248 protein-coding genes, 1 riboswitch and 1 other annotated feature (2 of these 250 only partly in view) are annotated in these 230,686 nt (G+C 42.7%); of the genes, 24 read left to right on the top strand and 224 right to left on the bottom strand.

Annotated features, from left to right (window positions below; all coding sequences use genetic code 11):
- The 18 genes from ACFQV5_RS24420 to ACFQV5_RS24335 form a co-directional block, all read right to left on the bottom strand.
- Positions 1 to 490 carry the 5' end (the start) of an AAA family ATPase gene (locus tag ACFQV5_RS24420; protein WP_379250907.1) on the bottom strand. Its footprint begins 1,013 nt before the window's first position, so the window shows 490 of its 1,503 coding nt (coding positions 1-490); the start codon lies at positions 488 to 490; its stop codon lies off the left edge, out of view.
- On the bottom strand, positions 483 to 1,016 hold the full coding sequence (locus ACFQV5_RS24415; RefSeq protein ID WP_379250905.1) for a hypothetical protein: 534 nt from the start codon (positions 1,014 to 1,016) through the stop codon (positions 483 to 485). Before ACFQV5_RS24415 ends, ACFQV5_RS24420 begins: the two co-directional genes overlap by 8 nt.
- A 232-nt stretch (positions 1,017 to 1,248) precedes the next feature.
- Positions 1,249 to 1,767, bottom strand: coding sequence for a cell wall elongation regulator TseB-like domain-containing protein (locus ACFQV5_RS24410; RefSeq protein WP_379250903.1), 519 nt, complete (start codon positions 1,765 to 1,767; stop codon positions 1,249 to 1,251).
- Positions 1,768 to 1,795: 28 nt separating this feature from the next.
- The gene (locus ACFQV5_RS24405; RefSeq protein ID WP_379250901.1) at positions 1,796 to 3,097 is read right to left on the bottom strand and encodes an amidohydrolase; all 1,302 of its coding nucleotides are present in this window, start codon (positions 3,095 to 3,097) and stop codon (positions 1,796 to 1,798) included.
- Positions 3,084 to 3,737 carry a redox-sensing transcriptional repressor Rex gene (locus ACFQV5_RS24400; RefSeq protein ID WP_379250899.1) on the bottom strand — a complete coding sequence of 218 codons (654 nt, stop codon included), beginning with the start codon at positions 3,735 to 3,737 and terminating at the stop codon, positions 3,084 to 3,086. Before ACFQV5_RS24400 ends, ACFQV5_RS24405 begins: the two co-directional genes overlap by 14 nt.
- Positions 3,738 to 3,783: 46 nt before the next feature.
- A complete protein-coding gene (gene dinG / locus ACFQV5_RS24395; protein ID WP_379250897.1) occupies positions 3,784 to 6,642 on the bottom strand; it encodes an ATP-dependent DNA helicase DinG in 2,859 nt (952 codons plus the stop codon).
- Positions 6,643 to 6,776: 134 nt separating this feature from the next.
- Positions 6,777 to 7,409 (bottom strand): tetratricopeptide repeat protein, encoded by a 633-nt coding sequence (locus ACFQV5_RS24390; protein ID WP_379250895.1) that lies wholly within the window; start codon positions 7,407 to 7,409, stop codon positions 6,777 to 6,779.
- Between the two features lie 117 nt (positions 7,410 to 7,526).
- Positions 7,527 to 7,910 (bottom strand): aspartate 1-decarboxylase, encoded by a 384-nt coding sequence (gene panD / locus ACFQV5_RS24385; RefSeq protein ID WP_379250893.1) that lies wholly within the window; start codon positions 7,908 to 7,910, stop codon positions 7,527 to 7,529.
- Complete coding sequence (panC, locus tag ACFQV5_RS24380) at positions 7,903 to 8,793, bottom strand: pantoate--beta-alanine ligase (RefSeq protein WP_379250891.1); 891 nt, start codon at positions 8,791 to 8,793, stop codon at positions 7,903 to 7,905. Before panC ends, panD begins: the two co-directional genes overlap by 8 nt.
- A complete protein-coding gene (panB, locus tag ACFQV5_RS24375; protein WP_379250889.1) occupies positions 8,790 to 9,668 on the bottom strand; it encodes a 3-methyl-2-oxobutanoate hydroxymethyltransferase in 879 nt (292 codons plus the stop codon). Before panB ends, panC begins: the two co-directional genes overlap by 4 nt.
- A gap of 265 nt (positions 9,669 to 9,933) precedes the next feature.
- Complete coding sequence (locus ACFQV5_RS24370; RefSeq protein ID WP_379250887.1) at positions 9,934 to 10,932, bottom strand: biotin--[acetyl-CoA-carboxylase] ligase; 999 nt, start codon at positions 10,930 to 10,932, stop codon at positions 9,934 to 9,936.
- Positions 10,919 to 12,214 (bottom strand): CCA tRNA nucleotidyltransferase, encoded by a 1,296-nt coding sequence (locus ACFQV5_RS24365; RefSeq protein ID WP_379250885.1) that lies wholly within the window; start codon positions 12,212 to 12,214, stop codon positions 10,919 to 10,921. Before ACFQV5_RS24365 ends, ACFQV5_RS24370 begins: the two co-directional genes overlap by 14 nt.
- Before the next feature lie 44 nt (positions 12,215 to 12,258).
- Positions 12,259 to 13,425, bottom strand: a complete 1,167-nt coding sequence (gene bshA / locus ACFQV5_RS24360; protein ID WP_379250883.1) for an N-acetyl-alpha-D-glucosaminyl L-malate synthase BshA — start codon at positions 13,423 to 13,425, stop codon at positions 12,259 to 12,261.
- A 42-nt stretch (positions 13,426 to 13,467) separates the two neighbouring features.
- A complete protein-coding gene (gene bshB1, locus ACFQV5_RS24355; RefSeq protein WP_379250881.1) occupies positions 13,468 to 14,169 on the bottom strand; it encodes a bacillithiol biosynthesis deacetylase BshB1 in 702 nt (233 codons plus the stop codon).
- Entirely contained in the window at positions 14,166 to 14,585 is a 420-nt protein-coding gene (mgsA, locus tag ACFQV5_RS24350) for a methylglyoxal synthase (RefSeq protein ID WP_379250879.1), read from the bottom strand. Before mgsA ends, bshB1 begins: the two co-directional genes overlap by 4 nt.
- A gap of 14 nt (positions 14,586 to 14,599) precedes the next feature.
- Positions 14,600 to 15,403, bottom strand: coding sequence for a 4-hydroxy-tetrahydrodipicolinate reductase (gene dapB, locus ACFQV5_RS24345; RefSeq protein WP_379250877.1), 804 nt, complete (start codon positions 15,401 to 15,403; stop codon positions 14,600 to 14,602).
- A 19-nt stretch (positions 15,404 to 15,422) separates the two neighbouring features.
- Positions 15,423 to 15,962 carry a tetratricopeptide repeat protein gene (locus ACFQV5_RS24340; protein ID WP_379250875.1) on the bottom strand — a complete coding sequence of 180 codons (540 nt, stop codon included), beginning with the start codon at positions 15,960 to 15,962 and terminating at the stop codon, positions 15,423 to 15,425.
- Positions 15,963 to 16,014: 52 nt separating this feature from the next.
- Complete coding sequence (locus tag ACFQV5_RS24335; protein WP_379250873.1) at positions 16,015 to 16,344, bottom strand: nucleotide pyrophosphohydrolase; 330 nt, start codon at positions 16,342 to 16,344, stop codon at positions 16,015 to 16,017.
- Positions 16,345 to 16,531: 187 nt separating this feature from the next.
- Here ACFQV5_RS24335 and ACFQV5_RS24330 point away from each other — a divergent pair, with 187 nt between their 5' ends.
- Positions 16,532 to 17,401: a YitT family protein gene (locus ACFQV5_RS24330; protein WP_379250871.1), complete on the top strand. Its 870-nt coding sequence runs from the start codon at positions 16,532 to 16,534 to the stop codon at positions 17,399 to 17,401.
- Positions 17,402 to 17,424: 23 nt separating this feature from the next.
- Here the strand turns inward: ACFQV5_RS24330 and ACFQV5_RS24325 are convergent, their stop codons facing one another.
- From ACFQV5_RS24325 to ACFQV5_RS24160, 34 genes are all read right to left on the bottom strand, one after another.
- Positions 17,425 to 18,279 carry a sporulation protein YpjB gene (locus tag ACFQV5_RS24325; RefSeq protein WP_379250869.1) on the bottom strand — a complete coding sequence of 285 codons (855 nt, stop codon included), beginning with the start codon at positions 18,277 to 18,279 and terminating at the stop codon, positions 17,425 to 17,427.
- Between the two features lie 57 nt (positions 18,280 to 18,336).
- Positions 18,337 to 18,969, bottom strand: coding sequence for a DUF1405 domain-containing protein (locus ACFQV5_RS24320; protein WP_379250867.1), 633 nt, complete (start codon positions 18,967 to 18,969; stop codon positions 18,337 to 18,339).
- Positions 18,970 to 19,066: 97 nt separating this feature from the next.
- Positions 19,067 to 19,951: a menaquinol-cytochrome c reductase cytochrome b/c subunit gene (locus ACFQV5_RS24315; protein ID WP_379250865.1), complete on the bottom strand. Its 885-nt coding sequence runs from the start codon at positions 19,949 to 19,951 to the stop codon at positions 19,067 to 19,069.
- Between the two features lie 19 nt (positions 19,952 to 19,970).
- Positions 19,971 to 20,642: a menaquinol-cytochrome c reductase cytochrome b subunit gene (qcrB, locus tag ACFQV5_RS24310; RefSeq protein WP_379250863.1), complete on the bottom strand. Its 672-nt coding sequence runs from the start codon at positions 20,640 to 20,642 to the stop codon at positions 19,971 to 19,973.
- A 15-nt stretch (positions 20,643 to 20,657) separates the two neighbouring features.
- Positions 20,658 to 21,203 carry a QcrA and Rieske domain-containing protein gene (locus tag ACFQV5_RS24305; protein WP_379250861.1) on the bottom strand — a complete coding sequence of 182 codons (546 nt, stop codon included), beginning with the start codon at positions 21,201 to 21,203 and terminating at the stop codon, positions 20,658 to 20,660.
- 174 nt (positions 21,204 to 21,377) lie between these two features.
- Positions 21,378 to 21,848: a DUF2487 family protein gene (locus ACFQV5_RS24300; RefSeq protein ID WP_379250859.1), complete on the bottom strand. Its 471-nt coding sequence runs from the start codon at positions 21,846 to 21,848 to the stop codon at positions 21,378 to 21,380.
- 56 nt (positions 21,849 to 21,904) lie between these two features.
- Positions 21,905 to 22,084, bottom strand: coding sequence for an IDEAL domain-containing protein (locus ACFQV5_RS24295; RefSeq protein WP_379250858.1), 180 nt, complete (start codon positions 22,082 to 22,084; stop codon positions 21,905 to 21,907).
- A 23-nt stretch (positions 22,085 to 22,107) separates the two neighbouring features.
- A complete protein-coding gene (locus ACFQV5_RS24290; protein ID WP_379250857.1) occupies positions 22,108 to 22,614 on the bottom strand; it encodes a gamma carbonic anhydrase family protein in 507 nt (168 codons plus the stop codon).
- A gap of 62 nt (positions 22,615 to 22,676) precedes the next feature.
- On the bottom strand, positions 22,677 to 23,801 hold the full coding sequence (locus ACFQV5_RS24285; RefSeq protein WP_379250855.1) for a hypothetical protein: 1,125 nt from the start codon (positions 23,799 to 23,801) through the stop codon (positions 22,677 to 22,679).
- 270 nt (positions 23,802 to 24,071) lie between these two features.
- The gene (locus ACFQV5_RS24280) at positions 24,072 to 24,929 is read right to left on the bottom strand and encodes an MBL fold metallo-hydrolase (protein ID WP_379250853.1); all 858 of its coding nucleotides are present in this window, start codon (positions 24,927 to 24,929) and stop codon (positions 24,072 to 24,074) included.
- A 66-nt stretch (positions 24,930 to 24,995) separates the two neighbouring features.
- A complete protein-coding gene (locus tag ACFQV5_RS24275) occupies positions 24,996 to 25,583 on the bottom strand; it encodes a histidine phosphatase family protein (RefSeq protein ID WP_379250851.1) in 588 nt (195 codons plus the stop codon).
- A gap of 42 nt (positions 25,584 to 25,625) precedes the next feature.
- Positions 25,626 to 26,231, bottom strand: coding sequence for an anti-sigma factor family protein (locus tag ACFQV5_RS24270; protein WP_379250849.1), 606 nt, complete (start codon positions 26,229 to 26,231; stop codon positions 25,626 to 25,628).
- Entirely contained in the window at positions 26,228 to 26,821 is a 594-nt protein-coding gene (locus ACFQV5_RS24265) for an RNA polymerase sigma factor (RefSeq protein ID WP_379250848.1), read from the bottom strand. Before ACFQV5_RS24265 ends, ACFQV5_RS24270 begins: the two co-directional genes overlap by 4 nt.
- A gap of 418 nt (positions 26,822 to 27,239) precedes the next feature.
- Positions 27,240 to 28,346 (bottom strand): prephenate dehydrogenase, encoded by a 1,107-nt coding sequence (locus ACFQV5_RS24260; protein ID WP_379250846.1) that lies wholly within the window; start codon positions 28,344 to 28,346, stop codon positions 27,240 to 27,242.
- A 38-nt stretch (positions 28,347 to 28,384) separates the two neighbouring features.
- A complete protein-coding gene (hisC, locus tag ACFQV5_RS24255) occupies positions 28,385 to 29,482 on the bottom strand; it encodes a histidinol-phosphate transaminase (RefSeq protein ID WP_379250844.1) in 1,098 nt (365 codons plus the stop codon).
- Between the two features lie 9 nt (positions 29,483 to 29,491).
- Complete coding sequence (gene trpA, locus ACFQV5_RS24250; RefSeq protein ID WP_379250842.1) at positions 29,492 to 30,316, bottom strand: tryptophan synthase subunit alpha; 825 nt, start codon at positions 30,314 to 30,316, stop codon at positions 29,492 to 29,494.
- Entirely contained in the window at positions 30,313 to 31,509 is a 1,197-nt protein-coding gene (gene trpB, locus ACFQV5_RS24245) for a tryptophan synthase subunit beta (protein ID WP_379250840.1), read from the bottom strand. The genes trpA and trpB overlap by 4 nt, the downstream gene beginning before the upstream one ends.
- Complete coding sequence (locus tag ACFQV5_RS24240) at positions 31,506 to 32,180, bottom strand: phosphoribosylanthranilate isomerase (RefSeq protein ID WP_379250838.1); 675 nt, start codon at positions 32,178 to 32,180, stop codon at positions 31,506 to 31,508. The genes trpB and ACFQV5_RS24240 overlap by 4 nt, the downstream gene beginning before the upstream one ends.
- Positions 32,181 to 33,002, bottom strand: a complete 822-nt coding sequence (gene trpC / locus ACFQV5_RS24235) for an indole-3-glycerol phosphate synthase TrpC (protein ID WP_379250836.1) — start codon at positions 33,000 to 33,002, stop codon at positions 32,181 to 32,183. It lies immediately after the preceding gene.
- Positions 32,992 to 34,032 carry an anthranilate phosphoribosyltransferase gene (gene trpD, locus ACFQV5_RS24230; RefSeq protein WP_379250834.1) on the bottom strand — a complete coding sequence of 347 codons (1,041 nt, stop codon included), beginning with the start codon at positions 34,030 to 34,032 and terminating at the stop codon, positions 32,992 to 32,994. Before trpD ends, trpC begins: the two co-directional genes overlap by 11 nt.
- A gap of 24 nt (positions 34,033 to 34,056) precedes the next feature.
- The gene (gene trpE / locus ACFQV5_RS24225; protein WP_379250832.1) at positions 34,057 to 35,610 is read right to left on the bottom strand and encodes an anthranilate synthase component I; all 1,554 of its coding nucleotides are present in this window, start codon (positions 35,608 to 35,610) and stop codon (positions 34,057 to 34,059) included.
- Positions 35,611 to 35,957: 347 nt separating this feature from the next.
- The gene (gene aroH, locus ACFQV5_RS24220) at positions 35,958 to 36,332 is read right to left on the bottom strand and encodes a chorismate mutase (protein WP_379250830.1); all 375 of its coding nucleotides are present in this window, start codon (positions 36,330 to 36,332) and stop codon (positions 35,958 to 35,960) included.
- Complete coding sequence (aroB, locus tag ACFQV5_RS24215; protein WP_379250829.1) at positions 36,329 to 37,429, bottom strand: 3-dehydroquinate synthase; 1,101 nt, start codon at positions 37,427 to 37,429, stop codon at positions 36,329 to 36,331. The genes aroH and aroB overlap by 4 nt, the downstream gene beginning before the upstream one ends.
- Before the next feature lie 2 nt (positions 37,430 to 37,431).
- A complete protein-coding gene (gene aroC, locus ACFQV5_RS24210) occupies positions 37,432 to 38,601 on the bottom strand; it encodes a chorismate synthase (protein WP_379250827.1) in 1,170 nt (389 codons plus the stop codon).
- Between the two features lie 153 nt (positions 38,602 to 38,754).
- A complete protein-coding gene (locus tag ACFQV5_RS24205) occupies positions 38,755 to 38,919 on the bottom strand; it encodes a hypothetical protein (protein ID WP_379250825.1) in 165 nt (54 codons plus the stop codon).
- 75 nt (positions 38,920 to 38,994) lie between these two features.
- Positions 38,995 to 39,801, bottom strand: a complete 807-nt coding sequence (locus ACFQV5_RS24200; RefSeq protein ID WP_379250823.1) for a CheR family methyltransferase — start codon at positions 39,799 to 39,801, stop codon at positions 38,995 to 38,997.
- A gap of 25 nt (positions 39,802 to 39,826) precedes the next feature.
- Positions 39,827 to 40,270, bottom strand: coding sequence for a nucleoside-diphosphate kinase (gene ndk, locus ACFQV5_RS24195; protein WP_379251161.1), 444 nt, complete (start codon positions 40,268 to 40,270; stop codon positions 39,827 to 39,829).
- Between the two features lie 83 nt (positions 40,271 to 40,353).
- A complete protein-coding gene (locus tag ACFQV5_RS24190; RefSeq protein ID WP_379251160.1) occupies positions 40,354 to 41,328 on the bottom strand; it encodes a polyprenyl synthetase family protein in 975 nt (324 codons plus the stop codon).
- Positions 41,325 to 42,191: a menaquinone biosynthesis protein gene (locus ACFQV5_RS24185; RefSeq protein WP_379250821.1), complete on the bottom strand. Its 867-nt coding sequence runs from the start codon at positions 42,189 to 42,191 to the stop codon at positions 41,325 to 41,327. Before ACFQV5_RS24185 ends, ACFQV5_RS24190 begins: the two co-directional genes overlap by 4 nt.
- A 1-nt stretch (position 42,192) precedes the next feature.
- Positions 42,193 to 42,798, bottom strand: coding sequence for a UbiX family flavin prenyltransferase (locus ACFQV5_RS24180; protein WP_379250819.1), 606 nt, complete (start codon positions 42,796 to 42,798; stop codon positions 42,193 to 42,195).
- On the bottom strand, positions 42,798 to 43,670 hold the full coding sequence (locus tag ACFQV5_RS24175) for a UbiA-like polyprenyltransferase (RefSeq protein WP_379250817.1): 873 nt from the start codon (positions 43,668 to 43,670) through the stop codon (positions 42,798 to 42,800). The genes ACFQV5_RS24180 and ACFQV5_RS24175 overlap by 1 nt, the downstream gene beginning before the upstream one ends.
- Entirely contained in the window at positions 43,663 to 44,421 is a 759-nt protein-coding gene (locus ACFQV5_RS24170; RefSeq protein WP_379250815.1) for a demethylmenaquinone methyltransferase, read from the bottom strand. The genes ACFQV5_RS24175 and ACFQV5_RS24170 overlap by 8 nt, the downstream gene beginning before the upstream one ends.
- Positions 44,422 to 44,430: 9 nt before the next feature.
- The gene (locus tag ACFQV5_RS24165) at positions 44,431 to 45,300 is read right to left on the bottom strand and encodes a heptaprenyl diphosphate synthase component 1 (RefSeq protein WP_379250813.1); all 870 of its coding nucleotides are present in this window, start codon (positions 45,298 to 45,300) and stop codon (positions 44,431 to 44,433) included.
- Positions 45,301 to 45,411: 111 nt separating this feature from the next.
- Positions 45,412 to 45,957 carry a hypothetical protein gene (locus ACFQV5_RS24160; RefSeq protein ID WP_379250811.1) on the bottom strand — a complete coding sequence of 182 codons (546 nt, stop codon included), beginning with the start codon at positions 45,955 to 45,957 and terminating at the stop codon, positions 45,412 to 45,414.
- A gap of 177 nt (positions 45,958 to 46,134) precedes the next feature.
- Here ACFQV5_RS24160 and ACFQV5_RS24155 point away from each other — a divergent pair, with 177 nt between their 5' ends.
- Positions 46,135 to 47,496, top strand: coding sequence for a dipeptidase (locus ACFQV5_RS24155; protein ID WP_379250809.1), 1,362 nt, complete (start codon positions 46,135 to 46,137; stop codon positions 47,494 to 47,496).
- Positions 47,497 to 47,548: 52 nt separating this feature from the next.
- On the opposite strand, the gene mtrB is transcribed toward ACFQV5_RS24155, so the two are convergent.
- From mtrB to ACFQV5_RS24050, 21 genes are all read right to left on the bottom strand, one after another.
- On the bottom strand, positions 47,549 to 47,773 hold the full coding sequence (mtrB, locus tag ACFQV5_RS24150; protein ID WP_379250807.1) for a trp RNA-binding attenuation protein MtrB: 225 nt from the start codon (positions 47,771 to 47,773) through the stop codon (positions 47,549 to 47,551).
- 88 nt (positions 47,774 to 47,861) lie between these two features.
- Complete coding sequence (locus ACFQV5_RS24145) at positions 47,862 to 48,134, bottom strand: HU family DNA-binding protein (protein ID WP_379250805.1); 273 nt, start codon at positions 48,132 to 48,134, stop codon at positions 47,862 to 47,864.
- Positions 48,135 to 48,387: 253 nt separating this feature from the next.
- A complete protein-coding gene (gene spoIVA / locus ACFQV5_RS24140; RefSeq protein ID WP_379250803.1) occupies positions 48,388 to 49,866 on the bottom strand; it encodes a stage IV sporulation protein A in 1,479 nt (492 codons plus the stop codon).
- A gap of 14 nt (positions 49,867 to 49,880) precedes the next feature.
- Positions 49,881 to 50,066 (bottom strand): hypothetical protein, encoded by a 186-nt coding sequence (locus ACFQV5_RS24135; RefSeq protein WP_379250801.1) that lies wholly within the window; start codon positions 50,064 to 50,066, stop codon positions 49,881 to 49,883.
- A gap of 308 nt (positions 50,067 to 50,374) precedes the next feature.
- Positions 50,375 to 51,040: a hypothetical protein gene (locus tag ACFQV5_RS24130; protein WP_379250799.1), complete on the bottom strand. Its 666-nt coding sequence runs from the start codon at positions 51,038 to 51,040 to the stop codon at positions 50,375 to 50,377.
- Positions 51,041 to 51,154: 114 nt separating this feature from the next.
- Positions 51,155 to 51,511 carry a 2Fe-2S iron-sulfur cluster-binding protein gene (locus ACFQV5_RS24125; protein WP_379250797.1) on the bottom strand — a complete coding sequence of 119 codons (357 nt, stop codon included), beginning with the start codon at positions 51,509 to 51,511 and terminating at the stop codon, positions 51,155 to 51,157.
- Between the two features lie 31 nt (positions 51,512 to 51,542).
- Positions 51,543 to 52,133: a hypothetical protein gene (locus ACFQV5_RS24120; RefSeq protein WP_379250795.1), complete on the bottom strand. Its 591-nt coding sequence runs from the start codon at positions 52,131 to 52,133 to the stop codon at positions 51,543 to 51,545.
- A gap of 51 nt (positions 52,134 to 52,184) precedes the next feature.
- Positions 52,185 to 52,364 carry a DUF2768 family protein gene (locus ACFQV5_RS24115; RefSeq protein WP_379250793.1) on the bottom strand — a complete coding sequence of 60 codons (180 nt, stop codon included), beginning with the start codon at positions 52,362 to 52,364 and terminating at the stop codon, positions 52,185 to 52,187.
- Positions 52,365 to 52,620: 256 nt separating this feature from the next.
- A complete protein-coding gene (locus tag ACFQV5_RS24110; protein ID WP_379250791.1) occupies positions 52,621 to 52,896 on the bottom strand; it encodes a stage VI sporulation protein F in 276 nt (91 codons plus the stop codon).
- A 64-nt stretch (positions 52,897 to 52,960) separates the two neighbouring features.
- A complete protein-coding gene (locus ACFQV5_RS24105) occupies positions 52,961 to 54,001 on the bottom strand; it encodes an NAD(P)H-dependent glycerol-3-phosphate dehydrogenase (RefSeq protein ID WP_379250789.1) in 1,041 nt (346 codons plus the stop codon).
- The gene (gene plsY, locus ACFQV5_RS24100; RefSeq protein WP_379250787.1) at positions 53,994 to 54,617 is read right to left on the bottom strand and encodes a glycerol-3-phosphate 1-O-acyltransferase PlsY; all 624 of its coding nucleotides are present in this window, start codon (positions 54,615 to 54,617) and stop codon (positions 53,994 to 53,996) included. Before plsY ends, ACFQV5_RS24105 begins: the two co-directional genes overlap by 8 nt.
- A gap of 11 nt (positions 54,618 to 54,628) precedes the next feature.
- Positions 54,629 to 55,951: a ribosome biogenesis GTPase Der gene (der, locus tag ACFQV5_RS24095; protein ID WP_379250786.1), complete on the bottom strand. Its 1,323-nt coding sequence runs from the start codon at positions 55,949 to 55,951 to the stop codon at positions 54,629 to 54,631.
- A gap of 207 nt (positions 55,952 to 56,158) precedes the next feature.
- Positions 56,159 to 57,385 carry a 30S ribosomal protein S1 gene (gene rpsA / locus ACFQV5_RS24090; RefSeq protein ID WP_379250784.1) on the bottom strand — a complete coding sequence of 409 codons (1,227 nt, stop codon included), beginning with the start codon at positions 57,383 to 57,385 and terminating at the stop codon, positions 56,159 to 56,161.
- A 120-nt stretch (positions 57,386 to 57,505) separates the two neighbouring features.
- The gene (locus ACFQV5_RS24085; RefSeq protein ID WP_379250782.1) at positions 57,506 to 58,096 is read right to left on the bottom strand and encodes a lysophospholipid acyltransferase family protein; all 591 of its coding nucleotides are present in this window, start codon (positions 58,094 to 58,096) and stop codon (positions 57,506 to 57,508) included.
- 3 nt (positions 58,097 to 58,099) lie between these two features.
- Complete coding sequence (gene cmk / locus ACFQV5_RS24080; RefSeq protein WP_379251158.1) at positions 58,100 to 58,795, bottom strand: (d)CMP kinase; 696 nt, start codon at positions 58,793 to 58,795, stop codon at positions 58,100 to 58,102.
- 78 nt (positions 58,796 to 58,873) lie between these two features.
- Positions 58,874 to 59,155, bottom strand: a complete 282-nt coding sequence (locus tag ACFQV5_RS24075) for a hypothetical protein (RefSeq protein ID WP_379250780.1) — start codon at positions 59,153 to 59,155, stop codon at positions 58,874 to 58,876.
- A gap of 57 nt (positions 59,156 to 59,212) precedes the next feature.
- Positions 59,213 to 59,866 carry a flagellar brake protein gene (locus ACFQV5_RS24070; RefSeq protein WP_379250778.1) on the bottom strand — a complete coding sequence of 218 codons (654 nt, stop codon included), beginning with the start codon at positions 59,864 to 59,866 and terminating at the stop codon, positions 59,213 to 59,215.
- A 142-nt stretch (positions 59,867 to 60,008) separates the two neighbouring features.
- Positions 60,009 to 61,364 carry a germination protein YpeB gene (gene ypeB, locus ACFQV5_RS24065; RefSeq protein WP_379250776.1) on the bottom strand — a complete coding sequence of 452 codons (1,356 nt, stop codon included), beginning with the start codon at positions 61,362 to 61,364 and terminating at the stop codon, positions 60,009 to 60,011.
- A 321-nt stretch (positions 61,365 to 61,685) separates the two neighbouring features.
- Complete coding sequence (gene prsW, locus ACFQV5_RS24060) at positions 61,686 to 62,381, bottom strand: glutamic-type intramembrane protease PrsW (RefSeq protein WP_379250774.1); 696 nt, start codon at positions 62,379 to 62,381, stop codon at positions 61,686 to 61,688.
- 63 nt (positions 62,382 to 62,444) lie between these two features.
- Positions 62,445 to 63,056, bottom strand: coding sequence for a genetic competence negative regulator (locus ACFQV5_RS24055; RefSeq protein WP_379250772.1), 612 nt, complete (start codon positions 63,054 to 63,056; stop codon positions 62,445 to 62,447).
- Between the two features lie 196 nt (positions 63,057 to 63,252).
- Positions 63,253 to 63,660: a hypothetical protein gene (locus ACFQV5_RS24050; RefSeq protein ID WP_379250770.1), complete on the bottom strand. Its 408-nt coding sequence runs from the start codon at positions 63,658 to 63,660 to the stop codon at positions 63,253 to 63,255.
- 93 nt (positions 63,661 to 63,753) lie between these two features.
- On the opposite strand from ACFQV5_RS24050, the gene ACFQV5_RS24045 reads away from it, so the two are divergent.
- Complete coding sequence (locus tag ACFQV5_RS24045; protein WP_379251157.1) at positions 63,754 to 64,644, top strand: polysaccharide deacetylase family protein; 891 nt, start codon at positions 63,754 to 63,756, stop codon at positions 64,642 to 64,644.
- A gap of 68 nt (positions 64,645 to 64,712) precedes the next feature.
- On the opposite strand, the gene ACFQV5_RS24040 is transcribed toward ACFQV5_RS24045, so the two are convergent.
- The 3 genes from ACFQV5_RS24040 to ACFQV5_RS24030 are packed head-to-tail and all read right to left on the bottom strand — an operon-like array spanning position 64,713 to position 66,494.
- Positions 64,713 to 65,516: a metallophosphoesterase gene (locus ACFQV5_RS24040; protein WP_379250769.1), complete on the bottom strand. Its 804-nt coding sequence runs from the start codon at positions 65,514 to 65,516 to the stop codon at positions 64,713 to 64,715.
- Entirely contained in the window at positions 65,513 to 65,908 is a 396-nt protein-coding gene (locus ACFQV5_RS24035; RefSeq protein WP_379250768.1) for a hypothetical protein, read from the bottom strand. Before ACFQV5_RS24035 ends, ACFQV5_RS24040 begins: the two co-directional genes overlap by 4 nt.
- A complete protein-coding gene (locus tag ACFQV5_RS24030) occupies positions 65,895 to 66,494 on the bottom strand; it encodes a CPBP family intramembrane glutamic endopeptidase (RefSeq protein WP_379250766.1) in 600 nt (199 codons plus the stop codon). Before ACFQV5_RS24030 ends, ACFQV5_RS24035 begins: the two co-directional genes overlap by 14 nt.
- Before the next feature lie 233 nt (positions 66,495 to 66,727).
- Positions 66,728 to 66,952, top strand: a binding site (T-box leader).
- Between the two features lie 160 nt (positions 66,953 to 67,112).
- Between ACFQV5_RS24030 and serA the strand changes: the two genes are divergently transcribed.
- Entirely contained in the window at positions 67,113 to 68,705 is a 1,593-nt protein-coding gene (gene serA / locus ACFQV5_RS24025; RefSeq protein ID WP_379250764.1) for a phosphoglycerate dehydrogenase, read from the top strand.
- 175 nt (positions 68,706 to 68,880) lie between these two features.
- Here the strand turns inward: serA and ACFQV5_RS24020 are convergent, their stop codons facing one another.
- The 37 genes from ACFQV5_RS24020 to ACFQV5_RS23840 form a co-directional block, all read right to left on the bottom strand.
- Positions 68,881 to 70,302 carry an ATP-binding protein gene (locus ACFQV5_RS24020; protein ID WP_379250762.1) on the bottom strand — a complete coding sequence of 474 codons (1,422 nt, stop codon included), beginning with the start codon at positions 70,300 to 70,302 and terminating at the stop codon, positions 68,881 to 68,883.
- Positions 70,303 to 71,019 carry a response regulator transcription factor gene (locus tag ACFQV5_RS24015; RefSeq protein ID WP_379250760.1) on the bottom strand — a complete coding sequence of 239 codons (717 nt, stop codon included), beginning with the start codon at positions 71,017 to 71,019 and terminating at the stop codon, positions 70,303 to 70,305.
- Positions 71,020 to 71,131: 112 nt separating this feature from the next.
- Positions 71,132 to 72,385 carry a cytochrome c biogenesis protein CcsA gene (gene ccsA / locus ACFQV5_RS24010; RefSeq protein ID WP_379250758.1) on the bottom strand — a complete coding sequence of 418 codons (1,254 nt, stop codon included), beginning with the start codon at positions 72,383 to 72,385 and terminating at the stop codon, positions 71,132 to 71,134.
- Positions 72,382 to 74,076, bottom strand: a complete 1,695-nt coding sequence (locus tag ACFQV5_RS24005) for a cytochrome c biogenesis protein ResB (protein WP_379250757.1) — start codon at positions 74,074 to 74,076, stop codon at positions 72,382 to 72,384. The genes ccsA and ACFQV5_RS24005 overlap by 4 nt, the downstream gene beginning before the upstream one ends.
- Positions 74,073 to 74,600 (bottom strand): redoxin domain-containing protein, encoded by a 528-nt coding sequence (locus ACFQV5_RS24000; protein ID WP_379250755.1) that lies wholly within the window; start codon positions 74,598 to 74,600, stop codon positions 74,073 to 74,075. The genes ACFQV5_RS24005 and ACFQV5_RS24000 overlap by 4 nt, the downstream gene beginning before the upstream one ends.
- Before the next feature lie 127 nt (positions 74,601 to 74,727).
- The gene (locus ACFQV5_RS23995; RefSeq protein ID WP_379250753.1) at positions 74,728 to 75,483 is read right to left on the bottom strand and encodes a pseudouridine synthase; all 756 of its coding nucleotides are present in this window, start codon (positions 75,481 to 75,483) and stop codon (positions 74,728 to 74,730) included.
- Positions 75,484 to 75,504: 21 nt separating this feature from the next.
- On the bottom strand, positions 75,505 to 75,849 hold the full coding sequence (locus tag ACFQV5_RS23990) for a peptidoglycan recognition protein family protein (protein ID WP_379250751.1): 345 nt from the start codon (positions 75,847 to 75,849) through the stop codon (positions 75,505 to 75,507).
- A gap of 97 nt (positions 75,850 to 75,946) precedes the next feature.
- Positions 75,947 to 76,480: a spore maturation protein gene (locus tag ACFQV5_RS23985; protein ID WP_379250750.1), complete on the bottom strand. Its 534-nt coding sequence runs from the start codon at positions 76,478 to 76,480 to the stop codon at positions 75,947 to 75,949.
- A 6-nt stretch (positions 76,481 to 76,486) separates the two neighbouring features.
- Positions 76,487 to 77,125 (bottom strand): nucleoside recognition domain-containing protein, encoded by a 639-nt coding sequence (locus ACFQV5_RS23980; RefSeq protein WP_379251155.1) that lies wholly within the window; start codon positions 77,123 to 77,125, stop codon positions 76,487 to 76,489.
- Positions 77,126 to 77,185: 60 nt separating this feature from the next.
- A complete protein-coding gene (locus tag ACFQV5_RS23975) occupies positions 77,186 to 78,367 on the bottom strand; it encodes a D-alanyl-D-alanine carboxypeptidase family protein (protein WP_379250748.1) in 1,182 nt (393 codons plus the stop codon).
- A 163-nt stretch (positions 78,368 to 78,530) separates the two neighbouring features.
- Positions 78,531 to 79,001 (bottom strand): GerW family sporulation protein, encoded by a 471-nt coding sequence (gene ytfJ, locus ACFQV5_RS23970; protein WP_379250746.1) that lies wholly within the window; start codon positions 78,999 to 79,001, stop codon positions 78,531 to 78,533.
- 104 nt (positions 79,002 to 79,105) lie between these two features.
- Entirely contained in the window at positions 79,106 to 79,786 is a 681-nt protein-coding gene (locus ACFQV5_RS23965; RefSeq protein WP_379250744.1) for a DUF2953 domain-containing protein, read from the bottom strand.
- A 129-nt stretch (positions 79,787 to 79,915) separates the two neighbouring features.
- A complete protein-coding gene (gene scpB, locus ACFQV5_RS23960) occupies positions 79,916 to 80,518 on the bottom strand; it encodes an SMC-Scp complex subunit ScpB (RefSeq protein WP_379251154.1) in 603 nt (200 codons plus the stop codon).
- Positions 80,487 to 81,278 carry a segregation and condensation protein A gene (locus ACFQV5_RS23955; RefSeq protein WP_379250742.1) on the bottom strand — a complete coding sequence of 264 codons (792 nt, stop codon included), beginning with the start codon at positions 81,276 to 81,278 and terminating at the stop codon, positions 80,487 to 80,489. Before ACFQV5_RS23955 ends, scpB begins: the two co-directional genes overlap by 32 nt.
- 75 nt (positions 81,279 to 81,353) lie before the next feature.
- Positions 81,354 to 81,821 (bottom strand): 6,7-dimethyl-8-ribityllumazine synthase, encoded by a 468-nt coding sequence (gene ribH / locus ACFQV5_RS23950; protein WP_379250740.1) that lies wholly within the window; start codon positions 81,819 to 81,821, stop codon positions 81,354 to 81,356.
- 80 nt (positions 81,822 to 81,901) lie between these two features.
- On the bottom strand, positions 81,902 to 83,119 hold the full coding sequence (locus tag ACFQV5_RS23945) for a bifunctional 3,4-dihydroxy-2-butanone-4-phosphate synthase/GTP cyclohydrolase II (protein ID WP_379250738.1): 1,218 nt from the start codon (positions 83,117 to 83,119) through the stop codon (positions 81,902 to 81,904).
- Between the two features lie 44 nt (positions 83,120 to 83,163).
- The gene (gene ribE / locus ACFQV5_RS23940; protein WP_379250736.1) at positions 83,164 to 83,829 is read right to left on the bottom strand and encodes a riboflavin synthase; all 666 of its coding nucleotides are present in this window, start codon (positions 83,827 to 83,829) and stop codon (positions 83,164 to 83,166) included.
- Between the two features lie 59 nt (positions 83,830 to 83,888).
- Positions 83,889 to 84,983: a bifunctional diaminohydroxyphosphoribosylaminopyrimidine deaminase/5-amino-6-(5-phosphoribosylamino)uracil reductase RibD gene (gene ribD, locus ACFQV5_RS23935; RefSeq protein ID WP_379251152.1), complete on the bottom strand. Its 1,095-nt coding sequence runs from the start codon at positions 84,981 to 84,983 to the stop codon at positions 83,889 to 83,891.
- A 315-nt stretch (positions 84,984 to 85,298) separates the two neighbouring features.
- Positions 85,299 to 85,484: riboswitch (FMN riboswitch) on the bottom strand.
- Between the two features lie 165 nt (positions 85,485 to 85,649).
- Positions 85,650 to 86,084 carry a peptidylprolyl isomerase gene (locus ACFQV5_RS23930; RefSeq protein ID WP_379250734.1) on the bottom strand — a complete coding sequence of 145 codons (435 nt, stop codon included), beginning with the start codon at positions 86,082 to 86,084 and terminating at the stop codon, positions 85,650 to 85,652.
- Between the two features lie 153 nt (positions 86,085 to 86,237).
- Positions 86,238 to 87,572 (bottom strand): diaminopimelate decarboxylase, encoded by a 1,335-nt coding sequence (lysA, locus tag ACFQV5_RS23925; RefSeq protein WP_379250732.1) that lies wholly within the window; start codon positions 87,570 to 87,572, stop codon positions 86,238 to 86,240.
- A 116-nt stretch (positions 87,573 to 87,688) separates the two neighbouring features.
- Positions 87,689 to 89,326 carry a spore germination protein gene (locus tag ACFQV5_RS23920; protein ID WP_379250730.1) on the bottom strand — a complete coding sequence of 546 codons (1,638 nt, stop codon included), beginning with the start codon at positions 89,324 to 89,326 and terminating at the stop codon, positions 87,689 to 87,691.
- 27 nt (positions 89,327 to 89,353) lie between these two features.
- Positions 89,354 to 89,767 (bottom strand): stage V sporulation protein AB, encoded by a 414-nt coding sequence (locus ACFQV5_RS23915; RefSeq protein ID WP_379250728.1) that lies wholly within the window; start codon positions 89,765 to 89,767, stop codon positions 89,354 to 89,356.
- An 8-nt stretch (positions 89,768 to 89,775) separates the two neighbouring features.
- The gene (locus tag ACFQV5_RS23910) at positions 89,776 to 90,441 is read right to left on the bottom strand and encodes a stage V sporulation protein AA (protein WP_379250726.1); all 666 of its coding nucleotides are present in this window, start codon (positions 90,439 to 90,441) and stop codon (positions 89,776 to 89,778) included.
- Between the two features lie 158 nt (positions 90,442 to 90,599).
- Positions 90,600 to 91,355, bottom strand: coding sequence for an RNA polymerase sporulation sigma factor SigF (gene sigF / locus ACFQV5_RS23905; protein WP_379250724.1), 756 nt, complete (start codon positions 91,353 to 91,355; stop codon positions 90,600 to 90,602).
- Between the two features lie 11 nt (positions 91,356 to 91,366).
- Positions 91,367 to 91,825 carry an anti-sigma F factor gene (spoIIAB, locus tag ACFQV5_RS23900; RefSeq protein ID WP_379250722.1) on the bottom strand — a complete coding sequence of 153 codons (459 nt, stop codon included), beginning with the start codon at positions 91,823 to 91,825 and terminating at the stop codon, positions 91,367 to 91,369.
- Positions 91,822 to 92,175 (bottom strand): anti-sigma F factor antagonist, encoded by a 354-nt coding sequence (gene spoIIAA / locus ACFQV5_RS23895; protein ID WP_379250721.1) that lies wholly within the window; start codon positions 92,173 to 92,175, stop codon positions 91,822 to 91,824. Before spoIIAA ends, spoIIAB begins: the two co-directional genes overlap by 4 nt.
- Before the next feature lie 90 nt (positions 92,176 to 92,265).
- Positions 92,266 to 93,447 (bottom strand): D-alanyl-D-alanine carboxypeptidase family protein, encoded by a 1,182-nt coding sequence (locus ACFQV5_RS23890; RefSeq protein WP_379250719.1) that lies wholly within the window; start codon positions 93,445 to 93,447, stop codon positions 92,266 to 92,268.
- A 252-nt stretch (positions 93,448 to 93,699) separates the two neighbouring features.
- Complete coding sequence (locus ACFQV5_RS23885; RefSeq protein ID WP_379250717.1) at positions 93,700 to 95,484, bottom strand: hypothetical protein; 1,785 nt, start codon at positions 95,482 to 95,484, stop codon at positions 93,700 to 93,702.
- A gap of 340 nt (positions 95,485 to 95,824) precedes the next feature.
- Entirely contained in the window at positions 95,825 to 96,109 is a 285-nt protein-coding gene (locus tag ACFQV5_RS23880) for an alpha/beta-type small acid-soluble spore protein (protein WP_379250715.1), read from the bottom strand.
- Positions 96,110 to 96,235: 126 nt separating this feature from the next.
- A complete protein-coding gene (locus ACFQV5_RS23875; protein WP_379250713.1) occupies positions 96,236 to 97,060 on the bottom strand; it encodes a purine-nucleoside phosphorylase in 825 nt (274 codons plus the stop codon).
- A 24-nt stretch (positions 97,061 to 97,084) separates the two neighbouring features.
- Entirely contained in the window at positions 97,085 to 98,278 is a 1,194-nt protein-coding gene (deoB, locus tag ACFQV5_RS23870; protein WP_379250711.1) for a phosphopentomutase, read from the bottom strand.
- A gap of 83 nt (positions 98,279 to 98,361) precedes the next feature.
- Entirely contained in the window at positions 98,362 to 99,255 is an 894-nt protein-coding gene (gene xerD / locus ACFQV5_RS23865; RefSeq protein WP_379250709.1) for a site-specific tyrosine recombinase XerD, read from the bottom strand.
- A gap of 46 nt (positions 99,256 to 99,301) precedes the next feature.
- Complete coding sequence (locus tag ACFQV5_RS23860; protein WP_379250706.1) at positions 99,302 to 99,535, bottom strand: YqzK family protein; 234 nt, start codon at positions 99,533 to 99,535, stop codon at positions 99,302 to 99,304.
- 272 nt (positions 99,536 to 99,807) lie between these two features.
- A complete protein-coding gene (fur, locus tag ACFQV5_RS23855) occupies positions 99,808 to 100,272 on the bottom strand; it encodes a ferric iron uptake transcriptional regulator (protein WP_379250704.1) in 465 nt (154 codons plus the stop codon).
- 94 nt (positions 100,273 to 100,366) lie between these two features.
- Positions 100,367 to 101,002, bottom strand: a complete 636-nt coding sequence (spoIIM, locus tag ACFQV5_RS23850) for a stage II sporulation protein M (protein WP_379250702.1) — start codon at positions 101,000 to 101,002, stop codon at positions 100,367 to 100,369.
- Positions 101,003 to 101,081: 79 nt separating this feature from the next.
- A complete protein-coding gene (locus ACFQV5_RS23845; RefSeq protein WP_379250700.1) occupies positions 101,082 to 102,299 on the bottom strand; it encodes an endonuclease Q family protein in 1,218 nt (405 codons plus the stop codon).
- Position 102,300: 1 nt separating this feature from the next.
- Complete coding sequence (locus tag ACFQV5_RS23840; protein ID WP_379250698.1) at positions 102,301 to 102,879, bottom strand: NUDIX domain-containing protein; 579 nt, start codon at positions 102,877 to 102,879, stop codon at positions 102,301 to 102,303.
- 93 nt (positions 102,880 to 102,972) lie between these two features.
- Here ACFQV5_RS23840 and mciZ point away from each other — a divergent pair, with 93 nt between their 5' ends.
- Together mciZ and ACFQV5_RS23830 are read left to right on the top strand one after the other, a co-directional pair.
- Positions 102,973 to 103,122: a Z-ring formation inhibitor MciZ gene (mciZ, locus tag ACFQV5_RS23835; protein WP_379250696.1), complete on the top strand. Its 150-nt coding sequence runs from the start codon at positions 102,973 to 102,975 to the stop codon at positions 103,120 to 103,122.
- Between the two features lie 109 nt (positions 103,123 to 103,231).
- On the top strand, positions 103,232 to 104,446 hold the full coding sequence (locus tag ACFQV5_RS23830; RefSeq protein ID WP_379250694.1) for a tetratricopeptide repeat protein: 1,215 nt from the start codon (positions 103,232 to 103,234) through the stop codon (positions 104,444 to 104,446).
- A 171-nt stretch (positions 104,447 to 104,617) separates the two neighbouring features.
- Here the strand turns inward: ACFQV5_RS23830 and ACFQV5_RS23825 are convergent, their stop codons facing one another.
- Positions 104,618 to 105,745 (bottom strand): tripeptidase T, encoded by a 1,128-nt coding sequence (locus ACFQV5_RS23825; RefSeq protein WP_379250692.1) that lies wholly within the window; start codon positions 105,743 to 105,745, stop codon positions 104,618 to 104,620.
- 107 nt (positions 105,746 to 105,852) lie between these two features.
- Here ACFQV5_RS23825 and prli42 point away from each other — a divergent pair, with 107 nt between their 5' ends.
- The gene (gene prli42 / locus ACFQV5_RS23820; RefSeq protein ID WP_379250690.1) at positions 105,853 to 105,954 is read left to right on the top strand and encodes a stressosome-associated protein Prli42; all 102 of its coding nucleotides are present in this window, start codon (positions 105,853 to 105,855) and stop codon (positions 105,952 to 105,954) included.
- Between the two features lie 20 nt (positions 105,955 to 105,974).
- On the opposite strand, the gene lipB is transcribed toward prli42, so the two are convergent.
- The 5 genes from lipB to lpdA all read right to left on the bottom strand — a co-directional run bounded on the left by lipB (position 105,975) and on the right by lpdA (position 111,790).
- Positions 105,975 to 106,667, bottom strand: coding sequence for a lipoyl(octanoyl) transferase LipB (gene lipB, locus ACFQV5_RS23815; RefSeq protein WP_379250688.1), 693 nt, complete (start codon positions 106,665 to 106,667; stop codon positions 105,975 to 105,977).
- A 109-nt stretch (positions 106,668 to 106,776) separates the two neighbouring features.
- Positions 106,777 to 108,147: a dihydrolipoamide acetyltransferase family protein gene (locus tag ACFQV5_RS23810; RefSeq protein WP_379250686.1), complete on the bottom strand. Its 1,371-nt coding sequence runs from the start codon at positions 108,145 to 108,147 to the stop codon at positions 106,777 to 106,779.
- Positions 108,148 to 108,166: 19 nt separating this feature from the next.
- On the bottom strand, positions 108,167 to 109,153 hold the full coding sequence (locus tag ACFQV5_RS23805) for an alpha-ketoacid dehydrogenase subunit beta (RefSeq protein ID WP_379250684.1): 987 nt from the start codon (positions 109,151 to 109,153) through the stop codon (positions 108,167 to 108,169).
- A gap of 1 nt (position 109,154) precedes the next feature.
- Positions 109,155 to 110,180 (bottom strand): thiamine pyrophosphate-dependent dehydrogenase E1 component subunit alpha, encoded by a 1,026-nt coding sequence (locus tag ACFQV5_RS23800; RefSeq protein ID WP_379250682.1) that lies wholly within the window; start codon positions 110,178 to 110,180, stop codon positions 109,155 to 109,157.
- Positions 110,181 to 110,368: 188 nt separating this feature from the next.
- Entirely contained in the window at positions 110,369 to 111,790 is a 1,422-nt protein-coding gene (gene lpdA / locus ACFQV5_RS23795; protein WP_379250680.1) for a dihydrolipoyl dehydrogenase, read from the bottom strand.
- 159 nt (positions 111,791 to 111,949) lie between these two features.
- Between lpdA and ACFQV5_RS23790 the strand changes: the two genes are divergently transcribed.
- A complete protein-coding gene (locus ACFQV5_RS23790) occupies positions 111,950 to 112,246 on the top strand; it encodes a DUF2627 domain-containing protein (RefSeq protein WP_379250678.1) in 297 nt (98 codons plus the stop codon).
- A gap of 94 nt (positions 112,247 to 112,340) precedes the next feature.
- On the opposite strand, the gene ACFQV5_RS23785 is transcribed toward ACFQV5_RS23790, so the two are convergent.
- From ACFQV5_RS23785 to ACFQV5_RS23625, 33 genes are all read right to left on the bottom strand, one after another.
- Positions 112,341 to 112,553 carry a hypothetical protein gene (locus ACFQV5_RS23785; RefSeq protein ID WP_379250676.1) on the bottom strand — a complete coding sequence of 71 codons (213 nt, stop codon included), beginning with the start codon at positions 112,551 to 112,553 and terminating at the stop codon, positions 112,341 to 112,343.
- A gap of 51 nt (positions 112,554 to 112,604) precedes the next feature.
- Positions 112,605 to 113,489: an NAD-dependent epimerase/dehydratase family protein gene (locus ACFQV5_RS23780; RefSeq protein WP_379250674.1), complete on the bottom strand. Its 885-nt coding sequence runs from the start codon at positions 113,487 to 113,489 to the stop codon at positions 112,605 to 112,607.
- A gap of 201 nt (positions 113,490 to 113,690) precedes the next feature.
- Positions 113,691 to 114,494, bottom strand: coding sequence for a sporulation transcription factor Spo0A (gene spo0A, locus ACFQV5_RS23775; protein ID WP_379250672.1), 804 nt, complete (start codon positions 114,492 to 114,494; stop codon positions 113,691 to 113,693).
- A gap of 192 nt (positions 114,495 to 114,686) precedes the next feature.
- Entirely contained in the window at positions 114,687 to 116,018 is a 1,332-nt protein-coding gene (gene spoIVB / locus ACFQV5_RS23770; protein ID WP_379250670.1) for a SpoIVB peptidase, read from the bottom strand.
- Between the two features lie 102 nt (positions 116,019 to 116,120).
- A complete protein-coding gene (gene recN / locus ACFQV5_RS23765; protein WP_379250668.1) occupies positions 116,121 to 117,860 on the bottom strand; it encodes a DNA repair protein RecN in 1,740 nt (579 codons plus the stop codon).
- A 39-nt stretch (positions 117,861 to 117,899) separates the two neighbouring features.
- Positions 117,900 to 118,349 (bottom strand): transcriptional regulator AhrC/ArgR, encoded by a 450-nt coding sequence (ahrC, locus tag ACFQV5_RS23760; protein ID WP_379250666.1) that lies wholly within the window; start codon positions 118,347 to 118,349, stop codon positions 117,900 to 117,902.
- 30 nt (positions 118,350 to 118,379) lie between these two features.
- Positions 118,380 to 118,862, bottom strand: a complete 483-nt coding sequence (locus tag ACFQV5_RS23755) for a hypothetical protein (protein WP_379250664.1) — start codon at positions 118,860 to 118,862, stop codon at positions 118,380 to 118,382.
- Between the two features lie 70 nt (positions 118,863 to 118,932).
- Positions 118,933 to 119,805: a TlyA family RNA methyltransferase gene (locus ACFQV5_RS23750; protein ID WP_379250662.1), complete on the bottom strand. Its 873-nt coding sequence runs from the start codon at positions 119,803 to 119,805 to the stop codon at positions 118,933 to 118,935.
- 20 nt (positions 119,806 to 119,825) lie between these two features.
- Positions 119,826 to 121,733: a 1-deoxy-D-xylulose-5-phosphate synthase gene (gene dxs / locus ACFQV5_RS23745; protein ID WP_379250659.1), complete on the bottom strand. Its 1,908-nt coding sequence runs from the start codon at positions 121,731 to 121,733 to the stop codon at positions 119,826 to 119,828.
- A 120-nt stretch (positions 121,734 to 121,853) separates the two neighbouring features.
- A complete protein-coding gene (locus tag ACFQV5_RS23740; protein ID WP_379250657.1) occupies positions 121,854 to 122,729 on the bottom strand; it encodes a polyprenyl synthetase family protein in 876 nt (291 codons plus the stop codon).
- Between the two features lie 22 nt (positions 122,730 to 122,751).
- On the bottom strand, positions 122,752 to 123,009 hold the full coding sequence (gene xseB / locus ACFQV5_RS23735; protein ID WP_379250655.1) for an exodeoxyribonuclease VII small subunit: 258 nt from the start codon (positions 123,007 to 123,009) through the stop codon (positions 122,752 to 122,754).
- Positions 122,999 to 124,369: an exodeoxyribonuclease VII large subunit gene (xseA, locus tag ACFQV5_RS23730; RefSeq protein ID WP_379250653.1), complete on the bottom strand. Its 1,371-nt coding sequence runs from the start codon at positions 124,367 to 124,369 to the stop codon at positions 122,999 to 123,001. Before xseA ends, xseB begins: the two co-directional genes overlap by 11 nt.
- A 1-nt stretch (position 124,370) precedes the next feature.
- The gene (gene folD, locus ACFQV5_RS23725) at positions 124,371 to 125,228 is read right to left on the bottom strand and encodes a bifunctional methylenetetrahydrofolate dehydrogenase/methenyltetrahydrofolate cyclohydrolase FolD (RefSeq protein WP_379250651.1); all 858 of its coding nucleotides are present in this window, start codon (positions 125,226 to 125,228) and stop codon (positions 124,371 to 124,373) included.
- A 65-nt stretch (positions 125,229 to 125,293) separates the two neighbouring features.
- Positions 125,294 to 125,752, bottom strand: coding sequence for a transcription antitermination factor NusB (gene nusB, locus ACFQV5_RS23720; protein ID WP_379250649.1), 459 nt, complete (start codon positions 125,750 to 125,752; stop codon positions 125,294 to 125,296).
- A 164-nt stretch (positions 125,753 to 125,916) separates the two neighbouring features.
- Complete coding sequence (locus ACFQV5_RS23715) at positions 125,917 to 126,150, bottom strand: DUF2273 domain-containing protein (protein ID WP_379250647.1); 234 nt, start codon at positions 126,148 to 126,150, stop codon at positions 125,917 to 125,919.
- A gap of 16 nt (positions 126,151 to 126,166) precedes the next feature.
- Positions 126,167 to 126,706, bottom strand: a complete 540-nt coding sequence (gene amaP, locus ACFQV5_RS23710) for an alkaline shock response membrane anchor protein AmaP (RefSeq protein WP_379250645.1) — start codon at positions 126,704 to 126,706, stop codon at positions 126,167 to 126,169.
- A gap of 67 nt (positions 126,707 to 126,773) precedes the next feature.
- Positions 126,774 to 127,187 (bottom strand): Asp23/Gls24 family envelope stress response protein, encoded by a 414-nt coding sequence (locus ACFQV5_RS23705; RefSeq protein WP_379250643.1) that lies wholly within the window; start codon positions 127,185 to 127,187, stop codon positions 126,774 to 126,776.
- 117 nt (positions 127,188 to 127,304) lie between these two features.
- A complete protein-coding gene (gene accC, locus ACFQV5_RS23700) occupies positions 127,305 to 128,648 on the bottom strand; it encodes an acetyl-CoA carboxylase biotin carboxylase subunit (protein ID WP_379250641.1) in 1,344 nt (447 codons plus the stop codon).
- Positions 128,649 to 128,701: 53 nt separating this feature from the next.
- Complete coding sequence (gene accB, locus ACFQV5_RS23695; RefSeq protein ID WP_379250639.1) at positions 128,702 to 129,196, bottom strand: acetyl-CoA carboxylase biotin carboxyl carrier protein; 495 nt, start codon at positions 129,194 to 129,196, stop codon at positions 128,702 to 128,704.
- Between the two features lie 172 nt (positions 129,197 to 129,368).
- Positions 129,369 to 130,136, bottom strand: coding sequence for a SpoIIIAH-like family protein (locus tag ACFQV5_RS23690; protein WP_379250637.1), 768 nt, complete (start codon positions 130,134 to 130,136; stop codon positions 129,369 to 129,371).
- A 58-nt stretch (positions 130,137 to 130,194) separates the two neighbouring features.
- Entirely contained in the window at positions 130,195 to 130,833 is a 639-nt protein-coding gene (gene spoIIIAG, locus ACFQV5_RS23685; RefSeq protein WP_379250635.1) for a stage III sporulation protein AG, read from the bottom strand.
- Positions 130,834 to 130,846: 13 nt separating this feature from the next.
- Positions 130,847 to 131,560, bottom strand: coding sequence for a stage III sporulation protein AF (gene spoIIIAF / locus ACFQV5_RS23680; protein ID WP_379250633.1), 714 nt, complete (start codon positions 131,558 to 131,560; stop codon positions 130,847 to 130,849).
- A 27-nt stretch (positions 131,561 to 131,587) separates the two neighbouring features.
- Positions 131,588 to 132,784 (bottom strand): stage III sporulation protein AE, encoded by a 1,197-nt coding sequence (gene spoIIIAE / locus ACFQV5_RS23675; protein ID WP_379250631.1) that lies wholly within the window; start codon positions 132,782 to 132,784, stop codon positions 131,588 to 131,590.
- A 16-nt stretch (positions 132,785 to 132,800) separates the two neighbouring features.
- Positions 132,801 to 133,190 carry a stage III sporulation protein AD gene (spoIIIAD, locus tag ACFQV5_RS23670; protein WP_379250629.1) on the bottom strand — a complete coding sequence of 130 codons (390 nt, stop codon included), beginning with the start codon at positions 133,188 to 133,190 and terminating at the stop codon, positions 132,801 to 132,803.
- Positions 133,191 to 133,198: 8 nt separating this feature from the next.
- Complete coding sequence (gene spoIIIAC, locus ACFQV5_RS23665) at positions 133,199 to 133,402, bottom strand: stage III sporulation protein AC (RefSeq protein ID WP_046680216.1); 204 nt, start codon at positions 133,400 to 133,402, stop codon at positions 133,199 to 133,201.
- A gap of 14 nt (positions 133,403 to 133,416) precedes the next feature.
- The gene (gene spoIIIAB, locus ACFQV5_RS23660; RefSeq protein WP_379250626.1) at positions 133,417 to 133,935 is read right to left on the bottom strand and encodes a stage III sporulation protein SpoIIIAB; all 519 of its coding nucleotides are present in this window, start codon (positions 133,933 to 133,935) and stop codon (positions 133,417 to 133,419) included.
- Positions 133,928 to 134,926 carry a stage III sporulation protein AA gene (spoIIIAA, locus tag ACFQV5_RS23655; protein ID WP_379250624.1) on the bottom strand — a complete coding sequence of 333 codons (999 nt, stop codon included), beginning with the start codon at positions 134,924 to 134,926 and terminating at the stop codon, positions 133,928 to 133,930. Before spoIIIAA ends, spoIIIAB begins: the two co-directional genes overlap by 8 nt.
- Positions 134,927 to 135,012: 86 nt before the next feature.
- A complete protein-coding gene (locus tag ACFQV5_RS23650) occupies positions 135,013 to 135,279 on the bottom strand; it encodes a YqhV family protein (protein ID WP_379250622.1) in 267 nt (88 codons plus the stop codon).
- 230 nt (positions 135,280 to 135,509) lie between these two features.
- A complete protein-coding gene (locus ACFQV5_RS23645; RefSeq protein WP_379250620.1) occupies positions 135,510 to 136,763 on the bottom strand; it encodes an aspartate kinase in 1,254 nt (417 codons plus the stop codon).
- Between the two features lie 289 nt (positions 136,764 to 137,052).
- Positions 137,053 to 137,610 (bottom strand): elongation factor P, encoded by a 558-nt coding sequence (gene efp, locus ACFQV5_RS23640; protein WP_379250618.1) that lies wholly within the window; start codon positions 137,608 to 137,610, stop codon positions 137,053 to 137,055.
- 46 nt (positions 137,611 to 137,656) lie between these two features.
- Positions 137,657 to 138,727: a M24 family metallopeptidase gene (locus ACFQV5_RS23635; protein WP_379250616.1), complete on the bottom strand. Its 1,071-nt coding sequence runs from the start codon at positions 138,725 to 138,727 to the stop codon at positions 137,657 to 137,659.
- A 38-nt stretch (positions 138,728 to 138,765) separates the two neighbouring features.
- Entirely contained in the window at positions 138,766 to 139,212 is a 447-nt protein-coding gene (gene aroQ / locus ACFQV5_RS23630; RefSeq protein WP_379250614.1) for a type II 3-dehydroquinate dehydratase, read from the bottom strand.
- Positions 139,213 to 139,289: 77 nt separating this feature from the next.
- Positions 139,290 to 139,787 carry a YqhR family membrane protein gene (locus ACFQV5_RS23625; RefSeq protein ID WP_379250612.1) on the bottom strand — a complete coding sequence of 166 codons (498 nt, stop codon included), beginning with the start codon at positions 139,785 to 139,787 and terminating at the stop codon, positions 139,290 to 139,292.
- Between the two features lie 164 nt (positions 139,788 to 139,951).
- Between ACFQV5_RS23625 and ACFQV5_RS23620 the strand changes: the two genes are divergently transcribed.
- Positions 139,952 to 140,944 (top strand): DUF1385 domain-containing protein, encoded by a 993-nt coding sequence (locus ACFQV5_RS23620; RefSeq protein WP_379250610.1) that lies wholly within the window; start codon positions 139,952 to 139,954, stop codon positions 140,942 to 140,944.
- Positions 140,945 to 140,951: 7 nt separating this feature from the next.
- Positions 140,952 to 141,290: a hypothetical protein gene (locus tag ACFQV5_RS23615; RefSeq protein WP_379250608.1), complete on the top strand. Its 339-nt coding sequence runs from the start codon at positions 140,952 to 140,954 to the stop codon at positions 141,288 to 141,290.
- A 34-nt stretch (positions 141,291 to 141,324) separates the two neighbouring features.
- Here the strand turns inward: ACFQV5_RS23615 and ACFQV5_RS23610 are convergent, their stop codons facing one another.
- The 3 genes from ACFQV5_RS23610 to mntR all read right to left on the bottom strand — a co-directional run bounded on the left by ACFQV5_RS23610 (position 141,325) and on the right by mntR (position 144,418).
- Positions 141,325 to 142,254, bottom strand: a complete 930-nt coding sequence (locus ACFQV5_RS23610; RefSeq protein ID WP_379250606.1) for a patatin-like phospholipase family protein — start codon at positions 142,252 to 142,254, stop codon at positions 141,325 to 141,327.
- A gap of 79 nt (positions 142,255 to 142,333) precedes the next feature.
- Complete coding sequence (locus tag ACFQV5_RS23605) at positions 142,334 to 143,911, bottom strand: family 10 glycosylhydrolase (RefSeq protein WP_379250604.1); 1,578 nt, start codon at positions 143,909 to 143,911, stop codon at positions 142,334 to 142,336.
- An 81-nt stretch (positions 143,912 to 143,992) separates the two neighbouring features.
- On the bottom strand, positions 143,993 to 144,418 hold the full coding sequence (gene mntR, locus ACFQV5_RS23600; RefSeq protein WP_379250602.1) for a transcriptional regulator MntR: 426 nt from the start codon (positions 144,416 to 144,418) through the stop codon (positions 143,993 to 143,995).
- Positions 144,419 to 144,602: 184 nt separating this feature from the next.
- Here mntR and splB point away from each other — a divergent pair, with 184 nt between their 5' ends.
- Entirely contained in the window at positions 144,603 to 145,673 is a 1,071-nt protein-coding gene (gene splB / locus ACFQV5_RS23595) for a spore photoproduct lyase (protein WP_379250600.1), read from the top strand.
- Here splB and ACFQV5_RS23590 read toward each other — a convergent pair.
- The 17 genes from ACFQV5_RS23590 to adhE all read right to left on the bottom strand — a co-directional run bounded on the left by ACFQV5_RS23590 (position 145,670) and on the right by adhE (position 169,104).
- Positions 145,670 to 146,383, bottom strand: coding sequence for a cytochrome c biogenesis CcdA family protein (locus tag ACFQV5_RS23590; RefSeq protein ID WP_379250598.1), 714 nt, complete (start codon positions 146,381 to 146,383; stop codon positions 145,670 to 145,672). The two genes, splB and ACFQV5_RS23590, sit on opposite strands and share 4 nt — an antisense overlap.
- 25 nt (positions 146,384 to 146,408) lie before the next feature.
- On the bottom strand, positions 146,409 to 147,215 hold the full coding sequence (locus ACFQV5_RS23585) for a metal ABC transporter permease (protein WP_379250596.1): 807 nt from the start codon (positions 147,213 to 147,215) through the stop codon (positions 146,409 to 146,411).
- Between the two features lie 39 nt (positions 147,216 to 147,254).
- On the bottom strand, positions 147,255 to 148,004 hold the full coding sequence (locus ACFQV5_RS23580) for a metal ABC transporter ATP-binding protein (RefSeq protein ID WP_379250594.1): 750 nt from the start codon (positions 148,002 to 148,004) through the stop codon (positions 147,255 to 147,257).
- Between the two features lie 59 nt (positions 148,005 to 148,063).
- The gene (locus ACFQV5_RS23575; RefSeq protein ID WP_379250592.1) at positions 148,064 to 149,026 is read right to left on the bottom strand and encodes a metal ABC transporter substrate-binding protein; all 963 of its coding nucleotides are present in this window, start codon (positions 149,024 to 149,026) and stop codon (positions 148,064 to 148,066) included.
- Positions 149,027 to 149,222: 196 nt separating this feature from the next.
- The gene (metG, locus tag ACFQV5_RS23570) at positions 149,223 to 151,196 is read right to left on the bottom strand and encodes a methionine--tRNA ligase (protein ID WP_379250590.1); all 1,974 of its coding nucleotides are present in this window, start codon (positions 151,194 to 151,196) and stop codon (positions 149,223 to 149,225) included.
- Positions 151,197 to 151,588: 392 nt separating this feature from the next.
- Positions 151,589 to 151,852: a membrane protein insertion efficiency factor YidD gene (gene yidD, locus ACFQV5_RS23565; RefSeq protein WP_379250588.1), complete on the bottom strand. Its 264-nt coding sequence runs from the start codon at positions 151,850 to 151,852 to the stop codon at positions 151,589 to 151,591.
- 2 nt (positions 151,853 to 151,854) lie between these two features.
- Complete coding sequence (locus ACFQV5_RS23560) at positions 151,855 to 152,340, bottom strand: Fur family transcriptional regulator (protein ID WP_379250586.1); 486 nt, start codon at positions 152,338 to 152,340, stop codon at positions 151,855 to 151,857.
- Positions 152,341 to 152,504: 164 nt separating this feature from the next.
- Positions 152,505 to 155,297, bottom strand: coding sequence for a stalk domain-containing protein (locus tag ACFQV5_RS23555; RefSeq protein ID WP_379250584.1), 2,793 nt, complete (start codon positions 155,295 to 155,297; stop codon positions 152,505 to 152,507).
- A gap of 173 nt (positions 155,298 to 155,470) precedes the next feature.
- Entirely contained in the window at positions 155,471 to 157,090 is a 1,620-nt protein-coding gene (gene nagZ / locus ACFQV5_RS23550) for a beta-N-acetylhexosaminidase (RefSeq protein ID WP_379250582.1), read from the bottom strand.
- Between the two features lie 50 nt (positions 157,091 to 157,140).
- Entirely contained in the window at positions 157,141 to 157,929 is a 789-nt protein-coding gene (locus tag ACFQV5_RS23545; protein ID WP_379250580.1) for a response regulator transcription factor, read from the bottom strand.
- The gene (locus ACFQV5_RS23540) at positions 157,907 to 159,757 is read right to left on the bottom strand and encodes a cache domain-containing sensor histidine kinase (RefSeq protein ID WP_379250578.1); all 1,851 of its coding nucleotides are present in this window, start codon (positions 159,755 to 159,757) and stop codon (positions 157,907 to 157,909) included. Before ACFQV5_RS23540 ends, ACFQV5_RS23545 begins: the two co-directional genes overlap by 23 nt.
- Positions 159,758 to 159,786: 29 nt before the next feature.
- The gene (locus ACFQV5_RS23535) at positions 159,787 to 160,614 is read right to left on the bottom strand and encodes a carbohydrate ABC transporter permease (RefSeq protein ID WP_379250576.1); all 828 of its coding nucleotides are present in this window, start codon (positions 160,612 to 160,614) and stop codon (positions 159,787 to 159,789) included.
- Entirely contained in the window at positions 160,614 to 161,498 is an 885-nt protein-coding gene (locus ACFQV5_RS23530) for a carbohydrate ABC transporter permease (protein ID WP_379250574.1), read from the bottom strand. The genes ACFQV5_RS23535 and ACFQV5_RS23530 overlap by 1 nt, the downstream gene beginning before the upstream one ends.
- A 95-nt stretch (positions 161,499 to 161,593) precedes the next feature.
- Entirely contained in the window at positions 161,594 to 162,955 is a 1,362-nt protein-coding gene (locus ACFQV5_RS23525) for an ABC transporter substrate-binding protein (protein WP_379250572.1), read from the bottom strand.
- A 188-nt stretch (positions 162,956 to 163,143) separates the two neighbouring features.
- On the bottom strand, positions 163,144 to 163,881 hold the full coding sequence (gene pflA / locus ACFQV5_RS23520; protein WP_379250570.1) for a pyruvate formate-lyase-activating protein: 738 nt from the start codon (positions 163,879 to 163,881) through the stop codon (positions 163,144 to 163,146).
- 66 nt (positions 163,882 to 163,947) lie between these two features.
- Entirely contained in the window at positions 163,948 to 166,209 is a 2,262-nt protein-coding gene (gene pflB, locus ACFQV5_RS23515; protein WP_379250568.1) for a formate C-acetyltransferase, read from the bottom strand.
- A gap of 279 nt (positions 166,210 to 166,488) precedes the next feature.
- Entirely contained in the window at positions 166,489 to 169,104 is a 2,616-nt protein-coding gene (adhE, locus tag ACFQV5_RS23510; RefSeq protein WP_379250566.1) for a bifunctional acetaldehyde-CoA/alcohol dehydrogenase, read from the bottom strand.
- 316 nt (positions 169,105 to 169,420) lie between these two features.
- On the opposite strand from adhE, the gene ACFQV5_RS23505 reads away from it, so the two are divergent.
- Together ACFQV5_RS23505 and ACFQV5_RS23500 are read left to right on the top strand one after the other, a co-directional pair.
- Entirely contained in the window at positions 169,421 to 170,140 is a 720-nt protein-coding gene (locus ACFQV5_RS23505; RefSeq protein WP_379250564.1) for a Crp/Fnr family transcriptional regulator, read from the top strand.
- A 158-nt stretch (positions 170,141 to 170,298) separates the two neighbouring features.
- Entirely contained in the window at positions 170,299 to 170,457 is a 159-nt protein-coding gene (locus ACFQV5_RS23500; RefSeq protein WP_379250562.1) for an asparagine synthase, read from the top strand.
- 91 nt (positions 170,458 to 170,548) lie between these two features.
- On the opposite strand, the gene ACFQV5_RS23495 is transcribed toward ACFQV5_RS23500, so the two are convergent.
- From ACFQV5_RS23495 to ACFQV5_RS23465, 7 genes are all read right to left on the bottom strand, one after another.
- A complete protein-coding gene (locus ACFQV5_RS23495) occupies positions 170,549 to 171,343 on the bottom strand; it encodes a formate/nitrite transporter family protein (RefSeq protein ID WP_379250560.1) in 795 nt (264 codons plus the stop codon).
- 57 nt (positions 171,344 to 171,400) lie between these two features.
- A complete protein-coding gene (gene nirD, locus ACFQV5_RS23490) occupies positions 171,401 to 171,721 on the bottom strand; it encodes a nitrite reductase small subunit NirD (protein ID WP_379250558.1) in 321 nt (106 codons plus the stop codon).
- 23 nt (positions 171,722 to 171,744) lie between these two features.
- Positions 171,745 to 174,183 carry a nitrite reductase large subunit NirB gene (nirB, locus tag ACFQV5_RS23485; RefSeq protein WP_379250556.1) on the bottom strand — a complete coding sequence of 813 codons (2,439 nt, stop codon included), beginning with the start codon at positions 174,181 to 174,183 and terminating at the stop codon, positions 171,745 to 171,747.
- Between the two features lie 252 nt (positions 174,184 to 174,435).
- A complete protein-coding gene (locus ACFQV5_RS23480) occupies positions 174,436 to 175,164 on the bottom strand; it encodes a hypothetical protein (RefSeq protein ID WP_379250554.1) in 729 nt (242 codons plus the stop codon).
- A gap of 152 nt (positions 175,165 to 175,316) precedes the next feature.
- Positions 175,317 to 175,634, bottom strand: a complete 318-nt coding sequence (locus tag ACFQV5_RS23475) for a winged helix-turn-helix transcriptional regulator (RefSeq protein WP_379250553.1) — start codon at positions 175,632 to 175,634, stop codon at positions 175,317 to 175,319.
- A gap of 292 nt (positions 175,635 to 175,926) precedes the next feature.
- The gene (locus ACFQV5_RS23470) at positions 175,927 to 176,655 is read right to left on the bottom strand and encodes a ThuA domain-containing protein (RefSeq protein WP_379250551.1); all 729 of its coding nucleotides are present in this window, start codon (positions 176,653 to 176,655) and stop codon (positions 175,927 to 175,929) included.
- A gap of 46 nt (positions 176,656 to 176,701) precedes the next feature.
- Positions 176,702 to 177,670 carry a sugar phosphate isomerase/epimerase family protein gene (locus tag ACFQV5_RS23465; RefSeq protein ID WP_379250549.1) on the bottom strand — a complete coding sequence of 323 codons (969 nt, stop codon included), beginning with the start codon at positions 177,668 to 177,670 and terminating at the stop codon, positions 176,702 to 176,704.
- Positions 177,671 to 178,012: 342 nt separating this feature from the next.
- Between ACFQV5_RS23465 and ACFQV5_RS23460 the strand changes: the two genes are divergently transcribed.
- Positions 178,013 to 178,831 (top strand): AraC family transcriptional regulator, encoded by an 819-nt coding sequence (locus tag ACFQV5_RS23460; RefSeq protein ID WP_379250547.1) that lies wholly within the window; start codon positions 178,013 to 178,015, stop codon positions 178,829 to 178,831.
- Positions 178,832 to 178,929: 98 nt separating this feature from the next.
- Here the strand turns inward: ACFQV5_RS23460 and ACFQV5_RS23455 are convergent, their stop codons facing one another.
- Both ACFQV5_RS23455 and ACFQV5_RS23450 read right to left on the bottom strand, forming a co-directional pair.
- The gene (locus ACFQV5_RS23455; RefSeq protein ID WP_379250546.1) at positions 178,930 to 179,256 is read right to left on the bottom strand and encodes a hypothetical protein; all 327 of its coding nucleotides are present in this window, start codon (positions 179,254 to 179,256) and stop codon (positions 178,930 to 178,932) included.
- Positions 179,257 to 179,356: 100 nt separating this feature from the next.
- On the bottom strand, positions 179,357 to 180,058 hold the full coding sequence (locus ACFQV5_RS23450; protein ID WP_379250544.1) for a TerC family protein: 702 nt from the start codon (positions 180,056 to 180,058) through the stop codon (positions 179,357 to 179,359).
- 378 nt (positions 180,059 to 180,436) lie between these two features.
- Here ACFQV5_RS23450 and ACFQV5_RS23445 point away from each other — a divergent pair, with 378 nt between their 5' ends.
- The 3 genes from ACFQV5_RS23445 to ACFQV5_RS23435 all read left to right on the top strand — a co-directional run bounded on the left by ACFQV5_RS23445 (position 180,437) and on the right by ACFQV5_RS23435 (position 182,391).
- Entirely contained in the window at positions 180,437 to 181,054 is a 618-nt protein-coding gene (locus tag ACFQV5_RS23445) for a TVP38/TMEM64 family protein (protein WP_379250542.1), read from the top strand.
- A gap of 75 nt (positions 181,055 to 181,129) precedes the next feature.
- Entirely contained in the window at positions 181,130 to 182,098 is a 969-nt protein-coding gene (msrA, locus tag ACFQV5_RS23440) for a peptide-methionine (S)-S-oxide reductase MsrA (protein WP_379250540.1), read from the top strand.
- Positions 182,099 to 182,199: 101 nt separating this feature from the next.
- Complete coding sequence (locus ACFQV5_RS23435) at positions 182,200 to 182,391, top strand: DUF2188 domain-containing protein (RefSeq protein ID WP_379250538.1); 192 nt, start codon at positions 182,200 to 182,202, stop codon at positions 182,389 to 182,391.
- Between the two features lie 65 nt (positions 182,392 to 182,456).
- Here the strand turns inward: ACFQV5_RS23435 and ACFQV5_RS23430 are convergent, their stop codons facing one another.
- Complete coding sequence (locus ACFQV5_RS23430) at positions 182,457 to 183,131, bottom strand: YitT family protein (protein ID WP_379250536.1); 675 nt, start codon at positions 183,129 to 183,131, stop codon at positions 182,457 to 182,459.
- Between the two features lie 542 nt (positions 183,132 to 183,673).
- On the opposite strand from ACFQV5_RS23430, the gene hmpA reads away from it, so the two are divergent.
- Complete coding sequence (gene hmpA / locus ACFQV5_RS23425; RefSeq protein WP_379250534.1) at positions 183,674 to 184,879, top strand: NO-inducible flavohemoprotein; 1,206 nt, start codon at positions 183,674 to 183,676, stop codon at positions 184,877 to 184,879.
- A 119-nt stretch (positions 184,880 to 184,998) separates the two neighbouring features.
- On the opposite strand, the gene ACFQV5_RS23420 is transcribed toward hmpA, so the two are convergent.
- From ACFQV5_RS23420 to ACFQV5_RS23385, 8 genes are all read right to left on the bottom strand, one after another.
- Complete coding sequence (locus ACFQV5_RS23420; protein WP_379250532.1) at positions 184,999 to 185,496, bottom strand: Crp/Fnr family transcriptional regulator; 498 nt, start codon at positions 185,494 to 185,496, stop codon at positions 184,999 to 185,001.
- A 177-nt stretch (positions 185,497 to 185,673) separates the two neighbouring features.
- A complete protein-coding gene (locus tag ACFQV5_RS23415; protein ID WP_379250531.1) occupies positions 185,674 to 186,579 on the bottom strand; it encodes a hypothetical protein in 906 nt (301 codons plus the stop codon).
- A 19-nt stretch (positions 186,580 to 186,598) separates the two neighbouring features.
- Entirely contained in the window at positions 186,599 to 187,960 is a 1,362-nt protein-coding gene (locus ACFQV5_RS23410) for a nucleotide sugar dehydrogenase (RefSeq protein ID WP_379250529.1), read from the bottom strand.
- Between the two features lie 61 nt (positions 187,961 to 188,021).
- The gene (locus ACFQV5_RS23405) at positions 188,022 to 188,822 is read right to left on the bottom strand and encodes a response regulator transcription factor (RefSeq protein ID WP_379250527.1); all 801 of its coding nucleotides are present in this window, start codon (positions 188,820 to 188,822) and stop codon (positions 188,022 to 188,024) included.
- A gap of 60 nt (positions 188,823 to 188,882) precedes the next feature.
- Complete coding sequence (locus ACFQV5_RS23400; RefSeq protein WP_379250525.1) at positions 188,883 to 190,250, bottom strand: glycosyltransferase family 2 protein; 1,368 nt, start codon at positions 190,248 to 190,250, stop codon at positions 188,883 to 188,885.
- A 43-nt stretch (positions 190,251 to 190,293) separates the two neighbouring features.
- On the bottom strand, positions 190,294 to 191,487 hold the full coding sequence (locus ACFQV5_RS23395) for a HEAT repeat domain-containing protein (protein ID WP_379250523.1): 1,194 nt from the start codon (positions 191,485 to 191,487) through the stop codon (positions 190,294 to 190,296).
- Between the two features lie 24 nt (positions 191,488 to 191,511).
- A complete protein-coding gene (locus tag ACFQV5_RS23390) occupies positions 191,512 to 193,749 on the bottom strand; it encodes a hypothetical protein (protein WP_379251150.1) in 2,238 nt (745 codons plus the stop codon).
- Between the two features lie 749 nt (positions 193,750 to 194,498).
- Positions 194,499 to 195,347 carry a helix-turn-helix domain-containing protein gene (locus ACFQV5_RS23385; protein ID WP_379250521.1) on the bottom strand — a complete coding sequence of 283 codons (849 nt, stop codon included), beginning with the start codon at positions 195,345 to 195,347 and terminating at the stop codon, positions 194,499 to 194,501.
- 123 nt (positions 195,348 to 195,470) lie between these two features.
- On the opposite strand from ACFQV5_RS23385, the gene ACFQV5_RS23380 reads away from it, so the two are divergent.
- A complete protein-coding gene (locus tag ACFQV5_RS23380; protein WP_379250519.1) occupies positions 195,471 to 197,006 on the top strand; it encodes a sulfatase family protein in 1,536 nt (511 codons plus the stop codon).
- Between the two features lie 113 nt (positions 197,007 to 197,119).
- Here ACFQV5_RS23380 and ACFQV5_RS23375 read toward each other — a convergent pair whose 3' ends face one another.
- Entirely contained in the window at positions 197,120 to 198,883 is a 1,764-nt protein-coding gene (locus ACFQV5_RS23375; protein WP_379250517.1) for a glycoside hydrolase family 35 protein, read from the bottom strand.
- A gap of 223 nt (positions 198,884 to 199,106) precedes the next feature.
- Between ACFQV5_RS23375 and ACFQV5_RS23370 the strand changes: the two genes are divergently transcribed.
- Positions 199,107 to 199,991, top strand: coding sequence for a helix-turn-helix domain-containing protein (locus tag ACFQV5_RS23370; RefSeq protein WP_379250516.1), 885 nt, complete (start codon positions 199,107 to 199,109; stop codon positions 199,989 to 199,991).
- A gap of 85 nt (positions 199,992 to 200,076) precedes the next feature.
- Here ACFQV5_RS23370 and ACFQV5_RS23365 read toward each other — a convergent pair whose 3' ends face one another.
- Positions 200,077 to 200,595, bottom strand: coding sequence for an HPP family protein (locus ACFQV5_RS23365; RefSeq protein ID WP_379250514.1), 519 nt, complete (start codon positions 200,593 to 200,595; stop codon positions 200,077 to 200,079).
- A 159-nt stretch (positions 200,596 to 200,754) separates the two neighbouring features.
- On the opposite strand from ACFQV5_RS23365, the gene ACFQV5_RS23360 reads away from it, so the two are divergent.
- Positions 200,755 to 201,723, top strand: coding sequence for a GntR family transcriptional regulator (locus tag ACFQV5_RS23360; RefSeq protein ID WP_379250512.1), 969 nt, complete (start codon positions 200,755 to 200,757; stop codon positions 201,721 to 201,723).
- 118 nt (positions 201,724 to 201,841) lie between these two features.
- Here the strand turns inward: ACFQV5_RS23360 and ACFQV5_RS23355 are convergent, their stop codons facing one another.
- Positions 201,842 to 202,678, bottom strand: coding sequence for an AraC family transcriptional regulator (locus ACFQV5_RS23355; protein WP_379250510.1), 837 nt, complete (start codon positions 202,676 to 202,678; stop codon positions 201,842 to 201,844).
- Between the two features lie 125 nt (positions 202,679 to 202,803).
- Between ACFQV5_RS23355 and ACFQV5_RS23350 the strand changes: the two genes are divergently transcribed.
- Together ACFQV5_RS23350 and ACFQV5_RS23345 are read left to right on the top strand one after the other, a co-directional pair.
- On the top strand, positions 202,804 to 203,799 hold the full coding sequence (locus ACFQV5_RS23350; protein ID WP_379250508.1) for a Gfo/Idh/MocA family protein: 996 nt from the start codon (positions 202,804 to 202,806) through the stop codon (positions 203,797 to 203,799).
- A 26-nt stretch (positions 203,800 to 203,825) separates the two neighbouring features.
- Positions 203,826 to 204,764 (top strand): aldo/keto reductase, encoded by a 939-nt coding sequence (locus ACFQV5_RS23345; RefSeq protein WP_379250506.1) that lies wholly within the window; start codon positions 203,826 to 203,828, stop codon positions 204,762 to 204,764.
- A gap of 98 nt (positions 204,765 to 204,862) precedes the next feature.
- Here the strand turns inward: ACFQV5_RS23345 and ACFQV5_RS23340 are convergent, their stop codons facing one another.
- From ACFQV5_RS23340 to lacZ, 6 genes are all read right to left on the bottom strand, one after another.
- The gene (locus tag ACFQV5_RS23340) at positions 204,863 to 205,933 is read right to left on the bottom strand and encodes a Gfo/Idh/MocA family protein (protein WP_379250504.1); all 1,071 of its coding nucleotides are present in this window, start codon (positions 205,931 to 205,933) and stop codon (positions 204,863 to 204,865) included.
- Positions 205,934 to 206,018: 85 nt separating this feature from the next.
- Complete coding sequence (locus ACFQV5_RS23335) at positions 206,019 to 207,107, bottom strand: Gfo/Idh/MocA family protein (RefSeq protein WP_379250502.1); 1,089 nt, start codon at positions 207,105 to 207,107, stop codon at positions 206,019 to 206,021.
- An 11-nt stretch (positions 207,108 to 207,118) separates the two neighbouring features.
- Complete coding sequence (locus ACFQV5_RS23330; protein ID WP_379250500.1) at positions 207,119 to 208,069, bottom strand: helix-turn-helix domain-containing protein; 951 nt, start codon at positions 208,067 to 208,069, stop codon at positions 207,119 to 207,121.
- Between the two features lie 4 nt (positions 208,070 to 208,073).
- Positions 208,074 to 209,078 (bottom strand): Gfo/Idh/MocA family protein, encoded by a 1,005-nt coding sequence (locus ACFQV5_RS23325; protein ID WP_379250498.1) that lies wholly within the window; start codon positions 209,076 to 209,078, stop codon positions 208,074 to 208,076.
- A gap of 236 nt (positions 209,079 to 209,314) precedes the next feature.
- Positions 209,315 to 209,944, bottom strand: coding sequence for a hypothetical protein (locus ACFQV5_RS23320; RefSeq protein ID WP_379250496.1), 630 nt, complete (start codon positions 209,942 to 209,944; stop codon positions 209,315 to 209,317).
- A 147-nt stretch (positions 209,945 to 210,091) separates the two neighbouring features.
- Entirely contained in the window at positions 210,092 to 213,223 is a 3,132-nt protein-coding gene (gene lacZ / locus ACFQV5_RS23315; RefSeq protein ID WP_379250494.1) for a beta-galactosidase, LacZ type, read from the bottom strand.
- 158 nt (positions 213,224 to 213,381) lie between these two features.
- On the opposite strand from lacZ, the gene ACFQV5_RS23310 reads away from it, so the two are divergent.
- Positions 213,382 to 214,206 (top strand): helix-turn-helix transcriptional regulator, encoded by an 825-nt coding sequence (locus ACFQV5_RS23310; RefSeq protein WP_379250492.1) that lies wholly within the window; start codon positions 213,382 to 213,384, stop codon positions 214,204 to 214,206.
- Between the two features lie 119 nt (positions 214,207 to 214,325).
- On the opposite strand, the gene ACFQV5_RS23305 is transcribed toward ACFQV5_RS23310, so the two are convergent.
- From ACFQV5_RS23305 to ACFQV5_RS23185, 25 genes are all read right to left on the bottom strand, one after another.
- Positions 214,326 to 215,342: a S66 family peptidase gene (locus tag ACFQV5_RS23305; RefSeq protein ID WP_379250491.1), complete on the bottom strand. Its 1,017-nt coding sequence runs from the start codon at positions 215,340 to 215,342 to the stop codon at positions 214,326 to 214,328.
- 49 nt (positions 215,343 to 215,391) lie between these two features.
- The gene (locus ACFQV5_RS23300) at positions 215,392 to 215,799 is read right to left on the bottom strand and encodes a GNAT family N-acetyltransferase (RefSeq protein WP_379250489.1); all 408 of its coding nucleotides are present in this window, start codon (positions 215,797 to 215,799) and stop codon (positions 215,392 to 215,394) included.
- A gap of 38 nt (positions 215,800 to 215,837) precedes the next feature.
- On the bottom strand, positions 215,838 to 216,575 hold the full coding sequence (locus tag ACFQV5_RS23295; protein ID WP_379250487.1) for a metallophosphoesterase family protein: 738 nt from the start codon (positions 216,573 to 216,575) through the stop codon (positions 215,838 to 215,840).
- 19 nt (positions 216,576 to 216,594) lie between these two features.
- Positions 216,595 to 217,188: an HAD family hydrolase gene (locus ACFQV5_RS23290; protein WP_379250485.1), complete on the bottom strand. Its 594-nt coding sequence runs from the start codon at positions 217,186 to 217,188 to the stop codon at positions 216,595 to 216,597.
- Between the two features lie 27 nt (positions 217,189 to 217,215).
- Positions 217,216 to 217,491 carry a hypothetical protein gene (locus tag ACFQV5_RS23285; protein ID WP_379250484.1) on the bottom strand — a complete coding sequence of 92 codons (276 nt, stop codon included), beginning with the start codon at positions 217,489 to 217,491 and terminating at the stop codon, positions 217,216 to 217,218.
- A 200-nt stretch (positions 217,492 to 217,691) separates the two neighbouring features.
- Positions 217,692 to 219,257 carry a tetratricopeptide repeat protein gene (locus ACFQV5_RS23280; protein WP_379250482.1) on the bottom strand — a complete coding sequence of 522 codons (1,566 nt, stop codon included), beginning with the start codon at positions 219,255 to 219,257 and terminating at the stop codon, positions 217,692 to 217,694.
- A gap of 96 nt (positions 219,258 to 219,353) precedes the next feature.
- The gene (locus ACFQV5_RS23275) at positions 219,354 to 220,094 is read right to left on the bottom strand and encodes an SDR family NAD(P)-dependent oxidoreductase (protein WP_379250480.1); all 741 of its coding nucleotides are present in this window, start codon (positions 220,092 to 220,094) and stop codon (positions 219,354 to 219,356) included.
- Between the two features lie 25 nt (positions 220,095 to 220,119).
- Positions 220,120 to 220,641: a hypothetical protein gene (locus tag ACFQV5_RS23270; protein ID WP_379250478.1), complete on the bottom strand. Its 522-nt coding sequence runs from the start codon at positions 220,639 to 220,641 to the stop codon at positions 220,120 to 220,122.
- Between the two features lie 124 nt (positions 220,642 to 220,765).
- Positions 220,766 to 221,149 (bottom strand): hypothetical protein, encoded by a 384-nt coding sequence (locus ACFQV5_RS23265; protein WP_379250476.1) that lies wholly within the window; start codon positions 221,147 to 221,149, stop codon positions 220,766 to 220,768.
- A gap of 31 nt (positions 221,150 to 221,180) precedes the next feature.
- Positions 221,181 to 221,720: a GNAT family N-acetyltransferase gene (locus ACFQV5_RS23260; RefSeq protein WP_379250474.1), complete on the bottom strand. Its 540-nt coding sequence runs from the start codon at positions 221,718 to 221,720 to the stop codon at positions 221,181 to 221,183.
- Positions 221,721 to 221,808: 88 nt separating this feature from the next.
- Complete coding sequence (locus ACFQV5_RS23255) at positions 221,809 to 222,585, bottom strand: alpha/beta hydrolase (RefSeq protein ID WP_379250472.1); 777 nt, start codon at positions 222,583 to 222,585, stop codon at positions 221,809 to 221,811.
- Positions 222,586 to 222,616: 31 nt separating this feature from the next.
- Positions 222,617 to 222,904 carry a hypothetical protein gene (locus tag ACFQV5_RS23250; protein WP_379250470.1) on the bottom strand — a complete coding sequence of 96 codons (288 nt, stop codon included), beginning with the start codon at positions 222,902 to 222,904 and terminating at the stop codon, positions 222,617 to 222,619.
- Positions 222,905 to 222,946: 42 nt separating this feature from the next.
- Entirely contained in the window at positions 222,947 to 223,702 is a 756-nt protein-coding gene (locus ACFQV5_RS23245; protein ID WP_379250468.1) for a GNAT family N-acetyltransferase, read from the bottom strand.
- A gap of 54 nt (positions 223,703 to 223,756) precedes the next feature.
- The gene (locus tag ACFQV5_RS23240) at positions 223,757 to 224,482 is read right to left on the bottom strand and encodes an undecaprenyl pyrophosphate synthase (protein WP_379250466.1); all 726 of its coding nucleotides are present in this window, start codon (positions 224,480 to 224,482) and stop codon (positions 223,757 to 223,759) included.
- 51 nt (positions 224,483 to 224,533) lie between these two features.
- A complete protein-coding gene (locus ACFQV5_RS23235; protein ID WP_379250464.1) occupies positions 224,534 to 225,031 on the bottom strand; it encodes a DUF4362 domain-containing protein in 498 nt (165 codons plus the stop codon).
- A 25-nt stretch (positions 225,032 to 225,056) separates the two neighbouring features.
- Entirely contained in the window at positions 225,057 to 225,611 is a 555-nt protein-coding gene (locus ACFQV5_RS23230) for an NUDIX hydrolase (protein ID WP_379250462.1), read from the bottom strand.
- 42 nt (positions 225,612 to 225,653) lie between these two features.
- Positions 225,654 to 226,226: an NUDIX hydrolase gene (locus ACFQV5_RS23225; protein WP_379250460.1), complete on the bottom strand. Its 573-nt coding sequence runs from the start codon at positions 226,224 to 226,226 to the stop codon at positions 225,654 to 225,656.
- Between the two features lie 195 nt (positions 226,227 to 226,421).
- Positions 226,422 to 226,829 (bottom strand): RDD family protein, encoded by a 408-nt coding sequence (locus tag ACFQV5_RS23220; protein ID WP_379250458.1) that lies wholly within the window; start codon positions 226,827 to 226,829, stop codon positions 226,422 to 226,424.
- A 93-nt stretch (positions 226,830 to 226,922) separates the two neighbouring features.
- The gene (locus ACFQV5_RS23215) at positions 226,923 to 227,363 is read right to left on the bottom strand and encodes a GNAT family N-acetyltransferase (protein ID WP_379250456.1); all 441 of its coding nucleotides are present in this window, start codon (positions 227,361 to 227,363) and stop codon (positions 226,923 to 226,925) included.
- 79 nt (positions 227,364 to 227,442) lie between these two features.
- The gene (locus ACFQV5_RS23210) at positions 227,443 to 227,985 is read right to left on the bottom strand and encodes a GNAT family N-acetyltransferase (RefSeq protein ID WP_379250454.1); all 543 of its coding nucleotides are present in this window, start codon (positions 227,983 to 227,985) and stop codon (positions 227,443 to 227,445) included.
- A gap of 12 nt (positions 227,986 to 227,997) precedes the next feature.
- Positions 227,998 to 228,609 (bottom strand): CPBP family intramembrane glutamic endopeptidase, encoded by a 612-nt coding sequence (locus ACFQV5_RS23205; RefSeq protein ID WP_379250452.1) that lies wholly within the window; start codon positions 228,607 to 228,609, stop codon positions 227,998 to 228,000.
- A 45-nt stretch (positions 228,610 to 228,654) separates the two neighbouring features.
- The gene (locus ACFQV5_RS23200; protein ID WP_379250450.1) at positions 228,655 to 229,200 is read right to left on the bottom strand and encodes a DNA topology modulation protein; all 546 of its coding nucleotides are present in this window, start codon (positions 229,198 to 229,200) and stop codon (positions 228,655 to 228,657) included.
- Complete coding sequence (locus ACFQV5_RS23195; RefSeq protein WP_379250448.1) at positions 229,197 to 229,859, bottom strand: hypothetical protein; 663 nt, start codon at positions 229,857 to 229,859, stop codon at positions 229,197 to 229,199. Before ACFQV5_RS23195 ends, ACFQV5_RS23200 begins: the two co-directional genes overlap by 4 nt.
- A 90-nt stretch (positions 229,860 to 229,949) precedes the next feature.
- A complete protein-coding gene (yqeK, locus tag ACFQV5_RS23190) occupies positions 229,950 to 230,564 on the bottom strand; it encodes a bis(5'-nucleosyl)-tetraphosphatase (symmetrical) YqeK (protein ID WP_379250446.1) in 615 nt (204 codons plus the stop codon).
- A gap of 34 nt (positions 230,565 to 230,598) precedes the next feature.
- Positions 230,599 to 230,686 carry the end of an NUDIX hydrolase gene (locus tag ACFQV5_RS23185; RefSeq protein ID WP_379250444.1) on the bottom strand. The gene runs 425 nt beyond the window's last position, so 88 of the gene's 513 nt are visible here — the last part of the coding sequence; its start codon lies beyond the right edge, outside the window — the gene reads right to left on this strand; it ends in the stop codon at positions 230,599 to 230,601.

Here is a 230,686-nt window from a genome sequence, read left to right as displayed (position 1 = left end):
CCGCACGGGCACGTGCATCTTTAAACAAGTCACGAATACGTCCAGCGCCGACACCCACGTACATTTCAACAAATTCACTACCGGATGCAGCTACGAACACCGAGTTCGTATAATGTGCCGCTGCTTTGGCCATCAGTGTCTTACCTGTCCCCGGAGGCCCAGTCAGCAGTATACCTTTTAGTGGCCGAATTCCGAACTTCTTGATCTCTTCGTGCCGGATTAGAAAATCAAGCGCCTCTCGAAGTTCTTGCTTGGCATTGTCCTGTCCTCCAATTTCTTCAAAGGTCAGCTTTGCAGGACCGCTTTTCTTCCGTTTGCGTTCACCGCCTGCCCCTACAGCAATTCCCCCTCTCATCTTCGCAAGAAAGACGAGACCGCCTACGAGCATTGCAACAATAAGAATGGGAAGTACATTTACCCCAATAAAGGCGAGGAACACGAACAAAACAGGGATAAAGCCAATTAAAACTTCTTTGGACCAATTAGGCATGGTTCCACACCTCCAATTTGCCGGGTTGGCGCGGCAAAATTATGAATTTACCTGACTTGCCGTCGGATAAACTAACATATACATTCTCGTCATCAATCTGTGCTGTTGCTTTTAGCTGAGGCGAATTCTCCGCCAGCTGTTCTAAAGATGACTGTATATTTGTGTATTGTTTGGTATCCATTGCTTCGGCTACGGAGAGCATCGCAGCATCCCACCACTTATTAAGCTCTTCTGAAGAATGATCTTCCACTTCTAGCTTCAATGTTTTTTTACCGACGATCGACTTGCCCTCTTTGTTTATATGTTCAACCAGACCACGTAAATCTGTTTCTGGCTTTAAATCAAGTTTCAAAGTGACTGTATCCTGTTTAATATCTATTTGAGAGCCTTTCACGCCATCATATTCAGATACAACATTAGCTAATGGATTCTTAAGAGCCATTTGCCGATACAGATACCATCCACCAAAAAGCATGGATGCAGAAATAACAACGGTCAGAACGATAGGAACAATACGTAGTTTCAATGAAGTTCCTCCTTGTACAAAATATATATCTATGCGAATACCTAGTTGCAAGACTTCCTATAAATCAACACTATATACCCTTTGATACATCTATGAGTATATCATATCTTATATACGAAATTCATATCAACCTGTGAATATATTAAAAATTATTTTTTAAAATTTTATGTAATCGCTTTTATTTATAACAAGCACAAACACTCCACTGTAAGTACAATGGAGTGTTTGTAATTTATTGGTTCGGTAAAACAATGTCCTCACCAATTGGTTTTCCATCCTGAAAACGGTAAAACCGATATTTTGATTCATTATTCAGAGTATATAATAACTGCCAGACATACTCGCCTTCATACATACCAGGAACAAGTCTTTCGATGACGGCTCCAGGTAAATCAGCATGAATCTGATTACGAATCTGAGCTTCCGTCATACCATCACTTAAAGCCTCGGAATGCACCGTTTCAGGGCCTCCTACTGGCTTATTATCCTCCGTAAACTTCACCCATACCATAATTCCCTTGTTGTCAGCATCCTGCCCCGATACAACCCAGTATATACTATCCTTATCCCAGACTGATCTATAGGTTTTATCCGTTTTTATTAATCCCCCGTACTCCTGAGCTGCTGTTATCGCCAGCTTCTCTTGGTTCCAAGGGTCAGACATAACATTTGAATAGTATATTTGGAAAGCCAACAATATGAGCAAAAATCCGGAAACGCCGAGGAGTATCCGCTTTGTCTTTTTCTTCACCTGCGTTCCCTCGCTCCCTTGTTATTTTCTAGAGGGTCAACAACCGTTCGAATGCACTTTGAGCTTCACGGCGAATCTTCTCTTCATCTAAAGTTAAGCAATTTCCATTCTTGACGATCTGTTTACCATCTACCCAAACATGCTCAACATCTTTTGCACTTGCGGAATAAACAGCGTGTGAGATGAAATCTGTATGTGGCAAGAAATGCGCTTGATCTGTATTCAACGCGATAAAATCCGCCTTCATTCCAGGAGCCAGAGTTCCAAGTCCTTCTAAGAAGAGTGACTTCGCACCATACTCAGTACCCATACGCAACGCTTCCGAAGCCGGAATTGCCGTGGGATCACCAGTAACACCTTTATGAATGAGCGCAGCTAATCGCATTTCTTCAAACATATCTAAGTTGTTGTTGCTTGCAGGACCATCAGTACCTAAAGAAACGGTTACTCCAGCCTTAAGCAATTCTGGTACTCTTGCTACACCACTTGCCAGCTTCAAGTTACTTCCCGGATTATGAGATACCGCAACCTGATGAGCCGCCAAAATCTCAATCTCCTCATCCGTTAAATGAACCCCGTGAGCTACAAGTGCCGGTCTGGAGAAAAATCCTAGCTTCTGCAAGTGAGCTACAGGTCTTAATCCATATTCCTGAACATTCTGCTCTACTTCTGTAGTCGTTTCCGACATGTGAGTGTGCAAGGGTAAGTCCAGATCATGAGCAGCCTGGACGAACTTTTCAATGTAATCAGGAGGACATGTGTAAGGTGCATGCGGCGATATCATGGTCGTAATACGACCATTTGCTGCGCCATGCCAATCCTTTGCGAAGGCAATAGCCTCATCGAGCTTGTGCTTCTGGACATCAGGAGCACACAAACCGATTACGCCGCGTGTAAGTACCCCGCGCATACCCGATTGTTCCGTTACAGCAGCGACCTGATCCATATGATCATACATATCAAGGAAGGTCGTTGTTCCTCCCTTAAGCATTTCAATTACGGAAAGCGACGTTCCCCAGTATACATCATTCGCTGTGAACTTTGCTTCCATTGGCCACATCTTCTCCTGAAGCCATACTTGAAGAGCAAGGTCATCTCCATGTCCGCGAAGAAGCGACATAGCTGTATGACCATGCGTATTAATTAACCCTGGCATGAAGAAGAGATGTGTACCGTCAATAACTTCTATATCTTCCTCGACTACAGGCTTTTCTTCACCGATATAGGTAATTAGGTCGTCCTCAACTACCATATAACCACGGAGAACAGACTTTCCTTCCCGTAGCACGGCAAAGGTACCGTTTGTAATCATCCATTTATGCTTCTTCATGTTCGGTATCTTCCTTTCCATTAACCAAGTAATAGGCCAGACTTTGCAGATCAGTTGTGAAGTCAGCCGTATGGATTCGGATATGAGGCGGTGCTTTCAAAATGATTGGAGCGAAATTAAGAATCGCTTCAATACCTGCCGAAATAAGATTATCGGCAACAGCCTGCGCTTCCACATCTGGAACGGTGATGATACCGATTCGTATGTTATATTCTTTAATTGTTGCCGTCAGTTCTTCCATTGGCTGTACAACAATATTATTAATCTTGGTGCCCACTTTTGGACTGTATGCATCAAAAATAGCTACAATTTTCATATTATCTTTCAGAAAAGCATTGTAGTTAGACAAGGCTTGTCCAAGATTACCTGCACCCACAAGCACTACGTTAATTTGTTGATCCAGCTTTAAAATATGACGGATTTTTTCGATTAGGTAACTGACATCGTATCCAATACCCTTTCTACCGAAATCTCCAAAATAGGCCAGATCCTTACGAATTTGTGCTGGGTTTAGATCAAGTTTTTGCCCTAACTCTTGTGAGGACACAGTTGCTACCTCACGAATATGAAGCTCATTCAAATAGCGCAAGTAAACGGGCAGTCTGCGAACAACGGCCTCTGATATTTTATCCGATTTCATGCATGCTCCCCCTAATGATAATGTCAAATTATAATTCGACTTGTTATTATACTGTTCCTTCTCCATGAAGCCATTCCGTAATACGAGGTACCATTTGCTCCGTTGGCATATGTTCCATTTTAGGCCCTGGAAGTGAGTACAAAAAATGTTTTCCATAATAGGATTCAATTACACGGGTATCATATACGATGACAATCCCTTTGTCTTGTGCAGTCCGTACAAGTCGCCCAAATCCTTGTTTAAAACGAATAACAGCCTGTGGCACTGAAAGCTTCATGAATGGATTTTTCTTCTGTTGCTGGAGCAGCTCACTCTTCGCTTCCACTAATGGATGATTAGGCGGTTGAAACGGCAAACGAACGATTGCAAGACACGTCAAAGCTTCACCTGGGATATCTACCCCTTCCCAGAATGAGCTGGTACCCAGAAGAACCGACGCGCTGCTGTCCTGAAATCTGCGAATCAGTTTGGTTCTGCTCGTTCCGTCCATCCCTTGTCCAAGAACCGCAATGTCACTTGATGATAATGCTTCTTTCAATGGTTCATAGACCTGTCGAAGCATCCGATATGAAGTAAATAACACCAGCATTCTTCCCTTAGTTGCCATTGCGGCATCTTTAAGGGACTGAACAAGTGTATTTACGAAAAGCGGATCTCCCACTGTGCCCTTGACACTCGGGAAATCTCTTGGAATTAACAACAGTGCCTGCTCTCTGTAGTTAAAAGGCGAAGGCAGTTGGACCGTGTTAAGACGTCCCAGGTCTGAAGCTTCCTGTAGCCCTAAATTATCGATCATGTACTGGAATGATTTATCAACAGAAAGTGTTGCAGATGTCAGAATCACACTTTGTTTTTTATCGAAAAACAATTCCTTCAGTTGTCCACTTACATCGACAGGCACCGCATACATCTGAAGAGACTTACTTCGAAAATTCCCGTTAGCCTCCATCCAGTAAACAATACCCTCATCGTTTAAAGTCATAAAAAACTTCAAATTCTCTCGATGTGAGGCAAGATCCTTGAAAAGTCCATTGATATCGGTTATTAAGCTATCAGCACTATAGTCATCCAATTCTTCTCGTATCTCTGATGTGAGCGTATCTCCCTTACGAACGACATCACCTAAGATTAGATGAATTTGATTCTCAAGCTCGGTTAAGCTATCCCAGTCCTTAGGCTTCTTCGAAGGAGTAAGCCGAAGCGTAAACTGCCCCGTCTCCCCTGATGCATCTCCGCGTTCAGGAAGAATATTAAACAGATTGTCATTTAGACGATCCCAAGTCTCCTTAACCGTTATAAGATCAGGAAAGATCCGATCTATAACTGACGTCCATTCCCCCGCCTTTTCATGGGCCGAAGTTTGTAATAATTGACGCAAAGCCGGTAGCTGTCCGTTACGACTATCCTTATAAAGCCGTGTAAGGGTATGTACTACCGAAAAATATTTCAAGTTAAGACCTAGATGCTTACCCGCTACGTCTTCCAGATGATGAGCTTCATCAATCACCAGGCGTTCATATGCAGGTAATAGCTGATGATTTGCCTTCACATCCGTGAAGAGTTTTGAATGATTCGTAATGACTACATCCGCAATACCTGCCTCATGCTTTGCACGATGGTAAAAACATTTTTTAAACCATGGACAAGCTCGGCCCAAACAAGAGTCTGATTCGCTGGCTACGGTTTCCCAAAAATCTCCCCCTCGGCCCCCAAGATTTAATTCTTCATCATCACCTGTTTCTGTCTGCGTTAACCAGACAATCATTTGAGCAGATGTGATGATATCTTCTTTAGGTGTGCTGAAGTCTCTCCTATTTATTTTATGTTCAAATTTTCTCAAACACAAATAATGCTGTCTCCCTTTGAAGACGGCGGCTTTGAACGGAAACGGAATTACCTTAGTCATCAACGGAATATCCCGCTCTCGCAGCTGTTCCTGAAGGTTAATCGTATGCGTGCTGACCATGACCTTCTGATCCTGTTTCACACTCTGGTATATTGATGGAAGCAAATAACCTAACGATTTCCCCGTTCCTGTTCCAGCTTCAATCAAGAGATGCTTATCCTCATCAAGGGCCTTCATAACTTCCTCGAACATAATATCTTGAGCGTCCCGGCTTTCATATTGAGGAAGGGCTTCACGAAGATTATCGCGAACTTTCTTCATATATTCTTCAAAGGATACGTCAGCAAGTGGATTGTTTTCTTCATCACTCCGGGGTGGAGCTATTTCAGTCCAATCCTCTATATTCAGGGCAAACTGTCGATAATACGTATACTGATCTGGTTCCTGAAGAGCTTGATTCTCCAAATTAGCCCGTAAGCCATCAAAAAACCAGCCTAGATCGCTGTCCTCATCAGCAAATAGTTCACTAAGTCGCTGAATTGTAATTAATGGAAGCTGATCTAACTCCTCTAGACATTTCAACATTACGTATGCGGTAGCCAGCGCATCGCTGTCCGCTTGGTGTGGGCGGTCATGGACCAGCCCGAAATGGGATGATACCATCCCAAGTTGATACGATGTGAGCGATGGAAAGCATATTTTCAAAAAATGAATCGTATCGAGAATTCGTCCGCTAAATGGTAAATATCCACAGCGATCGAGTGCATTTTGTAAAAAATTAAAATCAAAGGCCACATTATGACCTACAAGTACAACATCATCGAGCAACGGTACCAGTTCCATCATCATTTCCTCAAGTGAGGGTGCATCCGCAACATCACTATCCGAAATACCTGTCAAACCTGTAATAAACGGTGGAATCGGAATCCCGGGATTGACATAAGAGCCGTACACTCGGGATATGCTGCGATCTTCATCGATGATGGCCAGCCCCACTTGAATGATTTCATCGGCTGACTGGTTGCCCGTAGTTTCAAAATCCAATACGGCAAATTTCATGTTCGTATAAATCCCTTTCCTTCCAGTCTAAATACCAGCATAACAGATGTCACGCCGTTTGAACATTATAGACATAAAAAACGATGCCACAAACTCGGGACTTCGAGCGGGCATCGTTTCTCACAGATTGATATTCATAGCAGCGAAATCAATTGGCTCCCGTACTGCAGTTGACCACGATTTTTGTGACAAACCTCCAGATTATTAAGCGGATCAGGAAGAGTTGGGTCACTCTGTATGGCAAGTGTAAAATAGTCCCGGGCATGCTCTGTTCGTCCATTAATTACCTGGATACAACCAAGCGCATTATAGATCATAGCCTGCAAAAACCTTTTGTCATCCACGAGCGGCAGAATCGAAGTCAAATAACCTGAAGCTTCCTCAGTTTCCCCTAAATGAAGATGTGCCATAGCTTTATATAGCCTGATCAATAAGCTGTCAGGATATACAGATGCCGCCGTCGCAAACTGATTAATCGCAGGTCTGAACATAAGCAACTTGTAGTAGCCTTGACCTCGAATGAAGCTGTCGAGCTGCAATTCTGGTGATTCGGTCAACGGAAAGATCGGAGCGGCTACAGCACTTTCACGGAACAGTGCCATCTTCTCTTCAAAGTGAAGCCATTCGTCAATAATACCTTCGCTCATACTCTTCAGCATATTCCAGTTATGAACCAGTGCCTGTTTCTTGGGACCGTGTGCGGAAGGGTAATGCTTCACAATTTCATCTAACATGTTGTTCATTTCGTCGAATACATGTTGAAACATGGATTGCATCCCACCCTTAACGAAAAAATGAGATCAGTGCGTCGACCTGAGTTCATTTTTTGTTAAAGCGGTCTTTTTCATTCCCGAAACAAAAGCTACATTTTGGAGGGATACCGTTTAACGAATCGTAGCATGAATTTCCCGATGCTCGGTAATAATCGGCTTGTTAGCACCGTCCACAATAACAACTGTCGGCTTGTAATTCTCATACTCCTCTTTAGACATCATCGCATAAGAAATAATAATAACATTATCACCAGGCTGAACCAAACGCGCTGCCGCACCGTTCAGGCATATCACACCACTGCCACGCTCACCTGTAATTACATATGTTTCGAGACGTGCTCCATTATTATTGTTAACGATTTGAACCTTTTCATTCTCAAGAAGATCTGCGGCTTCCATCAAATCTTCATCAATCGTAATACTGCCAACATAATTCAGATTAGCTTCAGTTACTGTAGCACGATGAATTTTGGATTTCATCATTGTTCTAAACATGAGAAATTCCCTCTTTCAATTGGAATAGTACATTATCAATTAAACGTGTTCTACCGAAACGAACAGCCAGTGCAAGAATGACTGCACTTCCTGTATCAGATACTTTTGTTTCATTATCAATTGGTTTCAGTTCTGGAAAAGTTAGCACCTCTGCATAATCAATATCCGCAATCGGTGCCTCTGATATGATGTTATTTAATAAAGTCCGAACCTCGCCAGCCGTTGTCACACTTCCGTTCTCCAGTTGCTCCAGGGCTGTCTGTAACGACTTAGAAAGAACTAGTGCCTGCTCTCTTTCCTCTGGCTTCAAGTACACGTTGCGGGAACTCAGAGCGAGTCCATCCGCTTCACGAACGATTGGACATGGGACAATTTCAACATCAATGTTTAAATCCCGAACCATCTGTTCGATCACGGCAACTTGCTGCGCATCTTTCATGCCGAAAAAGGCAAAATCCGGTTTCACGATATTAAAGAGCTTATTAACAACCGTTGTCACACCATCGAAATGCCCTGGACGTGATGCACCACATAAAAGTGAAGTTAACTCCGATACAGCTACTTTCGTTTTCGTCGGTTGCGGGTACATTTCAGATACATCTGGTATAAAGACGATATCGACCCCATTCGATTCAGCGACAGCTAGATCTCTTTCTTCATCCCTCGGGTAGGTTTCAAAGTCTTCACCAGGTCCAAATTGGATTGGATTCACAAAAATACTCAGTACAACCGTACCCGTCATCTCACGAGCGCGCTGCATCAGACTAGCATGGCCTTCATGTAAATATCCCATGGTGGGAACGAGCCCCACGGGGCTCGCTTCCTTACTACGACGGTTTCTAATTTCCGCTCGCAGCTCCTCAATCGTCCGGATTACTTTCATTTTACCGTCACCTTTTCTTTTTCGTTTCCATAAAGGGAAGTCGAAGGTTTATGCGTAGTCTGCGTCGAAAACACATGCTCTTCGGCTGGGAAAGAGCGATCCTTCACTTCTTTTACATATTGGTTAATGCCTTCACGCATGATCGTGCCGACATCAGCATACGTTTTGACAAATCTTTTTTCTCTATACGAAGAAGTATATTTAAGGACATCATGATACACAAGTACCTGTCCATCACAATAACGTCCTGCACCGATTCCGATGGTAGGAATAGTTAATGCTTTACTAATTTCAGCAGTCGTTTCTTCCGTTACTAGTTCAAGCACGATCGCAAAAGCACCAGCGGCTTCTAGCGCTTTGGCATCATTCATTAAGCGTTCGGCGTCAGCAGCATCTTTACCCTGTACCCGATAGCCTCCGATTTGGTTAACTGATTGTGGAGTAAGTCCAATGTGCCCCAGCACCGGAACACCTGACTGCACAATCCGTTTCACAGTATCTGCGATCTCCGCTCCACCTTCCATTTTAACGGCGTGAGCGTGTCCTTCTTGCATCAATCGACGTACATTACGAAGAGATTCGTCAAGACTGCCGTGATACGTCATGAAAGGCATATCTGCCACGATAAACGTGTGTTCAGCTCCACGAGCAACCGCACGGGTGTGATACACCATATCATCAATTGTTACGGGAATGGTTGAATTGTATCCTAAGACAACATTTCCTAAGGAATCCCCAACCAAGATCATATCGATTCCCGCTTCCTCAGCTAGCTGAGCGGATGGATAGTCGTACGCAGTTATCATGCTGATCGGTACGCCATCATTTTTCATTTTTTTCATTTTGACAATGTTTAGTGGTTGTTTGCTTGCCATGTGACAAAGCCCCTTTCAGTTAATTTAAGGCAACAAAAAAAACCTTTTAGCACGAATACGCTAAAAAGTCCGAAAGGCAAAAAAGAGTCACTCGCGATCGTCCCTTCTGTCTCGGTCCTTTCGGCTCAGAGCAGAATCCAACGTAACCGGCAAAGCAGTTATGAAGGTGTCCATTGCAAAAACATAGTTCCTGTCCTCAGAGTGCAGTTCTACATAAGAGAAGATACCGCCTCTGAACACAGTATAACAAAAAGTCGCTATTTTTTCACCTTGTTTCATTTGCCGATTCTATACGTATATCTCCTGAAAATACAGGGACAAGCTCTCCATCCGCATTTCTCACAAGCAATGCTCCTGAGGAGTGTAGACCTGCAGCTGTTCCGGTTAGTATCCCTCTAGGAGAATGTACACTGACTTCGCGGTTCATCGTTACCGAGGCCGATTCCCACAGCGCAGCAATTGACTCAAATCCCTGCTCATTATAGAGTTCGTACAACGTTTCCATTTCATTCAGTATCGAACAGATCAATTCATTCCTGTCAACATTCTGTCCGTTAACAATCCGAAGGGAAGTTGCAATGGACCTTAGTTCTTCCGGATAATCTTCTTCTTTTAGATTCACACTAATTCCGATTCCGGCAATACAGTACCTTACCATATCATCCTCGGTAGCCGATTCAAGCAGAATTCCACAGATTTTCTTCCCATCGATCAGTAGGTCATTGGGCCACTTGATCCCTGCTTCTACACCAGTAGTCTTCAGAATCGCTCGACGTACTGCTACCCCCGTCAAAAGTGTCAATTGTTGTGTCAAATGCAGGGGCTGTTTCGGGCGTAACAGGATACTCATCCATATTCCTTTACCAAAAGGTGAAAAAAACTTTTTGCCCATTCGCCCCCGTCCACCGGTCTGTTCTTCAGCGAGTACAACCGTTCCTTCTGGAGCGCCCGCTTCAGCTAAACGCCGAGCATCCTCTTGGGTGGAAGTCGTCGTATTGAGCAACTCTATTGTCTTGCCAAAAGATCGTCCTTCCGCGTGTGCTGATATCCATGCAGAATCCAGTGGTAAAGGCTTCTCTAGCAAACGATAACCTAGGCGGGATACAGCTTCAAATTCATATCCAGCTTCCCGGAGCTTATTGATCTGTTTCCACACCGCAGTGCGGCTTATGGATAAACGCTTGCTAATCTCTTCCCCGGATAGATACTGCCCTGGTTGCTCTTGAAAGATATCAAGCAGCGTTAATGTCTCACTGTTCTTCATGCTTTATCACCCGCTTTGCTTCTTCGATCAATGCATCTCTATCATTCGGAATAAAACCAGCAGCCGATTTCACTAACAGCTCTTGAAGCACCTTCCCCATCCAGGGGCCTCCACGTCGATTTAATGCTTGCAACAGCTCATTTCCTGTTAGGTTCAGATCTTTGAGACTTCTAACCTGTATGTCTTCAAGCCAGAGTCGCATCTGCTCTATTGAAACTCCGCAAACACATAGCTTTCCAGTCGACTGTATCGCCTCCTGCATGTTAAGCCACGTCTCTGCGATTTCTGCTCCATGCTTAAGCACTGCGTTTATCCATTGCAACCGATGTGATTCTAGGTCATCGCCCCGACTTTCAGTAACCCAAGCTTCCTGTAACGATAACAATCCCAGGATCATCTCTCTGCGTCGATTAGAGAAAGTCCACTCCCTCAACAGCTTGTCTGCTTCCATGCTTGTAATACCACATCCATGAATGAGCAGGGTCCAGCGAACATCCAGTTGTGCAGACTCAATCACAGAAATCGCGTGTATCATGTTGGGATCATTATTTTCATAAGGAAATGGGACTTTCATTCTAGAATGTAGACCGCTCTGTTTTAACAATTCCAATCCTCTTAATGGATCGGGCCCTGCCATCATTTTATCCAGTTCACTGCGTATACGTTCCATGGCAATCCATGATAGCGTATCTCTTACAGCCAAGATCCCTTTCCAAGTATCCTTAGCAATCGAGAATCCAAATATGGATGCAAAACGGATACAACGGATCATTCTGAGCGCATCCTCACGAAAGCGTACTTTGGCATCACCGACACAACGAATGATGTGCGAATCAATATCTCTTCTGCCTTCGAAAGGATCTACCCAGACGCCGTCAATGCCGAGTGCCATCGCATTCATGGTGAAATCCCGTCTTCTTAAATCTTCTTCCACCTGACTAACAAATACAACTTGTGTTGGGTGCCTGTGATCTTCATAGCCACTTTCAACTCGGTATGTTGTCACCTCAAAGGGCTGTCCTTTTTCGATCACGGTAACCGTCCCATGCTTTATCCCCGTCGGAATGACCTTAGGAAATAATGTACTTGTAATTTCAGGTAGAGCGGAGGTTGTAATATCCATATCACTTACCTTGCGTCCCATATACTCGTCTCTGACGCAACCTCCAACCCAATACGCCTCATAACCATGGTCATTAAGCGTACGGATTATTTCAGCACTTCCAGACGCCATCTCGGAGTCTGCACACTGCCATACAATATTATGGTACTGTTCAGTCATCAGTCTCCCGTTCCTTCTATCCGAAAAACGGACGAGAGACGAGCCTATCCACAAACCGGATTCAGCTCGTTAACCTCCCGCCCCAATACTCGGTAATATATTTGTTCATACTTGCTGCGAATCAGTTCATTACAAAAGAATGTTCTCGATCTTTGAAGGCACGCTTCCCTAAGGCTCTCATGCAGTTGATCATCTTTAAAAATATCAATGACGTATTCCGCCATCTGACCACTATCTCCGACCGGAGCTAAAAAGCCTGTTTCACCATGCGTGATAAGCTCTGGAATACCTCCAGCAATAGAACCGACAGTTGGAACTCCGCAAGCCATCGCTTCCAAAGCGACAAGACCAAAACTTTCTTTCTCCGAAGGAAGCAGAAGAACATCAGCCATGGATATAACATGTGCAATTTCATCCTGTTTCCCAAGAAAATGTACTCTGTCGCTGAGTCCCAGTTCATTGATTCGACACTGGATCTTAGGCAGATCTGGTCCTTCACCTACAAGCAGCAGTTTCGATGGAACTTGTTCACTAACCCGTGCAAAGATGTCAACTACATCGCCTACACGCTTAACTGGACGAAAATTAGATATATGCATTAAGACCCTTTCACCAGGGGCTGCGAAGTCACGTCTAAGTGAAGCAGAGTCTCTCGGATAATAAACTCGATGGTCCACAAAATTATATGTCAAATCGATTTCACGATTAATATCCAATACTTCCCGTGTTTCCCGGATTAAGTCCTGGGATACAGCAGTGACGGCGTCACTCTCGTTAATAGCAAGTCGAATTAAATCTTTCAGTGACTCATCCTGTGCTAATACAGTAATGTCCGTACCATGCAGAGTTGTAACCACTTTCAGCTGATCTCCTACCATTTGCTTTGCCAAGAATGCGCATACGGCATGAGGGACAGCATAATGGACATGTAGTATATCCAGCTGCTGCATCTTGGCTACCTGTGCCATCTTACTCGCAAGTGACAGATCGTAAGGTCGATTTTTGAACACATAATAATCATTCACTTCGACTTCATGATAAAAAATATTTTTATGAAAACTTCCTAATCGAAAAGGAATGCTGTGAGCTATAAAATGCACCTGATGCCCTTGTTCTGCGAGCAGCTTTCCGAGTTCGGTAGCTACAACGCCCGAGCCGCCCAAAGAGGGATAGCAAGTTATGCCTATTTTTAACGGCTGATGATTGGTCATATAGAGAATCCTTTCGTAACACCTAAGTCTAAATGTTATACCTTATTTGGAGTTGAATACATCAACCGTGTACGGTTTTTTTGTTGCGAAACCTTCCGCAAATGGGATCAACTTACGCTGCCCAAGCAAAGAATCTCTGGCACGTACACGTTCGATGTAGCCTTCAGTTAATGGAGTAGAGACGGCATTCTGGTGCGTTTTTGCGAATTGGGATTGATAACAGGAAAGTGCCTCTTCCTTCTTACCATAGTAAGCAGAAACATCTACCATCAAATCCACTCTACCCAGATCATTAATAAAATAATAATAAAGCTCGTCCACCTGTACTGGAGGCTGATCCGGCAAATACCGGCGAAGTTTCGCATTGAACACCGCCTCCTCAACAAGCTTGCTGCAAGCAATGTGATCAGGATGGCGATCTTCCCAATACGGTGCAAACACAATCGACGGAGAATATTTCCGTATCTCTGCCGTTATTTTCTCAATATTCTCAGGAGTTACAAATAACCCTCGATCCGGCAACTCCAAGTTGCTACGCATCTTTAGCCCGAGAACTTTCGAGGCATGGTTAGCTTCATCTTTCCTCAGCTCCACGGTCCCATTGGATGACATTTCCGCAGCCGTTAAATCACAAATACCTACAGAAAATCCTGCTGAAGTATGCTTAACAATCGTACCTGCCATGCCGATCTCAGCATCATCCGCATGCGCTCCGAAGATCAAGATATCCAGCTTCTGGGTCATGCATCTGTACCTGGTTTATATTTATCCACAAGCTCTCTCCAACTTAAATCCCCTCGATCGAGTGCTTTGACAAGAATTTCAGCGGTAGCGATGTTGGTGGCAAGCGGAATTCCTTGAACATCACAGAGGCGAAGAAGCGCGCTAATATCTGGCTCGTGCGGCTGAGCCATCAGTGGGTCGCGCAAAAATATAATGAGATCCATTTCATTCGTGGCTATCATCGCACCGATCTGCTGATCTCCACCTAGTGGACCCGACATAAAGCGATGGATATGTAAATTTGTTTGTTCCATAATTCGAGTGCCTGTTGTGCCTGTTGAGTATAAATCATGCCCCTCAAAAACCGGTTCATAAGCAATAACAAAGTTAACCATTTCTTCTTTTTTTCGATCATGCGCTATAAATGCAATTTTCATTATGTCTTCTCCTCCTAGTCGATGAAGTGATCAAACCCGTAGATCATACCCGTGTATTCCATTACTTTCTCAACTGCCATCTTCACACCAGGCATGTACCCGGCCCGCTCATAAGAGTCATGTCGAATCTTCAAGCTTTGACCGTATCCTCCGAAAATAACTTCTTGCTGTGCAAAGACACCCGGTAGACGAACACTGTGAATACGGAAACCATTATAATAACCGCCTCTTGCTCCTTCAATCGTCTCCTCTTCTTTCGGATTTCCCTGACGAAGCTCTTCCCGATTCGCTGCAATCATCTCGGCTGTTTTAATGGAAGTTCCGGATGGAGCATCGAGTTTTTGATCACCATGTGTTTCGATAATCTCAACATGTGGTAAATATTTAGCCGCTTGAGCTGCAAATTTCATCATTAAGATGGCTCCTATAGAAAAGTTCGGAGCGATAAGTCCACCGATTCCACGAGCTAAACACTGCTCGTCCAACTCTTCGATTTGTTCTGGAGTAAAGCCAGTAGTACCGATAACAGGACGAACTCCATGCTTAATAGCTAAAGCTGTATTTGTATACGCAAATTGCGGTGTCGTAAAATCAACCATAACATCTGGTTTTTGTTCTACGAGTGCCATCTCCAAATCAGATGTCACCTTCACACCACAAGCCGGAAGATTGACGAGTATGCCAGCATCGGTACCCGCATCACTTCGATTAACCGCAGCAACAAGCTCCAGATTAGGATCCTCGATAACTAGTTTCACGACTTCTTTGCCCATGCGACCACCTGCACCAACGACCGCAACTCGGATTACTTTTGACATTCTCAACATTCCTCCACTCTCATTCTGTTGATGAATCCAGCACATACGATTTCAAGCGTTTTTTCAATTCCTCCATTATATGTTGAAGTCCACTCTCCTGTGGATATAAGCTGATAACTTCCTTTAAAGTGGCTATCGCTAGAGGATGATCATTCAATTCACTGTATACAAGCGCCAGCCATACATAAGCTTCTCTGTGCAAAGGATCCTTCGTAATTGCTGATTTCAGCAGACCTACGGCCTGATAAAGTTCTGAAGGTTGTGTATCTGTCTTTCCTTCCACCATCTTGCGAGCCTCTTGAACAAGTTGTAGTGCTTCCACGTGCTGGAGATGCAGATGGTACTCTGGTTTATCCACTTGAAGACGCACCGCCTCTTTCGCATGATGGATCGCCTGACCCAATCTGCCGCTACGTCCATAAGTGATTGAACAACGATAATGCACCTCAGCATCACCCGGATTCGCAAGGATTGCCGCTTCAAACCAACGGAGCGCCTCTTCAAAATCATTTTGCAGGATGAAATGGTACGCTTTTTGAATATAATTGTCTGGTTTCACTGGCTGTCCCTCCCCCGTTTTTGGGTTTTGGTACAGCATATGTACATTTAATCTAATCCGTGTTCACTTTCGTCCAGCGATTCGCGTCTCTGGTGTTAAATTTATGCATAACCTTATCATGCGCTTCCGCCAGATCAATACCTAGCGAATTAGCGAAGCATATGGCAATAAATAAAATATCACCGAGTTCCATTTCAATGGAATTTTCAGCTTCTTCCGGTTTTTTCGGTTTTTCTCCAAATTGGTGATTTACCTCTCTGGCAAGTTCACCTACTTCCTCCGACATGCGCGCCATCATGGATAAGGGACTGAAGTAACCTTCTTTAAATTGCGATATGTAACGATCAACTTCACGCTGCATTTCTGCCATTGACTTCTCCATCTTCGGCACCCCTCCATATGCTGTGTAATTTATTCAACGCAATAATCAGCAACGTTTTACAACTATGTTATCGTAAAGCGGATTTGAAAACAAATATTTTTTATTACATTTTAAAAGGTATATACTATGGAAAAGATACGGATCTTATATAGGAATGCAATATTTGAACACAAATGTGAGGTATCCTATGAAAAAGTCTAAACTAATAAGTCAGCTTCAAATGATTATACCGATTATCGTAGGTACAGGGATTTATGCCTTCGGACTGCTATACTTTATTATCCCAAACCAATTGATGGAGGGTGGCGTTACCGGTATAACCGTGCTTTTGAATTATGCATTTAATATACCCACATCATTATCGACACTACTGATTAACATACCGCTATTCTATATCGGGGTTAAAATATTAGGCGGACGCCAATCGATTTACACGGGAATTGGGATCGCCTCATTGACCTTTTTCCTATGGCTAATTGAGAAGTTGATTGATCAGGGCTGGATTATACCATTCCAAACAGAACATGATTATATCCTTGCCTCTCTATATGCTGGTGTAACCCTAGGGGCTGGCCTTGGAATCGTATTTCGTTTCGGGGGAACGACCGGCGGATCAGACATCATTGCACGAATCTTCAACCGTAAATTTGGCTATAGCATGGGTCAGGTTATTTTAGGTTTGGATATTATCATCATCGGAACATCACTACTATACATTCCACTTGAAAAAATACTGTATACCCTTGTAGCTGTATTCATCGCTTCTAAGGTAATTGATTTCATTCAAGAAGGAGCATATTCAGCCAAAGCGTGTACAATTATTAGTGATAAAGCGCCTGAAATTGCCGATCGTATCACCACTGAGCTCGAACGTGGAGTAACGCTTATTCCTGCTATCGGCGCCTACACCAAAGAAACAAAGCACATAGCCTACTGTGTCGTTCCAAGACAGGAAACTAGACGTTTGAATGGAATAGTTAAAGCCGTCGATCCCCGCGCCTTCATCATTATTAATGAAGTAAACGATGTTCATGGTGAAGGATTTAAAGAAGAATAGCCCGGTTACCCAGGCTATTCTTCTCACGTTTTAGGGAATAACGGATAAAACCCGTTCTTCTGCCCTTTATATTTACGATATGCTACAAAGGTCAGTACAGAAAGGATAAAGGCTGCAAAGAATAGACGCCCAAACCATGGTCCTTCAACTTCACCTAGAGCTGCAAGTGCAGGTTCATCTTTTTTCTTACCAAACAATATATTCACAATAGCTTCGCCTTGAGGAATCATCTCCCTCACTTGTGATGGGTTTGAAGTTGAGACTACGCCGCCTGCATAAGATAACCACGATTCAATCATAGATACTTCTTCCGGCTTACGTTGTATAACGAGTGCGGGACGAATTAATTCATAATGGTCCTCGAGGGTGGTATAAGCTTTTTTAATCCCATCCCGATCCTGTTTGGCTGCACTTTGTTCCATCATCTGCAAGTCTTCTCTTATTACTTTATAATATTGAAGCCAGATTCCGTCTTTAGGATGGGTAAGACTATCTACCGCAAGTCGAAGCTTGCCAGCGGACATCATCCACTGCTTCGGTTCAAGCTTGGCACTTGCTGTTGTCTCCTTCATCTCGACAATGCTTTCAGCAAGTACTTGGATTCCCTCAACACTAGTCAATCCCTTGAAAGACGATGCCTCAAACAAGCTTTGTACTCGCCTTAAAGACTCGTTAGTTGCGATCAAATTACCTTCCTCTACAAGCTGATACAATTTCTCCACCTCAAGGTTTAGCGCATTTGCTTGGAGGGTAGCAGCTGGTGAAGGTTTCTCCTCTTTTTGATCTTGGCTCCCCCAAGCAATTTTTAAAGAACAAAATCCGAACAACAAGAATAAAGCGGATACACCCGCTGACCATTGAATTAATTTCCGAAACATAGGACATCCCTCCTACCATAATGTATGGTAGGAGGGATGTCCCTAGAACAACTGATACTACTTTGATTGTGTTGTCGAAAGTCTGATAGTAATCCACGCCAAGAAACCACTGAACAGGGTTAATCCATAGGTAAAGGCCTCAACTACTCCTAAATGATTATAAAGCGGGCCAGGGAGATATGGAAATACGCCAAAGGTATAATCTACAGTATCATTAAGAAGTGTCCACGCAATGGCTGCAAATAAAGCCGTCCATCTAATATGGAATAGCTTCACAAAGAGCAGTGCTTCTATAGCCATAGCTGTGTGAGAGGCGATCAGCATCCAGTCCTGCCATATGAGTTCGCTACCTTGTGCTGCTCCTGCAAAGATCATAGCGACTGCCCAAATACCATATTTGACCGATGTAACTACCGCTAGTGCTTCAATCAACTGCTGAAATAATAAACCAGCCAGGTTTTTAGGTGGGTATAACAACATAATCAGAGCCAAACTGAAGAATAAACTCGCAGTTGGACTATCAGGTACGAATGGAAGTAACCATGTAGAATAATTCGACGCTGTATCCTGGAGTTGACCTCCGTACCAGATATAACCATATACCGTTCCTAGTGCATTACTTATTAATAAAACCCATAAGATAAGCCGTTTGGATAGAAATTCCCGGCTCCACAAATATGTAACAGACAACCTTGCACCCTCCCGTTCGACATCTCTTCTGCATATAAAACATCTTTTTCTTCATTAAAAAACCTGACCGTAAGATACGATCAGGTTCATTATTATATTACTCTGCAGTTTTCTGACTGGCAAGCCATTCAGCCAATTGGTCAAGTTCTTCTTCAGTGACACCTGCATTTATAGCTTGGTCATGCATTGATGGCATTTGACCTCTACCATCCTTGATAATGCCGGCAATGGTTTCTTTATCCAGACTGTCACCTACACCACGTAGTGAAGGCGCGTTACCTTGCCCATTCATATCAGCAGCATGGCAAGTAATACAACCTGCCTTCTTAAGCGTTTCCATTGCAGGATTATCCTTGTCTACAATAGCAACCTCATCAGAGGCAGCCTGCTTGGCATTCGACTCTGGTGGAAGACCCTGTTCACGTCTCTCTAGCGCTTTCTCTTCACGCTCAATGTGTTCAGGTACTTGCCCAGTAGCTTCCAATTGCTCCTCATAATGTGTCCAGGCTGAGTTAGTCAAAAAAATTACGGCAATAATAGACAGGAACATAAGAGCGGAGGTTATTGGACGTTTATAAAAACGACGTTCTTTCCCTGTATCCAAGAAAGGAACGAGTAACAGTGCACCGAAGGCTACTCCACTAACACCCAATGTTCCAAGTACTACATAATCACCTGATGCATACGGTAGCTTCAAATATTCATATAAGAACAAGAAGTACCAGTCCGGCATCGGGATTACAGATGCACCCGGATCTGCCGGATAGCCAAGAGGCGCAGGCTCCGATATTGTTAATACCAAGAATCCTACCAATACAACGACCCCTACCATCCATTCCTTCAATAGGAAGTTCGGTATAAACGCTTCCGACTTTCCAGGATACGCCGTATAGTCGGGAGGTACGATAAAGCCATTTCCTTTTCGTACACGGGAATCGCCTACGAATACTACTTTTTCATCCGATTTGTTACCGTGTGCCATGAATATGCCTCCCTTCTTCTTATAGTGGTCCGGAAATACCCTGTCTGCGGATCATGATAAAGTGCCCTACCAATAGGGCCAGCAATACAGCCGGAAGGAAGAACACGTGAATGGCGAAGAAACGAGTTAACGTTTCGGCACCGACGATAGTACCACCTTGCAGCAGTTCCTTAATGACCGGTCCAGCCCAAGGTACAGAGTTTGCAATCTCCAATGTAACCTTTGTCGCAAAGTAAGCTTTGTTATCCCAAGGTAACAGGTAGCCCGTCAAACCAAGACCCAGCATGACGAAGAAGATTAGCATACCAACAACCCAGTTCATTTCACGAGGCGCTTTATAAGAACCTGTGAAGAAGACACGCATCGTATGTAGGAACATCATTACGATGACCAAACTTGCCCCCCAGTGATGCATACCGCGGACGATTTGACCGAAGGCCACCTTCGTCTGCAAAAACTCTACACTGGCGTAAGCGTTTATAATATCCGGTACATAATACATCGTCAGGAACATTCCCGACAAAATCTGGATTACTGTAATAAAAAACGTCAAGCCGCCGAAACAATAAACAAACGCGGAGAAGTGGTGCGCGGGGTTAACGTGCTCCGGAACCTCATGGTCCGCAACGTCTCTCCAAATCGGCGTGATATCGAGACGCTCGTCAATCCAGTTGTAGACATTCTTCAACATCCGAATCTACGCCTCCTATTTCGCTACGGTATTTGGTACAATCTCGCCGAGGTATATCCAGTCCTTATCCACTTTAACTGTGTACATATCCAGTGGTTTAGGCGCAACGGCAAGGTTCTTTCCATCTGGTGTGTAGCGCGCACCGTGACATGGACAATAATACTCGTCCTTATAACTCTTGTTGTTGTTCCAACCGACCAAGCAACCTAGGTGCTTACAGATCGGTGAAAGGGCAAGTATATCTCCCTGGTCATTCTTGCGGATCCAAGCCGTCAAGGATGCCTTGCTGGTATACCAGCCGTCTTGCTGCTTCAGCTCAAAATGAAACTCTTGCGGATCATTGGTAATCTTGCTCAATTCAGCTACCTTAACGAAAGCCCCTTCTTCACTCTCTTGAAGAATAGGATCCACGGCAAACCGGAGCATTGGTAGTACTACTCCACCCGCCATATAAGCTGTGGCGCCGCCCAACGTATAGGTAAGAAACTGTCTGCGGGACATTTCTTTCAGCCGGGGTGGTTTGTGCGACTCTTCATGCTCGTCATTGTGGTTGTGACTCATACTGTGTTCAACCCCCTTTGTCAACCATTTTAAGTGTTTTCAATGATTAATATCACACGACGTACTAGGACATAATAATAATATCTTAGGCACCCCAGACCGTCAAGAATTGGAAACTTAAATTTGGCTCCACTTCCATTGTTCTCTACATAAATTGTCGGTTTTTCGTCACAATTAGGCTTGGTCTGAATTTTGCCACAATTCACTGATCAGGTTAGTTATCGTTACCGAAATCGGTCCTTCCCCACGGGCAGAAATTCTAGGCTGTGACAGGACTAATGCGCTTTCAGGTATATCTTGCTGATCCAGCTCAATATCGGCTGTCATTACGATTACATAAGTAAACCCTGCAGATTTGACATTATGACAAATGTCGTTTAATGACTTTAGCATTCCCTCTCCCCCATACTGCATGGCAGGATATGTAACAACTCTTCCCTTAAAGGGGATCTCTACTAAATCCATAAAATCTCGAAGCCTCTCTAGTGATGACGTGGCCTCCCAAGGAGTTTCTTTTCCTGTTAGTCCTGTATATGGAATTACACAAGTATCATAATACAATTGAAGATCCGGCCATGTTTGTTCATCCACTTCACTAAATTTCATGCTGTACATCCTTCCTTTTCCATATGTTAACTTCTCCATTATACTTTTCACCCTATATTTAGGCAAAAAAAAGAAGAAATGCATACGCATTTCTTCTAATTTAAAGTTTTCAGTTCATCCGTCAGGTTTCGGAAAGCTAACTCATCGCCCGAAGCAAGCGCCTCGTCAATTCCTTTATAAAGCTCCTCACTCCGATGCTTTCGCAAAGCCTCGTCCCATACCATCTCCGCAGCCAGACTTAACATTACTTCGTAAGTAACCTTCATTTTATCCATTAGGATGCACCTCCAACCGTTATTTAGAATTGCCTGTATTCTTTCCCTTTTAGCACATAACTTTGCATGGTTTGCTTCATACGAAGCAAATCTTCTTCTGTTAATTCACGAATCACCTTAGCTGGTGTGCCAAGCGAAAGCGTATAGGGCGGGATCACTTTATTTTCAGTTACAATGGATCCCGCACCGATTAAAGCGTATTCACCAATGTCAGCTCCATTTAACACAATGGCACCCATTCCAATCAAAGAACCTTCCCCAATCCTACAACCGTGAATGATCGCTGAATGTCCAACGGAAACCTCATCGGCTAACATGAGCGGCTGATCATTGTTGACGTGTCCCACAACCCCATCTTGAATGTTGCATCTCTCCCCGATGATTATTGGAGCCAAGTCGCCTCTCAGTACTGCATTAAACCAAATCGTTGATTCGGCTCCAATTCTCACATTCCCTATATTCTTCGCGCCTTCAGCAACAAACACAGAGGAATGGATTGATGGCCAACATCCTTTGTACTCATAATTCATTTCCGGATCACCCCTTCGATTAGTGGGAGTGATTGTAGCAATGACGAGCTTGTTTTGTCAATTCAGTAATAATCTGAATCGCCGATATGTAGACACGCCCCAGCCGCTTTATGGCCAAGAGCCGTCATTCGAATAACGGTACCCGATTGCTCACTTTCCCCGATCCGTATCAGTCCTAAATGCATCAGCATCCGAATGACGCGCTGTTCTAAAATCGTATGGGAAGTGTCATAGTAGAATGGACGGATTAACCACCCCAGTGATTCGTAAAGAGATGCCGCGCTCACCCATTCTTTTGAGCACTGACTGATCCAGTACACCAAAGAGGATAGGTTAGGAACGGCTCCTTTATAAAGTCTTAACCAAAAGCTGAATATCTGTATCACACTTATTTCATTTCCTTCTTCAAGACATTCCTTTCCACGCTCTGTTAGAACCAGTCTGTTGCCTGTTTCTCGAATCCAGTGGCGCGCATAGGCGTAATCATAAAGAAGTGCCAATCTGTCAGGATATTCGGTAAAAGATCGCCCATATCCAAAACGCCATTCCCCTTTAGAAATCAGAGGTTCATTAATGTGGAGTGAAGTCATTAGTTGCTGCTGGTACCTGCGATACATAAATCCCTCTGTATTCAGTTCGATTTCTTGAGACTCAATATATTTCAGAAGAATTTTCATATCGGCTGATAACAGCCCTTGCTCGTCTCGATAGACATTAGGTTCTGCAGAGAGAAGTAACCTTTCTTGAAGCCTTTGCCCTAACACATCCCGAAATTTTTGCTTTAAGTCTGATGGAACCTGGAAGGTATATTTTGTTGAGTGAGTAAATCCATTGAACAGCCACCCGCTTCGTCGATATCTGGCTACAGCTTCACGAGGGCTCTCACCTTTTTCTTGCTTACCCTTTTTCTCAGAAACTGTCTCCGCCGATGCTTGACGAACCGTTGCCACTAATTCTTCCAAGCTGTAGCCACTTCGTGTATCGAATACAAGACTGTTTAAAAATCGAAGATCCGCTTCAGACAAATGTCCCATCAGTTCCTCGAAATACTCTCTCCTGCCTAGTTTAATCAGGATGCTTTGTATCAGATCATGCTTGGAATTACGCTTGCAATCGCAATCGTAATAGCTGGCTATGTTGCTTAACTGTCCAATGTCGGCATAAGTGAGCATATCCGCTAGATTCATCTTCCATCGCCCTCACTGTTTTACTTCCATTATGGGAATATTCAGGCCATTTGATACATGTCTCAACATAATGTTGTCCACATTTTTAACGGAAATCGATCTTTATAAACATAAATAACTAAAGTTTCTCAACTTTTTCTATTTGGGGTAAGTAATAAATTTTCCAATTATTTCATTCAAAGAATGTGAAGGAGGACAATGCTTACGACTATACATCGGATTATAAAAAAAGCCCCTTTAAGGGGCTTTCAATTCTTAGAGATAATGAGCTTATTGTCTATAACCATTTATCGAAAATTGTATCGTTTCGGTTTCCAGTTCATTCAGCGGTCTCTTTAGCATAGAAGACATTTCATCGGTAACCTGCTTGATGTCCCCCTTAAAGCGATTCGCTAAATCGGTGGCATTGATAAGAAGTTCAAGGAAAGCCTTGTATTCCTGCTTATTCAAAGGCTCCATACCATGAGACAATATCGCGATTTCAACATCATATTGCTCAAGTTTCGAGATCATTTCCACTACTTTCTCACGCGTGTAGCACCACTCTTTGGCATACATATTGGCATAAAGACAGTCGCCAAGGAACAGTATTTTTTCTTCCGGCACATATAGGACAGTTGAATCAGGCGAATGATCTCCACCAACATGCTCAATAATGCAGGTGATTCCTCCCAAATTAAATGTCATTTTACTCGAGAAGGTGATATCTGGCGCTTTAATTCGGATGTTTCGATCTGATCCAAGCTCTTTTTTCATCGCATCAGCGCAAAAGAGAATTTCGGTTCCTTCCTTCACACGCTCATCGATCGCTTGGTCTTCCCATGAAAGCTTCTGCATTTCTATGATACGTTCAAATGTTTCTGTATTACACAAGCTAGGTATAGGCATTTCGCTCAGACCAAATACATGATCCCAATGCCAATGCGTTAATACCAGCCAGTCCCCTTTAATATTATGTTCAGCCAATTGAGACAACCAAAGTTTCGCATGGCTTGAAGAATTCCCCGCATCCATAAGTAGTGTATATCTCTCTCCCGAAATTGCCGCCAAAACAGGACGATCCGTTTCCTGATAAGGTGGCAGGTACACCACATGTTCTGATAATCGTACTAACTTCTGCATAATCATGATGTCATACTCCTTTATCCACTCGGTATAGTTTGAAAATAAAACACTGATCCGAATTTATTCGAATCAGTGCTTTTTTTCCAGTAAATGTCTGGTGCAGTTAAACAGATGCGGAACCCAATCCATATCCTTTTTCTCCAATATGGTCAAAGATAAATTACCGATTCTTTCTTGACAACGATCTTTATACAACACATTGTACAGCTGAGCAAGAAAACCGCCATGACTAACCACGAGCATATTACGATCAGGATACTTCGTCCACATTTCCTCCAAAAAAGCCATCCCTCTCGCCTGTAATTCCAGGTCCTTCTCCTGTCCTAAGTCCTGCAGATGCCACTCCAACCCATACAATGTCTCACGTTCAGCAGCCGTCAACCCCTCAATTTTACCATAAGCACGTTCACGCAATCGGAGATCCGGTTCAAGCATAGGGATATCCAAGATGGAGGATATAATTGAGGCGGTCTCTTCAGCACGAGATAAACCGCTGCTAATAATAAAGTCCCATGTAAAGGGTTCATGCAATAGACGCTCACCGAGCATTTTAGCTTGTAATCGGCCTTCTTCATTCAGGGGAATATCTGTCTGTCCTTGTATCTTCCCAAGCGCGTTCCATTCCGTAAGACCATGACGAATAAAACCAATCAGCATTCTTTAGCCTCCTTATTGTGAAATTTCTAAAGTCTTATCATATTATCGTCTTACAATTCTGTTTAATCTCATTAAAAAGAACAATGCAAGTCCTACACCCAAAATGGACAAAAGCATCCAATACTGCGGTTGACTTGGGTCCATATTCACAACCATCGGGTCGATAATACCACTGTTTATTCCAGGGATATTATACTGCTGTGACTGACTCGTAATCGAGCCATCACCTACTACTCCTGTTGGCAGTATACCTGTTACCGGCATCTCGGGTTTCGGTTCCTTAGTATTGCCTTTCATCGCAAAATATAAAAAACTGCTCCCAAACAATGCCGCAAAGCCAGAGATCATAAGGGTTAGCCGTTTGCGGAATATACGGCCTACTAAATTGCCTTTTTCGTTCTCTTCAACAAACCTTGGAAAATCACGATAAATCCGATCCATCACATTTCGATTGAGCGTTTCAGCGCGTGCTTCTGATACCTCATACTCCAATACATGTACAAGCCTGAGACTATCTTCCCACATTTCATATTCCATAGCACACGAGCCACACGTCTGTACGTGCTGTCTCAGCCTGATTCGCCTAAGATCATCGTCTGGGAGATCCCAGACATATTCCATCAGCTCTTGGGCTTCCTCGCATTTCATCTCCTGCTCATCCCTTCAATTTCCTTGTAAACCGGCTCAGAGAAATAAGGTTCAAGCTGAATTTTCACACTACAACGCGCTCTAAACAGTAAAGATTTGACTGAACTGACCGATTGTCCCAGTATGCTTGCAATCTCTTGGTAATCCAACTGGTCATACTCGCGTAAAATCAAGGCCGAACGCTGTTTTTCAGGTAAGTTATTGATCGCATCCCTAACTAAAGAGACACGCTCACGTCTAAGAATCGCTTGTTCCGGAGCAATTTCCATAGGAGCAACTGGTACAACACCGCTTTCCTCCAATGGAAGTGTACCGCTTCGCTGTTTACGTAGTTCACTTAGGACCGTATTTCGCGCAATTGTATAAAGCCATGTTGAAAACGATGCATCTACCTCCCGGAAGGAGTGCAAACTCCGGAAAGCTTTGTAGAACGTTTCAGAACATAAGTCCTCCGCTAATAGCTCCAAATTAGAACTTTTTAACATATGATATACAAAAGCTAATATTTTTCGTTGGTATCTTCGCATTAATTCAGAATATAAATCCACATTTCCTTGCTTGATTTCAAAAATCAATTCGGAATCCGTCATATGATTTTTTAATTCCTCCCTCGCCATCTGTGTGTCTTATCCCGGCCCAATCTTTCTTCATGTAAGAACAAGGATTCACAAAGCTGTCGCGGAAACCATATATTTCACTCCGCATGATGTCTCATTAACTCTATGTATCTGGCAATTTCCCCAAATCTTCTACAAATCATATCTATCACTATAGCATATTTTGGTGAAAAGGTCAGGTTTGATAGAGTTCAGGGTTATGAACATCCAATCATGTAAGGGGATACAACAAAAAAAGAACCGCCTCCCTAAAGGAAGGCGGCCGCACAAATGTGCAATTATTGGATAGGAGTGGAGAGAAACCATACTGTATTTTTATTATATGTATCCGTTTTCATTTTGTCAACAATAATAAGATAATTATTTCCTGAAAATTAAAAACAGACTGATTCTAGTGGAAAACCATGTATCCTTGAGACAACAACAGATCTTTCGCTCGTTCTTGTTCAGTCTCATTTCGGAAAGAAAGACGCATGAGTCCCGGTACATCTTCCCTGCTCTCAATAATCTGTATATTGCTTAAGTTGATGCTCTGCTTCCCAAGCTCTGTAGTAATCCGCCCAATAATGCCGGGATGGTCTGGGACATCGAGATAAAGTTCATATTGTGACACGATGACCCCTTTCCGTCTTTCAGGCAATTCATTTCGGAACTCACCCGCCTTACGGAAGGCATCTTCTATTGCAGATCCATCTTCACTTTCCAGCATGTCCATAAACTGCTTGATACCATCATTCCAGTCTTTAAGTAACGGCATCATGACCTTCCGGTTATTAAGAAGAATATCACGCCACACTACAGGATCGCTGGATGCAATTCGGGTAATATCTCGGAAGCCACCGGCTGCTAATGTCTGGTACAACGAATTATCCTCATTGTAACCACATATCTGATTTACTAGCGCTACAGCAATAATATGCGGAAGATGACTTATCGCCCCTACAATCTGATCGTGTAAATGTGCTTCGACTGTCACGATATGTGCTCGTGTATGGGATAATAAAGCAGCAAGCGACTCAACTTTAGTCTCAGATACGTTATCTGCAGGTGTTAAAACATAATAAGCATTCTCGAATAATAATGATGAAGCCGCAGCAACACCCGATCTCTCAGAGCCAGCCATAGGGTGTCCCCCAATGAAACAGGCATCTTTCAGAATAAGCCGCTCTGCGCATTCAGCAATGCTTGCCTTAGTGCTCCCAACATCCGTAATAATACAACCCGGTTTCAGCTGTAACGTGCTCAGGAGACTTATATAGGACTCCAGACTGCCAACCGGAACACATAGGAAAATAAAATCAGCGTCCCGTGCAGCCTCTTCAGGAGACAGCGTCACATAATCAACGACGCCACGGGCGATGATTTGATCTGCATAATCTTGACGATGGGCATAACCTGTAACGGTTATGCCCGGCTTGCCTTTAAAACATAGAGCGAGAGACCCACCGATGAGTCCCACGCCAAAGATTGCGACATTTATTTTCGTATTATTAGTCATGTTCTCTCTCTCACTCGCTTCAGATTGCGTAAACAGGGTTAGACAGGCGACTTCACATCACGCAGTACTTGTTCCAACACACCGATGAACGCTTGATTTTGCTCTGGTGTACCTACACTTACACGAATATAACTTGGATAACACGAGAAGCCTGGACGAACAATAATTCCCTTACTGAGCAGCGCCTGAAACACATCTTTGCCGGATGTGCGGACATCGACCATCACAAAGTTCCCATGAGAAGGGAAGTATTCAAGGCCCATACGATCGAACTCCTGCTGCAAATAACGAATTCCTTCAGCATTGTTTTGACGACAGCTCTCGACAAATTTTTGATCCTGAAGCGCAGCTTTGGCCGCAGCTTGTGCAGGGCGTCCCGTATTAAACGGCTCCCGTACTTGGTTAATGAACTTAATAACTTCAGCCTGACCGATGCCGTATCCAATTCTAAGAGAAGCCAAGCCGTAAATTTTAGAGAATGTACGAAGGACGACAAGATTGTTATAACGCTCCAGCAACTTCATAATATCTGGATAAGAAGAATCCATAACAAACTCATAATAAGCTTCATCCAAAACTACCATAACGTCTGAAGGCACTGCTTCTATAAAACGCACGAAATCATCTTCAGAAACAATGGTTCCTGTCGGGTTGTTCGGATTACAGATCCATATAATCTTTGTTTTATCCGTTACAGCTGCAAGCATAGCATCTAGATCATGTGTACCATTAAGCAGTGGAACTTCAATACTTACAGCACCTTCAATATCGGCATTGCTCTTATATACGGAGAAAGTCTGATCTGCCATAATCGTCTCATCACCACGCTCTAGAAATGCACGTGTAATGAGTGCAATGATCTCATCTGAACCGCAACCAAAAATGATCTGATCTTTATTAACGCCTAAAAATGCGGCAAGATCACTGGTTAACTCAGCTGCACTACCATCCGGGTATACACTCAGATTGCTAAACTCAGCTACAATAGCTTCTTTAGCAAGAGGTGAGCAGCCATATGGGTTCTCATTCGAAGCCAGTTTAATGACTTCATTCAATCCTAGCTCGCGCTTTACTTCTTCTACTGGCTTTCCTGGTTGATAAACCGGGAGATTTACAATATTCGCTTTTGGCTTCATTTGATCAACTCACCTTTCGTATACTTCAATTCCTTTTAATTGTGACACAAAGTCACGGATTTGCAAAAGCCCCTCTTGCTTCGTATTTTCTTGTTCAAGCAATGGGATGCTCGATTCAATCTGGCGAACAATGGCACTACCAACGACGACACCATCACAAATTTCCGAAAACCTAGCTACCTGTTCCCCATTCGAAATTCCAAAACCGATGGCTACTGGCACTTTGCTGTATTGTTTCACAGTCTCGATAAATTCATTGATTCCACTGTAAAAATCTGACCGTTCACCAGTCACTCCAAGTGAGGATACACAATAAATAAAGCCTTCTGCATCGCTAACAATACTCACGATTCGTTCATGCGAAGTCGGTGCAACAAGTGGAATCAGATGAACACCAGCGTCCTTAGCACGTCTGCGGATCTCTGTGGACTCCTCTATAGGCAGATCAGGAATAATCAAACCACTGATATCATGTGCAATGACTTCTTCGAAGAATAGATCTAACCCCATTTGAAGCACAGGGTTATAGTAAGTAAAAAGAATAAATGGCAGCTCACTACCAGCTTTCCTAGCTTCTAAAGCAACCTCCATACATGTGCGTAACGTTACATGCCCTTTTAATGCACGCTGAGAAGCTCGTTGAATAACAGGACCGTCAGCAAGAGGATCAGAATAAGGTACACCAAGCTCAACGATGTCTGCTCCCGCTGCTTCAACTTCCCTAATAATGTCTAGTGTAAGTTCAACACTTGGATCCCCAACAGTTAGGAATGGAATTAATGCTGTTTTATTTTGCTGCTTTAATCGTTCAAAAGTTGCATCCATTCGGTTCATATCGAATTACCTCCCGTATACGCCATGATGGACTCCACGTCCTTATCTCCACGTCCAGAGAGACAAATAACGACAATATCATCCTCATTCCATAGCGGAGCCATCTTAACAACCTGAGCAACAGCATGGGCCGACTCGAGTGCTGGAATGATGCCCTCCGTTCGGCAGAGAAGCTGGAGTGCATCAAGTGCTTCCTGATCCGTGATTGGAACATACTGAACGCGTTCGATGTCTTTTAAATAGGAGTGTTCCGGTCCAACACCAGGGTAATCCAGTCCCGCTGATATGGAATGAGCTTCCTTCACTTGACCATACTCATCCTGGAGTAGATAACTCATAGAACCTTGAAATACCCCTTGTGTTCCCTTACTCATCGTTGCGGCATGAAAGTCAGTATCCACGCCTTTACCAGCAGCTTCCACACCGACAAGAGCAACTTCTTTATCTTCCAAGAATGGGTAGAACATACCTATGGCATTGCTGCCCCCACCGATCGGTGCAAAGATTGTATTTGGCAGTCGGCCTTCTGTCGCAAGAATCTGACGACGCGTTTCATCACCGATAATTCGCTGGAAATTACGCACCATCATCGGATAAGGATGCGGTCCTACCGCCGAGCCCAAGACATAAAAGGTATCTTCCACGTTGCTGACCCAATAACGGAGTGCCTCATTCCCGGCATCTTTCAGTGTACGGCTGCCGGAAGTTACAGGGATCACTTCCGCTCCAAGCATCTTCATCCGGAAAACATTCAACTGCTGACGTTTTGTGTCCTCTTCCCCCATAAACACCTTGCATTCCAGACCTAGCAATGCTGCAACTGTTGCCGTAGCCACACCATGTTGACCAGCACCTGTTTCCGCAATTACCTTCTGTTTTCCCATCCGTTTAGCAAGAACACCTTGAGCAATTGCGTTATTAATTTTATGTGCTCCAGTATGGTTAAGATCTTCTCTCTTCAAGTAAATCTTTGCTTTCCCAAGATGTTTACTTAATCGCTCGGCGTAATATAGAGGTGTCTCTCTACCAGAATATTGCTTCAACAGATATGCAATTTCTTCTTGAAAGGCAGGATCCTCCGCATAACGATTATATTCCTGCTCCAATTCTATCAATGCGTTCATTAATGTCTCAGGTACGAATCGTCCACCAAAGGAACCGAAACGTCCGTTACGATCTGGTAATACTGTCATTTTCGTTTCACCCTTTCTACGAATGCTGTCACTTTGGTAATATCTTTTTCACCTGGTGCATGCTCAACCCCGCTCGATACATCTACTCCATCAGGTTCATAATCTCTTATCAGTTCTCCAACGTTCGATGAATCAAGTCCACCGGCAACAAACAAAGGTATTCCATGACGAGAGGTCCAGTCCTTATACAAGGGGATCACATCCCAAGCAAAGGTCCTTCCCGAACCACCACCATGTACCGGATCATAAGTATCAATTAACAAACCATCTATGCAACCAGCATATTGTTTTAGCTCTGCAATTTGCTCAATAGGCGATCTATCCGAATGGACAGAAACTGCCTTAAAAACAGAAACCGGGAAGCCCTCTTTCACTTCCCGGCAAAATTGTGGCGATTCTTGTCCATGCAGCTGCACAACATCTAGTTCGACCGTGTGAAGGAGTTCTTTTAATTCTTCCATTGTTGGGTTAACAACTACGCCAACAGAGGAAGGTATTCTCCCGTTCTTCCACTGCTTCAACACGCTCGTAAGTTTAGCAGCCTGGTCAGAAGTAACCTGACGACGACTTTTCGCAAACACAAATCCGATATATTCCACAGGTAAGTTTATCATCGATTTTAGCACTTCAACGCTTTGAAGTCCACATATTTTTATGGCGGTATCATTCATTTAGAAAGCTCCTCTGATACTAGGCTGGGCATTCACTAACGGCCCCATCAAATCAGTAACCGCCTGTTCAATATTATCTTTTCGCATAAAATACTCACCGATTAATACACCCTGTGCTCGTGTTGATGCAAGATAATCCATATCTTCTTTGCCCGCAATCCCACTCTCACTTATCAAAATAACATCTTCCGGTATATTTCGGCTTAGTTCCTCAGTTGTGCTGAGTGAGGTCTCAAACGTATGCAAATTACGATTGTTAACGCCCACTAGCTTCGCTGATTTCAGTTGAAGTACAGCATCCATCTCTTTATGGTCGTGCACCTCAATTAAACAATCAAGCCCAACAGATTCAGCAACAGCTATAAATTCAGCAATACGCTCCGGTTCCAAAATACTTGCTATCAAGAGAACTGCGTCCGCACCAATAAGACGTGCCTCATAAATTTGCGCTTCATCGATAATAAAATCTTTACGCAGCAAAGGCAGATTTACTGCTTCCTTAACCGCTGTGAGGTATGCACCGCTTCCTTGAAAATACTGTACATCCGTAAGTACGGACAGGCAGTCAGCTCCTGCAGCTTCGTATGATTTTGCAATCATGACCGGATCAAAATCTGGTCTGATCAAGCCTTTGGAAGGAGAGGCCTTCTTTACCTCAGCGATCAGCCCCATACCTCGATTTCGACGAACAGATAAAGCTTCTATAAAGCCTCGTGTCTGAGGCATCGTTGAAATAGTGTCTAAAGCTGACTCTTTAGAAAAGGTTTGACGAAGTTTCGCCACTTCCTCACGTTTCGTAGCAACAATTCGATCAAGATACATAGCTAAATTCCTCCGTCATTGTGATAAGCTGCTCCAGCTTTGCCTTTGCAACTCCTGTATCGATTGCCTCAGCGGCTTTGTTGACACCTTCTACTAAACTATCCGCCAAGCCTGAGACATAAATGCAAGCTCCGGCGTTTGCGAGTACGATGTCTCGATATGGACTTCTCTCACCCTGGAGCACCGATCCTATAATCTTAGCATTTTCCATTGCATCTCCACCAAGAATGGATTGCATCGGGTGTACAGCAAGACCAAGATCATGTGGATGAATGTCATAAGTGCGTATTTCTCCGCCCCGAAGTTCAGATACGCGTGTTGGTGCGGAAATACTGATTTCGTCCAGTCCATCATGACTTGTAACAACCATAGCACGCTTTAATCCTAATTCCTTTAGTACTTTAGCGATGGTTTCCGTTTTATCGAGATCATAGATCCCAAGCAATTGACGATCTGCACCAGCTGGATTCGTCAGAGGGCCAAGCATATTAAACACCGTTCTTACACCAAGCTCCTTTCGTGGAGCTGCTGCATGTTTCATTGAGGGATGGTAGATTTGAGCAAACAGAAAACATATTCCGATTTGATCCAAACACTGTTTTGCCTGTTCTGCTGTTAGATGGATATTTACTCCCAATGCTTCAAGCACATCGGCACTTCCCGCACGACCCGAGGCAGAACGGTTACCATGTTTCGCTACCCGCACAGACACAGAGGATGATATTATTGCAGATGCTGTGGAAATATTGAACTTATGGATTCCAGAGCCCCCAGTCCCACAAGTATCAAGTAATTGGCTTCGTTCCGTAATAACCTGACCACCCGAACCTCTCATCGCTTCAGCAAAACCTGTTATTTCCTCAACAGTCTCGCCTTTAATTCGAAGAGCAGTTAGCAACGCGCCAATCTGAGAATGAGTAGCTCTGCCATCCATGATGGTTTGCATAAGTTCTCTTGCCTCACTGCGGTTCAAATCATGACCCTCAATCAATTTTGATATGCTGGACTGTACAGGTTCCATAATGTTCATATTTCTCTCCTCCTTTAGTCATGCTTAAGGCGTATATTCATACAGATAATCTTGATTTATCGTACTTGCGTGTTTAACTGCAGGTGGAAACATCGCTTCAGCAACTCTGATTGCTTTTAGCATTCCTTTCGCTTTATTAACGGTTTCTTCATATTCTTTTTCAGGTACGGAATCCCACACAATGCCCGCTCCGGCCTGAACATACGCTTTACCTTCGCGGAATATGATCGTGCGAATTGTAATACATGAATTCATATTCCCTGTGAACCCAAGATAACCAATCGCCCCGGCGTATGCCCCTCTAGCTTCACGTTCCAGCTCAGCGATAATTTCCATAGCCCGTAGTTTCGGAGCACCAGATACCGTTCCAGCAGGAAGACAAGAGAGGAAAGCATCAAAGAAATCTTTATCTTCACGAAGTCTGCCAGAAACCCCTGACACGATGTGCATGACATGAGAGTAACGCTCGATCTCCATAAAAGTATCACATTTCACGCTTCCGAACTCAGAAACGCGTCCGAGATCGTTACGCCCTAAGTCAACTAACATTAAATGTTCCGCACGCTCTTTTTCATCGTTTAAGAGATCTTCGGCAAGTGCTCTATCAGAGGACTCATCTATACCACGTGGACGAGTTCCTGCAATCGGTCTCGTCTCCACTTTTCTACCATCGACCTTGACTAGTGCTTCTGGTGATGTACCTACAATGATCTCTTCATCCATCTTCAAGTAGTACATATACGGAGAAGGATTCAATGTCCGGAGTACACGGTACACATGAAGTGGAGACACTTCCGTATCGAGGTGAAACCGCTGGGACAACACAACTTGAAAAATATCTCCCGCACGGATGTAATCTTTTGCGCGCTCCACATTATCCATATATTTTTCTTTTGTCATATTAGACTTGATATCTCCAAGATCTACATCCGCAGGAATACCGCGTGAATTTACGTTTTCTCGTGGACCCTGCTCTTTCAATTGTTCTGCAGTTTCTTCTAGCTTACGGCATACATTCTTATACGTTAGCCGAATATCTTCATCAGAATCACCATCTTTGACATGTACATTACCAATGAGCAATATTTGCTGCTTCACATGATCGAAAACGATGATCTGATCACAAAACATAAAACGGATATCATCCATTCCCAAATCATCAAGTGCATGACCCGGAAGTTTCTCATAATACTGAAGCAAATCGTATCCGAAAAATCCGATGGCACCTCCTGTAAAAGGCGGCATTTCATCCAATTGTGGACTTCGGTAGGAACGAAGCAATGCTTTCAGCTCTTCCACGGGCTTCCCTGTAAGCTGTTTTCGTGAACCGTCTACTTCTACTTCCATATGACCTTGCTTTCCTGAAATTAAGAGGAAAGGATCTGTTCCGATGAACGAATAGCGTGCCCATTGCACACCACCCTCGACACTTTCCAATAAAAATGCTCGTTCACGCTGCGCATACCTCTGAAAAATTCGGATTGGTGTTTCCATATCCGCCAGTAACCGGATCGCAACAGGAATCAAATTATACGTACCTGCCAAGGACACCACTTGTTCCATTGATGGGCTAGCCATGTTCAATCCCTCCTCCTTAAATGTTCTAACAATACAAATAAGACCTCTACCTAAGTAGAGGTCTTTAATGGACAAGTATATGAAAAAAGAGCACGGACAAGAGACATACAACCATACATAAAAGATGGAATAGAAATATCTAAATTACAGTTAGGTATAACAAACTAACCGAATCGAAAGATATTGCTCTCATCGTTAATGCTATATGGTCTCCTCTAACCGCTTCATGTTGAATCCTAAACTGCTCTGCTCTTCTCTACTCAACTATACTCATCTAAACTCTACTCATCTATTCTGATAACCACTATACATGAAATTCCATGTACTTAGCAACCCTAATTTTTTGATTAGGATGAAGATACCGACAAATCTGGGCGAAGACGCTGTGCTTCATTCAAATACACATGCTTAATCTCCCTTTGACTTTTCTCCGTATTCACCTGTACCATTAAACGAATGCAGCGTGGCAAACTCCCTTGTACAGGAATTTCCACCGAACACATCAATGGGACTAAATCCCACCCGTCCAGAGCTCGAATCGCTCTTGCAGGAAATGTAGCATCCAGATCATGTGTCATTGTAATCCAAACACTACAAATATCTTCAGGCTGTACATCATTTCTTTTTACGATTTCGTCCAAAAGAAGGACGGTTTCCTTTAAAATTTCTTGTTCATCATTTTGTGTAACAGTTGTTGCTCCGCGTATACCACGATTCATCATTGCTGTTCCTCCTCCTTCAGCTTCTCAACGACCGAACGAACAGCTTCGACCGGTACATCTTTAACAATACTAACCTTACCAATCTCATCAGGCACAATAAACACCATGCGACCTTCCGTAAATTTCTTGTCATGCTGCATCGCATCCATGATTTCATCAACCGATACATCCGATGGCAATACAACAGGTAAATTTAACGCACGAAGCATCTTCTTGGTTTCATGCAGCAATGTTTCTCCTCTGCCTAACGATTCAGCAAGCATCGCAGAACCTACCATCCCGATAGAAATAGCTTCACCATGTAAAAATCGCCCATAGCCACCTACAGCTTCGATCGCATGTCCAATCGTGTGACCTAAGTTTAAAATGGCTCTGAGTCCACCCTCACGTTCATCATGTGACACAACTTCCGCCTTGATTGCACACCCGCGTTCCAGACCATATGCCAGCTTCTCCTTATCAAGGGCGAGTAAATCCGAAGCATGTTCCAGACACCAATATGCGAATGTCTTGTCAAGAATAAGACCATGTTTCACCATTTCGGAGAATCCTGCCGATACATCCCTCGCAGGAAGCGTTGACAGTGTATCCACATCATATAAAACCATGACTGGCTGATGAAACGCTCCAATCATATTTTTAGCTAGAGGATGATTAACCGCAACTTTTCCTCCGACACTGCTGTCGTGAGCAAGAATCGTTGTTGGTATCTGGACAAAAGTAACGCCTCTCATATAAGTAGCAGCTACAAATCCTGCTAAGTCACCCACTACACCGCCACCTAATGCGAATACAGCTGAACTGCGGTCCAGCTTACCTTGAATGGCTGTGGTCATTACCTGTTCAAATACGGCTAGAGATTTTGAGCTTTCACCAGAAGGAACTACATGGGATACCGTCTTAAAACCCGCTTCAGCCATGAGATTCTCTACCTTTTTCAAGTAATGCGAAGCTACCTGTTCATCGGTAACGATCAAGTGTGTACTTTGAACGCTGATCCCGTGTTTAATGCTTAGATCACCAATCTGATTGAGCAAACCTGAGCCGATGTATATTGGATAAGAACGATCGCCTAATTCTACCTGTAGTGTTCTCATATTTAGTAACTCTCCAATTGAGCAAGGTAGTTGTTATAGTTAGCACGTATTTCTTCCATCGAATCGCCACCGAATTTTTCGAGGAACGCCTTCGCTACCTCCCACGCTACTACGTGCTCCATCACTACACTCGCAGCTGGAACAGCACAAGCATCAGAACGTTCCACCTGAGCTGTAAATGCTTCCTTGGTATCGATGTCCACACTTTGCAATGGCTTGTACAAAGTAGGAATAGGCTTCATTACACCACGGACAACAATCGGCATTCCATTCGTCATCCCGCCCTCGAAACCGCCAAGGCGGTTGCTTGCACGGTGGTATCCTTTCTCCTCACTATACAAAATCTCATCATGAACTTTGGAACCTCTAAGCTCACCAGCTTCAAAGCCGATACCCACTTCAACGCCTTTGAAAGCGTTAATGGACATCACACCTTGAGCAATTCTACCGTCAAGCTTACGGTCATATTGTACATGGCTGCCAAGTCCTACAGGTACTCCTTCTATAATACACTCAACGACCCCTCCGATGGAGTCTCCCTCTTTTTTGATTAAATCTATGTATTCTTCCATCTTCTTCTCCGTCCCTTTATCTACAACACGGACAGAAGACTCTTCTGTGAGCTCTATCAACTCATCGATTGAAAGACTGTGAGGCGGCGCTTCAATTTCTCCAATACGGATAACTTGTCCCGCTACCTTAATACCAAACTGTGCCAAGAATTGACGGGCAATCGCACCACATGCAACTCGCACAGTTGTTTCACGAGCACTTGAACGTTCTAAAACATTACGAAGATCCTTCAAATTATATTTCAAACCGCCATTCAGATCCGCATGACCTGGTCTTGGACGATGTACACGTCTCTTTTCTTCATCCGTTCCTTCGATCGGTTCTACATTCATAATATTACGCCAGTGAGTCCAGTCTTTATTCTCAACGACAAGCGCTAAAGGTGCACCTGTAGTGTACCCATGACGAACTCCTCCTACAATTTGCGCAGCATCCTTCTCGATTTGCATACGTCGGCCACGTCCGTAGCCTTTTTGCCTACGCTGTAGTTGAAAATTTATCTCTTCGAAATCAATCTTCATATTGCTTGGCAGTCCTTCAATAATAGCCGTGAGTTGCGGACCGTGTGTCTCTCCCGCGGTCAAAAACCGTAAACTCATGATGCGTTCCCCCTTAAACGTTTTAAGACTGTGAATCGCTAAAATCCGTAAATATCTTCTGCTCATTATAGTATAGGTATTCTACTTTGACAAGAAAAGTGGTACACCAAAAACGCTTCCCATCTATCGATGAGAAGCGCTGATCGGCAAATCTTATTTTAGATGACGAGTTGGCCTTTTCCAAGGTCCGCAACTTGCAGTCTGCTGAGGATCCAAAATTGCATTGAGCTGGAAGCTTTCCAGACCAAGAATTTGCCCGCATTCCTGCACACTGAACAATCCGCGCTGGTAGGCGGTAATTACCTTACGTTTATCCATCGATGCTGACCTCCACTTGAATGTTGCAATATCATTCCTATTATCGGATACATAAAGGACAATTATTCAAAAAAATCAGCTTTTCATTTTACGATAGAAGAAAGTTTCTGCAGATTCCAGATCATATTGGCCCGGATTAAAAATCTGCTCGGTACTACCTACAAACAGGATCCCACCAGGTCTTAAGCTTAAAGCGAATTTCTGGTATAACTTATGTTTTGCCTCTTCTGTAAAATAGATCATGACATTTCTGCATACAATCAGATCAAAACCAGTATCAAAACGGTCAGTCAACAAATTTTGCTTCTGAAATCGCACTTCCTTCTTTAACTCATCATTGAATCGGTAAAGGGGACCTTCTTCTGTAAAGTACTTTGATATGACCGACTTGGGCACATCCTTTAGTGACCTTTCCAAATACAGTCCCTGTTTCGCTTTAGCAAGTGCGCCATCATCGATATCTGTAGCGAGAATATTGCTTGATCTAAGCAGATTCTGTTCAGCTAGAATCATAGCGAGTGTATAAGGCTCTTCACCAGTGGAGCATGCAGCACTCCAAATCTTTAATCCTCTGTTCACAGGACTGGTTAACTCAGGCAATATTTTGTCTCGAAGAATTTCCCATCGATTTGGATTTCGCCAAAATTCTGAAACATTAATCGTCATTCGATCGAGAAACTCTTCTAAGAGTATCTTGTCCTTCATCATGCCTTCATAAAATGAAGCAAATGTTTGAAAACCATGCTTCAGTCGCAAGGTCGTCAATCTTCTCTTCATTTGCATTTCTTTATAGTCTGCAAGATTAATACCGGTGCTAGACTCGATACTTCGAATAAATCCGATGTAATCTTGGTCTTGCGGTATATGATCATGTTCTTTCATTTTACCGTCCTATAAGTTATGAAATTTAACACCAAGTAGATATACTCTTTTCGTACTTTACCAGCTCATCTGGATTGAAGAAATTTGCGATTTCACGCTCCGCACTTTCCGGGGAATCCGAACCATGTATCAAGTTATGAGGTGTATGAGCAGCAAAGTCACCGCGGATTGTTCCAGGCAGCGCTTCTTTAACATTGGTCTTTCCGATGACCATTCGGGATAAAGTAATAATCTCATCGCCTTCCCATACCATAGCAAACACAGGCCCAGATGTTATAAACCCTACCAAGTTATCGAAAAAATCTTTGCCTTCGTGCTCCGCATAATGACGTTTTGCCTGCTCATCCGAAATTTGAAGAAACTTACCAGCAACCAGCTTGAAACCTTTGTCTTCCAGTCGACTAACGATCCTTCCGATCAATCCTCGCTCCACACCATCCGGTTTAACCATCAAGAAAGTACGTTCCATTGGCTTCGTCACGCTCCATTTTCATCATTATGATGTATATCGTAAAACGTAAGTTTAACAGAAAGTTTCTTCCAGATTAAAGATTAATATGAACGCTTCGTAACAAAATGAGCAATATCTTTCAACTGTTTTTTGGTCTTATTGTCCGGCAAAGTCTCCAGTGCATCCAGAGCCTTCTGAATATAACGATCAGCTAGTTGCTCGGAACGAGCAATGCCTGCACTGGATTTAATTATTTCAACAGCTTTGCTTACATCGCATTGGCCATTCAATGAATGGATGTGCTTGATTTCTTCCAACAACGTCTCTCTTAACTGCTGTTCCTGAAGAGCATAAATGACAGGGAGCGTAATATTCCCTTGCCTCATATCGCTGCCAGGTGGTTTGCCGATTTGCTTCTCAGTACCACAAAGATCGAGAAGGTCGTCTTGAATTTGAAAGGCCATTCCTACATTATACCCAAATCGATACATGCTATTAGCAATGGTGCGATCCGCATCAGCGGCCATTGCTCCAAGTTGACAACTCACTGCGATAAGCAGAGACGTTTTTCGGCGAATACGGAGCAGATATCGTCTTACATCCTGATCTGTATTGAAAAAATCACGGATTTGTTCCATTTCTCCTATCGACATTTCTATCATTGCTTTCGATAAAATACGATGAATCTCCGGATTGCCTAAATTCGTTGTCAGCATGAGCGCTTTACCATATATGTAATCACCGGTATACATAGCTATACGGTTATCCCATTTGGATTTAACTGTAGGCTTGCCTCTTCTCGTTTCGGCGTCGTCAATGACATCATCGTGTACAAGAGAAGCACTATGAATCAATTCCAGAGGAACGGCAATGTATTTAAGCTTGTCGATATCGTAATTCCCGAATTTGCCGCCCATCAGCACAAAGACCGGACGCAGCCGCTTACCGCCTGCTTTAAGAAGGTGTAGCGAAGTTTCTGTTAACTGCGGGTCATCGCCTTCTATACTGCGATAAAGCTCTTTTTCGATGACATCCATATCTTTTTTTAGTGCTCCGATAATGTCCAGTCGTTTCATTCTTTCACCTGCATCCGAATATGATCTCTCCAAAGTTCTGGTTTTACTTCATGCTGGAGCAAGCCAAGCTCATACGCGTATTTGAAATATAAACGAAGGCCTTCCTGCTGTCGTTCGTTAAAATCATAACATAAGTTATTGAAATATCCTTGCCAATATGATTCAGTACCTCCGATTCGGCTTATCGCTTCTCTTATAATCGGACTAAGATTACGTAAACTTTGTCTTTTACTGTCCTGAAACATACAAGCAATCTCAGCCATAGCTTCTGGATTGTTCTCCGCAGCATTCCGATTAACAGCCCAGACCGCGAAGGTCATGCTATGCCCCGTCCATTCCTTCCACCAAGCACCAAGGTCTGTCACGTGATATTTCCCCTGGTTGTACCATGAAGCTCTAATTGCGTTATCGCCGATGAGTAAAGCGGCATCAGCGTTCTGCATCATCAATTCAAGGTCAGGCTCCATTGTTTTGTATTCCGGAGCTCCACCAAGCGCTTTTTGCATTAAAATTCTCAGCAAGTTGACTGATGTCGCCGATGTGTTCGTAAGCGCGATAGTCCCGTTCTTGAAATTCTCAAGAGGTTCACGGGAAAACAACAAAATCGATTTAACCGGTCCATCAGCACTCACCGATAATTCAGGGAGCAATTGCAGTTTGTCAGCAGCTTCAGCGTATGCGAAGGAGGATAAGGCACCAATGTGGATATCCCCCGTTTTCATCCCTTCATTCAAAATAGAAGGCACTTCGGCCACCATCGTAGCAGGTGTACGGAGTGATTGAGGGTCCACATAATAAAATAATGGCCAAGCATTGGTATAACTTATCTTGCCGATGACGGTCTTCGTGTCTGTTCCCGGCATGTTAGTCACCCCATCTTTTAAACAATTGATGCTCGATCCGAAGGTTATCGAGCACTTTGCCAACTAGAAAATTTACAATGTCATCCAAACTTTGTGGTTTAAAATAAAAGGCAGGCATGGCTGGTATTATTTTGACGCCGAGATTCGAAAGTTTCAGCATATTCTCCAAATGGATCGCATGCAGAGGGGTTTCTCTAGGAACAAGAACTAAGGTTCTTCCTTCCTTCAACATAACATCAGCAGCACGAGCCATTAAATTATCCGACGATCCGTGGGCTACAGAAGATAATGTTCCCATTGAACACGGCATAATAACCATACCTTCCACAAGATACGATCCACTAGCGATACTCGCACCAATGTCCGCGATTGAATGATATCGTACCTTGCCTTTAAAGCCACCAAACTTCTCCTCAAGAACAGCCTCACGGTTTCCAGCGTGCCAATCAAGCTCTTCTTTTAACACGCGCCAGCCAGCATTCGTAATAATTAAGTGTACGTCATAACCAAGTTTTAGTAAACTTTCGGTCAGACGAACACCATATATACTTCCGCTTGCACCTGTGATTCCTACAATCCAGCTTTTTCTCCGGGCTGCTCTATCCATCAGAGATATTTCACCACCAAATCAATCATACTAAAAACAAACAACACGATGCTTAGAGTAATGTTCATTGTGAAGAATGCAGTCTGTAACTTGCTCATATCTTTAGGAGACAATATGTAGTGCTGATAGAACAAAATACCGCAAGCAATAATTGTACCAGCTAAATACCACCAGCTTAGTGGTGTTACCAGCAGCAAGATAATAAAACCAAGAGCGGTAATGACATGGAAGCCGCGTGCAAACCAAAGGGCTTTATTCAGACCGAATCGTGAAGGGATTGAATACAACCCTTCCTTACTATCGAAATCCTGATCCTGACAGGCATAAATCACATCAAAGCCTGCTGTCCAGAACGCCAGTGCCACATAAAAAATAATCGCTTTATAGTCGATTTGTCCTGTAACGGCTACCCATCCACCAAGCGGTGCAAGAGCAGTCGTCAGACCAAGCACAACATGACAAAGCCAAGTGAAACGTTTGGTATAGGAATAAATGATAAGCATAAAAATAGCAATTGGAAGTAAGCGAAATGCAAATGGATCGAGTTCAGCTGTAGCCCAGAAAAATACCCCAAAGGATAAAATTATAAACAGGATAACTTCTATCGGCTTCAGTAGTCCGGCTGGGATTGCTCGTCCAGCGGTTCTAGGGTTCTTCGCATCTATATATTGATCTGCCAAGCGATTTAAACCGAAGGCTGCACTGCGCGCTCCAAACATCGCCAGAAAGATCCAGCCTATATCTCCCCAAGAGGGAAGATGATCAAACACAGCCACAGACCCTAAGAGTGCTCCCATAAATGCGAAAGGAAGAGCAAACAAGGTATGCTCTACTTTAATCATTTCCAGATAAGTTCCTATTTTTTTAAACATCCTGATTCTCCTTGATCCCAATGTGTAAAGCTGCAATACCGCCGGTCAAGGGAAAGGCTTCTACGCGTGTCAGTCCGATGTTACGGAATTCTTCAGCAAGCTCCTCTCTCCCCGGAAAAAGAGCAAGTGACTCTGGAAGCCATTTATACTGCTCGTAACGCTTAGCAACCAATTTCCCCATCAAAGGCAATATCTTCTGAAAATAAAAATAATACAGACCCTTAAATGGTTGCCATGTTGGCTTGGACAGTTCAAGACAAACAACCATACCACCCGGCTTCACAACACGCTTCATTTCATTCAAAACCTGTGTGTAATCAGGAACATTACGCAATCCAAAACCGATGGTCGCGTAATCAAAACTGTTGTCAGCATAAGGAAGACTCATTGCATTTCCTTGTACCAGTGTGATCTGTTTGGATAAACCATTCACATCCACCTTATGTCGGCCGACATTCAGCATATTTTCACTAAAATCAAGTCCGACTATGTGTCCAGATTCACTTGCATTGGCCATGCTGATTGTCCAATCGCAAGTACCGCAGCATAAATCAATGGCTGTGTTTCCATGTTTCATGTTCATCTTCTTCATCGCAAACTTACGCCATAACTTGTGCTGTCTGAAACTCGTAATGTCATTCATGATGTCGTATTTACCTGCGATACTTTCAAATACGGAATGAACATACTCCTCTTTTGGTTTGTTGCTATCATCATGTTTCAATACAGATTCCGCTGAGGTATTCCCCATTCCAATCACCTATCCTTCCCTTACAGCAGCTTGGTATCTGCTGAGCCTTTGGATAAAGGGGTTAAGAATATGTCCGATCTGAGTCGACAGATCCTCCCCATCCAAGATTGTCATTGCTGACTGAACAGTACTTACGGACTGACGCAACTTGTCCAGCAGGTCTTCCGTTGTTTTATATTTCAGCATCAGCTTTTTCCAATCTTTTGGATCCACCCTTTTCAAGGTCAGCATCTTCTTTTCTTCTTCATTGGCCCGTTCCAGCACGTACCAAAAAGCATAACCATGTTTGCCGTCTTCCGGAGAATTACAACGTCCTACTTCGCGCTCAATGGTCTCGCAACGGGTTAACTCACTCATTAATGTCTTCCATATCCCTTGAATTGAAGGCTTGATCAACGGAGTAAAAGAAAGAAACAGCTGCATGTTCAGCTGTACCATGTGACTCAAATATTCTTCTGCTGACAGAAGCAAGCCCTTCATCTTCCCATACAGCTGCATCTTTAAAACGTTGACGTCACTAACTGCCTTACTTAACAAAGCAATCGCTTCTACATCTCCGGTCAGTGCGAGCAAGTTATAAAACCGACTGCTGTAATAATCTCCAGCAAGCACTTTAAGCTGCCGAGCCCGCATCATGGTCTCTCCTTGATTACCAGCTGTCGTATCAATACTTTCATGCGTATCCAGTCCTATCTGAACCAATGAAGTAACTAGCGCATACAGCTCATCACGTTCCGATACATCCCGATCGGAATGTTGTAAAAATATGTATAACAAATGAACGCGAGCATCCGGAAAAACAGGAAGCTCCGTGTGTTTTTGAATCATGTCGTAATTTAAATACTTTTTTGCTATTTCGGGAACGCGATACGGTTTCATCCTCAGCCTCCGTGCACTTGATGTTCTTTAGTCCAGTCGTATTCATAATCTAATCTATTATAACACATCATCCCAGCGCGTACACGCTCGGTGTATACTATTTTACCCCTATCAGCCGCTTATGAATTGCTTCTTCCAAAGATTTGTAAGCGTAAGATGGAGCCCTTGAACTAACCTATCTGAAAATGGCTCATTCTTCAAGCTCTTCAGTTCCATAAGCAGGGAATGATCCCATTCATTTTTCTTCATATTCGCAGCCAGTACCAAATATCGTGATTTTGACCAAGGATCAACGGCTTCAAATCTGAGATACACCTGATTGACATTATCTTTATTTTCAAAGCTGAATTCAAGGATCGTTGCAAGATCTTGATACACAGTTTCAATCGACAGTGGCTCTTCTGTTATTTTCAAATCGAGATACAGGGATCCTCTTTCCCAATCGGCGTGACTGATTCTCAAAACCAGGGGGAGTGCGACAAGCCCATCCACGAGATTTTCGTCTGAGAGCCCCGCAGCATTGTGAGGTACAAAGACAGATATACTCCCCCTTTCCTCAGCACTACTAACCGTATGTATACCAGACAGCAGAAAAAGAGATATCACGGTGATTAATGTCGGTACCCATAATCCTCTGTATTTTATTAAATGATTCATAGCTAGACCTCCCTCTTACCTATAATCATCCACCCTTGCCAAGACCATACCTCATTGTACAAATAAAAAGATCAAGCTATGCCTGTATGTTATTTCACATTTTCGAAAGTAAGAGATAGAATAATAAAGAACTGCATAAACAATGCTATTACATAATAAAAAGGAGGATTTCAAACGATGAGCGTTGATTATAAAGCTTATTTTGCTGAACATCGCGACACACATCTAGAAGAACTTAAGGATTGGTTATCCATTCCGAGCATTTCCGCTATATCAGAACATAAAGGTGACGTTGCCAAGGCTGCAGACTGGCTGGCGGACAAGTTGGTCAAGGCAGGACTTGAGCATGTGGAGATACATCAAACCGCAGGACACCCGATCATTACTGCCGATTATTTACACGCAGAAGGCAAGCCTACCGTGTTAATATATGGTCACTATGACGTGCAACCAGTCGATCCGCTTCATCTGTGGGAGACCCCACCCTTTGAGCCGTCGATTCGAAACGGGAAACTGTATGCACGCGGCGCAACAGATGATAAAGGCCAGCTGTATCTTCATGTCAAAGCAGTGGAAGCCCTTATTAAGCATGAACAAGAACTACCAGTTAATATTAAGTTCTGTATCGAGGGTGAAGAGGAAGTATCTAGTCCAAACTTGCCGCTTTATCTGGAGGAGAATAAAGATAAACTGGCAGCAGACGCTATTCTGATCTCTGACACCTCTTTACTAGCTCCTGGGAAACCAGCTATTTCAACTGGACTTCGCGGTCTATGCTCACTGGAGTTAACTGTTCAGACAGCCAATACAGACCTGCATTCTGGTACATTTGGCGGAGGTGTGCCTAATGCGCTCCATGCTATAGTTTCCTTGTTATCGTCGCTCCATGATGAGCAGGGCCGTGTCAGTGTAAAAGACTTTTATAATGGGGTTCAAGAACTATCACCTGAAATGCGAGAGGAATTTGCAAAACAACAATTCGATGAAGAACAGCTGAAACAAGATCTCAATCTGGATTCTCTCTTCGGAGAAGAGGGATACTCCTTCGTTGAGCGAGTGGGAGCTCGTCCAACACTGGAGCTAAACGGAGTGTACGGCGGTTTCCAAGGTGAAGGAAGTAAGACCGTCATCCCTAAGGAAGCCCACGCAAAAATCACATGTCGCTTGGTTGCTGATCAAGATCCGCAAGCAGTGCTTGATGCGATCGAAGCTCATTTAAAAGCTCATACACCTATCGGTGCTAAGTTAACGGTATCCCCTAAAGAAAAAGCATTCGCATTTAACATAGATCCGTCACATCCAATGCTGCAAAAAGCTGCTGATGCTTACGAAAGTGTATATGGAACCCGTGCTCTGTTTACGAAAGATGGAGGTTCAATCCCTATCGTCGAGAAGCTTTCCAGTACACTAAATGCCCCTGCGGTCATGATGGGCTTCGGTTTACCTGATGAAAACCTGCATGCACCTAACGAGCATTTCAACTTGGAGAATTTTGATCTGGGATTACTAACCCTTGTGCATTATTTGAAAAATATCTAAATCGTTAAAACGAGCAGGCCACTCAAGGATGATTCCTCGAGCGGCCTGCTTTTTATGAACCTGCTTCTATTTTCCCATGCTTGGTCATCACTTCTGCTTTACCTCGGATTTTGACCGCAGAGGTATGATCAGTGAATTGGGCGATAATAACCTCACCTTTGTCGAGTTTCTCGGTATGGTGAAAACGAGTATCCTGCCCACGGGTCAAACCAATCACCTGAACCCCATTTTCCAGAGCCTTAACGACGAAATAATCATCGTTCTTTACATCTTCCATAACCGTGTCCTCCCCCATTCCTATTGGAAAAGAAAAGGCCGTGAACGGATTCACGGGCCTTTTCTTTTTAGGTAATATGTAGAAATCTTTATTTGATTCCGTCTTTGAGCGCTTTACCAGGTTTAAATGCAGGAATTTTGCTCGAAGGGATTTCGATTTCTTCACCTGTTTGCGGGTTACGGCCTTTACGTGCGGAACGCTCGCGAACCTCGAAGTTCCCGAAACCTACCAATTGGACTTTATCTCCGTTTTGCAGTGCTTGTGAAATAGCATCAAAAACAGCATCAACCGCTTTAGTTGCGTCCTTCTTAGAAAGCTCTGTGGATTCAGCCACCTGAGTAATCAGATCCGATTTATTCATTCTTTCACCTCCCCAGTAAGAATGTTTTTCACTTGATATTCACTGTTTCCGTTTTACCGCAAAATATACGTACACCGGGCATTTTTCACCCTTCGCTGCATTCAGATGCATGACGCGGAACAAACTTATAGTAATACAGCCCAATCAGAATTTCAAGCGTTTTACTTCCAGACACGATCAAAACGGCAAAAAACAACCGTAAACAGGCTTGAACAGCCGGTCTACAGTTGTTTTTCCATCATAACGCTATGGACTATAGGATGATTGCAATCAACCCACCCGAACCTTCGTTAATGATACGGCCTAGTGTCTCCTGAAGCTTATAACGAGCATTGTCCGGCATCATGGCAATTTTTCCTTGTATGCCCTCACGGACAATGGAGTGAAGAGAACGTCCAAAGATGTCTGACTCCCAAATTTTAATAGGATCATTCTCAAAGTCTTGCATCAAATAGCGAACCAACTCTTCACTCTGCTTCTCTGTACCGATGATCGGGGAAAACTCCGATTCCACATCGACTCTGATCATATGAATCGAAGGAGCCGTTGCTTTCAATCGAACGCCGAACCTCGTTCCTTGTCGGATCAACTCTGGATCATCCAGTGCCATTTCAGTTAAAGTCGGCGCAGCTATACCATATCCTGTTGTTTTAACCATTTCGAGTGCTTCAGCAAATCTGTCATATTCACGTTTCGCATGAGAGAACTCCTGCATCAGCTGTAACAGATGATCCTTACCTCTAATCTCAACACCAACCACTTCCATGAGGATACGATCATACAGCTCATCAGGTGCAAAGAGATCAATCTCCGCAACACCCTGACCCATATTCATACCGCTGAGACCAGCACGGTCGATAAAGTCATATTCCATAAACTGGCTAACTACACGATCCACATCACGCAGTCTGCGAATATCTTTCACCGTGTCACGAACGGAATTTTCATAGTTGCTGCGGAGCCAATGGTTTTCGTTCAGTACCATAACCCAGCTCGGGAGGTTTACATTTACTTCGTGAACAGGGAACTCATACAGTACTTCGCGTAAAACGCCAGTGACATCATCTTCTGTCATCGTAGCAGCACTTAGTGTCATTACAGGAATGTCGTATTTCTCTGCAAGCTCACTACGCAATTGCATAGCTTCCTCGCCTCTAGGACGAGTAGAGTTAATAACGACTACAAATGGCTTACCTACTTCTTTTAACTCAGCGATAACTCTTTCTTCTGCTTCAACATAAGAACTCCGAGGAATCTCCGCAATGGAACCGTCAGTTGTTACAACAACGCCTAATGTAGAATGCTCTTGAATGACTTTACGAGTACCAATTTCTGCAGCTTCCTGGAAAGGGATCGGCTCCTCGAACCATGGTGTTGAAATCATACGCGGACCATTCTCATCCTCGTATCCCTTAGCACCTTCTACTGCGTAACCGACACAGTCAACAAGACGTACATTCACTTCAAGACCTTCAGTCACATGGATCTGCACCGCATTGTTTGGTACGAATTTCGGTTCCGTTGTCATTATTGTTTTACCGGCAGCACTCTGCGGCAATTCGTCGACAGCTCTTACTCGATCAGCTTCGTTCGTTATGTTCGGAAGCACGACCGTTTCCATGAACCGCTTGATGAAGGTTGATTTTCCCGTCCGGACTGCGCCAACGACACCTAAGTATATATCCCCTCCAGTACGTTCGGCTATGTCCTTAAAAATGTCCACTTTTTCCAAAAGAGATCCCCTCCTCAAATTACTCCGAAGGAAAAATGCTTTAAGAGCATCCGCTTCGTGTTCCATCTCACAGCCAAAGCCATTGCAACAATTGAGCAGCCTTTACCTCGCCGCCAGTAGTCCGCCGCCGGTATCCAAGTGAGATCTGGGAAACGGCAAAGCGGCTTAACTCGTACATGCATTTGGACTAGTATCATCATATGTACCGGGATTCAAAATATGACGGTTGCCCGGATATGTCCGTCCTGTTTTTTTTGTAAATCTTGCCGGGCACCTGTGAAACCCGAACTGAGCTTTCCCATAATGGATATGCTTAGGAGCTTCCGATCATGTCAAAAACTCCAAAAAAATGTCCAAATAAAAAAGACCGCCTATCGTACCCTTCACAAAAGGAAGTGTCAGGTACGAAGGCGGTTCTAATAATTTGCGATATAGGCTTAACAGCTATTTCATTTTAGTAGACGGAACTCTCAATCTTAAAATTGAAATTGATGTCAACATCTTAAAGCTATAATTTGGCTGTAGGTTGTTGGTCCACCCAAAAGTATGGCGCAGATTTTACAGGTACGAAATAAGAAGCTTGTTCCAAATAAATTCTCAAATCTTCATCAGACTTTGGTTTGGCCGTCTCTTTCTCGATCGCCTGCATAATATCAAAGGCATAATCAATATAGACAGTTCCACTTTCATCCATCATAAACTGCACTTCTTGCCCGGAATACACACTTGAGAGTTTTATAGCCTTAACATCCGTCTTTGCAAAATCAACTGCAAAAAAGCCCGGATATAACTCATCTCCTGTCGGAAGTGAACCGTTATTCGCTGTCTTATAACGGTCAACAGACATCTGAACATCATTAACTTTCTGCTTGGTACTCAAATCCATCACCTTAACACTTGGATCATCTTCCTCATTAATAATAAGAAAATATCCACTGCCTCCGTTCTCGAAGGCTGTTTTGGGGATCTCATCGATATATTCCATATTCTTCAGCTTATCAAGATCAACTCTATACTTCTCATAACGTGGAACCTCTTCACCTGCCGTTATAATCGGAAGGATCGACTGCTCATTGAAGAAATCATCCACTGCAGACTGAATGCGCTTAACACTCTCACGATAGGAAACCTGACTTCCTTGCTCATTTTCTTTCTGATACATACAACCTGTCATTAATATCGAAAAAAGCATTAATACGGATATCGAGCATGTGACTTTTGTGAATCTCGCCTTTTTTTCCATACCATGGTGAATATTCCCCTTCAACTTGCATCATCCTTTGCAACGTTAAATAAAATCGTCGTTTTCTCCTCTTCTTGCAGCCTCGAGTTGTTTCCGAATAGCAGCTTTCAAAGGATCCTCGGGGACGGTAACGGACAGATTCCCCGTAATCACGGTCTGACAAGAAAGCCTAGTCCCTTGTTCGATAAGCGAACCCAGTTTTCTACGCTCAGCTTCTTTTGGAGGTAGACAATTCTTGTGATCCCCATCTTGAATCTGAACCTTACACATCAGACAGCCCATTTTACCACCACAGCGTGTGGGGATTTTTATTCCTGCTCGCCTCGCCGCATCCAGAACATAGGTGTTCGGGCGAACCTTAATTTTCTTACCTACAGGCTGAAAAGTAACTTCAAAGTCCACCTTAGCCCCTCCTTCTGGAAATATTATGTTTCTAAAGTGTAATTCCTGTTAAATCTTGAATTAAAGACAGATGTGAATGACTCCATTCATTCTGAGACACAATTTCCTTCAGAAGCTCTGAATGACGCTCAGGCTGTTGTCTTATTACTTCTGCTATAGCTACATATCGGTCTTCCCTCTCTCGAAGGACGTTAAACACAAGTTCATGAGAAAGCGGCATTAGACGGAATGACACATCTTGAATCGTATTCCTAGGTGCCCAGTTATACAAGAGATCATCAATCTTCACTTCATAAACGGACCCGTGTGAAGTAATTTTAAATCCACCAACTAATTCAACTGAATAATCATGAATCTGATAATGACTTAGCACAGATACATACATTCCCTCTTCATCTAAGCGAGGTGTATCTTTCGCCCATGTGTCCAATTCACGATGTAGTGCTGGTATAGCGTATGTATCCGCATAAACATCTAAATCACGGGGCTCCTTATTTAGGCTAACCCCTTGTAAAAGCAGGCTGCAGCTACCACCTAACAGCCAGATCGAATCTGCCCGATTTAGTGATTCAGCAGCGACAAAAAGTGACTTTTTTAACTTCTGCGAATGATCCAGTCTCATGTTTCACCTCATATTTCATCACGTTTCAAGCCACCTGAAGGAAACATTCAACTACGTAATTGATGCCAATCCTGCAACGAACCCGATAATCATCATAAAAAACGCGACGGTCGATAACCCCATTCGTATAACGCCTTTCGTCTTACTTCGAGCAACGGTAACGAGAACAACAGACAAAGCCATAATTAACAAGGCAATCATAGATAGCCACATTTTTTGCATTGGATCCATGCCACAACCCGCTCCAATCTATCGACAAAATATTTCAACCCATTATATCACGAAATCATTCAGCTCTCACATAAGAAAAACGTCTATCGACGTAATTTCACAGAAGACAGACCGCATTTAGCGGAAGTTTTTCTTGCGAGATAAGGATGACATAACTCTGAAATATATACTTTCTTATCTCTTCAAAAAAAAGAACAAAAGGTGATATTCCCCAAGGGAACTAACCTTTTGTTCTAATCTTCGGACAGAGTATGTCCTATTTACTCATCATCATTTTCATCAGTGATTCCATATTACTAGGATTCATTCCGCTTTTCTTCACAGCACCTATAATTTCCTGAATTGTCTCTTCGCTAACAGGAACGTTAGCCATAGCGGAAACTTGCTTGATCAGTTGACGGAGCTGGGCTTCATTCTGCATCGTAGACGGCTTTACCGTTCCAGCTAGCTTTTTGACAGCCCCTGATGATATTTGTTTTCCGCTCTTTTTATTTATCGCGTTCAGCACATCTTTGGGAAAGTTTTTGCTCATTTCTACCCCTCCTCCGGCAATCTTCATATCAATATATGAAGTTGGAGGTTAGATGGTGAATAAGCTAGGTATGCCACTGTTCCCAAATTTCTTGCGACATTATTTCCATTTCTGTCTTTGGATCACGTCCCATTAGCGCTTCTACAGCTATCCTAGGGTCACGATCCATAAACAGCACATGATACAACTGATCAACTATAGGCATCTGAACGCCAAGCTTCTCAGAGATTGCATACGCTGCCTTGGTCGTTCGGATTCCTTCTACAACCATGCCCATAGATTCCAGTACTTCATCTAGTCCTTTACCTTGACCTAAGAGTGATCCTGCACGCCAGTTACGGCTATGGCGACTTGTCGCTGTAACAACCAAATCACCAATGCCAGCAAGCCCTGCAAACGTAAGAGGATTGGCTCCCATCTCTACTCCAATTCGAGATATTTCAGCAAGCCCACGTGTTAACAGTGCTGCTTTGGCATTGTCACCGAAACCCAGCCCATCTGACATTCCAGCACCTAGTGCAATAATGTTTTTTAGAGCACCTGCTAGTTCCACGCCAATCATGTCCCGGTTCGTGTATACACGGAAGTAAGAATTCATAAATAGATCTTGTGCCTTTGCTGCCGCTTGCCCATCAGAAGAAGCTACCACAACGGTTGTCGGGCATTTTCTGATCACTTCTTCCGCATGACTTGGACCAGAAAGGACAACAATATTTCCTTCTTTACAACCTAGCTCTTCAGCAATAACAGTGGACATCCGCTTCAAGGATTCAGTTTCAAACCCTTTCGTCGCATGAATGAGCAACATGTCTTCATTCCAATATGACTTAAGCTGTCTAGACACTTCACGCATCGCAGATGAAGGTGCAACAATGATAATCGCACTTGCTCCATCAACCGCTTCTTTCATGTCCGTCGTTGCTCGCAAACGAGGTGACAGCTTGATATCCGGTAAGTAACGACTATTGGTATGCTCCTCATTCAGTTCCCTAGCCTGCTCAAAGTTCCGCGTCCAGAGAGCAACTTCTAACTCATTACTAGCCAGTACACTGGCAAGGGCCGTTCCCCAACTGCCAGCGACCAGTACAGCCACCTTGTCAGACAACGCGTTCCCCCCCTTTTTGCTTTTTACCAGAGCCAAGTTTATTCTCCCGCCCCTGAGCAAGTTTGATTATGTTGGTACGATGTCGCCAAATAGCAAATATACATATAATCAAGCTAGTCCAGAATAACGGCCAAGGATATTTCATCCACACCAGAAAAACAGGTGTTAGTGAGACAAAAATAAGCGATCCCAGTGAAACATAGCGAGTAAATACGATAGATAGAATCGCAATAATTCCTGCATAAAGTGCTGGTAAAAAGCTGATCGTGGCCAATACGCCAATTGCAGTTGCTATACCTTTACCTCCACGGAAACGAAAATATAAAGGCCAATTATGTCCTGCAATGGCTGCAATACCACAAATTCCAGCCATCCACTCATTATCTCCACCAAGCCACTTTCCGATCCACACTGCCGCGATGCCTTTAAGTACGTCGAGGGCTAGCACTAGAATAGCTGGTCCCTTCCCTAGGACACGAAGTGTATTCGTTGCTCCGGCATTCCCACTGCCGTGCTGGCGAATATCAATCCCTTTAAGAAACTTCGCCAGCAGTACGCTAAAGCTCACTGAGCCCAGCAGGTAACATAATATAATCGCTACGATCTTTAGAACCAAGCTACTCTCCCCTAACTCTCATCAGACTTACGCCGTGTAAATATACGTATAGGTGTCCCTTCAAAGTTAAAAGCTGCACGTATTTTATTCTCCAAATAACGTTCATAGGAGAAGTGCATCATCTCTGGATCATTGACGAATACAACCATAGTTGGTGGTTTGACGGCAACTTGAGTTACATAATTAATCCGTAATCTTCGTCCTTTATCCGTCGGTGGAGGATTAATCGCGACTGCATCTGACACGACATCATTCAGCAAGTGAGTCTGCACACGAAGTGTATGTTGCTCAGCAACATGTTTCACAACAGGCAACAGCTTCTGCAAGCGTTGTTTAGTTTTAGCAGACAAGAACACTACTGGCGCATAAGTCATGAATAGGAAATGATCTCGAATTTTATTCTCAAAATTCTGCATTGTTTTATCGTCTTTCTCAACGACATCCCATTTGTTCACGACAAATACGGAAGCTTTACCTGCTTCGTAAGCATACCCTGCAATATGTTTGTCCTGCTCAATAATTCCTTCTTCACCGTTAATAAGTACAAGAACTACATCAGCTCGTTCGATTGCACGCATCGCACGCATTACACTATATTTCTCTGTCGTTTCGTAAACCTTACCCCGTTTACGCATCCCAGCAGTATCGATGAGTACGTAGCGCTGGCCATCCTTCTCAAAAGGTGTGTCAATGGCATCGCGAGTCGTACCCGCAATATCACTAACAATAACACGCTCTTCACCGAGAATCGCATTCACAAGGGAGGATTTACCGACGTTTGGTCTGCCGATCAGCGCAACCTTAATAACATCATCATCATACTCATCATCGGTTAAATCAGGTAGGCTATCAACTACGGCATCAAGCAAATCACCTATGCCTGTACCATGGCTTCCTGATATGCCAATCGGATCGCCAAATCCGAGGCTATAAAATTCATAAATATCCTCTGCTCTCTTCATATTGTCCACTTTGTTTACAGCCAGAACAACTGGCTTACCAGAGCGGTACAATATTTGTGCAACTTCTTCATCGGAACCAGTAACGCCCGATTTCGCATCACACATAAATACAATCACATCCGCTTCTTCAATAGCCAATTCAGCTTGTACGCGAATGGATTTCAAAATCATATCATCGCCATCAATCTCGATTCCACCAGTATCGATCACACTGAATAGTTTACCGTTCCACTCAGCACCACCATAAATTCGATCACGTGTAATCCCAGGTTTATCTTCAACGATGGCTAGTCGATCGCCGATCAATCGATTAAAAATTGTCGATTTACCGACATTTGGCCTTCCGACAATAGCCACTACGGGTCTTGCCATATTCACTCCTCCTGTCAATGCTTACGATTATCATCATAGCAAAAAACGTTACAATTGGCTAACGTTTCATCTTTAGTTTCTAATAGTTTCATTCCCTACTTACTGTTTATGTATGCAGAGAAACTTAAAAAACAAACGGCGAACCCAATACTGGGTCCGCCGACTTATTTATGAAGGGTCATCTGACCGGTCATTCGTTTCGGGGGCTTACTTGAATTTGCTCAATTTATCGCCGAAACGTTCTCCGAGCGTTACACTCATACCTTGGTTATTCAAAGATACGTTCGGATTGTCTTTCAAGTCAATTTTAGGGCCTTTGGACTGTTTTTCAGCTCTTGGAGATGGAGCAGCAGGTGCTTCTTCAGTCTCTTTAATGCTCAGGCTCACACGCTTTTCATCCGAATTGATGTCAAGAATTTTAACCTGAACTTCTTGACCTTCTTTAAGAACTTCTTGCGGAGTTCCAATATGCTTATGGGAAATTTGAGAAATATGCACCAGACCTTCTACACCTGGAGCCAATTCTACAAATGCACCAAAGTTAACAAGACGTCTAACTTGGCCAGTTACAACATCACCTGTATGGAATTTTTCAGCAGCTGTTTCCCAAGGACCTGGTTGTGCAGCTTTAATACTGAGGCTGATTTTTCCTTTTTCAGGATCAACCTTCAGAACTTTAACGGAAACCTTGTCACCTTCAGAAAGAACGTCCGATGGTTTGTCAACATGGCTCCATGCAATTTCAGATACATGAACAAGACCGTCCACGCCACCAACATCAACAAATGCACCAAATTGAGTCAAACGCTGAACAGTTCCTTCCAGCACTTGACCTTCTTGAAGATTAGCCATTACTTGTTGCTTGTTAGCTTCAAACTCTTCATCCAAGACATCCTTTTGGGAAAGGATCACTTTATTGTTCTCGCGATCAAGTTCTTTAACTTTCACACGAAGTGTACGGCCTTTGTAATCGCTGAAATCTTCAACGAAATGACGTTCAACCATAGAAGCTGGAATGAAACCACGAGCACCTACGTCAACGACCAATCCACCTTTAACAACATCAGCTACAACAACCTCAATGATTTCTTGATCAGCAAATTGCTTTTCAAGTGTTTCCCATGCGCTTTCAGTATCAATTGCGCGTTTGGAAAGAACGAGGCTTTCCTTGTCGTCATTAATGCTGACAACTTTGCATTCTACTTCTTGGCCAACCTGAACTGCATCAGATGCGTTATCCAATTGAACTGCGGACAACTCGCGAACAGGAATTACTCCGTCATATTTATATCCAATGCTTACATAAGCTTGGTTATCCTCCAGTTTGACGATCGTCCCTTTCACAGTGTCCCCTTTTTTCAAGGATACGATTTGGTCCAGTTGATCTTGACTTTCTGTTTCTACAACTTCTTGATTTTTTGTTTCTTCCGACATGTCAATTACCTCCTCAATTCAAACCCCATTTATTTAAACTCGCATATTGCGAAGTTCAAAACATAATTGTTGTAATAGCTTTCCATAATGTTCATGTATTTTATACATGTAACTATTACATCACTTCTCAGTCGGCTTTCCTGTTCGCCGCATTTCATTAATCTTTTTCATGATAAGTGCAGTGACTTCATTCAGGGCCTCCGGCGATTTATTATCTTCGAAAGAAGATAAATCTATTGGAGCTCCATAAATAATTTTAGTTTTTCGGAAAAGTTTGTAGTCGCCGATAATAGCAGCTGGAACTACCGCAGCGCCGCTACGTAATGCAAAGCTTGCCGCACCACGCTTGGCCGCTTCCGCATCCGAGTTCCGTGTTCCTTCCGGAAAGATACCCATTATTTCGCCTTGACGTAAGATTTTCAATGATGTCTTAATTGAATCCTTACTCACCCCGCCGCGTTTCACAGGAAACGCACCGAGCTGATGAATCAACCAACCGAATACCGGAATCTTAAACAACTCAGCCTTGGCCATAAATTTGACCTGTCGCTTCACATGGATGCCAACCGAAATCGGATCCCTAAGGCTGGTATGATTAGCACAGATCAGTACTCCGCCTTCCGCAGGAATGTTATGTACGCCAACAGACTCAAACCGATATAACACAGCGAACAAACCGCGAACCACCGCTCTGCAGAACACATAAATCATGTCTTATTTCTCCCCATCCATTTGAGATATACAGTAAGAAAGTATCGTATCTACAACTTCTTGAATCGTCATCTGCGTCGTATCCAATACGATAGCGTCCTTGGCACAGCGTAGTGGCGACACCTCACGTTCCTCGTCTAGGCGATCGCGTGTCGCGATATCCAATTCAAGTTGTTCAAGAGATACTCCTTCGGCTTCACTCAATTCATTGAATCGACGGAGAGCACGTTCCTTAACACTGGCTGTCATGAATATTTTGACTTCAGCATCTGGCAAAACCGTAGTTCCAATATCGCGTCCATCCATTACAACACCTTTACGCAACGCCATCTGCCTTTGTAAATCAACCAGTTGAGTGCGAAGATCTTCGATTTGAGCATACCGTGACACCTCAGAGCTAACATGATTAGAACGGATGTAAGGTGTAACATCCTCTCCATTCAATAGCACCTTCTGGCCATTTTCATGTGGTATTAATTCAATCACCATATTTTGTGCGATTTGAAGCACCTTTTCGGAATTTTCTGAAGAAATCCCTTTTTTTAGCATCAACCACGTTACTGCTCGATACATGGCTCCGGTGTCAACATAGATGTACTGGAGCTTGTTCGCCACCATACGAGCAACGGTACTTTTCCCTGCCCCTGCAGGTCCGTCGATGGCAATATTTATTTTGTCATTCATACCAGTCCCCTGCATAACCACCGGGGCATTCCTCCTCAAACTGCGCCTCAAGAAAAAAGCAGGCTTTGCCTGCGACGAGAAAATTATACCACACTAACTAGAGTGATGCAAAAAGGAAGACTTCTTTTCATCTAACCAATCCTTTACATTTCGTGCATCCATGGGCACTCCTTCCATACGATAAACCGGCGAAAGGAAAGGCCGAATGCAATCAATATGTAGAAGCAGTTGGATAACTAGAAAGCAAAGACCTAGCCAAAGAAGACTCTTTAATAGCAAATTGCCCAAGTAGTCTATATTTTGATAAAAATGAGGCACAATTACTTCATCCTTATCTGTCAAAATTTCAAGTTCTTCACGCTCCGATATACTCATAAGAAAAACCACCCTAACCTTTTCAGATTAGGATGTCATTCTAGGTTCCAAATTATTCTATCGATTCCTGAAATCAAATTGTCTTTCAAAGCAATAGCGTATTAATTTTTGTCTCTCCATATCAACAATACTGTTAAACTTGAGCATAATTAATTTTCGCCCATTGAGAAGATCTTTAACTCTTACCACTTCACTCTCAAAAGGCACATGCTCAACAGAGCCGTTCTTATATGGAATAAGCAGCCAACAAGATAGAAGATCACCTTCGACAATTATCTGATCCGGCTCAGCATAAAAGGATACGCCTCCACCACCGACATCCTCTGTCTTGGATATGTATTTTTTCCCATCCTTAAAGCCCAATGCAATTTCCAATTCAGCTTGGACACGCAGAAAACTTCTTCTTTGGATTTTAGATATTTCCTCCATATCCGGTTTACGAATTCTCACTTGCCGAATGACATCATCAAAAAAACCTAAGACATGTGTATTAAAATAATTCTTGACCCCTCCTTCAGTTAAGAAGTAAGCAGAGAGTTCATCTCCCATATATAACTTCTTCAAACGACCTGTCCCTTCATGAAGAGGCACTTCCATAAAAATAGAGTCTTCCGTAATTTCCGATATTCTAGACTTGTAAACATGTTTAGCTTCTTTCTCATCACCGTTATCTACCTGGATAAATAATACTTCATTAATTTTAGGATACAAACCCTTCACCTTCTAATTGGATAATATCAACAAGAATTATTATAACATGCAGCCTAGGCGAAAAAGTCATAAATTCTTCTTATAACGGAAAAACGAGTCTCCTAAGGAGACTCGTGATCACGCAACTTCTTAAATCCTATTATCATCCAATATCGGCGTCAGTATCTCTGATTACCTCAACATTTTCTTCAAGCCCTGTATCCGCATTGATATAAATTCGATACTGAGCCCCATTAATGTTTCCACCGATTTCATAACAGAGTGTATCCTCCGCCCGATCGTTTTTGATTAAAGCTTTACGGTTATATGTTTCTTGAAAATCCTTGTTGAGCACCTTTCTAGCTTCTTGAAGACTCAGTTTCGCACTTGGAATATCTCGATTATCTTTATGCTCGTAGATAAACTCATTGGCTTGGAATCCAATAACTTCACCATTATCGAGAGCGGATCTAACCATCATTTTTTCAGGATAAACAAGCACTCCATCCTGTTCTCGAACAAACGTGAAGTTTACCAGGTTATCGTACGAATCCGCATTAACTGCTTTCATATTACGATAGCCTTTATTTGCAAGAAATTCCCCGGCTTTATTCATAGCATCATTAACAGATACTTTTTTCGCTCCAACCTGGCGATCTTTCGTAAAAGAAGTCAACAAGCCGCCTTTACGGGTAAAATCCATACTAAGCTGGTTGCCCTCTGGTGACTGAACTTTAGCCGTATAGGACTCCCAGTCTGTCCCTTTACCATTCTCAGTTACTTGGCAGCTAGCATTTTCACCTACGTCTGCGAACTTTAGAGCTTTACGCCTAACATCATTTTCCGTTACCGGTACTCCAGACAGCATCTTCACTGAACGTTGTTCATACATACTGCTAACAGAAGGTCCCCAATCGAGTTCTGGGTACGTTTCAATCTTTTTATTCACGCCATGCAAGCCATCTATAATCTCGTTGCCAGACTGATCAACATTTTTTATCGCAGTCGTTGTATCCACGTCAAGCCAGCTGAGATTTTTGGTCAATACCGTATTTTGAACCTTAGAAAGATCTTTCGTAATTTCACCACAGTTAGCGTATAAAGTCTTTAAAGTGTTGACTTCGCTTTCACTCAATGGTTCTTTAGTCATGTCACGGACACCTGCTTTATAGGCAAAGTTTGCGATCCGTGTGAGAAACTCTTCCGTTTTACTGAAAGGCATCATCGCGAGCGGAAGTTGGTTGAGTTCACTTTGAGCTTCACTAGAAAGCCTCCACACGTTCATCAACCCTTTACGATGCATTCCTTGCGATGTTGAGTTCACCGCTAATGTGTTTCCAATCTCTCCGTGAATACGGTCCATATGAAAAGACAAATCGTGGAAAGCCCGTTGGTACTGGTTCTCTGCCTTAATCTGAACGGTATTTCGCTCTTCTTTCATTTGGTTACCCCACATAAGTGATCCGATCAATAAAATAGAGACCACAGGGAACAATACGGCACTAATACGTTTATACATGTGTATTTAATTCTCCTTTCTTCTATTCACCTGCCGTTAGTTTGACTAGAAGAAAGAAGTCTTATGCATTGTTTATAAAACATGACTATTTCGGGTGTGATTTACATGTCTTCCTCAATTTCGAACCGATTCTCATTATTACAAAGACATTGTTTAAACCCTGTCTCTATACGCCCGTGCTCTTTCCTGCCCCGTAGAATATATCTTTCCCCGCATTCTTTACAACGAATTTTCACTTTTATACGCACAAAAAAAGACACCTCCATCGTTCTTCCCTGGCTCACAGCCAAGGGTCTCTACAATGAAGTGTGTCCTTATATGTTAGGTCTTAACCTCTTCATCTCGCTTAATAATGCGAAAAGGAGAGCGGTTATTTGCCCTAGAAATCTTACCCATCCCTCCATACCAAAGAAGAACCATAAGAGGAACGATAAACCACAGCCAATATTGAGATATCATATTGAGGATCAAATCGTAAAGTCCGTGCCACATCCAAGGAAGAAGAAAGGACAGAAGCAAATAGACTCGATTTGATTTGCCACCTGAGAATTTCGCATGACCAAAATAGTACCCCATGATGATGCCAAACATCGCATGTCCTGACACGGGCAGTAAGGCTCTAATTAACATGGGACCAAACGCAGCCTGACTGTACCATGCGTACATAATATTCTCTACCGTTGCAAAACCAAGTGAAATTGCTGTCGCATACAGTATGCCGTCATACGGTTCATCAAACTCTGTATGGTTAAAAATTAGATGGTACAACACAAACCACTTCAACAACTCTTCTACACCCGCTGAAATGATCAAAGATTCGACCACCGGGTTGTCGCCCAGCCATAATATCATTCCCCGCTGCAATATCATTACGGGAAAAACGATCAAAAATCCGAGTAGAAATACTTTAACCACAATATGCAGCGGTTCTTGATCATACCTATCCTTTAGGTAAAAATATGTGAGCAATGCGAGACCCGGCGCCAAAGCAGACGCTATGATCGAGAACACCAGCACCGAAATCCCCCTCTATTAGTTGCGGGCCTGTAGTCCGGCCATCAAGCATGCCCACACTTGCATTTATTTACTGCGTTCAAAATGGATACAAATGTTCTCGACCGCCTGCTCCGGCATGACGACCTTTCCATATTCCTCCAGAACAGCTTCTGTAACCATAGATGAATTACCAAATTCAGCAAGCAAGGCTTTAACTGTAGCCTGCTTCTCATTGCTAAATTCCTCGGAATCCATCCATAAAAACCATTTATCCAAATAGTGATAGAGCGTGCCAGCCCCGTCGACTAAATCGTTCAACATATGGGCGGCTTCTATTAGCATCTCAAAATCGTTAAATGCATAAACGATGCTGCCGCTTTGTTCCAAAGTTACTTCCATTTCATAAATCTCATCTGGCATTTCATCTTCAGACAAGCCGCCGAAATGGTGATCGTATTTTCCTCTCGTTACAATAACCACCATACCTTGGGCGGGTAATGCAAACACTTCAACCGCTAAAGGCCCTGTGGCATCAAATCCGAGTTCACTGTAGGCTTGATCCATCATTTCTGTAAACAGGTCATATACTTTTGGTATTTCCTGCCACATCTCATCCTTCTGGATTCCCCGCTCACTCAGATCGTCAAACGTGAGGAAAATCCGTATCTTATCTTGACTCAAGCGTTCTATTTTCATGACAGGATCCTCCTCTATAAACAAAAAAGTTATTACAAGTTATGATTCTTGGATGATGACGTGCTAAAAATGGTTGTATATTAATTATTTTATCATTTAATACCCACAAATGCACGTAAATATGTACCATAAAAAAAAGAATCATTCCAAGGGATGATGCTCTACCCTAAGAATGATTCGAAATTGTCTAAGTTGTTTACAAACCCGGTATAACCGTATGAGTTTCTTTTAAAATTTGTTCAACTTCGTGCTTTACATCCGGGTTACTGCGAATGAAATCCTTTAATTGTTTTAGGTTGGCAGTTTTCGAATGAGTCGATGTCTGTCCCCCATGTTGATTTTCCGCTGAATGACTGGATGAATCAGGCCCGCTTGAACTGGGACGCACGCTTTCTTGGCGGTTACCACCTTGGTTTGGCTTAGAATGATTGGAGCTACTTGAGCTGTTTGTGTAGCCTTTCATCATGTCTTTTGCCGTATTCGCTAATTGCCCAATATCAGTCCCCTTCACCATCGAAGAGAATGCCATACCGCCTTTACTGGAGATCATACGGTAAACAGCAATACCGACAATCGCTCCGTATATAAACGCCGAAGTTCTCACAAATATTACCTCCTTCTATGATAAACTCATACGTAGTGTTCACTGGCTTCTACAAACTCATGCGCAATAATTACAGGAAAGTGAGATGGAATGATGGTTAAAAAGACAACCGTGCTGCTTCTAGCAGTCAGCTTAGTCCTCAGTGCTTGTGGACAAAATGATATTAAAGAGTCGCCAAAGACAGCAAATGAAAACAAGGTCACACCGAACACACCAAGCGAGGATAACCTTAGTACCAACGAAGAATCTCCTAGCAGTTCTGATGAAAAAACAGATGACAAACCCAATAATCAGGACGACTCAAGTAAGGACGAACCGAAGGAACCATCCACCCAAGCTCCTGTTCAACCCCAATATCACATGAACAAAGTTTACAATATCGTGCCTAATGAAGAGTCTACTCAGAAGAAAATTGTGCTGTTAACATTCGATGATGGACCTAAAGATGAAAGCATGATTAACGGTCTTATTGATACTTTGGACAAACATAAGGCCAAAGCTATTTTTTTCGTGAATGGATACCGTGTTAAACAAAACCCAGATCTTTTAAAGCTAATCCATGATCGTGGACAGATTATCGGAAATCATAGTTGGGACCATATTGATCTTAAAAAGGAAAGTCAACAGGAAGTAAAAAAACAAATTGAAGATGTTCAGAAAATCGTCATGGATACCATCGGGGAAAAACCTAAATTTTTCAGGCCTCCATTCGGTTCGGGTGGGGAACAAGTTAAGAACATTGCGAAAGACAACAACTTATTATTTATGACATGGTCAAACGGTTCTCTAGACTGGGATAGCAAGAGTAAAAACAATCCCGAGGCAGTCATTAATAATGTCATCGAACAGCTTCACCCAGGTAGTAATATTCTTATGCATGAACTCCCCTGGACCGTTGAAGCCCTAGATACACTTTTAACCAAGCTTGAGAAGAAAGGTTATGGTTTCGTTGATCCTCTGGACATTGAACCAACAATCCGATAAATTATGGGCGCTAATTCATACATGTAAAAATGAAAAAACCTTGATCCTTCCGCTATTTGCGGTTGGGATCAAGGCTTTTTTAAAGTGATCAAATGCATTTCAGACGGGCATCCTAGACGTAATGGAATATGAGAAGTACCAAACCCGCGACTAATCAGCAGTCTTATAAATGAATTTGATTTCTGTCTAAGATTGTACCATCCGGCAAAGTATTTCTTATAAAATCCTTTCAATCGTATGGCTCCGAGTAGAGGAAGAATTACCTGTCCTCCGTGGGTATGACCGGCTAATATCAGATCAGCTGAAATATTACGCTTTCCCAAGATCCAGATCGGATCATGAACTAATAAAATATGATACTGACCTATCCTCGGGTTACCTCTAAATCGACTGTATTGATGTTTGCGTGAAGCAGGCTGCATTACCCCGCTTAAAGCGATGGAACAGCCATCTTTTTCTAACTTAACCGTTCTGTCTTTTAGTAACGTTAATCCAAGTTCAGAGAACAACTTTTCCAGTTTATTACTCCCGGCAACTAGATCGTGATTACCTAAAACCCCATAAACAGGCGCGATTCGGCGGAGTACTTCTAAGTTAGCTCTGACCCGATCCCACGGCACGCCCTTCTCTGTTATATCGCCACCAAGCAGGATACAATCCGGGCAAAGTTCAAGCTCTTGCAGCCTCTGATAAGAGATCTCACGGCGATGAATATCGGTAATAAACAGGATTCTGTATCTTTGAAATGCATTTGGGACCAAGGCTGATTCTACATCATCATACCTAACACGGTAACCAGTTGCTTCGATTCTCATCCATGTCAAAGCTGTAAGTGCTATTCCCGCTAACACAATACATACCCATACAATCAAAGTATTTCCTCCAGGGGCGGTGCACCGATAAGCCCCCATATGAGCAGACCGGCCATCAATAGGATAAATGTAATAATAAGTGAATTAACAAATAATTTACTCATTCTTACTCGATGCGAAGGATACGTATTCGCCCTCGAGGGTACTGATTGATCATGCTCTTCATCCCGATATCCTTTAGATCTAACTCTACGGAGTTCATTTACCTCACGCGTTTCAATCTGAAAAGGATCTGACTGGATATTTGCGCTTGATCTTGGACGAATACGTTGCTCTTTACTTTCTTTGGTGTTTGTTGAACGAAAAGCCTTACCGTTTGATTCAGCTTTGTTATCTTTTTTCCGGCCTTTATTTCGGCTCCGATGTCTATCCATTCTGCTAAGCTCGTTCATTATCTTCCTTCCTCCGAAAACGAATCATCATACCTGATATTAAATCAATGACAAAATGACAAATAATCGGGGCCCACAGCGTTCCAGATTCCATATAGATGTACCCCAAGCCATAACTGCTCAAAAACACCCAACCTGTTGGAATCCAATGTTTTAAATACCGTACATGAATAACTGCGAATAAAATACTAGTCCAATAAGGGCCGAATGCATGTTGAATAGCCCCACGAAATAAAATCTCTTCACAAACAGCAACAATGAAAGCGATAAGGATGATATGCCACACGGGTCTTTTACTAAACAGCATTTCATTGATCCCACCATCATCCATGCTGCTTTCTGGCACGATCCGAGACAGTAGAAAGTCAACAGCTAACATCGTCAGTGCAAGCCCCAGCCCCCACAGAACAAACTGTCCGTCTGAAGGTAATGCAAGCAGTTGAAAAGGATTCCGTTGTTGAAACAATATCCAAATAATGCCTAAAATCAATGTTAATCCTTGGGTCAAATATAAATTAATCAGTAGCAGCCGATCATTGAGTTGGTGCGGCTCAATTTTCTTGATTTTTATTTTGAATTTTTTCATGTTAGCCTGCCTGTCTCTTTATTGGTCTAAAGACCGTTCGTAGTAATATTGCCTTATAAAGTTAAATGCTTGAGCAGTTATAAAATAAGTTGGCATAAGCATCATAGCAAAAAAAACGCCCGTATTACAAGGCTTAGGCCTTGATATAGCTCTGATCATAACTTTCGATTCATCCCTAAATACCTATTGACATAATTGCAAGCGCCATGATACATTATGAAAAAATTAATCGACTAAAACCGATGATGGAAAAAAGACGCTTCTTACGTCTACAGAGAGCCGATGGTAGGTGCAAATCGGCGGCGAAAAGTGTACTTGAGCGATCCTGAGATATTCCGCTGAAATATAGTAGGCGTAATCGGATGATATCCGTTACCAATCAAGGCCTTAACGGGCCGTTTGAGGCTGCCTTATGGCAGTGAATAAGGGTGGTACCACGAATAACTCTCGTCCCTTACTACGGAAGTAGTATGCGGATTAGGGTTTTTTTTATGGACTTTTTCCTTTGACACATTACCGCGTTATCTGAGTTAAAGTATAACGGAGTGCGCTATTGCGCAAGCCTTATTCTATATTTAGCACATTATAATTAGAGAGTATTGAGGAGGAAGAGAAACCATGTTTAAAGTTTTGGTATCGGATCCGATTAGTGACTTGGGTATCCAGCAGCTTATGGATGCACCAGACGTGCAGGTGGACAAAAAGACAGGACTCACAGAAGACGAGCTTACGGCTATTATCGGCGAGTATGACGGCCTTTTAGTGAGAAGCCAGACTCGTGTTACAGAAAAAATTATGAGTGCAGGTAAGAACCTAAAAGTAGTCGGCCGCGCAGGCGTCGGTGTAGATAACATTGACCTGGAAGCAGCTACAAAACGCGGGATCGTTGTTATTAACGCACCCGATGGTAATACAATCACTACAGCAGAGCATACCTTCGCTATGATGATTGCATTAGCTCGTCATATCCCTCAAGCTTATGCTAAAACCATTTCCGGTACGTGGGACCGTAAATCATTCCTTGGTGTTGAATTGCGCAACAAAACCCTTGGAGTGATGGGTATGGGACGTATCGGAAGCGAAGTTGCTAAACGCGCTAAAGCTTTCGGCATGAATATTCTCGCTTTTGACCCATTCCTTACTGAAGAACGTGCGGATAAGCTTGAAGTAAAACTTGCTTCTGTTGATGCTATTATCCGTAATGCGGATTTCATAACAGTACACACGCCGCTTACGCCAGAAACCCGTCACATGATCGCTAGACCACAATTCGAAGTGATGAAGCCTGGTATGCGTATTGTTAACTGTGCTCGTGGTGGAATTATCGATGAGTATGCACTTGTCGAAGCTATCGATCAAGGAATCGTAGCTGGAGCAGCATTTGACGTATTTGAACAAGAGCCTCCTCAAGAGGATCATCCTTTCCTTACACATCCTAAAGTTATCGTTACTCCTCACTTGGGTGCATCCACTGTGGAAGCTCAAGAGAATGTTGCTATTGATGTCTCAGAACAGGTTCTTCATATCCTGAGAAATGAGCCGTTTAAAAATGCGGTTAACTTCCCTCTTGTAGCAGCGAATGTAATGAACAAGCTTCAACCATATTTCCCTCTAGGAGAAAAGCTGGGTAGTGTGGTGGCCCAAATTACAGCTCATGCTGTTAACGAAATTCATGTTGACTATGCGGGAGAACTTGCTGAGGTTGATACCCAAGCATTGACAAGATATATCGTTAAGGGAATTCTAGAGCGTCACCTGGGTAACGATGTAAATATTGTGAATGCTATGCATCTTGCAAAAAGCCGTGATCTGAATGTTGTCATATCTCAGACTCCTAAAACAAAAGGCTTCACTAACCTTGTAACAGTTACTCTGAAATCGCAAAACGGAAGCGAACGTCTGGTTGCTGGTACTTTGCTTCACGGTTACGGCGAACGAATCGTACGCTTAGATAAATTCCCGGTTGATATCGCGCCAGAAGGCAACCAAATCTTAATCTCTCACAATGATAAACCGGGTATTGTCGGTCGAGTAGGTACTCTGCTTGGCGAAAACAATGTCAATATTGCATCCATGCAAGTGGGTCGTAAAGTTATCGGCGGCGAAGCGATCATGTTCTTAACGGTAGATAAAGATGTTCCAAAAGAAGTACTTGTAAAACTAACGGGTCTTGCTGATCTGAATACCGCTCAAGAAATTATACTTCCTTAATAAAATCATAAATTATATAAGCCCCTGAATACCAGATGTTAGTAGTAACTAACAATGGATTCGGGGGCTTTATATGTTCCACGTAGAACAAGATTAATGTTTATCATTCAACAAAAAAACACCTTCTATAGCAAAGGTGTTTTTTGTATTTTGTAAATAATTGATGTTATTTTTCTCATTCCGCCGGTATGTAGAACGTGAAACTCGTGCCTTCACCAACAACACTACTAACGGAAATCGAACCTTTATGCGCTTCTATAATGTTTTTTACAATCGCAAGTCCAATTCCCGTACCAACAGATTCGCCACGTACGCGAGCCTTGTCTGCTTTGTAAAAACGGTCAAACACAAAAGGTAGATCTTCTGTAGGAATCCCTACTCCTTGGTCTGATATGACAATTTTAAGAGCGGCACCCGATTGATTCTGAACGCGATCAACAATTATTTCGATAGCCTTTCCTGAAGGAGTATGTCGAAAAGCATTATCCAGCAAATTCGTCATAACTTGTTCTAGCTTATCTTCATCGGCTGAATTGATCTTCAAATTATTGTTCAACTTCTTCAAATGAAGATCAATTTCTCGTTCTTTAGCCCGAACCGAAAATTTGCGATAAACACGTTCACACAATTCCTCGGCATCCATGTGACGACACATCAGTTCCGAGTGCCCCGCTTCCATCCTTGTTAAATCGAGAAGATCTTTAACAAGCCTTCCCATTCGAAGCGATTCTTCATGGATGACCTTTATAAGCTCTTCACTCTCTTCTGGAGAAGCTGCCATGCCGTCCAGAAGCGCCTCGCTGTAACCCTGCATCATGGATAATGGAGTTCGAATTTCATGTGATACATTAGCAATAAAGTCTGTGCGCATCTTTTCAAGCTTTACTTGTTCCGTAATATCACGAAGAACTACAACAGCACCACGAATGACATCATCCGAATAAAGCGGAGCCATTGACGCTTCCCAGACGCCCTGCTTCACATGTAAATCTGTACTCTGATCTTTACCTTCATGCATCGTTTTATAGAATAGGGCATTAAGAGGTTCAGGCATCACATCAGCTGCCCATCCACCACCCTCTAAATCCTCGTCCCACTGTAGCCCCTGCCAAGTCTTGATAACGTCCTGACCTGGAGGATTGGCTAGAATAACATCACCATTATTATCAAAAGTAATTACTGCATCGCTCATACTGCGAAGGACACTAGCTAAATGCTCTTTTTCATGGTTTAAACTACGAATCGTCGTTTCCAGTTCAGCCGCCATGTGATTAAACGTATTCGCTAGTTCTCCGATCTCATCACTCGTAACGAGGTCGAGGCGCGTTCCATATTTTCCTTTTCGGATCGCATTCGCTGCCTGGATAAGTTTCTGCATCGGTTGGGTAATCTTCGTAAGAAGAAACAACCCAAAGAAAGTCGTCATCGAGAATCCGATAATCGACGCATAAGTAAATAACCGTTTAATATCTCCGGAATTCGTAAATACGGTATCAATATAAGGAAGCAGAAACAGCCCCAGTGTCAGTAAGACACAAGCTACAAGGCATGTTATCGTTATCCACAGCTTGCCGACAAGCGACCTCCAGAAGTTCACTTACTTAGGAACCTCCAACTTGTAGCCTACACCCCATACCGTTGTAATCATTGCAGCAGCTTCGCCTGATACCTTATTAAGTTTTTCGCGCAGACGCTTCACATGCGTGTCTACTGTACGGAGATCACCAAAAAATTCATAATTCCAAACATCCTTTAAAAGTTCCTCTCTCGAGAAAACTTTATCAGGTGATGACGCCAAATAATGTAATAATTCATATTCCTTTGGTGTTAAGCTAATTTCTTGTCCTCCCGCTGTTACACGGTGAGCATCATGCTCAATGACAAGGTGTGGAAATACAATACTATTCGTTGGAGTAGTCTCTTTCGTTAAATAAGCAGTTGCAGAAGAACGACGCAAAATCGCTTTTACGCGGTAAATAACCTCACGAGGGCTAAATGGCTTCACAACATAATCGTCAGCACCTACTTCAAATCCTTGCACACGATTAATTTCCTCACCTTTTGCCGTAAGCATAAGAATTGGAGTGGATTTCACTTGACGCAAACGGGAACATACCTCAACACCATCAATTCCCGGTAACATAACATCCAAAAGCACGAGCCCATAATCTTCGTTAGTTGCTTTCCGAAGAGCGGTTTCTCCATCCTCTGCCTCGTCGATTTCATATCCTTCTTTTTCTAGATACATTTTAAGTAATCGCCTAATGCGCTCTTCGTCATCTACTACGAGGATACGATTTCCATGCTCTGTCATCGGTAACATCTCCTTCATCATAAGGGAAAATCAGAAGGGCCCTCATCAAATCTTACTTGAGGACCTTTCTGGTTTATATCATAATCTGATTCACTTGTACTACATTATCATATTATTCGGTTCCGGCATAGGAATGAAGGCCAGCAATAATCAAATTCACGCCAACGAGTGTAAACATGACGACTATGAAGCCGATAACTGTGAGCCAAGACGATTTCTTCCCCTGCCAACCTTTGGATAATCGCAAGTGCAGGTATACACTATAGAATAGCCAAGTTATAAGTGCCCATACTTCTTTGGGATCCCATCCCCAGAAACGTCCCCACGCAATTTGCGCCCAAATCATTGCAAAGATAAGCCCGCCTAGAGTAAAGATTGGGAAACCGATAGCGATAGCCCGGTAACTGATTTCATCCAGATCGTCAGGATCTAGCTTACTTAGTGCAGGTTGGATCACTTTAGCAAGGGGCTTGCGCAGAACTAGTCTAAGTAATCCATATAGAATAATACCACTAACAATCGACCATATAACCGTGTTTAACTTGCGGCCAGCATTAACACCGTTCATCCAAGAAGGTGCCTCAAAGAGTGGGGACTTCATGCCTAGGAAAGGCTGCATACTGACAGTCTCACTGTTATACGGTGCAACAAGTGGAGGCATATCATAATCCACTTTAACTATTGTACTGACTTCTGTCTTAGGGTCAATATTTGTCTGGTTGAACTCTGCGTGGTAGCCTCCAGAACGGAAGCCGTATACAGAAACGATAAACCCGATTAATACCACAATAGCAAACATGCAAAGTTCCAACCAAAGCTGTTCTCGACGAGCTCCCCTGTCAGTACTGTTAAAATTAACCGTTCTTAACAAGTGCATCAACCCGGCTATAAAACCTACTGCAAAAAATGCATCACCTAGAGCAGCCAAGGTTACGTGAATTCCAAGCCAAATGGATTTCAAGGATGGAATCAGCGGTTGTACTTCTTGAGGAAATACAGCAGCATAGGCCATGATTATGATTGCAAGCGGAAGTGCAAATAATCCAAGCAAGGATTTTCGGTAAATCAAATAAAGAACTAAGAATGCAATCATAATAGCCATTGACAGGAATGTCATAAACTCATACATATTGCTGACTGGAACATGTCCTGAACCTGCCCAACGAGTAAAGAAATAAATCAAGTGACCGATTAACCCGATCGTAGCCGTTACGAAGGCAATCTTTCCCCACTTCGCAACATGAGCCTCAGGGTCTCTCTTTCTAAAGCGTTTACCTAATACGGCCAATCCATAAAAACTAAATGACAAACAATAAAGTAAGAATGCAACTATAAATACATCGCTGCTAAAATCCACTAATGTCATGGCTTACTCCCCCTATTATTCTCCAATGACTTCTCTTCAACCTCGATGTTCATTTGCTTGAGTACAGCCGATATTTCCCGACGTAATCCGAACCAATTCTTGTTCGTATGTGCTCCCAATGTCAGCATCCCGTTATCGATCCGAAGCCATATCCGGCGATGCTGGAAATAGAAGCCCATGATGAGACCAAGCATGCCTATGGCAGCTCCAATCCAAATAAAAGGCATAACTTTATCAACACGTACGTTCAAGTATGTAGTGGATTTGGATAAATCGACATCCTCCATGTTTTTCACATCCAGATTGAGAGGGATCGTTCCACCAGCTAACTGTGTATTCAGTGCATCCTGCTGAAAACGTTCCTTGTCAATTTGTTTCGGGAAGTAGAAATACTGAACTCCACTTTCAGGAAGGTCAGGGCCGTGAATCAGGAATAAAAATGCTGGTGCATTAGGACTTGATGACATATTGGCGGGCTCACCTTGATCATTTAGGCCGAAGTCTGAAAATTTAGACTTAAGCTTAAGCGTGTAAGCTCCCACCTTGTATTCACGTTCCGGATCTCGAATATTTAAATTGAACTTCCCGTATTCTTCTCCCGTCTTAGCATTTACTAACACAGGTGAAACAGAGCGAATAACCGGGGTCAAGTCATAATCGAACTGATATGCCATCAAACCTTTATAATTCAAGGGATGATTCACTTCAATATTGTGCCGATCAACTTCTACTAGCTTCGGCTCCTTGGTCAAATCGTCACAATCGGCTTCACACATATATAGAATCGCTTTCGTTTCGAACTTTTTAGGCAGGACCTTCCCCTTGCCTTTAAATTCCTCCGGCATATCATCTTCAGTGTAAAACTCAACTGTAAAACCATCATTTTTAAGATAATAGCTCGTATCAGGGATTTTCTTTACATCCCCTTCTGGGAAACCTAAATGTACATCCATGTGCATCCCTGGAAGCCCTCTGGCAAGTACAGCAAGAAGAAATACGATAAGTCCGATATGAAGCACATAAGGCCCCCAGCGACTAAAGCGTTGTTTCTCTGCAAGCAAAGTACCACCATCCGTACGCACACGATATCCTTTTTTACGTATAAGCGGCTTAACCTTCTCTACCCACTCTGCTCCTTCTTCAGCAATCGGAGTCTGATAGGCTACTTTTTGACGAGTAAGGAAAGACATATGTTTAGGAATTCGTTGTCTGCTTAGCGCTTTGTACAGTGGAAGAACACGATCCAGGCTGCAAATAACGAGTGAAGCGCCAATCATCACCAATAACAGTACAAACCACCATGACGTATATGTATGAGAAAAACCAAGCAAGTAATAAATGTGACCTATTTTCCCATATTCTTGTTTGTAATATACTGACGGATCAATATTTAGAAACGTACTCTCCTGAGGAAAAATCGTCCCAAACATTGAACCAACTAATGTCAGTATAATCAAATAAATCGCAACTTTAACGGAAGAGAAAAAGTTCCACACCCGGTCGATAACACCCGGATTAGACTTTTGCGAACGACGGGCCACACCATCATAACGCATCTCTAAAATACTTTGAGACTCAGCCTCTTCAGTTAAAGGTTTACCACAAGCTTCACATAACACGGTTCCTGTTGGGTTTTGGTGGCCACATTCGCACTTAGTGTTCGCAATAAAAGGCCTTGATTCTTGACTCATTGTGAATTCACCAACTGTTCAATTTGTTTGTCCAAGGTGCTTAAATCTAGTTCGCCGATTTTTATGTGAACGATTTCGCCTTTGGACGACACAAAATAGGTTGCCGGCATTGCGCCAACTTTGTAGCTAGTCACCGCATTGCGATCCGGGTCCATTAATATAGGAAATTCCACGCCGGTCTGAGCAACAAAATTCTCAACCGTCATTTTGTCTTCACCAGCGTTAATACCTATAATTTCGACACCTTCACTTTGCCACTTCTCCTGCTGAGCTTGAAGAGCTGGCATTTCTCTCACGCAGGGTGGACAGTAAGTTCCCCAGAAGTTAATCACTTTGGCTTTGCCATCGTATTCCTTCAAGGTATGCACCTTACCGTCCAGCCCAAGCAGTTGAAAGTCAGGAGCTTGATCGCCTTCCCTGGGAATCCCGTCTTTACCCATAACAACGGTCGCCACAGCATAAGCACCTAAAAGAACAATAATCAACAGTATGATGATTTGAACAGTTTTTTTCGACTTACCCATAAACGAAGCAGCATCCTTTCTATGACATTCATCATATCGTTCGTAACAGGTGTGAACATCCTATGAACAATTATAACGAAATTTGCCATAAAAGCTGCATTCCAATTTGAATATTATGTGTCATCTTTTACCGTTTTTTTCGTTGACTTCCTTCCGGCTTGGCCGATTTCGCCAACTGTTTGAGCGTATTTATTTCATCAGCGGTCAAATGACGATACAAACCTCTTTTTAAATTTTGAAGCAGTAAGTCGCCATAAGATATACGTTTCAGACGAGACACTGGATGGTTTATAGCTTCAAACATACGACGAACCTGGCGGTTACGTCCTTCGTGAATGGTGATGGAAATAACGGATTGCTTATTATCCGGATCTACGTCCTTATACTCAACCTCAGCAGGTGAAGTCATTCCGTCTTCCAGCATAATACCTTGACGAAGCTTGTCCAGTTCTGTTCCATGTGGTACGCCTTTTACAGTTGCAAGATACGTTTTTGGCACATGATACTTTGGATGGCTAAGTAAATTAGCAAATTCACCATCGTTCGTAAGCAACAAAAGCCCTTCCGTATCATAGTCAAGCCGCCCGATCGGATACACACGTTCTTTTATACCTTTAAGATAATCCGACACGATTTTGCGGCCTTCCGGATCGGAAGCGCTCGTGATGACACCCTTGGGTTTGTTTAGCATGATGTAAACTTTTTTCTCATTCTTGATCGGTTTACCTGCTACCGTGATCATATCTTGATCGGGATCCGCTTTCGTACCGAGCTCGGTTACGGTCTCCCCGTTTACCTGCACCTTTCCTTGCAAAATCAATTCTTCGCACTTGCGGCGGGAAGCTATCCCAGCCTGTGCCATAATTTTTTGTAATCTCTCCATGTTCGTTAGGTCACCTCAAGTCTAATGATACCCACCTGCAGGATAAATCACAAGCGCGTTCCATGGAAAATATGCTCCAGGGCATGTTTCAGAATGTGGAAACAAGTAGAGCGGGGATATCGAATAGCGTTTAGACAGCTCTGCAATAATCTTACTGGCCGTAAAAAGCTGGATTTTTTGTTCCTTATCCATCGCGTCATAATCTCTGTTAAAATCACCTTCTAGGCATATGTGTATGTTCTCGGAGTCAAGCAATACAGACGAAGTAGAAACAGATCCATCCCTGCGGATGATAAAATCCCATTTTTCCAGCTTCGTCTCCTTCTCACATGCGGTATTGTGTATGACAAAACCTTCAAACCCCATATAATCACCTCATCATACCGATCTGGATGCATCAGTATATGCGGTACCGGTTGCAGCGATATAGACATCTGTCCTTGTCTTCAGTAAAAAAGCCTGTTCATCCGAAGACGAACAGGCATACAGCGATTGCAGCTATGAAACCTACAACATCAGAAAACAATCCTACCTTTAGAGCATATCGACCATTTCGTATACTTACCGCACCAAAATATACAGTAAGAACGTATAGCGTTGTATCTGTACTACCCTGTATTGTAGAAGCAATCCGGCCAATCATAGAATCGGGACCATAGGCCCGAATCAATTCCGTAGTATAAGCCAAGGACCCGTTTCCTGTCAGGGGACGAAGAATTCCTAAAGGGAGAACTTCACTTGGGACACCAAGCCACTGCAAGAAAGGGGCTGTCCACCCAACCAAAAACTCCAATGCACCCGAGGAACGAAACACGCTAATCGCCACCATCATTCCTACCAGATGAGGAATAATCGATATCGCCGTTGAAAAACCATCTTTCGCTCCATCTACAAAAGATTCATAAACAGGTACTCTTTTCGTATAGGCATATAGCGGAATGAACGCGATAATGACCGGAATTGACCATGCGGATATTGTATTAATCCACGCCAGCACCTATCCTCATCCTTTCCCGTTTACAGTTGTATTCAGGTGATTACCTAGGCCCGGAGGTTTATTCTTCCGAATTGTACGCGCTCTATAAAATCGATCGGCAATGATAGCTGCTAGTGTTGCCACAGCCGTAGCAAGGAGGGTTGTACCTACAATCTCCGTTGGATTAGCGGAATGATAGTTCATCCTAATCGCGATAAGTGTTGTAGGAATAATGGTTATACTTGCGGTATTAAGGGCAAGTAAAGTACACATCGCTGGTGTGGCTGTATCTTTATCTGGATTAAGCTTTTGCAACTCTTGCATTGCTTTGATACCCATTGGAGTGGCTGCATTCCCAAGACCAAACAAATTCGCACTCATATTGGACAAAATATAACCCATGGCTGGATGATTTTTTGGTACATCGGGAAATAAAAAGCGGACGACAGGACCCATAAGTTTAGCTACCTTAGCCAGCATTCCTGAATCTTCTGCCAGCCGCATCATCCCCAGCCAAAACACCAAAACACTGATCAGTCCGAATGAAACTGTTACTCCCGTTTGCGCTCCATCAAAAGCAGCTTTGGTCACACTATCTATATTTCCAGTGAAGGCAGCGAATATAAAACCGGCCAGGATCATCCCCATCCAAATCACATTGATCATCATGCTCTCCCCCGTTCATTTCCTCATCCAAGCTCTCTCTCCCATTCACTTAAAACGACGTTATTGTGTTCCTCCGAACATTAATCTAATTATTTTTCCAGCTGCCTGCAAAAGGGTTCCTTTATCGTAATCCTGTGCCATTGCACTCTTAATTGTCTCTCTTGGTAATTGGCTTCCTTCGGCATACACAGGTACCCGTCCAATCATTTTCCCATTCAATGATAGTTCTACATAACCTCTGAGTCCAAAGTTCAGATCCGGATTACTCTCCTTTTTCAGTACAAGCTTCTTATATACTTTCCCCTCTTCACCTTTCGTTAGAGCGTATGAAAAGCTGGAACCGGTAACAAACGAATACCCCTGTATCTTCTGTCCCTGTACGGTAATCTGGTTTAGTGAGAAATTATCGAACCCATAATCAAGCATATTGGAATGATCATTCCAGTCATCACCATCGTTTAAGGTGACTGCAGCGATCTGTTGTCCATTTCTAGTAGCCGAACTAACAAGACAACGGAAAGCTTTTTTGGTATAGCCTGTCTTAACACCATCCGCACCGTCATAAAAACGAAGCATTTTATTTTTGTTATCCCATTTGTAATCCCATTTCTCGTTCGGATTCGGAGCTTTTTTCATAGGTGTTTTCACAATTTCCTTGAATGTAGCATTTTTCAACGCATACGCTGTCAATTTGACTAAATCATTGGCCGATGAGTAATGATTGTCATGGTCTAACCCATGAGGGTTCATAAAGTGTGAATTACTCAGACCAAGCTCTAACGCTTTTTCATTCATCATGAGCACAAAACCTTCTTCAGAGCCACCCACATGTTCTGCAATTGCAGAAGCAGCATCATTACCTGATCGAAGCATTAAACCATACAGCAGGTTTTCCAGAGACATTTCTTCCCCTAGCTTCAGGAAAAGAGATGAGCCTTCTTTCGCGAACGAGTTCTTAGTTATCTTGACTGTGTCTTTCAAGTTTCCTCGCTCGATGGCTACAATTGCTGTCATGATTTTGGTCAGGCTCGCAATTCTCATGCGCTCGTCCCCTTTTTTACTGTAAAGGAGCCTTCCAGATGTAACATCAATCAGAGCTGCAGCCTCAGCATGGTTTGATGGGGGCATAGGCTTTTCATTTTCTGGTTCAGCATGAGCAGGGATCACAGTACCAAGCAGCAATATAAGAACCGATAGAAATACAAACATGGTTTTGCTGGTAAAACGATTGTATCGTCTCATAGTTTTTATCCTCCGGTGGTCAAAATCTTGTACAAGTATATGCAGATATGGCCAAGGGTATGTCCTTTTCCCGAATTCTGATTTCATACAAATAAAAGATAAAAAAACGATATAAATAAAAACCAAAGATCCCTTCCGGTATTTGGAAGGGATCTTTGGTGGATTATTGGGACTGTTGAGTAGCGTTTTGAGTTTGGCCCTGGCCCTTATTTTGGCTTTGGCTTTGAAACATCGATTGGATTTGATCAAGTAAATAAGGTGTCGCATCAATCATGCGTTCGAACAGATGAGTCTGATTATCAAGCGGAACGATATGAACGCCTTCTTTAGCCACGACAAGGAATGCGATCGGCCGTATGGATACACCACCACCGCTACCTCCACCGAAAGGAAGCGAGCGATTGTTGCTGTGCTGATTACTGCTTTGGTTATCTCCTCCACGTCCATTACTGCCGCTATCTGTATTATAGTCACTTCCACCTGCTGCAAAACCAAAAGCGACTTTACTGATCGGAAGAATAACGGTTCCATCCGGCGTGTTTACAGGATCTCCAACGATGGTATTCACATCAACCATCGCTTTAATATTTTCCATCGCGGTTTGCATTAACCCTTGAATGGGGTGATCTGACATGATGACTTCCTCCTCTGTGCGATATAAATAAGGACTTACCTACACTATTTGTATTGTGCGCACCGAGGAGATGGATTATGTATTGATCACACCACATTTACTGCTCAAGCTCTAAACAAGGCGTTCTTCCAAGTTTTAAGTCCTCCTCTTATCGTCAAGATGCGAACAATAAGCACAAGTCCTGCAAATATGGCTCTGCCACAAGTAATTCTAACGACAAAACTAAAGTCTGTTGATAGTTGAGGAGGTCCATCAAAGTCTGGTAACACTTGTAATTGAGGAGTACTTGTCAACTTAACATAAAAGGACAGCAAGCCGAGGATGGTATGCTTTACTCCCCACACAGCACCTGCTGCTACAGCTGTTTCGGCTGCATTATCCAAGGCAAGGGAAGTCGCCCAACGGACTTCAGATAATCTCACGATGGATAGCGTATTCAGCAACCAATTTTTGAGACCTTTAGTGCCCCAAATTAGTTTTTGATATTCCCTGAATCGAAACACATTCTTACTGTTCTTCTCTACTGCAACGTCGCTTGTCTCAGTCGATGAATCCGTTGAAAGTGGTACGTCGCTGTAATGCACTCCTGTATCTGTTATCCTAAAAGGCACTTCATACTGCACATCGACTAAACCGTACAGCATTCGAATACCTACATTCATCCTATACTCTTTACTTCGAAGAACGAGGTGCAATCGAATCGTAACCGTGGACGCCATGATGAGGATAAGCAGAACAACCAGTATCAACAGCACCAGTATCAATAGAAAAAGCCATATCCCCACACTGTAACCTCCAAAACGTTGTTGAACAACTCTCTGGCTTAGTATGGCAAATATTCCTCTAAATGATACGAAAAGAACATAAAGCAAAAAGAAGCCCGAGGGATGTCCCCGAGCTTCTATCCATTTATCTTAATTCACATCGTCAAATGTAAGCTGCTTGTTATCTAGCTTATCAAACAGCATCTGCGTCTCTTCTTCCAGACTCTCAGCGTCTGCCTCAAATTGTGAAGGTTCAGGTAAATCCTTAATACTCGCCAATCCGAAATAGTCCAAAAATGATTTAGTCGTTCCATAGAGAATTGGTCTTCCAATTGCTTCAGCACGGCCTACCTCTTCAATTAATCCTTTATTTGTAAGAGTATGAATCGCCCGTTCTGCTTTCACACCTCGTATTTCCTCTATTTCAACACGTGTAATTGGCTGTCGGTAAGCGACAATAGATAGTGTCTCAAGTGCAGCCTGAGACAAAGAAGAGCGTGAAGGAGAATAGGCAAGCCTTTCGAAATAAGGTGCATGTTCTGGCAGCGTTGCTAGTTTATAGCTACCTGCTATTTGGACAATTTGAATCCCCCGATGTTCTTGTTCGCAGTTCTTCTTCATCTCGTTCAAAGCATCTTTAACGACGTCGGCCGGTTGTTCTGTAATTTCTGTCATCTGCTTTACCGACAATCCTTCTTCGCCAGATAAAAATAACAGTCCCTCAATAATCGATTTCAGCTTCGGAAAATCCATCAAACCTTACTTCCCCTCTCCACTCCATTACGATGTCATCAAATAATTTCTCTTGATAACAGCATATTTGTTTCATTTTCATCAATTCAAGAATCGCCAAAAAAGTAACGACAATTTCATGCCTTACCATTTCTTCATGCAGAAGTTTTGAGAATAATACTCTGCCACCCGGACCAGCGCTTTCCAGAGTATGTACCACCTGCTTAATCCGGTCTTTAACCGATAATTCATCTCTCTGTATGCGGGCATATGAAGTACGTTTGACCGCTTTACTGAGTGCCTTTTGGAATGCAGCAATCAGATCAGAAGTATGCAACCCTAAAACCGGATTTTCATCCGCCTCGGGCATGAAAGGAGTTAAATCTTCCGGCTCCTTTGAATAGATCAGACTACGTTCAAATTCTCGTTCATGAAGGTGCTGTGCAATCCCTTTGTACTTCCGGTATTCAATCAACCTCTGAACAAGTTCCGCCCTTGGATCGATATCTTCTTCTTCGTAATAATCAAACTCGTCCATTTCAATAACCGGTGGTTTCGGCAGTAACAGTTTACTCTTAATCGAAAGCAGTGTGGCAGCCATCACCAAAAACTCACTGGTAACTTCTAGCTCCAGCTCCTGCATAGAATGTAAATAAGCCATGTACTGTTCGGTAATCTCTTTGACGGGGATATCCTGGATATCAATTTCCGCTTTATCTATGAGATGAAGCAACAGATCCAGCGGTCCTTCAAATGTCTCCAGCTTATATAGTACAGTCACGGTGAATCCTCCCGCCACAAAATAAAATGCAGCGCCCTTAGTAGATTCTAAAAAGGGCACTACATTAAATAAGCACTATTTTAGCTGTTTCGTCAAGTTTGCCATTTCAATTGCTGCCATTGCAGAATCCCAGCCCTTGTTACCTGCCTTCGTTCCTGCTCTTTCAATCGCTTGTTCGATATTCTCCGTTGTCACAACACCAAAAATCGTTGGCACTCCGGTTTTCAGGTTAATTGCAGATACACCCTTAGCAACTTCATTACATACATAATCATAATGTGTAGTTGAACCCCGAATCACAGTTCCAAGCGTAATAATAGCATCGTACTTACCGCTTTCCGCCATTTTTTGAGCAATCAGAGGAATCTCAAATGCCCCTGGTACCCACGCTACATCGACCTCATTATCTTGAACTCCATGACGTTTCAAAGCATCAAGAGCCCCACCTAGTAATTTACTAGTAATAAATTCATTAAAGCGCCCTACAACAACTCCATACTTTAAACCTTCAGATACGAGATTTCCTTCAAAATAGTGTGCCATATTTGTCATCAACCTTTCAGATTGGGATAAATTAGTATTTTTTTGATTAATAATTGTGATAAGAGTTCTATTGAATTGGACTACATATCATTAAACTGCAGCATATGACCGAGTTTCGCCTGTTTTGTATGAAGGTATCCGGTATTATCATCATTCTCAGGCATCTGGATAGGAACGCGTTCTACGATTTCAAGCCCATAACCTTCAAGTCCTTTAATCTTCCGTGGATTATTCGTTAATAAGCGAATTTGACGAACCCCAAGATCTTTCAGGATCTGTGCCCCAATACCATAGTCACGCAAGTCGGCCGGAAAGCCTAATTTCAAATTAGCGTCAACGGTATCTAGCCCCTCCTCCTGCAACTTATAAGCCTTTAACTTGTTAATAAGCCCGATGCCTCGGCCTTCTTGTCGCATATATAATAGAACGCCTTCTCCCTCTTCTTGAATTTGCCTTAAAGCTGCATCAAACTGGGGACCACAATCACAGCGATGAGAATGAAATACGTCACCGGTCAAGCATTCAGAATGGACACGCACCAGAACCGGCTTATCACCGCTAATCGAACCTTTCACAAGTGCGATATGCTCTTTATTATCAACTGCATTCGTATAAGCAATTGCCTGAAACTCTCCAAAATCTGTTGGCATACGAACCGAAACCTCTCGGGTGACTAGCTTCTCTTTATCATTACGATAATGGATCAGGTCTTTAATACTGATCAGTTTAAGGTTATTCTTCAAAGCGATCTGGGCAAGATCAGGCAAACGCGCCATCGTCCCATCTTCTTTCATAATCTCGCAAATGACACCCGCTGGAAACGATCCACATAAGCGAGCCAGATCAACCGCTGCCTCCGTATGACCTGCCCGGCGTAAAACACCTCCGTTCTTCGCAATAAGCGGAAACATATGCCCTGGTCTTCTGAAATCGGAAGGTGCAGCATCCGGATCTAATATTCCTTGAACTGTTAGCGATCTTTCAAATGCAGATATACCGGTAGTCGTATCTTTATGATCGATGGAAACTGTAAAAGCAGTCCCGTGATAATCGGTATTTTGAGTAACCATAGGCTGTAAATCCAATTCGTTAGCCCTCTCTTGTGTAATAGGCAAACATACTAATCCTCTGCCTTCCGTAATCATGAAATTAATAACTTCGGGTGTTGCCTTATCTGCAAGTGCGATAAAGTCGCCTTCATTCTCCCGGTCTTCATCATCAACAACAATTACGACTTTCCCCTGCTTCAGGTCATCAATTGCTTCTTCAATCGAGCTAAACTTAAATTGATTATCCATAGCTCATTTCTCCTCTATTTTCATGGTGTAAATAACATGTATTATTAAGCAAATCCGTGCTCAGACAAATATTCATGGCTAATACCACTACTCTTTTCTTTACTTGCTGCCCCTCGCGAACCGTAATGAAGAAGATGGTCGACATACTTACCTATAACGTCGTTCTCTATGTTAATCGTGGCGCCAACTTTCTTAGATGCGAGTATGGTTTCGGCAAGTGTATGAGGGATAATGGACACCGTAAAGGAAGACTCATTTACATTTACAACGGTCAGGCTAACCCCATCTAGAGTAATCGAGCCTTTAGGAATAATGTATTTAAAAAGTTCTGCATTCGAAGGCGTAATTTCATACACGACTGCATTTTGATCCTCTTTAATACTCCGAATGTAACCTGTTCCGTCAACATGGCCCTGAACAATATGCCCGCCGAATCTTGCTCCGGCTGCCATCGCTCGTTCCAAATTCACTTTGCTACCTGCCTGAAGCTCCTTAAGATTGGTCCTACGGTAAGTCTCAGGCATAACATCAACGGTAAATTGACTTGTATTAATTGTGGTCGCGGTTAAACATACACCGTTAACGGCTACACTATCTCCAAGCTTTAAATCATTCATTATTCGTGAAGCCGATATGCTTAGTACCATCGCTTCACCTTTCCGACCAATTCGGTGAAGTTCACCGATTTCTTCTACCAATCCTGTAAACACAGGATCCCTCCTTTCCAGCTCGATTCCATTTCTTATCGAAAAAATAATCTATGAATCCGTTACGGCCACACGGGGATACCTCGAATACACAAATTATCATTCAGCTGTTCAATCTCAAGGTCCCTTAAAGTAATGGCTTCACTCATATGTGCGGCACCGTTAAATGCAAAGCTCGATGGAGCTCCCAAGCCACCTACGATTTTGGGGGCCATAAAAAGAACAATCTGATCCACAAGCTGTTCTTCAAGCATGGAGCCATTCAAGGTGCCTCCACCCTCAAGAAGTATAGAGCCAATCTCCATCTGACCTAATAAAGTCATTGCAAGACTTAAATCTACTCGCGGACCATCCCCACAGCTCAAGACCTCGATCCCCATTTTCTGAAGCGCCTCTCTTCTCCCCGCATCCCCATTCTTTGTTGTCAAAATAATCGTCCTTGCATTCCTGTCCGTTAACATTTTACTTTTCAAAGGAATATTGAGTCTGGAGTCCACTACAATCCGGATCGGATTCAGCCCATCTACGGGTAGACGAGTCGTCAGCAGCGGATCATCCTTTATGACTGTAGATACCCCGACCATAATAGCCTGATGGCGATGCCGAAGTGTATGGACTCTCTCCCTTGCGACTTCATTGGATATCCATTTGCTATCACCCGTTTTCGTAGCAATTTTGCCATCCAATGTGCTTGCTGTCTTCAGTGTGACAAATGGCCTTCCGGTCGAAATAAACTTTATGAAAGATGCATTTAGTTTAAGTGCACGATCTTTTAGAATTCCGATGTCAACCTGAATCCCAGCAGCACGTAGCATTTCAATCCCTTTGCCAGCTACAAGCGGATTGGGATCTTCAGCAGCAATTACAACTCGTTTTACCCTCTCTGCAATTAACCTCTCACTACAAGGTGGCGTCCTGCCATAATGACTACATGGTTCGAGTGTAACGTAAACCGTACTGCCAGCCGCTTTATCTCCAGCCATTTGAAGGGCATGAATCTCAGCATGCGGTGTTCCTCTTTCAAGATGTGTACCTATTCCAGCAAGCATGCCATCCTTTACAATGACACAACCGACTACCGGATTTATGCCAGTCTGACCTTGAGCCCGTTCTGCCATTTCTAATGCAAGTGACATATAAAATTCATCATTCATCATATCTCTCAACCATACTCCCCTCCCTCTTCACGCAATTGATCATTGAAGTCGGAATTGATTCCAATCGGAACTGTTCCGTATTGCACAAAAAAAGCCCTGTATGGATCATGAAATCCAAACAGGGCTTTGAGTATACGGGAGTTATAATAGACAAGCAGAAATAAACAAGATATGACAGATGCAACCAAAGTAACACAAATAAACTGTAGCACAAAAAAAAGCTAAGCAAATCAGCTGTGAATACTTTGTGAAAACCTGCACATATCAAAAATGTCATTTCTGGCAGACCTACCTTTTAAAAAACAAGGTACGCCTCTTATCCTTCTCCCATCCAGACTATACTGTCGGTCCCGGATTTGCACCAGGTCCACCGCATATACTTCAGCATACTCACCTACGTATATCCGGGTCACGGACTAAGTCCGCAATAACATGCTCATGAGCTAAGTTATCACGTCCATCACCGCCGGTAGGGAATTTCACCCTGCCCCGAAGGATATAAATTGAAACTTTATTTAGTTAATAAAATCGTAACAAAACAAAATACAAAACACAAGGTATTAATTTATAGAAATTTATGTCTATTTGTGAATGGCTCAATACATCAAAAGAACTTACAAAAAGAAACAACCTCCCTATAAAGGAAGGTTGTCCAATATTAAAGTATTAAGCTTCGAATACTTTAACCTCTTTCATTTTATCACCAGGTCTTACATTGTTCACATGCTCCATACCGCTAATCACTTTACCAAACACGGTATGAACGCCATCCAGGTGAGGTTGTGGGCCGTAACAGATAAAGAACTGGCTACCGCCTGTGTTAGGGCCTGCATGCGCCATAGACAATACACCAACATCATGCTTAGTGGTGTTCGTTGCAGTCTCACATTTAATTGTGTAGCCAGGACCGCCTGTACCGTTACCAGTAGGGCATCCACCTTGAGCTACGAAGCCTGGAATTACACGGTGAAAGCTTAGTCCGTTATAAAAACCGCTGTTAGCCAATTTTTCAAAGTTGGCTACCGTATTCGGTGCTTCTTCAGGCAAAAATTGAATTTCTACTACTCCGCCGTTTTCTAACTCGATTGTACCTTTTTTCATTTCTCTTCACTTCCTTAAATTGATGTTCTATTAAATGACGTACTCATTGTATCTTATTTACAACATCTGTTGCAAACGAAGTTCACACAAAAGGATCACTCCTCTATACACTGTTTAGGAGTGATCCTTTATAAATAAGTTCAAACTTTAAAATTAGCTTAATACAGTCTGTTTGTTTTGGATACGTTCTGGAACAACATCATGCCTAACAATATCCTCCAAGCTCTCGCGACGAACGACCAAATCACTAACTCCGTCTTTAACAAACACTACTGCCGGTTTACGGATCCGGTTGTAGTTACTAGCCATGGAATAATTGTAAGCACCTGTACAAGCAACCGCAAGCAAATCACCGGATTGAACCTTCGGCAACTCTACATCCCATATGAGCATATCTCCACTCTCACAGCATTTACCAGCAATCGAGACCTTCTCTTCATTCTGCTCATTCGCACGATTAGCCAAAATCGCCTCATACTGTGATTCGTACAACGCCGGACGTGGATTATCTGTCATCCCGCCGTCCACTGCAACGTACTTACGTACGCCAGGGATATCTTTACTTGTACCTACCGTGTAGAGTGTTGTTCCCGCATCTCCTACAATACTGCGGCCGGGTTCTACCCAAATCTCAGGAAGTTCAGGACCGATCCCTTCGAAATGTACTTTAACCGAATCGGTAATTGCCTTAACATACTGCGATACCTGAAGCGGAGTGTCACCTTCCACATAACGAATACCAAATCCGCCGCCAAGGTTTACAACCGTGAAAGTTACATCCAGTTCTTCTTTAACGGAACGCGCAAATTCAGCTACACGCTGAACAGCCATCTGGAATCCTTCAACTTCAAAAATTTGTGACCCGATATGAGAGTGCAGTCCCAGAAGCTCAAGATTTGGTTGGGCAGATGCAAGCTTTACCGCTTCAAATGCCGATCCATTACCGATATCGAACCCAAATTTGGAGTCTGTTTGACCGGTTGAAATGTATTCATGAGTATGTGCTTCAACGCCAGGAGTTACACGAAGCAATATCTTCACGTGACGATTCTTCTCAGCTGCAACCGCCTGTAGCAAATGTAACTCTACCTCGTTATCTACGACGAAACAGCCGATATTTGCATTCAATGCCATCTCAATTTCGTCAAGTGTCTTATTGTTACCATGAAAATGAATCCGTTCTGCTGGAAATCCTGCCTGAAGTGCCGTATAGAGCTCACCATCTGATACGACATCAAGTGACATTCCCTCTTCTTCTGCAAGACGGCACATTGCCATTACGCAAAATGCTTTGCTAGCGTATGCAACCTGATATTTTAATCCGGAAGTCTTGAAAGCTTCGATGTATTCTCTGCAACGTGTTCTAACCGACTGCTCGTCTACAATATAAAGAGGGGTTCCATACTGTGCTTTTAGCTCAGCTGTATCGCACCCACCAATTTCAAGATGTCCAAGTTCGTTGATTCTGCTAGTACCGTGTAAAAACATGCTCACAATTCCTCCGATCGATATTTACAAAATGTGATAATCGAATAATTGTTCACAGTATAGCAGACAACGATACGTAATTAAATGGATTTTTCAACATAACCTTTGTGTTATAATTACTCGCGCTTCCGTTTGGGATCCATTTCTGGCCCCATCTTAGTACTATCCCGTGTCTTGTTTAAAGCTGGACGCTTTCTGGAATAGAGAATCGGCTTTCGGAAAAGCACCTCAGCCATCGCCTTTGCACTAAATGGTATAAATGGCCACATATAAGACGAGTTATAGGACCGGTGTGTTGTCAGAAGCAAGATGAGTAGCGTGGTTCCAACAACAAGCCCTTTGACGCCAAACAATGCCACGGCTATTAATAGGGCTAGTCGTACAACCCGATTGGCCAGACCTAGTTCATAACTCGGTGTCGCAAACATACCAATTGCTGCAACCGCCATATAGAGCACCACTTCGTTAACAAACAAGCCTGTCTTCACGGCGATGTCGCCGATCATGATTGCTGCAATCAAACCCATTGCGGAAGCCAAAGGCGTCGGTGTATGCACAGCGGCTAGACGCATGAGATCGACACCAAATTCTACGATCAGAAATTGGGCGATAATTGGAATTTTTGCGTTTTCCTGCGGCCCTATAATATCAAGATGCGGCGGCTTCAATTCTGGATGAATGACAAGCAGCATCCAGAGCGGCAAGAGAAACATTGAGGCGAATATTCCTCCGAAACGAATCCAGCGCAGATAGGTTCCCATAAATGGTGTCTGCCTGTTTTCTTCCGCATGCTGACATAGATCAAAGAACGTTGACGGCATAATCATAACGCTTGGTGAGGTGTCTACCATCACGACAATTCTGCCTTCCAGTAAGTGGGAGGCGACCACATCCGGACGTTCCGAATATCTTACGAGCGGGTAAGGGTGCCAACCTTTATTTACAATCGCCTCTTCAAGTTGCTTATCTGCTAAAGGTATGCCTTCCAGATCTAGCTCCTGAATTTTGTGTCTTATAGCCTCGACCTGTTCTCTGTCGGCAATATCATCTATAAACAAAATTGATACATCCGTTTGTGTACGTCGTCCTACCTGCATGATTTCACTATGTAGCCCAGGATCACGCACACGCCGACGGATTAGATTAATATTGGTAAGCAAGGTTTCAGTAAATCCGTCTCGCGAGCCTCGTACGACCTTTTCAGTGTCTGGTTCGTCTGGATTCCTTGAAGGATATATTCTCGTATCGAGCAAAATGACCGACTGCTCTCCTTCAATAAAGAAAGCACTCATTCCTGTCATTACCTTACTTATCGCTTCACTAAGTTTATTTGTTGACTCCACCTGAACATATGGAATGTACTTATTCTTAATGTTGGAATAAGCATGTGTACCGATATCTTCAGGTGTTAAGTAAGTAAGCCGCTTTAAAATTTCAGTCCCCACTGCAGAGTTAATATAACCGTTCATAAATAAAAGCCCGGTCTCTTTTCCTCCTATTGTCATCTCTCTAAAAACAATATCAAAGGAAACTCCAAGACCCATGACCTCGCCTAATATAACTTTCAGATCCTTCATCCGCTCGGGGATTTCATCTGATCCTTGCCAATACAAAACAGACTCATAGGTACTATCAGAAGTTTCGCTATTCCTCTTCTTGATCAAGGCATCCTCTTCCAACTTTTTCATTTCTGATGGGGGAATCACTGGAACATCTTCTTCTTTATTGCCTGCAAATCCCGTATTATCATCCATGCATATTACCTCCTGTTCCCCTTTTGGTTACTGCCTATAAATAAACCACTCAAACAAAGAACCTGCGACTTTTCCGGCAACCATTGCCATGAGCAAACCAAAGAGATAACGGGTCAGCTTCAATCGTTTGGATAGAATCGGAAGGACATTCAACACCTCTGTGAGTGCCGCGGCGAGCATACCGATAAATACACCACAGAACAATCCAATGATCGTACTAACTACTGGACCTAAAGATACTTTCCACTTCCAGAAATCTGCGACTGTCCCTATCAAGGATCCCGTAATTAAAGCTCCTTCATACCAATGAACTTTGTCATAGGTCCAAGTCAATTGAGAAAGTCTCGGTACAATATCGAGTACAATGATAAGCGCTATGACCCCGCCCCCTACGGCTATACCACCTGCAACTCCAAAAAGGATGGAGAGCAATTGTTGCATAATCAGGATCATAGTTTTCCTCTGCTATTCATATTCTCCGCTTCGGCAGAATTCTCGAATGTCTTCATTTTCCTGTATTCCTCGGCCACAACAAATTGATCAAGGTTTTCCTGATACAAGTACATTTCCACTTCTAGCGGTGTGGGCTCTTCATTCCATTTCTTTTTGAAAATATGGTTGAAAAACACAGTCATACCAAAACCAATCCCAAGTGAATAAGCAATCTGAAACAGATAAGGATTCTCATCTCTATGTCCCGTTACCATCTCTACAATTCGGATATGCACCTCGAGCATATTGACATCTGCATGAAAGTTCATGATGGTTAAGGCAGAACCAAAGAACAAAAGCAGCCAAACGAGCGGAAACCAGAACCAGGAGGGCTTAACCGAAGGGCCAACTAGTTCCACTAAAGTATGGTGATTTCCCATTGGCTCAATTTGGACATTTGGAATCATCTCCCGGATTTTTGGAATGATCTGAATCAAATCCATTAAAAGCCGGTTCCCATCCCGATCCTTAGGGTGAGCAAGGGCTAGACTTCGAAGCGGTTTCTCCCATTCAGGATCGCAAATAATAAAAGCAACATCTCCGAGTTTGACGGTCTGATCTATAGGCAGTCGAATACGACTCCTTAGCTGCAGATATACCGTCGGAGTGGGACTAACCTTCATCCGGAACACTCCTTTACTGCTAAATTACCGTTAGTATGGGAAATAAAAGCTCATCTTACTCTTATTTACCTTTCCATATGCAGGCAGCCGAAAGCAAAAAAGACCGTTCGAGGTTTATCCCTCGGACGGCCTTCATTGTTCTTAAAGTAAGTAACTCGTTACTGGGCAATCTGATTGCGAATACTCTGCAGTATTTTTTTCTCAAGCCGTGAAACCTGAACCTGAGATATACCGAGACGACTGGCTACTTCTGACTGGGTCTGATCACGATAATACCGTAAGTATACAATCAGCCGCTCGCGCTCTGACAAGCCCCCTATCGCTTCATTCAGGGCTAGTCTATCAAACCAACGTTCTTGTGATTCATCTGCTATCTGATCCATCAGAGTGATCGGATCTCCATCGTTCTCGAATACCGTCTCATGGATGGAAGTCGGAGGTTTATTCGCCTCTTGGGCAAATACCACTTCTTCCGGAGTCACACCTAGCTGTTCAGCAACTTCCTTAATGGTAGGCAGGCGGTCAAGCTGTTTGGATAGCTCGTCCCGTTTCTTCCTAACTTTGTTAGCCATTTCTTTTAGAGAACGACTTACCTTGAGTGTACCATCATCTCTTAAAAAACGCTGAATCTCCCCAATAATCATCGGTACGGCATACGTCGAGAACTTCACGTCATAACTGAGATCGAATTTGTCTACGGATTTCAGAAGACCGATACAGCCGATCTGAAATAAATCCTCCGGTTCGTACCCCCGGTTCATAAACCGCTGCACAACCGACCAGACAAGACGAATATTACAGTTAACGAGCGTATCCCGGGCAACTGTGTCTCCGCTTTGGCTAAGTGCTATTAGACGTTTAACCTCCGCGTCGTCCAAATAAGTCTGCGAAGTCTTCTTCACATCGGCATCCATTTGTCCAACCCCTAATTATATAAAGCTTTCTTGGATTCGATCCTTTTTTTCATTTTGATCGATGTGCCGGCTCCCGGCTCGCTAATGACATCAAATTCATCCATGAAATTCTCCATAATGGTAAATCCCATTCCAGAGCGTTCAAGCTCAGGCTTTGACGTGTAGAGTGGCTGCTTAGCCATTTCAAGATCATCGATGCCATGCCCATTGTCTTCAATAACAAGGGAAATCATATCTCCATCGATTTCAGCCTCAATCTTCACAATGCCTTCCGGATCGCTATCGTAGCCATGAATAATACAATTCGTTACGGCTTCTGAAACGACGGTCTTCAAATCACTGAGTTCATCCATTGTCGGATCAAGCTGAGATATAAACGCAGCCACAGCCACACGGGCAAAGGATTCGTTTTCCGATTTTGCGGCAAACTCCAGAGTCATGAAATTATGCTGCGTTTTCCCTTCACTCATGACACTACCTCCAAACCCGAGAGTGCAGTACCCTCGTTCTCATAAATGGGCATGATTTTAAACAACCCCGACATTTCAAGTAATCGATACACTGGCGGATTCACATCACATACGGCCATTTTCCCGCCTTTTTGCTTAATGATCTTATACCGCCCGAGAATCACTCCCAGACCCGAGCTATCCATAAACTCAAGATCCTTTAGGCTAAGCACAAGATGCTCCGTCTGACGACGCTGGATGGCTTCATCCAACTGCATTCGGACATGATCTGCGGTGTGATGATCCAGTTCCCCTGAAAGTCTGACGATCAGCACATGCCGCTGGTGCTCCATTTCAACATGCAGATTCATGTTTGCTCACTCTCCTCCCTACATGAACAAGGATTTCTACGCCTGTGAAAGACATTCCTGCCCCCCGACAAAACTAGAAGAAAACTCCTATCAATCTACATGAAACAAATTTCCTGTCGTTCGCTTAAATAACTTCCACCAGCCTGCCTTCTTTACATCATCGGGTGCTTTGAGTTCAAATTCTTTCACCAACTGATCTCCTTGGTATACCTCAAGCTTACCTACGACTTGACCTGCAGCTATAGGTGCCTTCACACTCTTCGGAATAGTTACTTCATGACGAAGTTCCGGAGCTTTTCCGCCTTTTTTCACAAGTACACTGTAATTTTGCTCTGCTTGAAGCTGCATCTGTGGAACAACGCCTTTAGAGATTTGGATACTGCCAAGCATCTCGCCCTTTTTATAGATTAAATGCTTGCTGTATTGGGCAAAGCCATAATCAAACATACGGGATATTTCATTATTACGACTTTTGGTATCCGGAGCCCCAAGAACGACCGCTACAGTACGAAGACCATCCTTCGATGCCGTAGCAGAAAGACAAAATTTCGCTTCAGAGGTATATCCAGTTTTAAGTCCATCTGCACCCGGATAAAAACGAACAAGTTTATTCGTATTTACCAGCCAAAATGGTTTTTGCGTATCCTTACGCAAATAATCTTGGTAAGCACCGGTGTATTTAGTTATCTGTTCGTGTTTTAGCAACTCTCGACTCATTAAAGCAATATCATGCGCTGTGCTGTAATGATTCTCTACAGGAAGCCCATTACAGTTTACAAAATGGGTGTTTTTCATCCCTAGTTCCGCTGCTCTTTCATTCATCATCTTTACAAACTCTTCTTCAGAACCAGCAATTTTCTCAGCTATCGCTACAGAGGCATCATTACCGGACGCCATCGCGATCCCCTTCAACATGTCATCGACCGTCATTTCTTCGCCCGGTTCTAGAAAGATTTGCGAACCACCCATGGAAGCTGCACGATCGCTAGTCCGCACCTTGTCTGTTAGTTTCAATGAGCCATCCTCAATAGCTTCCATTGTAAGCAGCATGGTCATAATCTTCGTAATACTGGCCGGCGGCAACTTATCATGGCTGTTTTTCTCGTAAATAATGGTTCCGGTATCTGCATCTAACAAAATAGCAGAACGCGCACTTGTTGCAAGTTCACTATCAGATGCTCCACTTGGTTTCTTTTCATCAGCATAGCCTATAGATGCTGATGAAAGTACGACACTGAGTGATAATAGACCAGCAATTAACGCCCTCTTCAATTCCGCACCCTCCTAACAATCGTAATGGCATATCCCGCCCTTTCACAAACGGGTCTGTTTTCATTGTTGTCAGGATGAAAGTAAATTATTCCATTTCATAACAGATAACTCTGATACTTCTACAAAAAAATAGAGGTCTGCCCTAAAAGATCCTTCGATCCTTCAGGAAACCTCTATTTTTACAATAAAAAGATTCTATGATAGATAGGGACAAGTCTACTTTATTGGTTCAACCTAGCGCATGTTCATGAGTTATGGTTTGGCATTCTTCCAATATTCATAAGCATGTACGAGGTGTCCTGAATAAGCGTAAGAAGATTGCATTAACTCTTGCAGTTTCGCAAGCTCTTGTTCCATGTAGGCAGAGCCTTCTTCGTAGAAAGTAATGTGATTGCCTTCATGACTTTCTTTGATTTCAACAGAGACCATGACGGGCTTGCCTAATTCATCACCAAAAGCCATCTCTTCCCTAACAACTCTTGCAATACCGTTGGAGCCTTCCGCACTATCTCTAAAGGCCATTAACGAAACATGATCCATAAGATTGATCATCCATTTGCTAAGGGACATATCCGAACCTGGAACCATATATTTATCCAACCATACCGCCATATCTATACTTGCTTGAAGGTTAGAATCTTTTTTCAGTTCATATACAAATGCCTCCAAATTGGATGTCCATTCCGATATAACCTTCTGTGAATCCATCCTCCAATCAGGCAACACATAAGGTTCAATATCTAAATGAATACCATGAAAACGTTCATCACCCTGAACCGCGCGATTATAGTCCTTCACATAATTGACTAACCGCAGAATTCTAGCTCGGTTCTCCTGAAGTGCCCATATTGGATGCCCTCCCATGGCGTGCACTTCGATCCCTGCGGCAGACGCTTGCCTAACAAATTCCTGATAAGAACTGAACGGTTGCTGCAAATCCAGACGAACATATAGCCAGTTTATATTTTTCTCTTTTGCAAATTCGAGAATCTCATAGCTATTATGTATAACTTCGTTTGCCTCCCAAATGTATGTCCCTCTAACCATTCGATCCCGTATCACCGGATCTGCATCAGGTACGCGGCCATCTGGCTCCGGTTCAGGGTTAGAGGGTGGAGTCGATTCATCAGTTTCCGTATCATCTTGATCTCCCTTTACCGGCATGTTCTCCCAATTACGAAAATCATGTACGGCCAGCCCTGCAAAGGAAGTATGTGATCCAAGTACTTCGGATAGATGTTGGAGCGTTTGATCCAGCTTATCTTTTCCGAGACCATGAAAGGTTGTATGATCTTCTCCGGGCATTACCGTCGTATTGACCGCAACGAGAACTTGTTTGCCAAGGCGATCTGCGAGTTCCAATTCATTCTGCGCCTGGTATATGATACCATTCTCCCCATCAGCTATATTTCGATAAGCAAGCACCGTAATATGATCAAATGCACTGAATAGCCATTCATTCAAACTCCCGCCATCCGCCATGGTTATAGGATCAAACCAGAAAGGAATATCGATTCCAAGTTCTAATCCGGATCCGTTTACAATTTCTTTAAATGAATTAATATTTCTTTGCCATGAGGAAATAATCTCATCCCGCTCGGTTTCCCAGCTGTCAAGCACATAAGGCTCTACATCGAGATGAATACCATCAAATCTGCTATCTGAAGTGACATTAGCATTGTAATCAATCACCCAATTCGCAAGACCAAGCATGTCATCAGCGTGCTTTTGAAGAGCCCATCTAGGGTCCCCGCCTAAAGCATGGACAACAACTTGCTGCTCATGTGCTAACCGTATAAACTCTTCGTACTTCTCTTTCGACAAATTACGATTGATTTGTAAATAGATCAAATTAATACCTTCATTCCGAGCGAAACTAAGGAGTCTTTCTCCACCATCCTCGATCAGATCAGTCTGCCATACCCATGTTGCTTTTTTTCCAGCTGTTTCTCCATAAGCTGGAGACTGGAATCCCACCAAAAGCAAAACAGCCATAAGGAATAACAGAGCAAGCTTTTGGTTTGTGTGTGTAAACATAATTCCCCTCCATTCCCCCTGAAGGACTTATTCGTCCTCAGGTAGTAAACGGGGTTAATTATAGCATTGATCCCTCAAAAAAAGATGAGCCCATATCCTTAAAGGACGGGCTCATACGGTTTATTAAAAGTTATGATCTATACAAAAGAACTACCCTTGATTTGTAATTTATATCCATTTTCATTCGATAAGAGAATTTCTGGAAGTTTTTAGTGCCAACTGCTCAGGATAAAAGTATGGTTAACAGCCCTGAAACGTCTGGCCTCTCCCAAAAGAATCCCTTATTCTTTTCATCGTCCCAAATTACATTATAGTTAACTTTTTGATAAATGTATTATTTCTATTGGGTCTCTCGGTCCACTAGATTCTGCTTAGCCATACGAATCATTTCACGGATCATCGAACCACCAATTTTACCGCCAATATGTCCTGCCTCTTCTGTGGTTAATCCACCATTTCCTCCAGACTTAAGCGGGATCCCTAGCTCCTTAGCCACTTCATACTTCACATCATCTGGGCGACTTGGGTTTATCTTATACCCTTCCTGCTTCATGACTTCCGCTTTGAATGCTTGTATTTCTCGCGCTGCTTCTGGTACGACATATTTATTATTCCTTCTTGCCATATGAATCACTCCCAACCTGTTTACACCTAGCATGCCCTAAAACGATACAATCTATCTCTCATGGGCTTAAGTGCAGGTTAGAGGAGAGGGAACGTACAATATGACATCCAGATTCAACTCTTGTATTTACATCCCCGGAATAATTGCCATGACAAGACCAAGGAATTTCTCGCGTACTTTCTCAGCCGTTTCCATCACTTCATCATGAGATAATGGTTGGTCGAGTATACCTGCTGCCATGTTGCTGATACAGGATATACCGAGCACTTCCAATCCAGAATGACGAGCAACAATAACCTCAGACACTGTAGACATCCCTACTGCATCCGCTCCTAATGTACGTAACATCACAATTTCAGCAGGTGTTTCATAAGTGGGTCCAAGCAGACCTGCGTAAATTCCTTGTTGTAAAGTAATCCCTTGGCTGTCTGCCGTATCTAGAGCCAGTCTACGCAAACGCCGACTGTATGCTTCTGACATGTCAGGGAAACGAACGCCGAGTGCTGGATCATTAGGACCAATCAAAGGATTGCTGCCTGTCATATTTAAATGATCTGTTATTAGCATTAAATCTCCAGGCTCAAAATCAGTATTAATTCCTCCAGCAGCATTCGTGACTAGCAAGCTCTTTACGCCAAGTTGTTTCATGACTCGTACAGGAAATGCGGTTAATTCTGGACCATATCCTTCATACATATGGAAACGGCCTTTCATCATAACAACAGGACGTCCTTGAATATTCCCGAGCAAAAGTTCTCCAACATGCCCCTCAACGGTCGAAACGGGAAAATGAGGAATATCGGCATAAGGGATGGATACTGCATCTTTGAGCAGGTCAGCCAATACGCCAAGGCCAGAGCCTAGAATAAGTCCAACTTCTGGTTGAACTCCACCTTTCTCTCGAATAAATGCTGCTGCTTCTTCGATGATTCCTTGATTTAAAGTACCCATTCAGCGCCGCTCCCTTTTCATTCATTATTTTAGTTGCGATAAAAAGCTCTTGCCATACTCCGGAGGCTTCGAGTCAAAATTATCAGCAATCGTTGCACCCACATCTGAAAATGTTGATCGTACGCCAAGACTTCCAGGTTGGCTTAAACCCGGACTAAACACAAACAGTGGTACAAATTCACGTGTATGATCTGTTCCTGTGTGAGTAGGATCATTCCCATGGTCTGCTGAAATGATCAGCAGATCGTCCTCATTCAATTTGCTCATGATATCCGGCAGAGCTTCGTCAAAAATCTTCAAAGCTTGTCCATACCCCTTAGGATCACGCCGATGTCCATATAGAGAATCAAAGTCTACCAAATTCGCAAACAACAATCCATTAAAATCGTTGCTTAGCTGCTCTATTGTAACTTTAATACCATGCTCATTGCTTTTGGTAGGATAGGATTTCGTTATACCTTCTCCTGTAAAAATATCATGGATTTTCCCGATCGCTATCACATCAAATCCGTGATGTTTAAGGGCATTCATTACGGTAGGCTCTGGAGGTTTTACCGCGAAATCACGCCGACTGGATGTGCGAATGTATTTACCAGGTTGTCCAACAAACGGACGTGCAATGACTCTTCCAACAGAGAATTCTGGTTGCAGCGTAAGCCTCCGAGCAATTTCACATGCTCTGTAAAGCTCTTCAAGTGGAATTACATCTTCATGAGCAGCAATCTGAAACACACTGTCAGCCGAGGTATACACAATGAATGCTCCCGTTCTTCTCTGCTCTTCACCATATTCATCAATAATATCTGTTCCCGAAGCTACCTTATTACCGATAACCTTACGTCCTGTTTGCTGTTCGAACTGAGCTATTAGAGCGGAAGGAAACCCTTGTGGATACGTGTTAAAAGGGGTCTTCACCCGAAGGCCCATCAGTTCCCAGTGTCCCGTCATTGTGTCTTTTCCAACCGATTGCTCTTGCATTTTACCATAATAAGCTTTTGGTGCATCCACTGGGCGTACGGACGGTAATGGAGCAATATTGCCCAGCCCCAGTTTCTCCAGATTTGATAATGTCAGATCCGGATTATTTTCTAGTATATGACCTAGGGTATGCGCCCCAATGTCTCCGAATTTTACAGCATCCGGTGCCTCGCCGATCCCCACACTGTCAAGTACAATAAAACAGATACGCTTGAAACGATGTTTGGTGTTGTCTGACATGTTGATCACTCCTTGATTATTAGTAAGGAATTCATAGTTGATCTGGTTCGATTTTGGAGACGGTCATATACAAAGGAAAACGATTAGCTTCCAGCCCTCGGATGATGAGATTCATAGACTTCCTTCATGCTTTTCTTGGGTGTCTGGTACATCTGTGTAGTGGAAATATCAGAGTGCCCGAGCATCTCCTGCACAGAACGAAGATCCGCTCCGTTATCCAGCATATGAATAGCAAAAGAATGACGAAGTGTATGAGGTGTGATATCCTCAGGTATTCCTGCTTCCTTACCGTATTTCTTAATGATTTTCCAAAAGCCTTGACGAGTCAGTCTAGTACCAAGTGCATTCAGGAATAGTCCTTCCTCTTCAGTCCCTGACTTTAGAAGTTTATCTCTCATCCCGTTTAAATACTGTTCAACACTGCGTGCTGCAAGCGGACTTATTGGCAAAATTCGTTCTTTACCCGAGCTTCCTGTGCACCTTACAAACCTCATGTCGATATTTACATCATTCACTTGCAAGTTTACCAGTTCTGAAACACGAATTCCTGCTGCATATAGCAGCTCCAGCATAGCCTTATCTCTGGCTCCTTGAGGCGTAGACGCATCCGGGGCACTAAGTAGCTTGTCCACTTGTTCAACTGAGAGCCCCTTAGGAACTTTCCGTTCCGGCTTTGGGGCTTCTAGCATAAGAGATGGGTCTTGCGGAATTAGGGACCGACGCACCAAATATTGAAAAAAAGAACGAATAGAAACGGTGCATCTCATCATGGTAGAAGGTGCCCTACCCCGCTGTTTCAAACTTCCTAAATACAAACTAAGCAACGTTCGATTCACATCCGCTGGATCATTCACGCCACGCTGCTCAGCAAACTCAATAAAGCCTGCAATATCTTTGCGATAAGATTCTGTTGTACTGCGTGACAGCCCTCTCTCTTCGGATAAAAAAGATATGTAGGCGTCCAAATTCTGCTTCATGATTTATTCTGCTCCTTACCACTGCTCTTCCATACGCAGCAGACATTTATTCACCATACCAATAGTATAAGCGAAGTCTGTCACGAGGTGTTACCCAGGTGTCGATTGAATGTTCAGGTTGAAATGCCTTAACAGCTTGCCCAGACGGCTCCCGGTATGGATCAAACGGCATCACCCATTCATTTACAAGAGACAAGGCATAATAAAAAAACAACGTAAGAACGGTAAATAGTATGGTAAATCTGATACCAGCACCGATCTTCCTAACGGAAATAATCATAACCACAACGCCTCTCTTTCATTGAAAGAACATGCATAAAGCTCTATTCATCCAATCCTATGAGCTTGTTTCATGTAATATGACGCTGCGAAAAAGGTTCTATTATCAATAGGCTCTCTCTTTAGAAAGTCTGAATCCATCTGTCTGTATATAATCAGTAAACGAATCGCATGAAAGTGAACCTACTAATTTAAAATAACCCTCCCGGAGACTTTCGTCTCCGTAAGAGGGCTATTGTGTGACTCATCTGGACTCATTAGTGCTATCGCTTTTTAAGATTCATTGTGATCATGTTTTCCCTTTTCCTTGCATCTGTAACAGATGCCGTGGAAATCCAGGCGATGATCATGAACGGTAAAATTAAATTCTCTCTCAAGCCGCTCTTCGAGTGGCCCGAGCCAATCTTCGCGTATCTCATCCATGCTTCCGCATTGAGTACAAATTAGATGATGATGATGGTGCTTAGACGTATCCGTTCGCAAATCATAACGGGCAACTCCGTCGCCGAAGTTAATCTTCTCCACCACATGCAGCTCGCTGAGAAGCTCGAGGGTACGGTATACGGTTGCCAGACCGATCTCTGGAGCTTTTTCTTTAACGAGCATAAAAACGTCTTCTGCGCTAAGGTGGTCGTCCTCATTCTCCAACAATACGCTGACCGTGGCTTCCCTTTGGGGCGTTAATTTGTAGCCTTGGGATTGTAACTGCTGTTTGATTTTGTCGATCCGTGCTTCCATCGTTTCCCTCCCCCTTGGAAATCACTGCACGTAATTGTTCACTTCTTTCATTATAGGGGGACTTCGCAAACAAAGTCAAACGGTTTTGACACATCTAAACGCCACTGGCTGAGAGAAGCATCGGAGCAACCCATCGCATCATACTGGGAGTAATCCAAGTTTCGAAAGTAGATATCCCTAACATTAGCAAAATCATTACAAAGGTTAGTCCAACATATGACGTGAATGGTTTCATCACACTTCCAGAATGCTGTGCGAGCAGGCGGTTTTTGATGATATATAGAGAAAAGGTTATTGCCGCTACACTGCTAATCATCAGCACTGGAATAACGATCATATTTTGCGGTGCAATCGAAACGAGTGCAAACAACAAGCCTTTCCAGGAATATTGACCGACAAGATAACCTACCGTAAAACCAACCAGAACCCCTTTTAAGAAATCAAGAATGAGAATTCCAGGAAGTCCGATGACTGACAGCCCTAAGATCCATATCAAACCAATCCATTTCAGATGAAGTGCTGCAACACTTCCAAAAGTAGCACCCGCTTCCCCATCTCCCTCATGAACGGTTAGAAAAAAATGATCTAAATAGCTAGACAGATCCTGCTGCTGTTCTAAGGACAGAGCATTGACCATTAAAGCCCCAAAAAGAACTCCTACTAAAAATAAAACGGCAACAAAAACATATAGAGGCATCTGTTCCTTAAAACTTTGGCGGAATGATTGCATGAGATAGAGTCTCCTTTCCTGTCTCTACCTTCACTCTATGTGAGTTTGATGCCGTCTATGACTTACATTTAATAGACTTTCATGTACGAATAACTTTGCCGTATGTGCCTCCGCCTCCAGATGAAAGCTCTAAAGTTCCATTTCTCGCCATAACAATATGTTTTGCAAGTCCCTCACCAATGACTGTTCTCAAATCTTCCTCTGATGCTCGGTGCAAGATCGCCATCTCAGTGCCAAACACAGAGAGTAGTTTGGACATCGCGGCTTTTCCTAGACCTGGAATGAACTCTAGCGGGACCTGATAGTGATAAGGAGGTCTCTTTGATGGAATATATGTCTGTTCTCTATCAGCAATAGACATAATCCGATCAAACACCCCTTGTACCGTTTTAAGACTTCCACAGTAAGGGCATCTGTCATCAGATGAAACAATAGCGACTTCATCCAAAATGCTATTGCAACTGGAACAATATGTTCGGTGATACTTGCCAAGACGTGGATTAAGCCCATAATTTGCTACTACATGTCTTCCATCCTTACACTCGAGAGCCAATCGAAATTCGTCAAATGAAGGTGAAGCCATTCGGATTTTGTTATACTCTCTGCCAATTTTCCCAAGTGAATGTGCATCGGAGTTGGTGAGAAACGCGTAGTTATCCAACTCAGAAATATATCCTGCCATCGAGGAATCGGCACTAAGTCCTAATTCAATAGCGGCAATTCCATTCATGTCAAACACATCAGACATTTGATCGGCCATACTGCCGTATAACCCTTTATGTGGTGTAAATACATGTGCCGGTATGAGCAGACCACCACGATCCAAAATTTCCTTCTGCAGCTCTCGTGGCTGGGCATAGATACGCTGGGAGCTTAATTGTACATTCTTCATGTACTGCGACATCCAGCGTGTGAAATCTTGTATTGTTCTTAGATCACGGAAAAAGGCTAACACATGTGCTGCCCCTCTGCCGTTCTCTTTAATCTCAATCTCGCTTCCGAGCAGAATGACCGTATTTTGATAAGCGATTCCTCCACCGTCAAGCTCTTTCATAATTCCGCTTTCCAGGCAGGCCTGAATATCCTCCTGTACCGATGGAGAGTGACAATCAATAATTCCGATCATTTCGATACCTTTGCGTACTGCTGCTTCCTTGGCAATATTCTCAAACGTAAGGTTTCGACTTCCGCTAATCTTTACAGCCTGACCACTCTCCGTACGCCCAATATGAATATGCATGTCACTGTAGTAATCTTGCAATCTGTCCGTTTTCTCAAAATGAGCAGCTGAATCCATATCAGATTTCACCCGTTAGTTTGTACATATTCCATGCATAAACGGCCAATATGGTCTTAGCATCACTGATACGCTCTTCCTTTATCAGTTGGTATGCTTCTTCTAATGTAATCTCCGACATTTCAAGAAATTCGTCCTCATCCGGTTTCATATTCCCGCTCTTCAGATCTTCTGCCAAGTACAGATGAATAATTTCATCAGCAAATCCCGGAGATGTATAAAAGGATTGCAGTTTGCGGATCGTTCCGCAAGTATATCCCGTCTCTTCCTGCAATTCTCGTTTAGCAGCTTCTAAAGGATCTTCCCCGCGTTCCAACTTTCCAGCTGGAATCTCTACTTCACAACGCCCAAGCGGCTGTCTGTATTGATCCACGACTAACATTTTATCTTCATGAAGTGCGAGAACAGCTACAGCACCTGGATGCCGAACAACTTCTCTTGTAGCCTGTTTGCCGTCAGGGAGGGTAACCGTATCCACCTGAAGTGAAATGATCTTACCTTCAAATATTTGTTCAGTCGATACTGTGGTTTCTACTAGTGATGTACTTGAATGGCGCTCTTTATTGCCGAGATCGCTCATATTATGGCCTCCTTTGTTTAAAAACGGCATGACTGCCAATGCTGATGCATAAGGTGTATTATATCAAACTTTTAAAGAAAGAAGGAACGGACAATGAAGAGCTACCGCGGTACGAAATCTATACATATGGTCGGACAGGCTTGGCAGATCAAAATAATGTTGAAACAATGGCAAAAGCAATGGGGAGAGGATGTAACAATTGCTGAACTCCTTAGCCAACCCACAATAAAATGCAAAAAATAAGCAACCCTTATAGGCATTAAGACTTATTTTTCGACTTTTTTCTATTTTTTTCGTTAAAAACCATGACTAACATGCCTATTCAGGTGTTCTATTATTGGGAGGTTTCGACATGCGACATTTATTAAATAGAGAACCCGAACATCAAACAGAATCACTAACTCAAGTCTATGAACTTGGTAAATGGCATGAGTCTCGTGGTCATTTAGAAGAAGCGCTAAAATGCTTTAAGCAAGGGGCAGTACCTGCCAAGCTGGTTAATACATCTGCAGGAACCCCACAGACACAGAAGGAACTAGCGTTAAACTGGATTGAATATGGGCGTCTTAGCGCCAGATTGAATAACTATGAAGAGGCAGAGAGGTCTTTTAGACAGGCTCTTTGCTTCGGCATGCCATATACTGCAACTGCATTAAAAGAATGGGCTCTGCTCCTTCACCGCCAAGGAATCAGTGATTCCAATATCTTTAGTCAACTAAGCAAAGAACTATCCTCATATTCAATTGCACCATCAGTGTTCGGGTGTATCCTGACCGAGATCGGAGCATATAAGGAAGCGGTGATTAGCTTTAATATGTCCGAATATACCGACACTCAATCTGGAATTGATCATGTTCGTTGCCTGATCATCGATGGTCAGCTTAACGAGGCAATGGATTTGTTAATATATTTAAACCATAAACGCACGCCTTTTGACTGGAAATGGGATGAGCAATACGAATTTATCAGCTTAGCTACATTCCTATGCAAATGGCGCCTTAGCGGCTCCCTCCCATACCTACCAGCATCTGAAGATGACCGGCTTAAACTAGCTCGTGCAGCTCTTTCCGTTGGGATGATCTCAGAGGCCGAATTTATTTTATCAAGTGAAGGAGAACTCGGGGAGCACGCTCTCATATACTTCCTTTATTCCGAAGGATATATTGCTCTTGCTGAGACAAGACTCCAGCAATTACCTGATCTAACACAGATACAATTGAGTCCTTATGGTACCAAGGTTCAATTTATAGCCGCTGAACGGCTGTATGATCTACATGAATATGAAAAAGCTTCAAAGATGTTCGAAAACATTAGATTATCACAATCTGAGCATACGAACGCTAGGTTTGGAGAAGCCGCTTGTTATTTACAATCAGCACTTCTATCACTCTCTTCCCGAGTGAACCGAATCAATTGTTCAAGAACGATAAAGGAACAAGCCATGGAGTATATGAACAGCATTAATGCAGCGCTGCATATTGTTGAGAATACAAACTGGCATACCACCTGGACACCTGCACAACGTCGCAGACAACATGGTATAGGTCAAACTAGTCTACTGAACTAATACTGTAAAATGAACCGCTCCTCAGGCTGCTTCCGGCACACTACCGGGGGCAGCTTATTTAGCGAAAAAAACACCCCTTAGAATTCAAAGGACAAACCTGAGGGTTATCCAATGATTATTCATAAGGGGTTATTTCATCATCGTAAAGAAGAAATGTGTATAAAGAAGATATTAGCCTTTTGCTGCTTCCTGAACGATCGCTACTACGACTTGAGCAGCTTTGACCAAATCCGAAGCTTTTATCCGTTCATTCGTTGTATGAATATCTTCATAACCTACAGCAAGGTTTACCGTTGGAATACCTAAGCCGTTAAATATGTTTGCATCGCTACCGCCACCTGAATGAAAGATCGGGCTTGGTAAGCCTAATCCGCCAATGGCACGCTGTGCCAACTGAACAACAGCATCATTCTCATTGTAACTGAATGCCGGATATATGATTTCACTACGGAACTCACATTTTGCTCCAAAATCGCGCACAGTGGTTTCCAAAGCTTCACGCATTTGATCGATTTGCTTCTCAACTTTTTCCTGAACAATACTTCTAGCTTCCGCGTCAATCTGTACGTGATCACATACAATGTTCGTTGGACCGCCACCTTGGAACTTTCCAATATTAGCAGTCGTCTCTTTATCAATACGACCTAAATTCATCTTGGCAATCGATTTAGCCGCAACCTGAATGGCACTGATCCCATCTTCCGGGTTCACACCTGCATGGGCTGACTTTCCGTTGATAATCATCGTTACCTTCGCTTGGGTTGGTGCAGCAACAGCGATGGATCCAACTTCACCATTAGAATCAAGCGCGTAGCCCAGATCTGCATCCAAATATTGAGGATCAAGCGCTCTGGCACCAACCAGACCGGACTCTTCACCTACCGTAATAACGAACTGAATCTTACCATGCGGAATATTGTTCTCTTTAATCACTCGGATTGCTTCTAGAAGCGCGGCAATTCCAGCTTTGTCATCAGAGCCAAGAATGGTTGTGCCATCACTACGAATCCATCCGTCTTCACCTAGAACCGGCTTTATTCCATTCCCAGGGGTTACTGTGTCCATATGGCAAGTAAATAATAGCTTCGGCGCTTGTTCAGCTTGATCCGCTTCCCAAGTAATAATCAAGTTACCGGCCCCATGTCCGGTCGTATCTTTAGTATCATCTTCAAAAACATTCAATCCAAGACTACCGAACTTTTCTTTAAGCACTTCAGAAATCTGAGCTTCGTGCTTCGTCTCACTATCCACTTGAACCAATTCCAGAAATTCATTAACAATACGGTCTTGTAAAATCATTGGACTTTCCTCTCCTTCTTAGATGAGTTACAATGTGCTTGTACGATGTGCATAAAGACTCGTGTCCTTATGTTCATCATTTAAACTAAAACCAAAGGAGTAACACGATGCAACGTAAAAAATGGTTTCGTCTCGTCATTTATCTCATGCTGGCTGCTATGATTGGTTCGACTTTATTTATTGTTCTGGAACCATTCCTCTTAGGCTAGAACTTAATATATGGCTGATTTTATGATTTAGCTTCTTGAAACTGAACCTCATAGGGAAACACCCGGGTGAAGCAGGAAACAATCTCCCGGGCAACTTCCTCTATCTGAAACGTCTTCCCCGCACATGCCTCTAAAGAAGTTACTCCATACTCTTCTATACCGCATGGAATAATACCCGTAAATCCTTGTTTCTCAATACCTGCTTTTACATTAAGTGCAAAACCATGGCTTGTCACGAATCCCCGATGATGTCGACATTTATTGAATTTCATGCCAATCGCACATATTTTGTGATCACCGACCCATACACCGGTGTACTCCGGCTTTCGGCCAGATTCAATGCCTAATTGGGCAAGATAATCAATAATGACCTGTTCCACATTTCTTAAAAATCCATGTAGATCCAGATTGTTACCTCCATCAAGCAGGAGCAGCGGATATCCGACCAATTGGCCAGGACCATGATATGTAATATCTCCTCCTCTGTCGATCTCGAACAACCCAATACCTTGGGCTTCAAGTTCCTCACGACTGAGAAGAAGATGTTCAGGATGCCTCTGTGATCCCATGGTATATGTAGGGGGGTGCTGAAGGAGCATAAGACATTCATTACGCTCCCCCAGATCGATACTTTTCACCCGCTCCTTCTGCATATCCCAAGCTTTTCCGTAATCCAGCAGTGGCGTATATGATACATCTAGAATTTTTGTCATCCACTACGCCTTCTTTCTTAAGAATACCCTAAAAGATCACTTTAGCTCGTTATAACCAAGATGTATATGCTCTGTTAAGAAATCTCAGACAGGTTCGTAAAGACGATAATTAATAAAGCTTCGTGTCCAGTGTGAATCCTTCCAAATTATCTTTCACTCGTTGCAAGAATCTTCCACAAATGACACCATCAAGAATTCGGTGGTCTAGAGAAAGACAAATGTTGGCCATCGACCGAACCGCGATCATGTCATTAATGACGACAGGTCTTTTTACAATAGACTCAAACGTAAGAATTGCTGCTTGTGGATAGTTAATGATTGGATACGACAAAATAGATCCAAACGATCCAGTATTATTAACGGTAAAAGTACCGCCTTGTAAATCATCAAGTGTTAGTTTGCCTTCACGAGTCTTACGAGCCAATTCATCAATCTCACGTGCCAGTCCTGCAATGTTCTTCTGATCAGCTCGTTTGATAACCGGTGTCATGACCGAATCCTCTGTACCAACGGCAAGGGATAAGTTAATGTCACGTTTAACAACGATCTTATCCACTGCCCAAAATGAGTTCATGATAGGATAATCCTTGATTGCGTTGACTACAGCTTTCAGCAAGAATGCAAGATAAGTCAGGTTAACACCCTCATTACGCTTGAATTCATCCTTCAGCTTGTTCCGGATCAGGACCAGATTTGTCACATCAACCTCAATCATTGTCCAAGCATGAGGAATTTCAGTAACACTCTGGCGCATATTTCTGGCAATTGTATTACGGATAGGTGTCACATCAACAAAATACTCTGATCTTCCAACCCCTACCCCTTCAATTTCAATCGTCGGGATCTTTGGCGATTCTGTTAGGTGTAGACCTGAATGCCGCACATTTGGAATAGCCGTTCCAAGCGGAGGACTCGGCTCTGTCTGAGGCGGAGTTACCATTCCTGTAAACGGTGAAGCTGTTGATGTTGATTGTGAAGTAGAAACCGATGCAACCGCACCTTGCTTCGCTGCTCCTCCCTGCTCGATATAAGAGAGAACATCTTTACGTGTAATTCGGCCGCCCATCCCTGTACCAACCACCTGACTAAGATCGATACCGTGCTCAGCAGCCAGGCTTTGTACTGCTGGTGAAAACCGGCTGCGCATAGAATCGCCAGTTGCAGGATTTTGCCCACCATGAGCCGGCTCAGACTGCGCTTGAACCGTTGTCTCCGGAGCGGTCCCTCCCACAGAAGAGATCCGGCAAATGATATCTCCAACCGCGACAGTACGACCTTCCTCCGCCAATATTTCTCCCATAAAACCATCCATTGTTGACGGTATCTCAGCATTTACTTTATCCGTGATTACTTCACAGATAGGTTCATACTGTTCAACTGGATCTCCAGGCTTTTTAAGCCACTTACCTATCGTAGCGGATACAAGCGATTCCGCCAGCTGTGGCATCGCCACATCGGTCATTTTCCCATTTTCAGACATGCTCACAACTCCCTGTATCTTAGTAAAGCGCCAATTGACGCATAGATTCCTTCACTTTGTCCTTGTTTAACATATAGAACTTCTCCATTGGTGGACTGATCGGCATCGCCGGCACATCAGGTGCGCATAAACGCATAATTGGAGCATCCAGTTCATATAGACAATTCTCAGCGATGATAGCTGCAACTTCAGCTCCTACACCACCTGTTTTGTTGTCCTCATGAATGATCATTACTTTTCCAGTCTTCCGGGCAGATTCAATAATAGCTTCCTGATCGAGTGGCTGCAGTGTTCTCAGATCCAGAACGTGGGCAGTAATTCCTTCTTCTCTTTCTAACTCTTCAGCAGCCTGCATAACAAAGTGCAGCGGTTGACTGTATCCAATAACCGTGATGTCTGCCCCTTCACGAAGGAGATTGGCCTTACCAATCGGAACAACATAATCATCTTCAGGCACATCGCCTTTAATGAGCTTGTAACACTTTTTATTCTCAAAGAACAGAACCGGATCAGGATCACGTACCGCAGCTTTTAAGAGCCCTTTCGCATCATACGCCGTAAATGGAGCAACAATCTTAAGTCCAGGCGTACCGAAGAAAATCGATTCCGGACACTGAGAGTGGTAAAGTCCACCTTTGATCCCGCCTCCGATAGGAGCACGAATAACAATTGGACAGCTCCAATCGTTATTGGAACGATAACGGATTTTTGCCGCTTCGCTAATAATTTGATTCGTTGCAGGCAACATAAAGTCAGAGTATTGCATCTCAGCGATCGGCTTCATTCCATACATTGCCGCACCGATTGCAACACCAGCAATAGCTGATTCCGCAAGCGGTGTATCCATTACTCGCATTTCACCAAACTGTTCCATGAGACCTTTAGTCGTTGTGAACACGCCGCCCTTTACGCCTACATCTTCTCCTAGAACAAATACAGATTCATCCCGCTCCATCTCTTCTTTCATAGCTAAACGAATCGCATCGATATATTCCATGTGAGCCATCTTATACCCCTCCTTCATTCTCGGCGTACACGTGTAGAAGTGTATCCTCCGGCTTTGGAAAAGGAGCACGGTCTGCGTATTCCGTCGCTTCTTTAATTTCAAGGTTCAACTGGGCGATCAGATCCTGCTCTTTGCTATCATCCCATAAACCTAAGTCAGTTAAATATTGTCTGAACCGGGCTACACCGTCTTTTTTCCAGTTCTCTTCCACTTCCTCTTTCGTCCGGTAAGCCATATCATTATCTGAAGTGGAGTGTGGAGACAATCGATACATCATCGCTTCAATCAGTGTCGGACCTTCACCACGCACTGCACGTTCGCGCGCTTCCTTAACAGCCGCATAAACTTCCAAAGCGTCGTTGCCATCTACTCGTATGCCTGGGAAACCATAGCCGAGGGCTCGGTCGCTGACTTTGCCGCTAAGTTGTTTATGAATTGGAACAGAAATCGCGTATTGGTTATTTTCACACATAATAATAACTGGTAATTTGTTGACTCCCGCAAAATTACAACCTTCATGGAAATCACCCTGATTACTAGAGCCCTCTCCGAACGTTACGAAAGAAACAAAGTCCTTCTTTTGCATTTTGGCCGCTAATGCGAATCCTACAGCATGAGGAACCTGTGTCGTCACTGGGCTTGAACCTGTTACGATACGAAGTCTCTTGCTGCCGAAATGCCCCGGCATCTGCCGTCCTCCACTATTCGGGTCTTCTGCCTTAGCAAAAGCGGATAGCATTAACTCTCTAAGCGTCATACCAACCGTTAGAACAAATCCGTAATCACGGTAATAGGGAAGAAAATAATCTTTTTCCCGGTCAAGGGCATACGCAGCTGCTACCTGGCATGCCTCCTGTCCGATACCTGAAACGTGGAAATTAATTTTTCCTGCCCGCTGAAGAAGCATGTTGCGCTCATCAAATTTTCGAGCTAGCACCATATATTTGTACATGTCCAGTACTTGACCGTCTGTCAATCCAAGCTGCTCATGCCTGTTTTTCTCAGTAATTGTTTCTTGCTCTTTCATGGAGATCCCTCCTTAAGTCATAACACCAATATCCGTAAAATCATACCAAAATCTAAATACTAAAGATCTGTTCATCCACTTATCTTGATCTAGTATTAAAACCTGGTACTAAGACTTGGTTTAATGTTATTATAATCCCTTTTCCTTGAAAAAGAAATGAGGGATTACGCATCAACCCATTCAGAGGCTTAAATACTTGTGGATTTCCCGTCAATAGCTAGGCTAGCTTCACCCAATATCTCCGATAAAGTCGGATGCGCATGGATCGTTGCTCCAAGCTCCCATGGGGTTGCATCAAGAACCTGGGCAAGAGCTGCTTCTGCAATCAACTCAGTGACATGTGGACCGATCATATGCACGCCCAAAATGTCATTCGTAACTTTATCTGCAATGACTTTCACAAAACCTTCGCTCACACCGTAAACCAATGCTTTACCGTTAGCTGAAAATGGAAACTTTCCAGTTTTGATCTCATATCCACGTTCCAAAGCTTGTTTTTCGGTAAGGCCCACACTCGCAGACTCTGGTCTCGTGTATACACACCGTGGAATCCACTCTTTCCGGTAGGACATTTTTTGTTCTCCGTTGATATGATGAACAGCCGTCAAACCTTCGTGACTTGCTGCATGTGCAAGCTGGAGTCCGCCAATGACATCACCAATGGCATATATATGCGGCTCTGTTGTTTGCATAAACTCATTTACAACAATCACACCTCGGTCGATCCTTACATCCGTATTTTCCAAACCGATGTTTTCAATATTACCTACTCGTCCTACAGAAACCAAAAGCTTGTCAGAGGTTAGAAGCTGCTCTTCTCCTCCGTGCTTTACCCGCAGCATAACTTGTTCGTTCTTCACCTCATAAGATTCAGTCAAAAGCTCAGCTCCAGTCAGAATCTTAATTCCTCTAGCGGAGAGAAGTTTGTTCATTTCGTTGCCAATTTCCTCATCCTCAGCTGGTAGAAGCTGTGGTGATGCTTCAACAATAGTAACATCTACGCCAAAATCGTTAAGCATCGACGCCCACTCTACACCAATCACTCCACCACCCACGATAATCATGGAAGTCGGAAGCTCCTCCATCAGAAGTGCATGATCGCTCGTCATCACATATTTACCGTCTGGTTCAATACCCGGCAAATGACGAGGCCGTGAGCCTGTCGCAATAATCAGATGAGTTGGAACGATTGTCTCCATTTCTCCATCCGCTAATTCTACGGCAACTGCACCACTGCGAGGGGAGAATATAGATGGGCCTATAACCCGTCCGAAACCATGAACAACACGAATTTTATTTTTACGCATCAAAAATTGCACGCCTTGATGAAGCTTTTCAACTATGTTTTCTTTTCGTTTCTGAACCTTCGCAAAAGATAAGCGCACACCATCCACTTCAATGCCGTAGTTCTCGCTTTCTTTCATATCAGCATAAACCTCAGCGCTGCGCAGTAAAGATTTGCTTGGAATACATCCTCGATGAAGACAGGTTCCTCCAAGTTTGTCCTGCTCTATAATGACGACGTCTTTTCCTAGCTGGGCCGCACGGATGGCAGCCACATAGCCTCCGGTACCTCCACCGAGAATCGCCACATCACATGTAATTGCCATATATGGCACCTCCGCATTATGTACTTTTAATCCTCTATTATTGTACTCTCTTTTTTTTGTAATACAAATATGATTCCACATCTTCAATAGACATCAACTATGGAAAAAGGTATGATTAGAAGTAGATTTTTCATAACATGACAGAGGAAGGAAACCTGTATGAAATTACTGATTTCCCGTTTTATTGCCATTATTATTTTGGTTATCCCCGGCTTCATGGCGATGAAAGGATTCTTAATGATGAAGGATGCTGCTTTCCTATATATTGCTGTGCATGGTGACGATCAAGTTAAAGATAAGGCATTCGAGTGGCTTCATTTTGGGGGTGGACTGCTCCTATTCGTTCTCGGCATCAGCTTTTTGGGAGGCTGGATATTGTTCCGAGATCGGAAGCGTAACTATGTAGGGCCACGGTTCAAAAAGAAACGTCCGAGTAAACCAGAAACATCAGGATAAACACAGTATCAACTATCGCTGTATTTCAAAAAACACCGGGGATACATTACATCCGCCGGTGTTTTTTAGTATCTTACTATGTGATTAGTAAACTCTATTCCATCAAAGCATCCTTCAATTTACTGGACATTCTTGCTTGTTTCGAAGATGCTTGTAAAGCAGCTTTTCGCAAATTCACATTCTGTCGAGTGACCAGTTCAAGCTCTTCCAGCAAATGTTTGACAAGACTCACAGCGTCTGGACTTAACTGTCCTTCTTCCTCCAGTTTTCGTGCCTGATTCGCCAAATTTACAATGGTGTCGTTCATGATGATCTTCCTCTCTTCATAAGTCTTCACATTCTTATTATATATATGAATCTATGTTTGAATAATCTTCGTATAATCTGAAATAAGCTCCTGCATCCACTGCTTTAAATCCCAGAACGAGAATCCCGCTGCAGACGCTCTGCTGTTATCCATCGTCCAATCACCTGGAATACCAAAGGGAGACATATGGTCAGCACCTGCAGATGGAAGTAAGGTAGCTGTCTTTCCGGTCTCTTGTGAGATCATCTCCATAATTTCGCGTACCGATATCGTTCCATTTGAGCAAGCATTTACAGGACCTTCAAACTGAACATCTCCAGCCCATTGTAAAAATTGTGCTGCTTCTTCCGCATGTATAAAAGAAATAAGTGCATCCGGTGCAGGTAAACCAATCGCTTCGCCCTTCAGTGCATGTTCGATATGAAATAATAGCCTTCTTGTATAATCATCTATTCCTAAGACAATGGGAAAACGCACTGCAGTTACATTCAAATCGTGGCGGCTAAATAAAACGGCTTCTGCCTGCCGCTTCCCTTCTTTATAGCTGTACTCCCGATGGTCGTTAGTCATGATAGGATAGCGATAAGGATCAAAATCTTGTTCCCTAAGCGGATGATCCGCAAAATCATATACCGAGAGCGTAGATGTCAAGACGTACTGACCTACCCTTCCTCTAAAGAGTTTAGAAGAATAGTCCGCCTCTTCAGGTGTATAACAAATATTATCATAGACAATATCGAAATCGCTACTACCGATCGCTTCTCTCAAGCTTTCGTGATTTTTGCGATCCGCTGTAAGCCTTTTCACATTATTCCCGAAATCATCCTTCTGATTGCCCCTTGTTAAAAGGGTAACCTCAGCTCCGCTATCAATCAGGTTCGAAACCAATCTTTTGCCGAAGAAACGGGTACCTCCGAGCATCAATACTCTCTTCATCCTTCTCCCTCCTAATCATTCTCCGCATACCCTATTCATTGTTTTCTTCATTTGATATGTAATTCCCTGCAAATTCGCATTCCAGCATAAGACAAAATAATGCGTCACTTCTTTAATGATTCGATGAGTTACTCATCATCCTCTAAAGAAGTGACGCATTCTTCAATTATGATCGATATTCGCTCAAAACTCCTAACCCTTTCAAGAAACCTTATGCTCAATTCTGAGTTTGTCTGCTACCATAGCGATAAATTCGGAATTGGTTGGTTTGGATTTACTAATATTGATCGTGTAACCAAACAGGTGACTGATGGAATCAATATTCCCACGAGTCCACGCTACCTCAATGGCATGACGAATGGCACGTTCTACACGTGATGGGGTTGTTTTGAATTTCTCAGCTATTGCTGGGTACAATGTCTTCGTTATAGCCCCTAAAATTTCGATATTGTTATATACCATAGTAATCGCTTCACGTAAGTACTGATAGCCTTTAATATGAGCTGGTACTCCAATCTCATGAATGATGGATGTGATATTCGCATCCAAGTTCTTACCTTTACCCATAGGAACAACGTTCGATTTCGAGGAACTAAACGAAGCGCTTGCGGACATACTGTTAGGTGCCCCTACCAACTGACGAATGCGGCTGGCAAGTACTTCCATGTCAAACGGTTTCAAAATATAATAAGAAGCACCTAACTGCACGGCACGCTGAGTAATATTTTCCTGGCCAAACGCTGTCAGCATGATAACCTTAGGCTGTGGAGATAAGTTCATATCACGCAGTCGTTCTAGGACACCCAAGCCATCCAAATGAGGCATAATAATATCAAGAATTAATACATCCGGCACTTTTCCGGTTTCTTCAATCATATTGAGAACCTCTTCACCATTGTAAGCAATTCCAGAAACCACCATATCATGTTGGTCCGAAATGTATTCCCCGAGCAGGTTTGTAAACTCACGGTTGTCATCTGCTAATAATACCTCAATTTTTTGCAATTCGTGTTCCTCCTTTATCAAATCAGGTGTTTTATTTAAATTCTTGTAAATAAAGTTTTCGACATAGTCATTTAAATTCCTTCTGTCGAAAATTATTTTTCTTTATTTATTTTTAAAAGTGCTTTATAATGTATATTTTTATCCAAATTCATTGTAATTTCGGCTTTTTGCGACAAAAAAAATCTTAAGGCATTACCCTGCCTTAAGATTTTGTGATTTCGTATGAGTTGATGGCAACACTCCAGAATCCTGAAGCATCCATTCGATAAAACATCCATAACCTGATTTCGGATCATTCACAAATACATGTGTAACAGCCCCAATGAGCTTCCCGTTCTGTACAATAGGACTTCCGCTCATACCTTGTACAATCCCGCCAGTCTTCTTAATTAACTCTGGGTCTGTAATACGAAGAACCATCCCTTTCGTAGCCGGAGCATCCTGACGTGAGACATGGATGATTTCAATTTTGAATCGTTCAACTTCCTGTCCCTCTACTACAGTCAAAATTTCAGCCGGACCCGTCTTAATCTCATCGGCTAATGCCACGGGAATGGGCTCAGGATAAAGACTGTGGGCAGGCTTTTCATTCATTTTTCCAAATATACCAAAGTGGGTATTTCGCTCAACATTTCCTAGAATACGACCATCTTTTAGAAAGTGGGCACGCTTCTCCCCTGGCTCACCTTGTTCACTACGGGAAATAGATGTCACATTAGACTGCAATATTTGCCCGCTTCCCACTTCAATAGGAGTCTGGGTGTTCATGTCTGTAATAACATGTCCCAATGCTCCATAAACTTTCTGATGAGGCGCATAGAACGTCAGAGTTCCTACACCAGCCGCTGAATCCCTAATGTACAATCCAAGCCGCCATGAACGATCCTCATCGTCATAAGCAGGAGTCAATTTTGTCTTGAACTCCTTCCCATTGCGTTTGTACGTGATATCCAGTGGTTTCTTGCTTATTCCAGCCTTTTCAACGATTTGAGCTACTTTAGTAACATCATTCAGTGGTGATCCATCCATTTGAGTCAACAGATCTCCCAGTTTCAAGCCAGCTGCTTCCCCTGGTGAGGTCTTTCCCTCACTAGAATGTACAAGATGATGACCAACAACCAAAATACCAGCTGACTTCACTTTAACACCAATGGTTTGACCGCCTGGATACACTTTAAGTTCTGGCATGACCTTAACATGTACCGTTTTAAGGGGTATGGTACCGAATAATTTCAGGGTTACTTCGGCTTTGCCGCTTTGTTGGGGGGATAACTTCAGTGGGCGGCTGAGCGAAATGTTAAGCGCTGACTTGGTTGATCCGTTCAACTGAAGCACATCGGGTCTGTCTACCGAAGCAAGTGCCTGAACTGGCATAGCCAGATTCAGATTTGCTTGTTGTCCTGCAAATAACCGCATCTCATTAGGCAATGAGGCTAAAGACTGGACTGGTTCAGCAGTTCCAACGAAACAAAGAAAGAAGGCAAGAATAAAACCGAGCAGTTTTTTCCTGAGGTTGGGGTTCAATGGCTGTCACGCTCCCTTTTTCTTCTTTCGCTTGACGAAAAGGTTGGTCGCCAATTGCGTACCTTTAAGTTAACCCTGCCCTCAGTCTTTTATAACTGTCAATCATTGACCCGATGCCCTTCTGGACGCTTTTTGCGCTTCCGCCAAATTGAGCATTTCTTGGGCATGATGCAGTGTTTTTTCCGTAATTTCAACACCACCGAGCATTCTTGCTAATTCCTTAACACGCCCTTCTTCACTTAACGATTCAACTTGCGTCATCGTTCTACCCTCATCCAGCTTCTTCTCAATTAAATACTGATGATCCGCCATACAAGCCACCTGCGGCAGGTGAGTAATGGAGAAGACCTGACACGTTTTAGCCAAGATGTTCAGCTTCTCAGCAATAGACTGAGCTGCACGTCCGCTCACACCCGTATCCACTTCATCAAAGATCAAGACTGGAATTTGATCATGACGGGCAAAAATACTTTTCATTGCCAGCATGATTCGTGAGAGTTCTCCGCCAGAGGCGATTTTCGCTAAAGGTCGAAGCGGTTCTCCGGGGTTTGGAGAGATAAGGAACTCTGCTGTATCAACACCTTGTTTGCCAAGACGAACGCGTCTTCCTTCATATTCATAACCGTTCGGATCTTCCTGACTTTCCAGACGAACTTCAAGCGAAGTCCTCTCCATTTGAAGATCCTTAAGCTCACTCTCCACCTGTCTGGCTAAATCATCAGCACATTGCTTTCTTATTTCACTTAGTTCTTTGGCTAAGCTCAGCACACCGTCGAGTAATTTGTCTTTACGACTTTTTAAGGCTTCGATATGTTCATCTTTATTCTCAAGCAGGTCTGTTTCCTGTTGAATGCGTTTGTAGTATTCCAATATCTGTTCAACATTATCCCCATATTTTCTGCGAAGACCGGAAATCATATTTAAGCGTTGTTCTATTTCATCCAGTCGATCGGGATTAAACTCGATTTGGTCTCGATAATCCCGTAATTGAAATACTGCATCCTCAAGCTGATAATAGGCAGATTGGAGCTGCTCAGCAAGGGGCTTCAATCCTTTTTCGTCATAACCGGAAACATCATCAATTCGTGTTAGTGCCCGGCTAACGGCTTCAAGTCCCTGAGATCCATATAGAAGTTCATACGCACTACCCACGGAGTCCATCATTTTCTCACTGTGGGACAGCTTTATTCTTTCTTCAGCGAGCCATTCATCTTCCCCGGCTTTCAGGTCTGCTGCGGCAATCTCCTCTAATTGAAACCGATACATATCAAGCATCTGGTATGCTTTTTGACTGGACTCCAATAAATCATTTAGCTCTTTCTCCACTTTTTTGAATTGACTGTATTGTTCTTGGTACTTTCGTTTGATCGGACCGATATCATGATCACCATATGTATCAAGCAGACTCAAATGTCTATCTGATCTTAGCAAGCTCTGGTGTTCATGTTGGCCGTGTATGTTAATAAGCTGCTCACCAATCTCCCGAAGCATGCTTAGGTTTACTAATTGTCCGTTAATACGCGAGGTGCTCTTCCCTTGAGATGTAAGTTCTCTTCGAATTAACAAATGCTCTTCTGGGTTTCCTTCTATACCGAGTCTTTCCAGTGTTTCCCATACGGGATGCACTTTGGGCAAGTCGAATAAAGCTTCTATCTCAGATTTGTCACAGCCATATCGTATCAAATCTGCAGAACCGCGTCCTCCTGCAATAAGACCAAGTGCATCAATGATTATGGATTTACCAGCACCAGTTTCACCGGTCAGTACATGAAATCCAGGGAAAAAGTGTACATCCACTGCTTCTACTACCGCCAGGTTTCGAATGGATAAAGTCACTAACATATACAGCACCTCCGACCTAACTGTTCAATGACAGTTTTTTTATGAAATGAAGCCCATAATTTGCGACACTACCAGGTCACTGTCACTATCTGTACGACAGATAAGCAGAATGGTATCATCACCGCAAATTGTACCCATGATATGGGACCATTCCATATTATCAAGCAATACAGCAACGGAGTTCGCCGTACCTGGCAGACACTTCATTACAACCAGATTACCTGTTTTGTCGATATGGACAAAATTATCTATAAGCGCGCGCTTTAACTTTTGAACTGGATTGTAACGTTGATCCGTTGGCATGGAGTACTTGTAACGTCCATCGTCCATTGGAACTTTAATGAGTAGCAACTCTTTAATATCTCTGGATACGGTCGCCTGGGTTACTTGAAACCCTTCAGACCTTAGTGCCTCAACTAACTCATCTTGTGTTTCTATTTCTTGATGGGTAATAATATCCCGAATTTTTATGTGTCGTTGTCCCTTCATTAAAAAGCCTCCCGAAATTATTCAGCTGATTTATTCGTCGTTTAAGATCCATTCCTCGTCCGACCATTCCATATTCACTCGCCTTACAGCATTTTCATTCAGGTCAATGTAAAGCAAGCCGGCACATTCCGGATACAATAGCATAAAAGGCATAAGCCGGTCCCTGATACCGCTTCCTGTAAAATCCACGGGTAAACGATCTCGTGACAGCTTTACCAAATACAATTCTCCATTGCCATCTGAAGCAACATAGTCAATAAATAGACGGCTATGAAGCTGATGCTCATCGGTATCAAAGGCCATAGTAATTTTCACCTTTCCTCCGATGACTTCGTAGCCTTCCTGTTCTATAAGGTCAATCGCAGGGTGGTCCTGAATGCGCTCATTGATGGGCACACCCGGCAGATGACTCGATGAGGGTGAGATAATCCAGCGATTGAATCGCCATAATATTAGCAGTAGTACAACAACCCCAATCAGAACCATAAGAAGCCCATCACTACGTTCATTCATCCCTATTCACCTCGAACTTTGTATTCGAGGATGGATATGGTAACTCCTTTTTTTCAGCAAAAGAAACCCATCATTTCGATGAGTTTCCCGTAAATGTATGAGCCGCCTGCTGAACAGTGCTATCGATCCATTGGCCCAACTGATCCGGTACTTGTTTTGAAAAGATCCCCGGTTCTTCCGATTGGGCTTGACTCTCCGGCGAGACCCGCCAATGAGCCAGAAACTCAATATTCCCTTCCCCACCAGTAATAGGAGAGAATGTAAGTCCCTTCAATTCGAAACCTAATTCATGAGCAAAAGTCAGCACTTGGGTAAGAACCTCTCGATGTACCTTCGGATCTCTTACCACACCTGATTTCCCAACCTTTTCCCGTCCCGCCTCAAATTGCGGTTTGATTAAAGCGGCGACATCTGCAGGTTTATCTAAAAGCGCCAGTAGCGGTGGCAGGATGATTCGCAATGAGATGAAAGATACATCGATGCTGGCGAAATCAGGTCGTGGACCTTTTAGATCTTCAGGTGTGACATAACGGAAATTGGTTCTCTCCATCACACACACCCGCTCATCATTCCGCAGCGACCAATCAAGCTGGTTATAACCAACATCAATTGCATATACATATGCTGCCCCGTGCTGCAGTGCACAATCCGTAAAACCACCGGTGGATGACCCGATATCGAGCATTGTCCGTCCAGTCATATCAATTTCAAATGTTTTGAGAGCCTTCTCAAGCTTTAAGCCGCCTCGGCCAACGTATGGATGTATCGAGCCTTTTACTCTAAGCTCCGTTGTGCGCGGTATCTTCATACCTGCTTTTTCGATCCGCTCACTTCCCGAATACACTAGACCAGCCATAATGGCCGCTTTCGCTTTCTCTCGGCTTTCGTAAAATCCCTGCTCCACGAGCAGAACATCAATGCGTTCTTTTTGTATTGAATCCATCTTTATCTCCTGATCTGTCATTAGGACGAGAAACTTCTCTTGCCTGATGGTGCAGAACTGGATGAGATTAAACCACGAACTTCAGCACATAAAGCTTCCGTAGTCAAACCAACCTCCGCACGTTGTTCTTTGATGCTTCCATGCTCAATAAATCGATCCTCAATTCCCATCAGCGATACTACCGCTTCATGTGTTCCTTGAGCTGCAAAATATTCAAGCACAGCACTTCCAAGGCTTCCTGCCTGACATGCTTCTTCGAGCACGATCATGGCTGTACCAGATGAAGCTAAATTGCTAAGCATTTCTTCATCTAACGGCTTCAAGAAGCGAGCATTCACAACTTGAACCTGAATTCCTTCGCGCTTCAGCAAATCTGCCGCTTCCTCTGCGATTTGAACCATCGGTCCCATCGCTAGAATGGCACAACCTTCACCGGAACGCACCTTCTCCCATTTTCCAATTGGAATAGGTACTAACTCTTTATCAAGCGCAACTCCCGTCACATTGACCCGAGGGTATCGGTATGCGATCGGGCCATCATTATAATCAAGTGCGGTTTTCATCATATGACGAAGTTCATTCTCATCTTTAGGCATCATCAGGACAATATTCGGAATATGCCGCATAAAAGCAATATCATAAACGCCTTGATGCGTCTCTCCATCAGCACCGACAAAACCTGCTCGGTCAATCGCAAACATCACGTTTGCATTATGACGACAGATGTCATGAACAATCTGGTCATAAGCTCGCTGCATGAAGGTTGAATACACAGCGAAGACCGGCTTCATCCCCTCCATAGCAAGTGCAGCACACATGGTGGCAGCATGTTGTTCCGCTATTCCCACATCGATCATACGATTCGGGAACTTCTCGCTGAACGGAATTAAACCCGATCCGCCTGGCATTGCTGGGGTAACCGCAACAATACGCTCATCCTGTTCTCCGAGTTCAATCAATGTCTGGCCGAAAATCTCAGTATACATGGGATTCCCAACTGCTTTAAGCACTTGACCTGATTCAATTTTATATGGCGAAATACCATGCCATTTATGTGAGTCAGACTCCGCAGGTCGGTATCCCTTACCTTTTGTTGTTACAGCATGAATAAGGACTGGTCCATCAACATTATCAGCTTGACGTAATGTATCGATCAATTTATTAATATCATGCCCATCAACTGGTCCTAAATAAGTGAATCCGAGTTCTTCAAAAAGGATGCCAGGAACCATCATATATTTCAGACTATCCTTCATCTTCTCTGCCGTCTTTGCAAGCTTCCCACCTATGGCCGGGATTTTCTTAAGTAAGCTTTCAACCTCATCTTTAGCTCGCAAATAATGCTTATCTGAACGAATTTTACTCAAATAATTGTGCATTGCACCGACATTTGGAGCAATAGACATCTCATTGTCATTTAGGATCACGATTAATTTCTTCTGCTCGTGTCCAATATGATTAAGAGCTTCAAACGCCATCCCGCCGGTTAATGCACCGTCTCCAATCATAGCAATGACACGATTATTCTCGCCTTTTAAATCACGAGCTAGTGCCATCCCCATCGCTGCTGATAAGGATGTGCTGCTATGACCAGCTTCCCAGACATCATGTTCACTTTCGTTACGTTTTACAAAACCGCACAAACCTTTATATTTGCGCAAAGTATCAAATTGGTCCATACGACCTGTTAAAATTTTATGAACATAAGCTTGATGACCCACGTCGTATATCATCTTGTCCCGAGGACTATCGAAACAATAATGCAAGGCCAGCGTGAGTTCAACCACTCCCAAATTCGATGCAAGATGTCCACCGGTGACAGATAGCTTCTCAATCAAAAACTGACGGATTTCGCCTGCAAGAACAGCCAATTCGTCAACCGAGAGATTTTTTAATTGTTCTGGATGTTTTATGTTCGGAAGCAGCACGAAGAATCTCCCCGCTTTCCTTCTTTATATTTGAATTTCATAAACAGCCCACCATTTCATTTGAGCTTCGTGATCTTAGACATTATATCACAAAAAAACAGCCTACAAAAAATATCCGTGTTAGTGATCACGGGACATCAGATAGTCTGCGATTTCTAAAAGGCGCTGGGAATTCGCAAATCCACCCTCAGCGATCACTGCTTTAGCCTCAGCTGTCAGGCGTGCAACCTCCTGTACGGAAGCCTCCAGACCGATAAAATAAGGATAAGTCACCTTTTGTTGTTTTACATCACTCTGCGTCTTCTTCCCTAGCTTTGCTTCATCCCCAATCAAATCAAGGATATCATCCTGAATCTGAAAGGCTAAGCCAATATGATGTCCATAAGTACGAAGTGCATCCAATTGCGCATCTGTTACACCAGCTACTCTTCCTCCAGCTATAAGGGAAAACATAATCAAATCACTGGTCTTATGTAAATGGATGTATTCCAGCTGCTCAAGGCTAGTCAAGCCCTGCTCACCTTCCATATCAGCAACTTGTCCACCAACCATACCTCTAGGACCCGCATATTCTGCAAGGTCTTCTACAATGGAAATGACGCGCTCAGCAGGAATACCATGTTTACGGCTAGCCTGAACAACACTGTAAAACGCATGAGTCAATAACGCATCCCCTGCAAGAATTGCGCCAGCTTCACCATATACTTTGTGATTCGTAAGCTTGCCCCGTCTGTAATCATCATTATCCATGGCTGGCAGATCGTCGTGTACTAGGGAATACGTGTGTACCATTTCAACAGCACATGCTACTGGAAGGGCTGCCTCCCTGCTTCCACCTCCAGCTTCGCAAGCAGCTATAACTAATAATGGACGCAGTCTTTTGCCGCCAGCCATCAGCGAATAGTTCATGGATTCTCTTAGACTGGAAGGTACATTCCAGTCTTCTGGCATTTGAGCAGTTAATTCAGTAGTAATACGATCATTTACCTCATTCATATATTGTTCCAACGTTTGTGAGTTATTCATCGCTCTCACCCGTTTCCTCTAACATATTACCGAATGGACGACGCTTCAGTTCTCCGCCTTCTTCAACAATCATTTCAATCTTCTGCTCGACTTGCTCTAATTTCTGACTACACATTTGAGATAGACGCATTCCTTTTTGGAATAAATCAATTGCTTTCTCCAGAGGCACATCCCCATCTTCGAGCTGACCTACAATCGTTTCCAGCTGAGCCATTGCTTCTTCAAAGCTCAACTCCGTTTCATTCGCCATGATTGTCATCCTCCTTCATTCCCCATACTTGACACTGAAGCCGGCCGTCGCTGACTTTCACGTTCACTAAATCTCCCAGCTGCACATCACTTAAAGATTTAATGAGCTTGTTATCTTTCTCGTCATATACAAGACTATACCCACGGGACATCACTTTGAGCGGACTCAGCGCATCCAAGTGCCTCATCTCAGACTGAAGATGCTGTAACTTCTCACGCATAAGCGATTGCATCGCAGCCGTTAGTTGACGATGAGCTCCATCATGCCTTCTCGTAGCTAACTCAAACTGGACCTGCGGATTAAGCCGTATTAATCCTTGTTTTAAAGAAAGCTGCTTCTGACGAGTTCGTGATATATGTGAACGAACTGAACCTTGAAGCCTAATCTTCAGCATATCCAGCCGCTCGGCATGCTGAAGCATGTACCTGCGAGGATACACAAGCACAGGAGAGCGTTGTAATGAAGATAGTCGTTCTTTACTTCGGCGCAGTGTCTGCTGCAGGCCTTGATGAAGCTGACGTTCACGCTGCATTAATCGCGACTTAACTTCAGCAGCACTCGGAACAGCAAGTTCGGCAGCAGCAGTAGGCGTCGCCGCACGAAGATCAGCAACAAAATCAGCAATCGTAAAATCTGTTTCATGTCCAACAGCTGATATAATTGGAATATCTGATTGATAAACAGCTCTTGCTACGATCTCTTCATTGAACGCCCATAGTTCTTCAAGCGAACCTCCGCCTCTGCCCACAATGAGCACGTCAGCTTCAGCCATCTCATTCATAGATCGAATAGCTTTTACAATAGAAGGAGCCGCGCCCTTTCCCTGAACTAACACAGGGTAAAGAATAACTCGCACTTGGGGGAATCGCCGTTTTATCGTGATCATGATATCTCGAACCGCAGCACCTGTAGGTGATGTTATCACACCCACCGTGCGAGGGAAAAGTGGAAGCGGGCGTTTCCGTTCCGTGGCAAAAAAACCTTCTTCCTCCAATTTCTTCTTAAGCTGTTCGTAGGCTAGATAGAGACTCCCTATACCATCAGGTTGCATATGAACTGCATAGAACTGATATTGCCCATCTCGCTCATATACAGATACATTTCCTCTGGCTATGACTCTAGAACCTTCCTTCGGAATAAATGGAAGCCTTTGATTGTGAGCCGAAAACATGATTGCCCGAATCCGGCTTCCCTCATCTTTCAGGGTAAAGTACATATGCCCACTAGAATGATGAGTAAAGTTAGAAATTTCTCCACGAATCCACACGTCCGACAGTCTCGTATCGCTTTCCATCTTCATCCGAATGTAACGGTTCAAATCCTTAATGGATAAGACGTGCTGTTGATCTAAGCTTTTCATCTTAATTTATTCCATTCAGCCGCTTGGAAGCCAGCAGCGTATTTTGCATCAGCATTGTAATTGTCATTGGTCCAACACCGCCAGGAACAGGGGTGATATAACCAGCGACTTCTTTAGCACTCTCATAATCCACATCCCCAGCGAGCTTGCCGTTATCCAAACGATTCATGCCTACATCAATAACAACAGCTCCTGGCTTCACATAACTGGCATCTATCATATTGGCTCTGCCAATTGCAACGACCAGAATATCAGCCAAACGGGCGATTTGATCCATATTAGCAGTTCTAGAATGACACATGGTAACCGTAGCATTTTCACGTTGAAGAAGCAGGGATACAGGTTTACCTACAATATTGGAACGTCCGATTACAACGGCATGTTTACCGGAAATTTGTATGCCAGTCCGCTTGATCAGCTCGATAACACCAGCAGGCGTACACGGAAGGAGACTATCATCACCAACCACAAGATTTCCGACATTCATAGGATGAAATCCATCTACATCTTTTTCAACTGCAATTGCGTTAATTACAGCTTTTTCATCGATATGCTTTGGTAACGGAAGCTGAACAAGAATCCCATGGATATTATCTTGGTTATTGAGCCTGTCAACAAACTCCAAAACCTCTTCCTGACTCGCTGTGTCCGGCAACCGGTGTACTTCCGAGTAAAAGCCGAGATCATGACACGCCTTCTCTTTGTTGCGTACATATACATGAGAGGCAGGATCTTCACCAACGAGTATGACGGCTAAGCCAGGACGAAAACCTCTGCTAGCAAGTTCTTGTACTTCACGTGCAATGTTTCCCCGAATTTCTTCTGATACTACTTTGCCGCTGATGATTTCTGCTGTCATTTCAACCTCTCCCCTTAGCCTAAAAGTGAGTATTATGGTTCCGAAAGTAATCCATTTCAGATATCTTAAGCTTTATGGAGTTTAGCTTTCACTTCATCCACTTCTTGAAGCATACGGCCCAGAACACCATTAACGAATTTCCCCGATTCATCGGTACCGAAATGTTTGGCTAGCTCGATCGCCTCGTTGACAGCTACTTTACCAGGTACATCTTCACGGTAAACGAGTTCATATACAGCGAGACGTAAAATTTGCCGGTCCACACGGGACAAACGGCTCATCTGCCAGCCCTTCAAATAATCTGTTAATACTGCATCAATCTCTTCTTTAGCTTCCCACGAACCGTTAACCAATTGAAGAACGATATCCTTAACCTTTGCCTCATCACCAATAACACGTTCCGTCTCGTTCTCTTCTGCCGCTTCAGAAAGCAGCATGGATACAGCTTCCCCGCTCTCAACCTCATTCATTTCCATCTGGTACAAACTTTGAACAGCAATTTCTCTTAATACACGTCTTTTCATTATGTTCCTCCTGTGGATCTTGCCTTAAATTCGTTTTGTGTTTAGTATGATCAACTTTAATTAATTATCGGTAAAAAAAAACCTGTGAGAGGCTCTCTCCGCAAAAACGGGCGAGAGATACAGCATGTCTCGGCATTTTTCCGGAGAAAGCATATCACAGGGTTTCATTTAAACGGCCGCCAACGCTCAAACAACCAGCGCCCCCACTCTTGCCAATGAAACAGGGAGCCCTGTCGTAAGTCCCTTCGTTTACCGAAGGTATAACCGATAAATACCACTAATGCAAAGAACAGCATATCCCAAAAACCTGACAATAAATAAATCAGACCACATATTATCCCGCTGGTTATACCAAGTATACGCCCACCGTGACTCTCCCACACTTGTTTCCATGGCATTTTGGGAAACTCACCTCTATTCTACGCGGCTCTTAAAGCTTGGCGCCTGAACCACGTTTGCTATATATACAGATACATTTGATACGGGAATCCCAGTAGTATCCTCAACAAAATCATGTACCTGCTTTTGAACCTCCGTGGTCAAGGTAGGAATGGATTCCTCTCCGTCCACAACTGCTCGAATAGCAATCTCTAACCCCGCCTGAGATACCTTAATACGCGATTTAAGATCCTTTACCCCACGTACCCTCGAGGCAGCCTTCAGACAAAGATTCTCAATGGTCTCCACCGAAATCTGGATATCCCCAAATTCAGTCCGTTGATCAATCGAATTCGTAACTGTGCGATCACGGCGAATTGAGATATAGAAGAAACGGATGCTAAGTAGAAGCAATACAGCAGCCACGATAATAGCGGCCAAGTAGAGACGCTGTTCCTGATTATATGTTAAATCGTAAGGTATAGCGCCGCTCAAGAGGAGGATGGCAACTATAGAAATCACTCCGATACTCAGGCTGTATATAAACAGCAAGAGTCTGTCCACAATTTTAGCCACGAACAGCACAGCCTCCTTTAAATTAGATTAAACCCTCGACATGTCTGTCGGGGGCTAGGGTAAATCTTTATTTCACTCGCTGAATCATATCCAAGTCTTCGGTCTTCTCAGAAGACTTTACGAAATGAACATCATGAATATGTACGTTGACTTCTACGACAGTCAGTCCAGTCATATTCTCGATAGAGCGCTTCACATTACGTTGAATTTCTCCAGCGACCTCAGGAAGACGATGACCGTACTCCACAATAACGGACACATCAACAGCTGCTTCACGCTGTCCAACTTCAACGGTTACACCTTTAGACAAGTTCTTACGTCCCAACAGTTCGACGATTCCGCCAGCAAATCCGCCGCTCATTCCCGCAACGCCCCGCACTTCAACCGTTGCAAGCCCTGCTATTACTTCGATGACTTCAGGGGAAATTTGAATCTGACCGATTTCCGTACGTTCAAATTCCGTCGGTAAAGAATCTACCATGTCTCAACACACCTTTCAAAATAAGTTTGCGGATGCATAGGACTAAACAAGGCATGCGCTTCTTATTAAACATACTATATCATTTGACCTAACTTATGACAAACGATAAAAGATACATTAAATTTCGTTCTCTTCTAAAAATTTAATGTCAAAATCACCCTTCAAAAAGGTAGGATGATTCAGCAGTTTCTGGTGGAAAGGAATCGTTGTATAAATCCCCTCAATATCAAACTCCATAAGAGCACGCTTCATTTTGGCAATTGCTTCTTCACGAGTTGGAGCCCATACGATCAGCTTCGCAATCATAGAGTCATAGTACGGTGAGATCGTATATCCAGGATAAGCTCCGCTGTCTACGCGAACGCCTGGACCACCTGGAGGCAAGTAAAATTGAATGGTTCCCGGTGCAGGCATAAAACCCTTATCAGGGTTCTCAGCGTTAATCCGGCATTCGATCGACCAACCGTTAATGACTACATCTTCTTGTGTGAAGGACAGTGGATGACCTTCTGCAACGGATATCATTTCCTTGATCAAATCAATTCCCGTAACCATCTCCGTTACTGGATGTTCAACCTGGATCCGAGTATTCATCTCCATGAAGTAAAACTGTCCATCTGGTCCAAGCAAGAATTCAAGTGTACCCGCTCCTGAATAATTAACCGCCTTCGCTGCGCGAACGGCCGCTGTCCCCATCGCTTCTCTCACTTCTTCAGTTAGCACCGGACAAGGCGCTTCCTCAACAAGTTTCTGGCGACGACGCTGTACAGAACAATCGCGTTCTCCCAAATGTACAGCATTGCCGTGTTTGTCAGCAATGATCTGAATTTCTACATGCTTCATCCCGGTTAAGAACTTCTCGAGATATACTCCAGCATTACCAAATGACTTCTGAGCTTCCTGCTGGGCAGCTGTGATCTGCTTAATCAGCGAATCCTCATCATCAGCAATACGGATACCTTTGCCCCCACCGCCGGCGGTAGCTTTAATAATCAGTGGATAGCCAATTTCTCTCCCAAGTGTAATAGCCTCATCCAAATCCTCGACCAAACCGTCGGATCCCGGAATAACTGGCACCCCTGCATCCTTCATGGTCTGCTTAGCAACTGCTTTGTCACCCATTCGAGTAATAGCATCCGCTGACGGACCAATAAAAGTGATGTTGCATGATTCACAAATTTCAGCGAAATCCGCATTCTCCGCAAGAAATCCATATCCAGGGTGAATTGCATCACATTCAGTTAAGGTTGCAACGCTCATAATATTAGTAAAGTTTAAATAGCTGTCTTTAGATAAAGTCGGACCTATACAATAAGCTTCATCCGCAAGACGAACATGAAGAGAATCACGGTCTGGCTCTGAATAAACAGCCACCGTGGATATGCCAAGCTCATGACAAGCTCGGATAATACGAACCGCAATTTCTCCTCGGTTCGCAATAAGTACTTTCTGAAATGTCATGCAAGTTACCTCCTTCGGACTCTAATATCTCAAATTCTCAGCGAGTATGGATTTCAATCCGGTCTCACCAGGAAAAGAGGCTGTCCGAATTCAACCAACTGCCCGTTTTGAGCAAGTACTTCTACAATTTCTCCTTTAACCTCAGCTTCGAGCTCATTCATCAGCTTCATCGCTTCGATAATACAAACGGTTGTTTTTTCATCGACTCTGTCACCTGCGCTAACAAATGCAGAAGCCTCAGGAGAAGGGGAACGATAAAAAGTTCCTACCATTGGCGATACAATTTTATGTAATGAACTTGCTGCATCGGTAGTGGAAGAACCGTTGCTGCTCTCAGGCTGGCTTCCTACATTAGTCGCCTGAATTGCCTGAGGCTGGAATTGAGGCGCCTGTATAAACGGTTGTGCAGGCGTCTGGAGGCTCACAACCTCTGGAGCACCAGGTTTCTTAATAGTTAAACGTGCACCTTCACTCTCGATTTCCAACTCATTTACGGAGGTTTGATCCACAAGGTTGATCAATTCTTTAATCTCGTTTAATTTAAACATTCTCGACTCTCACTCCTTCACTTTCTTAGAAGCCCTACTTCGGACAGTCAGTCAATAGCTTAGAGTATTATATCACAATCCAAAGAAATGGAAAGAGTCCAAGAGATTCCCCCCCGGACTCTTTCTTATTTTCGATTGAAGGGAAAGCTTCTGCCTATAAAGTATCCTATTGTTACGGTTTTACCATTTGGACACTCACTTTATCTTGACCTACTTTCAGTTCGCTCATCAATTTATTAACAATGGTTGCAGCACCTTTAGCATCCAGCTTATCACCAAGGACAACGACGTTATACCTGTCGTTCTCTTCTTTTACAACAGCATTTTCATATTGCTGTTGCAGCTCCTCTTCAATACTGAGAAGAATATCTTCTCTTTCTTCCAGTGTTTTAAGCTGTTCTGCAACCTGAGCAGTCTCTTCAGCGGTGCTCTCCTGGTTCCCCAGCTTAGTCATAAGCTCATCATACAGCTTTGCATTCTTGTTAGCGCGCTCAAGTTGATAAACTTCTAATTTACCGGCAGCAGAACTTGCTTGTGCAGCAACTTCCTTCAGTACATCCGCTTCTGTTTTTGCAGTATCTTTCGCGTCGGTTGCATCATCTGTCTTCGCATCTACCTTAGGGTCCTTCGGTTCATCAGCTTTTTCAGGTGCCTTTTCTTCAGTTACCTGATCTGCTTTTTCTGCACCTGTGTTTGCTTCGCTTCCAGTTTCTTCACTTGCACCGGAGTCTTCTACGATGCTCTCAGGAGTAACTTCATTTAATACCAGTTCATCTGTCGATTTGTTTATTGTTCCATTTTTTTGATTATCCCCTTGTGTACTTTCAGCAACTGGAGGAGCCGAAGGACCTGATTCATCAGTAAACAAGTAATACGCAGAAAGGACGACCATGAGGCTTAACATCGAAACTAACCAGATTGTTTGTCTTTTATTATTCATTTAGAATACTTCCTCCTTTAAATAACTGCTTGATAACGATCAGTTCACTATGGATGTTCTATTCTTGTTTGCGAGGTACAACAGATATTTTGTAACTTGGAACATTCAGCCCTCTTTGAACGGCGTCAACAATTAGACCACGTACCGTCTCATTCTCCGCCCCCTTTGCTACAACCAATACACCACGAAGATGCGGTTTCACTTTCTTGGTTACGATGGGAGTTTGATCCCCTGCAGTATCGTAGGTGACAATTTGTCCGTCGCGCGTATAACTTGTTATATGCCGCTTTCCGCCATTGGCATCATTCTCTTCAGTCAATTCTTGTGTATCTTTCACATTCCGCTGAACGATGATCTCCTCCGTTGATTCTACAGTCACCATGACATCAACATCACCAACACCAACAATCTGTTCAAGCATTGTTTTGGTTCGAGCCTCAAACTCCTGCTCAATACTGCCAAATTCACTGACCCCGTTTCCTGCTGGTGTTTGAGCTGATGTTGTCACTGCCGTATCCGGAGGTTCTCGGCCAATGTTCTCGTTATCAAGCTTTTTTACATGAACGAAGGAATTAAACAGCATGATGGCAATTCCAATAAGACCTAATATGATCAACCATCGAAAGGTTTGCATTTTCCTTGCTCCGCCCGTTCCTCCGCCAAGCCATTGTTCAACCTTTTTCAGCCAATTCCCCATTTCTTCACCTCCGTTATAGTTTGGTATTCATGTCACTTTCTATGGAACGTATCACTATTTGATCAGGCAACAGATCCCATCTGCTGCTTAGGAGATCTATTACAGGGCCCGCTCTGGCTTCCACTCTTTTACCTGCTTCCACGGAGTCTTCCGTTTTGGATTTATTCTTGGACTCATCTGTATTCGTCTCAACATTCACCCTTATCGTATCTACAGGCTTTATACCTTTGCTTTCAGCCAGCGACTGTTTTTGTGAAGACTCTGGGGTTTCTGCTTCTCTGAGCCGGACTTCGACAGATTTGATAACTGCACTGCCTGTTGCTTCACTAGGTGCCGCTAATATGACCTTCACTTCATCTACCTGTTCCCCCGTCTCTTTCGTAATTTGATCCTTCATCTGTTTAGCAACTTCTTCTCCTGCCCATTGAAGACTTTGACTTTGCTGAACATTCTTTAACTTCTCAGCCTGGGCTAAAATATAATCAAGTTCCGCTTCTCTAGGGGTATTTGTCCCGTTTTCCACCCGTTCCAGCTCAAGTGCAAACTGTTTCTCCGGCGATACCGTCAGTAGGCTGATAATCGGGCGAAGTAGAGCTAGTAGTATGAGCATGCTTAGCACCAACCTTGCATAGCGCTGCATGGATTTACTAGGTAGGATCAGATCGACGAAGGCTGCGAATAGAACGATCATGATTACGCTTTTCAACCATTCGCTAAGCCAATCCACTTCTCAACGGCCCCCTTTCTGACACTCCTACCTCATCATGACTGTGACGTTAGCAGCCGTGAGGATAATTGTAATTGCTAAGAAAAACATCATGCTTACTGCTGCGAGAGCTGCAAATACGAACAGCATTGTTTTACCGATCGTCTGCAAACAGGTGACAATGGGTGAGTCTCCTAACGGCTGCATAACAGCTCCTGCAACGTTATATATAAGCGCCAAAGTAAGAATTTTGATCGCTGGGAAAGCACAAAGGAATAAAATGATAATGACTCCTGCAAGTCCAATCGAGTTTTTCACAAGCAACGAGGCGGAGATGACAGTGTCCGTTGCATCAGCGAACATTTTTCCTACAACCGGTACGAAGTTGCCTGTAACATACTTCGCTGTTCGGATCGTCACGCCGTCTGTTACTGAGCTTGTCAAACCTTGTACAGAGATAACTCCGAGAAATACAGTAAGCAGAACCCCTAGCACACCCATACCAATTCCTCGCAAAAGGTTCCCGAGTTGTGTCAGCTTGTACTTATCTGATAACGAACTGACAAGGTGTAGAACAGCAGAGAAGAACAATAACGGAAACACAATTGTACTGATGAGGGTGCCAACGGTATGCACCATAAAAATAATCAAGGGGTGCGTTAGAGAAACGGTAACAATGTTACCCATCGAGGCCAGGAGTGCGAACAACAATGGAAGCATCGCCATCATAAAATCAATCATCTTATCTATTGCTTCTCTGGCGTATCCGATCGCGACAGTAAAGCTGTTAACGGCAATGACAAGCACTACCATATAACAAATGGTGTATGCCACTTGACTGATTGTGCTTTTCTCAAAAGCGGTTTGTAAGTTTTCCAAGATCAAACTCATAATGCTCAGCATAACGATCGTGGCAAGTAATTTTCCGTTATACAGTACCTCATGCCACATGAAACTTCCGATACCTGATAAGACACTTTTAATACCAAAACCTTCTCCCCCGGGCAAGAGCATATCCATCAGGGCTGGAGTTTTCCCTTCCGGAAAAAAACCTCCATAATCTTTCATTAGCTGCTCCCAATACTGCTCTACCTGACTTGTAGGGAGTTCTTTCGTCTGTTGTTCAATAAATTGATCTGCCGGCGAGTCTGCATACACTGTGCATCCCACACCACTCAACAGCAGCAAAAGCAAGATTATCAGCAATCGCAGGGGCCTATTGGAACCATACCGATGTTGACTCATGTAATCCCCCGCTTTCTCAAGTCGGTAGGAGCTTCAAAACCGTTTCGATTATGATGCTGATGATCGGTACAGCAAGAACAAGAATCAGTACTTTTCCAGCCATTTCAATCTTGGAAGCTATGGACTCTTGACCAGCATCTCTCACGACCTGTGCCCCTAATTCGGCTATATAAGCAATTCCTATAATTTTCAGCACTGTCTTTAGGTAAATCATTTGGACACCTGAGCTTTCTGCAAGATCTTCCAGCATCCGAATAACATTACCGATTTTGCCGATGAGAAACAAAAAGATCATGACACTTGTTGAAACTGCGAGCAGAAATGCAAAGATCGGTTTCTGCTCCTTGACGACGAGAATAAGAATGGTGGCTAACAAGCCGAATCCTACTACTTGGATAATCTCCATATCCTCACCTACTGGAAGAGGAATATCGTTTTTATTTCCTGAAGTAAGTCATCTAGCAGTCGTACGACCATGAACAAGACGACAACAAACCCGATGAGCGTAACCCAGTGAGCCATATCCTCTTTCCCCATTTGTTTCAGTACGGTATGGATCATGGCAATGATGATGCCGATTCCTGCAATTTGGAAAATGGCATTCACTTCAATATTCATTCCTTGGCACCTCGCTAAAAGATCAAAATGACGATCAATGCTCCAACAAGCAGTCCCAAGCTCTTGCTCATTTTTTCATACTTAGCTTGGTCCTCTCTAGCCGCTGCTTCCTCATGCTTTAACTGGCTCGCGGCAAGTGCAATATGCTTCATCTGGTCCTGCCTGTCGCTAGTGCCAAGCACACCGCTTAGCTGCTCCAACGCTTCTCGTTCGGCGGATTTCATGCTTGTCCGTCTCCAATGTGTATGTAAAGCCTTTCTTATACTGTCTTGAGCGGATAAACCAAACTGTGGACTCATATATGCTGCTGCAGCCGTAAACAAAGATTTCAGTGGTTCACGCAGATTCGTTCCTATTCGATGAAGAGCCTCAGGTAGCGGGGTAAAGCCGTAACTAATCTCCGTTTCAAGTCGCTGCAGGGCTAAGATAAGCTCACGAATTTGTCTCGGTCTTGTTGCAAACTGCTGCGCTTGGAAGAAACCAGCTAAAGTCCCAGCCACTAGTACGATCAATGCCCCGAACAATTTAAGCAAAGACATCACCGCCCAACCGTCTGGGTCCTGCTGTCGTCAACGTTCGCTGTTCACCGTCCTGAAGTTTTAAACACCTTTCATTCCCGCTACGATTTAGCACCGCATACATTTCAAACATACGGTTATCAACTAGACCAGCTAATCCAGGTCTCCCTCGCATATCCTGCACTGATGAACCATGCGCTGTTGCAATAACACTGATTCCGGCATGAAGCGCTTCGGTAACAGCCTCTGCATCCTCAGGTCTGCCGATCTCATCAACGATCAGAACATCAGGAGACATCGAACGCAGCAGCATCATCATACCCTCAGCTTTAGGACAACCATCCAGCACGTCCGTTCTCGGGCCGACATCAAATCCTGGCACACCTCTTTGACTACCAGCGATCTCAGAGCGCTCATCCACAATCCCTACCTTCATCCCTGGCCAGTTAATGTTTGACTTCCCCCATGTTCCGGAGCTGATTTGTCTAGCCAAATCCCTAACTAGCGTTGTTTTTCCATGCTGTGGTGGAGACATGATTAAGGTGTGGAACACTCTCTTTTTCTTAATGTCGAGCAGGTAAGGCAAGATTTCATCAGCCACTCCCTTTATCTCCTTAGCTATTCGAACATTGAACCCGCTGATATCCCGGATATGCTCCACCCTTCCAGCACTAAGAACGGTTCGTCCAGTCAGGCCGATTCGATGACCTCCAGGTATCGTGATAAATCCTTTTCTAAGTTCTTCTTCCATCGTGTAGAGCGAATGATTGCTTATCAGATCCAGCAGTCTGTGACCATCCTCCCGGCTTGGCTTGTAAGCTTCTTCTGGCGCTAGAATCATTTCTCCGCTGTAACTTATGAAGTAAAACTTACCTCCTGTATTTATTTCCAGCGGACGGCTCTCTCGGATTCGGATTTCTTCCAAGTTTTCGAGAACACCCATTGGCAGATTCAGCAGAAGCCGTTTTATGTTGTCGGGAAATAACTCCAACCAATTCTTTGTCATATCGCTTTCCCCCAAGCTGAGCATTTCTTGAAGTTCTTCCTATCCTCATATGTATGCCTGTACTCCCCATTTATGCAGCGAGTCTATCATTTTTTTAATATTCCGAATAAAAGAAACGCCACCCCGCATAAAATCCAGCCAATCTTCCCCCATGACAACTTATCAGCCATACCGACGAGTCCAATCGTAGTGGTCAAAATTAGAACGAGAGGACCGGTAATCGCCAGCGCAGAATTAACCGCAAGTGCTTTATCCACTTGATTCAGTCGGAGCATAATAAGTGCAGCTATAATCTCCAGACTTCCCGAGAAAATGCGAAGGGACGCCATCCCGGTTACAAACTTGTCCAGCACACTGAAACCTCCTTTTGGATTGTGTGAGTATTTTGAATAAGCGACTTTCTAGACGAATTACTCGTCAAAATATTGTATCTGGAGTTGCAAACATCGATTTTTGAAAAATACTAGATGTGATAAACTATGCTTCACTCTCTCGATTTATCTCTACTTTTTCATGTGTTCATAGAAAAAGAACATAAAAAATCCCGGCCTATGAAAGACCGGGATTAAATAGTTTATCAAGTTTATCTGCGATTCTGTGGACCACCAACGGCAGCCTGTTTATCTGTATCAAGTCCGTAGGCGGTATGAAGCGCCTGAACGACCTTCTGCAGGTTAGAACTCTCAATAACACAGGAAACCTTAATTTCAGATGTACTTACCATCTTGATGCTGACATTTTCTTTTGAGATAACGTCGAACATTTTTGCAGCTACACCGGGATGGCTGACCATACCAGCGCCTACGATGGAAACTTTCACCAAGTCATCCTCGGAAGTCATTTCTCGGAACGGTAGTTCATTTCGTATGCTTTGAATGACAGAGAGTGCACGCTCGCGATCGCCGAGAGACACGGTAAAGGAGAAGTCGGCCTCACCATTCATAACACCGCTCTGAACGATAATGTCTACATCGATTCCCTCTTTAGCAAGTTCGCCAAACATCTTAGCCAATACCCCCGGGAAATCACCTACACCCAAAATACTGATTCTAGCAACGTTTTTATCGTAAGCGATACCGCTTACCACCACACCTTGTTCCATGCTTGCTTCCTCCTTAACCACCGTACCTTCGTTATAATTAAAGCTGGATCTGACTACAAGCTTAACTTGGTTATGCTTCGCATATTCTACAGCACGTGGATGTAAAACTGCAGCACCAAGATTCGCAAGCTCCAGCATTTCATCATAGGAGATCTCCTGCAACTTACGTGCACATTTCACCACACGTGGATCCGTCGAATAAATGCCATCCACGTCTGTATAGATTTCACATACATCCGCGTGAATAGCCGCAGCTAAAGCAACAGCTGTCGTATCCGATCCACCGCGTCCAAGCGTAGTAATCTCTCCGTCATCCGACATCCCCTGAAAACCAGCAACGATGACAATTTGGCCATCGTCCAGTGCTTTAGTCACTCGAGTAGGAGAGATATCCGTAATTCTAGCCTTTCCATGTACTGGCTCTGTACGGAAGCCAGCTTGCCAACCCGTATAACATACTGCCTCACGGCCCAAGTTATGAATTGCCATTGACAAGAGCGACATTGAAATCTGTTCGCCAGTCGTCATTAACATATCCATCTCACGCGCAGGTGGATTTGGATTCAACAATTTAGACTGGTCGATCAAGTCATCGGTCGTATCCCCCATAGCTGACACAACTACTACACACTGGTGACCTTCATCTTGCTTCTCAACGATTCTTCGGGCGACGCGCTGCATCCGTTCCGTATTCCCTACGGAACTGCCTCCGAATTTCATGACATACAGTGACAACGCTTCCTTCACTCCCCACTCTTATTCATTATGTATTATATGGTTTCTCGCTTTAAAACAGTATAATACGAAAATGCTTAGTTGCGTCAAGATTTTTCAGATAAGAACCAGAAATTTCGACAAAAATATCATTTTTTGATGAATATCACCTGAGTTTGAATACAATCTGGAAAAGAAGACCATAAAAAAAGACTGTCCCGACAGTTGAACAGTCAACCGTTAGGACAGTCTTTTAGTTAGCGTAGAGCATTCATAAATGCACCGACGCCCATTCTACTCTCCAGACATACTATGCACGGGAGATATATTTACCTTCACGAGTATCGATCAATAGAACATCTTCTTCGTTGATGAAGAGTGGAACTTGAACATTCAGTCCAGTTTCTACTCTAGCGTTCTTAGTAGCACCTTGAGCTGTGTTACCTTTAACACCTGGCTCTGTTTCTACAACTTTGAGCTCAACGCTGTTAGGCAGGTTGATACCCAAAATTTCACCTTGGTAGCTAATGATATTAACATTCATGTTCTCTTTCAGGAAGTTTAGTTCCCATTCCAGCTGCTCGCTAGTCAAGCTGAACTGATCATAAGTTTCATTGTCCATGAAAACATGCTCTTGACCACTTGCATACAAATACTGAACACCACGATTTTCAATTTGTGCACGACCAATTGTCTCTCCTGCACGGAAAGTCTTCTCCACGGTGTTGCCGTTACGCAGGTTTTTCAATTTGGAACGAACAAATGCTGCGCCTTTACCTGGTTTAACGTGCTGAAAATCCAATACTGTAAAAATATCTCCGTCTACCTCAACGGTTAATCCTGTTTTAAAATCGTTAACTGAAATCATTCGATTCCCTCCTAAAATAGTTCGTTGATTCATTCATTGTTGTTGATTAAAGAACGGTGTACTTCTTGCTTGAGCTTGTCAAAATATGAATACCCGTTTCGGTGATCACAATATCATCCTCAATGCGAACACCACCAAGACCCGGTAAATAAATACCAGGTTCAACAGTCACGACCATACCTGGTTCAAGCACATCGTCACTTAACTTGGATAGACGTGGAGATTCATGTACCTCCATCCCAAGGCCGTGACCCGTGCTGTGACCAAAATACTCACCGTAGCCATATTTTGATATGATATCACGGGTTAAAGCATCAGCCTCACGCCCCGTCATTCCCGGTTTGATATGATCAAGCGCGTGCAATTGGGCTTCAAGAACAATATCATAGATTTCTTTCAATTTCGGATCTGGGGTACCCAGCGCAATGGTTCTCGTTAAGTCCGAGCAGTATCCATCCAGAAGAGCACCGAAATCAAAAGTGATGAATTCATTCCCTTGAATGACACGTTCACTGGCCACACCATGCGGCAAAGCTGATCGCTCACCTGATGCCACAATCGTGTCAAATGACGATGAAGTAGCACCATGACTTCGCATAAACATTTCCATCTGCAAGTCAATCTCACGCTCAGTTTTTCCCACTTCCACAATATTTAAGATATGACTGAAGGTTGCATCTGCGAGATCAGCAGCACGCTGCATAACACGCAATTCCTCACTGTCCTTAAATATGCGTAGCTTTTCTACGAGACCTGAAACCGGAGTTAGCGTAATGGGTTTGAGCTGTTCTGTAAAGGTGGTAAAAACTGCATATGTAATATGCTCTTGCTCAAATCCAAGGGACGTAATTCCTTCGGCTGTAAGCAGTTCTTTTACCGTCTCCATCACCTTCGAGCCATGCTCAAAAACTTTAAAACCCTTCGCTTGCTCTGGAGCCTGCGTCATGTAACGAAAATCAGTCAACAGGTATGATTCATCCCGAGTAATGAGCACATACCCTGCAGATCCAGTAAAACCGGTTAAATAACGCCGATTGATCGGACTTGCAACAAGCAATGCTGACAATCCCTGTTCCTGCAACATTACACGCAGTTGTTCAACTCGTTTGTTAGCCATTTCCTTCAGTCTCCTCTCCCGTTCAAAAACACATTACTTTACGAATTCGGTCGTTCCAGAACATCTAGGAGTGCATGAAAACCCAGTTCATAACTGGTAGCTCCAAATCCGGAAATCTGTCCCGCACAAACAGGAGCAATAACTGATGTATGGCGGAAAGATTCCCTAGCATGGATGTTCGAAAGATGTACTTCCACCGTAGGAACCTTTACAGAGCTGATCGCATCGCGAACCGCATAACTGTAATGAGTCAGCGCCCCTGGGTTTAACAAAATTCCGTCTGCCTGTCCCATTGCCTCGTGAATCCGGTCAATAATGGCACCTTCATGGTTCGATTGATAGAAGGTAATATCGATTCCGGCGTTGTCCGCAACTTTACGCAAATGATCCTCGATACTCTGCAGGCTAAGCGAACCATAAATTCCCGGCTCACGGATACCTAGCAAGTTCAAGTTCGGTCCGTTTATCACCCATATGGATTTCATGGGGTTCCCCACCTTTTCGTCAAATAACCAAATGCTATTTTACCATAGGCGGTATCTTCTTGAGAAGTTTTTTTGCTTTAACCCAGCACCTCTTCGGGTTCTCTCGTCTTTTCATCCGTATATTCCTCGGCAGTTGTGTAACCAATGAACAATCCCCACAGCAAAAAGAGACATAATTCGGAAATATTTGTGTCCCATGTCAAGCGTTTAATCGGCAAGGTCATATCCATCAAAGGTGCCAATACGATAAACAACACAGCCCACCATACGATCCCGTATACTATTCCAGGCCACGGCCCTTTGGCTCTGCGGAATAATAAAACGTAAAGGAGTGAGGCAATAATGGACAGCACAATAAAAGATAGCCATCCAGCCACTTGCCCTGCCATACTCTGCAAAAAAGAATGTTTAAAAAACGGCTCCAGTAAAAATCCCGGAAGAATGGAGGTGAAATGAAAGGCATAGAAAATCCATCGAATCCCTCCCCATATTAAACCAGCGTAGAATCCAAGTTCCAATGCAAAGAAGAACCGATTGGTATGGATTTTATCGCTCTGACTATGTGTTTGGCTCATACTTGCGATCTCCTCTCGGTAGTGTCAGTATAGGTCAAAATTTGAAACTTCCTCTATGTAATTATTATGCTCCTTTCTTGAAAGCCTAATCCAACTAGAAATTACTTCAAAAATTCGCTACAATGGTATTAAAGTTCTTACTATTAGACAGGAAGGTGAAGTGGTTGTCCCAAAAGTCAGCTCCGGTTAGCTATGGTGGTCAAGCTGTTATCGAAGGTGTTATGTTCGGTGGCAAACATGTAAACGTCACAGCAGTACGGAGGAAAAACAACGAGATTAAGTTTCTAGAGGTGCCTCGTGAAGACAAGACCTGGGTTCGCAAGTTGCGCAAAGTTCCGCTTCTTCGCGGCATTATCAGTCTTATAGATTCGAGCATCAAAGGCTCCAAACATTTGAATTTCTCTGCGGATGCCTATGCTGATGATAGCTTGGAACCTGAGGAACGTGCACAACAGAAAGAGAAAGAAGAATCCGGTTGGAGTCTTAGCATGATTATAGGTGTAGCCGCTGTCAGTGTGCTATCCTTCATCTTCGGTAAACTCTTGTTCACGCTTGTTCCTGTATTTGTAGAAGATTTTTTGTTCGGTGACTCATTTGATCATTATATTCTTCATAATTTAGTGGAAGGCGTTATCAAATTGATTCTGCTTCTCGCCTATCTTTGGGGTATTTCCCTTACTCCGGTTATCAAAAGGCTGTTCCAATATCACGGTGCTGAGCATAAGGTAATTTCGACTTTTGAGGCCGGCGAGGAACTAACCGTTAAAAATGTACAAAAGCACACGCGTCTTCATTACCGTTGCGGTAGCAGCTTTATGATGCTCACGATTGTTCTTGGCGTTGTGATATATTCCGTCGTACAGTGGGATTCGATGACAGAGCGAATCATTCAACGGATTGCTCTTCTGCCGGTAGTGCTAGGCATATCATTTGAATTTTTGAAGCTCACAAACTCATTACGAGAAGTTCCTGTCCTTCGTTTTCTTGGCTATCCCGGTCTTTGGCTTCAACTCTTGACCACGAAAGAACCAACTGATGATCAAGTGGAAGTATCCATTGCCTCCTTTAACCGGATGCGTGAACTGGATGCTCAATACGAGAAAATTTCAGTTCAACAGCCACTGGCAGGAAGTGTATTGGATCCCGCGAAAGGATGAGTAATCCATGAAAAGGCTGAGTATTCAATACATTGTTTTTTGGATGATGATTGCATTAGCAGCATTATGGCTTGTGACGAATATTTTCTCTCCACAGGTGTTCATTCCTTTGATTATTGTAGGGGTTGTGTTCTTGCTGTATAAGTTTCCACCTACCCGATTCAGCAAAAACAGGCACCCAAAAGTCAAGCCTTCGAAGAGAACTGCCGCCAAAATGGCTGCAAGGACAGTTACTAATCGAAAAAATAGTAATCCGTCTTCGAAACGAAAACAATATCCTTTTCAAGTTATCGATGGTCAGAAAGGCAAGAACGATCCGCCAGATGACCTGCCGAAATATCATTAATAAAAAACCGTCCAGCAACCGCTGGACGGTTTTTTCATCGTGTTTTATCCGGTCTCCATGTAGCAAAAAAATGATTTCCCGCAGTCAATCCTGAATCATACAGTTTCATGCTTTCCTCTGTCGTTAGATTAAAATATGTAGTACTAATACCAAGCGTCGGAATCTTAATCGTTCGATCTCGGTTTTGCTGTTCGATATAGCGCTCATCATGCGCTGATAACATCGTTTCAAACATCGCGGTCAGCATACTAAATGCTCCATCAATCTGATGAGGCTCATTCCTGTTCTTCCCTACCATTTGAAATCCAACAACAGGGATTGGCTCCGCTACTCCCTTCGATTGACGATCAAAGAGCCAGAGCGGAAAGTTACTGAGCAGGCCACCATCCACAACATAAACAAACTGCTCGCTGAATGACTTGCCTCTTGCAGGTGCACCGATCAACCGTAAGATAACAGGATCAAAGAAATAGGGAATGCTGCAGCTCATACGTATGGCCTTTGCCACAGGAAATGTTAACGGATTAATACCATAATGACGAAGATCATCTGGCAGCACCAAAAGCTTACCATTCGTTATATCCGAAGCTACAATGTGCAGCTTTCCTGCAGGAATATCTGAAAAAGTAAATATACCCTTATCCAGTAATATTTTACGTATCCAGTTTTCAAATGCCTCACCAGAATATAGTCCTTTTTTTATTAGAACCCTAAGCGCAGGCCCTATCACACGGGTATTAAAAACAGGCGCACGTTTGAGTAAAGATTGGAAAGGCGTTGCCTCAATAATTTTTTTCATTTCATCTGCGGTATACCCCGCGGCAATGACAGCAGCTATAATCGATCCTGACGAGGTTCCCGCCACCCTGCCGAAATGGACCCCAGCCAGCTCAGCAGCTTTCACGGCCCCTGCCAGCGAGATTCCTTTAACTCCTCCACCTTCAAAAACGGCATTGATGAGCATATGCAAATCCCCCGCCTCACATGGTCTATTGACTATGTATGTAAGCGGGGGACTATTCATTCCTTAAGGACTTGCACAATTATGATTGATAATATAATTTCAATTGATTAAGAAGGCCTAAAGGATTGTTTATTAAGTTTTTTGCTCTGAAAAAGATACTACCGCCAATCTCGTTATACTTTTCATTGTATTGTAGCTGTGCAATGATTTCGGAGGCGTTTTGCCAGCTCTTTTCCTGGGTTAGATCGCCAACCTTATAAGCAGCATGTCCGATCAAAAGATCTACATTCGTACCACTTACTTCATTTACCCACCAGTCTACGAGCTTGTCATAATCAGCTGCTGCAAAATTCATGCTCCAGTATATTTGAGGTGCAACATAGTCAATCCATCCGTTACGAATCCAAGTTCGTACATCAGCATACATGCTATCATAGGCAGTGACTCCAGCCTTTGTATCTGACCCCGTCGGATCAACCGACTTATTACGCCATACACCGAATGGACTTATACCATATTCAACCTCAGGCTTCACTCGGTTAATACTGTCTCCGAGCATCTGAACAAATGTATTGATGTTAGCTCTTCGCCAGTCTCCTACGTTCTTGTAAGAGCCGTTATTATATGCCTTGTAAGCTGCTCCATCATTGATGGTGGTATTAGATGGGTAGAAATAATCATCCAAATGAATACCGTCAATATCATACCCATTCACAACTTCCATGATGGTGTCGACAATATGTTGGCGAGCTTCAGGAATGCCTGGGTTGATCATCAGCTGATTATTCACTTTGATCATCCACTCAGGATGTACAAGAGCTACATGGTTAGGAGCTAATCCAGTCGTTGATACTTCAGTATTCGCCCGAAAAGGATTAAACCAAGCGTGGAATTCCATTCCTCTGCGATGCGTTTCCTCTATCATAAATGCTAAAGGATCATATCCCGGATCTCCCCCTTGTTTACCTGTAAGGAATTTAGACCAAGGAACAAGAGATGATGGGTAAAGCGCATCGCCTGCTGGGCGAACCTGTACAAATACGGCGTTAATACCACTGTCCTGCAGCGAATCCAGAAGTGTTGTAAACTCCTCCTGCTGTTTAAGCTTGTTGTTCTTAGTCGAAGGCCAGTCCAGATTGAATACCGTAGATATCCATGCACCACGCACTTCATCATCGTTCTGTATAGGCGTTTCTGGCTCCGTCGGCGGAATCAAAGGCAGACTCGTCAATGAGATTTGCTGTGCTGCTTGATTCCAATTCACAAGTAGACCTAGATTTTCACTAATAAACCGAAGGGGTACCATCACTCTCCCATTCTTGATTTGTACGGATGCATCCAGCGGAATGGATACACCATTGACGAGAGCAACACTACGTCCAGAAGTCATAACAAGCTTAGAGGCATCTTTCGTTACTGTTACTGTTTTTTCTTTTTGATTCCAATGAATTGATGCTCCTAATCCTTCGCTAATAATACGGGTTGGAACCATCGTGACGTTTACCTTGGACAATATGTATGGAGAAATATCGCTGTTTAATCTCTGTCCATCTAGAAAGATGCTTATACTAGGGCTTTTAGCCTGCGCAGCGGGGACAACTGACGGGAGACACAATAATGATATGAACAACACGAGCAACCATCTACGAAATTTCATTCGATAAATCCTCCATAAATGATAGATTTGCAGGTAAACTAAAAACAAAAAAGCATCTGTCACCAGCGGACAGATGCCCTGTTAAGATTCGCTGACTAGTTCGTTATGAATGTCACGCAACTCTTTTATACGTTTCTCATCTCGTTTGAAAAATTCCACAAGCGTTTCGATTCGAGTAATGGAATCCCAGCTAAGATGATGCTCGATCCCTTCCACATCCTTGTAGATATTCTCTTCTAGAACACCAATCAATCCAAGGAACTCCTCAAGCAGCTGATGACGTGCCATTAACCGTTTGCCCATCTTTTTACCTTTGTTGGTAAGTACAAGCCCACGGTATTTTTCATAAATTAAATATTCATCTTTATCAAGCTTCTGAATCATTTTCGTGACGGATGAGGGGTGTACCTCCAAGCCTTCGGCAATATCCGAAACACGCGCATATCCCTTCTCTTCGATCAGCTTGTAGATGCGCTCCAAATAATCCTCCATGCTAGGTGTCGGCATCTTTTTCCCTCTTTTCTAAATATTACGTGACTCGTAAAAATCCTTTTTACCTGCACATGTTATGATACATGTTTCAGAGAGCACTTGGCAAGTCCTGGCCCCAAGCCTTCGTATAATTGGCACGGTTTGAATCAGTTTCTTAAGCTTAAAATAAGCGTACTCTCTCTGAAAGGAAGGCTACGCTATGACGGTAAAAATACCGGTTCGAACCGCTCGTACGGTAAAAAGCACACGGGTATTTACTCCAGATCTTGTTTATTTTGAGCCCGGTGCTTTAGAGTATCCTAAGGGTAATAAAATTATGGATTATGTGAAAGCCAGAGGTATCGAATACCGCATGACTACATCACATAACCGAATTACGAATTTCCCCGGTGAAACAGAGCAGGAAAAGTACCGTATTGCCAAAAGAACACTCGTGGTTGGTGTCCGCAAGACATTAGCCTTCGATCAGTCAAAACCGTCAGCCGATTATGCGATACCGATTTCCACAGGATGTATGGGCCATTGTCATTATTGTTATTTGCAGACAACACTTGGAGCTAAACCTTACATCCGAGTTTATGTAAATACTGAAGACATTCTCCGTACTGCTAAACAGTATATTGAAGAACGGGCTCCCCAAATTACTACCTTTGAAGCAGCTTGCACTTCTGATCCTGTAGGCTTGGAGCATATTACTGGATCGCTGCGAGAACTAATTCAGTTTATGGCTGACGAAGAGTTTGGACGATTAAGATTCGTTACCAAATTCCATCATGTTGGACCACTGCTCAATATCAAGCACAATAACCATACTCGTATTCGGTTTAGCATTAACTCTGACTATGTGATCCGCCAATTTGAGCCATCAACCTCACGCTTTGAAGAGCGAATCGAAGCAGCCGCTAAAATCGCTCACGCGGGGTATCCTCTAGGTTTTATCATTGCCCCGATCATTTGGTATGACGGCTGGGAAAAAGGCTATGCTGACCTCCTAGAACGCTTAGAAAATGTCCTACCAAAGGATGCGACGGATGGCCTTACATTTGAGATGATCCAGCACCGATTTACGAAAACAGCCAAAAATCTGATCGAGAAAAGATACCCCAAAACAAAGCTGGAAATGGATATCGCAAAGCGCAAACAAAAATGGGGGCGCTGGGGTCAGTATAAGTATGTATATCCCAATGAACAACAAACCGCCCTGCGGGAATTTATCACAGAGCGGATTTTCGAACATTTTCCAAAAGCAAAAATTGATTACTTTACTTAAAACTTCAACCATTCTGGCGTAATCGACTGAAGCCAAATTGTGATTTTGAACATTTGATTCGTGAAGAGCAGAATACCCATGACAATCATTAATACTCCGCCAATCTTCATGAGGATGTTTGAGTATTTTAGAATCCAACGGGTTGAACCAATAAAAAAGGCTAGAACAAAGAATGGTACAGCAAAGCCTAGTGAATAAGATGTAATAAGCGGAAACCATGTACCCGGTTCTGTAGCTGCAAGGGCTATAATCGCCATTAAAATGGGTCCTACACATGGTGACCACCCTGCTGCAAAACCAATGCCAAACAAGAAAGTGCCTATGTATCCGGTCGGTTTGGATTTAAAGTCAAACTTCCGGTCTTTCATTAAAAATCTTGGTTGAAAAATACCTACCAGCATCAAACCCATTAAAATGATTAAAAGTGCTGAAAGCTGTCTTATCAAATCCTGATATTCAATGAAAATTTCACCGAATAGACCAGCCCCCCACCCAAGAGAGTAATATACAGCAGAAAAACCAAGGATGAACGCAAGCGTATGGGTAAGTGTACGCCTGCGGACTTCCTTACGATTCTGTTCTGTCTTCAGCTCATTAACGGACATTCCGGTAATGATCGATAGATAGGATGGGTATAATGGCAGGCAGCATGGTGAGATAAAAGATGCCAGGCCCGCAGCGAATGCAATACCAACATTAATGTCAGCCAAGTGGTTTCTCCCCCTTCGATGCCCCTTATGTGGTGAAGCCTTTTTTAGCAACCAGGGTTACTGCAAGCATTGCAATAAGAAGTAAAACTATAGTCGCTCCGGGTGCTAGATTGAATACTCCTGCAAGAATCAAACCTATTATGACTGCAATCTCGGAAATAATAACCGACAGAATAATAGAAGATCTAAAACTCTTGGCCAAAAATAAACTCACGGCAACCGGAATCGTCAGTAGTGCCGATACGAGAAGCGCCCCCACAATTTTAATCGCAGTGCTCACCACAAGCGCTGTAAGCACGGTAATCAGCATATTTAGCATTTTGACAGGCAAACCGTTCACACTCGCAGCATCTTCTTCAAAACTGAGCAGGAAAAACTCTTTGAAGAACAGCCCTACGACCACTACAACAATCACGGTAACACCGCCGACCATGTAAAGATCCGTCGTATCAAGCGTATAAATGCTACCGAACAGGTAGCTCATAACATCTGTATTATAACCCATCCCTAACGTAAAAAAGAGTGATGCCAGCGCAACGCCACCGGACATTATGATTGCAATGGATAGCTCGGCGTAACTCTTGTACGCCTTTCGAAGCTTTTCAATGGCAAATGAAGCAAGTACAGCAAATACAAGTCCTGCTGCCAGTGGATATACTTCGATCAGAAAACCGAGAGCCACCCCCGCAATCGTCACATGGGACAGTGTATCCCCGATCATGGACAATCTCCGCAGCACTAGAAAAATACCGATCAGTGGTGCTGTAACACCAATCAAAATGCCGCCTAGGAGTGCCCGCTGGAAAAAATCACTTTGTAAAATATCAAGCAATGTTAACGTCTCCTTCGCGTGCTTTACATAAATTCTTCTTTAAACGAGCGAGTGCTGCAAATCCTGCTCTGTACAATTCTCAATATCATGTGAATGGCGTACAAAAAATTGTATTTTTCCGTTTTGCTGCACTGGTGTGGTGTCTAAGTAATCTTTGACCATCTCAAGATCATGCGTCACCATCAAAAATGTCATATTGTGATGGGCATGCATATGTGTGATCAGTTCGAAAAAACTTGCTTGGGTTTCCGCATCAATTCCTTTTGTAGGCTCATCCAAAATAAGGAGATCTGGACGATTGATCAAGGCTCTAGCTAGAAATACGCGTTGTTGTTGTCCTCCGGAGAGCTGTCCGATCCGTTTGTCGGCTATATCCTGAATTCGCATCACTTCAAGTGCATCGTTACATTTTTGATGCTGTTCCCGGCCTATACGGCGGAACATTTTTTTTCGGTTATATAGCCCAGACATTATGACTTCACGTACCGTAGCTGGAAACAGCGGATTAAAACTGTTCTTTTGAGGAACGTATCCGATCCTTTCCCAATCACGGAATTTACGTATCGGTTGCCCAAACAATTCAATGCTACCCTCCGTTGCCGGCAAAAGACCTACAATCATCCGCAGCAATGTTGTCTTACCAGCCCCGTTGGAGCCAACAATCCCAACAAAATCACGTTGTTTGACGGCAAAATCAAGGCCTTTGATGACCTGCTGATCCCGATAGGAAAATGATATATCTTTTAGCTGTATAATCGATTGGTGACAATCCTGTGTTGCCGGTATCATACCTTGGCCGCCTTTCTATTTATTTTCATTCTGCTCAAAAGAGCTTATAATCCATCTTATCATTTTAAAGCCTTAGTGAGATTTTGCAAATTTTTCTCCATTATCGTAAAGTAGTTATCGCCATTCGCTTCTTGTTCTTTTGTTATTCCTTCCACAGGGTTCAGTACAAGCGTTTCAACACCAGCCTCTGAAGCTAACGTCTTCGCCAATTTATCCGATACGAGCTCTTCAAAGAAAATATAGCGAATGCCTTTTTCCTGTACTGTCTTTGTCAGGTTAACTAAGTCCTGTGCTCTAGGTTCAGCATCTGGTGACAAGCCCATGATGGAGTATTGCTCAAGATTGTAGTCCCGAGCCAGATAGCCAAACGCCTGATGAGAAACCACAATTTCATTTTTAGATAGTTCAGATAATGTTGAAGTAAAAGATTCATCTAGCTGTTCCAGTTTTTCTTTTAGCGCATTGTAGCGCTCATCATAATAGTCAGCATGCTCTGGATCGACCTCAACCAGACTGCTATGAATGTTCTCTGCCATAACTAGTGCAGATTTCGGACTGACCCATGTGTGCGGATCGACATGATGATCATGACTTCCTTCTTCCTCACTTCCGTGATCATGTCCATGATCGTGTCCGTCATCGCCCTCGGCATCTATCAACTGAATTCCCTTACTCGTCTCCACTGGCTTTACCTGCGTGTCCTTATTCAATCCTTTCAGAAAATCAGGTACCCAGCCCTCAAGTCCTGCTCCATTATAAAGAAATAGCTGTGCTTTCGATGTGTTCACGATATCCTGACTTTTTGGCGTCCAGTCATGCGGTTCTACTCCAGTTGGGAGAAGATTAATAACGTTAACTTCGTCTCCACCAATCTCCTTTGTAAATTCGTAAATTGGGTATATCGTGGTAACCACATTCACCTTATCCTCTACAATTGTCCCGGATTGACTGCCACAACCCGTTAAAGCCATTATCAAAGCTAGCAAGGTTACCACGTAACCCGATTTAATTCTATGATTCATCTTATTTACACCCCGTCTTTGATTTAAATCGTAATGATTACTAATAAGATTATATAGGCACAGAAAAGATATTGTCAACTAAATCGTAAAAATTACTATTAAGATAGAAAAATGCTATATTTCTAGCACAAACAAAAAACGGTACACCCTATTACAGGGTATACCGTTCTATAATGATCCATTCAATTCGTAATCGTTATTTTACAATCGCACCATTCGGCATGTTATCCGGTACGGTTGCGAGCGTAAGTTCACTGCCTTTGGATGCAGCCAAAACCATACCTTGAGATAGTTCACCTCTAAGTTTCACTGGCTTCAGATTTGTAACACAGATGACTTTACGCCCAACCAAATCTTCCGGTTTATAAAATTTCGCGATACCGGATACAACCTGACGCTGCTCGTAGCCAAGATCCAGTTGTAGCTTCAGCAGCTTATCCGCTTTTTTAACTGGTTCAGCTGAGATTACCTGAGCTACACGAAGCTCAACTTTGGCAAAATCTTCGATACCAATCTCTTCTTTGTGCTCAATTTCTTCATCATCAGCAGGAACTTCCGTCTTAGCAGGTTCTTCTGCAGGCTTCGAACCACCAGTCATCGCCTCGGCGATGTATGCAACCTCTTGCTCGACGTCAAGACGCGGGAAGATTGGATCACCTTTAACCAGTTTTGTACCAGCAGGAATGCTTCCAAGTATACGCCCGCTATCCCAGCTTGTCAGTTCGCCTTCTTGAATACCGAGTTGCTCCCAGATTTTCTTCGGAGTACGGGTAAGGAATGGTTGAAGCAATATTGAGGAGATTCTGAGAGCTTCAACAAGATGACTCATTACAGATGCCAGCTCTTCACGCTTGCTCTCATCTTTGGCAAGTCCCCATGGCTGTGTCTCATCGATATACTTGTTGCTGCGGCTTACGAATTGGCCGATTGCGGTCAAAGCTACCGAGAATTCCATTTTCTCCATAGACTCTTCTACTTTGTCGAAAACAGTTTTTGCCGCTTCTTCCATAGATGCATCAAATTCAGTTACACCTGATTGATAAGCAGGAACTTCTCCATCAAAATATTTATCAACCATTGCTACAGTACGATTCAGCAAGTTACCCAGATCGTTAGCTAGATCCGAATTGACCCGCTCAACGAAGCTTTCAGGAGTGAACGTGCCATCTGCTCCAAACGGTACTTCACGCAGCAAATAATAACGAAGCGCATCAAGACCATAACGATCGATCATCGTTACCGGATCGACAACATTCCCTTTAGATTTGGACATTTTGCCATCCTTCATCAAAAGCCATCCATGCGCGAACACTTGTTTAGGAAGCGGCAAATCGAGCGCCATCAAAATAATTGGCCAATAAATCGTATGGAAACGGACAATCTCTTTACTCATCAGATGTACGTCAGCAGGCCAGTATTTATCAAATAGCGAACGATCTTCTGTTCCATAACCAAGAGCTGTTATATAGTTCAACAGGGCATCGATCCATACATAGATCACATGCTTAGGATCACTCTTAACTTTTACTCCCCACTCGTAGGTAGTACGAGATACAGCAAGATCCTCAAGTCCCGGTTTAATAAAGTTGTTGATCATTTCATTCTTACGGGAAATCGGTTGAATGAAATCCGGATTCTCTTCATAGAACTGAAGGAGACGATCTACATATTTACTCATCCGGAAGAAATAGCTTTCTTCTTTTACCAATTCTACTGGGCGTCCGCAGTCTGGACAATTGCCATTAACAAGTTGGCGCTCAAGGAAGAAGGACTCGCAAGGAGTACAGTACCATCCTTCGTAATCCCCCTTATAAATGTCACCCTGCTCCAAAAGCTTCTCAAATACATCTTGAACAACTTGAGTATGACGTTTTTCCGTAGTTCGGATAAAGTCTTCATTTGAAATATCTAGCTTCTTCCACAGTTCTTTAATCCCTGCAACGATATCATCCACGAATTGCTGAGGTGTCTTGCCAGCTTCAGCTGCTTTACGTTCAATTTTCTGACCATGCTCATCGGTACCGGTCAAATAACGAACATCGTATCCGCGTAGACGCTTGTATCTGGCCAAAGCATCACCTGCTACCGTTGTGTACGCGTGACCGATGTGCAGCTTATCACTAGGATAATAGATCGGAGTTGTAATATAAAATGTCTTCTTGTCAGCCATGAGTCATCTCATCCCTTCTCACTGATTGGTTATTCACTTTGGTTGCTTGTGAAAACACAACAAAAAACCCCCGTCCACTATGGGACGAGAGTTGTTCTCACGTGTTACCACCCAAATTCCCTGCACCCTTTCGGGTATCAGGCTCACCGACCGTCTTCAGATAAGACGACCGTCCATTAACGCTGGATCACGCCACTCCTTTACGCCAGTTTAAACTGGATCGCTCAAAAGCGGTTCCTCCAAGACCATTTTCCGAAATCTGTCTTGACCGGTTTGCAGCTACCCCGGCTCTCTGTACAAGACATGTCCTTCCGTACTTATCTCTTCCTCGGAAATACTTATATAACTTCAATATAATCAACGAACCTATAGGGTGTCAAGAATACTTGTCATCAGGCATGAACATCCTCATCATTCCTGGAGCCCTTACGAGGTGGTACGAGATCGACCCCACCTGGATTAAAAGGATGACACCGGGCTATACGCTTGGCTGCAAGCCAAGATCCTTTGAGCGCACCATGCACTTCAATTGCCTCAAGAGCATACGCAGAGCAAGTAGGATAAAATCGGCAAGTAGCTGGTTTCAAGGGTGAAATAAACTTTCGATAGATATGAACCGGCACTTGCACCACACGCTTAGCTGTCAACTTACTCATGATTATGATTCCAGCTTTCCATTATCAATGGATATGTGATTCTGTAATGGTTGGCTTTTCTTCGTCACTTTATTATCCTTAACACAGTCTTTACAGTATCCAAATACTTCGAATTTATGCTGCACGACCTGAAAGTCCTCAGGCCCATCCGTGACCTGCATCGGACAAAATTTAATCGGGTATGTCTTCTGACATTGCAGGCAAATCATATGATGATGGTGGTGTTCCTCACTGCAGCTCGCTCTAAATTTAATGCCTTCTTCAAAGACGACCTGTTCCAGCACCCCAAGATCATATAACACTCTTAGATTGCGATATACCGTATCAAAGCTAAGACCACTATATTTCTTGCCCATATATTCATATACATCCTTAGCCGTTAAATAACCAGGATGCTCTCCAAACAATTTGGCAAGCGTTTTGCGCTGATCGGTGATGCGCAGACCGTTCTCGGACATGCTATTAATGATCTGTTCCGTCGTCAGCATACGCATTCAGCCTCCTGTATAACTTATTACGAGCTTGAGTCCTTCATCTACTAATAATGCATGAAAAAATCTGACTCGTCAACGAGACTGGCATCAGGTATCTTCTTAGGCATAATAAAAAACCCAAGTCTCCACTTTCTCTGGAGACTTGGGGGAAACTTGATTTAATCGTTTGATTTCAATGCCGGCAACGGCGTGAATAGGAAATTGATTGGCAAGCTGCTGCCTGGAGCAGCTGTAAACACAATTTCAACCGACTGTTCATAGTTGCCTGTGCGATATAAGATGCTAGCATCATTAGGAGCGGATGCTGCAGAGGTATTAGGCGCACCTACAATATTGCCATTAACCATAACGACGCCCATATATTTACCTCCACGCGGGTTAAACGAAATCAATGTGTTCGGTGCTACTCGATTTAGTTTAATACGATAAACGACACCGAAATTACCTGCGTTAGATGTTGGATAACCCGTGATGCCGTCATACCCCGTCAAATTCGGATCACTTACTTTATCTCCAATAGCTAAACGCATTGGAGTAGTTCCAACAAGTTCTTGCGTTTCAATCAGTCGCGTAGAATCCGAATAAGTCCCCCGATTATGGACTCCGTCACTTGGGTGAAGCCGCAAGTATGGAAGCTTTTGAATCGGATCTTTACTCTCTTCAACCATGACGATATCATAACGAACCGGCGAATCCGTATAAACATCTGCAAATAAGGAGACTACCTGTTCATTCTTTATTGTATTAGCACTTAACTCGGTGAGAACAACTCTACTCTCTCCTGGCTTGAGTGAGATAGTCTTATAGTCATTTCCACTCTGCATAGATTCGAAAAATCTTTGTACAGAGACTTTTCCGGTGGCAGTAGGGATATTAATAGGGCCTCCAAATCCTACATATTCTGTCGTTAAAGATGCAGCTGTATCATTAATATTCGTAGCAACAACATACATTTTCACGTTCTTACCGGTCGCGTTGAGATGATGGATCATGAACCGTGTAGCTCCAACACCTGTTTCACGGTAAACAATACCTTCGGTATAAACCGTTTCCGGGCTGTTACTACGGATTAACATTCTCGGTTCCGAGGTTCTCGTATATGCCACTTGGTTCATCGACGGTACTTTCGAACCGTCGAAGATATATTTTTCTCCGATCTCAGCGAATAATTGACTGAATTCCTCACGAGTATACAATGTTTCACCAGTAATGATGATTGTCTTCTCATAGTAATTCGTCGCTCCGTGTTTATCCGTAACAGTAAGTCCTACCTTTACAGATCCCGGTGTAAAAAAGGCTGCCGCGTTATTATCCCAGTCCCATTTCACGATCGCATTCTCATCATCTGTACTCTGATCGATATAGGTGATTTTCTCACCCATCTTGTATTCATCCTTTTCCGTTGTAAACATAGCTACTGGTGGTTCGTTAGGTACCAGTACCTCGACGGTCACTGAATACGGATCACTCCATTCACCGCTTGAGTCTTGCACAGAATAAGTAATGGTTCGTATACCCGGTTCTGTAAACACTTCCTCTCTTCCTTCCCAATGCTCATCGATAATCGGAAGTCCGGAAGGAGAGTAAGCTGTAGTTTTATATCTCACTTGGGTCTGACCTGCAAAAATTTCATTATTTTCAATCGTAAAGGAAGCTATAGGTTTGGTGCTTAAGCTGAGAATAACGCGCTTGTTAGGCTGATCCACCTTATAAGGAATATCCAAAGCTTGTGTAATCGATGTCAGCGGAACCATAAAAACGTTATTCGATTGATATGCGGCACCCTTCATCTTGGTCTTCACACCATTAACGGTATAAACAGCGCTATTGGTTTTAAAACGAAGTTCGTCATTTCCACGAATGATTACAGTTTCTTTGGACTTGCTGTCATAGGTCAGTTTTAGTCCAACACGATTAACCAATGATCGAATAGCTACATAAGATACTCCATTCTTCACAGCCATGGGTTGTCCAGCTATGTACAGCTTTCCGTTATGATACATCTTGTCGCTGTTCATCATTAATATTAAACCAGGCTCATTCGTAATCGGTGGCTTCGGATCTACAGAACCACTTCCGTTCTCATTTCCACTACCAATACCAGAAAGATCTAGTATGACCTTCTTCTCAGCTTGATTAACTTTATAAGGAATTCCGAGCGCCTGTGTAATCGACGTGAGCGGAACCATAAATGTATTCTTGTATTGATATGCTGGACCTTTCATAGGCCGAGACTCGCCGTTAACCTTATAATTGCTACTATCTGTTGTAAAACGAAGCTCATTTCCATCTTTAATAATAATAGTTTCTTTCGTGGAGTTATCATAGGTTAGTTTCAGACCAGCCCGTTCAACCATCGCACGAATCGAGATGTATGATACACCGTTCTTAACTGCCATCGGCTGGGCAGCCTTATAAAGGGTTCCATTATGATACATATTAGCGCTATTCATCATCAATACGAGTTCATTACTTGATGAATTCTCAGTACCTAATTCCTGTTTCGTATCTGCTTGGGATTCTGAAAGCACCTGGCCTGTTAGGCTATCTTGCGTCTTCGTATCCTTAACGTCTGTCTCCTCATTCGCAGGAGAGTTATCTGGCGGGGATATCGCTTTGTCATTGTTATCACCATTGCTGTTTTCTATCCGATCCTGTTCCTCGTTCATCGCTTCAGCATCGTTACTATTCTCTTGTAACGAATCTTCGACGGATACTGGCGAGTCATTTGGTGACAACCCTGGGTTAGTCGCATAGCTAGATACATCTTCCTCTTGTGGCTGCAACTTTAGAGATTGTTGCTGTTCTAATTCTCCGCTGTTCGTATCCTCTGATGGAACCATCACTTGACCGGGTACGATGACAGCAGAAGACTGTGCACTTACTGGCACAACTGTCGAAACTTGTGCCATAACAAGTGCCGTGATGATGGACATTCTCTTCAGTTTCATATTCTGCTCCTTTAACTCCTGTGTGATTTTGATTCTATCTATCTAAACATCATAGTATTAGACGTCCAATACCGGTAAAAGTTGCTAAATTTCTTCCGAAAAGAAAAAGCCGGGAGTTCTCCAAACAAGCAGAACTCCCGACTTCTATATAACTATGAGTAAATAACAACATATTAAAGCTTTGAAACGGATTGATTATTATCATTCAAACTTACCGGAAGTCTACCTTCTGGAACCACTTCACCATATAGCACACCCGCCAATGCATCCATATAGAAAGGCGTATTCTCATAACAGCATAAATATGTTGAGATTTGAGGAAGATCATTCAAATCATAAGGATTCCGTGTTGAAGCGATAATCAGTTTAACAGATTCTAGCTGCCGAAGTTTCTCTACAAGCTTTCGCTGCCCTGAAGGAAGTCTACTCTCTGAAGTATAAGTCGCTACAACCACTTGTTTATATCGACTAGCTTCTTTAACTGCTGCCTCAACTTCCTCATCCGATAGTTCGGTACCAATACGGATTTCCTCAATGAGTCCACCACGGACTCCTAATGCATCACCTAAAGTGTAAGAACGACTCCAAGCTTCATCCACTTGAGTTGCTTTCAAGAGTTCCGGCCAATACACTAACGTGGATTCTTTACGATCTAAAGGAAGTTGTTTCTCATCTTGTACTAACGTGATGCCTTTGCCTGCAATTTCAGACAAAAGCCCTTTGGCTTCTTTGCTTATTTCTTCAATATCCACCGCTGGCAGATTCGCACAAGTATCAGCATTTCTCATCTTAAGTGACAAGATCCGCTCAACTGAAGCATCGATACGCTCTTCTGAAATACGACCACTTTGAACAGCGTTCAAAACAGCCTGAATAGCCGATTCCTGTTCTGATAACCTATGACTAACGAGCACACAGTCTGCTCCTGCTTCAATAGCGCGGACAGCGCCTTCAGGTATTCCAATCCCTTTAGATATCGCGTGCATCTCTAGACAATCTGTAATGATTAGTCCAGAAAAGCCCATCTCTTCACGCAGTAATCCTGTTAGTACGGCATGAGATAAGGTGGCAGGAATACCATCCGGCTCAATAGCCGGGAAGCTAACGTGAGCAGTCATAATCGCTTCAACTTTAGCTTTGATTGCTTCCTTGAACGGATAGAGCTCCACTTGGTCCAGTCGTGAGCGATCATGAGGAACAGAGGCTAGCCCTAAATGGGAATCAACACTCGTATCTCCGTGACCTGGGAAGTGTTTCGCTGTCGCGGAGACACCTTCTTCCTGATACCCCCTAATAGCAGCTACACCATGTTCAGCGACCGCTTTAGGGTCCTCACCAAACGAGCGAACACCAATGACAGGATTAAGCGGATTATTATTAACATCTATACAAGGTGCAAAGTTCATATTAACACCTAGAGCTCGCAATTCTTGTGCACCTATTCTTCCAACCTGGTAAGTATACTCCTGACTATTGGCAGCTCCCAGTGCCATGTTACCAGGAATCCGGCTGATGCCTTCGTGATCTATCCTAGCTACCATACCGCCTTCCTGGTCGATTGACACGATGAGCGGAGGCTGTCCACTTGATGTAGCAAGCTCTTGAAGTGATGATGACAGATCCGACAACTGCGATAGCTTCTTTACGTTTCTTCGGAAGTAAACAATACCGCCCACATGGTAATCCAGAATCAATTTTTTGGCATGATCGTTAGGCGTTAGTGCATCAAAACCACAAATAAACATCTGACCAATTTTTTGTTCTAATGTTAGATCTGAAACCTTCCAATTCATAACATACAAACCTACCTTCTCCAGATATAATAGGCGTTGATAACGATATATTACAACGCTTTAGAGCTGCTACATACTTCTCGGAATTCAGACGGCGTCATCCCTGTTGCTTTCTGAAACACTTTTGTGAAATATCTGCGCTCGTGATACCCTACAAATGCTCCAATCTGCGCTATATTCTTATCACTGTTGGTCAGAAGGAACTTGGCAGCCTCCATACGTTGCTTTGTCAAATACTCAACAAAAGTAATTCCAACATGGTTCTTGAATAACAGACAGAAATAGCTAGAGCTTATTCCAAGATGATCAGACAATTCCTCGATTCCCAAATCTGCTCCTAAATTTGTATTGATATAATCCAGTGCGATCATCATTAATTGCTCTGGAGGCTTCTTAACAGAATCAGGATCTGGAACGCTGTCGATCAGAGAAACCGAATTAAAGTATTTCTCTTTCACATGTTTCTTACGGATTTCTTCGCCTATTTCACGAATTCTATCTTGCAGCTCGAAATAATGAATGGGCTTACTGATATAATCCTTAACGCGTAGCTTAATCGCTTCACGAGCATATTCAAACTCCTGATAACCCGTCAGTAAAAATATTTCGGCATCGCTTCCACTCTCTCTTAATTTCGTAATAAATGTTAATCCGTCCATCACTGGCATACGGATGTCGCATAAAACCAAATCAGGATCATGTTCTTCAGCGATTGAAAGAGCCTCTATACCGCTTCGAGCTAGCCCAATTACTTCCATACCCAAGTCGTTCCAAGGTATGACTTTGTTTAGATTATTCAGAATAGGTGCTTCATCGTCAACCAATAGAACTTTTAGCATGTTGTCCTTCTCCTCCTCCATAATTAGGTATGACACAATGTATAATCGTACCTCCAGGCTGACTAGAGCAAATAAACAATCCATAGGCATCCCCATATTGGATTCGGATACGATCGGCAACACTGCGAATACCAAGTCCTCGTCTTTCCTGATTCAATTTCAAGTTTTCCGATTCAGATTGAGAAGATCTTCTGTCTTCCTGCATCATATATTCAAAAACCGACAGCTGCTTGGAGTTCATACCCAAACCGTTGTCTTCCACCTGAACAATAAGGTTCCCCCGTTCACACCATGCCTTAATCAGGATCTTTCCTTTATAATCGATACCTTCAAATCCGTGCTGAATACTATTCTCGACAAGTGGTTGCAGCGTTAGTTTCATAATCCGGCAATTCAAGGCCTCTTTAGGAACGTCAATCTCGTAATCAAAAACATCTTCGAACCGGAACTTTTGGATTTCTAAATAGCTTCTTAAATACTTAAGCTCTTCTTCAAGCGTGATCTCTTCCTTGTCTTGAATACTAATCCGTAAAATACTAGCTAGACGGTACACCATCTCACTGACCTTTCGACCTTCGTTCTGAACAGCCAGCACATTAATAGATTCAAGCGTATTAAATAGGAAATGAGGCTTGATCTGAGCCTGTAGCAATCGCATATGCGCCTCGGTTTTTAGTCGTTGTTCATTGTGAATCTGATCAAATAATCGATTAATTCGATTCATGAGATCATTAAAGCCTTTCGATAAAAGAAGCAGCTCATCCTCGCCTTTCTCTTCTACCCTCGCGCTTAAATCTCCATCTTCCACTCGACGCATAAAGCGCACAATGACAGCAATTGTTCCGGTAATTCGGTCCATAAAAAATTTATTAAATGCGATAGCAGTAACTAGGCAAAGTCCAAGAATGACAATAAACCATTTCGCAAAAGAGGTAACTTCTTGTGAAAGTGAATCCCATTTCGTTACCGAAACTAAACTCCAAGGATACCCTTCCAGCTTATGTATGGAAACAACGCTTTCTTCACCGTCAAACTTTGCTTTAAAGCTCTGGTACTCTGATTGATATTGAATCTGTCTTTCCATAAAAGCATTCATATTCTTGCCATCATTTTGTTCTCTCGGATCGAACAGAATCAAGCCTTCATCATTCACAAGTAAAAACGAGGTGTCCTGCAAATTGTTCGGCAAGGTCAGGTTCCGGAAAATCCGTTCAAATTCAAGTCGTTTAATCTGAACAACAAGAATACCTTCTTTACGGAACGTCTCCATATTCTTCACAAGGCGTATTTGAGTGAACACCGGTTCCATCCCGCTAAGTTCAGGATACTCATGAGGTGCAATCCATTTAGGCACACCGTTAAGCTCTACAACTTCCTTGTATAAAGGACTTTTCTTGAAATCCACAAAAGGTAGAGCGCCGAAATTCTCTTTCGTAAAGATCGGAACATGGCTCGATTCTTTGTACATATTGTACAAAAATGCATAACTAATCGCCGGATGATTGTATAAAAGATTGCGGAAATTCCGTTGACTCGCATTCAAATTCAGTTGCTCAGAATTTGTTATATAGTCTTGGGAATCAGGATCATCGGCTTTTAAAGCTGTCGAAAATACCGATGATACGATCCCACTATCCGTTACATTCTCCATCTCATCAAATACTTTAAGAATACTGTAACTAATCGCTTTCAAGGAATATTCCGCCTGCTGGCTGTATTTCTTCTCTATTGAGTTGTATGTTACAAAGAAAGTGAACAAACCCAATACAAGTAAAGGAATGATGATAAGTCCTAAAAATGCTGTGAATAACTTATTCCTCAGGTTCATACACAGTCCCCTACCTAATTCATTCTAGTTTATCCTTTAACACTGCCTGCAGTTACTCCTTCGATGATCTTCTCCTGAAGAATAGCATATATGATGAGAACTGGCAGTACACTAAATACGATTCCAGCAGACATCTGAGCATAATTTGTATTGTACGCATCCCTAAATCCGACCATGCCGACAGGAAGTGTTCTTAGTTCATCATTGGATAAGAAATAGTTTGCTAACAAGAATTCATTCCAGTTACCCAGAAAGTTAATGATGAATACGGTAACAATCGCGGGAACTGTAAGTGGCAAAATAATTCTTGTAAACAATCCTCCAGACCTTAATCCATCAATAACTGCAGCCTCTTCAATTTCACTAGGAATTGAACGCATAAATGCTGCGAGAATGATCACGGAGAATGGGATCGCGTTAGCAACATACGGTAGTATTAGAGCCATATGTGTATTTATAATATCTAGTCTTTTCATTATACCGTATATTGGAAGTAGCAACGAGTTATTTGGAATCAGCATACCAATCAATATAAGTTGAAAAATAATTGAGCTAATTCGGTTATAACGCATTCTCGTCACTGCAAATGCCAACATCGCTGCGAACAGGATTGATAAGCAGGCGGACAGAACACCGATATACAAACTATTAAAAAAATAGGTGCTAATCTTAGCATTAACCCAAGCATTTACGTAATTATCAAACACGAATGTACTAGGAAGACCAAACGGATTCATGGCTATTTCCTGGTTATCAACTTTCACGGAAGAGAACAGTACGAATAGAAAGGGGTATAAAATGACGAGCATATAAGCTAGCAAAAAGAAGTGAGGTATAAACCTTTTAAATGCTCTCATCAGTATTCAATCCTTTCTGTACGTCTTGCAATCAACAGTTGATAAATAATCGTTATTAGCATGGTAAACACAAAGATCAGAACGGCAATCGTGTTACCGAACCCATGCTGGAAGCTCGTAATTGCATAACGGATCATGTAGGTTGCCATGACATCTGTTGAACCAAAAGGGCCGCCTTTAGTCATAACAAGTACAATATCTGCAGCTTTCATCGCTCCTGCGATGGATAACATAATAACAACAGAAATAATCGGCATGATAAGTGGAAGTGTAATTTTCCGTGCTCTTTGAAAGCCAGTTGCACCGTCAATTGCAGCAGCCTCATCCAACTCTTTAGGTATCGAAATAATCGCGGCAAGTACCATAACGATATAGAAACCGGTCCACTGCCAAGCGTTTGTTATCAGAATGGAAATCATGGCCCATTTTTTCTCAGATAGCCAGTAAATCGGTTCTACTCCAAACAATCCTACAATTTCATTCATCAAACCAAAATCCGGATTGTAAATAAAACCCCACAAAATACCGATTACAGCCGTGGACATGATAGATGGAGCAAATACAGCGGTTTTATATAACCCCTTGAGCTTCTTCACGTTGGCAATAAGTAAGGAGAAGAAGACGATTATAGGGACCTGAATGAAGCATGAAAATACAATAAAATACACATTATTTCTTACGGATTTCCAAAATGCAATATCTTCAACTGCTCTAGTATAGTTATCAAATCCAATATATTTTACATTCTTAGATATCCCGTTCCAGCTCGTAAAACTGTTGTCTATGGCTGTGTAAATGGGATAGATAAAAAAGGCCAAGAACAGTATGAACGCCGGCAGAACAAACAAAACATAAGTTACTGGGTTTCTCAGCGCTTTATTCATGGTAACCTCCAAGTTTTATGTCTCTATTGATTAGAGGAAAGGGCACCCCCTAGTCTATACGGTGCGCCCCATCCTACTAAACTATTATTTCTTGATTATTCTTCTGTTGCATTTGCAGCTTCTTGAGCCGCCTGCACATCTTCCAGCATCTTCTGTGCGTCGCTTTCGCCGCCAATCACTTGCTGAATACCAAGGCTCAAAGCTGTATTTACACTTGCTTGAACTAACGCATCAAATGCAGGGAATGATTTATCGATTTCGCTGACTGCTTTGAAGATATCTTGCATGATCATTTCGTCGGATGTGGAGTTCAGTGTAGAAACCTCCATTTTCATAGCTGGCAATACACCATCTTCTTTCAAACCACGAATCTGCATTTCATCTGTCCACATGTTTTTGATAAACTCTTTAACCGCTGCCATCTTTCTTGGATCTTCCTGAACTGAAGCTGAGAATCCATATCCGTTGTTTGCATCCTGCATGACGACTACAGGGTCTCCCTCATTCACTGGAGGCAAGTTGAAAAATCCAATCTTACCTACCATATCACCAGCCTGTTTAGGATCTCTGAACACACTGTTTGCCCAAGAACCGTCCATCATCATGATCGCTTCTCCTGAGATAATCTGGTTTCTCATATCAGCGTATTCAAAGCCAAGCTCGCCTTTCTTGTAGTACCCTTTTTCAACCCATTCCTGATGCTTCTTCACCCCTTCTACAACTTTAGGGTCGGTCCATTTTGTCTCCCCCGTCTTAAATCCATATGTGATTTCAGGACCTGCATAATAAGCCCACAGGTTATTCGTTGTCATTAATGGAATCCACGCTTCTTTGGAAGACTGTGCAAACGGAATCTTCCCATCCGCTTTAATGGATTCTGCGATATTCTCTAGTTCAGAAAGCGTCTTAGGAACCGCTAATCCTTTTTGATCAAAATACTCTTTATTGTAAAAGATCCCTTCGATCGAACCACCGATTGGTAAACCATAAACTTTACCATCAAGGATAAATGGATCCAGTGTTGTGAATTTATCTTTAATACCTAACTCTTCAATAATTGGAGTAATATCGAGCATCAAGCCTTCTTTCGCATAAACGCCGGCATCTGGGCTACCAAACACGTCGAAAATTTCAGGGGGTTTACCAGAAGCCATCTCGCCTCTCAGTTTCTCTTTACGGTTCACTTCTGAATCAACAGCATCCAGATTAAGCTTGAGTCCAGGTATAGCCTCCTCTGTCTTTTTCACTACATCTTGAAGTAAAGCCAGTCTGAATTTCTTAGCATCACCGACTTGCGTATGACGGATAGTCATTTCGAATGGCTCGTTACTTACTGCAGGCGGCTCTGTAGATCCCTTATCTGGTTCATCGACCGACTTGCCTCCTCCACAACCAGATACGAAAGCAGAAGTGACCAGAAGTAGAGACATCATCAGTGCAAGGCTTTTCTTCTTCATGTTATTTGACCCTCCCCAAATATTTGTTTTCTTATCCTCATTATAGAAAGCGGTTTCAGTTTAATAAAGATCGACATACTTCTAGCTGGGGGGTAATATTCTCTAATAAAACAAAAAAACCTTGCCATTACGGCAAGGTTTTTACTGATCAAATAACTAGTGAAAACAGTATATCAATTTGTACTCCATTATACAGACTGTACTTCTGATCTACCCTTCTCAATCAAACGATATGCTCGGGCAACTTCTTCATCAGTAGGCGAAGGTACTCCTTCGAGTGGATATTCTTTTCCTAAAGCTTCCCACTTATAAACGCCCATCTGATGATAAGGCAGAATTTCAAACTTCTCTACTCCGTTAAGTGTACCAATAAAGCGTCCCAGTTCCAGTAAATCTTCCTCTTGTTCATGAATACCAGGAACATATACGTGTCTGATCCACATTTTACGACCATTATCAGATAACCAACGTGCCATCTTCAAAGTACGTTCATTGGATTTACCAGTCAGTTCAATATGCTTCTCAACATTAATATGTTTCAAGTCAAGTAGCACCAAATCCGTATTCTCGAGCAATTCACGAATCTTTTCCGGTTCATTATAACCATTGCTATCAAGTGTTGTATGAAGATTCCAACGACGCTTCACTTCTTGAAACAACTGAGTTACAAACGGGTACTGCAGTGTTGGCTCTCCTCCCGATACGGTAAGTCCACCGCCGGAAGAACGGTAGTATTGAAGATATGGTTCTATCTCGGAGAGCACCTCATCGACGGTCATCTCCTGCCCTTCATTCAACCCCCACGTATCCGGGTTGTGACAGTACTGGCATTTCAGCAAGCAGCCTTGCATAAAGAGTACAAAGCGGATACCCGGACCGTCCACCGTACCAAACGTTTCTAGGGAGTGCACATGACCTTTTATCATATGATGTCATCCTTTCTGTATCCGCTCTGGTCAAAACAATGTTATTACTAACATTACCCAGCTGAATTACATCGAACCATGGAAAGTACGGTTGATAACGTCCAGCTGCTGCTCGCGAGTCAATTTAATGAAGTTTACTGCGTAACCCGATACACGGATTGTCAATTGTGGGTAGTTCTCTGGGTGTTCCATAGCATCCATCAACTGTTCACGATCAAATACGTTCACGTTCAGGTGATGTGCGTTGCTGCCGAAATATCCATCAAGCATGGATACCAAGTTGTTTTCACGAGTCGACGCATCTTTACCAAGCGCTTTCGGCACGATGGAGAAGGTATTCGAGATACCATCCAAGCTGTCCTCGTAAGGCAATTTCGCAACAGAGCTTAGGGAAGCAAGTGCACCCTTCTTATCGCGTCCATGCATTGGGTTTGCACCAGGTGCAAATGGTTCGCCAGCTTTACGTCCATCTGGTGTAGTACCTGTCTTCTTACCATATACAACGTTCGAAGTAATAGTAAGTACAGATTGAGTTGGTAGCGCATCGCGATATGCTCTGTGTTTACGGATCATACCCATGAAAGTCTCAACCAGCTCAACAGCAATGCTGTCTGCACGATCATCGTTGTTACCGTAGCAAGGGAATTCGCCTTCGATTTCAAAGTCAACAGCGATGCCTTCCTCGTTGCGAATAGGTTTAACTTTAGCATATTTAATGGCGCTCAGGGAGTCTGCTGCAACCGAGAGACCCGCGATACCGCAAGCCATTGTACGAAGAATGTCGCGGTCATGCAGAGCCATTTCAATACGCTCATAGGAATATTTATCATGCATATAGTGAATAACATTAAGTGTGTTCATATACAGCTTCGCAAGCCACTCCATCATTGGTTTGAAGCGTTTCATAACTTCATCATAATCGAGAGTCTCAGCTGTAATTGCAGGATACTCTGGTGCTACTTGAACTCCGGACTTCTCGTCACGTCCACCGTTGATTGCATACAAGAGTGCTTTTGCCAGGTTCGCACGAGCTCCGAAGAATTGCATTTGCTTACCAATTCTCATAGCGGATACGCAGCAAGCGATACCGTAGTCTTCACCATAGATTGGACGCATCAAATCGTCATTCTCATATTGAATGGAGCTTGTTTCAATGGAAACTTTAGCACAGAACTTCTTGAAGCCTTCAGGCAACTTTTCGGACCACAAAACAGTCAAGTTTGGCTCTGGTGCAGGTCCAAGATTGTAAAGTGTGTGCAAGAAACGGAAGCTGTTCTTGGTTACACGAGTTTCCCCGTTCAAGGACATACCACCAATGGATTCAGTTACCCATGTTGGGTCACCGCTGAACAGATCGTTGTAATCAGGTGTACGCAAGAACTTAACGATACGAAGCTTCATAACGAAATGGTCTACGAGCTCCTGAGCAGTCTCTTCTGTCAGTGTGCCTTCTGCCAAATCACGTTGAATGTAAACATCCAAGAACGATGATACACGTCCAAGGGACATTGCCGCACCATTCTGTTCTTTGATCGCAGCAAGGTAACCGAAGTATAGCCACTGGAATGCTTCTTTAGCCGTATTTGCAGGCTTAGAAATATCAAAGCCATGCATTTGAGCCATTTGTTTCAATTCTTTAAGTGCACGAATTTGCTCAGACAATTCTTCACGAAGACGAATTACTGGCTCATCGATCACATCTACTTCTAAAGTGCTAAGTTCATTTATTTTATCTTGAATAAGGAAGTCAATACCATATAGTGCAACACGGCGATAGTCACCGATAATACGTCCACGACCATATGCATCTGGAAGACCTGTTATGATACCAGCTCTACGTGCATTACGCATTTCAGGTGTGTAAGCATCGAATACGCCTTGGTTATGTGTCTTACGAATATGCGTAAACATATCTACAATACTTGATGGAAGCTCAAAACCATAAGCATTACAAGCATCGATCATCATTTTAATTCCGCCGAAAGGCTGAATCGAACGTTTGAAAGGCTCATCTGTTTGCAAACCAACGATTTGTTCTTTATCTTTATCCAAATAGCCTGGTTTATGCGAGATAATCGTAGAAGGATTATTTACATCTACATCCAGTACTCCGCCAGCTTCACGTTCTTTTTTAGTCAGATCGGAAACAATTTCCCACAATGCTTTAGTGTTCTCAGTAGGACCAACCAAGAACTCATCATTACCATAATAAGGTTCGATGTTCTTAGCAATAAACTCGTTTACGTCTACCGCTTTAGTCCATTTACCTGTTTTGAACCCTCTCCAACCGGACTGCATGTCTTTAATTTCTTTTTCAATCACCGACATTTAAAATCCCTCCAATTTATGTTCTGTTGTTGAGGCATGAGCTTATTATTCTATCTTCTCATGTCCATCATCCCAGATCAATAAATGTGATGCTTTTCACAACCTTGGGCGTTATTACCAACCACTACAACAACCCGCTTAACTGTACGAATTATTATCTGAGATTGTTTTTACACTTTTATTTTAGACTTCATCCATATACACAGCTGTGACAAATATCACAAAGTTGGTGATATTTGTCACGCTGAAAATTATACCATTTATAATTGTAGATAAAGATTAAAAGCGTCCGTAGAATGCGTTCCGGTATACGTCAGCAAGCTCAGTTACGAGTGGCAGTTTTGGATTCGCCGTAGTGCACTGATCTTCGAATGCACGATCAGCCAAATAGTCTACGCGGCTCTCAAAGTCAGCTGGATCAATACCAAGCTCTTGGAACGACTCTTCTATTCCGAGTTTCTTATTCAGATCGCGAATAGCGTTAATCAAGCTGTTCACGCCTTCTTCTGTTGTGCGAGCCGGCAGGCCAAGAATGCGAGCAATCTCTGCATATCTTTCATCGGCAACAAAATGTGTGTATTTAGGCCATGCTGCAAATTTCGTCGGTTTCTTCGCATTGTAGCGAATGACGTGAGGCATCAGAATCGCATTGGTGCGTCCGTGAGCTGTATGGTACTGACCGCCCCATTTATGAGCTAAACTGTGGTTGATACCCAGGAATGCGTTGGCAAACGCCATACCAGCAAGCGTCGAAGCATTGTGCATTTTTTCACGAGCTAGCTTATCACCAGTCAAAGCCGACTGTTCAAGATACTGGAATACGAGCTGAATGGCTTTGATTGCAAGCCCATCTGTATAATCATTAGCCATGACGGATACATAAGCTTCAATTGCATGCGTTAGTACGTCCATACCTGTATCAGCAACAGCTGTTTTAGGTAAGCTGTACACGAACTCAGGATCAATAATCGCTACGTCTGGAGTCAGCTCATAGTCAGCCAGAGGGTACTTCGTATTGCCTTGTACTTTATCTGTAATAACCGCGAACGAAGTTACTTCCGAACCTGTACCCGATGTCGTTGGAATCGCAACGAACTTCGCTTTTTGTCCAAGACGAGGATATTTATAGATCCGTTTACGAATATCCATGAATTTTTGTTTCAGGTTGTTGAAATCTGTATCTGGGTATTCATAGAACAGCCACATTGCCTTGGCAGCATCCATCGGCGATCCTCCACCGAGTGCAATGATACAATCCGGTTGGAATCTCTTCATCATTTGAGCACCGCGCTCAACTGTTGTTGTCGATGGATCTGGTTCTACCTCCGAGAATACTTCAATAGCAACCGGTACCTGGCGCTGACGCAAATAGTGCTCAACCTTTTCTACATAACCCAGCTTCACCATCATTGGGTCAGTAACGATTGCTACACGAGTGATATCCGGCATTTTGGCAAGGTATTGAGTCGACCCTTTTTCAAAATAAATTTTGTTCGGCACTTTGAACCATTGCATATTCACGGTACGGTGATTCACCCTTTTCACGTTGATCAGATTAACTGCACTTACGTTCGAAGATGTAGCATTTCGTCCATACGATCCACAGCCGAGCGTGAGCGATGGTAAGTTTGTGTTGTAAATGTCACCAATACCACCTTGCGAAGACGGTTGATTTACCAGCACGCGGCAAGTTTGCATACGATCCGAGAACTTTTGAATGATTTCTTCATTATTCGAATGAATTACCGAAGAGTGACCCATTCCGCCAAAAGCAACGACTTCTGCAGCACGTTCAATCCCTTGTTCTGCGTTCTTCACTTTATAGCAGGCAAGAATCGGGCTGAGCTTCTCAGCTGATAATGGGAATTTTGGTCCTACACCGTCGATCTCCGCTACAAGAATCTTCGTACCTTCAGGTACATCAATGCCGCAATCTTTAGCGATCTTAGTTGCTGGCTGCCCAACGATTGCAGGATTTACCGCACATTTCTCAGCCACGATTGCACCTGCGGTCAGTTTAGTTGCTTCTTCTTTGTTTACGAAGTAACAACCGCTCGCAATCATTTTTTTCTTCACTTGTTCAAAAATTGTTTCTTCTATAATAACGGCCTGTTCCGATGCACAGATCATACCGTTGTCAAATGTTTTCGAGAGGATGAGGTCATTAACAGCTTGATCAAGATCGGCCGATTTTTCAATAAAGCATGGTACGTTACCAGGACCCACACCGAGAGCTGGTTTACCGCAGCTATATGCTGCCTTAACCATTGCAGATCCACCTGTAGCCAAAATACAAGCAACATCAGGGTGATTCATCAGCGTATTCGTTTTATCCATGGAAGGAGCATCAATCCATTGAATACAGTTTTCAGGAGCGCCATGCTTCACTGCAGCTTCCAGCAAAATTTTAGCTGCTTCCCGGCTGCACGCTTGTGCGGATGGATGGAATCCAAAGATAATTGGGTTTTTGGTCTTAATCGCAATGAGTGCTTTGAAAATCGTTGTTGATGTTGGATTCGTTACTGGAGTGATACCCATAATGATGCCTACAGGTTCAGCAATCTTCTGGTAATTACCGTAAGGATTGTCTTCAATGACGCCAACCGTTTTCTCGTATTTAATACTGTTATGAATATACTCGGTTGCGAACATGTTCTTGATGATTTTGTCTTCGTAAACACCCCGGCCTGTTTCTTGCACGGCCATTTTAGCCAAATACATATGTTTATCTAGACCAGCTAATGCCATGGCTTGAACGATTTCATCAATCTGTTCCTGATTCAGAGCTTTAAACTGCTCACTAGCTCGATTCGCCTTATTGATCAATCCTTGAATGTAATCTTTTGCAGTTTCCTGTTGCTTAATCTCCGTAACTCCATTGTTCTTAACAGCCATTTCCCTCATCCTCCTGTAAAAAAATGTTTTTTATCTCTCTGTACTTCGATAATATCACAGGGTTCTCCAAAAAGATAGTGAATTTTTTCACAAAGATAAAAGTTTTTTTCAGAAATAATTACAAGCGCTTACATCCAGCTTAATTCCCCACTTGTCTGTGTTTTCTTACACTTCTATTTCATTGTTTCTAGTGAAATTCATCACAATGTTTGAAATATCGCCACTTTTTCCTCTCTTTCACATCCCACAAGTGAATGTATTCACGTTATAATTTATTTAAATTTAACAGAAAAATTTAGAGTTAGGGGATATAGACATGAAAACTTTGGATTGTGTCATTGAAACCCAAGGAAATACTAGCTGTTTCTCAGAGCAAAATCTCAACCGACTCCTTGTAAGTATGAAGGATCGTATAATACCAGAAGGTTCACATCTATTTTGGGAAGGCGACTTCTCCGACAAATTGTATTACATTAAGCGTGGACGTATTAAATTGACTAAATCCACTGACGAAGGTAAAGAACTAATCCTATATATGTACCAAGCGGGCGATATGGTAGGCCAAGCCGATCCTTTCTTTAGCACGAAACATAGTTTTTCGGCCGAAGTGCTTGAAGAAACTGAAGTCGGGGTCATTGAACATAAAGATTTAGAAATTCTTATTTGCCAACACTGTGATTTTGCTATTGATTTCATGAAATGGATGGGTATCCATCACCGCATTACCCAAACCAAGTTCAGAGATTTAATGATGTATGGTAAGCCAGGCGCTCTTAGTTCCACCCTCATCCGCCTTAGCAACACATATGGAGAAACGCAGGCGGACAATTCGATCCTGATTAACAAAAAAATCACCCATACCGATTTATCGAATATGATCGGTGCAACGCGTGAGAGCGTAAACCGTATGCTTAGCGATCTACGAAAAAAAGAAGTTGTTGAGTATGCGAGCGGAATGATTGTCATTAAGAACTTAGCTGCACTCCAGGAAATTTGCCACTGTGAGCTTTGTCCAAATGAAATCTGCAGAATTTAATATTGTTGCCTATTATTTATTCACAATAGATTAGGCTGAAATAGAATGATTAGAGACGCTCCAATTCATTGGGCGTCTTTGTTGTTATACATAAAAGCACTGTAACCGCCCATAATAAAGAGGGTCGTTCCAATTCATTCATTAAAGGAGTGTTTTGCATGCGTGAAGGTTTGATTCCTGCTGTTCTTGGAACTGTAGTATCTGCTTCCGGCGCCGCTCTGTTAAGCAGCAAGTATAAACTTGCCGCAACCGGAATTTTGGGGTTTGGCCTCGCTCATATAGTATTGGGTGCGATTGACCTTGTAGAACACCGGTAGACTGTTTTGGAAGACTTATTATAAAAGGACACTCTTTAAGCCATAAATCGGCTAAGAGTGTCCTTTTTTCTATCCAACATCAAAATAATATCTATTTATGGTTACGAGGCTTCCCCTTTACTGGTGAAATGAACCAATACGCCATGCCTACAAATACGCCTCCACCGATAATATTCCCCAGTGTAACTGGAATCATATTGCTAATCCAACCGGCAATCGATACCGTTTCGGGATGTCCCGGCAGGATCGTAGCCAAGGAAAGCAGCGTCATATTCGCAATGCTGTGCTCGTAGCCCGTGGCAATAAAGGCAAACAAACACCACCAGATAAGAATGAGTTTAGCTGTGTCTTCTTTTGCACGACTTCCCATCCATAGGGCAAGACAGACGAGCCAGTTACATAATATACCACGAAAGAATAGTTCCATAAAGGGTGCATTCATCTTGTTAGCAGCTACAGTAAACAGCAAATGATCAGGAGCAATCCCCTTAAATAAACCAGTCCCCCAAACTAGCAGACTTAGCAGTACAGCCCCACCCAGATTACCTATAAACACGATTAACCAATTTTTCGTTGTATCTAAAACCGATGTTCGTCCAGCTAACGTACTCATGGTAAAAAACATATTATTACCCGTAAAAAGTTCCGCGCCAGCAAATACAACCAGTGTCAGTGCAATCCCGAAAGATGCTCCCATTACTAATGTCTGAAATGGTGAACCTGCTGCTGCAAACGGCGCCCCAAGTTTAAAGATCAAAATGATTCCTACACCAATATAGGCACCGGCAAGTAAAGCTGAAATGAAATATCTAATCAAGTTTCCATTCATTTGCTCGTTTTTTTTGGCTGCTGCTTCGACGATGTTCTCTACTCCCTGTGTATACATCACGCTACCTCCTGTGTAGTCTGTCTATAGGGGGAAATGCGTTAAATAATAATTCCTTTAGACAGCAATCTGTACAACGTCTCCCACCAGCCGAATTTCATAAGTCCGTACTTGACCCTGATCAGGTGCCTGCACCTGGCCACTTTCTAAGTCAATCCTCCAGTCGTATAAAGGATCGTACAGATAATGACCCGACACAATGCCTTCAGCCAAAGGACCGCCCTTTGGATGCGGGTTTTTATTCTCTAAAGCAAACAATCGGCCATCGGATGTGCGGAATACCGCTATCTCTTCATTTTCTATTACCACAACTTTCCCAATACGCATCATAAATTCATCAATTTTTCCAATTTCGATAAACTCACTCGTCTTCGTCATGACTTATTCTCCTTTGCATAAATTTACTCTGCTACTGAAGGCTCAGCTTCCTGGAACAAGTTTCTACGAATCTTCGGATCATTCACTACTTTCTGCCAAGGATCTTCAACTTGCTGAAGGGCAACTTCAATTCTATCCACTAATGCTTTCCGCTCCTTCTGATCCTCAAGGATGACTTGCTTAATGTTGTCCAGACCTAAACGTTCAACCCATTCCGAGGTTCTTTCCAAATAATTAGCTGTTTCACGGTAATATTGCATTACAGCAGCACAGATTTCAAATAGTTCCTCGTCGGTTCTAACTTTGCAAAATGAGTCTGCAATGCGTGGTTTGATTCCCCCGTTTCCGCCAATGAATACTTCCCAACCTCCATCGTTACCAACAATACCAATATCCTTCGTGCACGACTCAGCACAGTTACGTGGACAACCATTCACAGCCATTTTGAACTTAGCGGGGAAGTCTAATCTTTCGAACTTCTTCTCCAGCAATGCCCCAACATTCATCGAATCTTGTGTACCAAAGCGGCAAAATGCTGCACCCACACAAGTTTTCACCGTACGAAGCGATTTAGCGTAAGCATAACCCGATGGCATATCGAGTTCTTCCCATACTTTAGGTAAATCTTCCTTCTTCACGCCAATCAGATCTAAACGCTGTCCACCGGTCACCTTCACTACCTTAACATCATATTTAAGTGAAATGTCCGCAATCCGCTTCAAATCTTCCGGTGTTGTCACGCCTCCATACATACGTGGAACTACAGTATACGTGCCATCTTTCTGAATATTTGCATTCATCCGCTCGTTTACAAAACGAGATTCCTTCTCATCTTCATAGATCTCTGGGTAAATCATGCCAAGATAATAATTGATCGCTGGACGGCACTTCGAGCAACCTTCAGGCTCACTCCACTCCAGAACATTCATGACTTCCTTAGTCGTTGTTAATCCTTTAGCACGAATTTCAGCTACGATTTCATCACGATTAAGTGTTGTACATCCGCAAATCCCCTGCTTCGTAGCCGTTTTAAAACCGTCTCCAAGCACATATTGCAGGATCTCTTCAACCATCGGTTTACACCCGCCGCAAGAACGCGTTGCTCCAGTGCATGCTTTAATTTCATCCACTGTGGTCAGACCTTGATTAGTCACTGCATCCACAATGGTCTTCTTTGTCACCCCGTTACATCCGCATACAATCTCATCGTCTGCCATATTCTCGACAGAGTTAACTTTCTTGGCGCCTCCGCCACAGCACCCTGTTCCCATAACCATACTGTATATTTCATCTGTCATCACAGCTTCCTGCTTAATGAGCTTTTGTAACGATGCCGATTCCGTTACATCACCGAACAATACAGCACCAACAATCACGTTATCCTTAAGCAGAATTTTTTTGTATGTCTTCTTCCACTCATCTTTAGCCGCAATCACGGTATGTTCAGGGCCTTCAATAAATTCACCTGCAGAAAACACATCCACACCGCTAATTTTCAGCTTCGTCGAAACGATTGAGCCTTCATACGGTTTCGTCTCCACACCGCACAGATGCTTGGCAAGCACCATTCCTTGCTCGAATAACGGCGCTACAAGACCGTAGCATACACCCCGGTGCTCATCGCACTCACCAACAGCATATACATCATGCATGGATGTCCGGAGATAGTCATCCACAACAATTCCGCGATTAACTGTAATTCCGCTCGCTTTAGCTACTTCAACATTCGGTTTAATTCCAACAGCCATAACGACAAATTCCGCTTCTAGTTCAGTTCCATCCTTAAAGCGAAGTCCAGTAACTCGTTCGTCACCGAGCAGCTCTTCAGTCTGCTTGCCCATAGCGAATTTGATCCCTTGGCTTTCCAGTTCTGCCTGCAGCATCGATGAAGCATTATGGTCGAGTTGCCGCTCCATCAAATCATTCATCAAATGGACAACCGTAACATCCATACCTAGGTTAACCAGACCCTTGGCAGCTTCAAGACCAAGGAGTCCTCCACCAATAACTGCAGCTTTCTTGTACCGTTTGGCGGCCTCAAGCATCTGATTGCAATCCGCAATATCTCTAAAACCTACTACACCTTCTTTATCACTCCCAGGCACTGGTAAGATAAAAGGATTCGAACCTGTAGCAATGATAACCCGATCATAAGGAACTGTCAGGCCATTATTAGCAACAACTACTTTATTCTCTTCATCAATCTTCGTAACTGTTGTTCCTACATGTAGTGTAATATTGTTTTCCTTATACCAATTCCAATCGTTTAATACGATATCATCAACTGTTTTGCTGCCATCCAGAACATAGGACAACATAATTCGGTTATAGTTCGGGTGCGGCTCACTGCCGAATACTGTAATATCGTACGCGCCGCCTAGTTTAATAATTTGCTCTACTGTGCTTATACCTGCCATTCCATTACCTATAACGACTAGCTTTTGTTTTAGTTTGTCAGCCATATTCGCTTCCTCCTTCAAAGGCAAATCCTATCCGTTCAATCTCTGTATAAAGATAGCCTTCATGTTCAGATTTGTAATGTTTTCAAATAGAAATTTCCTTTTACTTGCTTTACGCTCTTATTATATATTTTAAATTTAATACATATTGTGATTGTGTTCACAGTAAATGTGAATGATTTCACAATAAATGTTCATTAAAACTTAAAAAAATATACAAAAAAGAATAGACAGCACGCGCTGCCTATTCATTATTTATACAATTAAAGCCTTCATGTAATTTCGTTCACCTTGTGGAACTTTTAAATATGGACGAAGCCCAGTAAATCCGTTCGAGTTTAAATCCACCCCTGTCATCCAATTCCCAGTCACAATGACATCTTCCGATTGAATAACAAGTGAAGGTGCTGAAATATGTTCTTGATAAAGAGGGATCCTTGTTTGAATAATCTTAAAGTTCTTTCCTCTTTCTTTCAAAGGCATCGGACTTAAGTAAGTAGGTACAAAATAATTAGAAATAACATCCATCTCTTCTTCAGTAAAAAATGGATCATCGCCTAAAAAAGGTTTCAACAGCCGGATTTTCTCAAAGAGTGACCATATAACCATTTGAAGCATCCTGCCCGGAATTCCTTTATTGTGACATAAATTCATTTCAGCACTATTCACAGACAGATCTTGTTCCAATGTATTATCCTGCAGGGACGGTGGGCTATGTCTTTCAAATCCAATACATTTCCAACCCTTTGGACTCTGAATCCATATCTGAAAGATATCGCTTTCCAGATTACTCCCCCAAAGCTCATGTTCTTCCGAATCACGCTCTATCCCTGTAAGAGCACTCCATAATGAAAGCGGCATGTATTGATTCAGAAAAATCTGAGTCTTATCAAAAATATGCTGAACTTTTAACGAAGCTCTCTCCAGCTCGGCGGCTTCCTCTTGTCCATAATGAATGTGCGGCAGTTTAACCGTATCTTTCATATAGATTCGCCTCCTAGCGTGATTCAGGTTTATTTTTCCAATTATACTATACAAGACAGGTTTTAGTGCAAGTCCACATTCTTAAAAAGTCAAAAAAAGCCCTCTTCCAAAGTATAAACTTTAGACGAGGGCCTTTTTGTAACATTCTTTTCTTAATCAACCCATTGTTCAGCCCAGTTTGAAATCTGTTCCATTACGGGTTTTAAAGCTTTCCCTTTCTCAGTGAGCTCGTATTCAATCCGAACGGGCGTTTCAGGATAGACATGACGGATTAATATCCCTTCACTTTCCAAATCCTTCATTCTTTCGGATAGCATTTTATCGCTCATAGAAGGAATGAAGTTTGAAATATCCTTAAAACGCTTCGGGCCGCTCATCAAAGTCTGGATAATAAGTCCGTTCCAACGCTTTCCGAGAAAAGCGAACGCAGACTCAAACCTGGGACATAAACAAAGATTAGTAACTTCCATATCATTTCACCTCTTTACAGAGTCACTACCTACTTGTGATTAATCAAAACTTACAATTCGTTAGTACATATCATAATAGCATATATTTGCGAAACTGAAAACCATTTGTCTCTTCATTTGTGATATTCCTTATGGAAATAGTCAAAATCTAATTGTGAACACATCCATTTTGCCTATTATGATGCCCTTTTATGCTTGAAGTGATCATTTTCTATAAAATACAACTGGCATGTTATTTAACGAGAAGAAGGTCGCCTAAGGATAAACCCTAGAACGACCTTCTTAGATACATTTATGCGAGAACTTTCAAAGGACGGACCGGTTGACTGTTTCCGTAAACAGGTTTAATTGCATAAGAATTAAGCGCTGCCCACCGGATACCGTTAGATATAACTTTTAGAATTTCAGGGTTATAGTATGTCGGATACGTCTCATGTCCTGGGCGGAAGTAGAATATTTTCCCTTGTCCGCGAGTAAAGGTACAGCCGCTTCGGAATACTTCCCCACCTTCAAAATTGCTGACAAAGATCAATTCATCCGGTGTCGGAATATCGAAAAATTCGCCGTACATCTCTTCATGCTCAAGAATGATTTGACTATTCACTCCATCCGTAATCGGATGTGTAGGATTTACAGACCACAATATTTCCTGTTCTCCCGCTTCGCGCCATTTCAAATCACAACTTGTACCCATAAGCTTTTTAAACGGTTTAGAGAAATGCCCCGAGTGAAGCACAATCAGACCCATACCTTCTTGCACTCGTTGTACTACCTTGTTTACAATCTCATCTTCAACACGGTCATGAGCCATATGACCCCACCACAGAAGAACATCAGTCAAGTTCAAGACTTCATCCGTTAAACCATGTTCTGGCTCATCAAGAGTTGCTGTTCGAATGGTGAAATCTGGACTATCCAGCCCTTGTTGCAGTGCCTTGTGTATCCCTTCTGGATAAACTGCTTTGACCTCGTCATGAACTTTCTCATGAACAAATTCGTTCCAGATCGTTACATTATACATGTTATTTGAGTCCCCCTAAGTTGTACAAGTCCAAGCGGTTTCTAATTTACACCCACCACATATCTCCAAGCGGCTCTTCAATCAACACTTGCTGCAGGTTCTGAACAGCTTTCGAGAAGCCTTCTTCAACAGACATCAGACCGTCTTCATGTTCGATACTTACAACATAATCATAACCAACAAGGCGCAGAGCGCTCATCATATCAGCCCAAGCTTTTAAATCATGGCCATAACCTACGCTGCGGAACTGCCATGCACGATCCATCATATTCGTGTAAGATTGCATATCCGTAACACCATATTTATTCACGTTCACAGGATCAATGACCGTATCTTTTGCGTGGAAGTGATGAATCGCTCCTTCACGTCCCAAAATTTGAATAGCTTGTACCGGATCAATACCTTGCCACCACATGTGACTCGGATCAAGGTTTGCACCGATTACCTCTCCAGCAGCCTCACGTAAACGAAGCAGTGTAGCAGGTGTATGGACCGAAAATCCGCCGTGAAGCTCAAGACCAATCTTTACACCGCGATCTGCTGCGTATTTTCCCCACTCTGTCCAATAAGGAATGACCTTGTTGTCCCATTGCCAAGTCAGGATCTCTTGGAAATCATTTGGCCATGGAGCTACAGGCCAGTTCGGATACTTAGCATCCTCATGATCACCTGGGCAGCCTGAGAATGTGTTTACAACAGGAACTTCAAGTTTTTCAGCCAATTCGACTGTTTTTACATACACATCATGATATTCCTTAGCAATTTGCTTTTGTGGATGCAACGGGTTACCGTGGCAGCTTAAAGCACTGATGATCAGACCACGTGACTCAACCGCATTCTTAAAGTTCTTAAGTGCTGTTTCATTCTCAAGCAATTCTGCCGGATTACAATGGGCATTGCCAGGGAATCCCCCTGTACCAATTTCCACTGCTTTTAGACCTTTTGAAGCAACATAATCAAGTGCATCTTCCAATTTACGACCGCTTAGTAGTACCATAAATACTCCGAGTTTCATACGATCCCTCCGGTTCAATAGTTAGTAAGTATTCTTATAAGTTCACTATTACTTAAGTATTCATTAAAACATGGGATAGTTATATGCCTAGTTGTGTATACAGTTTGCTCATTTATCTCTGTTACTAAGCAGGCTGTCCCCCCATTTCTGTTTCGTCCTCTATAGGCACCACTGGAATACGACAGCGGGCAGAGGATGCTTTTGTGCTGTTTGTCATACTTGGGTTGATTGCTTAATGTAACTAGTTCAATGGTATTCCGAAATGATTTCAATTAAAATGAATTATATGATCAAAACATGAACAATCTGGTCATAATTTTTTTGTTTAAAGGGGACGCACCAATGCATGCAGACATTTCCAACCATGTTATGGCAGCCAATTTCTCGTTTCACCGAAAACCTTTTGAAATGACCATGTTAAATGGTTTTGATACCTATTTGATGCGGCTACAAACAGACGGTCGCTGCCGAGCACGAATCGACGACAAGTTATCGCTTATTGAACCGGGAGACCTGCTTATATTCAGCCCAGGGCAGCCCTATGAACTTAAGATCGACGACGAAATAAACAAACAAGGAGAATTAACTGTAGAAAGCGGAGATTACCACATTTTCTTTAAAGGTCCTTGGGCGGATTCTTGGTGGAATTCACGAAAACGTCCTACGCGTATGCGAATTCCTCTTGATGAGAGACATATTGGGCTGTTTCGTCAGCTTGTAATGGAGCAGCGCCGATTATCCAATCCTTGTCCAGAAATTTCAGACTATACGCTCCGGGTACTTTGTCTTGAAGTGGATCGACTACTCTCTGAGCAGCCAACCACCACACCCAAACTATATCTTGCACATCGCATGAAAAATTACATTGAAGAGAACGCCTCATCTAACTTCAAGCTGGAAGATGTGGCGGCTCATGTCGATATTAGTGTGTCGCGTGCAGTGCATCTCTTCAAGGAGGCATTCGGCACAACAATTATGCAGTATACTCTAGAGGTTCGTCTCGATATGGCCCGTGAAAGAATTATTTTCAGCGCCATGTCACTTGAGGATGTGGCTGAAACATCGGGATTTGCTAACTATACATATTTTCACAGAGTTTTCCGTTCACGATTCGGTATCTCTCCTAAACAATTCCGAATTACAAACAGAACTTCCATGTAGATAATATTCCATGAACTTATAATGTATACAGAACAACGCAAAGCCCCTGGATATGAGATCCAGGGGCTTTGTTCTTTTTAAGTATAAGTGCTGAAGACCTATTCGTTAGGATTACGTTTGGCCTGATCACGCAAGCTAATCGCGTCCACTACTACCATTGCAAGATCATCATTGCCAAATAAAGAAAGTACACCAAGAAGTGTCTGATCCGGGATATCTCCTGCCTCTTCTTTAGGTACGGTCAATTGAATCACACGTGCCAAAGACTCATTCTCCATCTGGTCGGGATAAGCCTTCTTATACAATTCGACAGGATCCATTCCATGATTAACACACCACTGCGCAAAGACGAGAATCATCATATCCTCATCTTGCCTGTAACTTTCCACAATCCGCTCTTCTACGGATTTGTCCGCAGATTCCATACGTTTTCTCCTCCTCATGCTGAGGGAGGTACTGCAAGTTACCTTCCTCTTTTCATGAAGCCATTATACCTTCTTTATGAATAAAATAAAAAAATAATTCCTAGTCCACCATTTTAATCTGAGTAGGATTGTGTTTCGCTCTTTCATCGTTCTTTTTCTTAACCCATGTCCCGATAGCGATGACGATAACCACAACAATCAGTTCAAATCCGTATTTCACGATTGAATTTGCAAACCAGCTGTGAATAAGCGGCTCTTCCACGATCATTTTCGAAGCCGTCCATGTCAGTACAGCTGCCCCAATCGTAATAACGATTGGATACTTATCCGTTAACTTCAGAATAAGTGTACTTCCCCACACCATAATCGGTACCGAAATCGCTAAACCGATAATGACGAGCATAAAGTCTCCTTCTGCTGCGCCTGCTACTGCAAGAACATTATCTAGCCCCATCATTGCATCTGCAATAATAATTGTACGGATTGCAGCCCACATCTGACTGCCTGCTGATATTTCGTGTTTCTTCTCATCCACCAGCAATTTGTAGGCAATCCACAACAATGCCAGACCTCCGACCAATCTTAAGCCCGGAATCATCAAAAGCTTAGCAACCAGAAGCGTGGCAACAATGCGGATTATAATTGCGCCAACAGTACCCCAGATGATAACTTTTTTCTGGTCTTCTTTTTGGACATTACGTGCAGCAAGTCCGATAACAATCGCATTGTCCCCAGCAAGAACGAGGTCAATAACGATAATCGACAGAAGAGCCATCCAGAACTCAATAGTCATAATATCCATGCTTTCTCCACCTTTCTTTATTTTCTTTTATCTTTCCTCTTCCCGATGACCTCCATCCCATGAAAAAAGCGCCGTCCCTAAATAAGGTAAACGGCGCTTTTTTGGACACATAAAAAGACCTTTACCTTATTTAAACACAGGCAAAGGTCTCGCTAACAACTATACTTGTTGCCAATAAAGCCGGGGATTGGTAATGATCCCGTAATGACGACTTTACTGCTGGAGCTACTCCCCTTTGGGAAATATTCGGTTGGACACATTATATCATAAGGTTAATCCGCTTGGCTAACTATTATTTCCTGCACAAGCAAGCCGTGGCTAATTTTGCTATGATAAAGCTTATAATATCAACCGCATAGAGAACGGAAAGGATTTCGTATGAAAAAATGGATTACACCTGTCGTATATATAATCGCCCTGTCTTTTGCGTTTATTTATAGAAACGAAATATTCAGTTGGCTTGAAAGTAATGATTCCCTAACACTACTTCTTATCCTAGCCACCTTGCTCGCATTACTACCCATTCTCCCTTACAAAGCAGTGATCGCCGTATTAGGTTATACCTATGGTACTTTCTGGGGAGCTTCAATCGCTTGGCTGGGTACAACTGTTGCCGCAATCATTATCTATGGTGCCGCCGCTAGTGTATACCGGGAACCAGGCAGAACGTTTCTATCCAAGTTCCGTTTTCTAGATTCTTTTACATTGGCTGTGGAGAGACATCCATTTAAAGCCATTGTTATCGCACGCCTTCTGCCCATTGTTCCTCAAATGGCAGTGAATGTGTATGCTGGAGTAGCCATGATCCCGTTCTGGACTTATACCGCTGCCTCAGGGCTAGGTAAAATCCCCGCAATTATTGTGTATGCCTTTCTTGGAAATGGCTTGGCTAACAATCCGCTTCAGATTTCGATCGCCTTTATCACCTTTATAGGTGCGGCCATCATTGCTTTTTTGATCTACCGAATCATTCAACAAAAAAAACGCATTCGATGATATTTTTGGATACAGAGGTAAAATGCTTTATAATGAATATTGTAACCATTTCATCTTTAACTATGGAGGGATATCATGAATAATAGTCTATCTAATACAACAGAGCTAGCAACATTTGCGGGAGGGTGCTTCTGGTGTATGGTCTCTCCTTTTGAAGAGATGCCCGGCATTCTCAAGGTCGTTTCCGGTTATACTGGAGGTCATACACAAAACCCGACTTATGAAGAGGTTTGTTCAAATACGACAGGCCATTACGAAGCCGTACAGATAACATTTAACCCCAATATATTTCCTTATACGAAACTGTTGGAGCTTTTCTGGCAACAGATTGATCCGACTGATGCAGGTGGACAGTTCCATGATCGCGGAAGCTCATACCGCACTGCAATTTTTTATCATACGGAAGAGCAAAAGCTGCAGGCCGAAGCATCCAAGCAGGATCTTGAAGCAAGTGGTCGATTTGATAAACCAATCGTTACCGCTATTATTCCAGCAAGTGAATTCTATGAGGCTGAGGAGTACCATCAAGGCTATCATAAGAAAAATCCATCTCACTACAAGCGTTATCGTAAAGGCTCTGGACGTGAGGATTTCATAGAAAACCACTGGTCTTCTACAATCGATAAACAGGAACTTAAATCGCGTCTAACGCCACTTCAATACGAAGTGACCCAGAACAATGCAACTGAACCTCCTTTCCGTAATGATTTTTGGGATCATCAAGGCGAGGGTATCTATGTAGATATCGTTTCAGGCGAGCCTCTCTTCAGCTCTCTGGATAAATACGACGCTGGTTGTGGTTGGCCAAGCTTTACTCGTCCAATACGGGAATATAATATTAAGGAGAAAACGGACCTAAGTCACATGATGATTCGTACAGAAGTCCGCAGCAAACAAGCTGATTCCCATCTGGGACATGTATTTGACGATGGTCCTGGTCCAAACGGACTCCGTTACTGCATTAACTCCGCCGCTCTTAGATTTGTTCCTAAAGAGGATATGGAGAGTGAAGGATACGGCGAGTATTTACAGTTATTTCAATAATATATTAGAACAGCCCTCCCCTTGGAGGGCTGTTTTTCGATTGAAAATAATGAAAGCGGGTAATAAAACGTACACAACACTATATTCAGGAGGGATTTATTATGCCATGGGATAAAAATGACTACCCACAATCTATGAAATATCTAGAACCTCGCGTACGGAACAAAGCGATTGAAATCGCCAATGCTCTATTAGATGAAAAATATGAAGAAGGCCGTGCAATTGCCATTGCTACATCCAAAGCCGAAGAATGGGCTGACAACCATCCGAATCATAGTGAGCACAAGTCTTAACCGCCATATTCATGCGGAATACTAAAAAAGCTCGCCCTGACCCGGGCGAGCTTTTCGTAATAATATTAACGGGTTCCTACAGATTGCGGTGCTGTCTGATGAACCTTATTTCGCTGTACAAGTGCTGGTTTCTTGACTAGACCATACGTTGCCGTAATCGTAATCATCTGTCCAGCAATGGATACGGCGAGTATTGTATACAACGTTTCAATTAGCGGCATGTAAAACAGCGACAGCAGAAGTACAATGGCATCCATCAGGAAAAAGACTGTACCTACCTTAAGTCCACTCCACTCACTAACCAATACGGATATTGCATCATCTCCACCCGTTGCTCCGCCGTAGCGAAGAACGATCCCTGCTCCAAAACCAGTAAGTATCCCCGATAGAATAGCGGCTACTAGCAAGTTATGGTTTAGATCAATAACCAGAGGAGAATAAAGCTCCATCATTGCGTAAAAGAATGAAAACATGCCGGAAGCAATCACTGTATTAATGATAAACTTTCGACCTTTTAAAAACCAGGCGATCACAAGCACCGGAATGTCCATTAAGATCATACTAAGTGCTGGTGGAATATCTAAAGTATATTTGCCGAGTAAGGCCAGCCCCATAAATCCGCCTTCCGATAAATGGTTCTGAAAATTAATGTGATAATAAGTAAACGCTAGTAAAAAAGTTCCAAATAACATTGCTAACATGGTGTGCATCATCATAATGATGTCTTTTCTTGTCCTCATACAGGCTCCCTCTTGTCGTTGTAGATTGGTCAAACATAGACCAACCTCCACGAAAAGGTACCCTTGAGGAGTTCATCCTTCGCATCAAAGCTTCCTTCCTTTCGCAGAGGCTGTCCTTGTCTTTAGACGTCCGACTTTGCTCTACGTAGGAAGCTATGTGTATGAGAGATCATAACGTTTCCAAATCGTCCTTTGGGGATTCGTCCTTCGGGGACACATGGTATCCTGATCCTTTCTTGTTTAGTTAATTTGTAGTAGTTAATTGAATGAACATGATGAAGGGATTCACCGGTAAAATCACCTTCCGTTCAATCTGTGCTAAATATATTATAACACAATTTCATTGTTAACTAAACAGCTTACTTGTAATTAATGTAAATTTTTGGTTATCCTAACTTTGTACGACTCGAACTTGTTGGAATGATATATATGTTCATAATTCCGAAATATGCACTGTGATCAAAATCACAATGGCTAATCTTAATCTAAAGATATACTTAATTACGTAAAGCAAACAGCATTTTCGGAAAGAGGGAATTTATATGCTAGACTCACAAACCATCCAAATTATCAAATCCACGGTTCCTGTTTTGGAGGTCCATGGGAAAACAATAACTACTGTATTTTACCAAAAATTATTTCAACATCATCCCGAGCTTTTAAATATCTTTAATCATGCGAACCAGCGCCAAGGCAAACAACCAGCTGCACTTGCAGGAGCTGTTTATGCTGCAGCAGCCAACATTGACCGTTTAGAAAATATATTACCTGTCGTCAAACAAATTGGGGAAAAACACCGTGCATTAAATATCCTTCCTGAACATTATCCAATTGTAGGTGAAACTCTACTTGCAGCTATTAAGGAAGTACTAGGAGAAGCTGCAACACCTGAAATTATTGACGCATGGGCTAAAGCTTACCAGGTCATTGCAGAAGTATTTATCAGTGTTGAAGAAGATATGTATAACACTGCTGAATCAACTCCTGGTGGTTGGAGAGGTTTCCGTAACTTCATCGTTGACCGTAAAGTGAAAGAAAGCAGCGTTATCACTTCCTTCTATTTAAAACCTGAAGATGGTCAAGCCATTTCTCAATATAAACCGGGGCAGTATATTACTCTTCGTGTAAAACCTGAGGGTGAGCAGTACTATCATATTCGTCATTACACTCTTTCCACAGCACCTGGACAACCTTATTACAAAATCAGCGTAAAGCGTGAAGATCTTGCTGAGAACAAACCTGCTGGAATAGTCTCGACATGGCTTCACAACCACGCTGAAGTTGGAACCGTCCTAGAATTAACTGCTCCTGCTGGAACATTTACTCTGGATCAGGAGAATGAAAAGCCTCTAGTTCTTATCAGTGGTGGCGTAGGTCTAACTCCAATGATCAGCATGCTTGAATCGGTTTTGTCGAGTCAGCCTCAGCGACCAGTAACCTACATTCATGCGGCTATCGATGGTAGCTATCACGCGATGAAAGAGCATGTTGAGCAGCTCGCTTCCGATCATAAACAATTGAACTCCTATGTTGTCTACGAATGCCCTCAAGAAGGGGAAGCTTGCCATAAGCAAGGATATATTGACCTTTCTTTCTTACGTGATAAGGTAGATCCACAATCCGACTGTTATTTCTGCGGACCTCAACCATTTATGTCAGCAGTCTACAAAGACTTGAAGGCTCTAGGGTTGTCAGACGAGCAAATTCATTATGAATTTTTCGGTCCTGCTGGATCTTTGGAAGCTTAAATATAGCTCGTATATCAGCAAAGGGATACCTATCCTCATACAGGATAAGTATCCCTTTTTTTAACTCGGATTCTATTCTCATCTACATGCTTTCTAAGAATCGATTGTAGAAACTCTCTTCACTGTCCTCTTAACAGTCGGTTTACAGTCTCACGCCGTACTCCGATAAGCTGGCCGATCTCTTCCTGAGTCAAAAACTCCGCTAAATGCATTCCCTGTGAATAATCATTCATCCATTTAGTTAACAACTCCAGACGTTCGGCAGGTGTGCCCACCGTTAGATGGTCAAGGCGCATCTGCATAAATCTTACCTTCTCCTGAAGAAGCCTAGCTACCTCCAGCGGTTTTTCAGGGTTCTCTTTAAGCTCACGATACCAATCTTTAGCCGAAATCATCTCGACTTCACTGCGAATGACAGCTGTTGCTGTACCATGAGTCTCCTTCGGACTAATGAGTGAATGGTGAGGCACTGTTTCACCTGGGTATAATATATTAAACAGAACAATATTTCCGTTCTCATGTAGCCTTGTTACCTTAAACAGTCCGCTTTTAATATGATATAAAAATTCTCCACTGTCCCCTTGACGGAACAAAACTTCTCCTTTATGTAAGATCACTAATGTTACCCCTTTCTATTCCAAACAATAATCTACTAATCTTTGTCGCTCGAACTAGACATATATGTATCTATTATAACAAATTACTGACAACTACTATTTCAAATTTATAATATCATCAATTGGATAACAAAAAAGCAGCACCCATGACGGGCACTGCTTTTTTATTTGTATCTACTAATTGGTAGCATTTCCATCTGTTTTAGCTGTTATTTTTCGATGCCAAACTTGATAGTGGTGGATCGCAAGACCCGCAAACGACTCATGCTCCGTCCCTAGTTTGGCTGCTCGCTTCGCTTCGTCATTCATAACTTTTTCACTTTTGCCATGGAAGGTTAAATGCTCTCCTTCTTCGGTATCTCCAAGTTCCATGCCGATCCAGACAGACTTGCCAAGCTCATCCGCCTGCTCCAACTCTTCCCGGGATAACTCATACATTTGCTCACCATCATCCCGATACGACATGACTGCAACAGCATCAGCTTGCTCTAGCATCCAGCGGCTGAAACTACCCGTGCCATCCGGACCAGGAATTGAATCCAGCCAGAAAGGAACCGCAGCACTGACACTAAGACCCTGAAGCCTCGCATCCTGTACCCAAGCTTCCATATTCCTGCTCCATTCCTGAACAACCTTCTCCTGCTCACGCTTCCAACGTCTCAATACATATGGTTCTACATCCAGTTGAATACCTTGAAACCGTTCCTCTGGAGCAGAAGTGGTATTGTATTCACGGAGCCAGGACAACAATTGTTCTCCTTCTTTCCGTTGATCCGCATAAGCCCATTCCGGTTCTCCGCCCAAGGCATGAACAGCAATATTCGCTTCACTTGCCGACCGAATAAACTGGCGATAATCCGCAGCAGGAACTCTATCTTGAATTTGCAGGAAAATGGTGGTGATGCCTTCTTTCCTACCGAAATCCAGAATTTCTGCAGCTTCATTACGGATAATATCGGTGTCCCACAGCCATGTCGCTTTATTCTCATTCATAGGCTTGGATGGAAGAAGAAAAATGATCAGCAAAAGACAGATGATGACAGCAATGATGTAGAACTTAGCCTTTGCTAACAGTTGCCTCATTTTTCTCCTCCATTTCTGCTTAAACTAGCACCGCTTCACCTGGCTCAGCAACATGCTGGACCGAGTGACCGATTTTATAAATATGTGGCTTAGCATAGTTGTTAAATGCATTTCGGGTATCCAGGATCGGTACACCCATCGATGCAATCAAGCTGTAATCCAGACTGCTGTGGTTCGTAATGAGAACCATGCAATCATATTTACGGAATTTGTTGATATCATATTCAACGCTATGAACGGTATTACCATTCTTGTCCGCAAAGCTATGAGCATGTGGATCATAGTAATCTACGTTAGCACCGTTCTCTTTAAATTGCTCATATACTTCAAGTCCAGGTGACTCTCTCAAATCGCTAATATCCGGCTTGTAAGCCATTCCGAGGAGTAGAATATTCGAACGTTTAATAGATTTCGCATATTCGTTCAGAATCGTTGCTGTTTTGGTAATTACATAGTATGGCATATTATCATTGGTCGATTGAGCCAACTCGATGAATTTACTATAGAAACGGAATCCCTTCGCTTTCCAGGATAAGTACATTGGATCAAGCGGAATGCAGTGACCTCCGATCCCTGGGCCCGGATAGAAAGGCATGAAACCGAAAGGTTTTGTCGCTGCAGCATCAATTACTTCCCATACATCGATTCCCATCCGGTCGCACATCATTGCCATCTCATTAACAAAAGCAATGTTGACACTTCGGAACGTGTTCTCGAGAAGCTTGGACATTTCCGCTACTTTTGGTGAGCTGACAGGCACAACCGTATCCACATACTCTTTATACAAAGCCGCACCAAGCTTCAAGCATGCTTCAGTTGTTCCGCCGATGACTTTCGGCGTGTTACGTGTATTAAACCGGCTGTTCGATGGATCGACACGCTCTGGGGAGAAGCATAGGAAGAAGTCTTTTCCCGCTTCATAGCCAAGCGCCTCAATTTCCGTTTGGATAAGTTCTTCCGTAGTACCTGGATAAGTCGTGCTCTCCAGAGTAATCAATAGCCGTGGCTTCATAAAGCGCTTGAGCTGATCTACAACCATCGTGATATAAGAAGTATCTGGATCCTGATTCTCACTCAGTGGAGTCGGAACACAGATGCTAATTGCATCAATGACAGCAATCATGCTGTAATCCGTAGTCGGCTTGAATCGGCCTGTTTGCATGCATGCAGCCAATTCATCAGAAGAAATATCGGAAATATACGAATCGCCGCGGTAAATACGGTCGATTTTACTAGCATCCAGATCAATTCCTACTACAGTAAAACCTTGCTTGACCATTTCCACAGCTAGTGGAAGGCCTACATAACCAAGTCCAACAACACCCAAAACTGCCTTTTTCGTTTCAATTGCGTCTAATAATGTTTCGAATTCCTCGTTCATTAATATCTACCTCCATCGGTGTATTGTCTTAAGAAGCTAATAAATCCAAAAGTTTAATTATTTAGTGAAGGCAGCGTCGGATGCGAGCATCTAGCTCCACTGGTGAGAACGGCTTTGTCACATAATCATGCACGCCCTTCTGGAAACATTGGCTAATCGTTTTCTCAACACGTTTCTCTGTCAGTACAACAATTTTCGGTGGTGCTTTCACATCAAGTTGCTGAATGTGATGAATGAACGGAATACCATCAATACCGTACAGATTCAGTTCTGTCAGTACCAAGTCCGGCTCCCATTTCGGGATCATCTCCAGCGCCTCCAAGCCATCAACTGCCTCCAGCGTTTCATACCCCTGCATGGCTAGTCGAATCTGCAAAAACTCACGTACCGTCGCATCATTATCAACAATGAGGATACGACTAGAATCCGTCCCCGCTTCGTCCTCAGAAACAATCTGAATGTCTGAAGATGTGCTCAAACGAGTTGCCTCTGCCATCTGTTTAAGCATCTTCGGAGAAGGTGCATCCGTAAGCAATGAAAGCGTGATCCTTGGATCGGCATTCTCATTTATATCAAGTAAAAGCTGCTTTAGCAGCAGAGCCTGGTAATGGGCAGCATCAAGCGTCATACCCGGAAGAATGACAGCCAATGTGTTAGTAACCGGATCCTTCCGGACCTCAGCCTGCGAACCAGATATAGGATTGAAAAATCCCTTCACCTGGTCTTCAAGACCTGGTGAGTTTCCGGCGCAGAATAGAAATAGGAGGGCACACGTCCCATTCGGGTCTTTCCGTACTTCTTGTTCTAAAAGCGTGTAAAGCTCCGTACTCTGCTCTCTTTGCAATGTTGCGGTTTGAGACATGATCAAATCCACCTTTCTCATAATGAATAAATAATAGAAGAAATCATACGGGCCAAGATGCTAGGCGGCCTCATTCTTATCTTTCCAGCTCTGTCGGGTCATCGTTCCCCAGGAATTGTTGTTCTGAAGGTATTGAATATGGCCCTGTACCCTCCACAGCACACCCAGTTGATGATATCCAACAAACTTGAGTGCTGAGAAGAAGAGCATTTTCACCAAATCAGACAGCTTGTTATATCGACGGAAGGCTATTTCCTCCAATATGAGCGCCCCAACACTAAGTAAGTATCCGCTCAGAAGGTTCACCAGTCCGAACACAACAAGAATCTGCCAATTGGTCATATCCAGCAAAACATATCCTAACAGAGCCAGTAGGCCCGTGATTCTAAAGTAAGGGTTTAAAGCTTCAAAAATAACGTTATAAGGCATAGTCAGCATTCCCATTGTTTTGAACTTGGGATTGAACACCAGATCGCGATTCTCGATCATGTTCTTCAGGTTCCCCCGGCCCCAACGCTTCCGTTGGTTGGACAAGATCTGATAGCTGTCCGGTGCCTGTGTCCAACAAACCGCCTCTGGGCAGAACGCAATTTTGTAAGGGATTTTATTCTCAAGCATATATCGATGCAGCTTGATAATGATGTTCATATCTTCTCCGGGATATCCACCCCGGTAACCACCGACGGCAATGACATAATCCTTACGAAACAATCCGAATGCACCGGAGACGATAATGAGACCATTGATGTGACTCCAACCAATCCGCCCCCCGAGAAATGCTTTTAAATACTCAATGGATTGGAACATTGGCCAGATCCGTCGCGGCAAAGATACATTCTTCACCGCTCCATTCTCGATCACACAGCCATTTGCAATTCGTACATCTCCACCAATAGCTACAGTTTCTTCGGGGTTCTCCATGTACATCCGCGCCATACGAATGAGTGCATCTTTCTCGAGCAAGGAATCTGCATCAATAGATGAGATCAAAGGATAACGAGACATATTTATTCCCGCGTTTAGAGAGTCCGCCTTACCACCATTCTCTTTATCGATAACGAGCAGGTTTGGAAACTCTTCATTATGGTAAACACCACGGACTTTTTTCGTATTAATCTTCCCTCTAAACTCGGGATTTGAGACACGCTTTAGTCCGTATTCCTTGATTAGTACGTCCAGTGTTTCATCTGAAGATCCATCGTTGATTACAATAACTTCATACGTTGGATAGTTTAATGTCATTAGACAACGAACATTTTCAATAATAGTCAGTTCCTCGTTATACGATGGAACGAGTAAGGAGACCGGTGGAACCAGCTCCGAACCCGACAACGTATTGTATTTGGAATACGCTGCTCGTCTGAATATATTTCCGATGTTTTTGAAAGAAAACATTAATATTGTAAAATAAAGTACATTGACTATCATGACGTAGTAAATCGCTACTATGCCGTATGTGAGAAGGATATCTCTAAGCAGTGTAATCCCCTCCTACTCGTGCAACTTGTACGGTCCGTTTCTTCGACTGAATGCCGAAATAGTTTTCATACAGCAATTTTTTCTTATTAAATGCAACCATTTGTTCTACAGCTTCATGTTCACTTTCGTTAGCCATAATTCTTTCAATACGATAGATCGCCGTTTCCCTCGCTACTCCTGTACCCGTTAATGCTGCCTGACATAGCACTTCAAACCCTTGCTCTCCTAGGAGAGACAAGCTTTCAGCACTGTTGCTACGAACATGCCAGCTCTCATCCTGAAGCGCAGCTGTAAGTAAAGGTATACTACCGGCTGCATGAAGTTGACCAAGTGCTTTGGCAGCGGCTGCCCGCACTTCCCACTCAGCGTCATTCATCAGCTGCGTGATTGTGTCATCTGACAACGCCGGATTTGAGCTGAGGTAAAGCTTAACTGCTTCGGCACGAACATCTTTCTCTTCAGAGCCAACAAGTCGGTTAAGTGCAGGAACGACGGCTGGTACAGCTTGTCCCCACATCGCTACTAAAGCTACTTTTACCAAGTCAGGATTCGGATCTTCCAAGAGCTTGCGTATCAGGCTAGCTGAATCAAGCCGTGTTTCGAGCAAAATATCAGCAGCCATATGATGAATTGGCTTCTTATAAGACAGTATCTTTGATAGCATCGCCCGAATCTGATCAGGCCGCGTGGCACTCTTGGATATTGCCCTGGCTATAATAATCGTCTGGGGTCCATACTTCGTCCGATCCAATAATGCTTCAAGCGCCGGCACTGCTTCTTCCGCCCGCATACCGCCAAGTCGATAAGCTGCTTCAATTCGGCGACCATAGCGGATACTGGAAAGTGAACGGATTTCTTGTTTGACAAAACCAGCTTCACTGCACAATTCAATCAGCTTGGTCCGTGCCTCTCCTTTGAATTGCTCGATCCATTCCATTAATTTATCCTGAATAACACGACGCTCCAGTGGCTTAAGATTTCCCGGAGGTAACTCAAGTGTAACTTCGTCATGCAGATGAGCCTGCACGTACATGAAATAATCTCGATGTTTCTCCGTGTATTGTTCCATCTGTTTTTGTTCAGCATTATGTTTTATTTTCATCTGGAACAACAGGATTATGCCGAATGCGATCATGCCCAGACAAACATAGATGAAAATATAAGCCAAGGCTATATTTGAAAACATATCCGATGGTTCCTCCTTTTATATCTACTTTTTATCTTGAATATCAGGTGTTTTAGTGAAGAATTCCTGCATTGCGTAGTAACTTTTCTTCAATCGTTCACTATACTCGACAGTTTCCCAAGGTTCCCAAGTATAAGAAGCAGTGTTCTGCAAGTCCAATACCTCTCCCGTTTGCCCATTTGATTGCTGCTCTACTATCCACGGCAGCAACCGTATGCTCTCGATCGTAGCCGTCTTAAACGTTCTACGGTCCTCAATTGGGCTATAATCTATCACTTGTAGGGAACTTGGATCTGAAAAGCCCAGTAACATCCACGGAATTCGCATTTCAACTACTTTACCTTGGTATTGCCATGCGGTAAGGGAGTTAAAATCCTGTGCTTCCGGATTACTCGATCCCCGCTTGAGATTACCTACGGTTTCTTCCACAAACGGATGAGTAAAGCGGGTATCCGGTGGATTCATCAAGAGACTGATTCCGAGCTTCCATGAGTTAAACGAATCGTCTTTGTTTTGACTCTTTTCGTTGTCCTCTTTGCCATCGTCCTCTTCAGGAAGCATCCAGTATCCGTCTTTCCCATAAAGGCGCTTATGAAAATCATATGAGGGAGCAATCTTAACCTGCGATTCATTGTCCTTCCCAAGTTCAATAATCGTCTCCAAGTCTCCGCCGGTAATCGTACGGCCCGCCAGTTCATGTACAGGCTGTTCGCCACCTTCTATCGTATCCGCTCCAATGTAAAGCTTCGATTTCTTAGGATCAAACGCCTTGTCCAGCTCCATACCAATATAAAGATATGCTTCATCATGAGTGATCTGCATCGCTTTCACGCCTGGAATATCTCCTTGCCACGCTGTCATCTCCCCTTCAGGAAGTTCATCCCAATCGGAAAGATTGCCATCGATCGTAAGCATCTCTTCTTTTCCAGGCTGCATTGCTAGAACACCAAACATCTTTTCATTTGTCAGTACGTTCAGCCAGTAAGATCGCCGATCTGCCGGGATTTCGAATGGCATCGTATTCCATGTCTTCTTGAACCATTCGTCCTGCCACATGAAAAGAATAGCGCCCGAATAACCTTCATCATAAATATCTTGGGTTAATGAAACGTCAATCTTTCCTTGTTCCTCCTCATCATGTCCTCCCTGATTCCGGCCGCTAGGACCGTGGTGGGAAATACCCGTGGAAGAAGGAACGCCGTATTCCGTCACCATGATCGGCATATCGGTAAACTCAGCTTTTAATTTCCGAAGATAGGCCTTATAGGTGTTAAAGTCTCCCTGCCCATCGGGAATTGTCTGTAGAGTTTTATCCGTACGGAAGAAATCAGGATAGTAAGGATAAACATGATATGAAGCAAAATATCCTGCATCCCAATTCACGGGTTCAACATGTTTTGCATCCACAGAAACCATATCCTCTTCAAAGAGTGGCTCACCTGGATGCTCAAGCACATCTGTAGTTACCCAATTCGTAAAGGTTATCGGATGCTGCCAGCCATATTTCTGCTCCTCGGTTGCTGTATAGTCGAGCAGACCTGCAAGCCAACTTTCAAATGGACTCGCATCCTCTGCCGCTGAGAAATATGTGCCTTTATGGAGAGTAATATCCTTATGTTTAGCATTCGTATTCTTGACCATGGCCGGGTCCCATTCTGTGCCTACATGCCACGCCATCAAATACTTGCCGGCATTCGTTTTGTATTTACCGCTCGATGCACCGTGCTTAGATTCTACTGTGACGTCTCCGTACACTGCAGCCACTACTTTTCGAATCTCATCCTTGAACATTTGGTGGATATTGTCCGCGTATGCATCTTGCTGCTCGATGAGTTGCTCCTCGGGTGACCATATACCCTGCATAAAGTAAAGTGGATCCTCACCCTTATCCTCGTTGTACTTTACGATTGCTGAATAAAAAACCGGGTTGTGTACCGTATACAACCGTATAACGTTCGCTCCCATCTCATCAATCTGTTTAAACCAGCGGAGATAGTCTTCCTCCGTTGCTGGCAACTCACCGGGAAAGTATCCCGGGACAGTAGCCCCTAGATTGACGCCTTTCACAAACATTTCTTTCCACTGCTCGTCCTCACCGTATAGAAGAAAGCTTGTACCCTCTGTTTTGAATTTCATTTTCGTCCCGTCAGGATCTGCAAACGTTGTTAATGACGGCTTCGAAAATCCAAAAATGGCGGCACCACCACAGAGCAGTACGACGGTCAGCGTGCCTAGCAGCGTCCACCGTTTTCTTTTGCTCATTGCCGTTCTCAACTCACCTTCTCCTTGTACTCCAAAATCTCGGACTGTTTTGCTGCGCTTGTCGGCAGCAGCTATACAGGCAATTCTACGACCGGCAACGCCCTGAGCGCTATGCACCTGATTTACCAACTTTTCAAAGTCACTTGGTAGGCATAAAGAAGCAACAGGTTACCGGACCGCCTGCATCAGCCGAACTCCTCTCCCCAATAAAAAAAAAGAAGAGCTTTCTGCTTCTCGCTCCCTCTTTCATCACAGCTATTAACCGAATCAAATCTTGTATCCCTTATAGGATGAACAGGAATTCGCTCGTATGGAATCTAGAGAGAGGGACAATGACAGTGTCCTCATGAATTTCTTGATTCGAATAGTTAAACGCTCAAAAACTGTTAAAGTTCCGGTCATTTTTACATCATTATCCATAGTTATTACAAAATTGATACCAAAGTCCGACATGGAAATCCACTTTATCCGCGCCATTGAAGGATTGTAAAGTTTTGGATGATTACAGAAAATAAGAAGAGAGTCCTGTACTGGGACTCTCTGAAATCTCCATTATTTTCATATAAGTAAACATGGTCATATACGACTATTTTCGAGCATTTCCGCTTCAATTCGCACGCTTTTGGGTATTATAATAATTTTCACAAATCTCATTTTGTGACATTATTTCATTCGATTCAAATCATGTTATTACAAATATCAATCTATTTTTCCTTTTATATGTAATATATTATTCTGTTTTTAGCACTTTAAGTATTCCTGAACTCCGTTGGAGAGAGTGAAAATCGGTTTTTAAAGGCTCTTGTAAACGAATATAGGCTAGGATAACCAAGAGTAAGGGCAATATCTGTGATCGAATGATTGGTATCCACTAACATACGCATCGCTTTATCCATCCGAATTTTTGAAATATACATCGATGGGGCCATCCCTGTCTGGCTTGTAAATATCGTGGAGAAATAGGTCCGACTTACCCCAGCCCATTCTGCCACCTGCTGTACGGAAACCCCTGTCATTGCATTAGCTTCTATATATTTTATACATCGTTTAATCCAGTCGACCGGCTCTGTCTTCAATTCCTCAGAATTCTCTTGCAAAAGTTGAGAAAACAGCTGATAAAGTAAACTTTGAATCTCAAGACGCAATGAAGGTGTAACCAGACAATCAGATCGCATACGCTCAAGCAAGCTGTCTATCGTCCTCTGCAAAGCCTGTGTCCAACCATTCTTAACAAAAGGCATGGAGGAAGTGAAGCCAGACCGCCTTAGCATGGGCTCTACCCCGGGTCCATCCATATTCAGCCAGCACATTTCAAGCTTGTGATCACTTTTAATTTCCCTATATACATAGGATTGCATCGGATACAAACAGAAAATATCACCTTCTGTCAATTCCAGCCGCTCCCGCCCGTATTCGAGAGTCACACTGCCTTTCATGACAAAATGCATACTGTAACTCTTAATTCGCTTCGGCCCTGCAAAATATCCCGATTTCGCTATCATTTTTCCAGCCCGTAGCAGCCAAAATACTCCCTCTTTATCTAATGAATCCGGTATATAATACAAGAACTCAGCAAATTCATGACCATAATCCTGCACTTCAACACCTCCATCCCTTTCCTAGGATTTACATACCTAACAAAATGATAAATACACCATACAACATGCCATTCTTCTTCATCATCATAACCGATAAAATGAGTCATGGAGGTGTTAATCTATATGAAAAAACCAAATATATTGCTTATTACAAGCGATCAGCAACACTTTGATACCATTGGAATGTTTAACAACGAGATTAAAACTCCCAATCTTGATCGTCTTGCCCGTGAAGGCACTACATTCGATCGGGCTTATTGTCCCAACCCTACATGTACACCAAGCCGTGCTTCCATCATAACTGGCATGTATCCAAGTCAGCATGGAGCTTGGTCGCTTGGCACAAAATTGTTTGAAGACCGCCATACGGTTGGGGAAGATTTCAAAGAAGCAGGTTATAAAACAGCACTGATCGGAAAAGCTCACTTTCAACAGCTTCGTTCAACGGAAGAGTATCCTTCCTTGGAATCTTATCCGTTGATGCAGGATCTCGACTTCTGGAAAGCTTTTGATGAACCCTTTTACGGTTTTGATCACGTAGAGCTAGCCCGTAACCATACGAACGAAGCCCATGTTGGTCAGCATTATGTATTATGGATGGAAGAGAAAGGCTGTAAGAACTGGCGCGATTATTTTCTGGCACCAACAGGTACAATGGACCCGAGCATTTCCTACAAATGGCCAATTCCAGAGGAATATCATTACAATACATGGATCGCCGAACGTACTAATGCGTTGTTGGAGCAATATAAAACAGATGATGAAAGCTTCTTCTTATGGTCAAGCTTCTTTGATCCTCACCCTGAATACCTAGTACCAGAACCATGGGACACAATGTACGATGAAGCAGAACTGACTGTTCCATCCCTCGTTCCTGGTGAGCATGATAAGAATCCTCCCCATTTCGGGTTAACTCAGGAGGAGAAACCGGATTTCTCCCATCTCCAAGAAAGCGGGAAAGGAATTCATGGGTACCACTCGCACCTATACTATGGTTATGGAAAAAATATAAAACTGGACGATGCTCACAAGAAAAAGCAAATGTCTACCTATTACGGGATGATCAGCATGATGGATCATTATATTGGAAAAATACTCGATAAGCTGGATGCACTAGGACTTACAGATAATACTATTATTGTATTTACGACAGACCATGGTCACTTCTTCGGTCAACATGGACTTCAGGCTAAAGGCGGCTTCCACTATGAAGATTTGATCAAGCTGCCATTTATCGTACGTTATCCGGGACATGTCCCGGCCGGAAGAACCAATAGTGCCATTCAGTCCTTAGTCGATCTAGCTCCTACATTTCTGTCACTGTGTGATTTGCCCATTCCCCATGCCATGACCGGTATCGATCAGAGCAAAGTTTGGACAGGGGCCTCAGAGTTTGCCAGAGACCATGCCATCTGCGAGTTCAGGCATGAAGCTACAACCATTCATCAGAAAACATATGTAAACGAGCGATATAAAATCACGGTGTACTATAACCAAACCTACGGTGAAATCTTCGATTTGCAGGATGATCCGGAGGAATTAAATAACTTATGGGACAATCCAGATTTCCATACACTCAAATCGGAGCTACTGCTGAAATACATTTCAGCGGAACTGGGCAAAGAGTCTATGCCCATGCCGAGAGTCTGGGGTGCCTAAGCAACAAAAGCCCTCAAGCGTCACATATCGCTTGAGGGCTTACATCTTTCATTAACCTTTAACCAGAGTAAGAGTGCTCTCCTAGATCTTCATTTGTCTGAAAGAACCTACAATTAACCCAAATCAGGTTTATCGACGAGCTCAATTTGAGGCTTCTCTGTATGATGCAGTTCAAGGATCACGATTTCATTGCGCCCTTCTTTAAGCAGAGGTGCAGGTAAGTAAAGTGTTACCTGTGGCCCCTGCTCCCAGTAACGACCGAGATTATAACCATTGATCCATACGACACCTTTACCCCAGCCATCCAGACGGACGAATGTATCCGCAGTCTCATCGACCTGGAATTCACCCTTGTAGAAATTAGGCCGGTCTGTTCTACCTGCTTCGCTTCCTGCGATATCGCTAAATGTAACTTTTGAAGTATCTTTAAGCGGAAGTGGGTAAATTGTCCAATCAAACAGGAACTGATTGTTCAGACGCACGCCCTCGGTAATTCCTTTATGATCCCACAACTTGGGACCATAGTTGACTCGACCCATGTTCTCAACCACAATATCCAGGCGGGCGCCTCCTGCTGGGATTTGCAGAGGCAGGCTTTGCGGATTCCAACGTTCCACCGTTCCTTGGTACACACCATCTAGATAAACTTGAGCACGGTCACGCAATTCTTGAATATAAAGACCCTCTCCTGAACGCGGTCCGGATACTTGTGTTGAATACACAATAAAACCGTAGCTTTGGCCAAGTTCCTCCATCGGAACAGGAGTTACACGCTTTACCGGATCCGAAATCTGATTCAATTGATCCAGTAGATCCGCCTGTTCAGTCAAGTTGACGGTTCCGTAGCTCTTCTTAGGAAGCGGTGCTGGCAATTCTGGAAGTTCCGATACATCAATACCTTTAAAGTTAGCGACAACACTTCGAACCGCTTCGAATTTAGCTGTAATATCTCCACACTCGGATAGCGGTGAATCGTAATCATAGCTCGTAATTGTAGGTTCATACTTGTCACCGTAATTCGCACCATTATAGAAGCCGAAGTTCGTCCCACCGTGGAACATATAGAAGTTCACAGACGCCCCCGCCTGAAGCATTTCATTAAATACTTCAGCTACTTCTTGCGCATCACGTGTATGATGTGGCTTCAGCCAGTGGTCAAACCATCCATTCCAGTACTCCATACACATCAGGGGTTCATCAGGACGGTATTCCCTAAATTTCTCAAACGCTTCTTTCGGTCTGGACCCAAAGTTAACCGTTGCAAGAACATCAGGCACAGTACCTCCTTGCAACATACCATCTGTCGGTCCATCCGAGGTAAATAACATCACATCAACACCACGACTGATAAGTGCATTTTTCGAATAATTAATATATTCATCGTCATTACCATAGCTACCATATTCATTCTCGATTTGAACTGCAATAACAGGCCCACCATTCGTACTCAGAAGAGGAACAAGGCGTGGGATCAGCTCATCATAATATCTATCAACCTTCTCAAGGTAAAGCTTATCCATGCAGCGCACTTTCATGTCCGAATAGCGGAGCAACCAAGACGGAAGTCCCCCGAACTCCCACTCTGCACAAATATATGGACTCGGTCTCAAAATAACGTGCAGGCCGACCTTTTCAGCAGTCCGAACGAATCTTTCCACATCCGCAATACCCTCAAAGCAAAACTCTCCCTCTTCCGGTTCATGCAGGTTCCATGCCAAATAGGTTTCTACCGTGTTGAATCCACAAGCTTTCAATTTTAAAAGACGGTCTTCCCAATATTCCGGAACAACACGAAAATAATGAATTGCACCTGATATAATTTGTAAAGGTTTATCTTCCCATTGAAATTGTTTATCCGCGATTTTTAATTGTGTCACGTTTATCCCTCCAAATGTGTAATAAACATAATCGTCATTTCATTCTTGTATATTAAAACGCTTACTTGTATCATCTCTGAAAATAAGCAAACGCTCAATCTCCAAATGGGGCTTGTTCTATACCATTTGTGCCAATTGTTCATTTACTTGCTATTCACACATGTTATGATAGCTATATTAAGGTAAGCCATTATAATTGCACTGCGCAGATAAGGAGCTTCCAATGGGATATTTATTTCAATTCCCCTACTTAATAAATACTTTACAGGTCTCAGGCTGTCATTTTGGCATCCACCCACCCGGTTGGTGTTATCCAAGACATCACCATCATCTATTCGAACTTCTCTTCTGTCTTGAAGGTGAAGTCGTTCAGGAAATGAATCGTGATACGATTACGCTGCGTCCAGGTGACTGGCTTCTCATCAAGTCTGGTGTAAGACATCAATCCATTAATGCATCAAGCTCACCTTACGGATACTTCAATGTCCACTTTGACTTGGATGTTCCTGAAATCCGGAGTATGCTTGCTGTTGCACCTTACCGGCATATTCCTCCTGAACAAGCAGCACGTACGAAGCTCAGTTCTTACGTTAAAGAGCTTGAGGGTATCGTTCAACGTAACCATGTAGAAGAAGGAGCAATGGAAGCGACAGATATAGTTCGGGAATTCCGATTTGAAGACAAGCTTCTTCTGCAATCCTATACACTTCTGATCATTCATGATGTGTTAACGTTATTACGCGATCTACCTCTCCCTCCGGTGGCACCGACAAGGGAAGGTCCTCTACCCGCAACCGATGTTGCTCATGCGATTGAAGAGAAGCTATCGCAAGGCATGAATGATGAAATGTCGGTGGCTGGTGTTGCCAAAGAACTGAACTTAAGCCGAAGCCAGTGCAGTAAGCTGTTCTCCAAAGTCTATGGCCTTTCTCCAAGACAATATATTAGCCGTCAAAAGCTAAATGCTGCCAAGGAACTACTCGTAACGACGAATCTACCAGTAACGGATATTGCCGAGAGACTCGGTTTTAGCTCAGCGAGCCACTTTTCCAGACAATTTCGCCGCTGGACGGGTCAATCACCAACCGAATATAAGCCAAAGCAGTAAATAGAATCATAAACAAAAGACCTGACAGAGATTACCTGTCAGGTCTTTTGTTTATTGAAATGGTTTATGAATTCATTTACTACATTTACCACCAAAACGTAGGATATTTCCGATCTCTTGCAACATTGTTAACAATAAGTGCCACTACCACAATAACAACAGCCCCTGCGAGTACTGGGGTCAGCAGAAAAGACCAACTGCTCCCTGACATCATAATTACCAGTGGGTCGGCACCTGCTGGTGGATGTGTCGTACGCGTCAATTGCATCAGACTAATCGAAGCACCGACAGCTACAGCCATCGCCCATTCACCATCTCCCCATATATTTAAAACCGCAAGCCCGGTTATGCTTGATACAAGGTGTCCTCCGATGATGTTCCTAGGTTGAGATAGTGGAGCATCCCATAGACCGAATGCCAATACACAACTCGCTCCAAAAGGTGCCATGATCCAGATGCCATTTCCATACATTGTAAACAAAGCTAATAGACCAATGGAGATCGCACCTCCCAAAAAACCGATAATCATATTTTTGGGGCGAACTGTAAGCGGACTGTTGCTCTTCATAACACTCCGCAAGGTAACCCGCATAGCATTCTTCATCTAACACCTCTTATATTCATATTTAACTAGTCATTTAGTAATTTAGTTATTTGTTTAATTTATCGAACAATACATTAATTGTCAACTGTTTTTCTTGATTCCTTGTCCATGTTTAGGTACAGTTAAATAACTACCGAACTATGAAAAGAGGTTTGGATAATGGATAAGAATGAAGGGTTTATCCTTAAAGTGGATCCGAATACAACCTTCAGTGTCAGTACTCAAGTCAAAGAACAACTGAAATGGTTGATTGGAATCGGATACATCAAGCCGGGAGACCTTCTTCCAGCAGCAGGGAGCTTAGCAGATCAACTCGATCTCAACCGGAATACCGTTAATTCTGTCTATAACCAGTTAAAAGATGAAGGTATCGTCTCCATGCTAAAGGGCAGAGGCACTCAAGTTCTGAATAACCGAAGCGTGGAGGAGCTTTGTAATCGCAGAAAACCGATGTATGATCTCATTCTGCGTACGATCGAAGAAGCTGAAGCTGACAACATTTCGCTGAATGAGTTTTTCACTGCGTCCCTTGCGTTCATTCTCCTGAAAGAACATGTTGATCGCGAACAACAGCACATCCTATTCATCGAGTGCAAAGAACATGATCATATCTTCTACCGCCAAGCAATCGAGAAACTAACGGGTGCCGAAGTTCAGACTGTTTTTTTAGAGAATTTAAGAGTATCAGAAAGCGCTCGCTTGAAAGCGCTGAAATGGTCTACACACATCGTGACTACACTAAATCACGACGCAGAAGTGAAAGATATATTTACAGCACTAGACCAAAAAATTTATACAATCGGGGCTTCCGTCGACATGTCTGCCCTCCTTGATATGGTCAAGCTCAAGCCTAAAAGTAAAGTTACCTTTGTCTGTTTGGGCAAAGCCGGCGCTAAGTGGATGGCTAACCGAGTCCAAGAAGCTGGCATTTCAAATATCCACCTACAAATTTCTAGCACAAATGATTCTGAGGATTTGCATAAGCAGCTTGAACAATCTGATGCTGTCTATGCTTCTGCAGCCGTTTACAACGAAGTTAAAGCGATGTCGCCGGAAAAAGTAAAACTGTACCCGATGGTACTGGAACGAAGCAGCGAGCATTTGCTTCATAATTTATCTTCTCAGTAACAACATCAAACGAGAATTCATATGAAACTCCTAACAAATAGAAGCACCTGTTAGCAAAGGCATTGAACATGCCCTGCTAACGGGTGCTTCTTATCGTTTTATTATCTTATAAACCTCATCATCCTCCATACAGTCGTCTATATTCAGACGGGGTCATCCCCTCATGCTCCATAAACCTTTTATTAAAATAGCTAACGCTTGGGTAACCGGCATCCACCGCAATTTGCCCAATTGTCATATCCTTTCGTTCAAGGAGCCATTGTTTTGCCATTTGCAGGCGACAGCGTGTTATGAAGTCCATCGGTGTCATTTCCATTACATTTCGAAACAACTTACAAAAATAATACGTACTAACTCCTAACCTCTCGGCCCATTCTTCTAACTCAAAAGGTTCTCCTGCTTTCTGCTGCATCATGGGAAGCAGCTCCAGAATCCGCTTTCCCGAAGTACTCAGCTTGTTTCCGGTTAAAGGAGAAGCCTGATCTACAAATACAGCAAGCAAAGCATAGGTTAAGGTAGACAAATAAGGTAAATCGAGCATTCGGTGAATTTCGGCTTCACAAAGCAATGCCTCATGAGCCTTCTCAAATGCTGCAGGTTGTCGTAAGCTCCATAATTGGCTTTTATGTAAATTGCGCTCAATTAAATAATTTTGCAACCCGCTTCCATAAAAATGAACCCATCTTACATCCCAAGGATCTTCTTGACTACTATAGTAGCGCTGGATTTGCATTGGAAAATATAATACTGCCTCTCCCGGTCCCAGCTCATATACTTTATTATCAATTTCTACATAGCCTCTGCCGGAGGCTACATAATGAATATTGAAGTTGTTCAGCGCACCAGCATGACGAAAAACATTATGATCCGGCTCATTTTTATAAATGCCCACCGATTCTGGGAAACAAAAAAACGGCATCTGTGGAAGCGTTAGCAGATGAATTTGTCTTTTCATACATTTCGCAACTCCATGACAATATTGTTATAACAAACTACAAAATAATATTATATTAATTTTAATGGGGGTCTAATATAATCGCAATATAATATTAATTATTTCGAAGGAGCTGATCCTCTCTTATGAGCCGCAAACTGAAATGGGGTATCCTTGGATGTGCCAGTATTGCGAAACGCGCTGTCATTCCAGGTCTCAAACAATCACAATTGAATGAAGTAACTGCTATCGCTAGCCGCGATATTGATAAATCCCAAGCTACAGCTGAAGAACTAGCTATTCCAAAGGCCTACGGCAGTTATGAGGAAATCCTGTTGGATCCTGATATTGATGCCGTCTACATCCCACTACCGAATCATCTTCATAAAGAATGGACCATTCGGGCTGCTGAAGCCGGTAAGCATATCTTATGCGAGAAGCCACTTGCTTTAACAGAAGCCGAAGCTGCGGAAATGGCCGAAGCTGCCGCGAAGTCCGGTGTCCATTTAAGCGAAGCATTCATGTACCGTTACCACCCTAGGTATGATATCATCAAGGACTTGCTCAATTCAGGTGCTATTGGCGAGATCCGTGCGATTCACAGTTCTTTTACATTTAATAATTCTGGCAGCGCTACAAATGTTCGTTTCCGTAAAGATTGGGGAGGCGGTTCTATCTACGATATCGGCTGTTACCCGATCAATGCTGCTCGCATATTACTAGGGACGGAACCTGAAGCGGTGACCGTTCAAGCATTCTTCTCTCCGGCACATGACAATGTAGATATGATGGCTTCCGGCCTGATTGAATTTGGCGGGAATGTAGCTCTCACCTTCGACTGCGGTATGTGGGCTGCGGGGAGAAATCCGCTTGAGATCATAGGAACAGAGGGAATCATTGAAGTGCCTCACGCCTATAGCATTCCTGAAGGTGGTAGTAGCTTCTTCCTAACTCAGAATGGTGAACGCAAAGAAATGCCAGTCCCAGCCGTAAACGCTTATAGCGAACAAGGAGATCACTTCGCTAATGTCGTCCTGAATAACAGCCCTGCTCGCTATGGCACAGATGATGCGATCTATAATATGAGAGTCATTGATGCCTGCCTGCTCTCTGCCCATGAACGAATAAGAGTTACACTCTGATCAACAGAAAAAGGAGTTAAGTAAACATGAAAACGATCTCAATAAAAGGATTACATAAACCCGTCTCTGTGCTTATGAAAGGTTCCGACTACTTCTATCATGATAACTACGAGAAAGCAGCTGCGAATCTAGACGCTTATTTCGCCAGCGGCGGTAACTCGATTGATACAGCCCATATTTACTGCGGAGGACAAAGTGAAGAAGTGATCGGACGTTATATGCAGGAAAGAGGTAACCGGGATGAGTGGGTCATTTTAACTAAAGGCGCTCATCATAACCAAGACGGACCACGTGTCACCGCTTCTGATATTCGCAGCGACATAACGACGAGCTTTGAAAAACTGCAAACTGATTTCATTGATTTGTATGCTCTTCATCGGGATGACCCAGCTATTCCTGTAGGAGAAATTGTGGAAGCCTTGAATGAATACGTGTCCGCTGGTTCGGTCGGAGCCATCGGTGTATCCAACTGGACCTGGCAACGGATTCAAGCTGCGAACGAATATGCAGCCGCGAATGGTCTGGCTGGTTTCTCATTTAGCAGCCCGAACTTGAGTCTTGCCAAACCGAATGAACCTTTCTGGACCGGTTGTGTGTCTGCTGATGCTGAGACTTGTGCATGGCATGAAACAGAGCAGCTCCCACTCCTGTCTTGGTCTTCCCAAGCCAGAGGATTCTTCACCGGCAGGTTCACACCTGAAATCCGTGATAATGCTGACCTTGTCCGCGTATTCTACAATGATGACAACTGGGAACGCTTAGAGCGTGCGAAACAGCTTGGAGCTTCCAAAGGGGTATCTGCAATCCAGATTGCTCTAGCCTATGTGCTGAATCAGCCATTCCCGACTTGCGCCTTAATCGGTGCGCAAAGTTCCGAAGAATTGCGTTCCTGTGAGGAAGGTGCACTCATCGAGCTGTCTTCTGAAGAACTGAAATGGCTCGATCTGTCTACAGATGAGCTTTAAACAAATGCACTCCTGGTTATCTAAAAAAAAGTACCACCTGCTCTCTCGATGAAGCATTCGAGAGCAGTGGTACTTTTTTAATTATTCAAAGTATTGGATTATGAAGGGTAAATGTCGAAATCTTTTATGGTTTCGCCCGTTCTGCCTGATTCGAATACCGCATCAATAATATTCAGTACACGCAGTACCTCTTCATTCTTCACAATCGGCTCTGCTGTCCCTTCAATCACGGCTGCAAAGTTATCGAAGAAGCTGCTAGGCTGACGGAATGGTTCTGGAAGTGCATCTGTAATGGTTGCTTCTTCCGAAGGAGGCGCCATGGTTTTAGTCAATCCAACGCCCGCCTGAATCGGTTTAGGCTCTACCTTAACAGCATCCTGATTTCTGGTAACGATTCTGCCGTTTAATGACCAGTCTTCAATAACACCGGTTCCTTCAGTACCCTTGACATACCAACGAGGCAGTGTAATGAAGTTGGTAGTTCCCACCTCGATCACAGCAGATACGCCATTCTCGAATTGCAGAACAGCTTCAAAGCCATCGTCCACACCATCGCCTAAAATATAGCTTAAGCGGCTGCTCAGACTCGTGATTTTACTGTCCATCATAAAGATCATCTGATCCAGTAGGTGAACTCCCCAGTCTAGAAGCATGCCTCCACCAAATTCTTCAAGATGACGCCAGTCTCCTGGAATACCATTAGCTCCGTGGACTCTGGATTCAATACGGAAGAGATCACCAATCGTCTTCTCATTATACATTTGCTTGATGGTCAGGAAATCTTCATCCCAGCGACGATTTTGGTGAACCATCAACACCTTGTTTGCCTCATCAGCAGCAGCAAGCATCTCTTTAAAGTCACTCACCGATAGGGTCACCGGCTTTTCGCAGATCACATGTTTACCTGCTTTAAATGCCTGAATTGCTAAATCCTTATGCACATCATTCGGTGTAGCAATGAGAATGACCTCAACCGAAGGATCGTTAAGTACTGCTTCATAGCTCTCGTATGCAGGATAACCTTCTTTAACGGATACTTCACGTCGATTTTCCAAAACGTCATAAGTCCCTGTGACTTCAAGGCGTTGATTGTCTTTAATGAGTTTGGCATGGTAGCTTCCCATACCGCCATAACCTACAATTACGACAGCATGTTTGGTAGTTGTCATGGATACACAGCTCCTTTATATGCATACATCAGCATCTAATGTGGTTTATGCACTTCTTGATCGTAAATAGACGCTTTCCTTCTTATTAACCTTGATTCATGTAAACTGCTTTGCCAGTGCGGGCAGATTCATAAAGAGCTTCTAGGATTTCAGATACGACACAAGCTTGCTCTGGTGTTACCACAGGCTCCAGATCTTGATCCACAGCTTCAATCCACTTTCTCATCTCAATATCTGCATCGCTCTCTGAATGACCGGAGTAGAATGCAACGCCGCCTGATTTCAAATCAACTTCGTGGGTGTAGAGTCGGCTATGCTGTTCACCGTTGATGCGCAGGCCGCCTTTCATATCAGCACCAGCTTTCGTTCCGCTCAAGCTGCATTTCGCTTCATCTACTTCTAGGGAATTAAGTGCCCAGCTGGATTCCAGCATAATGGTTGCGCCATTCTCCATAACGATCATACCAAATGCTGAATCTTCAACCGTGAATTTTTCTGGATCCCAAGGTCCCCAAGCATTCGCAGCATTCTCTTTCTTAGCAAGCTCATGATATTTTGTTCCAAGTACAACCTTTGGTTTGTAATTATCCATCATCCACAGTGTTAAATCAAGTGCGTGTGTTCCGATATCGATCAGCGGGCCTCCACCTTGCTTCTCTTCATCCAAGAATACGCCCCATGTTGGTACGGCTCTTCTACGGATTGCATGTGCTTTGGCAAAATAAATATCACCGAGATCTCCTTCCTCACATACTTGTTTCAGGTGCCAGCTATCAGGTCTATAGCGATTGTTATAACCAATTGTCAGTTTTTTACCTGTTCTTTTCGCAGCTTCAACCATGCTTCTTGCTTCTGCTGCCGTTTTAGCCATAGGCTTCTCACACATAACATGTTTACCAGCTTCCAATGAAGCAATAGAGATTTCAGCATGTGCATCGTTAGGTGTTAGTACATGAATGATTTCAATCGAGCTGTCTTTAAGAAGCTCTTTATAATCGGAATACACTTTTGCCCCTTCGACACCATATTTTTCGGCTGCTTCTTCTGCACGACTTTCGACGATATCACAGAAAGCAACGAGCTCTACATTATTCAATTTTTTCAAGCTTGGTAGATGTTTTCCGTTCGCAATTCCTCCACACCCGATAATCCCTACGCGATATACTTTACTCATTCTTATCACCATCACTTTTCATCAATTTTTGTTTTGTTATTGGCCTTACGGTAAGCTCCCGGTGTCATACCCACACGCTTGCGAAATACGGCATGTAAATAAGTTGCATTCGTAAATCCTTCTGTCTGAGCTATTTGTTCAATCGGTATCGTGCTTTCCTTCAATCGGCGACATACAGCCTTAAGTCTGATATCTTCCAACACTTTACTGAAAGATGCGTCTGGGTTCATGTGTTTGAACACCCGTTGCAGCTGCCTAGGACTAATGTTCAGCTTCTCCGCCACATTTTCCAGAGTAAGGCTCGCCTGATAATTGGCCTCCATAAAATGGATTGCGTACTGATACCGATATGACAGCATATCCCGGACTGGCGCCTCTGCCCGAATGCCATCGGAATCATAGGCTCTAACTGCCTTGACTAAAATACTGATTACCAGATGTTTAATCGAGGTGTAGTAACCTGCATATTTACCATCACATACTTGGTAGGCTTCGAGAAAACAATGCATCGCCTTATATGAATCATAAGCCGGTATGAGCGGAAGCTGTCTGAGCTTCTCGATGCACTCCTCTGCCTCGGCAGCCTCCCATGGGTCCACATCAGTTCTTTGTTTCCCCATAATGTTCACATGCAAGCACAGCTCATCCATCGCTTCATGGGCATCAGCTTCCTGATAATGCATAACGCCTGGACCCGTTAAATAGAACATCCCTTCCGATAAGGAGTAGGCCTGCTCTTCGAGAATCACCCTACCCTTTCCTCTTGGAATAAAGTGAAACTCAAATTCGGCATGGTTATGGAAATCAACCACTTTTCCCGGAGGAAATTTGGTTAGATGAAATCGAAGTACATGAATCTCGTAATATCCCCATGAAATCCGAATATCCAGCCGCTCGAGCATATCCTGCTTCTCAAACATGATTCCATAAGGAAAAGTGGTGCCTCGTTTTAACTCATCCATAACCTTATGGTCTTAACTCTTCCAGCTTGATGACGCGTGCTTCAGCTACAGAGCGATTAGCAGCTTCCATTAAGCGGGTAAGCTCAACAGCCATAGCAATATTATCGTCAGCCGTCGTGTCATTCTGAATATGACCAACCCACTGATGGAATGCACTCTCACGATGAGCGAACACAGGAATCTCTTCCCATGATGGGTTCGCCTCTCCTGAACGGTTTGTCTTCATTAGAAGCTTCTCATCTGGCGTTCCGAACAGCAGGCTTCCCTCTGTACCGTGAACCTCGATCGTAAATGGGGAGTGGCTGTTCGCAAAGCCTGCTTCTACCACACCAATAGCACCCGATGCAGTTTGAAGTGTTGCAACTGCATTATCCTCGACCTCTTTACCCGTCACATATCCAAATGATGCGCTTACACCCGTAATTTCTTCCCCGAGGAACAGACGGGTCAAATACATCGGATGACATCCAAGATCGATAAGTGCACCACCACCACACTGTTCCAAATTATAAAAATGATCGGGAAGCCAGCCGGCAATCGCTCCACCATGAGCTAGGCGGACTCTGACATATGTAATTTTTCCAAGCAAACCCTGTTTCAAGACGTCCTGAACAGCCAGTGTATATCCATCATTCAAACGAGGTAACGAAACTGTCAGCTTAACGCCTTGTTTCTCCGCTTCGGACACGATTTCGTTCGTTTCTGCAAGCGTTGGGGCGATAACCTTTTCAGTAAAGATATGTTTTCCCGCCTTAGCCGCAGCGACCATAACCTCACGGTGTTTATTCGTTGGCGCATCCACAATAACAGCATCGATATCCTTTTGAGCAAGCATATCATCCAAACTTTCATAGAATGGAACTTGCAGCTTCTCGGCAGCCTTTTGTCCGCGAACAGGATCTTCGTCCCAGACTGCAACGATGTCTGTATCGTCATGCTCTTGAGCTTGTTTCGTGTAATCCCAAGCATGAACGTGCCAATAGCTAATCTTGCCGATTCTAATGCTCAATTCGCCATACCTCCCGATATATAATATCCTGACATTCACCTATAAAGGTATCACATTCTCAATCATTTTTTTAGTAGAAGTATACGACAAAGAATATATAAAATTACGACATGTTAAGTATATACCCATTCAGGTCTATTACACTATTCATTAATACAAAAATACAGCTTTATTTTTGTTCTAAACCAAAAACAAAACTGTATTTCATGAGTTACTTATGATAAGAGCACTGTCTTTTAAATATCATTCCATGTTTGAATATCTCTGTAAAATGATTTCCATGTCTCTTGTTTTACAAAATTGGCTTCATTGTTATTCATAAATTCCTGTGTTAAACCTTGCTCATCAACAGGAAAATAGGTTTTAAAAATAGCTGCCCATGCTTCAATATCTAATTTCATCTGACTTAATTGTTCCATCTCCTTAGAATCCAAAGAGAGAGCTTTGTTATTGGTTGGCCGCAAATCATTGTAATAAATCTCTGTACGGAGTATTTGCTGATTGATATATCTATGATATTCTACCGCCTTTAAACTCATCGGACTGCTTACCGGATTCTTGCCTTCCACCGTTTCTGCTATATTATTCAACCGTTCAATACTTCGAGTAAACTCGTACATACTGGAACTTAACAGATTGGCTTCATATATGCTTATTTGATTATTCTGAAAAGGTTTCACTACACTCTTCTCAGCATTTATTAGATGTGTTATTGAATCTGAAATCGTTCTAACGATTTCTTGAGAAACGTAAGTCTCATATTTTTTGTTCTGCTGTTGACTATTCATAAGTAATGTAGCGAGTATAATCACAAGAACTGTAAGAACGAATAACGCGATCTTTTTTATAACTGTAATATTTTTCATCAGTTGATCTCTCCATATTGAAGCTGCTAGAGAATTACATCAAGCTTCTTTTTTCTAAAAACTTACCCAATCAGCTTTCGCTTCAACCTTACTCATAACAAAAGAAGCAGCATCCCGTGTAGCTTCGCGAATGCTGCTTCTTTCAAATTAATCTTTTTTGATTAACGTTCCTTTAAAGGAAAAGGTAAGGCTATAACTACGGTCAGAATACAAGGTATATTCCGGGTGAGGCTTAGAGCCCCAGCTGTCATCTCCGCCTACGCCCATTTGCTTCGTGTTTACGCGTACTACGGTTTTATTCGACTTCGGAAGCTTATATCCATGATCACTCGCTTCAATTTCCTTTGGTGTATACGGAAGCACATTCAATTCAAACTTCGGTAAACCTTGAATCTCAATCCCGATACCTTCATCGTTCAAAATAGATGCCCAGCGTACCTCTGTTTTGTTACCACACTCTTGTGGGCGAAGATAAGGAACCCACTGATCTTTAACATGGCCGGAATAATGTCCAATTTTTGCGCCTGTGTTCCGATCTACATAGTTCTCGAATGGCCCCTTGCCGTACCAAGTCAAGGAATCGAAAGAATGATCCATCTCAAACATGATGCCGACCTCTGGAATCTCTGGCAGATCCGCGCCTGGTATCAAATGCAGATGTACCTCCACTACACCCACACCATTTACCGTATAAGTCAGCGAACAAGAAGACTCAGAGACCGCTCGCAAGGAATAATGAGCTTCAACCTTCACAACTTCAGCATCTTGCTCCCATGTGAACTTCTCAAGCTGTCTTTCTGTACTCGCTGTCCGCCATACACTACTACGCTCTTCCAGCTTGTTACCTCGATCATTATCAATCAGCGCACGCCAGAAATTCGGAACTGGAGCCTGCTGAATAAATTCAGTTCCTGCAAACATATAAGATGTTAGGTTACCCGTAGATTTATCAAATTCTACGGAGAATCCTTCACCATTTACGGTAATTCGTTGTTCTTCTTCCACAAGTTGAAGCGGTTTTCCTGGTGGTACAGCCGGAGCGTCCGCTTCAGCATGAAGTGGCAATACGAATTGTTCGAACGCAACTTCATGACCTTTATCCGCCCACGAATTCGCTTGTTTCAATACGAAGCTAAGCGTCACCACATACTCATCACTTGATTTCCCGCCAGTGCAAGCCTTCAGCACATCAGAGATGTCCACAGGTTCAGTGACTCCAGGCGCAATATCAACTTGTTTGACTCCTTCTGCCACAACACACCCATTCCTTAACACATTCCACACCAATGCGAAGTCAGCTAGATTCGTAAACAGGTTACGATTGCTGATATTCACACTCCCAGCTTCATAATCAATCGCTGAGAAGCGAACATTTTGATAGCATTTTTTCACTTCAAAAATCTTCGGAGTTACAGATCGGTCCGCAAAAATTAATCCGTTACCGCAAAATGTACCATCGTTTGGTGAATCTCCGAAATCGCCACCGTAAGCTAAATATTGTCGCCCATCTTCTGTCTCCGTTAGAATAGCTTGGTCAATCCAATCCCATATGAATCCACCTTGTAGTACTGGGTATCGATCAAACAACTCCCAGTATGTACTTAGTCCACCACAAGAATTCCCCATTGCATGACTGTACTCGCATACGATAAAAGGCTTCTGCGGGTTGCTCTGCGCATACTTCTCGATACTGCTGACATGTGTGTACATCTGGCTCTCAATATCGGAAGCCGACTCTGAAGCACGGTAATGGAACGCTCCTTCATAATGAACAATACGAGAAGAGTCCACTCCCTTAAAATAATTGTACATCTGGATAAAGTTATCCCCACCGAAGGACTCATTCCCAAGAGACCAAATAACGATGGAAGGATGATTCTTGTCCCTTTCAAACATGGATTTGCTGCGGTCAAGCACATTCTCCCGCCATTCCGGCTTGCTGCCCGGCAAGGTATCTTCCAATTCTTTTTGTCCGTAATACCAAGTTCCATGCGTCTCCAGATTCACTTCATCAATCACATACAATCCATACTCATCACACAGCTCATACCATCTCGGATGATTCGGATAGTGCGATGTCCGGACAGCATTGATATTATAGGCCTTCATGAGCTTTACATCTTCCAGCATTTCTTCGGTACTGATGGCACGACCTTTAACCTGAGAGAACTCATGACGGTTTACACCTTTAAATTCAATGGTCTCTCCGTTGATTTTCATCAGTCCATTCTTGATCTCAAAACGGCGGAAGCCGACCTTACAACTTGTGTATTGTACAGTCTTCCCTTCCTCATCTTTAAGCTCAAGAACAAGGGTATACAGATTAGGATACTCTGCACTCCATTTCTTTGGTGCGTCCACTTCTGCCCCAAGCTCTACTACTTCTTTAGGCTGTGTACCGATAGTAACTCGCTCGGATATAGCACTCTTCCACACGGGATTCCGGTCCTCATCATAAAGCTGAGCTGCAAGCGTGAAGCTGCCGTGTTCATTTTCTCGATAATTATGTATAAGAGACTTAAGCGACAGTTTTCCTTGTTGGTAATCGCTATCCAGATCTGCCGTCACATGAAAGTCATAAATATGAACGTCTGGAGCCGTATACAAATACACATCACGGAAGATCCCGCTCATTCTCCAGAAATCCTGATCTTCGAGCCAGCTTGCATCACACCAGCGATATACTTCAACGGCCAGTTTGTTCTCACCTGGAACAAGATACGGACTTAAGTCAAACTCGGATGGTGTGAAGGAATCTTCACTATATCCAACAAGCTCTCCGTTTAGCCAAACATAGAAAGCGGATTCAACACCTTGAAAGCTAATGAATACAGGCTGATCCTTCCAATCTACAGGAACGGTAAACGTACGTATGTAAGAGCCAACGGGATTATATTTTGTTGGGGCGAATGGAGGTTTAATATCCTCTTGCTCAACCCAAGGGTATACCACATTTGTATATTGAGGGTAATCATATCCTTGAAGCTGCCAATGTGAAGGTACCGGAATTTCAGACCAAGCACTGGAGTCATAGCCTTGTTCATAAAAATTAGTAATACGACTATTCGGATTCTCGGCCCATGCAAACTTCCACATCCCATTCAAGGAATAATAGCTGCGAGCTTGTTCCAGCTTTCCTTCCAGAGCTTCTTCTAACGAATCATACGTAATCATTGTCGAATGAGCGTCCATCCGATTCAATTGAAATAGATCCGGATTATTATTCCATTCGGGGTAACCATTTGATGGCGGTTCATAAACTAGTTTTCGTTTATTCAAGATGTGTCACTCCTGTTCGAAAGATTTATATAATTGATGTATTCTATTACTATATTCATAGTATAGATTTCAAAATTCCTTATTTCTATTAAACAATTTTCACGAAGATATAAAAATATGAAAGTGAAGTGGGAACAATCGACTCTATTATTTTTGGTTTGATCACCGATTCAACAAAGCGGCTTCCCGTATACCTCACCATAACCGGTCAATGGAAGCATCAGGAGGCTGTACGAAGGCCAAGCGGGTTCTCCTCCTATCAATGGTTGTTAGTTCTGTCGGGTGAGGGCGTGATCTATGTTGACGGTCATGTGATGAAAGCTATGGAGGGGCAAGCGATCTGTCTATTTCCGGATGAACCTCACCATTACCATGCAGTCAGCGAGCCTTGGAGTGTAATTTTTGTATCGATGGAAGGCAGTCAGTGTGGTCCACTGCTGGAACTGGCAGGGGTTCGTCATTCAGACGTATTTGATATTACGCATTTTGAACATATGAAGACCGATTTACTCGCGATTATTGAAGCGGCTTCATTAGAAGATTCATATATGGATGTTCGTTGCTCCAAGCTTATCTATAACTTTCTTTTGGATTTAGCACAGCGTGTAAATACTAGTCAGCATACGGTCCATCAAAGCGTGCAGCGGCTTCAACCGGTGATTCAATACATCAAGCAGCATTGTCAGCATCAGATTACCATCGAACAGCTTGCAGCAGAGGCCAGCGTGACGCCTCAATACCTGTGCTATCTATTTAAACAAGCGATGAATGTCAGACCTATGGAATACGTCAACAGGGAGCGGATTAACCGAAGCAAACAGCTTATTTACCTGGAGCCTGAGCAAAAGATACAGGAAATCGCTAGACGGTCCGGGTTTGAGCATCATAGTTATTTTTGCACCGTGTTTAAAAGGTTAGAAGGAATGACTCCCGAGCAGTTTAGAAGGTTTCATGGATATGGTCTGGCCTCACATTCATACTAATCTGCCCTCTTCTGAATATGAAAAATATAAAAACCGATTAGTAGACAACGGTTAGATTGTCTGGTAATCGGTTTTTCGATATTCGAGAATCATATTGTTAATTACATCAACTATTTCGTTTATTCTTTAAAATACTGCTTTACTGAACCTTTACCCTCTGTAATTTCTATTTCAGCATATGCGCCGTTTATGAACGTTATTTGTGGTGGAACATGGCCACAATCAATGTCATAGACTATAGAGATCTGCAATTCCGCTGAGAGTTCGATGTATACATCCTCCACTGTAAAATTCTCAACTGGTTGATTTGCTTCGCTTCTACCAAACATGAGCGCCGTACAATGGTCAAACCAACCTGCTAGTTTCATCTGAACCAATGATCTGCGTAAATCGGTTGTTGATAGTTCACAATTTTCTAAATACCAAATTATCGGTTCATTATGAATATATTCCTGTTGAAAATATCTCACATCACCAAATGGAGTCCCAATCAGATGCCTTATCACATCTATACATCCGCCAAGTAAACGACCTTCTATTTTCATCTTGGTATTCGGAATTGCATTCCAATATGTCTGCTCTGTTAAGTGAAAAACATATGGAGAAGTTTCAGTGTGATTCCATTCCTTTTGATAATACTCTGACGAATGTTGAGTAACTGATTCCCCAATCATGGTTGATAATACAGAATGCCACATCGCTGTTGTGTTATCGGAAAGTTCTCCCCTTAAATCAATAAGATTCGTACCATGAGCCGTAGCTAAACCTGTTTTTAAGGTGATTGCTAACAATAATACGCTAATATCTGAGTAGCCTAAAATCCACTTTATCTTTAAATTCTCAAAATCTATATGCTCAAGTATTTCTATTAATAGTTCTCCGCCCCATGGTGGAATAATCAGATCAATCTGATTATCTTGCATCATTTCATTAAATTCAGTTGCACGAGTTCTTGCGGGAGAGGACTTCGTCTTATCTTGAGTCCATACGGTTTCTCCACAGATTACGTTGAATCCCTTGGTCTTCAGACGGCTACAAGAAAGTTTCAATAGATCATGAAGTTCCATTCTTACACCAGATGAGAGGGCGGTTGTACCTATCGTTGCTCCTTCTTCTAAAACCGGATATCTAATCACATCAAGTCTCCTCCCCAGTAGTTATTTTATTGTCAGGTTCGACCTATCTTTATGGTCTTCTTACCATAAATCTATCAGCATCTTTAACAAATCCATATTGTTCATACAATCCATGAGCATCGGCAGTACCTAGAAATCCCGATAGGTCTTTAAGATCTTCACTTGATATAATGGTCTCTACCAGTCTTGTACCAATTCCTTTACCTCTATAAAGATCCTCTATGACGACATCACATAGCCAGTAAGTAGTAGCCCAATCAGTAATTATTCGAGCAAAGCCAATCTGCCGATTCCCATGATAAACACCGAAACAAAGTGATGTTTCAATGGATTTATTTATTCGTTCTATCGACCTTTTATTCGCCCAATACGTCTGAGCTAATAACTTATGTATGGTTTCATAGTTTAAGAGGGTCTTGTCTGTACTTATCAAATAGTCATTGAATTGTACTTCCATACGTTCATCCTCCTTCACACTTTTATTACTAATAATATTTATTTGTTCTTTAATCCACGGTATATCGCTGTGCGCAATTCACTGGCATATTCGGTTAATAGTGGCATCTCTGCATCCATTGCTTGCTGGATCGAAAGCTCAATATCATAAGGAACACGAACGAATTGGACGCTAAAAGGTGCAGGAGATGAATCCTCGTAACTTCCCTCTAATATGACATAAGAAGCTTGCGTTATCTCTAATGGGTTACCTACGCTTCCGGTATTTATCAATGTCTTACTCTGAAGATGCTGCATATATGCATTATGGATATCTCCATAGATAACCACATCCGCTTCAATGGAATTCATACATAATTCGGAACTACTGAACAAAGATAATCTTGTTTCATAGGTATCCCAAGGTTGAACTCGTTCATATAAGCTTCTAGGAGATGCGTGAAAAATCCTTATATACTTGCCGCTCATCATAAATTCGAAAGTGAATGGTAATGAGCTTAAGTAAGCTAACCTTTCGGGTCCCAGATTTTCTTGATGCCATTTTAGCGCTTCATCATGCGCTGGCTTGGAGATGAAATCGTCCCAATTTCCTTGAATCACCTTTTCACATCTTTGTGAGATTAGATCAACTACTTTATCTCCGCTTGGACCTTTCCCAATAAGATCACCCAAGCAATATACGGTTTCTATGTTTCTGTCTGATATATCTTCTAGGACAGCTTCCAACGCTGGCAAATTACCATGGATATCTGAAATAAAAGCGATCTTTGTTAACATTCTGATTCCTCCTATCACATCAAGCCTGATTATTCTCTAAAATATATTGTATTCGCTCGATCCATTTACCTTCTTGATCTGCAATTATCGTACTCCAATTTAAATCCTGTGGAACTTTCAAGTTTTTCTCTTGATCATCTATAAATATCACTTGGATATTGGGTTCTAATTTTGAATTCACTACTTGATAAATCGCAGCATCAGGCTTACAGCACCCTACTACACTTGATATAGTCATACTTTTTAAGTAGGGGACAATAGGTCTTAGTACAGGCAATAACCATTCTTCGCGATGATTACTAAGGAGATGTACATCCGCATGTTGACTCCACTTAGGAATATGCTCGAATGCCGGTAGCGTCTGAAGATGCTTAAACAAAACGGTTCTGGCATGGGGGATTTCAATAGCTGAGGACTTTTCATTAAGCCATTGCCAAAATACTTCTTCGGATAATATCCCTGACCAGAATAACTCTCTTATTTCCAGATTAAACATCGATTTAAATGCGTTATTAGAAGCGCCAGATAGTTCAGCGATCTCATTCCAGAATAATGGGGACATGTTGGTTATTAACACACCTGCTACATCTAACACTAATTGATGTTTGGTCATATTGCTCCCTTCATGAGTTGCATATATCTATGGTTCAAACTGTAGATTGGCATCAATTATATAATTGTCTGTCAATACAGATCCCGAGTCAGTAAAAAAGTGTACTTCTTTCGTATTTCGATCTCCTTGAAAAATCATAGTACCATCGGGCCCATGTTCTAAAACTATTGAAGAAGCATCTTTCCTAGGGGAGTTGTTCACTTTCGATATGATCCACTCAATTTCCGTCTTATCTGTAATTGTAACGACCTCATCGTTCCCGAAGTTCTCCAATACGATTAAACGATTATACGTTGTATCCATGATGGGACTGTCCGATAAAAAAAATAAAACAATAAACTTCCCAATGCGAAGATTATAAAAAATGCAATATACTTTAGATTCTTCATTACTTCCCCTGCAATTCTATGATTTTTGGTAAAGAACAACCCAGCCTGAGATTGCAATTGCCTTAGACTGGGTCGTGTAATATTGTATGTTGTTAGGTTGGTTGTATGTTTATGCTAACGTATTTCCATTCCTTCAAAACACTTCAAGAGCGCCAAGGCTTCTTCATGGCCTGGTTCCAGAACGAGTGCCTCTCTCGTATATTCCAATGCCTCTTCATCTAATTCAAGCTCGTAACAACATATAGCCAAACAATAAAGAACGGTCGGTACAGGCTCATCTTCATCTGTCTCTACAGAGATCTCTAGATAATGTTTCGCATCTTCGTACATATCCATCTCGAAGAGCAAAAGCCCGGCGTCCAATGCTAGATCATAGCGCTGCTCCATCTCATAATACGAAGACCACATGATGTGTATGCCTGTTTGGATATCCTGCAGCTCTTCAATGTTGGCTTCGGGAAGGAGAGTTGAGATCCGCTTTGCGCTCTGGATGAAGAACTCTGCATCATACCCACCCAAACGCCAAAACGCCAAAATTTGTTGCAGTCCCATCGTATCTATGCGCGGGTCTACCCACTCCTTCATACTGAAGAAATCATCTGGACCAAAGCGATCGATAAACTGCCGGAAAGCGAGCCGGGTATTCACATAACTCATCGGCTTATCTAACATGAATATACAGCCAACATTAATATTTTTATAATGGTGGGTGGTGAATAGGGTGTGTGCACCTCTTTGCTCAAACACATGCTGCAAAGCATGATAGTTAGCATTAAACGAGAAACTGCCATGACGAATTAATTCAGGCGGCTCTGCGAACTTAAAGTTCTCGATTAGGTGATCACCTTTATCAGCCGTGAGGAGGAGAAACCCTGCCTGAGATAATTGATTTAACCGCTCCAAGCATATCAATCCAGCCTGAGGAAACAGAATGTGCGAATCTTCAAGCTCCTGCTGATAAAGCGCGATTACATCACGATACGGATAGTTCACAGCTTCATATTCAGGCGCCCGGCGATGTTCGTAACTAAGTTTCATAAGACTTAGAGCTTCTGATGGTTTCAGAGACTTTGCCTCATCAGGAGTCTCAACTAAAACATCACATTCAAATATCTTTCCATCCCCGACATATATCAACTCTTGCGGAATACCATCAAAAAAATAATTAGCAATGATAAGAAGTGGCTGCTTCAAATCTCCTTGCCGTATAGTCGTATTGGATACGACCAAATTTAGTTCCGTATCATTCACGGCATCAAACCGCGCAAAATCCACCAATCCCTGCTGTATATAGGGTTGAAGTGCAGGATGATTCCTCCAAGCGGTAACATTTTTCATAGGCAAGTCGGTTATAACGTAACGAAACGGGGGGATAGAAATCCCTGCATAATCCCTCAATTCACACAACTTATGCAGTACATGATATGCAAATCGGCCTGCTCCAGCACCAAGCTCCACAATAGTTACCGGTTCAGAAACCTCACCTTTGTCTGCCTGATCCCGAAGAAATCCAAAAATCATTTCTGCATAGGTTGTAGCAATCATCGGATTGCTCGTTATATACTGTGGAACCTGATCATTATTCCAAGCTTTCATACCTTCTTCTTCATAATAATTACGTTGTAACTCCCAAATCGGCGCATCACTGAAGCGGTAGCGTTGTTGATTAATTTCTGTCATTCCCAATAAACCTGCTCTCTCTATAACATTAAGATCAATCTCTAGAATCGTACCATATAAATGGCTCGTACCCAAACCAAGAGTTATTCAACTACCTTAATGTTCATTATATTTCACTAGGTTTCCGGACTCTATCTTCTTATCTATGATATGTAAAATATGCTCTCCAAGAGCCTCTGTAGTAAGTAATTGTCCTGTTTCATGCGCTTGTTTAAAATATTTTGCCATTTCAAAATCTTCGTCACTTTTTCCTCTTGCCGTAATCTGCAGATCAGTTTCAACCATTCCAGGATCAACTGAAATAATTTCGACAGGGGATTGGCGATTAGCTTGTTCTATTCCAACACACTGGGTGAACATATTTATGCCAGCTTTTGCACTGCAGTACACACTCATCGCAGGTGCTGGATAGGTCCCTGAACCTGATGATATATTAATGATTTTTCGTCTAGAATGTGTATGATCGGTTTGATTTATGAAACAGGATGTCAATACAATCGGAGCGATTAGGGTCGTTTGCATGTGGAGGTTTATTTCTTCGGCTGTACATTTATCAATAGTCTTCAGTGGTTCAAGCATGGCTGCATTATTAATGAGGCATATCATTTCCGTGCTGGTAAGATCCATTTGGCTTAGAATCTCACGAATTAAGGTCTCTATTCCGGTTATATTACTCAAATCAAAATTGGTATGTGAGTAATCCTTATACTGGTTTAGAACATTCGAATTTCCTCTTGAGATACCGTGGACACAGTCCCCTCTCTCAAGCAACAACTTGGCTAATTGTTCGCCGATTCCCCGCGACGTTCCTGTAATAATGAAATGATTTTTACACATAAAAAGTGTTCCCTCCCCATCACATTTAATAAAAGACTTTTGATACTCCCTTCACATCATCCATGTTGTTTGCTGGTGCTATATAATTCAATCCATTATTGTTCTCATTAGGCCTATAAGCATTAAGATACTTGAAATCTTTCGTGGTTTCTATAAATATCACCAACTCATCCTTTATCCTATATCCCTCATATCCTACGATCCTTCGTCTTAACTCATAAGTTTTAGCGTTTAAACGCTCACGTAACTTCTCTAAAGGGTTTCTAGAATCTTCAAGTTTTACCTTTCCATCGTCTTCAGGTCGATCTTCATTAAAAGCGAGATGATTAGATACTTCAAATCTATTACCATCAATTTCTACCGTTCCATCAATTAAATGCTTCGAGAACAGCCGCTTTTTCATCGTAAGATTCAAAGTTATACTTACTGGTCTAAATTCGTCATCACTATACTCCATTGCAGAATATGACCGGGAAATTTCCTCAGGACTATGATAAAAAATTAAAAATATTGGCACACCTACAATGAACAGCCATATCAATCTCATCCTAACTATTGTTCGAACGGTGTTCACATCCTTACTCGTAACGTCTGAAGTGATAATTCAGCTAGAGGGAAATGAGTCTAGGTTGTTAGCAGACATTAAGATGTTCCCCTAAGGACTCGATCAGTTATCTTTCACTTACTAACCAGGATTTTGCCTCTTCTGGATCAGCATAAAAAGACAAATTCAATATTAGGTTTGATTTTCTTATTTTTCTCTTCAGTCTCCAAATATTGATGCCGGATAAACCAACGATGGATATCTTATGAATATGGTTGTTTAGTCGCTTAATATTCTCAACAAATGCTATCAATACGCTGTCGGATATCGAAGTCTTGTAAAAATCCACCCAGATTTTTAATCGTCGATTTGTCGCTGTAATAAACTCTTCCTCCTGTTTCATCAAATGAAAAAGAGCTTCTTTATTTTTATATTTGTTTCCATACTTCAGACAGTGGATTTCTCCACCCTTGTAATAATACGGAAATATTGAGCCACCCGGTGATTTCATTGATATCACTCCTTCGATATAAGGATGTATGTTAAATCATACGATTATCAAACCGGAAGATTAACTTATAATTATCATTTGTTGTATCTGCGTACTCCTCTTGGTAAGATCCTGAAGTGTAATGATTTAATGTTCTTCTCCAAAAGGATTGAGCTCTCTTGTTAGCATCTCCGGGATTAGTCTGTATTTCCCATGTCCCCTTATGGCTATTAAACATTTGTATCGCTGCAGCTTCTGCAGCACCTTTACCACGAAATGGTCTTAACATAAAAAACTCATTCAAATAATACTCACTTCCATGAGGGGTGTAGGGTGGCGTGGCTACGAACGCAAATCCTGCTGGGATTTCATCAACCCTAATTAAATAGGGAAACAGTACTGATTCATTCTTCCACCAGACATCAAAAACTTTGTTTTGGTCATTTAAAGTCATTGTCTCATCATCTTCATAAACACCATATTTATTTGGCTTCCATCCCCAGATCTCAGACAAATCATGTAAGTATAGCGGATATAGATTATTTACAATAAATTTTGTAGATTGATCCGTTAAACGGATTGAAACGTTCAATTTATTCCCTCCTCTTTCAAGACTGGCATGTTCATAATAATTGACCTTCTTCTACTCCTGAAAAATATCTCTTTTAATCCATCTCAGCTTATAAGTATCCTGCATTTCTTAGGTAGCTTTCCATTTCCCTTATTGTTCTCTCGAAATATATGTTGTCATGTCTTCCATAATTAAAGAAACCGTGTTCCATTCCTTCGTAGGTAGTAAATTGAATGTCACTTCCCATTTCTCTCATTCGATCAGTGAACTCTTTATTTTGATCATAGTCATCGTCCGCTGTTCCACACATCCAAAGTGTTGGTGGCAAACATGGCTTTATATGATGTATTGGAGACATACTTTCTGATATTTCTACCAACTCAGGGAAAAGACGAGTCATAATGTCTGTTGCATCCATGACTGCTGCATACACAATTAAAATATTAGGCACATGATCGGTAGTATTGTCTTCATCGTCTAGTTCTGAAAACATAATGGACGAAACAGCAATATAACCCCCTGCAGAAGCGCCACAAACGATAACTTTACTTGGATCCACACCTAATTCTTCACTGTTCTCCCTTACCCAGCGCACAGCAGATTTCACATCACATATAGCTTGTACTGGAGTGAATTTCTCATCATGCCCATTTCGATAATCCACACATATCGTTACTAACCCTAGAGTTGAGAAATATTTAGCTTGATGTTGAAACTGTGTAGGTGTTAGGGGTCCCTTTTTAAAACTTCCTCCATTGAAAAATAAAATCACCGATCTATTGGCTCCATAATCTTCGGGATTGAAGATATACAATGATAGGTTTCGACGATTTACCACCTTGTAAGTCTTTTGGATCAGAGGATAGTCAAATTCAATAGCTCGCATATTATCATCTCCACTCACTTGGATTGAGAGCTTAATAGAATTTCAAAAGTTCTTTGTCAATCTCGTCAATGTAACCTATGTTTTGTTCTCCATCCCAGAAAACAATTTCATCTGCTTCATCATTTTTTACGAAAGGACCTCCGGCCAGTTCCCATTGCTGTTTCCAGGTATTAAAGAGAAGCAAATAACCTTGTCTGCTTTTAGCAACGACCAGAGCATGGGTGATGGGATAATCCAAGTTTGTTTCATCTAACTGATCTTCGGAGATGGAGATCAACTCTTCAAAAATATCACCATTTTTGTTTATACAAATCGTCATTAGATAACCCCTCTCATAATATGATCCGTTGTTATAAGACTTTTAATAAAGCGTATTTCTATATTTTTTGTATCTGTACCAATATGTATATATCTCTTTAAATCCAACTTTCTCATATAATCTCAGTGCTGGTGAATTACCTTTGACTACTTGTAAGTAACCATGAGTGGCCCCATTCAGCTTAGCCCATTTTAAAATATGTAAGATTAATTCTCTGCCATATCCCTGATTCCTAAATTTGGGATCTGTAATAATATCATACAGACCAACGTAATTTTGTTCGATCACACCGAACCCACATGCAACTGGCATCAAATGATCATAAAGTACAAAGAAGCCTTTTTTCAGATACGAACTAGACAATAAATTTCTTGTGATTTCTACATGGGCACTTGAAAGATTATTAAGAATTCTCAAAACATCTAACCATTCGTTATTAATTTCATTATGTATGCTCACATTGTTTAGTCTTGGTTCCTCGATTAGTGATAAATCGACGGTCTGCACACTCGTAAGGTCAATAATTTCGTATTCACGCTGGGCTAAGATGCTATCTAATTGGGATGGTATAACAAACGGAGTTATTTTAAAGACCGTATCCAATCCATTCTGCGAATAAATTGTTTCGCATCTTCCAATCTTCTCTTCAACCCCCTGATCATTACCTTGATAGATTGGGTTAATAGAGTTCGATCTTTTCGTAAATCCATTCGCAAAACGCAAAAGCCATCCATCATATACGAATGTCTGTAATGCTGGCCAACCATTTAGAGAGTATTCTTCTATCTTTTTATACATGAAACACACAACCTTAGTTATATATTTCCCCTGCTCTTAACTGTACGAAATAGACTATCTATTCTTTCTTTCCTTATATTCAGCTATAGCTGATACTAATAAGTCCCGATTGAAATCTGGCCATAATGTTTCTGTAAACCACAGCTCTGCTTGTGCTGATTGCCACAATAAAAAATTACTCAGCCTCTTCTCTCCACTCGTTCTAATGATGAGATCAGGTGCGGGACATCCTTTTGTGTATAAATAAGATTCAAATATCTCCTCAGTCATTTCGCTTAAATCGATATTATCTTGTAAGCAGTGTTGTATGGCTTGAATGATATCTGCCTTACCACCATAATTCATGGCAAAATTAATGATCATTCCGGTATTCATCTGAGTCATCTCTACACTTTCTTGCATGATATCTTGTATTGCCTTTGGAAATTTAGTTGTATCTCCAATATAACGAATTTGCATATTCCCTCTCTTGATTTCATCTATTGTTTCCTTTTGAAAAAAAAGCTTGGGAAGATGTATTAAATAATTGACTTCTTCTTCAGGTCTAGTCCAATTCTCAGTTGAAAAAGCATAAAGTGTAAGGTACTTAACTTTCAATTCATGACAATTTCGAATAATCTCACGCATTGTGTTCATGCCAGCATAATGACCAGAGGTTCTTGGTAATCCGCGTTTTTTAGCCCATCGTCCGTTTCCATCCATCATAATCGCTATGTGCTCGGGGATAGTTTCCATTAATACCTCTTCAGGGATTGTATGATTAGATTTCTTAAACAGCATCTTTAGACCTCCTACTGATTTTTGAGTTTATCTCTAATTTAATAGTATTTATTATTTTTCTTTATCAAAGACAAACAACAAGAAATACTCCTTTTTCTCTGGATCGCTATAACCAACATCTTCTGAACAAGATGTCAGGTAATATTCTGTCCCTATTTGATCAGCCCTTGGCCCGCTTCGTTTACCCATTTGCATGCAGGTTGTTTCTCTTACACCTTTATCTTGTCCCCCGAATTCATCCCATGTATTATCGTATGCATATACAATTCTCTCACCATCAAACTCAGGATCAACAAAAATTGGATCACCTTCATCCGTATAACGAGCAAGAGTAATCTTACTTTTATTTTTATTCTGATAATCCTCGAAGAACTTTTCCATTTTATCCACATTAGCTAGACCAGATGGTCCTGCAACAACATATCCTTGTTCTTTCGCCTCACCGAAAGATAGATTTGAGTGCAATGAATTAATCTCATCACTGGGTCTAGAATTACAAGAAGAAAGCACAAATAACATGATCGTCAAAATAACAAATCTCTTCATCATCGCTCACCTCCACTGATCACGATTTTCAAGAAATTACGCGACAATTTTCTTCAACGTATTTACTCAAATATGCTTTTCTCAGAGCCCCATCCTCTTCTATTCTCGCATCTAATACAGATGATGTTTGATTGATCATCTTATTCCCTGAAAATATACTATGATGATTGTAGCACTCTTTTTCATTGAGTATTTTCTCTAAGCAGCTAGGTATGTTCGAAGCAACGCCAAGGTTCTCAGGATGTAAAATCCAATCGATCTCCTTCCAGTCCAGTATTCCTTCTTCTGTTATTCTGGGGGCCTTATACGGATAATCCTCAGGCAAGTCAGCCAAATATAAATACATCCCCCCGAAGCCCTTGCCATCAACTGTTGTCCAAGTAATTAAACCTTTGAATTGAATGATCGGAGGGTCGATTTCGGTTTCTTCAAAAATTTCTCGCACAACAGAAAGTCTCGGTTCCTCGTTCTCTTCTAATTTCCCGCCTACTCCATTCCAACATCCCATCCATGGTAAAGACTCTCGATTCAACAATAAAATTTTCGTACCCTGTCTGATTAAACATAAATTGTATTTAAGCATATGAACTCCTTTGTGCTCTTCTAAATTGCTTGATAGCTAGAGTCATTCTGAATAACTCTTATTCTCTAATAAGTCTTTCTTTTTGTTATGCTCACGTATTTGAAAAGCAAGTTTATACATCTCGGCTATATCATATCGCTTGATCTCTTCAAATCTCTTGATTGCCTCATCAATATCAACTAATTCAACGGCGATCACTTTCTCACCATCATCAGGATTCAAAGGTTCTCCAACAATCTTAACTTCACCATGTCCAAGAAGCCTAACGAAGTTGGGATGAGGAATATGAGATTTGTAAGGTGTTTTGGCACTGGAAACACAATTGAACTGACCAAATACATGATATGACAATAGCTCAGCTCCAAGCTCCTCCATCACTTCCCGTTTTAAGCCGTCAATGTATATCTCTCCTGCTTCTAAAGTTCCCCCGGGAAGCTCCCAATTTCCATTATCAATTTGAAAAATAACACATTTACTTCCACTAAACGGTATGATACTTACGTTACTAACCATGCTTTCATCAACGGTATTCGTAAAGGCAAAATTAGACTTCACAATCCCCCAATCAATCAAACCGGATAGGGTTGGATATTCATTTAAATCAATTATTTTCATATCTCTTAATCTCTCCCTTTCCTTCTCTATCATGATCGCATATTCAATAATATACCATTTATTCCTAAGTGTGATACATAGAGAAGAAAGAGTAAATAAGTGCGTTCATCTTGGTTTTTGACAGAAACAACATATTCTTTTCATCTTTAAATAGCACTTGCATAAAAAAAACGCCCTAGCCATGGGCTAGAACGCTTAGTAACCATCATCATAAATCACTTCTGTTCCTGCAATATAATCATGAAGTGAGCGTTTATCTTCTCTCACGCAGACCATAATGATACTTGCGATTAATCCGATTCCAAAAGTAAATGCATAAACTAAACCTCCAACCATGTTACGTAATAGCATGGTGACAAACCCAGGAGGCATATGGTCGTTCACCTTTCGGATACGTATTCTGCATATACGCTTCCCTATGGTATATCCATTCCAAAATACAGGTAACAACAGTGAATATAAGAAGCCCAAAATATCAGTGACGGATTCTCTATCAGTTCCACCATCAATTGATAGAGAAAGTATGCCTAATGGGATCCCAACGATCAGGGCATCTAACAATTGAGCACCTAATCGGATCCAAAATCCAGCTTCCCTCTCCATCCTATCCACTCCCGACTCATTGTTACTCGATTTTCTTGGAGCCCTCTTCGCTAATTCTATTCATGTATATTCTCTACATCGACGTATTATCCACTAATCGATATGTTTAGCTAAAAAAACAAGTCTGCTAATTTCTTCAAAACCATTTTTTAAATAAAATTGTTCTGCTGGAATATTTCTGTTCGTAAGTAACGCTATGTCTGTAATTCCATCTTTGATTAAGATCCGCTCAAGATATTGAAGCATCTTTGTTCCTGTCCCTGATCTATGTCTATCCGTTCTTACACACATTTCATTAATAAAAAACTCATCACCACTCCACAAGGGCTTGTTTACTCCAAAAATAAAACCATCTACAGTTTCGTCTTGTTCTGATAAAACCCCAATAAATCCTGGTGTATTTATATAATTCTGTAGATATAGTTCAGCACGATCCATGGTCCACTTTTCATTCCAAGGTTCTTTGTTGAATACATCAATGAATAAATGAAGACATTGTACTAAATCATTAGGTTCATATTCTCTAATATTCATAACACGAGCTCATCCTCACTCATTTTATTGTACAAGTAAATTCACTATACGTTGTTAGGTGACTTGTCTCTTCAAGTTCCTACACTTGTATTTCATATTGGTTATTAAATATTATTATTGGTCCTTCCCACTTGGGAAGAAACGATTCTATCTTTGTATATCTTCCATTACTATATTGTTGTATGACAGATTCCCAGAATATCTGAGCAACATAATTCTCCTTCTCCTGCTTCACTTCCCAGTTTCCCTGATGATTATCAAAAATTTTTATCGCTGCTTTCCTTCCTACTCCTAGCTTTCTCCACTTTCGCATTATAAAAAATTCAGCAATCGTATTTGTCTTAACATCAGGCTTCCGATCATAAAGACTAAAGTTATTGATGAGAACAAACCCCGCTAAATTGCCATTCACTTTTACAAGATAGGGAATTCTACCTTCAACTTCATTGCCATGCTCAGTCCAGTAATGATCCAAATACTTATAACCGAACAAACCCAAAGAACACGGATCTTCATTACTAAATTCTGTCGCGTCATACTGGTAATACTCCATCAGATTCCTTATGATTGCCTTTTCTGTCTTCTCAGCTCTTCGAACTTCTATATTTTCAGTATTATTCATGTCCTTACGTTCTCACCTTAATCTGGATTTATTTGCGAAGTAGACCGCCAATGCATTAAATTCAATGTGCAAAATACACGATAATAAAATCGATTCTGTTAAATCTGTAATTGCTCCAAAAACAATTCCCCCGAAAAAAGCAAAAACCATATATCTTATACTAATTAAAGATAATCCATAATATTGTAGATGAGAAATAGCAAATAGTAGGGCAGAAATAATCACGGGAACTGTCACCGGCATATACATTACTTCTAAAAACACACCTGAATTTAAATTCTGATTTAAACTGGGAAGGATTAACCCTCTAAAGATTAGTTCTTCAATAATTGGATATACAATTATAAAATTGATTATGTTGAATTTACCAACAGGATTATATCCCGAAAATCGAGATAATAAGTAATTGGCAAAAACAATTACTAAGAAAATGGGCATTACCCTCATAATATTTGCTGGTAAACTGAAGATATAATTATCCTTATAAAAAGGAACCACAATCATTATGATAACTGCCCAAAAATAAATACTGTAGTTTTGCAGAATCTTAGACGATTTAATACCTATTTCAACAAACTTATATGAAAAAGTAAGTAATAAAGATAATATCAAGACTTCGAACATTGTTTACCTCCAACTGATACTCTTCGTCTAAGAAAATAAGTTTTGTTAAAGGGCGATCTCGACTTTTTCGAAATAGCTTAAACCATTAATCTGAATATCATTTAATATCTTTCTTGCTTCTTTTGGCTGCTTTATAATAATGATCTTTTTGTCCTTAGATTGATTCTTTAATTTATTTATAATATTAGCCCTTTTATCTCTTCTAAAATTCCAAGCATACTTTATTAACTGCCAATCAATCGACTCTGGACAACCTTCATTTAAATCTGGTCTGGTCTTGCCATGATATTGTATTCTACGTTTTATTACTCTGTATGTCGTAATCAACGGCGATAAGTCAAAGAAAATAATAACATCCGATGCATGCATTCTTACATCCATTGTCCCACCATAATGCCCGTCGATAATCCAATTATCCTTCAGTACTAATTGATTAATAAATTCAATCCATTCGTCCTTACTAGTCTCTACCCATCCTGGCTTCCAATAATAAGCATCTAAATGATACAGCGGTAATTCCAATACCCCTCCGAGCCTTCGAGAGAATGTTGACTTCCCTGATCCAGGTGAACCAATTATCATTATTTTCATCGATTTCCCCTACTATTTGCGCTTATCTCATTAATATTGTAATCATTAAATAAATCGGTTATTTCATTAGAAGTTTCACTTATAAATCTCTTGATTCGATCTGCAGTAAAATATATCGGTGATATTAATGGCTCATTTTTAGGATCCTGGAACCACTTCACCTTAATATCTCTGAATTGATTGATTTCATCTAGCGTAACAAAGGGGCTTATCTCGAAACCTCTTGCTTTTAAAAACTTTCTTAACAGTATGTCTGAGTTCTCTACATCTCTTGTTAGATTAAATTCTAACTGACTAACTTCATTGTTATAGGTCTTTCTTAAATCGGTCTTCTCACCTTTATACTCACTCTCAAACTCAGCGTATATGGTTTCCGTCCATCTTAAATCGGTGTATATATGTGAGAAGTAACCTATTACAAAGTCCTTCCATTCAGACTCTGATTGCATCAATAAATATTCTTTTAACTTCTCCATAATAACTTCTTTAGCCGGAAGGTTATTGTTTTGCACGAGATGAGTAAGTCCTTTATCCTCTCTAGTTATCTTTCCTCTCATATGTATGGCATCAGGAGATATACTTCCTAACAAAAGATTCGGTGAAGAATCTCCAGTATATATTTGATCTGAGATGGCTAAGTGAACCATTGTCCAAGGCAATTTATTTCCTCCTTATTAGCGATAAAAGCAATGGTAACGCTTATATGTTGTTATATGATGTTTGTGTCCTCCACGTTCCAGCTACACTAATTACACCTTAACCTTCAATTCCTCATACGCCTCTTTTAACCAAGGATGAATTACTTTTAGGGTTTCTTTTCGCTCCCATAAGAAATTAATATATGAAAATGCTCCGTGTGCTAACGATTGTTGTAAATTTTTATTGAGGTCATGAATATAAGGCGGTTCACCTTTCTGATCCCATTTAATTTTGTCAGCTACAAATAATACCTGATCCAGCACTGTGGAATCTGATCTTAATGTGGTATGGCAACCCACGGCATTTAATATATCTTGATCCGTCACATTAAAGATATCTTTAGCCATTACCTTCGAGATTTTCTGATGGATAATCATTGGAAATTTCTCTTCTTCAGGCAATACTTCAATTTGTAATTGTCTTGCTACATCTATTCTTTCATGATTAGGAATTACAGCGCTGATGTCATGTAGCCATCCTGCAATCTCAGCGGCATTAGGATCAGAATTAAACAATATAGCGATTCTTCTTGATTCAGAACCAACATCCAGACAATGATCTGCAGTATGTGGACAGTCATTTGATGATAAAAAATTATAAATATCTGTCTTCATATCCCCCGTAAAGTTAACACGTTCTGTCAAAGGCTTGAAAATAGAATTCATCGGCGCCCCCCCTTTTAATTACGGTAATACGTTGTTATGATCCACTATCGCCATCTTCGAATTTCTTTCCAAACCTATGTTTTAAATAATACATTAATCCAGCTCGATCAACATTCGAGAAT

The sequence above is a fragment of the Paenibacillus sp. GCM10028914 genome, assembly GCF_042666275.1.
Taxonomy (GTDB): Bacteria; Bacillota; Bacilli; order Paenibacillales; family Paenibacillaceae; genus Paenibacillus_AQ.
Note: the sequence above shows the minus strand (reverse complement) of the source record. Positions and strands in the feature narration are given on the sequence as shown.

Bases quoted from the DNA above. Each gene is read 5' to 3' on its own strand.
- ACFQV5_RS24405 (WP_379250901.1), bottom strand. From the start codon at position 3,097: ATGAAGAAGCATAAATGGATGATTACAAACGGTACCTTTGCCGTGCTA.
- ACFQV5_RS24400 (WP_379250899.1), bottom strand. From the start codon at position 3,737: ATGAAATCGGATAAAATATCAGAGGCCGTTGTTCGCAGACTGCCCGTT.
- dinG (WP_379250897.1), bottom strand. From the start codon at position 6,642: ATGAAATTTGCCGTATTGGATTTTGAAACTACGGGCAACCAGTCAGCC.
- ACFQV5_RS24390 (WP_379250895.1), bottom strand. From the start codon at position 7,409: ATGTTTCAACATGTATTCGACGAAATGAACAACATGTTAGATGAAATT.
- panD (WP_379250893.1), bottom strand. From the start codon at position 7,910: ATGTTTAGAACAATGATGAAATCCAAAATTCATCGTGCTACAGTAACT.
- panC (WP_379250891.1), bottom strand. From the start codon at position 8,793: ATGAAAGTAATCCGGACGATTGAGGAGCTGCGAGCGGAAATTAGAAAC.
- panB (WP_379250889.1), bottom strand. From the start codon at position 9,668: ATGGCAAGCAAACAACCACTAAACATTGTCAAAATGAAAAAAATGAAA.
- ACFQV5_RS24370 (WP_379250887.1), bottom strand. From the start codon at position 10,932: ATGAAGAACAGTGAGACATTAACGCTGCTTGATATCTTTCAAGAGCAA.
- ACFQV5_RS24365 (WP_379250885.1), bottom strand. From the start codon at position 12,214: ATGACTGAACAGTACCATAATATTGTATGGCAGTGTGCAGACTCCGAG.
- bshA (WP_379250883.1), bottom strand. From the start codon at position 13,425: ATGACCAATCATCAGCCGTTAAAAATAGGCATAACTTGCTATCCCTCT.
- bshB1 (WP_379250881.1), bottom strand. From the start codon at position 14,169: ATGACCCAGAAGCTGGATATCTTGATCTTCGGAGCGCATGCGGATGAT.
- mgsA (WP_379250879.1), bottom strand. From the start codon at position 14,585: ATGAAAATTGCATTTATAGCGCATGATCGAAAAAAAGAAGAAATGGTT.
- dapB (WP_379250877.1), bottom strand. From the start codon at position 15,403: ATGTCAAAAGTAATCCGAGTTGCGGTCGTTGGTGCAGGTGGTCGCATG.
- ACFQV5_RS24335 (WP_379250873.1), bottom strand. From the start codon at position 16,344: ATGGAGAAGTCAATGGCAGAAATGCAGCGTGAAGTTGATCGTTACATA.
- ACFQV5_RS24330 (WP_379250871.1), top strand. From the start codon at position 16,532: ATGAAAAAGTCTAAACTAATAAGTCAGCTTCAAATGATTATACCGATT.
- ACFQV5_RS24325 (WP_379250869.1), bottom strand. From the start codon at position 18,279: ATGTTTCGGAAATTAATTCAATGGTCAGCGGGTGTATCCGCTTTATTC.
- ACFQV5_RS24315 (WP_379250865.1), bottom strand. From the start codon at position 19,951: ATGGCACACGGTAACAAATCGGATGAAAAAGTAGTATTCGTAGGCGAT.
- qcrB (WP_379250863.1), bottom strand. From the start codon at position 20,642: ATGTTGAAGAATGTCTACAACTGGATTGACGAGCGTCTCGATATCACG.
- ACFQV5_RS24305 (WP_379250861.1), bottom strand. From the start codon at position 21,203: ATGAGTCACAACCACAATGACGAGCATGAAGAGTCGCACAAACCACCC.
- ACFQV5_RS24300 (WP_379250859.1), bottom strand. From the start codon at position 21,848: ATGGAGAAGTTAACATATGGAAAAGGAAGGATGTACAGCATGAAATTT.
- ACFQV5_RS24295 (WP_379250858.1), bottom strand. From the start codon at position 22,084: ATGGATAAAATGAAGGTTACTTACGAAGTAATGTTAAGTCTGGCTGCG.
- ACFQV5_RS24290 (WP_379250857.1), bottom strand. From the start codon at position 22,614: ATGAATTATGAGTACAAAGGATGTTGGCCATCAATCCATTCCTCTGTG.
- ACFQV5_RS24285 (WP_379250855.1), bottom strand. From the start codon at position 23,801: ATGAATCTAGCGGATATGCTCACTTATGCCGACATTGGACAGTTAAGC.
- ACFQV5_RS24280 (WP_379250853.1), bottom strand. From the start codon at position 24,929: ATGATTATGCAGAAGTTAGTACGATTATCAGAACATGTGGTGTACCTG.
- ACFQV5_RS24275 (WP_379250851.1), bottom strand. From the start codon at position 25,583: ATGCTGATTGGTTTTATTCGTCATGGTCTTACGGAATGGAACGCGCTT.
- ACFQV5_RS24270 (WP_379250849.1), bottom strand. From the start codon at position 26,231: ATGAAATGCGAGGAAGCCCAAGAGCTGATGGAATATGTCTGGGATCTC.
- ACFQV5_RS24265 (WP_379250848.1), bottom strand. From the start codon at position 26,821: ATGACGGATTCCGAATTGATTTTTGAAATCAAGCAAGGAAATGTGGAT.
- ACFQV5_RS24260 (WP_379250846.1), bottom strand. From the start codon at position 28,346: ATGACTAATAATACGAAAATAAATGTCGCAATCTTTGGCGTGGGACTC.
- hisC (WP_379250844.1), bottom strand. From the start codon at position 29,482: ATGAAGCCAAAAGCGAATATTGTAAATCTCCCGGTTTATCAACCAGGA.
- trpA (WP_379250842.1), bottom strand. From the start codon at position 30,316: ATGAACCGAATGGATGCAACTTTTGAACGATTAAAGCAGCAAAATAAA.
- trpB (WP_379250840.1), bottom strand. From the start codon at position 31,509: ATGACAGTATTACCAGATCGTAACGGACGTTTCGGTTCCTTTGGTGGA.
- ACFQV5_RS24240 (WP_379250838.1), bottom strand. From the start codon at position 32,180: ATGAATGATACCGCCATAAAAATATGTGGACTTCAAAGCGTTGAAGTG.
- trpC (WP_379250836.1), bottom strand. From the start codon at position 33,002: ATGTATCTTGATCGAATTGTTGCTACGAAACGTGAGGAAGTGGCGAAA.
- trpD (WP_379250834.1), bottom strand. From the start codon at position 34,032: ATGAACATTATGGAACCTGTACAGTCCAGCATATCAAAATTGATTGAG.
- trpE (WP_379250832.1), bottom strand. From the start codon at position 35,610: ATGGCTAGCCCATCAATGGAACAAGTGGTGTCCTTGGCAGGTACGTAT.
- aroH (WP_379250830.1), bottom strand. From the start codon at position 36,332: ATGATGAATCGTGGTATACGCGGAGCAACAACTGTTACACAAAATGAT.
- aroB (WP_379250829.1), bottom strand. From the start codon at position 37,429: ATGAGAACACTACAGGTAGAATTAGGCGATCGTTCTTATCCAATATAC.
- aroC (WP_379250827.1), bottom strand. From the start codon at position 38,601: ATGAGTTTACGGTTTTTGACCGCGGGAGAGACACACGGTCCGCAACTC.
- ACFQV5_RS24205 (WP_379250825.1), bottom strand. From the start codon at position 38,919: ATGGATAAACGTAAGGTAATTACCGCCTACCAGCGCGGATTGTTCAGT.
- ACFQV5_RS24200 (WP_379250823.1), bottom strand. From the start codon at position 39,801: ATGAAAGAACATGATCATATACCGCAAGACCAAGATTACATCGGATTT.
- ndk (WP_379251161.1), bottom strand. From the start codon at position 40,270: ATGGAACGTACTTTCTTGATGGTTAAACCGGATGGTGTGGAGCGAGGA.
- ACFQV5_RS24190 (WP_379251160.1), bottom strand. From the start codon at position 41,328: ATGAAACGACTGGACATTATCGGAGCACTAAAAAAAGATATGGATGTC.
- ACFQV5_RS24185 (WP_379250821.1), bottom strand. From the start codon at position 42,191: ATGCCGGGAACAGACACGAAGACCGTCATCGGCAAGATAAGTTATACC.
- ACFQV5_RS24180 (WP_379250819.1), bottom strand. From the start codon at position 42,798: ATGGATAGAGCAGCCCGGAGAAAAAGCTGGATTGTAGGAATCACAGGT.
- ACFQV5_RS24175 (WP_379250817.1), bottom strand. From the start codon at position 43,670: ATGTTTAAAAAAATAGGAACTTATCTGGAAATGATTAAAGTAGAGCAT.
- ACFQV5_RS24170 (WP_379250815.1), bottom strand. From the start codon at position 44,421: ATGGGGAATACCTCAGCGGAATCTGTATTGAAACATGATGATAGCAAC.
- ACFQV5_RS24165 (WP_379250813.1), bottom strand. From the start codon at position 45,300: ATGAAACCGTATCGCGTTCCCGAAATAGCAAAAAAGTATTTAAATTAC.
- ACFQV5_RS24160 (WP_379250811.1), bottom strand. From the start codon at position 45,957: ATGAATCATTTAATAAAATACAGAGGATTATGGGTACCGACATTAATC.
- ACFQV5_RS24155 (WP_379250809.1), top strand. From the start codon at position 46,135: ATGAGCGTTGATTATAAAGCTTATTTTGCTGAACATCGCGACACACAT.
- mtrB (WP_379250807.1), bottom strand. From the start codon at position 47,773: ATGGAAGATGTAAAGAACGATGATTATTTCGTCGTTAAGGCTCTGGAA.
- ACFQV5_RS24145 (WP_379250805.1), bottom strand. From the start codon at position 48,134: ATGAATAAATCGGATCTGATTACTCAGGTGGCTGAATCCACAGAGCTT.
- ACFQV5_RS24135 (WP_379250801.1), bottom strand. From the start codon at position 50,066: ATGATGATACTAGTCCAAATGCATGTACGAGTTAAGCCGCTTTGCCGT.
- ACFQV5_RS24130 (WP_379250799.1), bottom strand. From the start codon at position 51,040: ATGACAGGTTGTATGTATCAGAAAGAAAATGAGCAAGGAAGTCAGGTT.
- ACFQV5_RS24120 (WP_379250795.1), bottom strand. From the start codon at position 52,133: ATGAGACTGGATCATTCGCAGAAGTTAAAAAAGTCACTTTTTGTCGCT.
- ACFQV5_RS24115 (WP_379250793.1), bottom strand. From the start codon at position 52,364: ATGGATCCAATGCAAAAAATGTGGCTATCTATGATTGCCTTGTTAATT.
- ACFQV5_RS24110 (WP_379250791.1), bottom strand. From the start codon at position 52,896: ATGAGCAAAAACTTTCCCAAAGATGTGCTGAACGCGATAAATAAAAAG.
- der (WP_379250786.1), bottom strand. From the start codon at position 55,951: ATGGCAAGACCCGTAGTGGCTATTGTCGGAAGGCCAAATGTCGGTAAA.
- rpsA (WP_379250784.1), bottom strand. From the start codon at position 57,385: ATGTCGGAAGAAACAAAAAATCAAGAAGTTGTAGAAACAGAAAGTCAA.
- ACFQV5_RS24085 (WP_379250782.1), bottom strand. From the start codon at position 58,096: ATGATTTATGTGTTCTGCAGAGCGGTGGTTCGCGGTTTGTTCGCTGTG.
- cmk (WP_379251158.1), bottom strand. From the start codon at position 58,795: ATGCAGGGGACTGGTATGAATGACAAAATAAATATTGCCATCGACGGA.
- ACFQV5_RS24075 (WP_379250780.1), bottom strand. From the start codon at position 59,155: ATGAGTATATCGGAGCGTGAAGAACTTGAAATTTTGACAGATAAGGAT.
- ypeB (WP_379250776.1), bottom strand. From the start codon at position 61,364: ATGTATAAACGTATTAGTGCCGTATTGTTCCCTGTGGTCTCTATTTTA.
- ACFQV5_RS24055 (WP_379250772.1), bottom strand. From the start codon at position 63,056: ATGAAAATAGAACGCTTGAGTCAAGATAAGATACGGATTTTCCTCACG.
- ACFQV5_RS24045 (WP_379251157.1), top strand. From the start codon at position 63,754: ATGGTTAAAAAGACAACCGTGCTGCTTCTAGCAGTCAGCTTAGTCCTC.
- ACFQV5_RS24035 (WP_379250768.1), bottom strand. From the start codon at position 65,908: ATGAACGAGCTTAGCAGAATGGATAGACATCGGAGCCGAAATAAAGGC.
- ACFQV5_RS24030 (WP_379250766.1), bottom strand. From the start codon at position 66,494: ATGAAAAAATTCAAAATAAAAATCAAGAAAATTGAGCCGCACCAACTC.
- serA (WP_379250764.1), top strand. From the start codon at position 67,113: ATGTTTAAAGTTTTGGTATCGGATCCGATTAGTGACTTGGGTATCCAG.
- ACFQV5_RS24015 (WP_379250760.1), bottom strand. From the start codon at position 71,019: ATGACAGAGCATGGAAATCGTATCCTCGTAGTAGATGACGAAGAGCGC.
- ccsA (WP_379250758.1), bottom strand. From the start codon at position 72,385: ATGACATTAGTGGATTTTAGCAGCGATGTATTTATAGTTGCATTCTTA.
- ACFQV5_RS24005 (WP_379250757.1), bottom strand. From the start codon at position 74,076: ATGAGTCAAGAATCAAGGCCTTTTATTGCGAACACTAAGTGCGAATGT.
- ACFQV5_RS24000 (WP_379250755.1), bottom strand. From the start codon at position 74,600: ATGGGTAAGTCGAAAAAAACTGTTCAAATCATCATACTGTTGATTATT.
- ACFQV5_RS23995 (WP_379250753.1), bottom strand. From the start codon at position 75,483: ATGGAGAGATTACAAAAAATTATGGCACAGGCTGGGATAGCTTCCCGC.
- ACFQV5_RS23990 (WP_379250751.1), bottom strand. From the start codon at position 75,849: ATGGGGTTTGAAGGTTTTGTCATACACAATACCGCATGTGAGAAGGAG.
- ACFQV5_RS23980 (WP_379251155.1), bottom strand. From the start codon at position 77,125: ATGATCAATGTGATTTGGATGGGGATGATCCTGGCCGGTTTTATATTC.
- ACFQV5_RS23975 (WP_379250748.1), bottom strand. From the start codon at position 78,367: ATGAGACGATACAATCGTTTTACCAGCAAAACCATGTTTGTATTTCTA.
- ytfJ (WP_379250746.1), bottom strand. From the start codon at position 79,001: ATGTCAGATCACCCCATTCAAGGGTTAATGCAAACCGCGATGGAAAAT.
- scpB (WP_379251154.1), bottom strand. From the start codon at position 80,518: ATGGATTTTCCGAAGCTGAAATCGATTATTGAGGGACTGTTATTTTTA.
- ribH (WP_379250740.1), bottom strand. From the start codon at position 81,821: ATGGCACACTATTTTGAAGGAAATCTCGTATCTGAAGGTTTAAAGTAT.
- ACFQV5_RS23945 (WP_379250738.1), bottom strand. From the start codon at position 83,119: ATGGATAATCAATTTAAGTTTAGCTCGATTGAAGAAGCAATTGATGAC.
- ribD (WP_379251152.1), bottom strand. From the start codon at position 84,983: ATGATGAATGATGAATTTTATATGTCACTTGCATTAGAAATGGCAGAA.
- ACFQV5_RS23930 (WP_379250734.1), bottom strand. From the start codon at position 86,084: ATGAAAAAAGGTACAATCGAGTTAGAAAACGGCGGAGTAGTAGAAATT.
- lysA (WP_379250732.1), bottom strand. From the start codon at position 87,572: ATGTTTTTACACGGTACTAGCAGAATCAACGAACTTGGACATCTTGAA.
- ACFQV5_RS23920 (WP_379250730.1), bottom strand. From the start codon at position 89,326: ATGGATGATAATACGGGATTTGCAGGCAATAAAGAAGAAGATGTTCCA.
- ACFQV5_RS23915 (WP_379250728.1), bottom strand. From the start codon at position 89,767: ATGCAACAATTGCTCTCCATCCTTTTTGGAGTTGCAGGTGGTATAGCC.
- ACFQV5_RS23910 (WP_379250726.1), bottom strand. From the start codon at position 90,441: ATGAAGGTTAGTCCCACTCCGACGGTATATCTGCAGCTAAGGAGTCGT.
- sigF (WP_379250724.1), bottom strand. From the start codon at position 91,355: ATGGATGCCGATGTGAAGAAGACTTCGCAGACTTATTTGGACGACGCG.
- spoIIAB (WP_379250722.1), bottom strand. From the start codon at position 91,825: ATGAGTGAAGGGAAAACGCAGCATAATTTCATGACTCTGGAGTTTGCC.
- spoIIAA (WP_379250721.1), bottom strand. From the start codon at position 92,175: ATGAATCTGCATGTTGAAATGGAGCACCAGCGGCATGTGCTGATCGTC.
- ACFQV5_RS23885 (WP_379250717.1), bottom strand. From the start codon at position 95,484: ATGTTTACACACACAAACCAAAAGCTTGCTCTGTTATTCCTTATGGCT.
- ACFQV5_RS23880 (WP_379250715.1), bottom strand. From the start codon at position 96,109: ATGGCAAGAAGGAATAATAAATATGTCGTACCAGAAGCAGCGCGAGAA.
- ACFQV5_RS23875 (WP_379250713.1), bottom strand. From the start codon at position 97,060: ATGGGTACTTTAAATCAAGGAATCATCGAAGAAGCAGCAGCATTTATT.
- deoB (WP_379250711.1), bottom strand. From the start codon at position 98,278: ATGTCAGACAACACCAAACATCGTTTCAAGCGTATCTGTTTTATTGTA.
- xerD (WP_379250709.1), bottom strand. From the start codon at position 99,255: ATGAAGCAGAATTTGGACGCCTACATATCTTTTTTATCCGAAGAGAGA.
- ACFQV5_RS23860 (WP_379250706.1), bottom strand. From the start codon at position 99,535: ATGATTATTTCCGTTAGGAAGATCGGTGCTGGTATCAGATTTACCATA.
- fur (WP_379250704.1), bottom strand. From the start codon at position 100,272: ATGGAAGCACGGATCGACAAAATCAAACAGCAGTTACAATCCCAAGGC.
- spoIIM (WP_379250702.1), bottom strand. From the start codon at position 101,002: ATGCAATCATTCCGCCAAAGTTTTAAGGAACAGATGCCTCTATATGTT.
- ACFQV5_RS23845 (WP_379250700.1), bottom strand. From the start codon at position 102,299: ATGGATTCAGCTGCTCATTTTGAGAAAACGGACAGATTGCAAGATTAC.
- ACFQV5_RS23840 (WP_379250698.1), bottom strand. From the start codon at position 102,879: ATGAGCGATCTCGGCAATAAAGAGCGCCATTCAAGTACATCACTAGTA.
- mciZ (WP_379250696.1), top strand. From the start codon at position 102,973: ATGAAGAGCTACCGCGGTACGAAATCTATACATATGGTCGGACAGGCT.
- ACFQV5_RS23830 (WP_379250694.1), top strand. From the start codon at position 103,232: ATGCGACATTTATTAAATAGAGAACCCGAACATCAAACAGAATCACTA.
- ACFQV5_RS23825 (WP_379250692.1), bottom strand. From the start codon at position 105,745: ATGATTTTACAAGACCGTATTGTTAATGAATTTCTGGAATTGGTTCAA.
- prli42 (WP_379250690.1), top strand. From the start codon at position 105,853: ATGCAACGTAAAAAATGGTTTCGTCTCGTCATTTATCTCATGCTGGCT.
- lipB (WP_379250688.1), bottom strand. From the start codon at position 106,667: ATGACAAAAATTCTAGATGTATCATATACGCCACTGCTGGATTACGGA.
- ACFQV5_RS23810 (WP_379250686.1), bottom strand. From the start codon at position 108,147: ATGTCTGAAAATGGGAAAATGACCGATGTGGCGATGCCACAGCTGGCG.
- ACFQV5_RS23805 (WP_379250684.1), bottom strand. From the start codon at position 109,153: ATGGCTCACATGGAATATATCGATGCGATTCGTTTAGCTATGAAAGAA.
- ACFQV5_RS23800 (WP_379250682.1), bottom strand. From the start codon at position 110,180: ATGAAAGAGCAAGAAACAATTACTGAGAAAAACAGGCATGAGCAGCTT.
- lpdA (WP_379250680.1), bottom strand. From the start codon at position 111,790: ATGGCAATTACATGTGATGTGGCGATTCTCGGTGGAGGTACCGGAGGC.
- ACFQV5_RS23790 (WP_379250678.1), top strand. From the start codon at position 111,950: ATGAAATTACTGATTTCCCGTTTTATTGCCATTATTATTTTGGTTATC.
- ACFQV5_RS23785 (WP_379250676.1), bottom strand. From the start codon at position 112,553: ATGAACGACACCATTGTAAATTTGGCGAATCAGGCACGAAAACTGGAG.
- ACFQV5_RS23780 (WP_379250674.1), bottom strand. From the start codon at position 113,489: ATGAAGAGAGTATTGATGCTCGGAGGTACCCGTTTCTTCGGCAAAAGA.
- recN (WP_379250668.1), bottom strand. From the start codon at position 117,860: ATGTTAGTGACTTTATCCATTCGAAACCTGGCGGTAGTAGAAGCAGTG.
- ahrC (WP_379250666.1), bottom strand. From the start codon at position 118,349: ATGAAGGGACAACGACACATAAAAATTCGGGATATTATTACCCATCAA.
- ACFQV5_RS23755 (WP_379250664.1), bottom strand. From the start codon at position 118,862: ATGAATGAACGTAGTGATGGGCTTCTTATGGTTCTGATTGGGGTTGTT.
- ACFQV5_RS23750 (WP_379250662.1), bottom strand. From the start codon at position 119,805: ATGGATTCAATACAAAAAGAACGCATTGATGTTCTGCTCGTGGAGCAG.
- ACFQV5_RS23740 (WP_379250657.1), bottom strand. From the start codon at position 122,729: ATGAATGAGGTAAATGATCGTATTACTACTGAATTAACTGCTCAAATG.
- xseB (WP_379250655.1), bottom strand. From the start codon at position 123,009: ATGGCGAATGAAACGGAGTTGAGCTTTGAAGAAGCAATGGCTCAGCTG.
- xseA (WP_379250653.1), bottom strand. From the start codon at position 124,369: ATGAAAAGCTTAGATCAACAGCACGTCTTATCCATTAAGGATTTGAAC.
- folD (WP_379250651.1), bottom strand. From the start codon at position 125,228: ATGACAGCAGAAATCATCAGCGGCAAAGTAGTATCAGAAGAAATTCGG.
- nusB (WP_379250649.1), bottom strand. From the start codon at position 125,752: ATGAAAAGACGTGTATTAAGAGAAATTGCTGTTCAAAGTTTGTACCAG.
- ACFQV5_RS23715 (WP_379250647.1), bottom strand. From the start codon at position 126,150: ATGCCATGGAAACAAGTGTGGGAGAGTCACGGTGGGCGTATACTTGGT.
- ACFQV5_RS23705 (WP_379250643.1), bottom strand. From the start codon at position 127,187: ATGGTAGATTCTTTACCGACGGAATTTGAACGTACGGAAATCGGTCAG.
- accC (WP_379250641.1), bottom strand. From the start codon at position 128,648: ATGACATTTCAGAAAGTACTTATTGCGAACCGAGGAGAAATTGCGGTT.
- accB (WP_379250639.1), bottom strand. From the start codon at position 129,196: ATGTTTAAATTAAACGAGATTAAAGAATTGATCAACCTTGTGGATCAA.
- ACFQV5_RS23690 (WP_379250637.1), bottom strand. From the start codon at position 130,136: ATGAATAATAAAAGACAAACAATCTGGTTAGTTTCGATGTTAAGCCTC.
- spoIIIAG (WP_379250635.1), bottom strand. From the start codon at position 130,833: ATGGGGAATTGGCTGAAAAAGGTTGAACAATGGCTTGGCGGAGGAACG.
- spoIIIAE (WP_379250631.1), bottom strand. From the start codon at position 132,784: ATGAGTCAACATCGGTATGGTTCCAATAGGCCCCTGCGATTGCTGATA.
- spoIIIAD (WP_379250629.1), bottom strand. From the start codon at position 133,190: ATGGAGATTATCCAAGTAGTAGGATTCGGCTTGTTAGCCACCATTCTT.
- spoIIIAC (WP_046680216.1), bottom strand. From the start codon at position 133,402: ATGAATATTGAAGTGAATGCCATTTTCCAAATTGCAGGAATCGGCATC.
- spoIIIAA (WP_379250624.1), bottom strand. From the start codon at position 134,926: ATGACAAAGAATTGGTTGGAGTTATTTCCCGACAACATAAAACGGCTT.
- efp (WP_379250618.1), bottom strand. From the start codon at position 137,610: ATGATTTCAGTTAACGATTTTAAAACAGGATTAACCGTTGAGGTAGAC.
- ACFQV5_RS23635 (WP_379250616.1), bottom strand. From the start codon at position 138,727: ATGGCTAACAAACGAGTTGAACAACTGCGTGTAATGTTGCAGGAACAG.
- aroQ (WP_379250614.1), bottom strand. From the start codon at position 139,212: ATGAAATCCATATGGGTGATAAACGGACCGAACTTGAACTTGCTAGGT.
- ACFQV5_RS23625 (WP_379250612.1), bottom strand. From the start codon at position 139,787: ATGAGCCAAACACATAGTCAGAGCGATAAAATCCATACCAATCGGTTC.
- ACFQV5_RS23615 (WP_379250608.1), top strand. From the start codon at position 140,952: ATGAAAAGGCTGAGTATTCAATACATTGTTTTTTGGATGATGATTGCA.
- ACFQV5_RS23610 (WP_379250606.1), bottom strand. From the start codon at position 142,254: ATGCTCATCAATGCCGTTTTTGAAGGTGGAGGAGTTAAAGGAATCTCG.
- ACFQV5_RS23605 (WP_379250604.1), bottom strand. From the start codon at position 143,911: ATGAAATTTCGTAGATGGTTGCTCGTGTTGTTCATATCATTATTGTGT.
- mntR (WP_379250602.1), bottom strand. From the start codon at position 144,418: ATGCCGACACCTAGCATGGAGGATTATTTGGAGCGCATCTACAAGCTG.
- splB (WP_379250600.1), top strand. From the start codon at position 144,603: ATGACGGTAAAAATACCGGTTCGAACCGCTCGTACGGTAAAAAGCACA.
- ACFQV5_RS23580 (WP_379250594.1), bottom strand. From the start codon at position 148,004: ATGATACCGGCAACACAGGATTGTCACCAATCGATTATACAGCTAAAA.
- ACFQV5_RS23575 (WP_379250592.1), bottom strand. From the start codon at position 149,026: ATGAATCATAGAATTAAATCGGGTTACGTGGTAACCTTGCTAGCTTTG.
- metG (WP_379250590.1), bottom strand. From the start codon at position 151,196: ATGGCTGACAAGAAGACATTTTATATTACAACTCCGATCTATTATCCT.
- yidD (WP_379250588.1), bottom strand. From the start codon at position 151,852: ATGAGTAAGTTGACAGCTAAGCGTGTGGTGCAAGTGCCGGTTCATATC.
- ACFQV5_RS23560 (WP_379250586.1), bottom strand. From the start codon at position 152,340: ATGCTGACGACGGAACAGATCATTAATAGCATGTCCGAGAACGGTCTG.
- ACFQV5_RS23555 (WP_379250584.1), bottom strand. From the start codon at position 155,297: ATGAAACTGAAGAGAATGTCCATCATCACGGCACTTGTTATGGCACAA.
- nagZ (WP_379250582.1), bottom strand. From the start codon at position 157,090: ATGAATTGGAAGGTTTCAGATCTAACATTAGAACAAAAAATTGGTCAG.
- ACFQV5_RS23545 (WP_379250580.1), bottom strand. From the start codon at position 157,929: ATGCTAAAAGTTCTATTGGTTGACGATGAAGCACCTATTCTGAATAAT.
- ACFQV5_RS23540 (WP_379250578.1), bottom strand. From the start codon at position 159,757: ATGAACCTGAGGAATAAGTTATTCACAGCATTTTTAGGACTTATCATC.
- ACFQV5_RS23535 (WP_379250576.1), bottom strand. From the start codon at position 160,614: ATGAGAGCATTTAAAAGGTTTATACCTCACTTCTTTTTGCTAGCTTAT.
- ACFQV5_RS23530 (WP_379250574.1), bottom strand. From the start codon at position 161,498: ATGAATAAAGCGCTGAGAAACCCAGTAACTTATGTTTTGTTTGTTCTG.
- ACFQV5_RS23525 (WP_379250572.1), bottom strand. From the start codon at position 162,955: ATGAAGAAGAAAAGCCTTGCACTGATGATGTCTCTACTTCTGGTCACT.
- pflA (WP_379250570.1), bottom strand. From the start codon at position 163,881: ATGATAAAAGGTCATGTGCACTCCCTAGAAACGTTTGGTACGGTGGAC.
- pflB (WP_379250568.1), bottom strand. From the start codon at position 166,209: ATGTCGGTGATTGAAAAAGAAATTAAAGACATGCAGTCCGGTTGGAGA.
- adhE (WP_379250566.1), bottom strand. From the start codon at position 169,104: ATGGCTGTTAAGAACAATGGAGTTACGGAGATTAAGCAACAGGAAACT.
- ACFQV5_RS23505 (WP_379250564.1), top strand. From the start codon at position 169,421: ATGAAAACTTTGGATTGTGTCATTGAAACCCAAGGAAATACTAGCTGT.
- ACFQV5_RS23500 (WP_379250562.1), top strand. From the start codon at position 170,299: ATGCGTGAAGGTTTGATTCCTGCTGTTCTTGGAACTGTAGTATCTGCT.
- ACFQV5_RS23495 (WP_379250560.1), bottom strand. From the start codon at position 171,343: ATGTATACACAGGGAGTAGAGAACATCGTCGAAGCAGCAGCCAAAAAA.
- nirD (WP_379250558.1), bottom strand. From the start codon at position 171,721: ATGACGAAGACGAGTGAGTTTATCGAAATTGGAAAAATTGATGAATTT.
- nirB (WP_379250556.1), bottom strand. From the start codon at position 174,183: ATGGCTGACAAACTAAAACAAAAGCTAGTCGTTATAGGTAATGGAATG.
- ACFQV5_RS23480 (WP_379250554.1), bottom strand. From the start codon at position 175,164: ATGAAAGATACGGTTAAACTGCCGCACATTCATTATGGACAAGAGGAA.
- ACFQV5_RS23475 (WP_379250553.1), bottom strand. From the start codon at position 175,634: ATGGAAGTTACTAATCTTTGTTTATGTCCCAGGTTTGAGTCTGCGTTC.
- ACFQV5_RS23470 (WP_379250551.1), bottom strand. From the start codon at position 176,655: ATGTATAATGTAACGATCTGGAACGAATTTGTTCATGAGAAAGTTCAT.
- ACFQV5_RS23465 (WP_379250549.1), bottom strand. From the start codon at position 177,670: ATGAAACTCGGAGTATTTATGGTACTACTAAGCGGTCGTAAATTGGAA.
- ACFQV5_RS23460 (WP_379250547.1), top strand. From the start codon at position 178,013: ATGCATGCAGACATTTCCAACCATGTTATGGCAGCCAATTTCTCGTTT.
- ACFQV5_RS23455 (WP_379250546.1), bottom strand. From the start codon at position 179,256: ATGGAATCTGCGGACAAATCCGTAGAAGAGCGGATTGTGGAAAGTTAC.
- ACFQV5_RS23450 (WP_379250544.1), bottom strand. From the start codon at position 180,058: ATGGATATTATGACTATTGAGTTCTGGATGGCTCTTCTGTCGATTATC.
- ACFQV5_RS23445 (WP_379250542.1), top strand. From the start codon at position 180,437: ATGAAAAAATGGATTACACCTGTCGTATATATAATCGCCCTGTCTTTT.
- msrA (WP_379250540.1), top strand. From the start codon at position 181,130: ATGAATAATAGTCTATCTAATACAACAGAGCTAGCAACATTTGCGGGA.
- ACFQV5_RS23435 (WP_379250538.1), top strand. From the start codon at position 182,200: ATGCCATGGGATAAAAATGACTACCCACAATCTATGAAATATCTAGAA.
- ACFQV5_RS23430 (WP_379250536.1), bottom strand. From the start codon at position 183,131: ATGAGGACAAGAAAAGACATCATTATGATGATGCACACCATGTTAGCA.
- hmpA (WP_379250534.1), top strand. From the start codon at position 183,674: ATGCTAGACTCACAAACCATCCAAATTATCAAATCCACGGTTCCTGTT.
- ACFQV5_RS23415 (WP_379250531.1), bottom strand. From the start codon at position 186,579: ATGAGGCAACTGTTAGCAAAGGCTAAGTTCTACATCATTGCTGTCATC.
- ACFQV5_RS23410 (WP_379250529.1), bottom strand. From the start codon at position 187,960: ATGAACGAGGAATTCGAAACATTATTAGACGCAATTGAAACGAAAAAG.
- ACFQV5_RS23405 (WP_379250527.1), bottom strand. From the start codon at position 188,822: ATGTCTCAAACCGCAACATTGCAAAGAGAGCAGAGTACGGAGCTTTAC.
- ACFQV5_RS23400 (WP_379250525.1), bottom strand. From the start codon at position 190,250: ATGATAGTCAATGTACTTTATTTTACAATATTAATGTTTTCTTTCAAA.
- ACFQV5_RS23395 (WP_379250523.1), bottom strand. From the start codon at position 191,487: ATGTTTTCAAATATAGCCTTGGCTTATATTTTCATCTATGTTTGTCTG.
- ACFQV5_RS23390 (WP_379251150.1), bottom strand. From the start codon at position 193,749: ATGAGCAAAAGAAAACGGTGGACGCTGCTAGGCACGCTGACCGTCGTA.
- ACFQV5_RS23380 (WP_379250519.1), top strand. From the start codon at position 195,471: ATGAAAAAACCAAATATATTGCTTATTACAAGCGATCAGCAACACTTT.
- ACFQV5_RS23370 (WP_379250516.1), top strand. From the start codon at position 199,107: ATGGGATATTTATTTCAATTCCCCTACTTAATAAATACTTTACAGGTC.
- ACFQV5_RS23365 (WP_379250514.1), bottom strand. From the start codon at position 200,595: ATGAAGAATGCTATGCGGGTTACCTTGCGGAGTGTTATGAAGAGCAAC.
- ACFQV5_RS23360 (WP_379250512.1), top strand. From the start codon at position 200,755: ATGGATAAGAATGAAGGGTTTATCCTTAAAGTGGATCCGAATACAACC.
- ACFQV5_RS23355 (WP_379250510.1), bottom strand. From the start codon at position 202,678: ATGAAAAGACAAATTCATCTGCTAACGCTTCCACAGATGCCGTTTTTT.
- ACFQV5_RS23350 (WP_379250508.1), top strand. From the start codon at position 202,804: ATGAGCCGCAAACTGAAATGGGGTATCCTTGGATGTGCCAGTATTGCG.
- ACFQV5_RS23345 (WP_379250506.1), top strand. From the start codon at position 203,826: ATGAAAACGATCTCAATAAAAGGATTACATAAACCCGTCTCTGTGCTT.
- ACFQV5_RS23340 (WP_379250504.1), bottom strand. From the start codon at position 205,933: ATGACAACTACCAAACATGCTGTCGTAATTGTAGGTTATGGCGGTATG.
- ACFQV5_RS23335 (WP_379250502.1), bottom strand. From the start codon at position 207,107: ATGAGTAAAGTATATCGCGTAGGGATTATCGGGTGTGGAGGAATTGCG.
- ACFQV5_RS23330 (WP_379250500.1), bottom strand. From the start codon at position 208,069: ATGGATGAGTTAAAACGAGGCACCACTTTTCCTTATGGAATCATGTTT.
- ACFQV5_RS23320 (WP_379250496.1), bottom strand. From the start codon at position 209,944: ATGAAAAATATTACAGTTATAAAAAAGATCGCGTTATTCGTTCTTACA.
- ACFQV5_RS23300 (WP_379250489.1), bottom strand. From the start codon at position 215,799: ATGGAAGTACAATTCAATGACTATTTGATAAGTACAGACAAGACCCTC.
- ACFQV5_RS23295 (WP_379250487.1), bottom strand. From the start codon at position 216,575: ATGTTAACAAAGATCGCTTTTATTTCAGATATCCATGGTAATTTGCCA.
- ACFQV5_RS23290 (WP_379250485.1), bottom strand. From the start codon at position 217,188: ATGACCAAACATCAATTAGTGTTAGATGTAGCAGGTGTGTTAATAACC.
- ACFQV5_RS23285 (WP_379250484.1), bottom strand. From the start codon at position 217,491: ATGGATACAACGTATAATCGTTTAATCGTATTGGAGAACTTCGGGAAC.
- ACFQV5_RS23280 (WP_379250482.1), bottom strand. From the start codon at position 219,257: ATGACAGAAATTAATCAACAACGCTACCGCTTCAGTGATGCGCCGATT.
- ACFQV5_RS23275 (WP_379250480.1), bottom strand. From the start codon at position 220,094: ATGTGTAAAAATCATTTCATTATTACAGGAACGTCGCGGGGAATCGGC.
- ACFQV5_RS23270 (WP_379250478.1), bottom strand. From the start codon at position 220,641: ATGAGATTGATATGGCTGTTCATTGTAGGTGTGCCAATATTTTTAATT.
- ACFQV5_RS23265 (WP_379250476.1), bottom strand. From the start codon at position 221,149: ATGAAATCACCGGGTGGCTCAATATTTCCGTATTATTACAAGGGTGGA.
- ACFQV5_RS23255 (WP_379250472.1), bottom strand. From the start codon at position 222,585: ATGCGAGCTATTGAATTTGACTATCCTCTGATCCAAAAGACTTACAAG.
- ACFQV5_RS23250 (WP_379250470.1), bottom strand. From the start codon at position 222,904: ATGACGATTTGTATAAACAAAAATGGTGATATTTTTGAAGAGTTGATC.
- ACFQV5_RS23245 (WP_379250468.1), bottom strand. From the start codon at position 223,702: ATGTATAAAAAGATAGAAGAATACTCTCTAAATGGTTGGCCAGCATTA.
- ACFQV5_RS23240 (WP_379250466.1), bottom strand. From the start codon at position 224,482: ATGCTGTTTAAGAAATCTAATCATACAATCCCTGAAGAGGTATTAATG.
- ACFQV5_RS23235 (WP_379250464.1), bottom strand. From the start codon at position 225,031: ATGATGAAGAGATTTGTTATTTTGACGATCATGTTATTTGTGCTTTCT.
- ACFQV5_RS23230 (WP_379250462.1), bottom strand. From the start codon at position 225,611: ATGCTTAAATACAATTTATGTTTAATCAGACAGGGTACGAAAATTTTA.
- ACFQV5_RS23225 (WP_379250460.1), bottom strand. From the start codon at position 226,226: ATGAAAATAATTGATTTAAATGAATATCCAACCCTATCCGGTTTGATT.
- ACFQV5_RS23220 (WP_379250458.1), bottom strand. From the start codon at position 226,829: ATGGAGAGGGAAGCTGGATTTTGGATCCGATTAGGTGCTCAATTGTTA.
- ACFQV5_RS23215 (WP_379250456.1), bottom strand. From the start codon at position 227,363: ATGAATATTAGAGAATATGAACCTAATGATTTAGTACAATGTCTTCAT.
- ACFQV5_RS23210 (WP_379250454.1), bottom strand. From the start codon at position 227,985: ATGAATAATACTGAAAATATAGAAGTTCGAAGAGCTGAGAAGACAGAA.
- ACFQV5_RS23205 (WP_379250452.1), bottom strand. From the start codon at position 228,609: ATGTTCGAAGTCTTGATATTATCTTTATTACTTACTTTTTCATATAAG.
- ACFQV5_RS23200 (WP_379250450.1), bottom strand. From the start codon at position 229,200: ATGAAAATAATGATAATTGGTTCACCTGGATCAGGGAAGTCAACATTC.
- yqeK (WP_379250446.1), bottom strand. From the start codon at position 230,564: ATGAATTCTATTTTCAAGCCTTTGACAGAACGTGTTAACTTTACGGGG.